The organism is Nostoc sp. (assembly GCF_036918015.1).
Taxonomy (GTDB): domain Bacteria; phylum Cyanobacteriota; class Cyanobacteriia; order Cyanobacteriales; family Nostocaceae; genus Nostoc.
Map to the genome: position 1 here is coordinate 1 of NZ_JBALEO010000077.1, position 191,680 is coordinate 191,680.

The window sequence follows — 191,680 nt, forward strand, 5'->3', positions numbered from 1 at the left end:
AAAAACTCGAATATTAAAAGTGAACTATAAACTGGATACTCATTTCTGAAGCATATCATGAGTTAAAATCTCATTTTTTAGTTCAAATCACAACTGCGTTTCTATCCCGCCTCGGAATGAATTCCGAGTCTCATAGCTAAAGTCCACTAAGCGTGGACTTCAGCTATCAGCCCTGAACTTTAGTTCTGGGCGGGATTGCCTGTCTGTGTGACAGTTTCACTCTGACAAAAATGTGGGTAGAGAATTTTTCGACTTGTGTGTACACCGTAGCCCTTGGGGAGAGGGGAGCTAGACTAGAGATTCAATTCCCCTTCTCCCAAGGGAGAAGGGGTTAGGGGATGAGGGCGTGAGGGATTTGCAAAACGCCTGTCCGATATAGTTTTCGGCTTAAGTTGACACCAATGCAGATGGATTCACACCAAGGCAATTTCCAATCCAAAATCTAAAATCTAAAATGGTATCAGCCCCCAGCGAACTATGGAACTTGGCCAATAAAGTCTAAACCTTAAACTATACTTGACGCTTAAAATTGTCCAAATAATTTAACTCATAATGAAAACAAAGCAAAAAGGAAACAAACCAATAGCCAGTCTTTCTTTAGATTTGGATAATATTTGGTCTTATTTAAAAAATCAGGGCGCTCCGGGTTGGGAGACTTATCCTTCTTACTTGGATATCGCAGTACCTCGTTTCTTAGATATTCTCAAGCAATGGGATTTGACAATCACAGTATTCATTGTCGGTCAGGATGCAGCGCTAGAAAAGAATACTAAGGCTATACAAGCGATCGCTAGCGCCGGTCACGAAATTGGCAATCATTCATTCTATCACGATCCTTGGCTACATCTGTATTCAGAGAATGAAATTGAAGAAGAGGTGGCACTGGCCGAAGAACATATCAAGCGCGTCACTCATCAACATCCTATCGGCTTCCGGGGGCCAGGATACAGTTTTTCTCCAGCAGTATTAAAAGTCTTAGCACGACGAGGATACGAATATGATGCTTCGACTTTTCCCACATTTTTGGGGCCTATAGCACGAGCATATTATTTAATAACTTGTAAATTGAGCAAGGAAGAACGTAAAAAACGGGAAGCGCTGTTTGGCGGTTTTAAAGAGGGTTTGCAGCCTCTAAAACCTTACCAGTGGCAACTAGATAAAGATAAGCTGACTGAGATTCCCGTTACCACCATGCCAATTTTTAAAGTGCCAATTCACTTCAGTTACATAATGTTTCTGAGTACATTTTCTTCGGAAGTGGCGTTACTGTATCTGCGAATTGCCCTGTGGCTGTGTAAAGTTACACGCGTCCAGCCTTCTTTGCTACTCCATCCTACAGATTTTGTAAGTCAAGAAGATGTGCCAGAACTCTCATTTTTTCCAGGTATGAGTGTTCCCACTTACAAAAAGCTGGCAATAGTGAACAAAAGTTTAGAAATTATATCCAGTCAGTTTAATGTTTTGACTGTTGGACAACACGCTAAATTTGCAGCCGATGCACGTAAACTGCCTGTATTAGTGCCTCAAAAGAGGTAAAAATACGATTTATTACCAATTACAAGCAGCAAACCAATGAGCGACAATTTCAACTAAACCTCGTCTACCTTGAGAACCGTAGTTTTGTAGGTTGGGTGCAGCGATAGCGTAACCCAACATAAAATTTGGTGGTAATGTTGGGTTGCGTTTCACTCCACCCAACCTACATAAATATATCTTTTAAAAAACTCTAGGTTTCAACATAGATGAGGTTTAGTTTTCCTAGAAAAACTATTTTTCCTAGAGAGACTGGTTTCGATAAATGAGTCTGAAAACCCGCTTCCAAAGCACGAATACGATTCTAGCTATCGCCATAAGCAGTTACGGTAATAGCTAGAACTTGTCTATCCATATTTGGTATAAGGGACTTCCAGTTAAAAAATATTCCATAGTAGGGGTGCAAGGACTTGCACCCCTACAAATATACAAATAATTAGTCATTAATTAGTAGTAATCTCTAGCAATCAACCACATATAATTCTCAGGAAATTTACTGAACCATCAAGACAATAAATATTACTAATATATAGAGAAATATTGTCAGGATGCTGAATATGTCAGATTTACCGCTTCAGTGCCAAAGTTTGAAAGAGCAGGTTGAATCTATATTACAACTTTTACAACAAGAACCAACACTACGTTCCCAAGATATTACACATATACGAACTTCTTTAAGTAAAGCGATTTCTCCGAAGTTTGAAATTGTATTTGCTGGTGCTTTTAGTGCTGGGAAATCAATGCTAATCAATGCACTATTAGAAAGGGAATTACTCTACAGTGCAGAAGGACACGCTACAGGTACAGAATGCAAAATCGAGTATGCAGAAGTAGATAAAGAACGTGTTGTTTTGACGTTTTTAAGTGAAGCAGAGATTCGAGAACAAGCAGTTTCTTTGTGTCAGCAACTAGGATTTCAGACAGTCACTAATATTAACCAAGCTGAGGTAATTAACCTGCTACGTCAAGGTTCTGAAGCGATTATTCAACAGGAGGGTGGTGAGAGTAAATCAGAACGTGCAAAACAGGCGAAGGCGTTAATGTTGCTGCTAGAGGGATATATGGCAAACCGCGATCGCATCTACACGGTAAATAATGCTACATATTCAATGGAGCAATTTAACTTTTCCAATCTCAAGGAAGCGGCTGGATATGCGCGTCGTGGTAGTAATAGTGCGGTATTGAAGCGGATAGAATATTACTGCAATCATCCTTTGCTACAAGATGGTAATGTAATCATTGACACACCTGGTATAGATGCGCCAGTAGAGAAAGATGCCCAACTAACCTATGCCAAAATTCAACATCCTGATACTTCGGCGGTGGTGTGTGTGCTAAAACCTGCTTCGGCGGGTGACATGACAAAAGAAGAAACCGAACTTTTGGAATTAATGCGGGAGAATGGGGGAGTACGCGATCGCGTTTTCTATATCTTCAACCGGATCGATGAAACTTGGTATAATACTCAGCTACGGCAACGATTGGACGATTTAATTAGTGGGCAATTTGCCAATTCCAGGAAGGTTTATAAAACCAGTGGATTATTAGGATTTTATGGCAGTCAGATTAAACAGACAAGCCCACAAGATAGATTTGGTTTAGATTCTGTTTTTGCAGAAAGTATTAAAGGTTTAGATGGTAAAGAAGAAACTCCACAATTTGTCTATGCGTTTAACAACTACTGTGTAAATTCAGGAAAGCTATCTTCCAGTAAATTCCGTGTCTCTGTTAACGGCTATGAAACTCCAAATCAAAATTATGTGCGGATTCTGGGAGAGTGGGGAAATGAACTGATAGAACAGTTAATTCAAGATAGTGGTACTGAAGAATTTCGCACAGCTATTACTCGTTATCTTACGGAAGAAAAGCGTCCCCAATTATTTAAAAATCTTGCTGATGATTTGGAAGATATTTGTATTAAGCTCAAAAAACATTATCAGAGTGTCCAACGCGATTTAGATAGTCAGCCCCAAGAAATTGAGACAATGAAGGCGCAAGAGTTACAACGCCTAAATCAGCAACTCCAGCAAATTGGTAGAGAATTTAGTGAGCATATCACAGAAGAAGTTAACCATGTAATTAATAATTCTTGTGATGCTTTTGAAGCAGATTTTAAGCAATTGCAATCACGAATGATTCGCCGCTTAGATGAATTGCTAGATACATTTTCGGTAGCTTATGCTTATCGACGTGCAACCATTAGCCATCCTCGAAATGCTACCGCACCTTTAATTGCTATTTTAGTAGAGGCATTTTATTACTTAGCAAATCAATTAGAAGATATTTTGGTTGAATCTTCTCAGCAAGTAGTTGCAAATTATTTCCAGCGGTTGATTGAAAAGATTCGCAAGTCAGAATATTATCGCCAACTGTATCGTTTATTAGATAATGATGGTGGAATTGAACAAGAGATTAGAAATTTAGAAAAAGTAGTTACTCAAGCATTAGTAAGTGCAGCTAGTGTAGAGTGCGATCGCTTTGTGCGAGAAAGCCCTAGATTTTACGATGAAGGCACTTTTTCTATATATCAATTTCGCCAAACTTTATCACAAACTTCTCAAGGTTACGACGCTGAAAGTATCGTGGAAGCAGAACCAGCGATTAGGCAGTTATTGAAGTTAGATTTTGAACCAAAAGTTTCTTATACTATTCGTAAATCTTTCCGTCAAACCATTAATCAAACACTGAAAACTCAGTTGTTACCAATGGCAGAACAGCAATCAGATGAGATTTTGCAGCAATACCCACAGGCGCGTGCTTATTTAGAGAAAACATTGGAACAAGAAGCAAAAGAAAAAATTGCGAATAATCGGCAATTATTAAATGTTGTTGAAGAAAATATTGCCGCATATAATTCAGCAGCTTCTAGTATTAATACTTGTTTACAGGCGATGCAATTATATGACAATCTTTTGCCTGTAATTGGTGATTCGTTTGATACTGTTGGTAAGTTTGCTAAGAATGAGTTTTTGGTTTCAGATGTGGTATAAGAGGTTTAATTTTAATCTCAAAGATGATTTGAGATAATTCTAGCTTTTAGTGAGTGCTTAATCACTCACTAATTACAGTTTTGCGTAAAATAGAAAAATTTCAAAAATCAGGTTTATATGGAAGATAGATTTAAGTCAATAGAGTGTAACGACGGTGATGTTTTGGATTTTGGAGACAACATATATAAAGTTGCTAAATTTAAACAAGCAATGGATAACTCATCTAACTCCGCGCTAGAATTTACATTGAATCAAGAATTAAGTAGGCAAGGAGTAGAGATAAAACAGTCTCAGATTATGAGTTGGTTTAAGGAGGGTATAGATTGCGAAATTTTAACACTAGGTTCTCCAAGCTGGAAAAAGGGGAAAGTGAAAATTAAAATAAGCGTTGAATTTTATATTGAAGAGGAAGATTTACAAATAACTAACAGCAACAATTCAGAAATCACCGAACCAGAGTCGCCTCTTGACGATCTTCGCCGCATGATTAATGAGTAAAACTAGTCAATCAAAATTTACAAGCAATCTTATTCGATTTGTTAAAATTCGCGGTGTCTAGATCCCCAACTTCTTTTAGAAGTCGGGGATCTAACTTTTTATGAATGATTTAGGCGTTGCTATAACCTATTACAATTTGTCATACCATTTCACTTTAATAATGATACAAATACGGTGGTAAGGGCATGGCAATGCCCATTGGTGTCAACTTAAGCTAAAAGTAGCTTAACTGTTAGCTGACTCGCCCGCCTCGAACTAAAGTTCTAGGCTAATAGCTAAAGTCTACTAAAGTAGACTAAAGATTTTGTAGACTAAAGATTTTTTGGATTATTTAGTCATCTTTAGATGACTTTCGCTATTAGCAAGGAACTTCAGTTCCTTGCGGGACATCGTTTTCACGTTAAGTTGACACCAATGGGTATTGCTATGCCCCTACGAGAAATCTATATGTATCAGCATTTTCGTGAATTGGTATCACTATCCCAGTTCCTAACTAAATGGTTATGACTATCAAACGTCGGGAATTTATCACAACCTGTGGACTATCTACCTTAGCCACCCAGATACCATCATTTACCGCCCAAGGTAAGCCATCTCTAAACACCATCCGCAAGCCGCCCCGCCTGCAAGCTGGCGATACCGTAGGATTGATAGCCCCTGCGGGTATCGTTGACGCTAAAGACATCGAAGCAGCGCAGAAATCAATTTCACAGTTAGGTTTAAAAGTCAAGCTGGGGAAGCATATTTTAGATCGTTATGGCTATTTAGCTGGAAAAGACGGCGATCGCGCTCAGGATGTAAACTTGATGTTTAGCGATCGCACCATAAAAGCAATTATTCCGATGCGTGGTGGTTGGGGCTGCAATCGCATTTTACCCTTACTCAACTACTCGCTAATCCGTTCCCATCCAAAAATTATCATCGGGTACAGCGATATTACTACCCTGTTGTTGGCAATTAATGCCCGTAGTCAAATGGTTACTTTTCATGGGCCAGTTGCCACGTCTACCTGGAATCAATTTACAGTAGATTACTTCAAGCGCATCTTATTTAATGCTGAAGCGGTAACTATGCAAAATCTCAACCCTAGCGAAGTACGCTTGGAGATAATAGCACCGGGAAAGGCGAGGGGTAAACTTGTGGGTGGAAACTTATCAGTACTATCAGCAATGGTAGGTTCACCTTACCTACCTTCCTGGAACAAAAGCATTCTGTTTGTGGAAGAAGTTGGCGAGGATGTTTATCGTATAGATAGGATGCTGACGCAGTTAAAAACTACTGGGATACTTAATCAAATTAATGGCTTTATCTTTGGGCAATGTACTAAATGTAGTCTTGGAGATGAACCATCATTTACATTAATGCAAGTATTGCAACAACACATACTTCCTTTAGGTATTCCTGCTTGGTATGGTTCCATGATTGGTCATATTAAGGATAAATTTACCTTGCCAGTCGGTGTAGAAGTGGAAATAGATGCTGAACTTGGGACAATACGAATGTTAGAGGCGGCAGTCAAATAATTTTGGATTTTAGATTTTAGATTTTAGATTTTAGATTTATTTTGCGTAGCTTGCTTATTGAAGAGCGAGTATAAATTCGGGCGCAACACTTGGAGATAAATTCGCGTTCAGACCTTTTTAAATTTTGGATTTTGAATCTTCAATGCAAAATCCAAAATTTAAAATCTAAAATTCGATGATTTTGATTAAAATTTTGATAGACAGTATGCATTTCTCCTCGCTATGTTACGCCTAACTGAAGTAAAGCTCCCGCTCGATCATCCTGAAGATGAGATCAAGACTGCTATCCTCAAAAAGCTGCAAATTACAGACGAAGAATTGATCGGTTATTCCATCTTCAAGCGTAGCTACGATGCCCGTAAGAAAGGAGATATCACCCTTGTCTATATTCTGGATGTAGAAACGACTCAGGAAACCCATCTACTCAAGCGTTTGAAAAAAGATCCCCATGTAATGGCTACGCCAGACATGAGTTATCGCCCAGTGGCACAAGCACCGAGCAATTTGACGATTCGCCCCATCGTGATTGGTACTGGGCCTTGTGGCTTGTTTGCGGGTTTGATGCTGGCACAAATGGGTTTCCGTCCGATCATTTTAGAGCGTGGGAAAAAAGTTCGCGATCGCACTGCTGATACTTTTGGCTTTTGGAAGAAAAAATCAGACTTCAACCCCGAATCTAATGCCCAGTTTGGCGAAGGTGGTGCGGGTACATTTTCTGACGGCAAACTCTACAGCCAAGTCAAAGATCCTCAGCATTATGGGCGCAAGGTACTAACCGAACTTGTCAATGCGGGAGCCTCACCAGAAATTCTCTATATCAACAAACCGCACATCGGCACCTTCAAACTGGTGGGAATCGTCCAAAGTATGCGCGCCAAAATCGAATCCCTCGGTGGTGAAATTCGCTTTGAAAGTCGGGTGGAAGATATCAACATCGAAAATGGCCAAGTGCGGGGAGTCACCCTCGCTAGTGGGGAATATATCGCCAGCGATCATGTGGTTTTGGCAGTAGGGCACAGCGCCCGTGATACATTCCAAATGCTATACGATCGTGGAGTTTACATAGAGCCTAAACCATTTTCCATCGGCTTTCGGGTCGAACATCCCCAGTCTCTCATCGATAAATGTCGTTTCGGCCCTCAAGCTGGTCATAAGCTTTTAGGTGCTGCCGATTATAAACTGGTTCACCACTGCCAAAATGGTCGTTCTGTCTATAGTTTCTGTATGTGTCCGGGGGGCTTGGTGGTTGCAGCGGCATCAGAACCGGGGCGACTTGTCACCAATGGGATGAGCCAATACTCTCGTAATGAGCGCAATGCCAACAGTGCGATCGTTGTAGGCATCACACCCGAAGATTATCCAGGAAATGCCTTAGCGGGAATTGACTTTCAACGGCGCTTAGAAGAACGGGCTTTTGAGTTGGGCGGCGGGACTTATGAAGCTCCAGGACAGTTGGTGGGAGACTTTCTCAACCATCGTCCCTCGACAGCATTGGGCACTGTTAAACCGTCTTATACACCTGGGGTACACTTGGGCGATTTGAGTCAGAGTTTACCAGATTATGCGATCGCTGCCATCCGTGAAGCCCTTCCCGCTTTTGACAAACAAATTAAAGGATTTGCGATGGATGATGCCGTGTTGACTGGAGTGGAAACCCGTACCTCATCACCCATTCGGATTAAACGCAAAGAGGATTATCAAAGTTTAAATACAGTCGGTCTTTATCCGGCTGGTGAAGGCGCGGGATACGCAGGGGGAATCCTCTCGGCGGGTATCGATGGTATCAAGGTAGCGGAGGCGGTGGCTTTAAGTATTTTGAAGGTGGTTTCTGATTAAATTTAAAAAGTTTTTGCAACACAACTCGCATGGGCGTTGTTATGCCACTCAATGGAGTTGCGACAGGGTTTGATAGTCTGTGTAGCCATGTTCGCTACCACCATAGAACGTTCTGACATCACCTTCGCTCAGGGGGGCATTGAGTCGTAGCCGATCCACTAAGTCAGGGTTAGAGATGAACAGTCGCCCAAAAACTATGGCATCAGCCCGCCCGCTTGTAATTGCTTCATCACCTCGTTGTCGATCAAACCCACCCACAGCTATCAGTGTTCCTTGGTAAACGGGACGTAGGAGATCGATGGGGTTAAACTTCGGTGCAGTTCCTCTGGCGTAACCTCGGTCATACCCCACGTGCAAGTATGCCAAACCCAATGGACTGAGTGCTTTTGCAACATAGGTGTAAGTTTCGGCAGGATCGTCATCAAATGTGTCGTTGACTGTGAAGCCGGGGGCAATCTTGACCCCAATCCGCTCCGCTCCCCGGACGCTACACAGAGCATTGACTACTTCGAGCGTGAAGCGAGTTCGATTCTCCAATGTGCCACCATAGGCATCCGTGCGTTGGTTGGAGCTGCTGACTTGGAACTGGTTGGGTAGATATCCGGTTGCTGCATGAAGTTCCACACCATCAAAACCTGCTTCAATAGAGAGTTCTGCCGCTCTGCGGTACTCCTCTACTATTTCGGGTATTTCGTCCAACTCTAACGGACGGGGTATCTCGAAAGGGACTTTGCCATCCCAAACGTGAACTTCTTCGGACACCACCGGGACAGCCGAAGGTGCGATCGGTCGGGCATGGTTAGGTAATAGGGAGGAGTGCGACACCCGTCCAGCGTGCATCAGTTGCACAAATATCCGACCTCCAGCAGCATGAACTGCATCTGTCACTTTTCGCCAGCCTGCAACCTGCTCCTCGTTGTGCAACCCAGGACAGGTTGTGTAACCTCGCCCCATTGGACTTGGATGCGTCCCTTCCGTAATAATAAGTCCCGCCGAAGCTCGCTGGGTGTAATATTCGACCATTGGGAGGGTAGGTACACACTCAGTAGTTGCCCGGAGACGGGACATCGGAGACATGATGATGCGGTTGGGAAGGTCAAGCGAACCTAGTCTAACTGGCGCGAACAGTCCTGATTTTTCTGGCATTGGCATTTTTCCTCTTCTAGAATCAGGGCGATAGCGAGTCCACTCTTACAGAGAAGCAAGCTACGCGTAGCGTCTCGTAGAGAGCGTCTGCCTGCGGCGGTAAACTACGCTCCACCGACAACCTCAATAATACTGCCCTACAGATAACTTCAAGATAACTTGCCAATATCAATTTTAATATCAAGCCCCACCTAGATGTCTTTCGAGGCAGGGCTTTGGTTTTTATGGCTGGAATCGATATGCAATCATGCATCAAGTGCGATGGCGTACACGCCCTTTCCGGTGGCGATCGCACTGGGGAATTTAGCCGAACGTTAAAGCTGGTTCTTCACAGAAGTTAAATACGGCTGACTCACTTTCTGATTCATCTTCAAAGACAGCAGATATGTACCATTCACAGGGCGAATCATTCGTATATTCAGCCCAAGCAATTGTTACTGTTTCACCCGATGGAATCCCTGAATCGCTCAAGGTAAATGAAGCCCACTCTTCATCATCGACAGATACCCATAACTCTGTAATTGCTTGTTCGGTATCATTGGTAACGGTAAACGTGAATTGATCTGACATAAATAGCCCCTTAGCTATAAATAAATTGCAGGTTGTCAGTCACCGATTATACTGCCACTTTTTTTAACCGTTGTCATCATAACTGCCAGAACCTATATTAATAGGTGGTTTCAAGCTTTTTTTGGCTAAATTTAAATTTGTTAAAGAGTATTAAAAATATCACAGGTAAGACGCGATGAATCGCCGTCTCTACAATAATCGGTCTTTTGTCTTGACGGCGATTTATCGCGTCTTTGCCTTAATACAACTCATATTTCATTAACTGACAAGGCAGCGCTCCGTTGTACACCGCAATCCGCCGGGATGATTTTAGTCCAATCGATTGAGACAGTTCCTTGTTCCCACTCAGTACAAATGCAGTCCAGCCTTTGAAGCGTTGTTTCAACACATCGCCCAAAAGTTTGTAAAATGCCCCTAAATCGCTATCTCGCCCCAGCCGTTCGCCATAGGGTGGATTGCAGAATAAAATCCCACTGTCTGCGGGGGCGACAACATCAGCTAACTCCATTTGAGAAAACCATACATGGTTATCAACGCCGCAGTTTTGAGCATTGTTAATTGCTTGCTCAATTATATTTTCATCGCGATCGCTTCCCCAAATAGGTGCAGTCAGGCTATCTAGTTGACTATCCTTAGCTTCTTGGAGCAGTTTTTCTAAAAGGGGCAGATCAAAATCTAGCCAATTTTCAAATCCAAAGGATTCACGAAACAGCCCTGGTGCGATATTCAGTGCCTTTAAGCTAGCTTCCAGAGGTAAAGTGCCAGATCCACACAGAGGATCGTAGAACATCTGGTTTGGTTGCCAACCCGAAAGTTGAATCAGGGCAGCAGCTAGAGATTCCTTCAGAGGGGCTACTCCCACCGCAGGGCGGTAGCCTCGGCGGTGCAGACTATTTCCAGAACTGTCGAGTTTAACGGTACAAAAGTCGCGTTCAATATGAACATTAACCCGCACATCTGGTTCATGAAGCTCTACATTTGAACGTTCGCCCAGATTTTCTTGCTGCTGATCGACGATCGCATTTTTGACCTGAAGAGATGTGAAGTGGCTGTGGTTGAGGTGCTGGTTTTTGCCCGTGACATTCACCGCCAGCGTCATATCTGGTGTGAGATAGTTTTGCCAATCGATAGTTTGGATACCGCGATAGAGATCCTTGGCATCAAGGCATGGAAACTCATTGATATTCACCAAGATTCGGAACGGCAGCCTAGCCCAGAGATTGACGCGATAAAGTAAAGTGCGATCGCCCTCAAAGGCTACACCGCAAAAGCCCGGCTCTACGGAATGGGCACCCAGTTGCTCTAACTCCTGAGCCGCGAGGGTTTCTAATCCGCGAGCAACCGTTGCAAAATACTGATTCATCCTCTAATCCAAAGCATTATCTTCACTGCTCACCCATTGACGCACTTTAGCTTAACTTATATCTGGAGCTTAACTTATATCTGGTGACATTCTCTCTCGTTAAGTCTGCAACTATAACTTTAGTAGGGTAGAGGTAGGAGTCAGCCTGGATTTCTCACTTGTGAGAAATCCAAGGGGTGTGGGAGGTGTGGGAGGTGTGGGAGGATGGGGAAGAAGTCTTACCCCCCACACTCCCCACACTCCCCACACTCCTCTTCCCCTGAAGCCTACACTATGCGTGAGAAATCCGGGTCAGGACACAGTAAATATTTTTTGAAAGAGATTATATTTTCTTCAGTTTCAGTACTATCTTAAATCAATTAACCTTGCTAATATCAAGCTGAAATACTATTCAGCCACTTTCCAATACAACCCATCAAGAAAAATAATCAGAGGGAAAAACTATGAGTTTAGTATCTGATATTGTTCTGCTGCAAGACTTAACATCGTCATCTAATGAGGGTGTAGTCCAGCTTAAAGCCGTACTTCCGGCGACGGTAAATCGCTTAATCAACCCGAAGTTAGCAAAGATATTTGGTGATGACCTGAAATTTGGTATTGCCTCTTTCAAGGATAAGCCCCTTGTACCTTTTGGGGGTTACGCTGACTATGTATATCAACCAGAAGTCGCTTTGACAAATAATGTCACAACAATTAAAGACAAAATCTTTGGCTTTGAAGCTTTTGGTGGCAATGATGGGCCAGAATCACAATTATTTGCACTCTTGTTCGCAGCTTTAGATAACGGCAGTCTTGGTTTCAGAGTAGGTTCATTTCGTGTTGCGATCGTAGCCACCGATAGTATTTATCACGTTGCCGGCGATCGCGCAGCAGTTAGGGCAGATAGTATTGGCAATAATGGAGATGCGATCGCTGATGCTTTTGAAGATTATCCACAGGTCGGACAAGTAAAAACTGCGCTAGAAGCAAATGTGCGATTCGTTGATTAGTGAATCACGGTATCCAGTCCGTACATAACTAATCCAGTCCGTCAGCAGATCACTGACATTAAAGGCTGAACTCTCGGATTGATGCAAGTGTAAGTCTTGCCATTCAGACTCAGAATTGACTCCTTATCTGCCCACACCGAACAAGCTCGGTTCTTGTAGAGTGAAGCTGGGAACAGGGTGCAATCAGACAGCCGTTACGGGTTGACACTGGCACTAACAGGGAGTTCCTATGGTGAAACCGGGTCTAGAAAAGCAACCTATCTAGGAGCAGGGCGTAACATAAAAAAACCTTGACTTCACTGGAGTTCATTCCCGCCGCACATGATTTGCTATAGCGGTAAGAGTCTTGGGAATCCAGTGGTTGAATTGACCACACCTAACGGAACAATCAATCTCTCCGAGGGAACGAATAGAAACGATTTGTGAGTCCTGGGGCAGTCGAACCCCAAGTAGGCTAGACGAGAAGCGGAACTCTTACAAGTCGGGTAGGACAGACCGTAATTGGTCTGAGGTGTTCAGAAAATACAAACTCTAGAAGAGAAAATGATTAGACACAGTTATAAAACTAGTGAATCTTGGAAAGCCCTACCGTGGAAGAAATTCCGCCGAAATCTTTTCCGCCTTCAAAAGCGCGTATTTAAAGCTGTTCAAGTTGGAGACAAGCGGAAAGCTAGGTTACTCCAAAAGCTTATTCTAAAATCCACCTCGGCTCGATTTCTTGCAATTAGACTTGTATCTCAGCTAAATGCTGGCAAAAAGACGGCAGGTATTGATGGTAAGAAATCCCTCTCATCTGAAGAACGCTTCAACCTTGAAGAACTACTGAAAATGAATAGTGGAAATTGGAAGCATCAAGGACTACGGGAAATCCCCATCCCCAAGAAGGACGGGACTACCAGAATGCTAAAAATACCCACCATCGCGGATAGAGCCTGGCAATGCCTAGCAAAATATGCACTTGAACCAGCACACGAAGCCACTTTCCACGCCAGGAGCTATGGGTTTAGAACTGGGCGCTCTGCCCATGATGCACAAAAGTACATCTTTGATAACCTCCGCTCCCAAAGCAACGGAATAGAAAAACGAGTTATTGAACTCGATATCGAAAAATGCTTCGACAGGATTAACCATTCAGCAATAATGGATGAACTCATCGCCCCCAAAGGCTTAAAACTCGGTATCTTCCGATGCCTCAAGGCTGGAGTCAACCCAGAATTCCCCGAACAGGGTACACCTCAAGGGGGAGTGGTTAGCCCATTACTAGCAAATATTGCGCTCAACGGGATTGAGAGTACACACAGATACCACGCCGGATACAAATTCGGTAAAAGTATCACAGACAACACCCCAGAAAATGGAATTATCGAGCCATCAATCCGATACGCGGATGACATGGTTATAATACTCCGACCCGAAGATGATGCAACAGAGATACTTGAAAGAATCAGCGAGTTCCTCCGCAAACGCGGAATGAATGTAAGCCAAAAGAAAACCAAAGTTACCGCCGCGACAGATGGGTTTGATTTCCTCGGCTGGCATTTCAAAGTCCAGAAAAACGGAAAGCTTAGAAGCACTCCCTCAGTAGATAACTTCAAAGCGTTCCGTAAGAAAGTAAAACACATCGTCAACAACTCGAATTATGGTGCTACCACAAAGGCTGAGAAATTAGCCCCGGTAGTTAGAGGTTGGAGAAATTACCATAAGTTCTGCAAGATGGACGGGTCTAGAAACTCGTTATACCACATTGAAAAAAGAGCTTACACGGTATTCAACAAGGAAACCAAGCAAAACCGCCACTCTAGCAAGAAATTACTAGACAAAGCATTCCCAGCAGTTTCCTACTCCGAAGGTAGTCACGTCATGGTCAAAGGCACAAAGTCCCCCTATGACGGAAATACAGCTTACTGGAGCGAACGTAACAGTAAACTCTATGATGGCGAAACCTCTAAAGCCCTTAAGAAGCAAAACCATAAATGTGCCTCCTGCGGTTTAAAATTCATCGATGAGGAACGGGTTCACTTGCATCACATCGATGGAAACCATGCCAACTGGAAGAAAAATAATCTCGAAGCAATTCACGAGAGTTGCCACGATTACAAACACATGAGCAAAAGCGCAAGCTAAGAACATCGGAAGCTGGGTGCGGTGAAAGTCGCACGCCCAGATTTAACTGAGAGGTGCGGGGAATAATATCCCCCATCGACTCAACCAACATTATTCCAATTTTTCTAACTACGAGTAATGTTGTAGCCGATTACGAGACACTAGTTACCCAGCTTGGCCGAGGTGCTGTACTGACTCTTGGTTCTACAAGTGAAAATCTTGCCGATCTCATAAAAGAGGCTGTTGCTCGATCCAGAAATGCGATAAGTACTGATGTCACTACAACCAAGGGAAACGATACCTTTAGTGGGGCGAATTTTTCGGCTGGCAATAAGGTTATTTTTGCTGGGAATGGTAATGACAGTATTTCGCTTTCTGGTGTTGTTGGTAATCATTACATTGATGGGGGGGCAGGTAGTGACACTCTCGTTGGTGGATCTCGTGCAGACATCATAGATGGGGGTAGTGATGACGACAACCTTCTGGGGAGCAACGGTGATGATATTCTTTTTGGCAGTAGTGGAAAAGATACTCTGATCGGCAACACAGGCAACGATTACCTACAGGGAGATAGTGGGGACGACATCTTAACAGGAGGCGCTGGTGCAGATAAGTTTGCATTTGCAACAGGATCGAAGTTTAATATTAGGGAACTCGGAGTTGATATTATTAGTGACTTCACTCTTGAGGAAGACAAGATCCAACTATCTAAATCTACCTTTACTGCTTTAAGTAACTCAGTCTTTCCGACTCAATTAAATTCCGCAGACTTTGCCACAGTGACAAACGATACTTTAGCTGCAAGTAGTAGTGCGGTTATTGTTTACAATAGCGCAAATGGTAGTCTCTTTTATAACCCTAATGGTTCGGCGGATAATTTTGCTGAGATTAATTCCGGGGGTAAATTTGCACAATTGGGTACTAACTCTTTTCCTGCTCTAACTACCGCTAGTTTTGAGGTAGTTTTGTGATCGGAATTCAGGAGTCAGAATTCAGGAGTCAGAATAGTGGAAAGATCGGGAGATAAGTTGAAGGGATGAATATAGTTGTGATATCAAACCTGACTCCTGTTAACGAATAGCTAAGGTTTAACCGTGCTAAATTATTACTTTTCGTGATTGATTTAGCTTAATTTTCAACTTTACATAAGAGACTTCCAAGGAATAAAGTATTCAGGAAAAGTGAGATTTTCCCAGACAAATGAATTGAACCGAGATTAATCTATCTTTTTCTAAAATCAATCATGGTCTGACGATAAGCATCTGGCAAACCTGTATCAAAACACTTGCCTTTAACAACATATCCTGTCATTCCCTCTTCCTGACGCAATTTTTCCAGACAAGATGTTAACTGAAATTCACCTCGTTCTCGGAAATCTTGGTTGATATGTTCTTCTAGAAAGTCAAAAATTTTCGGCGTTAGTAAATATAAGCCAAATATACCTAAAAAATCATTTTCTGACATTCCCTCTACACGTAAATGCTGTTGTGCATACTCAATAGTCGGTTTTTCATAGAGTTGTGTAACTGACAAAATCGAGTTTAACTCTTGCCAAACTCCTGTTATACATCCAGCTTTATGAATAATTTCTGCTGGCATTGTAGTTAAGCCAATAACGTTTTGATTAACTTGTTCGTAAACATCTAAAACTTGACTAGTACAAGATTTCTCAATGTCAGATACATAAATGTGGTCGCCCAACATGAGCAAAAATGGCTCATTTTGTACCCAATCCTTGGCACAAAATACTGCATGACCATAGCCTAATTGTTCCTCTTGTAACAGAATGGTAATTCTGCTACCTAAATCTTCGAGATATCGGCTATATTCTTGATTTTGTGGTGATAGCTTCTCTAAAAGTTCTTTTTTGGGTGGGTTTTTCAAGAAATCTACAAATATTTCTTTGTCATCTGGCTGCACCACAATCCCTACTTCTGTAATTCCAGCACTAATTGCCTCTTCAATAATTGCAAGAATCACAGGTTTTGCCCTACCATCTCGATCGATAATCGGGAAAAGTTCTTTTTTGACAACTTTAGTAGCTGGAAACAAACGAGTACCGAAACCAGCTACCGGAATCACAGCTTTTCTAACTTTATTTTTTTGCATAAGCAGTTCATCACCCCAATTTCTCAAACAATTCTGCCAATACCACATTAGAAAACAAAAATCCTTGGGGATCAATCAAACGCAATCTTCCCTCTGCAACTTCCACCCAACCTTTCTCAAAATACAATTGCAAACACCGACAAATCTCCTCCACCTTCGCTTCGCCAAATGCTTCCGCCAACGCTGCCAAACTCAAACCCTCTGCTAAACGCAACCCTAACATTAACGTTTCTAACAATACTTCCTTTGGGGGAGTTACATCACAATCAATGACACCGCCAGCTTGTACCCACTGGTAATATTCCTTAGTTTTACGCGGACGGGTGAACCGCTTCCCCTCAACATAACTCGCCGCACCCATACCAAAGCCATAATAAGGGCGGTTTTCCCAATACACTCGATTATGCCGACATTGATGATTGGGTTGGGCATAATTGGAAATTTCATAATGTTCATAACCAGCACTAGTTAAAACCTGCTGACCCATCTGGTACATTTTGACTGTGGCTTCATCCGTGGGCAAAGGAGTATCGCCAGGTTTGTAGTAACGACCAAAGGCTGTACCTGGTTCGATGGTAAGATCGTAAATGGAAATGTGAGTGGGTGCGATCGCTACGGCTTTTTCTAGGGAATCTTGCCATTGATCCAAAGACTGATGCGGCAACCCAGAAATTAAGTCTAAGCTAAATACGGGAATCTCGACTTGGTGGATTAGTTCCACAGCTGCAAAAATATCTTCAACTGAGTGCGATCGCCCCGCCCTTTGCAATAATTCTCCTTGAAAGGCTTGTACACCCAAACTTACCCGGTTCACGCCTGCACTGCGATAGCCTGCTATGTGGGCTAAATCAAAGGTGCCTGGGTCAATTTCCATAGAAATCTCTGCCCCAGACGCAATCCCAAAATGCTTCTGTAGCTCTGTTACTATCCGTTGTAGCTGCTCTATTGAGAGCAACGAAGGAGTACCACCACCGAAGAAAATTGTCTTCAGAGGTTGACCAAATGCTGGTGTCATGGCAATTTCTTGACATAACACCTCAACATATTGGGAAATAGTACCAGATGTTTCGCCCCGCAAGCGATCGCCTACAACAGACACCGGGAAATCACAATAAAAACATCGCCGTCTGCAAAAGGGAATATGCACATAAGCAGAACTCGCAATTCCAGAAATACTAAATTTTTTACTCATTTTGAGAAAAGTTTTAAGTTAATCCAACTGCGAATTAGAGACAATGAAAATGAGGTAAGAATTCAGGAGTCAGGTGGTCACTGAGCTTGTCCTGAGCGTAGTCGTTGGCGTGGTCACTGAGCGTAGTCGTTCGCGGAGCGTCTCGTAGAGAAGTGCAGCCTCTCGTAGAGAAGGGCGTAGTCGTAACCCTCCGGGGAAGCAAGCTACGCGCAGCGTCATCCGACAGGAGAAGTGAGTCAGGAGCCAGAAGAATTGTAAAATCAAGCGTGTAATAACTTCTTGATTTTATTAAAATTATTAAGTTTGGGTATCAAGGTCTTCTTAATTCTGACTTCTGGATTCTGGATTCTGAATTCTTACAAACTAAGTAGTTTATTTACAAGTTTTTGTCTTTTTACAACAAAACAATGAAAAATATTAAGATAAAAGCCTTTGGTTATAATAATTGCAGATATTGTCAGCCTAAACCCTTAGTGTAAGTCAATATTGATGAGTTTATCTTACCGATGAAATAAAAAATACTTAACTTTATCGGTTAACACAGTTGCAGGAAAACAAGACAACCATGCTTGACGCCATTATTATTTTCTCATTTATCTTAGCAGCGTCGGGAATAGGGTTCTACAGCATTGAACTACTACCCAATGGGGCGCTAGATCAGGTAACGAATCTAGAAGCTCTACGCTTAGTTGTTGCCGTCTTTGCCGCTATTATTGGTGGTGCGATCGGGCTGAGTTTCCAGACGACATATCGTCGTCTAGAATCACAAGTCAAAGAAATGCCTCTAGAAGTGATTTTAACTCGTGCGATCGGCTTAGTGATTGGGCTATTACTAGCCAACTTGATGCTAGCCCCACTATTTTTGCTCCCGATCCCGGCAGATTTTGGATTTATTAAGCCATTGGTGGCAGTTGTTGGTAGTATTATCCTCTCCGTTACTGGTATGAATTTGGCAGACACCCACGGGCGAGGCTTATTGCGGTTCATTAATCCCAACACCGTTGAATCGATGGTAGTGGAAGGAACATTAAAACCAGCCAATACCAAAGTTCTCGATACTAGCTGTATTATTGATGGCCGTATTGAAGCCTTACTAGAAACAGGGTTTTTAGAAGGGCAAATTCTTGTACCGCAGTTTGTCTTGCAAGAACTCCAACAAGTAGCGGATGCTAGCAAAGACCAAAAGCGGGTACGGGGAAGACGAGGACTAGAAATTCTCAACCGTATTAAAGAAGATTATCCCGATCGCATCCTGATTAATGCAGTTGACTACGAAGATATTCCCACAGTGGATGCCAAGTTAGTACGCTTCGCCCAAGAAATTAGCGGCACACTGCTAACCAACGACTACAACTTGTCTAAAGTTGCCAGTGTTCAGAAAGTACCTGTTTTGAATGTGAATGATTTAGTAAATGCCGTCCGTCCCAGTTATTTACCTGGGGACAACCTGGATTTAAAAATCCTCAAGGAAGGCAAAGAACCCAGTCAAGGCATTGGCTATCTAGATGACGGCACAATGGTAGTCGTTGAAGAAGGTAGCAATTATGTGGGTGGTGAACTGCGAGTAGTAGTTACCAGTGCTTTACAAACTACAGCAGGAAGAATGATTTTTGCCAAACCCCAAGCTTCAGCATTGGCGTGAAACAATGGGATGTTTGTTCAATTCGAGTGACACTTGGTAATCGGTGCAGTCAACCTGCACCGATTATTTATTGATTGGACTCACGAGACTCACTTACCTGTAAAGACTGTAACTGCTCAATTGATAACCCTGTGACTCTGCTGATTTGCTCTAATGGCATACCAGTACTAAATAGATTTCTTGCCACTTCGAGTAACGCTTCAGCCTTGCCTTCAGCCTTACCTTCAGCCTTACCTTCAGCCTTGCCTTCAGCCTTGCCTTCAGCTTTACCTTCTTGTAGAATGTCTTGATAAATTGCTGACTCGCGCATAATATCTGACCTCAAAACTCGTTTAATAACCTCTTTATCTAATACTAAACCAGCTAAAATCGCTGTAGAAGCAGCAATATTACTTTGAGTTCTAGATTCTGTAATACTGTTAATTTCGCGTGCTACTTCGTTAAGTATAACTTCTGGATTAATTGTACTGCTTAACACCGCTAAAGGTAAAAGTCCAGGTGTTCTCAAAAATACTTCAGTTGGTTGTTCCCAAAGTCTGATAACTGCAAATTCATGTCGTGTCCCAGCAATTGTAAATGTATTTTGTTGCACCAAATTTGAATTTGTCTGCTTGAGGTAAATTACCACTTGATGCATTGCTTTGTCTGGAAAGCGGCGATATGCTCGTAATCGATAGTCAATCATCCTAAAAGGAATTTCCGGATCAACTTGTGTTTGAAATTCCAAATGCAATATGCTTTGCTCCGACTGCAACAGAATTAGAGCATCAGCCCGAATGGGTTCGAGAGATAATTCTTTTGGACTTAGTTCTGTTAAATTAATAGATTCGCCTAATAACCATGTAGCGAAGTCACTGGAGAAGTTCTCAACTAAAAACTTGCAGATATTGTCAAACATCTGAATTAGTGTAGTTGGTGCAGATGGGTTTGCATGATCCTGGAAACCTATCCAATACATTGTTTGTATATTGTGTACGACTATATGTCCATAATTCCATCAAACTAAAGTCTACGGCTACACAAACAGAGTTATAGATTAGCAGGCTAATTATTTTATGGTCATTTACACAAACATCATATAACTAAAAGTGACTTTTATTTTAGGGCTGATTTGTTGATTGCGTACATACCTATTTAGCAGCGTCGTTTTTTTAGAATTTATACGGCTTAAAGGTGCTAAGGGTGCAAAAGCGTTAATCCCAAAATATACGGTTGCAGTATTGATTATTCCTATACCAAAAGCTGAAACCGATCTTGATATGGTAGACGACTACGAACAGCTACTATATATTTTGTAAATCGGACAGGATGCTTAACATACAATATATAGTGCTATGCCTTTGTAGTTAAAAATTTTAATAAACCACGAAGGCTTAAAAAAATCACAAAGCCGACTTTTGCAACACAACCGTATTTGATGGCTAAATCAATTGTTTCAACAAAACGGCTCGGCAGTCAGTTAATCCACTGGTTGCTTGAAGAAGACCGACGAGAAAAAAAAGGGCCTTACCGCAAGGAAGAAGTACATCGCCAGCATTCTTGGTGGCAGGTGATGTGCTTGACTGGTGTAGATTATTTCTCGACCCTTGGCTATCAACCAGGGATTGCAGCACTGGCGGCTGGCGCTCTTTCTCCTATCGCTACCCTGATTCTGGTTTTACTGACGCTTTTTGGAGCGTTGCCAATCTATCGGCGCATTGCTGCCGAAAGCCCTCATGGTGAAGGGTCGATCGCAATGTTAGAACGTTTACTTCCTTGGTGGCAAGGCAAATTACTTGTACTGTGCTTACTTGGCTTTGTGGCAACTGACTTTATTATTACCATTACCTTGTCAGCAGCTGATGCCACAGCCCATATCATCGAAAATCCACTGACACCAAATTGGCTTCACAATCAGACGATCGCAGTTACCCTGATATTAGTTGCATTACTAGGTGCAGTTTTCTTGAGAGGTTTCCGAGAAGCCATTGGGATTGCAGTAGTTTTGGTGGGAGCTTATCTGCTGTTAAACTTCATTGTCGTTGGCGTCGGTGTGTATCAGATATTAACTCACACAGAAGCGATCGCTAACTGGCAAGCTGCACTTTTTGCACGCCATTCTAACCCTTTGATGCTAATCGGCATCTCTCTCCTCATATTTCCCAAACTCGCACTGGGATTGTCAGGTTTTGAGACTGGTGTTACCGTTATGCCCCTGGTTAAAGGTAGCAGTAACAGCACTCCGCAGCATCCCAAAGGGCGGATTCGGAATACACGCAAGCTGCTCACCACTGCTGCTGTGATTATGAGCTTCTTTTTGCTTACCACCAGCTTTATAACTACTCTACTGATTCCAACCGCAGAATTTGCATCGGGGGGCAAAGCCAACGGACGCGCCCTTGCTTATTTAGCACATCTGCATTTAGGCAATGCCTTTGGCACAATTTACGATTTAAGTACTATTTCTATTTTGTGGTTTGCAGGTGCATCTGCAATGGCAGGGCTGTTAAATATCGTGCCTCGCTACCTACCACGCTATGGCATGGCACCCAATTGGGCACGAGTAACCCGACCTTTGGTGTTAGTCTACACAACAATCGCTTTTGTTGTCACAATTATCTTCAAAGCAAGTGTAGAAGCCCAAGGTGGGGCTTACGCAACTGGTGTGCTGGTGTTGATCACCTCAGCCGCCTTTGCTGTAACTTTATCAGCCCACCGCCACCGACAGAAGCGGGCCAGACTCGTTTTTGGCATCATTACACTGTTATTTTTATATACCACCATTGTCAATATCATCGAAAGACCAGAAGGGATTAGGATTGCTGGGTTTTTCATCGGTGCGATCATTTTTACCTCGCTGGTTTCTCGTGTTTGGCGTTCAACGGAACTGCGAGCAGAGCGAATTGAAGTTGACGAACTTGCTAGCCAATTCTTTGCTGAAGATAGCCAGGGAACAATACGACTGATTGCAAATCGGTTGAATAAGGGTGATGCCCTAGAGTATTTTATGAAAGAGAAAGAGGTACGCGAAGACAACCATATTCCAGCCAACGATCCAATTCTGTTTTTAGAAATTCATGTATCCGATGCTTCAGAATTTGCGGATGTGATCGTAGTAAAAGGGGTACAAGTTGGTGACTATCGCATCCTCCGGGCTGAAAGTGCAGCAGTACCAAATGCGATCGCCGCTTTACTACTTTACATTCGCGACCAAACAGGTAAGATTCCCCATGCTTACTTCGGCTGGGTTGAGGGAAATCCCATACAATACCTATTGCGTTTTATCTTGTTTGGCGAAGGTGACATTGCTGTAGTTACCCGTGAAGTACTGCGGCGAGCTGAAAAGAATCCCCAGATGCGACCTGGTATTCATGTTGGGGGTTGATTTAGGAGTGCTGAGTTCTGAGTGCTGAGTTCTGAGTGCTGAGTGCTGAGTAATGAGTGCTGAGTTCTGAGTGCTGAGTTCTGAGTGCTGAGTGCTGAGTGCTGAGTGCTGAGTGCTGAGTGCTGAGTGCTGAGTGCTGAGTGCTGAGTTCTGAGTGCTGAGTTCTGAGTGCTGAGTGCTGAGTTCTGAGTGCTGAGTAAATTAAAATCACTCAGCACTGTTTCGTTAACAGAGTTCTTTTTTCTCCTCCTCCTCTTGTCCTATAAAGATGTGGCAAAAAATAAACCATAGAAGTAGCGATCGCAGCTTTTAACTCAAGATGGAAGAAATTGCCCTAGAATTTATGTAAATATGAGTCGCTCAATCTGAGATTAACTTTAAAACTATTTAACTTTTTAGAATGCCAGACGCGGAAAAGTTCCACAACCAGCTGCATCGGCAAGTTAGTAAAAAGGCAAAGTCTTCGCTAGTCGCCAGTGGAGAAGAAGGAATGGTGCTTCAGTTGGCTGATGGCACTATCCAGGCTTGCAATGCCGCTAGCGATCGCATTTTGGGACTGAGCGCAGAACAGCTTGTGGGGCAAAATTTGCTCGATCCCAAGTGGCAATTTATTCATGAAGATGGCTCTCCTTTACTCAGCAAAGCTCACCCTGCGAGTGTTACTCAAAATACAGGCAAACCTTGCTTAAATGTGGTGTGTGGCTTTTATAAGCCAAATGGTGAGCTAGTCTGGCTCTTGTTTTCCTCCCAACCTCTGTTTCAAACTGAAGGAAGGAATCCCTACGCGATCGTGACAACTTTTGCGGATATTACAGCATCTAAGCACGCCCAGTTCGAGGAGAACTGTAGTTGTGAACAAAATACTCAACAAGTTGATGCAGATGAATTTCAGGCATGGTGGGATAGTCAACGTCTGTTTCAACAAATTGCTGGCACTCTTCCGGGAATACTCTACATTTATGACCTAATTGAGCAGCGAAATGCTTACGTTAATTACGAAATTGCTCAAGGTTGGGGCTACACACCAGCAGAAATCCAGGCAATGGGAAAGGATTTATTTGTCCAACTTCTACACCCTGAAGATTTGGCTCGACTCCCTAGCTATTTTGAAAAATTTAATTCTACTCATCAGGGCGAAGTTCTCAGTTTTGAATACCGAATTCTACACGCTAATGGAGAGTGGCGCTGGTTTTGTAGCTATGACACTGTGCACAGCAGAACTGCTGATGGATTGCCGCAATATCTTTTGGGGATTGCTTTTGATATTACAGAGCGACGACACATAGAAATTTCTTTGCGGCAAAGTCACGAAAGGTTTGAGCTAGCAGCAGCGGCGGTTAATTGCCTAATCTATGACTGGGAGATTGGCAGAAATACTGTGGAAAGAACTCAAGGTCTAACCCAGGTTTTTGGCTATACACAACAAGAAACTGAACCGACCTTCCAGTGGTGGCAAGAACGCATTCATCCCGATGACCAACAAAGAGTTAATGACCAATTCATGGCTAGTATGGCCAATGGAAACCGTTATCGGATTGAATATCGAGTGCGTCACCAAGATGGCCGCTATTTGTGGGTGGAAGACCAGGGGTTTGCTGTCCGGGATGCAAATGGTCAGGTAGTTAGGGTAGTTGGTGCGAGTACTGATATTACCGAACAGCAAGCTGCCCTATGGGAACGTCAAAAAATTGAAACAAATCTGCGCGAGAGTGAAGAACGGATTCGGTTGGCCACTAATGCTGCTGAAATGGGTATGTGGTTTTGGAATATCACCACCAACGAGGTAATTTGGACAGATAAATGTCGGCAGCTGTTTGGAGTGTCCCTAGAAGTCGAAATCAGCTTTGAGATTTTCCTCAACTGTGTACATCCAGAAGACCGCCAATGCATTCATGAAGCGATCGCCCGCTCTCTTGAAGAACAGGTTGACTGTGATATTGAATACCGCATCCCTTGGTCTGATGGTAGTATTCATTGGATTTCTGCTAAAGGTCGCGTCTTTTATGATGCCGAGGGTAAGCCAGTACGAATGATGGGTACTACCCAGGATATTACCGAACGCAAACAGGTAGAAAATGATTTGCGCCAGCGCGAAACTCAATTAAGGCGGTTAGTTGATTCCAACATTATTGGCATTATGTTTGCCACTCCTGATTACATTACTGAGGCGAACGAGGCTTTTTTAGAAATGGTGGGTTATACGCGAGAGGAACTTTTAGCGGGTAAGATACGCAGAAAACACATCACTCCACCTGAATATCATGCTCTCGATCGGCAGGGGCTAGAACAACTTTTAACGGTTGGGATCTGTACTCCCTTTGAAAAAGAATACATTCGTAAAGATGGTTCCCGCATTCCGATACTAATTGGTGGTGCTTTGGTGGAGAGAGATCCCGCATCTTGGATCTGTTTTATTCTTGACCTCACCCCCAGGAAGCAATTAGAAAAGGCACTCAGGCAACAAGCAGAGGAACTCAAACAGGCAAACCGGAATAAAGATGAGTTTCTCGCTATTCTCTCCCACGAATTGCGATCGCCCCTCAACCCCATTTTAGGGTGGTCATCGCTACTCAAAAGCCGCAAATTTGATGAAGTGACTACAAATCGTGCTTTAGAAACCATCGAAAGAAATGCTCAATTGCAGATTCAATTAATTGATGAGTTGCTGGATGTCTCCCGAATTATTCGCGGTAAGTTGAACCTGACTTTTGCCACTGTTAACTTAGTAGCTGTAATTGATGCTGCATTAGAAACAGTCCGGTTAATTGCCGAAACTAAATCTATCCAGATTAAAGTACAGATTGACCCCAAGGTTGGTAAAGTGTTAGGCGATTATAATCGCTTACAGCAAGTTGTCGGGAATTTACTCTCGAACGCAGTCAAGTTTACTCCCTCTCGTGGTTCAGTGGAAATCAGTTTATCATTGAGTCGTGAATTAACTTTCCACTCTGCACTAATTCAAGTTAAAGATACAGGTCAAGGCATTTCCTCTGAGTTTCTACCCCACGTATTTGAATATTTTCGTCAAGCCGATAGCAGTACAACCAGGACATTCGGCGGACTGGGACTGGGATTAGCAATAGTTCGTCACTTAGTAGAGTTGCATGGTGGTACTGTAAAAGCAGACAGTCCAGGAATTGGACAGGGAGCAGTTTTTACTGTCAGACTGCCCGTGATGAAGGAGAGTGAGGGGGCAGAGAAAGCAGGAGGAGCAGGGGAGAAATTTAACTCGTCAGTTCTGCGTGGACTACGGGTATTAATTGTCGATGATGATGTTGACACACGGGAGTTTCTGCACTTCTTGCTACAACAGAATGGGGCGTTGATAACTGCCGCAGCATCGGTAAAAGAGGCGCTTAAAATTATAGCACAGGCTGTACCTAATTTATTAATCAGTGATTTAGGAATGCCAGAAATGGATGGCTACAGCTTGATTAAGATGCTCAGAGCCATGCCCAAAGAGGAGGGCGGGGAAATTCCGGCGATCGCTCTTACCGCCTATGCAGGAGAAAGCGATCGCGATCGAGTTTTAGCAGCTGGTTTTCAGAAACACATTGCCAAACCAGTACAACCAACCGAATTACTCACCTCAATCGCAGATTTGCTAAGGCAAAATCATCGCTAAAACTTGCAATTTGCTGTATGTACAGTCAATAGTCGAGAAAGTTGTTAACCAGCAAAATCAACAAAATTTAATCTAACTCCCGACGGCCTTCCAAGGCCCTCGCCAAAGTAACTTCATCTGCGTACTCCAAATCGCCGCCTACAGGTAAACCAAAAGCAATGCGTGTCACCTTGGTAAATGGTTTCAATAGCTGACCGATATACAGGGTTGTTGTCTCCCCTTCTACACTTGGACTAATTGCCAGAATTACTTCTTGAGGTTTTTGCTGACTCACCCGACGCTGCAAAGCTAGTATAGTCAACTGATCTGGGCCAATTCCATCAATTGGCGAAATCACCCCGCCCAAAACGTGATACTTACCTTTGTATTCGCGGGTTTTTTCTAGCGCAATCACATCGCGAGGATCTGCAACAACACAGATAGTGCTATTGTCACGGTTGGCATTGCGGCAAATTTCACAAACAGGTTCAGCAGATAAGTGAAAGCAAACAGAACACAAGCCTATCTGTTTTTTTGCCTCAACTAAAGCTTGCGCCAAAGCTTCTACTTCTGCTTCTGGTCGCTTCAAAATATGCAAAGCCAGTCGTTGGGCACTTTTGGGGCCAACTCCCGGTAGGCGTTGCAATTGTTCAATTAACCGTGCTAAAGGGCGTGCGTAAACCGTTGTCTTGTCTCCAGAATGTTTTCACTTTAACTATGATGACATTTTTTTGGTTACTTCCATCAGGTGCAACACTTGCAACTCGCGATCGCTTAGTTCTAGACTTTGCAGCAACTCTGCCAGTTTTGTGCCCTTTGCTGTGAACTGCTCACATCGCTTTCATCCTTAGTTTTTAAACACGCCCTAGCTAAAACTTATCCTAACCACTCAGGATTTTTGGCTGTACTATCAAATTGGTTAGTGGTTTTAAACAGTTCATATTGACCTTTGAGAGCAGCTTGGCGAGTCCGATTCAGTAATGCTCTGACTTGTTCCTGACTCATGGGTTTAAAAGTACTTACTGCCTCGAAAGCCTGGTTTAAAATGGGCATACTTTCAATGCCTGTAATCACCGTTGAAGTTGGCAGATTCATCGCGTAATGCAGACATTCGATAGGTTTGACTACATTACTTTTAAGAATGTTTTGGTCGCCCATTGATTTCATCCCCAGTACAGCAATTCCGTCTTCAACCAGTCTGGGTAAAACTTGCCTCTCAAAACTGCGGAAATGGGCATCCATAACATTTAACGGCATCTGCACTGCATCAAAACGGAAGTTGTTTTGATTGGCAACTTCCAACATTCTCAGGTGTACTAAAGGGTCTTTGTGTCCAGTAAAGCCTATGTAGCGAATCTTGCCAGCTTTTTGTGCTTCCACAACTGCTTCCATCGCACCACCAGGGGCAAAAATCCGGTCTGGGTCTTCCATGCGAATAACTTCATGATGCTGCAACAAATCAATGTGGTCTGTTTGCAAACGTTTTAAAGATTCATCAATTTGTTTAGTAGCGGCCGCCTTTGTGCGACCGTCGATTTTAGTCATCAGAAAAGCTTTTTGACGATAACCATTTTGCAGAGCTTTACCCATGCGAATTTCGCTACCTCCATTATGGTAATCCCAGCTATTGTCCATAAAATTGATCCCGCGATCGAGAGCAGTACGGATCAGATTAATACCCTCTTGTTCATCTTTTGGTCTACCAATATGATGACCACCTAGACCAATTACAGATATTTGTTCTTTGGTGCGCCCTAGTTGCCTGTAGAGCATTTCACCTTTTTTAATCTGGAGTGGGGTAGACTGATTTTGCGCTAAAACCTGTTTGGTTAAACCTTGTAAAGCAAATACCCCGGCTCCACCTAAACCAGAAGCAGAAACTACCTTCAGTAAATTTCGTCTGCTAATATCCACAAATTTATCCTTTGGTCACAGTATGAGAACTTTCTTTCATAGCTTTGCATGGAGCAAAATTCGTTGCTTCTAACTGTTGAAGGATAAAGGCAGTGAAGTAGAGATAGATTTTTGATAGAGGGAAGGTAATAGAAAAATATTCCATCGCTGTGTAAGCAGAAGAAGCATTTGAGACATCGGCAGCAGAGAAAGAATCTGATAGTCGTATTCACGATCTTATTTCAGTGGTTCAAATGTCAACTCAAACACAATACTTTAGTGCCAAAGTTTTCTTTGAAAATTGTTTCTAAATCTGGGCAAATACTATTTGTATTGCTAAATATTTATTGCAAGATTTTTAAACATTTAGTGCGTGGTTCAGGAGTTGATAAAATCCAGAAAATTCCTTTAGAAAAATCGTAATTTCAAACTTGATTGCGATAATACGTTTAGGTAACTCAAACCTGTTTATCCTAAACTATTAAACGCCGTGTGCAGACTTTCTCTCAGACCTAACCCCCAACCCCTTCCCTTATAGGGAAGGGGAGCAAGAATCAAAGCCTCTCGACCTTTCGGGGAGAGGTTTGGAAGTGGGGTTTCAAGAATAAGTTGCACATCGCGTTATTAAAGTTCCCCGTACTAAATATGAGTAGGGTCAATGACTGCTTCATCACCAGAAAATTCAATTAGCTCATCAAGTACTCATACTTTAGATATAGCTAGGCAAGAGTATCAATATAACTACACCCATATTCCATCTATTGCGATGCTAGATCGGCTTTCTATTGCCGAAGAATTCGCTACTAACTGGTATTTTTTATTAGCCCAGCAGTTACGAGTTGTGTTTATCAATACCTTGATTGTCAATAGAGGCAATCAAGGTTCTAAATCGATTCGCGATCATGTCGAAAGGTTTATTTTAGAAGCCTTGTTTAAGGGAGCAGTACCAGTAAAAATCACTATTCTGGCAAGAATCCTGCAAATTATCCCTCAGTTTTTGCTCAATGGCATCTCTAAAGATGTTAGAGAACTCGACGATCTTTTTTATTCTATTTTGAAAGAAAACGGACTTGTGATTCTCAGAGATGCCCTAAATAGAATAATTAACCTTCTATACGAAGGACAGCCGACAGGACATGCAACCAGTCTTAAAGACTACGAAAATTTGTTTCCAGTGATTGGTGTGCCAGGAATCGCCAAAACTCACCAAGAAGATGAAGTATTTGCCCACACGAGAGTCGCTGGCTACAATCCCGTCACGATCGCGCGAGTAACGACTCTAGGCGATCGCTTCCCAGTCACAGACGAACATTACCAAGGAGTGATGGGAACTGACGATTCATTAGCAGCAGCCGGACTTGAAGGCAGGCTCTACTTAACTGACTATAAAATTTTAGATGGTGCGGTCAACGGTACATTCCCACACGAGCAAAAATATCTCTATGCTCCCCTAGCACTGTTTGCCTTACCCAAAGGTTCAGACTCCAACCGTTTATTGCGTCCAATAGCCATTCAATGCGGTCAAAACCCAGGCCCAGATTATCCAATTGTTACCCCTAACTCCGGTAAATATTCTTGGCTTTTTGCCAAAACAGTAGTCCAAATAGCAGATGCCAACTACCACGAAGCTGTTACTCACCTAGCAAGAACTCACTTGTTAATTGGTGTTTTTGCGATCGCCACCGCAAGACAACTGCCACTCACCCATCCCCTAAGAATTCTCCTGCACCCGCATTTTGACAGCACTTTAGCAATTAACGATGCCGCCCAACGTATTCTCATTGCTCCAGGCGGTGGTGTCGATAGATTACTCTCATCATCAATCGATAACTCTCGTGTTTTAGCAGTGCTAGGCTTGCAAAGCTATGGTTTCAACAGTGCCATCTTACCTAAGCAATTCCAACAGCGCGGTGTAGACGATCCCAACCTCTTGCCTGTTTATCCTTACCGGGATGATGCACTATTAGTCTGGGATACCATTCATCAATGGGTTGCAGACTACCTAAATCTTTACTACACCACCGATGAAGACATTCAAAAAGACACAGCATTGCAAGCGTGGGCAGCTGAAATCTCAGCTTACGATGGTGGTCGCATCCCCGATTTTGGCGAAGATGGGAGCATCAAAACGCGCAATTACCTGATTGATGCCACTACGCTGATTATTTTCACTGCCAGCGCCCAACACGCTGCGGTTAACTTTCCGCAAAAAGATTTTATGAGCTATGCCGCAGCGATTCCAATGGCAGGTTATTTACCAGCATCAACTCTCAAAAGAGAAGTTACTGAGCAAGACTACCTTAATTTACTTCCCCCCTTAGATCAGGCGCAACGGCAATACAACCTACTCAGCTTATTGGGGTCTGTGTATTACAACAAGCTGGGTGATTATCAGCAAGGATACTTTACAGACCAAAAAGTAAAACCATTGCTAAAAGCATTCCAAAGTAATCTTCAGGAGGTAGAAGATACCATCAAGCAACGTAATTTGCACCGTCCACCCTATGAGTATCTACTTCCTTCTAAAATCCCTCAGAGCATCAATATCTGAATTAGAGACAAATGACAAATGACTCAAAATAAATACTATGACACTTAAAGATAAAGTCCTCAAAGGTCACGATCGCCAGCTTTGGCTTGCACCTATACTAGCTAAAGTAGGTTACGACACTGCGATCGGCAAGTTTCTACGCTTGATTTTTTATTACATGGATGCGTCAATCATGCTCAACGCATGGCGGAACTTTCTCTACATCCGTAAAGACAATATTGGAGACAAGTATTTTGCAGTAGACCAAGCAATTATGCATTCCTTTCACTCGCAGGTGAGAGAACTAATGCAAACCCAACCCCAACTGCGAGGAAATGATTTAGGCATGATCAGAATATTAGCTCCTAGCTACTTGCTCGATAACCCTCTGAGCTTGGGAACAAACGGTAACGAACATACAGGACTACGTACTGTAATTTTACAAGCCTTACCAGAAGCATCTCAAAAAATAGATTTTTTAGGGAATCTAGTTGAGCAAAGCCTGTTAGAAGCTGCTAAACAAGGCAAATTACACATCGGCAACGATTTGCCAAAGATTATGCTGTCGAGTTTGCACCAACTAGTTTTTCAGATATCTTTATCTGAGGAAGAAATCACAGCATCCAATAGTTATATTAAAGGTTTGGCTCTTGCATCCTTGCCTAATTTTATCAGCAAGTATCTGCTGGCAATATTAACAGCGCCAAAAATTCGGCATCGTCAATATTTAACTAAGCGATATAAACAATCACCTAAATGGGCATCTTACTTTGAAACAGGCGCTCAGTATCAGTTGAACGAACACCAAATCGCTAATACCCTTTTCGATATGATTCATATTGCTGGTACTGCTGGTACGAGTGCGCTTTTAGGATCAGTTATTGGTGTTCTCTGTTTGGATAATACTCTCAGAAATGATGTAGTGTCAGAAGTGAATGCAGTCTGGAATGGCAAGAAAACTTTAGACTCAGACGCTCTAGAAAAGTCAACACTTCTCAATCAAGTAATTTTGGAAACAGCTCGTCTCTATCCACCTGTGCGATTTGTTAGCCAACTTACCACTGAAGCCGGTGAAGTTGAGATTGGAGAACAAAAATGTCCATTCCAAAAAGGTACTCGCTTGCTTGGCTCTATTCTTACAGCTAATCGGGATGCCAATAGATACCAAAATCCAGATGATTTTGACCTAACACGAAATTTTTCAGATATCTTATCTTGGAACGGCGAAGGGCATGAACGAGCCTGTCCTGGTACATCCTTATCAATTAGCTTTATCAAAATTTTCTGTTTACATCTATTCCACAACTATCAATGGGACTCAATTACAGAAGTCAAGTGGGATTTTGAAAAAGTGACTGCCGTTACTCCTAATAATTTGGTACTACAAGGTTTTGCTCAACGACTGTGAGTAAGGGACTTCCAGTAGGGGCGCACAGATGTCATTAGTGTCAACTTAAGCTGAAAGCCTTTTCAAATCTCGTTTCCAGCCTCTGGGCTGGAAATGCTGCTCCTGGCGGCTCTGCCGCTAGCAAGGGAGGCGGAGCCTCTAGGACGGCATTCTCTGTCGGAGACTGGGAACGAGACATTCTTTTAGCCGAAAGGAAGTAATTACAAATTATATGGCTGAATTAATTGAGAAAAAGCAACTGAATAATATTGCAACCTGGATGATTCCAATCAAAGAAACAAACTTACCATCTGTCCTTAAAGGTGTGTTTTTTATGGATGGCAATCCACTGCCAGATACTTGCATTACTATGTACAATTTAGAATGGAATATAGAGAATAGAACTTTGCTTTTAACGATATTTGCCTCGTTACAGTGGACTTTTCATGACTCAATTCCTGGCTGGATATTACTACGTTTAATTCAATTGTTTAAAGTAAGTTACAAAATTCAGTTTGAAGATGAAACTTTGCAACAAGCTCAAATCACACCTATTCTGTTAGGAATACCAGTTTCAAAATCGATTGTCAGTTTCACAATGTCCCAAGACAACAATTCTCTCAATGGAGATATTTGGCACAGAAAGAACGTTTGGTTCGGCGGACTTTCTCAGGCTGGTGAGTATACTCTCCGTAGGGTTGTTGATAAAGATGGTTATTATACTCCTGCTTTTAACGATATGCTGACCAGGGTACAAAATGAATGTTTAGTAATTGGACGCCACTCAAATTGATTCGGCTCAGGTTATTTAGCTAAAGCTTAGAGCCTTATCGCCCTCCATCGCTAACTTTAAACAGAGATTTTATTCTTTTTTGATTTCTGTTTTCGACGATCTGAAATTGCATTTTTTGTACTCCAAATTCCCAAAGCCAGCAACCCGAATGTGACAGAGGGTTCTGGAACAGAATTAACTCGACGGAATTCGATGGGTGTGGCCACAAGTAAATTGCCTTTCTTGTCAAAAATTTTGTCTAAAGAGTCGATGCTATTCTGCTCAATAGTTATATCAGAAACCACTTTGAAGCCATTATTTGTTATACAACCATTGGGAGCGTTATTCCCAATGTAACTGTTTGGCTCCCAAAATAATTGCAGATTACAGGTGTTACGTAATAGGTTAGTTCTAAGTTCCAGTATGCGGCTTTAGCTCCAGAAAAAACCTGCTGGGATTTGGCGTTGGGTTGAGTAGCTTTTGACACTTGTATTCGGTTATATCACCCTTGTATCTGACAAAAAATTCAAAGAGTCAAAGTTGCACCAAAGCAGCGATCGCTTGCAACAGGCAGTACACTACTACTATGCCAAAACTTCTAAAGTGCGTAGGCGTAGCCCAACCTAGGCATCGCTGTTTCTTCTACTAGTAAGAGTGCTTTTCTAATGGGAATACTTTATATATAGTAATTCCAACAAATAGAACTCCTGTAGTATGAGCTACTGTACCAATATTGATTGCCTACGTCCCCAAAATTCTGACAGTTCTCGTTTTTGCAATAGTTGTGGTCAGGAATTATTACTTAAACAGCGATATCGTCCACTCGCGGTCATTGGAAGCGGTGGCTTTGGGAGAACGTTTTTAGCTATTGATGAACATCTTCCAGATCAACCAAAATGTGCAGTCAAACAACTATGTTTTCAAAAGGAGAATACTGAGATTTGGCATAAGGCAGTCAAATTATTTCATCAAGAAGCCCTTCATCTCAATGAACTAGAACACTCTCAAATCCCCAAATTACTAGCGCACTTTGAACAAAATCAAAAATTTTATATCGTTGAAGAATTAGTCGATGGACAAACACTCGCCCAGGAATTACAAAAACAAGGCGTTTTTCAAGAACCACAAATTTGGGAGATATTAAAAAGTTTATTGCTCACATTGCAATTTATCCATTCCCGACAAGTAATCCACCGAGATATTAAACCGGAAAATATTATGCGCCGTTCGGGTCGAGGAGACCTGGTTTTAATCGATTTCGGAGTTGCTAAATTCGCCAATAACATGAAGCAACTTCGTACAGGCACAATAGTAGGTAGTCCAGAATATGTCGCCCCCGAACAAATGCGAGGAAAGGCATTACCAGCCAGCGATCTTTACAGCTTAGGTGTAACATGTATTTACTTACTTACCGATATTTCTCCCTTTGATTTGTTCGATATTACTAGCGATCGCTGGGTATGGCAAGAACATTTACAAGCAAAGAATACTGTTAGCGTTCACCTCTGTGAAATCTTAGATAAACTTTTACAAAATGCCGTTTCGCAACGGTTCCAATCGGCAACAGAAGTTTTACAGATACTGGAGCAACAACCAAAGAAATTGCTAAATATTTCTAATTATCGTACAGTAAAGACTATTGATTATACGCATTTGCGTGATTTATTAGCAAAGGGAAAATGGGAATTAGCAGATCGAGAAACTTGGGAACTAATATGTCAAGCACTAGCAAAGCCTAGAGGTAGCTATATATTTAGTAGCGATTTTGAGAAACTTGCCTGTGAAGATTTGCAGGCCATTGACCTTTTATGGGTGAATTACAGTCATAAACGCTTTGGTTTTAGCATACAGACACTTATTTACAAAAACGTGAATGGCGACTATGGAATTTTTTGTAATCAAGTTGGTTGGCATATATACAATTATAGTTATGCAAATTCAGAATTCAATTTTAGTCTCAAAGCACCAATCGGTCATTTACCCTCACGTATTTGGATTGGTGGTTCTCAACCGTGGCGCTACCCTGATGCTTTAGCTGTAAAATTAGCAGCTTGTGGTATTAGTTAGTTTTGATAAAAAAATTGTTGAATAAGATTACTAATAAACTCCTAGTTTGTAGTGAGTGATTCATCGCTCAAAGCAACGATTATTAGGACTAAAGTCCTCTCTACGAGACGCTATGCGTAGCTTGCTTCCCCGTTCGCGCAGCGTGCCGTAGGCAAGGGGTACACTACAAACTTTAATTGATTTACGTCTAGCTATTTATAACTTAACAGTAAGCTTTGTCGATCGCTCTTCATCTTTATGCCCCAGGTATCGCTCCCCCAATCGTTCTATCCACACCTACCCCTCACGGCTCTTGCGCCTATGCAGGATGTGACAAACCTCTGGTTTATGAAGGTGATTGCCCACTACGGCAGCCCTGACTACTTTTTTACCGAATATTTCCGCGTCAATGATACCTCACGGCTCAATCGTAGCATTCTGGCAGCAATCACCGAAAACGACACAGGTCGCCCCGTTTTTGCTCAAATGATTGGCGAAAGTATTCCAGATTTAGTCAGAACAGCAAAGGAACTCTGCAACTATAATATCGCTGGAGTTGACTTGAACATGGGCTGTCCAGCACCTAGAATCTATCGCAAAAATGTTGGGGGTGGATTGCTACTCTTGCCGGAAAAAGTGGATCGGATTTTGGGAGAACTACGGCAAGCAGTTAGCGATCGCCCTTTAACCGTCAAGATGCGTGTAGGCTTTGAAAATACAGATAATTTTTACAAAATTCTAGATATAATCAATCGCCACAACATTGATTTGCTGAGTTTGCATGGCCGCACGGTGAAAGATATGTACCACGGGGCAGTTAAATATGATTTGATCGCTGAAGCCGTTAGACGAGTCGATTGTCCAGTGCTTGCTAATGGCAATATCAACTCGGCGACAACTGCTGTTGAAGTGCTTTCTCAAACGGGTGCGGCGGGTGTGATGGTAGGACGCTGGGCGATCGGGAATCCTTGGATTTTTAATCAAATACGGCAAGCTTTGCGAAGAGAACCGATCGCACCCGTTCCTTTAGCGGAGGTACGCAACTATATCGATCGTTTATGGCAAACCCCCACAGCAGCAACTATGCCAGAGCGATCGCGCGTAGGCTACCTGAAAATGTTCCTCAACTACATTGCCCTGAGTGTTGACACTGAAGGTCATTTTTTACGGTTGATGCGACACACTTCTACTGAGGCAGAATTGTTTAACCTTTGCGATCGCGTTCTTCTTACCGATTTGACAAAAACTTTAGCCCTAGCACCTTCTTTGAGCGTGTAATATCTCCGCATAATTAGTTATGCTAACCACGTCATTACACCCCACCCCCAACCCCTCCCCGCAAGCGGGGAGGGGAGACAAAGCGTAGCTTTGGCGGGGTGGGGTTCTTCGGGTTTAATAAGCAATCAAGCGCACATAATATAATATCGGGCGTTGTCGATTTGGCTGTGATTTATGGTAAATTCAACCGCTTGCGCGCACCAAATCGAAACAAGTTATCTGGCAATATTGCTTTTAAGCGAGGCAACCATTGTGCCTCATTGCCAACACGATAGCGTAATCGTGGCAACCGACTACGAGCAGCAAATAGAATCGTCTGTGCAACTTTTTCAGGATCGTCGCCTTGTGCAATTGCCTGACTAACAGTTGAGCGAATCACATCGCGTACATTGTCATAATCAGCGTAATTCAATGTGGGTGATAACATGGCGTGGTTGAAGTTGGTCTTAAAGTAACCAGGCTCAATTAAAGACACTTTAATATTGAAAGGGTCTAGTTCTACGCTCAATGCTTCGCTATAACCTTCAAGTGCAAACTTACTTGCACTGTAAAAACCTTGGCCTGGTGCGCCAATCAATCCCGCCACTGAACTGATATTAATAATATGCCCACTACGCTGCTGTCTCATAACTGGCAAAACAGCATTGCTAACTCGGACAACACCCCAAAAGTTGGTTTCAAAAACCTCCTTGGCTTGTTCTAAAGAAGTTTCTTCAATCATGCTGGCATGAATTTGTCCAGCATTGTTAACCAGTAAATCAATGCGATTAGTCCGTGTGAGCAACTGTTTGATACATGATTGCACTGAAGACTCAGAGGTAACATCGAGTGTCAACATTTCCACATCTTCTACAGTTGGATGTTCCTTGCGACTGGTACCGAAAACCCAGTAACCCTCTTGAGCAAGCTTTTGAGCAGTTAACAGCCCAAATCCAGATGATGCTCCTGTTACTAGCACGACCTTTTTATCAGTCATCGGTTCTCCTGTTGTTTGTGAATTATTTGATACTGCGATGGACTACACCCTGCCTAATAACAGCGATCGCGTTTTTTCTAAATCTTATTCGTTCATTATTCATTCTCAATAAAAACATAATTTTAGCAGTCCTGCACTTTGTACATCATCTACTTGAGAACTGCTGTATATGTTTTTATAGCAATGTCATCAGTAACACCAAAATAAAAAGATCCCCGACTTCTTTAAAAAGTCGGGGATCTCAAGCTTTCAAATAGGATTACCAAAGCTATTTAATCACACACCATATCACTCAAATTGCATAAGCGATCGCCCCGATACCACAATAAAACCCACAGAATCAAGCCTCAGAAGCGGCTGGCGAATTCCTTCTAGAATGGCTGCATTTAAAGCAGTTTCTATCTTCAATTCTTCAGCTAATGCATTATCCCAACTTTGCTGATTTAAACGTAGACCTAATTGTTCTACTCTATTGGCTAATTTCTTTTCAGCGACCTTAGCACAACTTTGACATAAGTCAATAAAATCGGGACGATTGGCAAGTAATTCTGAAGAAGTGTTACGCATTTCATAGCAAAAATTTTGCCATTTACTAGGATCAACAAAATCGTCAATAATTCCTAAGCGCTCTTTTGCTAGGTTGTAATCTCGTCCTTGATTATTGTTTTTATCTTTATATGGACGTTGTAGAATACTTAAGAGAGCTTTATCCTCAACAACCCGGATTGGCTGCTTGCGACCATCAACATAGATAGTTTCTATAATTGGTGGAAATAGAGCATCAACGCGGCGCTGCAAGTTTTTGAATTGAGAATTATCTAGTTTGTTATCTAGTAAAACTTGTTTGGCAATTCTTAAATTTGCCTCGACTACATAATTGCATTGAAAACCGAACCATTCCTTCCCTTCTTTCGCGTCCCAAGATGCATCAGTACGCCAGAGAGCAAAGGCTTCACCTCGGTCATCCCAGTTGATATAGTTCAAGAGTGCTTCAACAAATCCTTCCCCAACTCGAAAGAGTTTAACACCAGCATTTTGGTTTGCTACTCTGCGATTATAAGTACCAAATTGGTCTAGGGAACTCTCAGCAAAACGGTTTTGTAACTCATTTATCGGCACCAATGTCCGTGTTGTTGGTTGATAACGTCGCATCTCTGATGAATCGGGGTTATTCAGTCCTCTGAATCCCAGCGCGTCACAAATCCAGCCTTCAATTGCTCGTTTCATTTCTAGATGACGAGCATCGTAATTATCTAGCTCTTGAAAATACTCGGTAGCAATTTCATCGTTGGCATCAATTTCATCTAGAGCATTTTGTTCGCTAATTTTGGCTATTTCCGTTTCAATTTGCTCTTGAATTGGTGCAACCATCTCTAACAATCCAGCCGCACCTGATTGAAACAAAACTGTTTCTAATTCTGCAAGTTTCTCATCTACATAAAACTGGAGACTGGCAATTGATTGTTGGAAAATACCAAACCCATCTTTTAAGACTTTATACCAAGCATTGTGAGGGCTATCTTCCAAGTAGGGGCCAATCAAGGCACTAGATTGGATGCCAATTTTGCTGCCAATGCGGTCAAGTCTGCCAATTCTCTGCTCTAATTGATTAGGCGACCAAGGCAGGTCAAAATGAATTAACCAATCGGCAAACTGGAGGTTACGCCCTTCTTCTCCAGAGCGATCGCATACTAAAATAAAGCAGTTTGGGTTATTCTTGAACCGATTTAAGCCTTCTTCAACTTTGTCTGGTGATTCTCCAAATTGATGGCTGGCTACTGTCTCTGCACCAAAGGTATCAGATAAATAACGGACAATTTCGCCACAAGTTTGCACAAAACTGGTAAATACAATAAATTTGGGCAGAATATCGCCAGTAATTGGTCTTTTGATTCTCTGCTGTATTCTCGTGATGAATTCCTTTTGATTCTTCCGAACGTTTGCGGGAATTTTGAAATAAGTACCTAGCTGATTCAGCAGCACTGTTTTCAAATTTTCCGTCCGTTGTCCGTCCTCTTGAGGTTGACGAACAATTTTTAGTAAAGATTGGAGAATCTCTTCTTCCCCTGAGAATTTTGGGGTTGTAGTTAATAGGCGAACATCATCTTCTTTAAATTCCTGGATGAGTTTAGCATGAGGTTTCGCAGTTAAACGCGCCGTAATTACCTGCTCTAAAATGCCTAACCAAGTCCCAGCAGCGAGAAATAGCAGCAGAAAAACTCGCTGATATTGCTTTTCAGCAGGAGCAACACTCCGCCATTGATTGAGGATTTCGTGGATATCAAGCGATCGCTCGTCTAAATCATACTCTTCTTTGGGCGTAAAGTTGCGGTCAAATATCACGTCTTCCACCGCAGCGCGACGGTTGCGAAGCATTCGCCGATGTAGTCGATAGATATCGCTGACGTGGACGCGAATCGCTTGGACGATTTGCTCTTGCTCAGGAGAATTTGCTTGTAAACAATTTTCTAAATCATCCGCCAGCTTCAGAAAATACTTATCTTCAGCCAAGAGGTTTCGCAATTCCTGCAAGTTGCTTTTGAGAACCTCTGGTTCTGCACCTTCTTTAAAAGAAAGCAGAAGTTTACCAATTTGCTGACGACTTTCAACTTTGGTGCGGAAACCTGCTAAATCGCCAAGTTTATAGGTTGTCGGGTCGAGCAAGTGCAACATGGCCAGAAAATCCTGCTCGTGATTGAGAACCGGAGTGGCAGATAATAAAAGTAAGCGATCGCTTTTATGAGCCAGTTCTTTGCAAGTCTGAAAACGCTGGCGTACTGTTGCATCCTTAGAGGTTGCCATTGCGGCGATGTGATGGGCTTCATCTAAAATTAAGCAGCCTATCCTTGCTTTCAGGTTGATTTTATGAATATCTTCAACCGCCAGCACCGCTACCCGTTTGCCAAAATGGGAGATGTAAAACTTGTTTTCTAACTCAGTCCGCCATTGTTTGAGCAAATATTGCGGAACTATGACTATCGCACCTTTTTTCGGTTCGTCGAGAAGAAATTGACGGAGAATCGCACCCGCTTCGATGGTTTTTCCCAATCCCACCTCATCTGCTAACAAGTAGCGTTGAATTGGATCTTCCAGTACCCGCCTGACTACTTCAACTTGGTGAGGATAAAGATTAATATTTGCCGAAATCAATCCCGTCATCCCGCGACTCACAGCGCGTTGCTGAGTCAAGGATTTCACGAAAGCCAATCTTTTGTCGTGGAAATAGGGCGTTTCGTGACCCTTCATCGCCAGAGTTTGGATGGGGTCTGTATTTGGTAGATTACAACGAACGTAAATATCTTCAACAGATGCGATCGCAGTTTTCTTATCTGGTAAATCAATTTGATACATTTCTGTATCATCATCCCAGATAAAAACTCTGCCAACTATCCATTTATCCTGAGTTTGGTACTTAATATAGCATCGAGCCTGGGGTTCAAGCTTGACTTCAGAGAGCGAACTTAAAGGCAAAGTTTTTTGGAGACGTTGGCCTATAGAGCAGAAATACTCAACGATCGCATTGGCATCAGATATTTCCGTAACTTTTCCGATACCCAAAGAGTTATTCTGGGACTGTACCAATAAACCAAGCTTAATCATAGATCCAGTCCCCTGAACACATTAAAAGAACTTTCCAGACTAGTTTTTAGCCCATATCTGGCAGTTTTGTCGATCAACATTATAGATAATAACTGGTATTACAGTTTTTGTTAGAGCGATATCTACGACGGGCTACTCGGCGTCGCTCCATCACAGCCAATTAATAAAGTTAGCAATTTTCAGGTAAATGCACCACACAGTAGAGGTACAGCATTGTTGTGCTTTTACAACATATAGCGTTTCCTAATCACATGAGGTACATCTTAGCCCCCTCCTTGCTTGCGGGGAGGGGGTTGGGGGTGGGGTTTTTGTACCTCACTTAACCGAGAACCGCTATATACAGTTCAATTAAATGAAAACTGCTGTAAATTTACATTTCTCAGCAAAGTTTTGCCTAAAAGCGTAACGTTGTTAAACGCAGGGTAACACAATGCCATTGCAGAGTATTGCCAAATTAAATTTGCTACGAATTAATGAAATACTGTACTTAGCTGATTATCTGATGTAACAGATTTACGCTTTAGCTTGAGAAGACCACGATACAATTAAGATTGTGTACATTTATTGACTATGAAGAAAATTAGAGACAACACAATTAAGTTAAATCAATTTTTAAAGTTGATGGGTATAGTGCCAACTGGAGGCCAAGCCAAGCTGATGATTCAAGGTGGCGATGTTCAAGTAAATGGGATGTTGGAAACTCGACGAGGACGGCGACTAGTACCGGGCGATAAAGTGACAATCCAAGGACAGACTTTAGAGGTGAATTTGAACAACAATGAAGACCCAGATGTAATGATATTAACCGAACAAACCGAGTAAATACAATTTATCTGAAAGTTACAATTTTCTCTTTTACCTTGTGAGTAATGCTGCAAATTTCCAACAAAGTTATCATCCCACAGAGTGAGATTGAAATTACTGCGATTCGCTCCCAAGGAGCAGGAGGTCAAAATGTAAATAAAGTTTCTACCGCGATCCACTTGCGCTTCGATATTGCAGCATCATCATTACCCGATTATTATAAACAACAGCTTTTAAAGCTCAACGATCGCCGCATTAACCAAGAAGGAGTAGTTGTAATTAAAGCCCAGGAACACCGAAGCCAAGAGAACAATCGCGAGTCAGCTTTGAAACGACTTCAAGAAATCATTCAAAGCGCAGTTGTCGTGACAATCAAACGCAAACCCACTAAACCAACTCGCAGTTCTCAAAGAAAACGCCTTGACCACAAAAGTAAGCACGCACAGATAAAATCTAACAGAAGACAGGTGACAGATTGTTAATTCATCGATTATTTGTAGAGAATACACATATTATTCAATAGAAAAAAAGATGAATAAGACATTATTAAAGATTTTAATGTTTGGGCTTTTAATCTTGTTTATCCTCTCTCCCTTTGCTGCCCTTGCGAGTTTAATGCTTGTAGTATTGCTTGGAGCGTTTTTCTTTTTGCTAGGAGACGTATTTCAAGCAATTATTAGTGGCGACACCGACCCGAAAAAGTCATAAAATCAAAATTCAAAATGAATATAGGGATTGACACGAAAAAGTAGCTTTCAAGGTGCGATCGCTTTAACGTAGATAATTTTCAATCTGTCACAGCATAAGTTGACAGATACGTAAGAATTCAGGAGTCAGAATTCATAATTCAGAATAGTTAAAGAATTAGGAGAAGATTTGATACATAAATGTACTAATCATGCTGCATTCCTTTTAAATTCTGACTTCTGACTTCTGGGTGCTGAATTCTTACACAGATACAAGTACTTTTTCAAGCAAAAATTAAATAATTGTAATACCAATTTCCTAAAAGCAAAGAGACTTTGAATGTTATTCCTCAACACTAGTATGGAAGCTATTGCGTTGCGGCAGTTCTCCCCGTTGCAGTTTTCCCCGTTAAGTAGGTAGATATAATTATAAAATAAACTCTTAGTTTGTAGTGAGCGATTTCTCGCTCAGAGCAAGGATTATCAGGGCTAAAGTCCTTACTACAAACTTTAATTTATTTATGTCTAGAGACTTATAGCAACTAACTAGCGCTGTATTAGATTCAACACAAAAGCGCCATATATAGCAGATTTCAAATTGCTGAGGTACACAAGCTAAGTCTGTTATCCAGACATAAAGCGTGTTTTACTCCTGAGTTCTGAATTCTGCTATATATACCGACTATCGTTTGTATGCAATAGACTTTGACCTCTCTCCAAACCTCTCTCCTAAAAGCAGAGAGGCTTTGAGTCTTACTCCCCTTCCCTTGTAGGGAAGGGGCTGGGGGTTAGGTCTGTATTGGACTCAACTTAGAACCACTATATGTATCTATATTAATGAAAAATATCTCTTGTGTTTGGCATAATAATATTTGAGCAACTCGCTATTTTATAAATAAAAACACCTAAAGTTCATTTATCTAGCGAGTAATAATTATATTTGCTGAAGATAAACACACTGAGGTCTAGTAGAGCTAAACTAAAGAAAAAGAAAAATTAAAAATTATTAGTCACAATATAATAAGTATTAGCAAAATGAATTCTTGATAACTTTCATAACAGTCTAAATACTTTTTTGTAGTCAACTTCAAGCAAAAAATATAGATGCGGATAATTGGACATATCAACAATAAAAGGTACCACCCATGAGTTCCCGCGCACTGCTGTTAGTAAATCGTCATGCTCGCCAAGGGCAAAAAGGTCTGTCGGAAGCGATTCAAAGTCTGAAAACACTTGGCTTTGATTTAATGGAGGAGTCTACAGAAGATCCCAAACATCTTGCTGAAGTTATACTTCGCTATAAGCATCAAGTTGACTTGGTAATTATTGGCGGAGGAGATGGTACTCTAAATGCTGCCGTAGATGCTTTAATTGAAACTCAGTTACCTTTGGGAATCTTGCCTCTGGGAACTGCCAACGATCTAGCGAGAACTTTGGGAATTCCAAATTCCCTCAACGAAGCTTGCAAAATTATTGGAGATGGACATTTACAGCGCATCGACTTGGGTTGTGTGAATGGCAAGCACTTTTTTAACGTTGCCAGTATGGGATTGAGTGTAAAAATTACCCAACGACTTACCAAAGAAGTCAAGCGCCGTTGGGGAGTATTTGCTTATGCTGCCACTGCATTGCAAGTGCTTTTGGAAGCCAGACCTTTTACAGCAGAGATTGCAATCAACGGTGAATTGGTTCGCGTCAAAACAGTGCAAATTGCGGTCGGTAACGGCCGCTATTACGGTGGTGGTATGGCAGTGGCTGACGATGCCACAATAGACGATCAAAGGCTAGACCTTTATAGCTTGGAGATTCAACACTGGTGGCAGGTTATATTATTACTACCCGCAATGCGACGAGGGCGACATATACATTGGCAGAGTGTACGCTCGCTTCAAGGTCAAGAAATAGAGGTACATACTCGCAAACCTCGCCCTATCAATACAGATGGTGAAATCACTACTTACACACCTGCTCATTTTCGGGTTATACCTAAAGCTATAGCTGTTTTTGTACCCCCAGAAAGCAGGAGTTAAGAGTCATTCAATTTTAGATTTTAGATTTTAGATTTTCCTTCAATTCAAAATCTAAAATTGGCAGAGTTTAGAAGTTATTCTCCCTCATCTCCCTCTACTACAAAGTGGGAACTCGCATCAACTCACGCCAAATGCATCTGAGATTTTCTCAAGATATAAAGTCCCTGTTGCAACGCCTAGCTGAACAACCTCTAACTCTAGGTGATATTCTGACAGAAACCTCAGAACGGGGCTTCAGCCTGGTAATTACATTATTAGTTTTGCCTTTTTTACTTCCTATGCCACCGGGGTTAACTGGCCCATTTGGTGGTGCTTGTTTACTGTTGTCAGTGCAAATGGTTTTAGGAAGGCGATCGCCTTGGCTACCTAAAAGAATCGCTAACTACAAATTTCCTCGTTCCTTCGCCCAGTTACTTTTGCAAAATTTGGGACGGCTTACCAAAGTTTTCCATAAAATCGCCCGTCCCCGATTAGCAAAAATAGCTCATAATCCTTTAATTTGGCGAATTAATGGGTTTTGTATCTCTTTATTAACAGTATTACTAATATTACCAATCCCGTTTACAAATCCTATCCCAACTATCGGTATTTTACTTTTGACTGTTGCCACGATCGAATCTGATGGTTTATTAATTTGCATCAGCTACGGCATTACTGCCCTAATTACTTTGCTGTTTGGATTTATTGGTTATGCATTGTGGTTAGCTCCCAGTTTGCTGCCATCGATATTGAAATAATAAAAGCCTCCAGCTTTTGGCTGAGGGCTGTAATTTTTTAGGGTGCATCTACCATTTATTAATCCACTTTATTTATTGCCATATCCGGGCAAATTATACTTTTAAGCAAATTTATTTTTTCACGACTAAAAAAAATTAGCAATAAAAAAGCCTTCAACTAAAAGCTGAGGGCTATGATTTAATTAAGGTGCATCTACCATTTATTAATCCGCTTTATTTATTGCCGTATCCGGGCAAATTATACTTTTAAGCAAATTTATTTTTTCACGACTAAAAAAAATTAGCAATAAAAAAGCCTTCAACTAAAAGCTGAGGGCTGTAATTTTTTAGGGTGCATCTACCATTTATTAATCCGCTTTATTTATTGCCGTATCCGGGAAAATTATACTTTTGAACAAATTTATTTTTTTCACGACTAAAAAAAATCAGCAATAAAAAAGCCTTCAACTAAAAGCTGAGGGCTGTAATTTTTTAAGGTGCATCTACCATTTATTAATCCGCTTTATTTATTGCCGTATCCGGGCAAATTAGACTTTTAATCAAATTTCTTTTGTTCCAGAATAAAAAAGTATCAAAAATAAAAAAAAGCCCTCAACTAAAAGCTGAAGGCTGTGATTTAATTAAGGTGCATCTACTATTTATATATCCGCTTTAGTTGTTGCTACATCAGGAAGAATTGAAAAAAAATGCATGGCTAGTCTCAACGAGGATCGCCTACGGTATTTGACTAGGTAATCATTGACCAACTTCACATTAATTTTACAATTATCCCCATTTTCCTCTAAATACACAAAGTTTCTGTTAATATCTCTGATCGGATATCCGCAATAGTACGAATTTAGTTTATTAGTTGGGTATATGACTATGAAAGTTAGACACACCCAATTTGATGAAGCGATCGCAATTTCTATTAGCCCTTGCTAGTCTTAGTATTGTCGGGGGGAGCTTTTTTCTGAGAACAACTTTTAGCAGTACTAGCGAGCCTAAAATTATAACTGATACATCACGCTACAAAGAAATTCGTAGTCAACTATGGTCTGAAAATGACCAAGTAAAACATTTTCCTAATGAGATTCCCCCTGATGCTAAAGACGTTCGTATTGCTTACTCTCCCAAAGCTTTGCAAGGAAGTAGTTTTTTTCAAATTAGGTTAAAAGAGCCACCAAAGAAGATAGAAAAATTACTTTCACAATATAGAAATAGTGCCAAGCACAAATATATAGGTGGTGACACAAACGACCACATAAACCAACCTAACGGTGTGCCGACAACTTTCTTCTATACTAGTGATTCTCCTACAGAATCTTTTCCGGCTACTTATGAAATATTGGTATTAAATACAGATGACAAAGGTAGACCTGGCTTTAAGTGGAATCATGGAGATAGCTACGGCGTTGCTATTAATAGTTCCACCTCCGAAATTATCTATTGGTCTGAAAAATGGTAATTAGCAATTCAAAATGAATTTGGATCGCTATGAGAAAAATCATTATTTTTGACATCGGACTTCCGAAAAAATATCTGGATAAGCGGCAATTATACTTTCAGAGAAAACCGCAAGAATAATCAGTCAATTGGAAGGCTGAATTTAGCAAAAATTTTCACAAACTATTATTTGAGATTGAGATAGCGGTAAATCTGTGTTTCAATTTTTGCAATAGGTTCCATTGTGAAATTCTGAGTACAGAAAACTAACCTTCATTTCAGTACTAAGTAATGCTTTTACCCTTTTTGGTATATCACTTTGGGTAGTTAAAAATTATAGCCAACATCGCTAAAATTTATAAGTGCTTAAAAACTATCTAAATATGTATAATGCCAACTGCTTTAATTACTGGTGCTTCTAGTGGTATTGGTAAAGCCTTTGCACAGGAACTAGCTGCACGCAAGACAAATCTTGTACTCGTTGCTCGTTCTGAAGATAAACTAAGCCAATTAGCTAAACAACTACAAGAACAACACAACATTCAAGTAGACATTATAGTTAAAGACCTCACAGAACCTAATGCAGCAGCTAGTGTATTTGATGCCACAAAATCAAAGGAATTAACCATTGACTTATTAATCAACAATGCTGGTTTTGGCTGCTATGGTGACTTTGCTGAAGGGGATGGAGAAAAACAAGTCAAAATCGTACAATTAAATATTTTAGCATTGGTAGATTTAACTCATAAGTTTTTACCCTTGATGCGCCAACGTCGTTCTGGAAGTATTATTAACGTATCCTCTATTACCGCATTTCAACCAATACCATATCTTTCTGTTTATGCTGCAAGTAAAGCTTTTATTCTCAGCTTTAGTGAAGCATTATGGGCAGAAAATTATCAGTATGGTGTCCGTATTTTAGTCACTTGTCCAGGGCCAATAGAAACAAACTTTTTTGCAGAAGCTAATTTTCCTCCAGCGCTGGCAAGCAGTACAGATAAAGTTTATTCTTCCGAAAAAGTGGTTTGGGAATCTTTAGAGGCTTTAGAAAAAGGTTATCCAACTGTTATTAGCTCTGATACTACCACTCAAATTAGAAGCAAATTATCTCGGCTTGTACCGCGCAAACTTCTACTGAATATGTTAGCAAAACGCTTTAAAGCCTAAGTATTAAGTATCTATTTAGGAGTAGAGACGCGATGAATCGCGTCTGTACAAGAGTTTGGAGTTAAGAGACGCGATTCATAGCGTCTGTACAAGGGTTTGAAGTTAAATAAACTGATGTATTTAAAACTCCTCACTCCTAACTTATTACATATATCTTGTTAATTGAACTCGGTAACGCTCTTTTTTGGTAACGGCGATTTCGCCAACTTCTAAACGCCCTTTAGAGCGAATGGCGATTAAGTCGCCTGATTTAACTTGAGAACTAGCTTGGGTAACTTCCTTCCAATTGACGCGGACATCACCAGCATCAATGAAATCAACCATTTTGCTGCGGGACATACCAAAACCAGCAGATGCGATCGCATCTAATCTTAAAGAAGCCTCCACAGTAGTTAATTCTTTTTTCTTGGGTTCCCGAACCTTTAATTCAGTTAGCTCAATCTGCTGAGTTTTCACAGGAACGGATCGCACCTGTTTGAGGCTCATTGACAAAAATTCTACCAACTCTGGGGCAACAATCGCCTGCGCCCCTCGTTCTCCTAAGACAATCACATCTCCCGTCTTTTCACGAACAATTCCCGTCCCCAACATTGCGCCTAAAAAGTCGCGGTGGGAGGCGGTATCAAACAGGAAATTACCAGCAATTTCTACAGCTACAAGGCTGACTTGAGATTGATCTAACGGAAGTTCTGAACGAGCGATCGCTATTCTTTGACGTTCAGCTTGGGGATATCCACCCCACGCGACTAATTGCACTTCTGTTAATCGGTTAAACACCCGTTGAATTTCTGCCAATTCTGGGGGAGATAGAAAATCTGTCAAAACTACTTCCCAAGTTTTGATCGCTTGCTCCGCTTGATCGATTGCACGAGCTACACTATCTCGATTTTCAACACCTTTTAAAAGTTCTTCTCGTGGCAACATTCTTAAAAATTATGAATTATTAATTGAGAATTAATCTGCTATAACTATCCTGATTCTAGCTTTAATTCCCATTTCAGCCATTAGTAACTTTCATGCTTTTCTTTTGATAGTTCCAGCATCCAGAGTTTTAATCCCTATTGACCCCAGATGAATAGTACATACAATTATACGTAGGGACTAATAATTTTCTTAAATCGGCGTTGACTAAAAACGCATAACTTATGTCTATCGGGACTTTCGGCAATATCTACTCAGATGAGTTAATTACAGCCACTGAGTTGAATCGTCAGCCTGGGCGAGTTCTGGACAAAGCTTTAGAACGTCCAGTGACAATTACTCGCAACGATCAATCTTTTGCTTTGTTACGCCGGGAGGAAGTGACTTTTCTCATAAAGGCAGCAACACAGAGTCAAGCTGTTTTTGAGGCATTAACGGTCGCCTTTTCTTTGTTACTGGGAAAGGAAATCGGTTTTGAACATCCTTATGGATGGCTGAGTGTGTTTGAAGAAGATGATCTGCAAGACTTTATCAAGGAGTTGAGTGAAGCTTTTCGGTTGATAGATTCCTCAACTACAGCATGGGAGATAATTGACGCGATCATCCATGAATGGCATGAAAGCGCCGTAGCGATCGCTAGTCCTGAACTGGCAGATGCTTTTAGTGTCGAGACTGATGAAGTACCATTAAAGCCGCCATCTACTCAGAGTGCTGTCTGAATGAAAGTATGTCAGATAACCAAGAAGAAAATCCAATAGTTGAGAATGTGGAGCCGCCATTCGTTAAACTGACGGCTCCAGCATTATCTGAGATAGAAAGCACTTGTGGTTGGTGGTAGCTAAAAATCGTCGGGTGAATCGGGGCTGGGAAGCTTTAATGCAGCGCCATTCAGAAAACACACGTCGTTGTTACGAGGATTTATGTACTGCACCAACCACCAGACAGCCTGGGCGTGTTTTTCCTTTAAAGGGCAAACCCTACAAGGGGGCATGGGAATATGAGGTAACAAAAGGGGACAGAGTGTTTTACGTTCCTGATGAAGAACAATTGAAAGTCGTTGTCTACTACGCAGGAAAACATCCAAATCCTTCACCCACACCCTAATTCGTGGCAATAAGGAGGAGTGGGCTAAAAATAAATCTGTAAACTATGATTTATTCAATACACAGTATTTGTGTCGGCATAACCTTGGATATTTTCTGGATCGAACTGACGTAATATTTTGGTTGCTTGGCGAGTCAGAGTTTCAGAACCTTGAACGGCAACTAAATATTTACCTGCATCTAAGCGGTTGCGATAAGGTAAAGCATCACCACCACCTATAAGTAAACCGACTCCGCCACCGACAACCACACCACCCATCGCACCACTAGCAGCACCCAGCAGTCCGCCAACAATGTGATTGCCAACTTCACCCGCCCAGGCAAAAGTATCTAAACTAGTAATCAGGCTGAATGTAAAACCTGCAAAAAAGCCAAATGGTATCAGCCAGGTTGCCATCTGTTTTGCTTGCTTTTTAGCTTGATCTTGGGGGTCAATTAAGCCAAACTCGTCAGCCGTTTTATACCCCCTCCCCAAAATAGTGCTGTTAATGCCTTCTTTTTCTAAAGCTAAGTAAGCAGCTTCGGCTTGAATGCGGTCTGGTAATACGGCAACAAGGTAATTCATTGATTTTACAATTTGTCTAATAGAAGTTTTGCCTTAATTAACAGCGTATCAGTCCTGGTTGAATCATCTTGCATTGGGTAAAAGTTAAAAGTTAGGAGTTAGGAGTTAAGAGTCTTACTCCCCTTCCCTTGCAGGGAAGGGGCTGGGGGTTAGGTCTGTAACTCAACTGCAAACCGCGTAGGCGTAGCCCGCCGCAGGCATCGCACAAGTTAAATGTACATGGGCTGATCATTTTAGCAAATCTAGTGGCTCACAAAAATTGTTTACGCCTTGCTTGAGGACATATAGCAAAACTGGCGTTGCCAAAATCTTAGGAAATGTTGGCGTTGTTTTTAGATGTTCCATCATCTTCTGAAGAGAAGTATTAAGCAAATCTTCTCGATATTCTTGTTCGCAAATGACCACACGCCATTTTCTAGCCAAGGCATCTAACCACTCGGAATTTGCTCTTTCTGGTTGTTGTCCTGCTCGGATAGCTAGCGTCATTGCTGCATCTTCCAAATCTCCATCACAGTCTTCAATTAAATCCAGCGCTTCCATATCGCTAGGATCGTCTGCCAATTGAGAGCGAAACTGTGCAATTTCTTGAGATGTTACTTTAGTCATTAGTCTTTGACAAGGCAAGCGATGCCTACGGCTGTAAACTACGAACACTCAGTTATGTTAGTCCAAATTGGACTATAGCGCTTCTCTGTTAAGTCCAATACAGTCCTCACAAAAATAACTCCTTCCCTACTACCTCTCTCCAACCCTCTTTTCAGAGGAACCGAAAAACTTTTTTTACTGGAAGAGGGGGAGTAAAATTCTCGGACTAGATATAGTAGACCCTCAATACGGTTTGGTTAAGGTTTTTTGATGAAAATTTTAGATCGCAAAGATTCGATAAATCATCATAAAGACGCGATAAATCGCCGTCTCTACAAAAGACCGATTATTGTAGAGACGGCGATTCATCGCGTCTCTTGCCTTAACCGAACAGTATTGAGTAGACCCTTATCCTTTAGCGATCGCTTTCATAATTTCTAAAAAATCACAATTTACAATACTATCTTTTGGACTAAAAAGCCTCATCTTTCCAGTAAATACACTGAATAAATGAGGCTTTTAGCTAACTTTTATTAGAAACGCTACTGGACTGTGTAATGCCCCGATCAACACAACAGCAGTCAAAAGTATTGATTCAGTTGAGTTTCACCTAATCAGCGGAATGCTCTAAGAGTAACAGATCGTTGTAACTGAGCTAAAGCGCGGTTGTAATCCAAAATTGCTGTGACTCGATTACCTTCAGCTTGGGTGAGGTCATTTTCAGAGTTAATGACATCAGTTTGAGTACCTACACCAGCTTGGAATCGCAAACGCGCTAAACGTAGAGCTTCCCTGGCTTGTTCTAAAGCGGTATTAGCGGTTTGAACATTCTCCAAACTAGATTGCTGGGTAGAATAGGCTTGTTCTACCTGAAAGCGAATTTGGTTGCGCTGTTCAGCAAATTGAGTTTCTGCGATCGCAATATTAGTTTTGGACTGAGCTGCCCTTGCTCTTGCGGCTCCCCCATCAAACAAATTTAGGGTTGCCCTAACTCCAAATGAATAACCATCAGTAACGCTGACATTATCATCGAACTGATCGAGCAGGTCGTAGCTGGCGACCAAACTAACTTGAGGCCCCAGTTCCGCAAGAGCTTGTTTGCGCTGTTGCTCGCTAATATTACGTTGTGCTAACTGCTGTTGCAGTTCTGGACGATTTTGATAAGCCAACACAATACTTTGTTCTAGGGTTGGGTTCCAAAGACCAGCTAATTGTACAGGGTCAGCGGCACTGATATTGATTGCTTGCGGCAAACTTATTCGAGTTGCTAATTGACGGCGGGAAATTGTCTGCTGGGATCTAGCATTAGTTAAATTTTGTTGGGCATTTGCTAAATTCACCTGCGATCGCAACACATCGAACCGCGTACCAACCCCAGCTCGCTCTAAAGATTCTGCATCACGTAAACTAGCTTCAGAGTTCTGCACAGCCGATTGGGCAATCCGTACTTGTTCATCCGCTTGTTGCAAATTGTAGTAGTCTGTGGCAACATTCAAACGGATTGTCTCAGACTGAGTTTCTACAGCCAACTCGTTGAAACGTACTTGTTCTTCAGCCGCTTTGATGCTAGATTGCACTCTCCCAGAAGTGTAGATATTATACGACAGTTGTGCTTGACCAGAAAAAGATGTGCTGGGTTGATCTTGGTTAGACAGTAAGCCATTTCGTCCGTTTAATTCGTCCTGAAGCTGACTGCTAGAAGACTGACTTCGAGTCAGATCCGTGCTAACTCCCAGAGTGGGCAATAAAGCCGCTTGCGCCTCGCGTAGAGCCGCTTTATTGCGTTCTAGCTCCAATAAGGACACCTGTAGATCGTGATTGTTACGCCGTGCTAACTCCAGAGCTTGTGCCAAAGTAATTGGTTGATTTGCCTGAAGTCTCACTTCCTCCGCTTTGGTGGGAAATTGTAGGGGATTTGAGTTAGGAATCAGGTTCTCTGGAATTTGCACTGGCCCTGACGGTACTGGAGTTACCGTTGTTGGCACAGTGGCAGGTTGCACCGAACCCCCTGGTGTAGGAGTTACAGTTCCTGGCGCAATTAGAGTTGGCGTTGAACCCTCTGGTGTAGGAGTTACAGTTCCTGGCGCAGTGATTGGCGTCGAATCTGTTGGAATCGTGGTATTACTCTGAGCCAAGCGACCACCAATAGCGTTTTGTCGTAAGCAGGTGCTTGAGGTTAGTAGCACAGCCAAGGAGTCAGTTTTGCTTTTGCTCAACTCCTGTGGACACCTCTGCGCTGACAACAGTTTTGCTGCTCCTGCACCTGTGGCTGAAGTTTGTAAAAATGTTTGCAACGGAGTAACAGTATTTATCTTTTGAACCACTGGCTGCTGTGCAGAAGACAGGGACAAAATTTCTTTTTGGACAGAAAGGGGTTTTGAAGTGTAGTTGGGAACTACTATCTTCTTTAATTTCTGCCCATCAGCGCTTGAATTACTCTGTTTTTGGTTCTTTTGAGCTTGGGAAGGATTAGAGGTAGCTGTCAAACTGAAAAATCTACCTTTATCTTTCTTAAGTAGTTGTTTTATTGGTAAAACAGTATTTTCAGCCGTAAATACTGGAATACTGTTATTACTTAAAGGTTTCACACTAACTTTAGTAAAACCCAAAGCAGGTACTAGGGTTGGAACACTAACATTTGCACTGTTAGGCAGTTGCCTATTTATGGTGTCTACAACCAAGTCTTGACCATAAGTAGAAGTCAAAACACTAGGAGACGCCAGTTGTACCCCAGTTAGTTTCGCAGTACCAGCCCAAGCAGGCCCAGTTGTTAAGACCGCTGCCGTTACACCAGGTAAGAAGCTATAAAATAATTGCTGTCCTTTCACCGCATCCCTCACACGAAAATCAATCTAGCGGCAGAAAACCTTTCTTCACCACAGAATATAGCACGATACTAAACTTAGGAAAGAATATACTACGATACTAAATTTAGGGTTCGGAACTCTGTTTGTCTTCAAAACGTCTAACAATGCGAGAAAGTTCCGCCTTTTCATCGATACTAACGCGAGTAGGAGCACCGCTGATAATCCGTTCGTAGTTTCGGAAAGAATCTTTGATATCGGGCCCGTCAGCAGTAATATTATACTCACGAATTCCTTTATCATGCCAAGACCCGCGCATTTTGAATACGTTAATTGCCCGCGACATTTCTCCACGAATTTCTACGTATTGTAACATCAGAATTGTATCGGTAATCGTAGAAATATGAGAGTCAGTAATCGAATGCGCTCCTAAAAATTGGTCGGTTGTGTTGGTAAAGAAACCAGTAATTTCTTCTTGTTTAGCATAACCTGTCACACCAATTACAAACTGCCGAAATGCATTATTCGTAACTCCTCTAGCTAGTGCTGATAGAGAATCAATAGCAATCCGAGCGGGTTTGAAAATAGCAATTTCTGATTTAATAATTTGTAAGTGGTCTTCTAAACCAGTTGATTCAGGATAGGTACAGATGATTTTGAGTAAACCTTGATCTTCTAATTCTTCAAAATCAATTCCCCAAGAGGAAGCATTACGAGATAATTGGGCGCGTGATTCTTCATAAGCAAATAATATTGCCTGTTCTCCATTGAGACAGCCATCTTGAATAAATTTACTGACTAATAAAGTTTTACCAGTACCTGTGGCTCCTGTTGCCAAAATAATTGAATCTTTAAAGAAACCCCCACCGCACATTTCATCTAAGGTTTTGACACCAGAAGATACCCTGACATTAGAAGAACGTTGAGTCAAGCGCATTGCTCCGAGTGGGAAGATGTTAACTCCTTCATTAGTAATCGTGAAGGGATACTCGCCTTTCATGTGAGTTGTGCCGCGCAATTTGAGAATTTCAATTGTGCGACGGCGGCGTTCTCCTTCTAAAACGTTGCGAACAATTACTACGTTATCGGAAACAAATTCTTCCACTCCGAAAGAGGCAACGGGCCCATATTCTTCACCGCGTTCAGTGGTAATTACTGTGGTAACACTCAGTAGTTTGAGACGTGCTACCAGGCGGAAGATTTCGCGTCGCACTACTCCCATTGCTTCATACTGCTGAAATACTGCTGTTATTGAGTCGATGGAAACTCGTTTAGCTTTGTATTTGCGGATGGCATATTGCAAGCGCTCAATGAGTGCAGAAAGGTCAAAATTTCCCACGATATCTTGACCTTCTGGATCGGGAGATGCATCAAGAATAAATAACTTGCCTTCTTCAATTAAGCGGGGCAAGTTCCAACCAAAGATATTAGCATTTTTAATAATATCACTTGGTGATTCCTCAAAGGTTACAAATACTCCTGCTTCATCAAAGTAGGTGATACCGTTATAGAGAAACTGAAGAGAAAATAAGGTTTTACCTGTGCCGGATGTACCACTAATCAAGGTTGTTCTACCAATTGGTAAACCACCATGACTAATATCGTCAAACCCTTCGATCATCGTCCGAATTTTTTCGACACCCCTAATTATTGGTGGTTGTTTTGGTTCTACTTGCTCGTTTTCGCTCATTGCTTGATAACAAAAGAATATTAAAACCTGTTTTTTTATTACTAAAGTTTTGACTCAATTTTTGATGATTAAAAATTTACTCTTCAAAATCTTCTTCACTCAATTCTTCATAGAGCAAATCCAATCCAATCAACACTCTTTCTCTATCTGAAAGATCCCCAATAATTTTGCGAACGGGGGGAGGCAAAATTTTAGCTAATGTTGGCGTTGCCAAGATTTTATCTTCTTCCGCCAGTTGTGGACTTTTCAATACATCGATCACTTTTAAAGCATAAACACCTTCAAACTCCTGCTCTAAAATCTCTTTAAGTGTTTTTAATGCCCGGACTGAATTAGGAGTGTTACCTGCTACGTAAAGCTTGAGAACGTAGGTTTTTCTGGCTTTATTCATATACTTAATAACTAGTCATGAGCATAAAATAATAAGATGCGATGCCTTCTCTGCGTAGACGCTACGCGAACGGCGGGCGCAGCTATCGCGCATTGGCAGTAACTAACAGCACTAGGATGTTCCAAGTGGAATAGACAGCGATAAACTTAATTTATTTAGAAATCGAACTCCTATAGACTTCGCACAAGTGAGCCAAGATATCGATCAACGTTAGGCGGTAATCAAGTAACGTTTCATTGCTCCTTCCTTCTAATTTTAGCTGGTGAGAAAATTCTTCAATTACCTCCATGTGAATTTCGATTATTTGGGGCACAGGAATATTAGCATAAAATATAGCATTGATAAATTTATCAATTTTATCTTTAAGTGTTTTGTCTGTAGTAAAATAATCTATAAGAATCAGGCTATAATCTATCTTAAGCTGTCTTAATAATCTTTCTCTTTCTGCCGGAGTCATCTCCTGAAAATGCTGTTGGCTTTTTTGCATCTGACTGGCAAATACATAAACGTACTTGCTAGTGTATGCCTTACTTGGATTTCGTGGCAGACAATTTGGTAAATAGTTGATTGTTCCAGAAGTTGTCGCTGCAACAGGTAAGTAGCAAAATTGGGCAATAATTGCGTCCATCAATTGCCCCACCCACGTACTCAAACCTTTTAGGTTGGCTAAGTCAACTGGATTGTTTAAGCATTTGTTAACATTAGATTGCAGAATTAATATCGGTAATAACATCTATTCTTGAATATATCTCCTCGATCGCCCTGACCAATAAACGCGGGCTGATAAGTTTGGCTAACGCTTGTAGGGAAATACTACGTATGCAGTCAACTGGTGATTTAACCCCAAAATAACCCTCTATGCAAGCAGATAGTGCTACGCAGTTAACAATCTAGTGCAGCAACTAACTGCTAGAACTTAGTAGGTCTTTGATGATGAGGTATCCGTTGGCATAGCAAGACACAGTAGTTAACTCATGACTTACATATCTATGTATATAAATAGATAGATTTTTTTATTTTGCTCCTTGATAAGATACTTAAACGAACTTAAAGGATTGTCGCATTCCAAATCATTATAATTCCTCAAGGTTCTAAAGCGAATCTTTGGGGCCATAATTGTTTTAGCCGTCGCTATCGATGAGGAGTTTAAATACCAGTAAGACACTGGAGAGGCTAGTTGCTAGAGATGAGAAACGTCGCCTCTTGCAAAAGTGCACTCGTTTGCAATTCCCGTGTCCGTTAGGGAAAATCCCGTTGTTTTAATGGCGTTGAAATAACCAGAGTTGCTTATATGAGTCTTCTTAAAGGATATGACTTCAGGCAAAAAGACCATCAACTGGCAGATGGAAATGCCGGAGGGTTCCACAGGAAGAATGACCCCCAAATCCCTATGTTAATGCTAGATTACCCGCTTTATGACTTTCAGGCAACCGTACCTAGCTGCCCCCAAACAAGTTCTCTGGCAGTGGTGTTGGAGATTTTTGAGCAAGAGCAGTGCGATCGCTTGGTAGTAGTAAATCAACAGCAATGCCCCATCGGATTGCTGTATTCTGCTCGTTTAATCCCCAAATTATTAGTACAAAGTGACGATAAAAATCTAAATTTACAACAATCGCTCTCTAGCTGGGGTCAAGGTCTAATTGAGCCAATAGAGACAATATCAGCTTCGGAGCGTGTAGAGCGATTAAGCTTGCGCTGGTGCGATTCACAAGTCGAAAAACCCCAAAATTTAGATTGGGTGCTGATTGACTCTGATGGTCGATATTTGGGGCTGCTAGATAGTTCGCGCCTGTTGCGATCGCTGGCTCAAGAACGTATGGCTGGCTTACAAACGTCTAGCAAGCATCGTCATGAGTATGATGGTGGGCCAAATGAACCCAAGTCCTTAGGACATCAGCCATTAATACACTTGCTAGAAAGACTGCCTTGGCCTTTGATGTTGCAAACAGGTACTGGCGAGGTGGTAGCCCGAAATCCCGCTTGGTGGCAGCAATTAGGAGCCTTGAAAGATCCAGAAGGAGTTAGGCAACAAGTGGAGGCAATACTTGTCCCTAACCGCTCCGAAATCGCAGAATATGTCACCCAACCAGCAATCAACGTTCATCCCAATGTTAAAGAGAATGAGCATGATGGTGAAGAAGAACAAATTCAGCAAGAAGCATCAGGTCATGCTGCATACAGCCGATGCTATTTAGATAGTCAAGTGGGTACTTGTACCTGCGTTGTCGAAGTGCAAAATGGTCAAGAGCAAATCTGGCAGTTTGCCAAAATTCCCTTAGATAGTCCTGAGTTTAAAGTGATGAGTGCTGAAGCGGAGGTTACACTCAGCACTGATTTGTGGTTGGTTTTAGCCACTGATGTCACTGAACAGCAGCAGCTTTGTAAAGAACTAGCAGCGAAGAATGCCGATTTAATTCAACTAAATCGGTTAAAAGACGAATTTTTAGCTTGTATTAGCCATGAACTCAAAACTCCCCTAACTGCCGTTTTGGGATTATCGCGCTTGCTAGTGGATCAGCAGTTGGGAGAACTTAACGAGCGTCAAGCCCGTTATGCGGGACTGATTCATCAAAGCGGACGCCACCTGATGAGTGTTGTCAATGACATTTTAGATTTGACCCGGATGGAGACGGGACAAATGGATTTGACGCTGACTCCGGTGAAAATTCAGGCTGTGTGCGATCGCGCCCTATCGGAAGCCAAAGCTATCCACACTCAAACTACCAAAGCGACATCTGCACCGCCACCTGCAAATGCCCGTTCATCTGCTCCTCAATTCTGTCTTTCCATTGAACTAGGTTTAGATCAGATGGTGGCAGACGAATTGCGCTTACGCCAGATGCTAGTACACCTACTTTCCAACGCCTTTAAATTCACCGAAATATCTGGTGAAATTGGGCTGCGGGTGAGCCGTTGGGAAGGATGGATTGCCTTTACAATTTGGGATACAGGCATTGGCATTCCCGAACACCAGCAACACTTAATCTTTCAAAAATTCCAACAACTAGAAAATCCCCTCACCCGCCAATTTGAAGGCACTGGTTTAGGGCTAGTATTAACTCGCGCCTTGGCTCGCCTCCACGGAGGAGATGTCAGCTTCTTATCGCGTGAAGGTAAAGGTAGCCAGTTTACACTACTTCTGCCGCCCAGTCCCCCGAAAACAGGCTTTTCGGAACCAGATATGGGAATCAGAGAAGACGAGGAGACACGATACCAACCGACACGGGAAAACTCCGCCGCTCGTCAGCATCCTAGTACGCCCACACAGCATCATCTGGCGAGTTCGCAACGATTGGTCTTGGTAGTCGAGGCAGTAGCCCGATATATTGAAGACTTGACCGAACAACTCAAAAGTTTAGGATATCGGGTAGTGATTGCGCGATCGGGCACAGAAGCAGTCGAAAAAGCGCGACGCTTGCAACCAATAGCGATATTTTTAAATCCGTTGCTACCCCTGCTCTCAGGCTGGGATGTACTGACTTTACTAAAATCTGACACCGCAACCCGTCATATATCTGTAATTGTCACCGCGACGGGAGCCGAAAAGGAGCAAGCATTTGCTAACCGAGCCGATGGTTTCTTAAGTTTGCCAGTAGAGCATCAGGTATTAGCACCGGTTCTCGAAAAATTATGTGCTGCACAAGTAATACCGCAGATAGGGTTAAATAATAGTGCAATTATCCCAACTAAAACCCCACTGCGAATTCTCAGGTTAGTGAATCCCCAGTTAGAATCGGTCAATCCCCACCCCTCACTTCGAGAACATCGAGTCATTGAAGTAGATGACCTAGATCAGGCAGAACTTTTGGCGCGGGTATGGCAGTTTGATGTCATTTTGTTAGATGTCGAAAGTACCACCGCCCAAATTTATTTGCAACAACTAATTGGACATCCACGTTTAGCAGCTATACCACTGGTGACTTGCGATGTTGCAACTACTTTAATCGCTTCTAAAATACCAGGGCTATCTGTATTTCCTTACTTAACACCATTTGCGAAAGATAACAGCAGTCGCGCCGAGAAAACAGATGCTTTACTATCAGTACTAGAAATTGCTTCTGGTATTTGCTGCCCTCCCAACATCTTGGTAGTGGATTTAACAATGCTGCGGGATTTCCCCCAGGTAAGACGTAAGCCAGCTAAGGGTTATCGGACAGAAAAAAATTGCTCAATTAGTAGTGAAACTGCGGAACGTGGTTCTGAGTGGTTCCAAGCTTTAATTCAATACCTCCAAACAGCAGGCTTCAAAGCGGCGATGAGTCCTTGTTGGGCAGAAGTATTGCAACAGATTCGCCACGAAAGCGTTGACTTACTGCTAATTTGCTTAGGAGAAACCTCTATTCACAAAGATGTACTCAAAGCACTGAAAACATTGGGAGATTCGCCTTTAAAGCTGCCACCAATTTTGGTACTAAATCAGCGATTAAATCGCTCAGAAACCAGTTTCCAGGATGGAGTAGCTTATCAGGAAATTAACAAGCAGAAGAAGAATGGTTTGGAATCGATAGAAACTGTTGTTGGTGCGATCGCTACCCAAATATTACCGCGATCGATATCAATGGAAGACCTCTTAAACCAGATCAATCAAGCTTTAGCTGTCAATGGTTACAATAGCAAATGTTAATGGAGCTATTAGTCATTGGTCATTATAGCGGTTATCAGTTTAGTGAGGTACAAGAACCCCACCCCCAACCCCCTCCCCGCAAGCGAGGAGGGGACTATGATGTACCTCGTGTGATTAGGAAACGCTATAGTTATTCTCAAAGGACAAATGACTAATGACAAATGACAAATTATGATATGTCGATTTTTTGATTTTTCATTTTCTTAAAAGGAACTCGAACCAAGTTATAAGCACCCTTGGTTGATAAATTCTTGTAATCATCTGGCTGTAAGTCCATTTGTAAAAACTTTTTCTGTTCGGCCAACAGCAGCACTGAGGAAGGTTTTAGTCCTTTAGCAGCCTGGTTTTTAATATGCTCTACAGCCTCTTTAGGAAATTTTAAATAATTTACGTGGATGTGGCTGTAAAATACCACACTAGGCTTTTTGAAGCCAAGCATGATCAATTCTTCGTTTGGTTGTTTTGCTTCTAGAATGACCGCAGACAATTCCCTTAAGGGTAATTGACGTTCTCGATCGATAAAGAACGAAGCAGGCGTTAAGACAAAAATTATAAACGCCACAAACCCGATTAAATTAATACCGATAATGTAGTTCCAGCGGCGACTCAATAATAAACCCGCGACCAAAACAGCAGAAACTAGCCAAATTATACACGCGATTACTGGTAAACCAGATTGTTCAATTAGTTCGTGGAAGTTACTTATTGCTGGATCGGTACCTAATATCTGGGTGATGTTGAGCAGTGCTGTTGCCAGAATTGATAAAAATACTACATTCACCCAACCACTTATTCGCAGCAAAGATGCGGAGATGGGGGGAGTGGGAGAGGGGAAAACAGGAATTGTTTGCCGTGTCTTTGTATCTGAAAAAAGGTCGCTCCACAACAAGGCTACCAGGATTGCTGCTGCTGGCATTAAAGGCAATACATAGCTAGGGAGTTTAGTAACAGCAATGCTAAAAAAGCCAAAGATGCTAGCAAACCAGAACCAGGCAAATAAACCAAATTGCTGAAAACGTTCAACAGATCGCCAATGCGATCGCTGCCAAAATTTTAGTCTGATTATAGAGGCTGGTAAATAGACTGAGTATGGTGCAAAACCCAGTAGCACGATTACAAAGTAAAAATACCAATGTGCTGAGTGACCATTAACTACTTCTGTAAAGCGTTCCAGGTTGTGATAACCAAAAAAGGAGTTAATGTAATTCCAGCCATTGCGCGAAATTACCAAAGCATACCAGGGCACTGACAAAGCGAGAATTATCAGTGTACCTACAAGAAGGTGCATTTCCCGCAACACCTCTCGCACTTTACCCACGTAAAGCAAAAAAGCGGCAACAATTAACCCCGGTAAAACAATTCCCACTGGCCCTTTGGCCAAAATTGCACCAGCAATCAGCACATAAAAAGCTAAATACCACTTGTTAGGGAATAGGGCATGGGAAATTTGAGATTGGGCATTGGTGATTAATTCTGCTCCCCTGCTCCCCTGCTCCTCTGCCCCCCTGCTCCTCTGCTCCTCTGCTCCCCTACTCCCCTGCTCCTCTGCCCCCCTGCTTCCCTCTTTCCCTGCATACCCTAGAAAGAAACATAACAAAGCCGATGCCATGCATCCGGTGAGCAGCATATCAGAGACACCCGTTCTCGCCCAAATAATAGTTTCGGGATTGAGTGCCATGAGCGCGGCGGCGATAAAAGATGTTAAGTAGCGACGATTAGGACGTGAAACTTGCTCTAATTCGTCTTGTTTAGCCAGATACCACTGGATGGTGTAAAAAGCTAAACAAACTAAGCCGAATGCTGCGATCGCGGAAGGAAGGCGTACTGCCCATTCATTTACGCCAATCAGATGATATGCGATCGCCTGACACCAGTAAATTAAAGCAGGTTTATCGAAACGAGTATCACCATTGAAAAATGGGGTAATCCAATCACCTGTAACGAACATCTGGCGGGAAGCTTCGGCAAAGAGCGGCTCTGTCTCATCAATTAAGCCAATGTTGCCCAAATTCCACCCAAAAGCCACCCAGCCAACCACCATCAACCACAAAATCGACACAGTTACACTCAGGGCTGGATTTTTTGCTATTTTGTTGAACCACCGATCAACAGTGTGCTTAACACTCAATTTCATGCTCATTTAGTCAATAGTCAACAATCACTAATCAATAGTCGTTGGTTATCTATCTTTTGTTCTTCGGGGTTTTTAATTCAACAATTTTCCTCTATCCATTACTTAACACTTTACCAACTGTCGGGTAAGTATGTAAAAATAAAGGTTTGAGCATATTTATTAGACATCATTGCAAAAGTTACTTTTGCAAGATGTTGGGGAAAGGAAAGGGTAAGGGAAAATTCCATACCTTTACCTTTACCCTTTCCCCCGCCCCTTATCCCCACAATGCCAAGAAGTCTATTGACTCAGCACAAGTTGCCATTCTCTGTTTTGGGAATTCCACTTAGGTAATTGAGTTTCGCCAATAATATAAGGGCCCCAGTAACGACGGGAACCATCTTGTGCAAAAGCAACTAAAACATCTCCCTTCTCCAGCTTTAAATTATTCTGAGGTAGAGATAGAACCAGTCCCTTCTCACTACCTTCTTTGGGAGCAAAATCCCAATGTGCCGGTACATCGTAGTGAGTTTGTTTTTTACTAGCTCCTTTTGCTACTGACTGTCGTGCTAGTAAAACCAGCCGCACAGGCTGATTTGTTTGATTGCTCATTCGCAAAGTCCCTCGATCTTTGGCAATGCTTGCTGATTTATCACGCTCTGCTAGGACAGGATAAGTATTCTGTTTACTGCTGTGTTCTACTTGATTGGTTGGGGTAGGTGCTGGAGTAGATAGACTAGCGGAAATATCTTTTTCAGGTACAACCGAAGTTGTATGCCACTCTTGAGTTTCTGTTGGCAGTTGTGAAGATGTATCTGGGTTTGTATCTGGGTTAGTGGACTCAAAGGATACGCTCAGTCCAAAGCATCCCACCAGAGCAACAAGCAGTCCCAAGCACAAAGCTGTAATACCGACGTTACGATACACTAAAGATTTCATATTGATAGTTATTAGAAATAAATATTTTGTTTAGGCTTGACCAAATAGTAGCCTATTATCCCAAAACATAATCACACAAAATAGCCGAATATAGACTTTCCTAAAATTAGCAACGCGAATGTATGATAAATATCATTTTGATTAGAAAACATTTGAAGGATATAATCTCTTTGATGTTTGAAAAACAAGAGGTACAGACATCCATTACTTTGGTTATTGACCGTAAGTATGGATAAAAACAAGATAATTTGATACCTATTCAGCCAATTCATTTGTATAAAAAAATAAAAGTTTCCTGAAACCGTTAGCAGCCTCAACAAGGCGTCCTTTGCTAAACGTCAGATAAATCTAAGTGGTGTATTTTATCTTCTGCTATTAAAAGCACCTTAAGACGATATTTGGAAAGTACCTGGTGATATAGCCAGTGCTTAGAGATCCTCCTTCCTAAATCTACACAAGTCCCTTCTTCTGTTGGGAGACGCTACGAGTAGCTTACTTCCATACATGAATACAAGTCAGCAAACCCCCTTAACGAACTAGCTTCCTTAAAAAAGGATAATTTTGAATCATTTTCCCATTTTTTAAGGCTTGAATGTGGGGATCAAACTAAATATTATTGTTTCCAAATATCTTCTAAGAAACTGTACTTCTCTGAAGATGATAGAATGGTGAAATTTGAATAAACACTGTAATTCCAGTAGATATCTACAATAGTAACAAACAAGCTGATGCTAAAACCAATATCCTTCTTACATTAATATAGATATATTTCAAGATATCTTGACTTTTCCCAGAAGTCCCTTTGATGCAAAACACTCGTCTCAACAACTTGTTCGATGCCATTGCTACACGCTTTGGGCAATGGTTTTTAAATCCTTGGCGACGGCTATCGTTGCTGATAATTAGTTTTTTGTTCGGTTTTTTTCTGGGAAACGCAGTTTCTACTACAGCTGGACAACGGGCAGAGTTAGACATTGTGGCAGCTGGTTTTTTAGTATTGTTGACGGAAATTACCAGCAGAATATTTTACAGTCGTAGTTTTTTGGAAAGGCGATCGCTCTTGGTAGACTCACTAAATCTTCTCAAAGTTGGTTTGATCTACAGCCTGTTTCTCGAAGCTTTTAAGCTGGGATCGTAGTCAGATGGAGAATTTATGAATTTGTGGCTGAGTGTTTTAGCAAGCAATGGGGTGGGGGAAACTTGGAAGCAGGAAGCAAGAGAAGCAGCGCTGGCAGATCGGTTAAGGGCAAAAGCTTTTGGGATCGCGCCGGAAAATGTTGATGAAACGATCGAAAGGCGATCGCATTTACTAAAATCTGTCTTTCCAGCTTTTAGCGAATTCTGTAAAGCTACTCTCCAAGTACAACCCCAGGAAATGTTACAGGTATTGTGGGACTTGTGGCTGCCTTTGGGGATTAAACTAGCATCGCAGCGCCAACAGTTGGGACGCCCACTGATTCAAGGCATATTGGGAGGACAAGGTACTGGTAAAACCACAATGTCCAAAATTCTCATTTTGATTCTCGATCATTTGGGATACAGGACTGTGAGTTTATCTTTGGATGACTTATATAAAACTTACAGCGATCGCTTGCTTTTGAAACAGCAAGATCCCCGCTTAATTTGGCGGGGCCCACCAGGAACCCATGATATAGACTTAGGCTTAAATGTACTAGATCAAATCCGTGAGTTGCAAAGCCCAGTAATGCTTCCCCGCTTTGATAAATCAGCTTTTGGAGGTGCTGGCGATCGCACTACTTCCGAAATGGTGGCGGATGTAGATATTGTACTATTTGAAGGTTGGTTTGTGGGTGTGCGACCAATCGAACCAGATGTATTTGATACTGCGCCACCGCCAATTGTCACAGATGAAGATAGAGCATTCGCCCGTGAGATGAATCTTCGCCTCCACGATTATTTACCACTGTGGGAGCGATTGGACAGTTTAATTGTGCTGTATCCCATCGATTACCGCTGTTCTTTGGAGTGGCGTAAACAGGCGGAACAACAGATGATTGCTGCGGGGAAATCAGGGATGAGTAATGCAGATATAGAGCAATTTGTCAATTATTTTTGGCGATCGCTTCACCCGGAATTATTCATCAAACCGTTGGTAAGAGATGCAACAGTGGTTGATATGGTGATTGAGATTCATCCCGATCATAGCTTTGGTCAAGTATATTGCGATCGGGCTTAGGGCGTTAGTTCTCAAGCAAATCAGCTAAAAACATTATAATTTGCTGAAAGCGTGATTTATCCTACTCCTTAGACCAAAAATGCCAGAGGTATAATTAGAGAAGTTATAAAAAGCTCTCTCGGTAATTTTAACTACTTGGGAAACCTCCAGCTTGAAAAATCTGTTCGGCGGTTAAATTCAATTCTGGGAAAGTAGGCGAGACTATGCGATCTGTACCTCTAAATTGAGTAACTTGGTATTCACCATCGATTAGTTGATAAATAGACATAGTAGGCTATTTGGGGTTGCCAGTGAACTTTTTAGCGCCTAAACCGAGATAATCTACAACCCAATATTCAGGAATTCCAATACCTTCATACTTACCTTCCTAACCCCCCTTTTTAAGGGGGGAACCGGAATCAAAGTCCCCCTTTTTAAGGGGGATTTAGGGGGATCTAAAACTTTTTGCTACCGATAGGAGGACTTTTCAAACATCCTCTTAGTCATCAATACTTTTAAAGCTGACAAATTGCTTTTAAAACTTGTAGCAACTGACTTGAACGCTCTCTTTCCATTAAATTTAATTCTGGCAACAGATAATAAATCGGGGGATTTCCTTGTTCGATATAGACAAACTGATAACTTCTACCATTAGTCGCTAATCCCCAAACTGATTTTTGATTATCTAAATTTTTATAAGCATAAGTGAGTAACTGAGGCAAACCTGTTGATATATCAATCTGACTATTTTTAGATTCAATTAACAGTACCCAAAAATATGTTTTAGGCTTTGTATGTTTAGCTTTACTAATAGCTAAAATATCAAATCTGCCTTTAATTCTGATATCTTCATCTTCAACTTCAATATCAGCAATATTCTCTTCCAAAACAATCTCGATAGGATAGCGATAAAAGCCAGCTAATCTTAGTAAAGGTGCAACTGCAAGAAACTTTACCTGGCCTTCAGAAACTTTACCTGCTGTCAGGTAGCGTCGAAAGTCATTTCTAATTTGCAGAAGTTCCTGCTGTTCTGCTTCCGCGAGAGGTTCCAGAGATAAGTAGTTAGAAAATGAGTCACTGTACTGTTCTTCAAAGCTAAACAGACGCTGAACTTCTTCTAAAGATAAATTACGAGCATTGAGAATTGTCATATATTTTTGGTTGATTCGGCCACAACTCAATCCAAATTCCTTATATAAAACCTATCTTAATCCCTGGCTGATTACATAAAATACGAATCGGTAGCACAATTGTGCTATCCTACCGTGATAAAAAATCTAGCTTCATGAGCAAACTTTCTGTACTAGCAATAAATGCGATCGCGATCGCATCTAGCAAAATTGGTGCCTGAATTAGGCGTGGTAAGCTGGCAAGTGTTGGTAGATGCCGGTACTTCACTAGTCAATGAGGATTTGTCTATGATTGCTTTCAAATTTCTCATTTGCTTCTCCTCTAATGAAAAGTTTTTAATTTTTGGCTGACAAGGTGAACTGTTACAATGCAGCCGAAACTAGACTTGCATTGAATAGTTCAAACCTATTTACTGAGTTTTAATTACAACGTAACTTTACTGCCATACTCAGCCGTCAAATAGCAAGCACGAAATCATTAAGTTAAATTGACTTACGGTTATAGTTACTATTTACATTTCTTAATGATTACAAGTACATGATAACAATAGTGTTATCTGATTGATATTACATAACTTTTTTATTGGATTCGCCGCAAAATATTAATTAAAATTAAACAATAAATTATAATTGCTATAAAAAAGGTATGATTTTGTTCTTTTCATTTAATTAAATATATTTATTATCATTCTCTGGATTTTGGGAAATTATTTTGGAAAGTCTCTTAGCGCTTGATAGGATTCATCCAAGCTTCTAATCGGCTAAATGCCTGGGAAGAAAGTAGCGTCAAACATAAATAAACCACCGATACACCTGCGTAAATCTCAAAGGCGCGATAGTTGTCAGCAACAATTAACTGTCCTTTACGTACTAATTCTTCAAACCCAATCACAGAAACTAAGCTAGTATCTTTCAACAAACTGATAAACTCATTCCCCAAAGGTGGAATCATCCGCCGGAAAGCTTGGGGAAAAATTACATAACTCATAGTTTGCACAGAACTTAAACCTAATGATTTTGCTGCTTCTGCTTGTCCTGGTTCAATTGATTGAATTCCAGCACGAACAATTTCGGCAATGTATGCAGCGCTATTCAAACTTAAGGCAATTACCCCAGCACTTAGACGATCGAAAGAAAATGTCCAACCAAATTCTTGTAAAATTGCTGGTAAACCAAAGTAAATCATAAAAATTTGTACCAGCAAAGGCGTTCCTCGAAAAAAATCTACATACGCCCTGGCCAACCAACGCACAGGTGCAATATGAGAAAGGCGAACAATACCAATTAAGGAACCGCCAATTAAACCAAATACTACCGAAAGTATCGTCAACTGCAACGTTATCAATGCACCCTGTAATAGACTAGGAAAAGCCTGTAAAACCACGCTAATTGAAGTTAATATTTTAGGTGCGCCAGCGTTAATTTGATTCTCAAATGGTGATTTAGCTGGTAGTGATGGTGGTTCAACTTTAAACCATTTCTGGTAAATTTGGGTATAAGTGCCATTTTTCAGCACCCTATCCAAGCCATCATTTATCAATGTCAAATTCGGCGAGTTTTTAGGTGTAGCAATTCCATAAAACTCTTCCGTCAGCAATTTCTCTACTACTTTAATTCCCTGAAGATTGCCCGTATTAATAGCATATACAGTCATAGGTGCATCATTAATTACTGCATCCACATTGCCATTGAGCAATTCTTGCAAAGCTACGGGCGCAGAATCAAAGCTGCGAATTTGCACTCCTGGAATACTCTTAGCCTTTGCAGCCCCGGTTGTACCAATTTGTACAGCAATTTTCTTATTTTTAAGACTGTCAAAACCAGTAATATCTTGATTGTCTGCGCGAATTGCGATCGCTAATCCAGCCTTAAAATAAGGACGGGAAAAAGAAATCGTCTTCGCCCTCTCCTCTGTAATTGTGATGGAACTAATCGCAGCATCTACCGTTTTGGCTGCTAAAGCTGAGATCATGCCATCAAAAGGAATACTTTGAAGATTTAATTTGAAGTTAGCAGAGGAAGCGATCGCATTCATTAAATCAATCGAAAAACCTTGTAACTCACCACTTTTTTTCTGAAACTCAAAAGGTGGAAACGTCGGATCTGTAACAACCCGCAGAGTTTTACCCGCGCTAGGGTTCATAACACAGCCAGCCAGTAACAAACAGCTAAAACCTACAACCACACACCAGCGCCCAAAACCAAATTTAACCATATTATTTTCTCTCCCTCTCTGCGCTCTCTGCGCCTCTGCGGTTCGTTAAAAACCTTACAATCAACTTTAGAGCAGCTTGATACAAGTAATGAACAATACCATCCCCGCGATTATTTTTGACAATATCGAAAAAAACTTTGGTTCCCTAAAAGTCCTCAAAGGGATTACCGGCGAAATCAACCGGGGAGAAGTCGTTGCAGTTATCGGTTCCTCCGGCTGTGGTAAAAGTACCCTATTACGCTGCTTCAACCGCCTAGAAACCATTGACAAAGGGCGTTTAATCATCAACGGAATCAACTTATCTAGGCCCACTGTCAACTATAGCCAACTGCGGCAACTACGAACACAAGTAGGCATGGTTTTCCAACAGTTCAACCTGTTTCCTCATCTCAGTGTCTTAGAAAATATGACACTCGCACTGCGTAAAGTCTTGGGTAAAACACCAAAAGAAAGCGCCCAAATAGCGAGATTATATTTAGAAAAAGTTGGTTTATCTGACAAAGCCTCTGCTTATCCCGAACAACTTTCTGGCGGACAAAAGCAACGAGTAGCGATCGCTCGTAGTTTATGTATGAATCCCCAAATCATGCTATTTGACGAACCCACCAGCGCCCTAGATCCCGAACTTGTCGGCGAAGTTCTGCAAGTGATGCAGCAATTAGCCACAGAAGGCATGACAATGGTAGTTGTCACCCATGAAATGCAGTTTGCCAAAGAAGTAGCCCATCAAGTTATATTTTTAGACAAAGGTATTGTGACAGAACAAGGCCCAGCCTATGAAGTACTGACCAATCCCCAAAGCGATCGCCTACGTATTTTCCTAAGTCGCCTCAACGTTAGATAGTTAAGAGTTAGGAGTTAGGAGTTAGGAGTTAGGAGTTATAAATTAAAGGCTTCTTTTGCACTCATCACGGGCTAAACACTCCGCTACCACTAACATCACTCATCCCTCAGCACTCAGCACTCAGCACTCAGCACTCAGCACTCAGCACTCTTTAAAGATACTCGCGCAAAAAATCAAAGGGATCGTCTTCCCAACAAGGTTCAGGTATTAGCCAAAATAAACTACCGCTGATGTCAGCTTCAATTTCATCACCGTCGTCTCTATCAAATAGTTCTATCAAAGCTGTCCAATCACGTTCTCTGAGAGATGTTATCGATGGGGCATATACCTGGAGATTATTGGAGTAATTCACGCGCAAAGTTGTGCTTAACAGCCGTAAAAAGTTAGTATAAAAATTTAGAAATAATCAGATTCTAGCTTTGACAACCGCAGTTATACCAATTCCAAATTCAAAAAGTCTGATTTAATCTGGCTTCTCAGGTTTGTATCTATCACATTCTTTTTTCAAACAGGTATTAAATAGTTATTTTGATACTATTTAATATGGACTACTCTCATAAGTGTCTCACAATTTAAATAGGACTGCTATAGTATTTATTACATATTACAAGCTGAATTTACTCAGACTGGAAAAATCCTTGAGGCTGAGATTCTACTAATTCCACGCCAAAGACTTCCGCAAAAGATTCTGCTATGTAAAAACGCACTTCTTGGCAGGTGATACCTGGAATCCATTCGGCTAAACTGCCTACAGGTTTGTCAGAAATACCGCAGGGTACAATGCGCTCAAAGCCTGTCATATCTGGACAAACATTTAACGCAAAGCCGTGCATAGTAATCCAACGGCTGACTTTAATACCAATTGCTGCAACTTTTCGCCCTTGCAACCAAACGCCAGTAAAAGCCGGAATTCTTTCTCCTTGCAATCCATAAATTGCCAATACACGAATTATTACTTCTTCGAGTTGCCGTAAGTACCAATGGAGGTCTTTGCGATAACGTTGCAGATTTAAAATTGGATAGCCCACCAGTTGACCGGGACAATGGTAAGTAACCTCGCCGCCTCGTTCAACTCGATGCACATCATACTCACTGTTTACCCTGAGCGAAGCCGTTCGCGCAGCGTCTCGTAGAGAAGGGTCAATATCAAATTTGAGAAAGTCTGAGTTGCTTCCTTGTCCCAAAGTATAGACAGCAGGATGTTCTAGCAAAATTAATACGTCATCTAGACTTGGGTCATGAATGCGCTCAGTTAGAAGCGATCGCTGCCATCCATGAGCTTCCAAGTAAGGCATTAATCCTTTATTATACAGCAAACAAATATTTTTGTGTGGTTCCCTACTATGGATCATGCCAAAATTCAACCGTATAAAGAACTAAATATATTTCAAGTTACAGGATTAGAATCAACAATTGTCAAGCTTTGCAAAGGATTTTAAAGGAAAGTCAAGGGAAGATGCATTAGAAAATACAAAGTGCTAGCTTGAATATACAACCTCAATAGGTTTTAGGAGGAATTCTCTGCAATAAGCATTATGCCAAGACAATAAGGAAGAATGTACTGGCTGATGACTTTAATATCATTGTTTGCATTTCAAACAGAATCAAACTTCCACAAAGCCTTGTATTCTTGAGCAACAGCAAGCAAACCTCAATCGAACACAGAAGGAGCAACTATCAACAGTTCTGTAAGCATTCCTTTAAAGGAAAAGGTAGTCATAGGAGCTAAATTAGATTTCCTCACTCAATAGTGCTAATTGGATATACAATTAGACATCAGCGCAGAGATGAGGAAGTAAATCAAGGCTATACTTGACAATTCCTCAGATGCAGCAAGCTGAGAGATAGCTTAACAGCAGTAAATACAATATAGTTCACAATTTGTTTTGGCGGGAGTAATAAACCTTACCGCAATTTCTTTTCATACAAAGCAAATTCACACATCCAAAATATTCAGCGGGAGAGTATTACATGAAGCTTGTCATCCACGGCAAAAATATTGAAATCACCGATGCGATTCGTGAGTATGTACATCAAAAGATTGAAAAAGCAGTTAGTCACTTTCAAAGCATTACAAATGAAGTGGATGTGCATCTTAGCGTCGCTCGGAATCCCCGAATTAATCCAAGACAAGCAGCTGAAGTAACTATTTATGCTAATGGTAGCGTTATTCGTGCCGAGGAAAGCAGCGAAAGTCTATATGCCAGCATTGACTTAGTTGCAGATAAAATTGCTCGTCAACTGCGGAAATATAAAGAACGGCGTCAAGACCAGAAAACTCATGCTCTACCAACAGAAGTAGTTGTTGCAGAGTCGATAGTAACAGATTTAATTGGCGATCGCACCCCCGAATTGCCCAACGAAGTCGTCCGCACCAAATATTTTTCCATGCCGCCGATGACTGTTGCAGAAGCCCTAGAACAACTGCAACTCGTAGGACACGACTTTTATATGTTCCATAATTCTGAAACTGGAGAGATTAATGTAATTTACGAACGTAACCACGGCGGTTATGGCGTCATCCATCCCCGCAATGGTAACGGACATACTAACGGCAAAAATGGCAAGGCAAGCCATACTAATATAGTCATGCCAGAAAAGTCCCATTCTAGTAAATAGGCACTGGGAATAGGGAGATGAGGGGAGCAGCACTTCGGCTCCCTTCCCTACGGGACGCTACGCGTAGCTTGCTTCCCCGGAGGGGTAAGGTACGCTTAATTGCCGAACCCAAATCTGGCTCATCTTCGACTAGCAGGACTCGCATATTATCTATTAAAACTAAAACGCTCATCTACTTTTTTGGCATCAATCTCTACAAGCATTTTCACTTGATATTGACCTGAAGACTTTATCACGAATTACGTTAGCGCAGCGTTAGCGACGCAGGAGCGTCATTACGAATTACGAATTACGAATTACGAATTACGAATTACGAATTACGAATTACGAATTACGAATTACTTGTTGTACCAAGCTTTTCGCCACTGTTGCATTTGTTTAATCTCTATATCTTGGGCTTTGATAATTTCTTGGGCTAATTTCTTGATTTCAGGGCGTTTAGACTTACTTAAGGTATCTTTTCCCATTGTTACAGCCCCTTCGTGGTGAGGAATCATCGCATTGATAAAGCGCAAATCAAATTCAGCATCAGCTGCACCTAAGTCTTGACTCATCATCATAGTTTGCATCTGGTCAGACGACATCTCCATCATGTGACCCATTTGGCTGTTGTAAGCCATTGGTTTATCTCCCGCCTTGGGATACCAAGCTTGTCGCCACTGCTTCATCTGAGTGATTTCTTGGTTTTGCGATTTGATAATATTGTCTGCTAATTTTTTGATTTCAGGACGTTTTGATTTCTGCTGCGCAACATTCGCCATTTCCACAGCCCCTTGATGGTGCGGTATCATAGCGTCAATAAATCGTAAATCAAAATTAGCATCGGCTGGGCCTAAATCCATTCCCATGCTGTGATTTGTCATGCCACCACCGTGGTTCATCATCTGCTTGTCTTTAGTATTGGTGGCGGTTTCCTTTGGCGCTTGGCTTTGGTTCTGGGAAGCAGTACTAGTACAGCCTGTAATTAACCCACCGGCTGAAGCGATCGCAGTAAAAGTTAGCGCTAAAAAGCCATTCCTTAAAAATAGCAGTTGCATAAATCTTACCTAATATATTTCTAATTCTAATGATCTAATGATCTAATGAAATTTAGATGAAATCTAAAGATCCCCGACAACTTGTTTTTACAAAGTCGGGGATCTTGTTTCTTATTGCACTGATTGCTCATGCCTATACTCGCTACATGGGAGATTTATCAGGTTTACTACTGTTCACGCAGTAGCATTGCTGGCTCCTTGGTTTTCTCCTGGGGTGCATTGGGTATAGCTATGTTTCTACCTGGCTATTTGGCAGCATCGCAGTTTGTTTACTGGACTAAATAAAATTAATTAATACGTATCTATCTTAGGTTATAGTTTATCTAGCTTATAAAGATTGATAGTTGATGGTTTTGAACAGCATGATAACTATACTCATACTGGCCATGTTTTACAAAAAAATAAATCTATATGCATAGACGAGCGCCCTTATATTATTTCTTTTTAGGAGTATTAACGAGTTCTAGCTGTTTGGTCTTCAGTGTAGCAGCCCAAGTCCCATCTAATTCGCAGCAGTCCTCGACTCGGAATGAAGCTGAAACTGCTAGTTGGTTTGAAGCCCATCGCACACAGCCAGCGGCTTTACGAGCATTTGTACAGCGAATGCCGAAGGGTGGAGATATCCACAGTCATCTAAGCGGGGCTGTGTACGCAGAAAAATATCTGGAGTGGGCTGCCACCGATGGGTATTGTGTGAATCCAAAAGCGGGGGCTTTAGTTGAACCTAAGGCTTGCGGTCAGGACAGTAGCTATTTTCCAGCCTCAGAATTGTTAAACCGAACATCTGTTTATGATTCCCTAATAAATCGTTGGTCTACTCGTAACCTCCAATTTGCTGGAAAATCAGGACACGACCAATTTTTTGAAGCTTTTAGTGGTTTTGGGCCAATATCAGACTCTATGAGCCGTCGGGATGATATGGTCGCGTCAGTAGCAAATCGGGCAGCTTCGCAGCATATTACCTATCTAGAGTTAATGCTTACCGTTCAAGGCAGTGAGGTTCGACAGCTAGGGCGTGAAGTTGGTTGGAATAAAGATTTGCAAGAGATGCACCGTCAATTGCTCAAACGAGGATTAACCAAGCTAGTGACACTCGGCAACCAGCAATTTGCACAGTTGGAGCGCGAAGTCTCGAAAACACTCGGTTGCGGCACTCCATCGGCACAGCCTGGATGTGCAGTGACGGTGCGCTATTTGCAGCAAACGACAAGAACAAAGTCGCCCGTTGAAGTGTTTGCTCAGTTAGCTTATGCCTTTGCACTAGATTCATCAGATTCGCGGGTAGTTGGCATCAATCTTGTCGCCCCAGAAGACAACCCGATTGCACTGCGCGACTACACCCTGCAAATGCAAATGCTGCAATTTTTCAAACGCCAATATCCCAATGTCAAGGTCGCGCTCCATGCCGGAGAGTTAACTCTGGGGTTGGTGACCACAGAGGATTTACGTTTTCATATTCGGCAAGCTGTAGAAGTGGCACAGGCATCTCACATCGGACATGGTGTGGATATTCTTTTTGAGGAGCGTCCCTTCGAGTTGATGGAGCAAATGCGGCGACGTGGCGTGTTAGTCGAAATCTGCCTGACCAGTAATGAAGTCATTTTGAATGTCCAGGGAGATCAGCATCCTTTTAGGGAGTATTGGAAGGCTGGAGTACCAATGACCCTTGCTTCTGATGATGAAGGCATTTCCCGCATCGATTTGAGTAATGAGTATTTGTTAGCAGCAACGAGATATGGGCTGGGATATAAAGACCTCAAGCGACTGGCTCGCAATGGCTTAGAATATAGTTTCGCTCCGGGAAATAGTCTCTGGAAGTCGTCTGAGTTTAAGGCAATGGTTCCAGCTTGTGCAAGCGATACCCCTGGTGAAACCTCTGTTTCTCAAGGGTGCAGTGCCTTTTTGAACAAAAGCGATCGCGCCCGGATTCAATGGCAGCTAGAGTCAGAATTTGCTCGGTTTGAGTCATTGCAGAACTGGCTTTGATTGACTTTCACGAAAAATGTAGAGCAACGAATTATTTGACCACAGGGACACATATCATGTCCACATAATTTAGTTATGCTAACCACTGTCATTACACCCCACCCCCAACCTCTCCCCGCTTGCGGGGAGGGGAGACAAAGCGTAGCTTTGGCGGGGTGGGGTTCTGCGGGTTTAATAAGCAATCAAGCGGATATGATATTAGAAGTCAAGTTTTTCATACCTGCAAGCTTTACTGCAAACAATACCTTTGCCAAAATTTTTCTAGGCTCTTATTTTGGCAAAGGTATTGGTTGAGTAACAGTTATTAGCCCATACTGCCAAAGAACCATAGGCAACAAACTTGGAGTTTGCTCAACCTAACATAAAGCCAAGCTAATAGTAGCAGCAGGAATTGCCGACTACTCTAGTAAAAAGTTAATTAATTTCGTGTATTTTCTAGATTCCATAATAAAAATACGCAAAAAATTTGAGGAACTTGTGAGGAAGCGCAAGATTATCTCTTCAATCAAACATCAACATTTATCTGTTCTATCTGTCTAGCGGCTTTATCCCAAAGCTTTGCTGAAGTCTCATCTTGCCAATGAGTTCTCAGATTTTCCGCTTTTTTATGACATATTCGCTCTAACATTTCTAATATTGCGGATAATGTCAATTTATTAATTAATGATTCTAAAATCTCCATATATTCTTTTTGCATGATACTTACCTCCTTAAGGTCAACTGATATATGCTGACAAAACTAATGTGCCCTCAAACTATAAATATAAATTAAGATTTGTTGCAGAGCGTGACTAATATTTTGCCAGTTTATACACGCAGTTTAGCCTATTTTGAAGACTCAATTTTGGGAATTTATTTGTAATACCAATTCAATTAATGATTGCAACACATCCTTGGGTAAAGACGCGATGAATCGCGTCTCTACAAATGGTCTATTTGTCGCATTCTTTTTTCCAATTGGTATAACATATAGGACTCATATTTGATTTTTGAAATATACGTAGGGTGCGTTATGCCTCTGGCTAACGCACCAAAGCCTTCGGATGGTGCGTTACGCTACGCGATAACACACCCTACGCATACTTAGATTTTTTCATAAATCAAATCGGATTCCTATAGAAAAAAACTGTTTAGTTCAAATATTTCCTGACAAGTTCCTCAAGTGTTTTATCTAAATTAAAAATAGGGTTGGATAACTAAAAAGTATGAATTGTAATGCGATGGGCTATATTCTACCGGAGGCGATCGCTAGCCGCGCCAGCCCGGATGCCTAGCCAATTGACTATATTCTCACGCAAAAAAACAAAGACGCAAAATTATATTTTGCGTCTTTGCTTTTTTATCAGAAATCATTCTCAGATTTACTTGTTAGGCTGAGGAGTCATCCGCAGATAAGGTTTGATTTCCTCATAACCTTTGGGGAATTTCTGTTTTAGTACTTCTGGATCTTTCAGCGAGGGGACAATTACAACATCGTCTCCATCTTTCCAGTCAGCTGGTGTCGCCACGCTGTAATTATCAGTCAATTGCAGAGAATCAATCACCCGCAAAAGTTCGTCAAAATTGCGTCCTGTGCTGGGAGGATAGGTGAAAGAGAGACGGAGTTTCTTGTTGGGGTCTATTACAAAAACCGATCGCACTGTCACAGATGCATTAGCATTAGGGTGGATCATGTCGTAAAGCTCAGAAACCTTGCGATCGGCATCCGCCAAAATTGGGTAGTTAAGAGTGGTGCTTTGAGTTTCTTCAATGTCTCCCACCCAGCCTTTGTGGGATTCTACGTCATCAACGCTGAGTGCGATCGCTTTGACATTGCGTTTGTCAAATTCTGGTTTGAGCTTGGCAACTGTGCCAAGTTCTGTTGTACAAACAGGTGTAAAATCAGCAGGGTGAGAGAACAGCACAACCCAGCTGTCACCTGCCCATTGGTAAAAATCGATGTCGCCGTGTGTTGAGGCTTGCGTAAAGTTGGGTACTGTGTCACCTAGACGGAGAGCCATGAGAGATTCCCTGTAGTTAGAAAAGCATATATATTCTAGTATGCTATCATCCCATAAAACCCCTATTCCCCAATCGGGCTTTAGCGGTTTGAAACAAAATTTTAGGTTGTCAGCGCCCTCAGATAAAGGACGCTTTTCAAAACCTTATATGTTAATTGGGATTGGTTTTGTGATTGCGGATATTGTTGTCAAAGCAGTTCTAGCGCCTATTTGGCAAAAACTGCTGTTATCTGCGTTGGGTTAAAAGAGAAGTCAGAATTCAAAAATTCAATTCTGAATTCTGACTCCTGACTCCTGAATTCTTTTTATGAAATTCATTTGTTTGCCAGAATTTTTTGGTAGGCTTGGATTGTTTGCTTTGCGATCGCATCCCAGCTAAAATTTTCCAAGGCATATTTTTGTGCGTTTAATCCCCGTCGTTGGCGTTCTGCGGGATTTTCCAAAGCCTCTTGTAGTAACTCTACCAATGCTTGGACATCTGTTGCACCTACCCAACCCGACTCGCTATCACGTATTTGTTGACAAATATGCACTTGGTCAGAAATGACTACGGGTACACCTGCAACCATCGCTTCAGCTACAGCAATCCCAAAATTTTCGTAGTAGGAAGGTAAGACGAATAAATCAGCAGCTTGTAGTAAACTAACTTTGAGTTCACCACTGACAAAGCCAGTGATTGTAGTGTGCGATCGCAATGGTGAATTTTGAATTTGGGATATTATCTTTTGTTCGTAATCTGGATCTTGAGGATTTGTCCCAGCTAAGACAAAATGAAACTTATAACCAACCGCTAACAGCTTCTCTAGCGCCGGAATCAACAAATTCAACCCCTTTTTCGGGTCAATTCGTGACATAAACAGCACTAACGGTACATCTTTTGGTATTTCTAACTGACTACATACATTTTTAATAGAAGATTGACGGGGAATCACACCCAAGGGAATCACCAAATCTGGCGTAGATACTCCAAATCGTTCTGATATTTTAGCTTCTTGGTCGCTAGTAAAATGAATTGCTGCGGCACTAGCTAAATTTTGACGTTCTATAATTGCGACATAAAGCTGTTTTAATTGCTTTTTCTTCTGTAAATCAGCCGGATCGAGAGTACCCAAAGGACGGAAAATATAAGGTAGCTTTTGCTGACGACACACAAGAGCAGCAGCACTAATTATTGGCGAGAATAGAGCGTGAATATGTGCTATGTCAAACTCGTGAGCATGACGTTTTAACCAGTTTAATAAATCTAGGGAAAATTTGTAGCGACGAAACGGCGCGCAACGAAAATAAATTATTTCATAGCCATCTTGTTTAATTGGGCGATTTAAAGGAACATCCAGAGGTGTTTGACCATTATCGCCATTACTATCAGTTGTGAGAATCGTAACTTCTACTCCCTCTTTTACTAACGCTGGAGCTAATCCAAGTACCATTTGACTAGGCCCACCGTAAATTAGAGAAATTGAGGGAACAATTTGTAACACTTTCATTTTTTTGTCATTTGTCATTTTTATTTTATCCTTCGTCCTTCGTCATTTATTATTTACTAATGACCAATGACTAATAACTAATGACCAACTCTTTATAAAACTCCAATTGCTGTTTAGCCAAAGCTTTATTTGTATATTGAATCATTGCTTTTTGATAACCCATTTCACCGAGAGTATGAGCAAAATCTGGTTTATCCATTAATTGAACTAAGCAATTAGCAAGAGCTTGAACATCACCTTCAGGAAATACTAAGCCAGCATCACCAATTACGTAGGGAATTTCCCCAGAATCAGAACCAATCACAGGAACTTGGCAAGCCATTGCTTCAATTAGCACATGACCAAATTGCTCTTTCCAACCAGCAGAAGTTAAGGTTTTAAACTTGTAAGTTGTTTCTGAAGGTAATACTAAAGTACTCATTAAATTGATATAGCTTGCAACCTCATCATGGGGAACACTTTCTATCAAAATTAATCGTTCTTTAATATTGTTTTCTGCCGCAATTTTCATTAATTCACTTTGTAACTCTCCTCGTCCCAATAATAGTAATTTCCAAGGTTTATTTTTCAAAGTCGCTAAAGCTTGCAAAAGCGTTAACAACCCCTTTTCCTGCACAAAGCGCCCTACAAAACCTACTACAAAATCCTCTTTTTCAATGCCCAACTTAGCTGCTAACTCTGGTTGAGCTTTGGGAGTAAATAAACTTTCATCTACACCCAGTTGTGGCATGACTTTAATTGCACCTGTATATCCCCGTTGCCGCAAAACCTCTGCTCCATCCTGATTGCCAGAAATAATGCCGTGGCTGTGGTTGAGGTTATATTTTTCTAATAAAGAAATTGGTAGTTTCAGTTCATAAGGAAGATTCCACCAGGTAAAAAATAAATTTTTTGCCTTGAGTCCTAATAGCTGATTTAAGGCAATCATTTGAGTATAAGCCAAGGCTCTAGAACCTTGTTCAACTTGGATGATTTCGGGGCGAAATTGTTTTAATAAAGATATCAAATCAGCGCCAAATGTCAGAAGTCCCTGATGATTTTGACTAAAATTAGAAACTGGAACTATTCTAAATCTGCCTTCATCACGGTATTCAGTTTCAATAATTCTGTTTTGTACACCGCCTGGTTTCCAGCGCTTTGGGACTACAACTGTAACTTCAATGTTAGGTTCTAGTTGAGATAAAGCGCGTAATTTCTCACAGTTGAGGTCTACGATATAAGTGTGACTAGCAACTAAGATTTTCATTGTCATTTGTCATTTGTCATTTGTCATTTGTCCTTCACTAATTCCTAACTCTTAACTCCTAACTCTTAACTCTTAACTAAACTTGTTTATCCAATCGACTGTAAATTTGACCATCATTCCATAGTGATTGGATGACAGTACCCAAGGCTTTGAAAAAACCCAAAATGTAGAAAATACCGCGAGTGGCAATTTTGATGGGGGAACCACTTTTATGGCAAGGTGGTCGTCCCAGAACGTGACAGTCAAATAAACGACCATATAAACGCAAAGCTTGAGTCACAGTCAGGTTTTTCAGCCCTAGTAGGAAATGGTTGTGATAAAAGGTGAGTTGATATTTTAGCGATCGCATACTAATATCATGACAACCCCCTGTTTCTTCGCCTAAATGCACCAAATGGGCTTCTGGGTCGTACCAAATCTTATATCCCGTCTGTCTCACCCGCAAACAAAAATCTGACTCTTCACGTACTGCACTCCCGCCAAACCTCTCATCAAACCTCAATCCATACTTAGTAAAGATTTCGCGGCGAAATGACATATTACAGCCCCTCGCTGTCAGCACTTGTTGGGGTTTAATGGTATGTACTAAATCAATATGATACCAAGCAATTCCTGGGTCCATAGCTTCGGGAGGCAGATATTCAATCTGTAAATCTCCTCCAGAATCACCTAATTTCATTCTGTCAAAGACCCGACCTGCTACAGCCCCCACCTCTGGGTTTTGCACATAATTTTTCGCATGGGCTGCTAACAATCCAGGGGTTAACTGAACATCGTCATCAATAAACAATATTATTTCACCAGATGACCGCCGGACAGCATAATTCCGCGCCCCTGGCAAACTTGCCCAATCTAAGCGCAACCATTTAATTTTACCTGCATCCGCCATCTCTTCTAGATAGGCTTGAATTTCTGGTTGGTGTTTTGCGGTTTGGTCAACAACTAAAACTTCAAAATTTGGATAGTCCTGTTTTAAGACATCCACAATGCTATCGCGTAACGCTTCCTCTCGTCCGTAGGTCGGGATAACTACAGTAACTAATGGACAATTATTCATAACTTTTATTAAGTAATTTTACTACTTCTATAATAGCCTTCTAGAAATTAATTTTCATGAAATTCAGTAAGTGGCTATTGCTTTAATTTACATACTGTATTTTCACGGATTCTGAAAAATCTCGCTTCCATGCCTCTCTCTGACTACGAAATTGCTTACCCATCAATAAGTATCATCGAAAAATAAGTTTATGGCGAGAATTTAGAGGTAGGTTTTCAATACTGAGGTCTGTTTGATCTCCAATTATATTTTTGGCCATTTTTATTTCATTTAAATTGTTTTTAGACGTTTTTTCTTGTTTTTTTGCTGAGGGTTGGCATCTTCCTTATCTTGTTTCTCCAGTTCTGGCAACTTAAAAAGAACTCCCGCAAAAAACCAATAATAGGCCGCAACAGGATCGACATCTAGAGGATAGTAATAAGTGTTGGTGCTAATAAACAATATAAACACCCACAAAGCTGCTCCAGAACTACGGAAATTACGGTTCTTTATGGAGCGATAGGTTTTAAAGCCCAGAATTGTTAAAGTTGTTACCAAACCCAGAAACGCTAGTAATCCAATAATTCCCACTTCATAAAGTACTTTGGGATAGTAAGTTTCCACAAGCTTAGTTTGACCCATCACACGGGCAGAGTTGGTTGCTCGTCCTAAGCCGCTTCCTAATGGCCCGTCTACGTTTTTCCAATTTTCTTCAAATTGCTGGATGATAAAATCTTGAGGTGGTGAAGCGTTCCAACGACTGACAAAACTCTCAGTTCTCTCTTGTACGACAACAGGGTTAGTCACCATCGCAATTCCCAGAATGAAGGCAAGTCCTACGCCTATGGGGATAAATCGTTTCAGGTTGCCAAGTTGTCCGGTAAGCAATAGCAAAATCCCAAAGCAGATTGGTACTAAGGCTAAGGCGATTCTCTGTCCAGAGATGACAGCATTGATAAAGACTCCCACTATAGAACCTAAACCGATGATCCGCCATATTGGCGAAGGATCGGTGAAGCCTGTGGCAAAGGTAAAAAAGATGCTAGAAATTAAGAACCAAGCCCACTGCCAAGGAGCTACAAATGTCCCTGGTAGGCGAATAATCCCTTCTTCGGGACTATATACTAGCGCTCCACCAAAATAACATCGGGCTTCGAGTGTTGCTCTAAATAAGGCATCTCCTTCAAGACCTCTAGTACCTTGACAGACACCAGTTAGTAGTAAAAAATATTGAATAAATCCTAGCGCGCAGCAAATCAGTGTAAGGACAATCTGGAGGCGCAATAAAAATAGAAAATCCCGCTTATCGCGAATTAAATAGTAGGCACAACCAATCAGGGGGACATACCCTAAAAATACTTTTAGTCCTAGAATTCCCATACCTAATGGTACTTCTGGGGCTGCTTTTTCTAATAGTCCTGCACTAGGCGGGTTAAATTGCTGTCCACCATTGACAAACAACAGTGTTAGCAGACTGCAAGCCAAAACAATATAAAGTGGGATTGTAATACCTTTGGGAATAATTATAGGTAGCCCCTGTTTACGGCAAGTCTGCCAAAGTCCAATTAGGGCTGGAACGTAAAAGGCATCTTTAGCTAATTGGAGTATGGGACTATTGCCTAAGTAGTAGGTGACAGTACCTCCCACAGGTATGTAAATAATGAACGCATATAGGGCTTGGCGCGGATATTTGTAGGAAAGGGACATGACTATTATCCCTAACACGCCAGGGACTGCTGCTTTAATTCCAGCTACGAAAAAAAGTAGAATGCCAACGAAGACACCGCCAAAAATGGCGGTGGTGAGTAAGCTAGTGAGTTCTTTACGTACTTGGGCAGATTTGCGCTTTTGGGCTAACTGTTCTTTAAGGCTAAGGGTAGAAGTTTCCTTTTTAGCCTGCTTTTTCGATTTTTTAGATTGCTGAGATTTTGGTTTAAATTTTGGCATAGTGGCACTGTAGCCTATCAGCCTCGCAAAATACTCCATTATATAGGACTAATATTTGATTTTAAAATACACGTAGGGTGTCAGTGCGTTGCGGAGGTTCCCGACGCTTGAGTACTTGCTCTCAGGGTTGGCGCAGCCTAAGAAGAGAAGTCATACCGTTGGTGTACCCTTACAGTGAAGCAAGCTACGCGTAGCGTCTCACTTTAGGAGAAGAGAAGGCTTTACGTTGTAGTAACTGGCGTTGTGTTAGCGCAGAAACTACTGACGTGTCAAGACTAAATTTGTGCATTAGCAAACTCTTGTGGGATGGGCTTCTAGTCCGTCCTAATTGGCGGGCAAGATGCCTGCCCCACAAGAAAATTTATTGCAACATTTTAGTCTTGACACGCCACTACAGCACAATTTCAAGCTTTTGGTGCGTTACACTCCGCTAACACACCATATAAGACCATTTATAAGATTTTTTCAAAAACAATTTACAATTCTGATAGTTGATAAATCTCTTTGGATTGCTGTAGATTGTATAATCCGAATTCGTCTCTCAATGATTGATTTAATAATTTACGATTAAAAATGCTAAATCTTAATCTTTTTGAATTTTCAAAAAGATTTTCTCCTGTTGCCAAAATATAAATCGCACCTGGAAATGGTAATGATTTAATGGATTTTCCTTTGTTCTTTAAAATCTCTCTAACTTTAGCGTGGTCTATATAATATTTATAGTATCCGTAGCCACGATTATATTCTGCGGTTTCTGGCAAATCGTTCAAATCATATCGAAGAATATTACAAGTTCCGCACATTTTATAAAAATTGCTTCTCTTGATATATATGTAATTACTACCTTCTTGATATTTATAACCTTTATTTATAAACCATCCATTAGAATCAGGGTGTTGTTGAACAAATTTCGCTAACTTTTCACTCACACAATCGTCAGCATCAACTGTCATAGTGTGAGTGGGAGAAAATTGCCGAGCATACATCAATCCTTTTAAGATTTTACGCCCTTTGTCTGTGTCTCCTTTGGCTACAGGGCTAGGCTCGTTTGGAGGAGAAAAATCAACTGTAATATATGTAATATGAGGATGAGTGAATTCTATTTTGGGCTTTTCGTGACAAACAACAATAACGTGAAAGTTTGGTGAGGTTTGATTGCAAACTGATTTAATGCATCTTTCAAATAATTGTGTAACACGCTCCCAGGAATTGGAAACTTGCGCACTTTTGAGTGGGATAACAAAAACAAGCACTGTATTTTATCAGAACAAACAGCTAAGAATCTCGAAGCAAATAATAACACGTTAAGACTGACGCTAAGACTAAATGTCAGTAGATCGAAAAGTTTTGTAAGTTGACGAAAGAATAAGGGTTTCGACGATCGCAATGTCTACGACGGGCTGCGCCTACGCTTGCACTGCACTCTTAAATCACCAACAACGCTCGTTCCTTGAAAAGCAGACTCTAACAGAATTGCGGCAAATTGTGTTTCTAAACTCTAATCAACGGCTAGTAAGGGTTCTGGAAAACTTTTCGGTCTACTGACAGTAACAAAAGCTAATTACCCGATTTCAGGCAATTTGAGTTACTTGCTGATTCACACGAGGACGGCCAAAGCGTTCCCAAGCACTCCCTCCTCGCAAAAATAGCTCTAAAAAGCGTAATGGTTCCCCTGAATCGCCTCTTGACCAACCGGAACTACCAGGAGCAAAGGCTAAAGTTCCTTCAGACACCTTGAAACTGCCATCAGAATACACTGCATCACTGACCACATCTCCAATTCGGATTACGATCTTGGTTTGAGGCTCCAAGTTAACTGTATGCGCCCCAATAGTTGTTTTAATGTTGCCGTAGCCATCAATCCAGGCAATGCGATCTGGTGGAACATCTGGGATTTGCTCACTCTTGAGGCTATCTCCCAGAAGGCTAAAATCTTCATTCATAATCGCAGCCGCAGCCGGAGGAAATACATCTCGTGAGCGAAACTGCGATCCACCACGAGAAACGTTGACCACTCGCAACTCCTTTGTATAGTCCTTGATAAAGGAGAGGGTGTAGCCTGCATTCACACCCACGACTTTTACACCATTGGATAAAAGGGCATAAGTTAGCCCTTCACCTTCATTATCTCGACGAGCTTCAGGATCGTCCTGACGAGGCGCACAGTTGTGATAAATTAGGCGATCGCTAGGGCCAGGGTTAAGTCCTAGTTGGGCAATCCAGAATCCCGTTGCTAAGGTACTGAATGCTGGAACCGAAAGCAAATGAATTTGGGCATGGGGAAAAGTCATCAGCAGACGTTGTGTGACTTCAGTAAATGCCGGATCTCCTGTACCGTAGTCTGCAATGACGCAGATAAACATTCTGCTCCTCCTTTTGATGGGTAGTAATTTGCAATCAACCTAATTCATAATGAGAGATTATGAATTATTCCGTCATTATGTGATTACCGGGTGAAATTAAAAAACGAGTGTTCATTTCACTCCTAATTAATAACGTTAAAGTCTTAGTCAATGCAATGAAAACAATCACTTCACTTTTTAGCGAAGAACGCAACCAACTCCAGATAGATATTGATAATACAATCGGCATCGAGCAAATAGTTAAACTGGTTCAAAATCGGCTCGATAATCTCGAAAGAATTTACATTGAAAAGCTTAATTTGGCTCAAGTTCGTCTGGCTTCATTTTTCCTGGATACGCTGCGGCAGTCTATCGCCACTCTGGCTGCGGCTAACTATCTTCAAGTTGCTCCAACCGAACAAAGGCAAATTACTAATATAGGGACAAAGTTATTTAGCAGCAAATTCATCCTGAAACTGCTAAAGGGACTAATTTATATAGGCATCTTAGGTTCGTTGTTTTCCTTAACTAAAACTACCCCAGGTGCGTGGATGGCTATCTTATTAACCTCTCTACTTATCGGACTAGAAATTGTACTTCAACTCGAATCAAACAACCAGCAAAATAATTCTATATCTGAAGGAGTATTGGAATTACCTCAACCGATTCTTCGGGTTGATAGCAAAGTATTTCTAGATTGCCTTGGCGATGCTCTCAACACTATCGACCTAGCAGTGGCTAGAGTAGAAGAAGGGAATAAACATGAAGGCGATTTAGCAATAGAAGAACTGCCAGAGTTATTGAATTTTCTGCAAAGACTAATGGGCGCATCCAAACTTGATAAACCCCAAATGGCTCATGAACTGGCGAAACTTCTGCCACAGATTTTAATGTCTCAGGGAATTAACGCTCAAATTTACCGATCAAATAGCGATCGCGAATATTTTGACTTTGAGCCAAGTATCGACCCCGACACTAAAGAACACGTGACTCTAACGCCGGCTTTGTTGAAAGGCGATCGCTTGATTCGGCGCGGTAGGGTAATTGAACCAGCATATTCCTCTGCTAGAGAATAATAGACAATAAGGGTATGGAAATTTTAGAAACAATCGGTTTTGACTTGGGACACGGTGAAACGGCTATAGCTAAAGCGATCGTGGAAAGCATCGAACCTCCCCAGATGCTAGAGATTAATAACAAGAAGAACCAAATTACAGCTCTTGGTTGGCATCCCAAACTCGGTTATCTGGTCGGGGAACAAGCATTAATTCAAGCTGGCGTTACTCAACTGACAATCTCTTTCAAGCAAAAACCCAACAACGATCCCAAATATCGGGAAACAATTAGCACTTTTGTGGCAACCTACTACCGTCTTTTGAAAGAAAGTAACCAACTTGCAGGTGGTGAAGGTAGCTATTTTTACATTGGTTGCCCTTCAGGATGGTCAGTTAGCGATCGCACCGAATACCAAAAGCTACTTAAAGAAGCTGGTATTCCCCAACTAAATGTCGTACCCGAATCGCGAGCTGCTTTCATGCAAGCCAAGGAAGCCGGGAAACTGGAGTATGACAAACTTGTTGCATCGGTGCTAATTGTCGATATTGGTTCTTCAACCACAGATTTTACTCTGGTTAAAAGCTTAGAAGAAATCCCGATAGATTTCGGGAGTAATACTTTAGGTGCATCCCTAATTGACAAAGCTATTTTTGCCCGGACTCTCGCCAACCACGAACAAAAAACATTACTCGAAAAAGTATTTCAGGAATATCCCCATCACCAAGCTCGTTGTGAACTTGCTTGCCGCAAAGCTAAAGAAGATTACTTTTCTAATGAACAGTTATACAGCGATCCTGAATCCTTTGCGCGTGGGTTCGAGTCGATCAACGAACAGATTTATTTTATTCCCCAAGTGAATAAATTGATGATGGAAGAAATTTTAAATCAACCTTTACCTGAACTAGAGCTTAATAGTTGGATTAAATCATTTCGCAACTCTTTAACCGAGGCGAAAGAAAAGCTGGAAAAACTTGAAATCGTGCCGCAACTTGTGCTGATGACTGGCGGTGCATCTCGCATGAAGTTCACGCACATTCTTTGTCAGGAAATGTTTCCCGAACCAGAAACGCTGCTTCGCCCCGATCCTGAACCAGAACGCTGCATTGCTATGGGTTTAGCACGAGTAGGAAGATGGGATCTGCGTGCTGCTGCTTTTAAGCAAGAAGTGAATAAACTATTTACCTCAAACAAGCTTAAAGGTTTGATTGAAAGGCATATCCCGGAGTTAATCGAATCATTAACTAAGCCTTTAGCGGATGGTTTGATTATCAACGCAGTTAAACCAGGTTTAAAAGATTGGCAAAAAAACAAAATACGGACTTTAGCCGATTTGGAAACAGCTTTGATCGGTCGGGCAGAACAGTGGCTCAAAAGCGATCGCGCCGTGCAGATAATTAATCATCAATGCGCTTCTTGGTTCAGCAATAAAATCCAACCCGATTTAGCCGCACAAACCGATCCAATCTGTCGAAAGTTTCAGATACCTAGAAGCAGCTTAAGGTTCGAGGATAGTATTGACCCAACTTTTGTTAACCCAGAATTACAAATTGGAGATGCTATTCTGGCTGAGACAGTAGCATTTATCGTCAATGTAGTAATTGGTGGAGGCGCTGTGGCTAGCATCATCACTCTCATCCTAACTGGACATTTAACCTGGCCAATTGCACTAGTCTATGGGGCTTCTTTGATGGCAGCAGGAATGGAACTAAATCGTAAGAGTGTTCAAGAAGTAATTAAGACAAATGTAGATGTACCTAGTTGGATTCGTTCTAATTTTTTGAGCGACAAAAAAATTGAGAATATGTGTGAGCAAATAAAGCCTGAGTTAGAGAAAGTTCTTCAAGAACAACTGACAGCAAATCAAGAGGCTTTTGATAAACTGATTGTCAAAGTTGAGCAAGGACTTCAAAATAGCCTTTCCACCAAGGTTCAATCTTGCATAATTCTGATCCAATAGCGGTAGTTAGTGAGCCACAACAATAACAATTATTCTAAACTTTCTGCTTATACCAATTCTGTATGAAGATGCGCTAAACCATATTGAAGTACCAAGAAAGAAAAACGAACCGCAAAGAACGCAAAGGACACAAAGAAAGAAAGAAAAAAGTTAAAAGGGTTTGGCGCAGCCTCACAAAGAAATGGTATTACCAGTGAATTAAATATGTAAGCTGCTCAAAAGTCAATGATTAAAATCATAGTTTTCTTTTTTTTCATTGGGCTGATTATCGCTGGGATTTTACTCAATCCGATTCTGGTAAAAAGGCGAAGGAATCGTCTTAAACATCGTCCTTTTCCCCCACTTTGGAATGCCATTATTGAGAATAATCTTCCCATTTATCTCTGTCTTTCTCCAGATGAAATCAGACGACTTCAGGGACATATTCAAGTATTCTTAGCAGAAAAGCAATTTATTGGCTGTAGAGGATTACAGGTGACAGAGGAAATGAAATTGACTCTTGCTGCTGTCGCTTGTTTACTTCTATTAAATGAACGTGGGCAGTATTTCCCCAGACTTCGTTCAATTCTGGTGTATCCCAACGCTTATTTTGTTCAGGAAACGAATTCCGTCGGAAAATATGTTGTTGAGGAAAGGCGTGTAGCAAGACTGGGTGAATCGTGGACAAATGACCAAGTAGTAGTGTCTTGGGAACAGGTGAAACAAGACACTGATAACTGGAGGGATGGACGTAACGTTGTGCTTCATGAATTCGCCCATCAGTTAGATCAAGAAGATGGTAAAGCTGAAGGAGTTCCTATACTGCAAAGCAATTCAGACTATACTATATGGGCGAAGGTGATGACAGAAGCATATCAGCAACTTTGCAATGATGTTCTACAAGGTGCAAAGACGGTAATGGATAGCTATGGTGCAACAAATCCCGCAGAATTTTTCGCCGTAGCAACTGAGACATTCTTTGAAAAACCGCACCAATTGTTATCCAAGCATCCGGCACTTTATGAGCAACTGCAACGTTACTATCAATTAGATCCTGTGCAATGGGTGTGAAGTAAGTGGGCAAGAATAAATCACATTATGTTTAGTTAATCAACCTTCCTTCAAAATGTTTTACGAATTACGAATTACGAATTATTTCAACTAGGAGGTTTTCATCGCCAGAATCTTCAAAGCTACTGCTTCAGGGACAGGCATCACTGATAATCGATTTCCTTGTCTCACCAACATTAACTCTTCGGCGCTAAACTTCTCTTTGAGTATTGATAACAAGATAGGGTTAGAAAAAGTCTCAACAAATTCCACTACAACTGTTTGCCAGCGAGGTGATTCAGAACTTGATTTCGGATCGTAGTATTTACTTTCTGGCTCAAACTGGGTCGGGTCAGCAATATCTTTTTTCACTACACGCATTAACCCAGCAATACCGGGAGGATTAGTGCTGGAGTGATAGAAAAAAGCTAAGTCTCCTTCATTCATCAGGCGCAAAAAGTTGCGAGCTTGATAATTGCGAACGCCGTCCCAGATAGTCTCTTTCTGCTGTTGAAGGTCAGCAATGCTATAGGCTTCTGGTTCTGATTTCATTAACCAATAATTCATCTACAGAAATTATGTATATACAAAAGCATTTTAACTTTGAGCAGGTAAATAAGTTTGTAGTAAGGACTTTAGTCTTTATTTTTTAAGCACTAAAGTGCTTACTACAAGCCTTCTTGCACTAGTGAATATTTGGCTTAACTGCGGTAAGCTATGACAGCATAAAACGGATCTCCTCCAGCTGCACCCAACCACTGTAAGATATTCGGTAATGTTGATTTATGAGCTATAACTTCCGCGGTTGTAAATCCTGGAACTGAGGCGAAGTAAGCTTTGACTAATTCTACTCGCTGTGCTTCTGAAGCCTCCCGCCAAGCTTGAATCGCCTTTTCAAAAAACATCCGGTTAGAAAAGCTGATAATTGCAACACCACCGGGTTTCAGAATGCGGTAAATTTCGGAAAATACTGCTTCTGGATATTGCATATATTGCACAGATACGCAATTAAGAACAGCATCAAAATCTCCATCTGGTAAAGGTAGCTGGGGATTTTCGTTAAGATTTTGCACAAAGTAATGATTTAAGTGGGCATTACGTGCTAATTCCTCACCGTTGAGTCCGTGTCCCTCTACATGGTCAAACTGCATTTCTTCCGGTAGATGCGACACCCAACTGCTCATCATATCAAAAATGCGGGTGTTGGGTTTCAGGCGATCGCGGTATAAATCCGTTAGCTGTTGAATAAATCCTTCATCAACATGGGTGACGAAGCGAGGATAGGCGTAGAACAGCTTATCGTCTGTGTCATCTAATTTTAGGCGCTGATTCGGTCTTAACTGCATAAATCTCTGTTTTGGAGTACTGTTTCCGAAATTTGCGGCAATTTCAGATATTTTTTCACAAACACTATGTAACATATTTTAATAACAGCAGGATACCTAAATAGCAGCATTCAATTTTTATCAATTTAATGTTATATAAATTACACTTCTTACAGCATATTTGGCGACAAATCCGCCTAGTCGCATCATTACCCTATTTTAGTTTGTTAGTTTGGATACTGCCTTTATTACTATTTACTTCTGGACATAATAGCTTGATGGCACATGATGAAGGGCTTTACGCATCACGTGCCCGTCTGATGTTTGATTCTGGTAATTGGATAGCTCCTTGGGAAACAGCACATCATAAAACTCCTGGCCCTTATTGGTTAATTGCCAGTTTTTACAAGCTGTTTGGTATCAGTGATACTAGTGCGCGTCTTCCTAGTATGATTGCTGGCATTTTTAGCTTGTGGCTTGTGTATGAAATTGGCAAAATTATGCTATGCAAAAAATTAGGTTGGCTAGCTGCTGCAATTTTAAGTGTAGAATTTCTCTGGCTGCAATACTCTCGCTTAAGTACACCTGATGTACCGATGGTTCTCTTGGTGCTTTTAGCTATTTTGTCTTTAATCAAAACGGAATTACATCCCAAATATCGTTACTGGTGGAGTTTTATAGCTGGTTTAAGTTTAGGTTTAGGCTTCTTAGTTAGAAGCTTTATGATTTTTTTGCCAATTATAGCTTTATTACCTTATTTAATTTGGGAACATCGCCGTCATCGTCATCTTACTAACCCAATTTTATATTTAGGTTTTTTCGTAGGTTTAATACCTACCTGTGTTTGGCTGTGGTTAAGCTGGCTGCACTACGGAAATAATAGTTTTGAGGAGTTACTCAAGTTTGTTGTACAACTAGGTTCTGAAGAGCGGGAGTCTAATGGGCCGCTATTCTATGTCTGGAATATTCCTTTAAAAGCATTTCCTTGGGCTTTTTTCGGACTTTTAGGTTTATTTTTGACTCTCCGGCGTCCCATTCCTCGTTACCAGTTAATATTAGTTGGCTTTCCACTTGTTTTATTTGTAGAAATTAGTATTTTTAGCACTCGTTTATCTCACTATAGTCTTTGCCTTTATCCGTTCATCGCTTTGTTTGCATCTGTGGGTTTAAACTGGCTAGGTAATATTTACCAAACAGAAATTCCCCCACAATTACCTCTTCAAAAAGGTAAAGTAAGTACATTAAATCTTGTTGCAAAGAAGAATCTTCCCCGAAATCTCAGTTATGGCTTGGGTGGATTAGGTGTTTTACTTGTTGTAGCGAGTATTGGCATTTTTAGTTTGGGTAGTTCTGATATCCGCAAGTATGCAAGTATTGGCTTGGTTATGGGCTTAGGTTGGTTAATTTTACCTGTGGTGTGGATTGCTCGTTACCACTTTGACAAAAAGTTTCTCACAGCGCGTTATTGGATTGCAGGTTGGTTAATTCCCTGTTGGCTAGCTTTGGCAGCGATAGGTAGCATCGGTCTGTTAAGTGACTATAACTCTAGTTTAAAAACTTTTTTACAACAAAGTGCGATCGCTTCAATTCTCCAATCTCATCCTACATACTATGTGGAGATGGACGCTAAAACAAAAGTACTGCTTAATTTCTATCTTCCTACTCGCCCTCAACCAGTAGTCTCTATTTCCCAAGTACCAGCTTTGAGCTATGCTTGGATCTATGCTAACCAGTCATCTCAATTATCTCGACCTCACCGCATTATCGGCGCTGTCAAAGAGTACCAGTTGATTCAAGTTCTTCCCTAAGATAGATGTAAAGTAACTATTGCTAAAAAATATTAATTTAGTTATAATATTACGCACACTAAGTATTTTGCTAAATGGTTTCTACATCTAATCACTCCCCAACTTTAGAGTCGTGGCAGCAAAATCTGGCACCATACAATTTGGGCTACAGAATCAAATTAGTCTCACAACTGCTGAGTCGCAAGTTTACTGAGAAGCTAGAACCCTTTGGATTGACACCATTTCACTGGTTGGTGTTGTGCTGTCTTTGGCAAGAAGATGGTTTACCTACTTCTAGTATTGGGGACAAACTCAAACAAGTGGGAGGGACTTTAACAGGCGTACTAGATCGGATGGAAGAACGCGGTTTGGTGCGTCGAGAACGCGACACTCAAGATCGCCGCATCTGGCGAATCTGGCTCACGGATGCAGGAAAGGAACTAGAAGCTGTTTTACCGCCAATCGCCGCAGCCGTGCGTGATGAAGCAATGGATGGTATTTCCTTTGCTGACCGAGAATTGTTTTCCCAAATCTTGAATCGGGCGATCGCTAACCTCTCTTAAAGATGATCCCACAATCACCCGACCGGGGGAGGTCGTGTAAAGATATGTTTTGAGATAATATTACGCATACTAAGGAAATAAGGATTTTTTTCAGGGAATATTACGCATTCTAAATAAACGAGTATTAATCAAATTATTGGACGAACAAGGGAGTTAACAATCATGGGTGCAAATACTTTTAACGGACGCAACGGACACAAAACCCCAATTTTAGAAAAAGAAGTGGTTCCCGATTTAGAGACATTAGAAGTTGTTACCACAGAGACATCCGCAACAGCAGAAGCGCCTGTTGTAACTCCTGAGATCGAGAAAGAAGTTCCACCGAAACGCAAAAGACCGACTGGTTTAATTTTGGCAGGATTAGGCGTGGGTGCGATCGCCGCAGGTACTTTTGGTTATCACTACTGGCAATACGCCTCTACCCACCAAGAAACAGACAACGCCACCGTCGCGGGAAATATTCACCAAGTTAGTAGCCGCATTCCCGGAACTGTAAGTGAGGTGCTGGTGAATGATAACCAACTGGTGCAACCAGGACAATTGTTGGTGAAGTTAGATCCACGAGACTATCAAAGTAAGGTACAACAAGCACAAGCCGCCCTCGAAAATGCTCGTGGTCAAGCGCAAGCTGCTCAAGCAAATATTGCTTTAAGTTCACAAACCACCACTGGTAAGACAACTCAAGCGCAAGGAGATGTCAGTGGTGCAGTAGCAGCAATTTCTACAGCCCAAGCAGCAGTCCAAGAAGCTCAAGCTGGGATTCCTGCGGCGCAAGCAGCAGTCCAAGAAGCTCAAGCTGGGATTCCCGCAGCCCAAGCGCAGGTAGCGCAAACAAACGCCAATTTGTCAAAAGCTCAAGCAGATTACAATCGTTACAACGAATTGTATAAAACAGGTGCGATTCCTCGCCAGCAATTAGATACAGCCAAAGCTGCTTATGATGTGGCGACGGCACAGAAAAACGCCGCGATTCAGGGAGTAGAACAAGCTAAAGCCAAGTTCGCCTCCGCCAAAGTTGGTGTTGCCCAAGCCCAGTCTCAATTAGCACAGGCGCAAGAAAATGTCACCAACGCCCAAGCTAAATTGGCAGCATCTAAGGGAGGATTGCAACAAGCTACCGCAGGGGGACAAGATACTACAGTTAAGCGTAGTCAATATGAAGCGGCAAAAGCAGCGATCGCGCAATCAGAAGCATCGCTGAAAGATGCACAATTGCAACTATCTTATGCCAATGTTACTGCCCCCAGTGCTGGACGGGTAGGTAGGAAAAACGTGGAAGTTGGCAACCGAGTCGCAGCAGGAACACCATTAATGGCGATCGTGGATAACAGCTATTGGGTAGTTGCGAACTTCAAAGAAACTCAATTAGAAAAGATGCGGCCAGGAGAGCCAGTAGAAATCAAGCTGGATAGTTTCCCTCATCACACCTTTATCGGTCGTGTTGACAGTATTTCGCCAGCTTCCGGCGCTCAGTTTGCCTTATTGCCACCGGATAATGCCACAGGTAACTTTACTAAAGTTGTCCAACGCATTCCAGTAAAAGTAGTTTTCGATCAAAAGAGCATTCAAGGATACGAATCGCGGATTACTCCTGGGATGTCTGCGGAAGTTGCGGTGGAAGTCAAGTAATATCATGTCCGCCAAATTACCCATAATAAAAGAACCCCACCCCCAGCCCCTCCCCGCCTGCGGGGAGGGGAGCTAAAAGCACAGCTTTGGCGGGATGGGGTTGCAGGTTTTATGGTTAATTGCTCCGACATCATTAATACCAAATTGCCTGCAAAACAGATGAAAAACCTCTTTCTAACTGTGATATGTTTCTACATCTACGGAGAGGCATACAAATATGAGGTGAGATGATATTTATGAAAGCAGATTGGTATAAAACAAGCCTGAGATGAAAAAATCGCTACTACCTGCATTAAGATCAAGAAACTACCAGCTGTTTTTTGCCGGACAAGGTATTTCCCTAATTGGGACGTGGATGACGCAACTTGCCACAATTTGGCTAGTTTATGACTTGACAAAATCCCCATTAATGCTAGGAGTTGTGGGATTTTCGAGTCAAATTCCTAACTTTTTTTTAGCTCCCTTTGGCGGAGTATTTGTAGATCGCTTTTCTCGGTATCGTACCTTAATTGGTACGCAAATCTTGGCGATGATTCAATCGTTAACATTAGCAGCGCTAGCGTTAACTGGAGTGATTGAGGTATGGCACATCATCGGCTTGAGTTTGTTGCAAGGATTTATTAATGCCTTAGATACGCCAGCCCGCCAAGCTTTTGTGCCAGAATTGGTTGAACGCAGAGAAGATTTAGCCAATGCGATCGCTATTAACTCCACAATGGTTAACGGTGCTAGATTAATTGGCCCTGCGATCGGCGGTTTATTAATTGCTAGAGTTGGAACTGGCTATTGTTTTTTAATTGATGGTTTGAGCTACATTGCTGTAATCGCCGCTTTATTGGCAATGAAAGTTAAACCTTGGAAAAATTCGGTAACTGACGGTAATCCCTTGCAAAAAGTCAAAGAGGGATTTGTATATGCCTTTAGCTTCTCACCGATTCGCTCCGTCTTATTGCTATCAGCTTTAGTCAGCCTGATGGGACTGCAAAATACTATTCTCGTCCCCGTTATTGCTGAAGAAGTTCTCAAAGGTGGTGCAGAAAGTTTGGGTTTCTTGATGGCGGCATCTGGAGTTGGAGCCTTAACTGGTGGTATTTATCTAGCTACCCGCCAAACAATCTTGGGAATTGGGAAATTGATTGCCTTAGCTCCAGCAATTTTAGGAACTGGTTTAATTGCCTTTTCTTTATCTAGATTTTTACCACTCTCTTTATTTACAATGTTATTTGTTGGCTTAGGAACAATTCTTCAGATTGCTGCTAGCAACACATTTTTACAAACCATTGTTGAAGACGATAAACGCGGGCGATTGATGAGCTTATACACAATGTCCTTTTTGGGAATGATTCCCGTGGGTAATTTATTAGGAGGTTTATTAGCAAGTCGTATTGGCGCTCCCAATACTTTAATTATTGATGGAATCGCTTGTATTTTAGGGTCAATCATTTTTAGCAGACATTTACCTGCTTTAAGGAAAATAATGCGTCCAATTTATGAGCAAAAGGGGATTATTACAACTCAAGAAGTTTAAGAGAAATAACCGGAGTTAAATTTATATTTGTGTTTACGGGGCTTTCTATAGCAATTATTTTTTAAATTTTAGCGTAATGCAAGCTCACGTATAGGCAAAGAACATATTGGTATAAGATTTAATAATCAAGTTTTTTGCTACTTAACCTTGAAACTGGAACAAAGTTATGGCTAATACAGGTGTAATTCGTCAGCAAGGGCAAAATCCTGCTTTACCACCAGACTATGTACCGCTAAAAACCTGGATTGGTGTATTAGCCAGTATGCTTGGTGCATTTATGGCGGTATTGGATATTCAAATAACTAATGCTTCACTGCAAGATATTCAAGCAAGTTTAGGAGCAACTCTCGAAGAAGGTTCTTGGATTTCTACCGCGTATCTTGTAGCAGAAATTGTGGTAATTCCTCTAACAGGATGGTTATCACGGGTATTTTCTCTGCGACGTTATCTGTTAGTCAATACTGCACTCTTTATTTTCTTTTCTATCTGCTGTGGCTGGTCGTGGGATCTCAATTCCATGATTTTCTTTCGGGTCTTACAAGGTTTTAGCGGAGGAGTATTAATTCCCACTGCTATGACAGTTGTCTTAACAACTTTACCCCAATCAAAACAATCAGTTGGACTGGCTGCATTTGGGTTTAGTGCAGTTTTTGCACCTTCAATTGGCCCGACATTAGGGGGTTGGTTAACCGAAAATTTTGGTTGGGAATACAACTTTTATATAAATGTAATTCCAGGGGCATTAATGCTGGCTGGTGTTTGGTACGGAATCAAGCAAGAAAAACCCCAAATCAGTTTACTTAAACAAGGTGACTGGTGGGGAATTATTGCAATGGCTATTGGCTTAGGTTCGCTACAAGTTGTTTTAGAAGAAGGTAGCCGCAAAGATTGGTTTGGTTCAGCGTTAATTGTGCGCTTAAGTGTAATAGCGGCAATTTTCTTGGCAATATTTTTCTTTATAGAATTAACTCGTAAACAACCATTTATTAATTTACGGCTTTTGTCTAGGCGGAACTTTGGTTTAGCCAGTATTGTTAATGTGTCGTTGGGAGTAGGATTGTATGGTTCAATTTACATTTTACCGTTGTATCTTGCCCAAATTCAAAAATACAATGCTCTGCAAATTGGTGAAGTATTAATTTGGGCTGGTATTCCTCAACTGTTTATTATTCCCCTCATCCCGAAATTGATGCAACGCATTGATGTGCGGTTAATGGTAGCTTTTGGTGTGACTTTGTTTTCCATCAGTGCATTTATGAACTCTGGAATGACTAATGAAACGGGATTAGATCAATTACGCTGGTCGCAATTTGTGCGTGCAATGGGACAACCCCTAATTATGGTGCCGCTTAGTTCTATTGCTACTGCTGGTTTGAGTCCGAAAGAAGCAGGTTCAGCAAGTGGTTTATTTAATATGATGCGGAATCTGGGCGGTTCTATCGGAATTGCTTCTTTAGCGACTTTATTAGCAAATAGAGAGCAATTTCACTCGAATAGATTGGGTGATGGAGTATCTTTATATAACTCAGAAACTCAGCAGCGAATTGACCAAATGACGCAGTATTTTGTCAGTAAAGGAGCAGATTTAAGTACAGCCCAAAATCAAGCGATCGCATCTATATCCAATATAGTCCGCAGAGAAGCATTTGTAATGGCTTTTAACGATTGTTTCTACTTTATTGGTATCGCATTATTACTCAGTGGAATTGCTATTTTATTCCTCAAAAAGGTGAAGCCAACTGGTGGCGCTGTCGCTCATTAGATTTATTGTATGAGTTAAAATGTTTGATAAAATTACTAAGGTACAAAAATGGTCATTAGCCAAAGTGAGTACTATATCTCCCCGGAAGAATATCTAGAAGGCGAGAAAGTAAGTGAGATCAAACATGAGTACATTGATGGGCAAGTCTACGCAATGGCAGGGGCAAGTGATGCTCATGTCACTGTAGTAGGAAACTTGTTTGTACTGTTGCGAAACCATCTCCGGGGTAGTGGTTGCCGTGTCTATATGTTAGACATGAAAGCACAGATTGATATCATAAATCGCTATTTTTATCCCGATGTGATGGTGACTTGCGATACACGAGATAAAGAATTTGACTATTTTAAGTGCCATCCTTCCTTAATTATCGAAGTGCTTTCTGAGTCAACCGAAGGCTATGACAGAGGCAAGAAATTCGCTAGTTACCGACACTTAGAATCACTGCAAGAATATGTGTTAATTTCACCAGACCGAATGAGTGTAGAATGCTTTCGCCGGAATCAAGATGGACAATGGGTACTTTACCCTTATGAAAAAGGGGAAGAAGTGCATTTAGCTAGCGTTGATTTTCGTTGTGCGATCGCAGAAATATATGAAGATGTAATATTGATAGATGAGAATATTTCCTAATCTAACATTTCTGGCTCAATTCCTAAAGCATTGAGTTGTTCAGCAGAGAGCGATCGCAATTTCTCTACAATTCTCTCTCGTTTTTGCCGCTCAATCACAGCACGTTCTTCACCTGTTAGCAGTAAATTTCCTTGTGCATCCCACCACCGCAACCAAGGTAACTCTGCATTTTGATAAAATCCTTGCCAGATTCCTAACTCTACACCCATAGGAGCAATTGGGTAATGTCCCCGTTCATTAACTTTCATTAATTGATAATTATTATCGACTAGATGATACACCTCAATCTGAGCTTTTGCTACTTCATAAATCCCATAATAAGGCACTCGAATTGCCTGTTCATAAACCCAAAACTTCCCAACATTTCCACCTTGCCCTTGAGATGGCGGTGTTTTATCTCGTTCTTCGGAACCATCTCCAGAGACAAATTCAATCACAATCAAGGGCGCGATATACTCCTTCCACAGCACATAAGAACGCCGCGTTTTACCATCGAGAGTAGGCGGTACATTGGGTACATAAAACCAGTCTGGTGCCTCAGCCCCTTTCTCTGGAGGATCTGTCAATCGCCAGTAGATACCTAAATCTTGCCCAATACAATATTGACTATCAGGATGAAGTTCCTCTAAGACAAGTTTAATAGAGTCAGTAAGTAAGATACTTTGGGGATGCTCTTGCCAGTTTTTCACAAATGTACCATCTGAGTCTGGTAACTGGGTGTGATCGGGTAAAGTTAATGCCGATAGCGAAGTCATAGGCACAACCAAGATTATGTTTGTATTTCAGTTATTATACTAATAAATCTAACAAGCTTTGTTGGGCTATAAGACTTGAGACTTAGGAATTTTGCACTTGTTAAATTCACAATAAAGTATGTTTTTTCAAATTAGAGATACTCACAAAAATACTGTATCTTAATTATTAAGTTTTTCTTTTTTTACTTTGCCTTTGGTATCAGTCCACTGCTATTTGATAAGTTATCAAGCGTGTATCAAGGTCAACAACTACCGTTCCTCCCCGATATTTATCCACCTGTTGCCAAACATCATAGCCCATCAGAATTGCCTTCTCCCAATCACCCAGCGAACACTGAGAAACTTCTAAATGGGATGTCATATTTTTGATAGTCTTCAATAGTTGGTAATCTAATGTTGAAACGCCTTCTAAGAAACCGTGATCTTTGGCATAGCTAAATACAAGTGCTGATATACCTTCCTCAATTGCTACTGCACGCCCGCCGTCTTCAACCTCGTCAATACTAGAATTACTTTTGCGCTTACATTTAAGAATACTACGAGTGACAACCGACCAACCTAAAACTGCGGCGTAGGAAAAATGGAAAACATCATGAAAGCGGTAGCCATCGCTTGTATAGGAATTATCGGTGAGGTCATTTCCAATTTGTTCTTTGTTGATAAATGCCTTCATCTTGATTGAGTTATCTTTGCTTATCTCCGTAATTTCTACTTCAAACTGTCGTGGTAAACTTTCATTTTCGGGAAAGTCATTGTCGAATATGTAGGTTGTAGCTTTATCATCTATTGGTGCTGAATCTCTCCATCCCCAACGGTCACGGCACTTTCTCATATTATCTTCCGCAATTTCTTCCAAATTAAGGTTAAACTTGCTTGCCAAGTTGGAAATATACCAAAGCATATCTCCCAATTCTTCCGCGATGCCTTCTTTAAATAGTTTATGTGCATCACCATCGCGTAAATGTTTTTTATACTCAGTCATCAATGAGCCAACTTCACCTATCAAGCCGAGAAGAGGTATTATTAGTTCAGTACCTTCTACAGCAGGAATCTGGTTTGTATTAAGTGCTTGTGTTTGATACTCAGAAAATTTCATAATGAAACTTCTCCAATTTCAAGTTTGTTGATTAAAGCGATTTTTATAGGGATAAAATACAAATATTATGATACTTAAAAAGTATTGCTATTAAAGTTTTAAGTTCAGCTATATTTGTAGGGAAAAATTAGGAAAAATAATTAATTTTGTACTGTCTTCAACTTTAAGATATAGCGGATGGTTTGGGTATCCCTTCTTTGTTAGCTTGAGGCAGTGAAGAGTTTTTTTACCAGAAATTAGACTTAGCACTTCTTTGTCACGGTCACGGTTATTTCTGGGATACTTACTCGCTCCCCATGCCAAAATAATTAAGTCAGCGCGTTCTGTTGCTGATTTAATATAAGAGTTATTTTCTAAACCCACAGGATCATTTACTTGATGAAGTTCACGGGGTTTTGGAGTAATATAAGCAAATAGATTGACCACTTCAAGAGAACCATAACCCCAAAATTCAGCAAATTTAATACATCTAGTGAGTGTCCTATCATCTTTGTCAGCATCGGCAGTACTTGGGTTAAGCATCACAAAAGTAACTTGCGGCAAATTCTCAACCCATTTACGCCCTAGTAAATATCGATACTTTTCAGTGCTATCAATCTTGGCATATCCTTTCATTTCGATATGTTTTACTCTGAATTGCTGTTTATTCATGAATAAATAATAGAATGCATCAAAATAGACATAACTGTTGAGATTGTTCTGTATTTACGTTTTGTAAGGCTTTTAATTTTTTATTCTGAGTCTCTTGCTTATATTTTTTATGCAGTTTTGATATATTATTCGGAATTTCAGATGTTGTTTTTACCAGAGAATCTAATTGCAAAGATAATTGCTGATAACTACTATTATTGATTTTTTGCAAATTAGGAATATCTAATTTTGGCAATCTCTGTGCTAAACTTTCTTGTACTTTATCGTTAATACGCCATTTTGGTGGATAAAAATAATCAATTGGTTGATGCGTTGAAGTAAATTTTGATTTTATCTTTTTGCGATTACTTTTCAAATCAGGAAATGCTGCTCGGCAGTATTTATCAGTTTCACAAAATAAATTTTGGCAATCTATAGCTTGTAGCGGACGACCCCAAAGTGATTGAAAATTTAACCCCAAACGCTGAAATTCTTTCTCTTGGTTTTCAGTCATCCAATGAATAACATCTGTGTATGTTTTACCATCTGTATCAATGAAACACTTGTCGATACCACGTTCGGCTCCTGGGCCTGCTATAGTAAAACTGTTTTCGTCAAAGTTGATAATTTCACTATAGTTAATATCTGTCGCTAATTGGTAAGCCATAAACTTACCTAGCAATGGATATTCTTGAATAATCTTAAAAACGTCTTCAAAATTTTGGGTTTTGACTATGCGTTTAACTACTCTATCTTGGACAACCATTTTATCAATTAATGCCAAATGATTCTGGTGTTTTTTATCATAACCAAACTCCTTGCTGGCACAGGACATATACGCACTTGTGTAAATGACATATCCAAGATTCATAGCCTCTTGTAATATATCTGAGTATACATTTGAGTCGAAATTAGACAGTGTAATATAATCTCCTATTTTGTTTTCTAAGTATTTCCATGTTTCTATTTTATTAAAGATTTTAAATAGTAGAATCCGTAAAATTACTTCTTCTTCATTTTGGCTCCTCTTCTCATCGTAAATTACGTTTTTGATCAGATATTGTGAAACGCGATCGCTTGCTCGATATGCATTACAAAATTTATAAGTATTAATAATCGGATCACTCGTCCACGGTGGTGGTAAGTTGTTAATTTTGTTGAAGAATACTTCCTGGCGCGTAGCAGCAAATCGCCAATAAGTATCAAAAATTTCTTGTCTTACTTGCATACACTTTTCTCCTGGTTTGTCGTCATCATTTTCAAACCTATTTTTTATCCATGAGGCAAGATTATGCGACAACTGCCGCATAATCTTCGTATCCGATACCATTTCTAGCAAAGCATCCTTAAAGCCGATCGCAGCAACTCTTCTTAACTTTTATCCACTGAATAATATGATGTTTATGAAACACCAGGCTCATCAGCAGTTTTGATCTCTTTTAAAATTCGTTCTACTTGGTTAACTTTTTCACCTCTATTCTGTTCTTTGAAAATATTTAAAGCTTTTTCTAAAGAAGATAGCGCCTCATCTTTTTTATTTGTTTGCCACATTGCCAGTGCAAAATTAGTCAACGCCTCGCCATAATTAGGATTAATTTCCAAAGCTTTTTTATATTCAGTAATGGCTTCTTGCCAGCGACTTTGGCTAGCGTAAGCCATACCGATCGCATTGTAAGCTAGAGCATATTTTGGCTGGAGGCGAATGGCTTCTCGATAGGAACTAATTGCATCTTCTGGTTTCTTTTGCTGAAAAAGCGCATTTCCCAGTTGAAAATGTCCAAATGCATCTTCTGGGAATTTTTTAATGAATTTACGTAAATTTTCCTCTGCGCCTTTAAAGTCTCCCTGATTATATAAAGCATTGACTTGTTGCAGTATCTGCGATCGCTCTGGTGTCCCTGTACCTGAAGCTTGTGCTATTCTTTGTGGTTGTCTCTGTGCAGACTGTTGTGGCGAATGCAAAGAAACTTGTCCAGGAACCGCTAACACTAATGGTGATATTCCCATTACACTGATAATACTCAGCATCATGCAGCCAATAGGTTGAACAAATGCTGATTTGGATTTGCACTTCACCTTCATCGCCCTAAATGCCTCAATAATGTTCTAATCTTTATGATAAATTGGCCTGCGTTAGCGCGTAATGCATCACAAGACAGACGGTAAGGGCAGCATATATGTCATTGTTGTCAATTTTACGTGAAACCCGCTTGGTGACAACGTTTTGCCCTCACCCCAGCCCCTCTCCCCAAGGGAGAGGGGAGCTAGCTAGAGATTCAATTCCCCTTCTCCCAAGGGAGAAGGGGTTAGGGGATGAGGGCGTGAGGGATTTGCAAAACGCCTGTCCGATATAGTTTTCGGCTTCAGTTGACACCAATGCATATATGTGCGTCCCTACTAAGCTCATTTGAAATTATTTACGCGCCTTCTCGTAACTTATCCAACACACTTCTATCTTCTAATGTCGAAGTATCACCAGATACCTCTTGCCCCGCAGCTAGATTCCGCAGCAAGCGCCGCATAATCTTACCCGATCGCGTTTTGGGCAAAGCATCTGTAAAGCGAATTTCTCCTGGACGTGCGATCGCACCTATTTCTTTGACAACGTGCAGTTTGAGTTCTTTACTCAACTCTTCACTTGCCTGATAAGTGCCTTCTAGAGTCACAAAAGCAACTACTTCTTCCCCCTTAAGTTCATCGGGTTTACCCACTACTGCCGCTTCTGCAACCGCTGGATGCGAAACTAAAGCTGATTCTACTTCCATTGTACCGAGTCGATGTCCTGAGACATTCAGTACATCATCCACACGACCCATTACCCAGAAGTAACCGTCTTCATCTTGTCTTGCACCATCACCAGCAAAGTAAATGTAGTTACCATCTTTAGGCGGAATGTGTTCCCAATAGGTGCGGCGGAAGCGTTCTGGATCGCCGTAAACTGTCCGCATCATTCCTGGCCACGGATGTCGCACAGCTAAATAACCGCCTTCATTATTGGGTACGGTGTTTCCTTCCAAATCTACGACATCTGCAATAATTCCAGGGAAGGGAAGAGTTGCAGAACCGGGTTTGGTGGGAATTGCCCCTGGTAGCGGTGTAATCATGATACCGCCGGTTTCCGTTTGCCACCAAGTATCCACAATTGGACAGCGATCGCCACCAATTACTTTGTGATACCACATCCAAGCTTCCGGGTTAATTGGTTCGCCAACGGTTCCCAACAAACGCAATGAAGACAGGTTTCGCGCATTCGGATGTTGTTCACCCATCTTAATAAATGCCCGAATTGCCGTAGGTGCAGTATAAAAAATATTAACACCGTATTTTTCAATTACATCCCAGAAGCAGCCAGGATTAGAAGTCCGGGGCGCACCTTCATACATTATCGTGGTTGCACCATTGGAAAGCGGGCCGTAGACAATGTAGCTGTGCCCCGTAATCCAACCTACATCGGCAGTACACCAATATACATCTGTGTCTTGCAGGTCGAATATCCACTTGGTGGTGATATGGGTATACAAATTATAACCAGCAGTTGTATGCACTACACCCTTCGGTTTGCCCGTACTGCCGGAAGTGTAGAGGACAAACAGCATATCTTCGCTATCCATCGGTTCGGGGGGACAATCTGCTGATACTCCTTTTTGCAAATCATGCCACCAATGATCGCGTCCGCCCAACTGCATATAAGTTTCTTGTCCGGTGCGCTTGACAACTAGGACGTTTTCGATACTAGGAACAGCACCATCAGCTAAGGCTTTATCTACCTGTTCCTTCAGAGGAACGATCGCATCTTTGCGCCAACCACCATCAGCCGTGACTACTAGTTTAGCTTGAGCATCAATTAAGCGATCGCGCAAAGCTTCGGCACTAAAACCACCAAATACCACACTGTGGGGTGCGCCAATTCGGGCACAGGCTAACATTGCGATCGCAGCTTCGGGAATCATCGGCATATAAATACCAACGCGATCGCCTTTTTGTACGCCTAGTTGCTTTAATACATTGGCGAATTGGCAAACTTCCCGATGGAGTTGGGCGTAGGTAAGGGTACGGGAATCACCTGGTTCTCCTTCCCAAATTAATGCTGCTTTATTTTTGCGCCAGGTAGTGAGATGTCTGTCAAGACAGTTGTAAGAAATATTAATCTTACCGCCAACGAACCACTTAGCAAAAGGTGGTTGCCAGTCTAATACTGTATCCCATTTTTGGAACCATTCTAATTCTTTTCCAGCCAAATCTGCCCAAAATTGCTGCGGATCGGCTTTGGCTTGATCGTAGAGACGCTGATAGTCATCCAGGCTTTTGATATGGGCGTTCTGCGAGAATTCCGAGGTAGGATGAAAGAGACGGTTCTCTTGTAAGATTGATTCTATAGTTGGTTGAGACATGATTACATTTAGAAACGGTATTGTTACTGAAAACTATTTTTAGCTTAGTTGTACTAGACGCTGTTTAGATTTTCGTTAAGCTAGGTAAAAATTGCCGAGTTATTTAGTTTACATTCATTTTCATCTACCGAAAGCAAGCGATTAAAAAATTTAAAGACGTTTTACAACCTATCTACCAAGAATGTTGCAATATTGGAAGTAGTCTTGACAAGCAAAGCCTGAAATTATGACGCTTACCGTCGAAGCTAGCAGCCTATCCCTTAATGATGTTCATCGCTTTCTAAAACTAGAAGAACTTTCCAATGGTTCATTCACAGACTTCTTAACTCTAGAACCACTCTCTGAGTTTGAACAGCAGGATTTATTGCGAATCAGAAACGACTTCCGTCGCTATTTAAGCGCAGGTAAAATTTCTGAAGGGTTGGTTAAATTCTTAACGATCGCACCCTTAATGCGCCTAGCTGGATTTTACGATGTGCCGATTCGGTTGACAATGGAAGACAGCATTGCGATCGCAGTCGAAGATGAAGACAGAAGAATTACTGGACGGATGGATATTTTAGCAATCAATAATCCTCAAAGTAATATTGCGCCGCCCTTTTGGGTTGTGGTGATTGAAACGAAAAATAGTGCGGTTGAAGTGGGTGAGGGTTTACCTCAATTACTCACTTATGCTTTTAAAAGTTTAGATCAACAACCATCTGTTTGGGGTTTAGCAACTAACGGACTGCGTTATCAATTTGTTTATTTAAGACATGACGAACAGCCAACTTATCAGTTAATGCCATTATTAAATCTGAATGAATCTCCCGGTGCAATTAAGTTGTTACAAGTTCTTAAAAGCATCTGCAAGTTACCAAATTTTCAGTAAAATGAACGTATAATTGCGGGGCGATCGCTGATGTCTGAACCTGCTACCCTAGAAATCATCTCTGATAATATTTCAGAGGATGAAGTTATTTTTCCTCTTGGTGATATACTGAGTGACGAACCACCCTTGGAAAGTGATCTACACCGAGAACAAATTGATTTGCTGATTCGCATCCTCAAATTGTGGTGGCGAGAGAGGCAAGATTTCTACGCTTCTGGCAATTTGACGATTTACTACAGTCCTAAACAGAAAAAATCAGAATATTTTCGCGGCCCAGACTTTTTTGTAGTTTTGGGAACCCCAAAAAAAGACCGTAAGAGTTGGGTAGTTTGGCAAGAAGACGGCAAATATCCCAACTTGATTGTGGAAATTTTGTCAAGTTCAACGACAGCAGTTGATAAAGGTTTAAAAAAACAAGTTTACCAAGATACCTTCCGTACACCAGATTATTTCTGGTTTGATCCTGTAACAATGGAACTTCAGGGATTTCATTTAGTTGATGGTAAGTATCAAGAAATCCAAGTAACCACTGATGGACGTTTGTGGAGTCAGCAGTTAGAACTTTATTTAGGAGTTTATGAAGGTAAATTAAGATTCTTCACTACTGAAAATCAATTAATACTATCATCAGAAGAATTGGCTGAACAAGAACGTTTACGTGCCGAACAGGCAGAAGAACGCGCCGAACAGGCAGAAGAACGTGCCGAGCAAGCAGAGCAAGAAATTGCTCGACTGCGCGAGGCTTTACGTATACAGGGTATCGACCTAGAGAATATTTGATTACATCAGGAAATAAACTAAAGACATTTTCAAGTTAAAATCTAGTTATCAATGTGTAAAAAAAGCGTAATCTTCTGAAAGTAGGGCATCGATTGCAAGCACAAGAAATTAAGGATCAGCTAAAGTCCCTTATCGAGCAAGCCTCCTCGATAGATCATAATTTAGCGAGAAGATTAGATGAAATCAATCGTTGGGTAAAAAACATCAAGCCAGGTTCCCTGACTGCAAAACCCTTTGTCATCGCCTTTCTGCTAGAGGTGATTACGGATTCGACAATATGGCTGACGATCAAATCCTTACCTTCAGAAGAGGAACAAAACGCAAAGTTCGAGATGATGACGCCGATTGAGAGATATTGGTATGGTTATCTATTTCCCAGATGGATCAATGCAAGTGACTCCAAGTTTTATATTTGGAAACAAAAATTGATGGCAGGTGAATTTAATCAGGTTGATAATGATATCATTAGATCAATAGCCCAAGATATTGTTCAGCGAGAAGGTAGTTTTTGGCAGCGTTATATTGCCGACCTTTCAATGGCAACAGATTTAATTGTTAGTCGTAACAATCAACCACTGTGCATTCAAGTTACCAGTGTTAGTGAAGAACTCAATCAACAAAAGTACCAAGCTTGGCAAAATACACTGCGATCGTGGGAAATAGAGAGAGGATTGTTCTTAAGTTACAATCCCAAGGATACTAATTTTGTGAACCAGTTAGTCAACGTGGCCCTGTATAACAGTGATTACCTTTCTGGTGGCAAATATTTAAAATTTTCGTGAAATTTCAGGAATTTGATATTTCAGATTTGTGTCTAGCCTACATACTTACGTGCTAATTACAGCTTCTATGGCTAATAAAAGAGAAACTCACTGCAACAATCAAGTAGATACGTTTGCTGAAGCTTTAGCGACAGCGCGACAAATGCAGCAGAACTGGCTGACTTATGGGGTTGATTTTGTCAATATTTACGTTGAAGATGTGGAGGGAGACTGGCTAGAAACGTGGGGACATGATGAAATATTAGGTAATTTTCAGTTAGATACTATTAAAGAATTTCTGGTAAGTAATGATAGTGTAGCTATTAGCATAAGAGAGCATTTAGGAGAGCGATCGCTGTTTGATTTTGCAGTAAACTTAGATGAAGTTTGGAGAATTTCGGAAACTAGTGACAAGTTATCTGCTGTGAGAAGCTTGTTAGCTGGTGAAGTAAATAATATTGATACTGACGATATCAGGTTATTGGATTTAGCAGATAGTCTAGTAGGAAAGTTAGCAGAGATTTTGTGAAATTTTTAGTTGCGTAGTGGTAGAGTAAATTTTGAAGTTTTATTTTGGTTGCCTTGGGTGGTATGTAGGCGATCGCTTTTCCAGATAAGCTTTAATAATCTTTGAGATGTGCAATCTTTATCACTGTTACTAGCAAGGGTTGATCTTGAATCTGGTAAATAATGCGGTATTCACCCAAAAGAACCTTATACAGTCGTTCAGTGTTCTTCAATGGGTGAGCATCTTCTGGATATGGATTTAATCCTAGTCCCTCTAACTTTTGTGCTAGTCGTTGCTGCACCTCTGAGTCCAATTCTGCAATTTTCTGCACAGCCGAAGGTGCTAATGCTACTTGGTAGCTCATATCCCTAGCTCCCTTTTAATTTCTTCCAAGGGTGTAATCCCCAGCCCTGCAATTTCCTCTAGTACCTTATAAGCATCTCTTGCATCAGCCTCATCTAACCTTGCTTCAATTAGCTCATGCATCTGCTCTGTTGAGGTAATTTCAATCCCTGGTTCTTCTCTAAGTTTGTCCGTTAATGCATAAAAAGCTTCGCGATCGTCTTGATGTTCCAACACATAAGCTCTTAACTCTTGTTTAGTCATCCCTTGAAAATTTGCTTTAGTCATAAATATCTTACCCTCCCATTTGGTAATATTTCTACTTCAAAGCTTTGTCCAGCCAGAATGTAAATGCGTGTTGTCCGTTCATCTAATCTCACCAAGTAAATTGGTAGGTACATCGGAGTTAAATCGTGACACACCTTAAATAATTCAATTGCTTGTTCATTAGTTGGTTTGATTCAGCATAATTAGCAAAATACCAGTAAAAAATCCCCAATTTTTAGGGTGCGTTATTAAGGCACCATATATTAAATAGCAATGGCGTTGCGAAAAGGTTAATTTATGCACCTTTTCAACGCCCAAAGAGCAATTTGACATCAAAAATTACTTTTATAAATATAACTTTAGCAAAAAACTTAAATAAGTTTCCATTTTGGGAACTATAGACCTATTGAAGCTCAGGCAGGTAGGTCAAAAGCATTGATTAGTGAAACTGCAAAACTATTCTACCCCTCGGTGGAGAAATTGGTTAACGAGATTGTGGCAGTTAACCACGCTTGGAAAGTAGCTCGTGAATTATTTGGAGAAGATTCACCCCTATCTATTTCTTCACGGGATTTAAAAACCTGTTTGCAGGTGCGTTTGTTGCGAAGCTATGCACCAGAACAGGTTTATTTAATTGAGGATAAAAAGGCAAAAGGGGAGCGACTTTATAGCTTATGCCTCCGGGAACCTATAGGAGAACGCCTGGATGCAGAACATCTCCCAATGCGGATAGCTGAAAAAGTTCTTACGGATAAAGAATTAAAGCAATTCAAAAAGATATAACCAAGACAAACAAGAGGAGTGCAGCGTAGAAATGACAAAAGTTTGGAACATTATTTGGCATAATGAACCTTTTCATTACACAATTGCTTTTGTGTTAGTAATTGCAATTATTATCGAATTTTGCACATTATGGGAGTATTGGCGCTCAGAGTGTGGAACAACTGAAGCCGGAATTAAATTTTTGAGTAATTTTAAAAAGGGTAAAAATGTCAAGCCTTCAGAAAAGGATAGTCGTTGGTTAAAAGACCATCTAGGAACTGATGACTCTAGTAAATTCAGACAACAAGATGGCAAGTTCGTACTGATAAAGTATCCATCTGTCTTAGCCCACCCAATACCTCGTAGTTCCCTACGCTTCGTGACAACCTTGTGTACTGCCATTGGTCTTTTAGGAACCTTTTATGGTATACAACAGGGACTCCAAGGAATCAATTTATCTACAGAAAATACCAAAGAACTGATGACTGCCAGTAAAGAGCTACTGGTGGGAATGAAAACAGCTTTCTCGACTTCCATGATGGGGCTTGGTTCTGGTAGCTTGTTTCTTCTAGTTTTGTTTGGGCGTGATTCACTACGGCAGAAACTACGTGATAGTTTGCGTCAGAAATTGAAGGCGATCGCAACTTTAAAAACGGCAGACAATAGCAACCATGAAGTAGCTGAAGCACTTAGTCTTGTAGCAAAAAGCTTGACCGGGTTAAAGCAGCTAAATGCAGAAGGCATTGGTCAAGCTGTAGGTAGGAGTATTGCAGAACAATTCGCAGGTTTAAATCAGTTGTCAGCCCAAGCTATTGGTCAAGCCGTAGGTCAGCAGATTAAGCCAGCCTTGGGAGAAATATTCAAAGAACAGAAAAAACTCCGAGAAATTCAAGAAAACCAGGGACAGAGAGTTTTAGAAGAACTCATCAAAGATTTGCGAATTCAGGTACTCGAACCGATTGCAGATCGGCTAGATAAAAGTGCAGAATTAACCCAACAAGCTTCCGAAGCTGTGCTGACTCTGCATAGAGAATTGAGTGGTATATCTCAAAGTTTGGCAAGTTCCATCCTGACAATTGAGAACTTTCAAAAAAAGACTTTGGTAGAACTCCAAGAATTTGCTAAGAGTTTGGGAGACACTCTCAATCAATTTAAAACAGATACAAAAGGGGTTTTACAGCAAACAGCCGACGAAATCAATCGAGCTGTAGATCACTATTTATCACTACATTACTCCAGCTTGCACAAAAGGATGCACCCAAACGAGTAGTAATTGGCAATGTTGTGGGACAGATGAAAAGCAACAATATCAATGTTAAAGTCAACCCAGAAACCGGGGATGTCAGTATTCAAGAATCAATTCTTTTTGCCAAGGGAAGCACAGAACTTAAACCAGAAGGGAAAGCCTTCCTACGCCGCTTTATTCCTGTTTACAGTGGTGTTATTTTCTCAAAACCAGAATTTGATAAGGAAATTAGCCGTGTAATTATAGAAGGTCACACTAGCTCAGATGGAGACGACAAAACCAATCTACAACTAAGCTTGTTGCGATCAGCATCAGTTTATAACTACATTTTCTATGATATGAATTTCCCTACAAAAGTACCTTTAAGCCATAAAATATTAGCTGCTGGGCGTGGAGAAATTGAATCTGACAAGAAACGTGATAATCCAGGCGATCGCAAAGTAGTTTTCCGCTTTCAGTTTCGCAGTGATGAGTTAAAGAAAGATATCCTGAAAACCCCTCTTTAAAGGAGCTAAAACATTGAATTCTCAGTTTTCCATTCCTTCCCTACCTGAAACTCCCCAGTGTAGTCCTAATCAACTTATTCAGCTTGCAAGTAACTTACCAGATGTAACAATATCAATACCAAATGTTGATAAAATATTGGAAGCTATTGAACAGGGTAAAGCTGATCAAGTAAGTAAGTTGGACTGGGTTTACTGCATCCATGCTAAAGCACAGTGGGATCAGCAAAATCTTGACCGATGCAGAAAAACATCAGCAGCTATTTGGAAGGTAGCAATTTCTAATTTATGGTTGCAACATCAGCTATTGTGGCGTTTAGCTCTTTATTATGGTGATCAGCAAAAACAGGTGTTAGCACAGTCTTTAGTTGAATCTTTTGATATTTTTGCTAATTCTGATTTAGTTAGTCACCTCCTACCAGTTCAAATTATTCGGGCGCTTTGCAGTAAACAAGCAGGTAGAGAATTAGCAAAAATTCTTTGTGAACAGCGTATTAATCGAACCGAATTGCTAAACAACATCCGAGAAGATTTACCTGTTTGGATTCCATTACTCACGAAATTTATAGAAGACATAACTCCCTGTTTTACTACAATTATTTATCCAAATCAGCAGCAGGTAAAATGGCTGTTAAGTTGTTTGGGTGAAATGTCAGAGAGTCAGCAAATAAAGGCTGTTAATCATTTGCTCACTAATGTTTCTAATGATATAGCAAGCAATCATTCTTTATTGGTTGATTGGTTGCGAAATAACTATAGAAATGGTGAAAAATGGTATAAACTTTCAGATCCTGCAAGGCAAAGACTTCGAGAGTGGATTGGAGGTATCAATTATGGTGATTTCCAAAAGCTAGTAAATCTAATATTGAACAAGCTCGATTTACCAGACTTCGAGTCAAATCGGCTATGTAGTCGCAGGGACTTTTGGGCTAATTACAGTAACCGCTTTGAACGGCTTCGCATCTTGTTACCCAAGACATCACAAATTGCCATAGGGTATCAAATCAGAGATTGAACGTCTAGAAAGGGAAGCTAAAACCTACTGTAACAAGATTTGTTTTCTAATAGAATAAAAATTATTACCGTGAATCATCATCTAAAAACAGCGCCTCTAAATCACGATAGCCACTTACTATTCGCACAACTTCAATCCCCTCTGCAATTGGGCGATAAAATATCAAATAATCATCAGCTGGAAAGCTTCGCAACGCAGTTAAAAGTTCATCCCGTCTACGTCCCATACTGGGAAACTTTGCCAAAGTATCCAACTTTTGAGTTATGAGTGTGAGCAATCTATTTGCAACATCTGGATTTCCAGCAAATAGGTAATCGTTAATTTCTTGTAAATCTTGGGCAGCTTGAGGCGATAGAAAATATAAACTCATTATTGTGCCTGAGTCTTTCTCAAAGCTTGGTTTTTTTGACGCAGTTGCTCGATTACTTCTTTACCGTCAAGTCGTTCTTTGCGGTCAAGTTGCTCAACCCCAATCATAATTTCTCTTTGCAGTTCCTCAAACCGACCCTTGTAAATACGTTCCCGTTCCTCCAATAGCCTAATACCCGCAATAATCACTTCTTCAGATGAGGTGTACTTCCCGCTTGCAACTTGACTTTGAATGAACTGCTCAAGCTCGATTGTTAAGGAAATATTCATAAACTATTACCATATTTTTGTTCTTATATTCTAATTCTAGATGTCAACTGACAGCAGTCCATTGCGATCGCACTAAGCTAGATGTTAAAACTTTGGGAGTATTGACTTATACACAAATAACCCCACTCACACGATGATCGCACACATTCAACCCTCTTCAAAATGCACCACAACCACGTTAAGCTGAATTAGAGAGACAATTTATTGCGCTTTTTAACATACAAATCTCCGTTCTTGTCAAATTTTAATTTTTCTGCTTGAGAAACCCGGAATGCTAGACCGAATTTTTGATTACCTCGATTTTCATTTCAGCCTTGAAGCCCTTATAGTTCTGGCGATCCTGGTGCTTTTAGAGGCGCTGTTATCTGCCGACAATGCCATCGCCCTAGCTGCGATCGCTAGGGGGCTGGAAGACAAAGAACTTGAGCGTAAAGCTTTGAACTTTGGTTTAGTCGTTGCCTATGTGCTGCGAATCACCCTGATTCTTACTGCCACTTGGGTACAACAATTCTGGCAATTTGAATTATTGGGCGCTACTTATCTCCTGTGGTTGGTATTCCAACACTTTACCTCGGAAGAATCTAAGGACGATCGCCATCACGGGCCGCGCTTTAATTCATTGTTGCAAGCGATACCTGTGATTGCATTTACAGATTTGGCATTTTCTTTGGATAGCGTGACAACTGCGATCGCAGTTTCTCAAGAAAAATGGCTAGTGCTAACGGGTGCAACAATTGGTATTATTGCGTTGCGATTCATGGCAGGATTATTCATTCGTTGGCTAGACGAATACGAAAACCTAGAGGATGCAGGCTATGTAACTGTCGCCTTGGTGGGTTTACGCTTGTTGTTGAAAGTACTCAACGATAGTTTAGTTCCACCAGAATGGATCATGATTGCTGCCATCTTCCTGATTTTAGGCTGGGGATTTTCCAAGCGCGTTGGTACTGAATCACCCCAAATAGAACCGGAAAAGAGCGAAGTCTCTAAATAAGTGAGGAGGAAGGAAGAGTTAGGAGTGAGGAGTGAGGAGTTATTAATTATTATGAGTTTTTAACTCCTAACTCCTAACTCCTAACTCATAACTCCTAACTCCTAACTTTTGTACAGACGCGATTTATCGCGTCTCCCCCTTACTCGTGCAACCAAGGCGTTAAGTGTGGTTGCCAACTGACCAATTCTTCATCCTTAAACCACAGGGCAATTTCCTGTTGCGCGGTTTCTGGAGCATCAGAACCGTGGATTAAGTTGCGACCAATATTCAGTCCAAAATCGCCGCGAATCGTTCCTGGCTCTGCTGTTAAAGGGTTTGTCGCACCAATAATCTTTCTGGCAGATGCAATAACACCATCACCTTCCCATACCATCGCTACCACTGGGCTAGAAGTTATAAATTCCACTAGACCACCAAAAAAGGGACGTTCTCGGTGAACGCCATAGTGTTGTTCAGCCAATTCTCGACTGACTTTTAGTAACTTTAAACCAACCAGGGTAAAACCTTTGGTTTCAAAGCGACGGATAATTTCACCTACTAATCCCCGCTGGACTCCATCAGGCTTAATTGCTAAAAATGTGCGCTCCATTGCTATCTCCCAAAGCTTAATAAAGTTTTTATCTAGTCAATTGTCCTTTGTCCTTTGTCCTTTGTCCAAAGGTTTTGCACTAATGACCAATGACCAATGACCAATGACTAATGACCAATGACTCTTGACCAATCAGAGTTTATCTCAGAAATTATCTTTGGGTGCATATACGTTCCCAGATGAATGCGCTAAATTGTTAACTCGTGGGTGAAAAACAGAGGTTAGGAAGAAATGGGTGTTGAGTCAACTGCTACATCTGACGAGGTGGTACAAGTACCGTCCAATGGACAAAAAGAAGTGAAAAGTCATAAACAAAAAAAACTGTTACCACCGAGTCCTACCACAGGAGATTTACCTCGCTCCTGGAAAATTGAGGATAGCGAAGCCTTGTACCGGATTGAAGGATGGGGACAACCTTATTTTTCCATTAGCGCTGCTGGTCACGTTACCGTGTCACCCAAGGGCGATCGCGGGGGTTCTCTTGACTTGTTTGAATTGGTCAACTCCATGAAACAGCGCAACTTGGGACTTCCCATGTTGATTCGCTTTTCTGATATTTTGGAAGACCGGATTGAGCGGTTGAACGCTTGTTTTAATAAAGCGATCGCTCGCTACAATTACCCTGGTGTCTACCGTGGCGTGTTTCCCGTCAAATGCAATCAAGAACGGCATTTGATTGAGGATTTAGTCAAATTTGGCAAACCCCATCAATTTGGTTTAGAAGCTGGTTCCAAGCCAGAATTAATGATTGCTCTGGCTGTGTTGGATACACCAGGAGCATTGTTAGTTTGCAACGGTTACAAAGACCGGGAATACATCGAAACGGCAATGTTAGCCCAAAGACTAGGGCAAACACCAATCATCGTCTTAGAACAGATTGAAGAGGTTGATTTGGTAATTGATGCCAATCGCCAGTTAGGTATTAAGCCAATATTAGGTGTTCGTGCTAAACTCAGTACCCAAGGCATGGGACGTTGGGGAGCCTCCAGTGGCGATCGCGCTAAATTTGGTTTGACAATGCCTGAAGTAATCGAGGCTGTTGACAAGTTACGCGAAGCTGACCTGCTCGATTCTTTGCAGTTGATGCACTTCCACATCGGCTCACAAATCTCTGCCATTAATGTGATTAAAGATGCCATCCAAGAAGCCAGCCGCATTTATGTAGAATTGTCGATGCTGGGGGCGGATATGAAATACCTTGATGTTGGTGGCGGCTTGGGCGTAGATTATGATGGCTCCCAAACCAACTTCTATGCATCGAAAAATTACAACATGCAGAACTATGCCAACGACATCGTGGCAGAGTTAAAAGATACCTGTGCGGAACGCCAAATTACCGTACCAACACTGATTAGTGAAAGTGGACGAGCGATCGCTTCCCATCAGTCAGTACTGATTTTTGATGTTCTTAGTACCAGCGATGTCCCCCTCGATTCACCAGAACCTCCACAAGAGGGAGAATCCCCAATTATTAATTATCTTTGGGAAAGCTATCAATCCATCAACCAAGAGAATTACCAAGAGTTGTACCACGACGCCGCACAATTCAAAGAAGAAGCCATTAGCCGCTTCAACTTAGGAATTTTACGCCTTAGAGAACGAGCCAAAGCCGAACGCCTCTACTGGGCTTGTTGTCAAAAAATTCTTACTATCACTAGACAGCAAGAATACGTACCCGATGAGTTGGAAGACCTAGAGAAAATTATGGCTTCCATCTACTACGTGAATATGTCAGTGTTCCAATCAGCACCAGATTGCTGGGCGATCGACCAGCTATTCCCAATCATGCCAATCCACCGCTTAGATGAAGAACCAACGCGGCGGGGAATTTTGGCAGACCTCACCTGCGACAGTGATGGTAAGATCGACCGCTTTATAGACCTGCGCGATGTCAAATCGGTTTTAGAGTTGCACACCTACAAACCTGGAGAACCCTATTATTTGGGAATGTTCTTGAATGGAGCTTACCAGGAAATCATGGGCAATTTGCACAACCTCTTTGGGGATACCAACGCCGTTCACATTCAATTGACGCCCAAAGGCTACCAGATTGAACACATCGTCAAAGGTGACACCATGAGTGAAGTGGTAAGCTACGTCCAGTATGACTCCGAAGATATGGTGGAAAACATTCGCCAACGTTGCGAGAAAGCATTAGAAGAAAAGCGCATTACCCTAGCGGAATCTCAGCGACTACTGCAAACCTACGAGCAGAGTCTTAGAAGATATACGTACTTAAATAGTTAGGAGTTAGGAGTGAAGAGTTAGGAATAAAGTTAAGAGTTAGAAGTGAAGAGTGAAACACAAAATAATAACTCCTAACTCCTAACTCCTAACTTCTAACTCCTAACTCCTAACTCCTAACTTTAATTTACGTTCGTCCCCAACAATTCCTCTATCGCTTGTCGCTCAACAGGGGTATGTGATGGTGGTGTTTGACGAGCATCGGTAATCAGCCAGTCTAAAGCAGCAGCTTGAACATCGATCGCAGCGCCAGTTTTATCTACGCAATAACGTCCAAATACCAGTTTATCGACTAACCGGACTCCAGGGCCCAAGCGCGACCATTCAAAAATCACGCTATTTTCCACTGTTGCGCCACTACAAATCCAACAATTGGGGCCAATCATTGCTGGCCCGACAATTTTAGCTCCGTCTTCGATTCTCGTCATCCCGCCAATGTAAACGGGGCCTGTAATATCTACTTTGTCCCAATTGACAGCGACATTTAAGCCCGTGTAGATGCCGGGGGCGACTTCATGACCAGGAATTTGCACATTTTTGATTTCACCCAGCAGTACACCGCGAATCGCCCGCCAATAGTCTGGTACTTTACCAATATCTACCCATTCAAAGTCCATCGGAATGGCGTAAAAGGGGGCTTTGATTTCTACCAATTTGGGAAATAATTGGCTACCAATGTCATATTCAACATCAGAGGGAATATAGTTAAAAACCTCTGGCTCAAAGATATAAATACCTGTGTTGATGTTGGTGCTGAGGGCTTCTTCAGTTGAAGGTTTTTCTTGGAAAGCTTTGACACGACCATCTTCGTCAGTCACAACCACACCATAGCTAGAAACTTCTTCCTTGGGGACAGATTTAGTGATAATGGTAGCGATCGCTCCTTTGGATTTATGCCATTTAACCGCCGCAGTTAAATCCAAGTCAATCAAAGCATCACCGCACAAAACCACAAAGGTATCATCAAAAAAGGGTGAGAAGTCTTGGATGCGGCGCATCCCTCCAGCTGAACCAATTGCTTCTCCCTCCAGTTTACCCTCGTCATTAATTTTCCCTTCAAATGAATAGGCAATCTGCACCCCAAACCGCTGACCATCACGGAAATAGTTTTCTATTTCCTCAGCCAAATGACTAACATTGACCATAATTTGGTCAAATCCATGTTGGCGTAACAGTTCCAGCAAGAACTCCATCACTGGCTTTTGCAGGATGGGAATCATTGGTTTGGGAATTGTATAGGTAATCGGACGCACGCGAGTACCCTTGCCAGCCGCGAGAATCATCGCTTTCATAAAAATTTATCCCTCAACCACAAGCCAGTTTACTTTCATCGAGTGATACTTAATCATCAGTTTTTATTTCTTCTCTAAGTCATCCCCCAGAATAGGGATAACAAGAATTCAGTGGTTATTACAACCATCGATATACTTAGATGACAAGCGATCGCTTATCTTTTCAATTTACTCGGATTTTGGGGCTGAATCAAAAATCTATGACAATGTAGGCAGCAGCTATGCTGGAGCCAGGAGGAAAATCCCATAAATAAATTCCTATTTTTCTCATAAGGAAGCCTGAACCTGGATTTCTCACAAGTGAGAAATCCAAAGGGTGTGGGAGGTGTGGGAGGTGTGGGAGGTGTGGGAGGATGGGGAAGAAGTCTTACCCCCCACACTCCCCACACTCCCCACACTCCTCTTCCCCTGAAGCCTACACTATGCGTGAGAAATCCGGGCTGAAATCTTGTTAATGCCAAGGATTCACTTTGCTTCCTGCTTCACTTCGACTCCTTTCAACTCAGCACGGGACAAACGCCCGGCTGCCGCTAACAGCACTCGGAACTCAGCACTCTTCATAGACTTAGTTCATCGGATTCTCAAAAGGTTTGCCGATATGAGCTGAATCTCTAATTAAGCGAATTTTAATTTCATGATAAAAATCCTCTTGAAATAGCTCTACTTTCGATTGAGCCGAGAGTAATAGTAGTGCCCAGAAAACGCTAACTAGGTTACTGTGTTCAGACTCATGTCCAGACCCATTTTGCTTGAAAAGCTTTGTCTTAGTCCACAATTCTACAAGTTGTTCTAAATTCACCCAATTGTGTTCTAAACTTAGGTCTATTGTCGACAATTTCAACACCTGCTCCAGTTCTCCAGCGACTTCTGTCAGATTTTCCTGGTGAGCTAACTCCAGCGCCTCCCGCATACTTTGGACGCTAGGTTGACGCCTGGGACGGATAGGTTTGCTGACTTTTTCTACCAGTTTCAGTTGGTTCGCCATAATCTGCAATTGCTTGATTAACTCTTGCAGAGTTACTCGGCGCTTTGGTGGCGGCATTGCCGCTGGACGACGACGCAATTGCCGTTCTAATGGTAGACGATGACCCTGATGTAATACACCGTCTTCACCTTCTAAGAGGGCATCATCTTCTATACCATCTTGTGCATCTCCGACTGTTGACAATTGCATCAAGGTATTGGCTTTGAATAATACCAACATTGATGCTGATAAAAATGCCTGTCCAGATTGAGACAAGTCGGCTTCATAGCCTCTTGTTATTGCCCCTGGTGCCATCAGTTCTAAATAGCGGTCAATCACCTCAATCACTTGGACATCCCAAGGATCAATTTCACCCTGCTCGGCTTGGTAAATCAAAAATGTGATTGTTTCTAACAGCTCGGAAGCTTCCATCAACAGGTTCTAAGTTAATTAATGAGAATCAAAATACTGTAAATTCAACACTAAACTAATTGACTATTGGCAAAGCGTGTACTGTATACATTCGCTTTTGCTTCTTTTATTCAGAAATTGCCTGCTGGCAGTATCCTCTACAATTTGTAATCGATCACCATTGTGAATTGTGATATTGGATTGTGCAACTTTTGAGTTGGGCAATGGGCGGGGAGGGGGCAGAGGGGAAAACATTTACTGCAACTTCTCCCCTGCTCCCCTGCCCCTCCGCTCCCCTGCCCCTGCTCCTGTCCTTCTGCTACCTTAATCAGGGGGCGGATCGCGACCAATAGTGACAGTTGAGACAAAATCACTCGGCTTACCGCTCTTAATAGCATCGAAAGTGCCTTTAATCGTACCAGCAATGGGAACAGCAACAAGCGTCCCTAACAACCCAGCAATCTCAAATCCCATCAAAATAGCCACAAAAATCCAGATGGGATTCAGTCCGATAAAATTGCCGAGTAACCTGGGAGCTAACAAGTTATCTTTAAGCTGCTGCATGAGAATTGCCGCGATCGCAACTTGAACTGCCAACCACCAATTTTGCAGTAGTACTAAAATTGTCACCAGACCAATACCCAGAGATGCCCCAATAAAGGGAATGAGTTCTGAGATACCGATTAATATGGCAAACAACAGGGCAAAGGGCACTTTCATCACTAAGAAAATTGGTGTCAGGGTTAGCACCATGAACAATCCGAGTAACAATTGGCTGAGGAAAAAGTTCTGGAAGTTTAGGCGCAAGGATGTGGTGAGGGGATCTCCAATGTTAGAAGGCAAAAGATTGATCAGACCATACCAGACGCGATCGCCATATAAAAGCATATAAAATGCAAGCACGATAACTAACACTACGTCAAGTAATCCTGACAGCAGTGTGCCAGCAAATCCCACTGCCCCAGAAGCTAGCTGTTGCACCACATTCTGAATGTTGGCATTGATTTGACTGCTCACAACCCTCAGATCGACTGGCAAACGTCGTTGCTTTGCCAACATCTCAAACTGCTCTAGGTTTGCTTGACTGGCGGTTAACCAATCAGGGATCTTATTTAACAGTTGGATTGTTTGGTCAATGATCAACGGTACTAGGGTGACACCCAAAATCCCAAGCAGGGTTAATGTTGCCAGTAAAACTACGATCACCGCCTGAGTGCGGGTGATCTGAGCACGTTCAAAGAACTTAACCGGGTAATTTAGGAGAAAAGCCAGAATCGCTGCAATGAGCAATACAGTAATAGGATGCTGGAAATAGCGAAAAAGCACAGACAGCAACCAGACATTGAGAGCGATAATCGGACCGCTCAGACCATAAATTAACAAGCGTTGAAGGGAGGCTGAACGGCGCATCTGACGCAACCTATTTTAGATATTTATTCAGAGAATTTGTAAAATTCTTGATGGCACTGATTATCATCATAGATATTTTTGACAAAGATATATATAAGCGTATCTGATAGCAAGGAAACAAATCACAATGGACAAAACGGTAGCTGACCTTCGCAAAGACTACACCTTGGAAGGTTTAAGCGAACTCGAAGTAGAACTCAATCCTTTTATCCAATTTAAAAAATGGTTCGATCAAGCTTTAGCAGCACAACTCCCCGAACCCAATGCCATGACTATTGCCACAGCCACACCAGACGGTAATCCCTCAGCTAGAATGGTGCTGCTCAAGGATTTTGATGAACGGGGCTTTGCCTTCTTCACCAACTACAACAGCCACAAAGCACAACAACTAGCAGAAAATCCCCAGGCGGCTTTAGTCTTTTGGTGGGCAGAACTAGAACGTCAAGTCAGAATTTCGGGGTATGTGGAGAAAGTTTCCGAAACTGAGTCTGACCAGTATTTTGAAAGTCGCCCTGCCAAAAGTCGCTTGGGTGCGTGGGTATCTAATCAAAGCGAGGTGATAGAAAGCCGAGAAGTTCTTGAGCGACGCGTGCAGGAATTCCAGAGCAAATATGAAAATCAGGAGATTCCTCGACCGCCTCATTGGGGAGGCTTACGAGTGATCCCTACAGAAATTGAATTTTGGCAAGGACGCCCTAGCCGTTTGCACGATCGCTTACTCTATAGCCGTTTAGATAATAGCACTTGGAAAATTGAGCGATTGTCACCCTGAAGAAGAGGCAGGGGGCAGGGGAGCAGGGGGGCAGGGGAGAAAGATAATTGCAGTCAGTTTTTCTCCTCTGCCCCAGCATTCCTCTTACCACTGGGCGATCGCGTCTTGAATTGCTGCCCTTGCTTCTGATAGAGATTGGGTACGGGCAGCATCACCTTCATTCAAGCTATTAGCGTTAATAAATTGAATATCTGTAAGCCCAATAAAGCCGAAAATCGTCCGCAGGTAGGGTTCTTGGAAGTCATAGGGAGCGGCAGGAGATTTCGCCGTAAAGTCACCGCCGCGAGATGTGATGACAACTGCCTTTTTACCCTCAACTAACCCTCTATAACCGCCTTGAGCATCTATAGCAAAAGTCCGGTTAGGGCGAACGATTTGGTCGATGTAAGCCTTGAAAGTGGAAGGTATATTAAAGTTGTACATTGGCACTCCAAAGACGTAGCGATCGGCTGCCAAAAACTCATCAATCAGTTCGTCAGAAATCCTCAGTGCCTCAATTAATTCTGGGGTATGGGTTTCTGGTGGTGAAAATGATGCTGCAACCCAAGCTTCATTAACGTGAGGAACTGGGTAATGCCCTAAATCTCGATAAGCGATCGCATCTTCAGGATGCGCTGCTTTCCAAGCACTGACGAATTCTTTGGATAGTTCTCTAGAGTGCGATCGTTCACCACGGGGGCTGGAATCAATATGTAGAATGTTTACCACCAAATATCTCCTGATTAACTAGGATTTACTGCTTTTACTTTTCTTTGAGTCTTTATTTCAAAGCATTACATCAGATACTAAAAGTAACTAGTTACTAAAGTAAAGTAGTTACCATAAAGTAACTATTGGTTGAAGAAGAATTCAGAAGTCAGAATTCAGGAGTCAGAATCAAGACGCTTGCTGACTCGCTAACGCTTCGCTATCAGTCGGTGATTCAGACTTGCGACTAATTGAAGACCACCAAATTTTCAATTTAGTGGGGGTACAAAAACGTCGATTATTCAGACGCTCGAAGACTCGCTAACGCTACGCTATCCGCCAGTCGTACAGAAAACATTGCTGAATTCTGACTCCTGACTCCTGAATTCTGTTGGATAATTTTGGCTAACTTATCGATAGTAATGTTTAACCATAAATTACACAAGTTTTATCTCAAACCTAAGTATTTTTAGGGTTATTGTCCAAGATATTTTGATTGTGGGCTTCAAGACAGTTCCATCCATACCGAAAGATCCTCCATACCAAATAGAGGAAGTTTTTGAATACCAGCTTTTTCGAGGCTGTTGTCTTGTGTACTTCCGCGCCAGATTACGCAGAGTACGAAGTCCACGATCGCTCCCTCATTACGCAACGCATCGGTACTTTTTACAACCTGACCACCTGTTGTAATCACGTCTTCAATGATACACAATTTTTTCCCTTGAATATCAATTCCTTCTGCTAGCTTCTCAGTACCATATTCTTTTTTTGTCTTCCGAACAAAGACAACTGGTAATTCAACTTCTAATGAAATTGCTGTTGCTAAAGGAACTCCCCCTAATTCCAGTCCGGCTAAAATTTCCGTGTCTGGTGGAATTTTTTTTACCATTTCTTTAGCTAACCGCTTTAGTAACAAAGGATTAGATTCAAACTGATATTTGTCAAAGTAATGGTCAGATATCTGACCAGAACGTAACCGAAACTCGCCTTTCAAATAGGAAACACGAACAATTTCTTTGGCTAATTCGCTATGACTCATTTTTACAAAAAACTGGATAAAGTGTAAAAAAGCCGATGGAGAACGCATCGGCTTAACTGATAATCTTCAACAGATAAATAGTCTACTGTTCCTGAATTGCTGCTGTTTTGGGAGGAAACTGAATTCTTGGATCTGGCATGAAATTATATCTCAAGTACCATCCTGCCGAAACAAACAGGATAATTAATAACCCACCAATACCAAGGGGACTAGGAAGCCAAAAAACAGCTTCTATGTGATTTAGCTCACCAGGTTGGAGTTTCCACACTAATTGATTGCCATTTTTTTCTGGCTCAATTGCAGTTTCAGTTAGTTGAATATTTTTGGCTCCCCAAGGAGTCTTCAAGCTAAATTCTAAGTCGAGAATTGAACCAGCATTAGCTAGAACGTTACCTTTACTGGCAATTAGAGAGAGCGATCGCAAATCCAAATCATAAATTAACCGATTTCGGACTAAAAGTAAAAAATTATTCTGCTCCAAGAGGACGTTTGATTCAATTTTTGGCAGTTCTGAGTTAGATTCGCTCTGCACAGACTCAGAGGGTTGATTCGCATGGGAGTTAAAGAATTCGTTGAACTTCTCTTGCAATTCCGTACCATTGCTAAAAGGAATTGTGACGATAATTTCTTCTTGGGAAACTCGCTGTGCTTTACCATCAAGTTGACGGGCGCGGCGTTCTATGCTCTTTAACCATTCGTACACAGAATCGCCACTAAAACTGGTTAGCCGTTCTCCCAACTTAATATGCTGTACTAGTTCGCCACTATTTGAGTTATCAAAATTAAGCCCGACATCGTACTTCACACAGCCAGTCAGTAGCAAAGATGTTAATAGCACGAGCCACAGAATAGGATTTCGCATCGGAAAAACGCGGTTCATTCGATTTCGACCATTCAGTGGTGAGAGAAATTTCATCTTTGCCAACACAAAACTAAACGGTCTGACTAACCAGAAGAAAATCTTTCCGAAAATTGAAGAATTCATAACTATAAATCTCCCCAAAAGTCAACAGATTTTGGATTTTAAATTTTGGATTTTGGATTAACCCCACCCATAAACGGATAAAGTTCAAAGATTTTAAATTTTGGATTTTGGTTCATCCCTCAACCCTTCTGGGTGAAGGATAAACCAAAAGAATCTAAAATCCAAAATCCAAAATCCAAAATTGTTATCAGCCAGGAGTTCCTGAAAAATTCAACCAAACCAAGTACGAGATGGTTAAACCAATGGCAATTAGCGCCACCCAGATAAAGCGATTATCTCTGGTATTGACCTGACTGAGGTCAACGAATTCTGGCTCGGCAGGTTTTGGCTTTTGCTGGACAGAAGATTTTGGAGACTTAGCAGGTACAGAAATTTTGAGTTCATTATCGGCTAATGCACCCAAATCGGGGATTTCGGTCATCCATTCGCTTGGTCTTTTCAGCTTTGGTGCTTTTAAGATATAAAGCATCTGCCGCGCTTGTTTGCTGATTTCAAAATGGGCATGGCGTTTGAGTCTTTCGCAAAGAGCGATCGCATCATCCGTGCGTCCAGCCGCTTCATAAGCTGTCACTAGATGAATTTCTACTTCGCCCCCAAGGCGAGAATTACGAGCTAACAGAGCGCTGGCCTTTTCTAAATTTTCTACGGCTTCACGGTATTGCCCATTCTCAAAGGCAAGTTTCCCAGCCTGGTAGCGGGTTTTAGCAATTTCTAAACTTTCTGTACTCACGTCTTATACAAAAATTAGCACTATTTTCATTTTGCCAATGCCAGCAATCTTTTTGGAATCTTTTCAAAAGCTGGCAATCTGAAAGTGGATAAACTTCTAAAATTTTAAGTAAGTAGCTGCGACTATTTTCTGATTAAAAATTCCGGTATCAAATGCAGGTGAGCAAAATTATGTTGAAAATCAAGCATTCGCAACTGAATTGGCTCTTAGCAGGTATGACTTTAGCAGTGATGGGTGTAAGTGTTGCTCCAGCTTCGGCCCAACGTGCGTTCAGGATTGATGGTGGTTATGGAGTCAGGCGATCGTCGCCTTCTGTGGGTTCCTTTATTTATGGTAGTCCGATTCCCACGCCTATGCCTGTAGACCCAACAACGGGACTAATGATACAACGCAATCATTACCGCGATTATTCCTATCCCCAGTTCAGGCAGAACGTGAGAAATTCCACCCCGATCAATCCAACAATTCGAGACTCAACCCTAGTTAATCCAGTAATTATCAATAATTCATGGCGTCGTACACCATTTAGCGGCGGGCGATCGCGGGTTATTATTACCTATCCCCGCTAGGAAGCAGGGGGGCAGCACTTCGGCTACGCTCAGTGACCGAGGAGTAGAGGGGCAGGGGAGGTGAATATCAAATACTCGTCCACAAGTAAAAAACGAGTTTTAATTTACCCAAAATTACAGTTACAAATCATTTTCCCAGCCTCCCCGGCCTCTACGACGTAAACTGCGAACCGAGAATCATTGTCCCAATCCCAACATCAGTAAAGATTTCTAGTAACAGGGCGTGGGGAATGCGACCATCGATGATGTGTGCGGCACGGACTCCTTGAGCAAGCGATCGCACACAACAACTCACTTTGGGAATCATCCCACCGCTGACTATACCATTAGCAATTAACTCGCGGGCTTCGCGGATATCTACTTTCGGAATCAAAGTAGATTGGTCTTTGTAATCTTTTAAAATTCCACTGGTGTCGGTCAGTAAAATTAACTTTTCTGCTCCTAATGCAGCAGCGATTTCCCCGGCTACAGTATCAGCGTTAATGTTATACGCTTGCCCCGTCTCATCTGCGGCGACGCTAGAGACTACCGGAATATAGCCATTGCTAGCAAGGGTTTCCAAAATCTTGATATTTACATTGCTGACTTCCCCCACAAAGCCGATGCCTTCTTGACCTTGGGGACGGGCTGTAAATAGATTACCGTCTTTACCGCAAAGTCCGACAGCCAATCCACCGGCTTGGTTAATTAGCGCGACAATTTCTTTGTTAACTCGACCAACTAAAACCATTTCCACCACATCCATTGTGGCGGCATCAGTGACTCGCAAACCATTCTTAAATTGTGGTTCGATGCCCAGCTTATCTAACCAACTGTTAATTTCTGGGCCACCACCGTGTACTACTATTGGACGCAAGCCAACGCAGGATAAGAATACAATGTCGCGGATAACTTTGTCTTTGAGTGTGCTATCTTTCATCGCTGCACCGCCATATTTGACAACAACAGTGCGACCGGCGAATTGTTGAATATAAGGTAGTGCTTCACTGAGTACACGCACACGAGTAGCTTCAGTTTGTCTGATGTATTCAGAATCGTTGTCCGTCATGAGGAGCCTAACAGAGAGAGTTAAAACCTATTTCAGTCAGTGTAGAAGACTTTGTAACTCGTCACAATCTCTGATGCCAAAGTTGAGTATGTCTGTACTGATCAGCCATAAGCTGTCGCGCATTTAAATTTGATAATTTAGCGCCAGAAAACGTTTCCTGTATTAGATTGTCTTGTAAAACTAGATGCCGAACAACTTAGCTGTTTAGTTTGTCTCAGAAAGGTGAAAATCTATAAAAGAAGGACTAGCAACGAAAATCGAAAATTATCAGGAGAAATATGGACACACCGATTCTCCATCGGCTAATTGAAGAATTAAAAGTTATGCCTGAAGACTTGCAGTATCGAGTGCTGGAGTTTGCCCGAACTTTAGTAGGTTCGCAAATTCATGGTGTTCCAGGTAGACAATTATTAAATTTTGCAGGTACAATACCGCCAAACGATATTCAGTTGATGCGCGAAGCAATTGAACAAGATTGCGAACAGGTAGATATAGATGAGTGGTAGATACCTGCTTGACACTAATATTATTATTGCTTTATTTGCAATTGATATAGCAGTAAATAATCAGCTAGTAAATACAGAAGAAATTTTTATTCCTAGTGTTGCTATTGGTGAATTATTCTACGGTGCTAGAAAATCAGGGCGATCGCCTGTCAAAATGACCCAGATGTATCTAAGCAGAAAAACAAACAAGTTATGTGGCCAACCTGTATCAAAAACCTTTCACCTATTAAATATGCTTTAGAAACAGGAGAGCTACCTCAATGGATAAGGCAGGCTTTTAATAGGGAAGGGATCTTTAATGAAGATGAAATGGTCATCCCTATTCGTCCAGTTTCATTTTTAGGTAACTGTAGCACGGCTGCATACATTGATTGTCCTAATACCCCTGAACACCACATAGAAAATGCTCGATACAGTAGCGGCTATCTTCGTCAGGTCGGAAAGTATTACTGGTTTGACTTTGATATTTTTGGATCGGATGCTAAGTTAATATCATTGCGTATGGTAGTCAACGAGGGTGATGCTGACTGCAATGATGGCCGTTGGGGAGCAGTTTGGGAACGTAATACAAAAGAGCTTGTTGCGAATATCTTGAGTACTGGTGATATGGAAACGACTATAAAGGCTGTTTCAGAGAAATACATTCAAATGTATAAGCCTCATAATACTTGGATTCCTCACCTTTGGAACATGGCGCAGTATGCTAAAGGACTCGAACTAGAAAAGCTCATACACTTAGCAATGCAAATTTGTTTCTATCCCCAGGCTGAAATTACTGAGACAGGAGTTAGCACAAGTCCATGATAACTAGGTAAGTGGAATTAAATATAAAACAAGCTAGAAAAGTATAGCTTTGAAGCTAGGGAATGAAAATGACCACGCTGCTAATTCAAACTGAAAGCACACCCCTAACGGTAAATTTTCCCTCGCTTGTGCAGATGACAAATGAGCAGTTCTACGAATTTTGCCAAGCCAATGGAGATTTGCGAATCGAGCGTACTGCCAATGGGGAAGTCATCATTATGCCACCAGCTTTTTCAGATACGGGCAACCGTAACTTTAACATTGCTGCACAGCTTGGGTATTGGACTGAACAAGATGGCACTGGCATAGGCTTTGACTCCAGTACAGGTTTTACGCTACCCAATGGAGCAATGCGTTCCCCTGATGCTTCTTGGATTGAACTGGAGCGCTGGAACACCTTAACAGATGCACAAAAAGCCTCATTTGCACCAATTTGTCCCAGCTTTGTGATTGAGTTACGCTCATCCAGCGTAGGCGTAGCCCGTCGTAGACATCGCCTGATAAAATTACAAGAGAAAATGCAGGAGTACATCGATAACGGTGCATCACTAGGCTGGTTAATCGATCGGCAAAATCGAAAAGTCTACATTTACCGTCCGAATCGAGAACTTGAAATTTTGGAAAATCCCGAAGCAGTTAGTGGCAATCCAGAATTACCAGGGTTTGTCCTACGGATGGGCAAAATTTGGTAACTTGAGTCTTCTTAATGAGAAACTTGTATTTTGAGAACGTTAGGAATTGCTTCAAGTATTCGCTGAGAGTAAAGCGATGTTCGTTGTTCAAGGAGCGATCGCATTACGCTTTTGCTAGTTTATCCACTCTACAATCACCTCATCTACTGGATTGTAAACAATTAAGTAAACAATTAAACTGATTCATGAAAAATATCTTTTGCAGACACAGTTACATTAATATTCCCCATTAATGAGAAACAGCTTTTTTCAGGATGCTAGGAATTACCTCAAGTACTCGCTTGGCAACATCTTCAGGTGTATCTCCCTCTCGCTCGATGATGTGCAAATCGGCTTGAGAGTAAAGTGGTGTTCGTTGTTCGAGGAGCGATCGCAACTTAGCTTTAGGATCAACATCTTGCAGCAGTGGCCTTGTGGTATCCTCAGCTAAACGGCTGTAAATTATCTCCACTGGCGTATCTAGCCACACTATCAAACCGTGGTGCAAGTAACCCCAATTTTCTCGCCGCAATACAATGCCCCCACCGGTAGCGATAGTCAACTTTGTAAAAGCACAAACTTGTGAAAGTACGTCGCTTTCTAACTGGCGAAACCCGGCTTCACCCTCTTGGGCAAATAACTGATTGATAGATTTACCTGTTACTTGGGCAATGACATCATCGGTATCTACAAACCCATAACCCAGTTCTTTTGCTAGTAAACGCCCTACTGTCGTCTTACCAACGCCCATAATACCAATTAAGTACAGGTTGACTCCTTGTAATAAGCTGCTCACCAGTTGCTTCGCTCCAATTATAGGTTTTGAGTGCTGAGTCACAGTTTTAAATTATAAACTCAACAATTCAATCTAGGACTTAAAAATACGGAGTTTTATATATATCGCGCAAACTCTAAGAGGATGTCTGACAAGTATCAACTATTTCTTGATCCCCCCTAACCCCCCTTAAAAAAGGGGGGAATAAGAGTCTTAAAGTCCCCCTTTTTAAGGGGAGCCACTGCGGTCTTCTCCCAAGGGGAGACGCCAAGGGCGATAGCGCAGCGTTAGCGAGTCCGCGAGCGTCTGGGGGTCTCCCCCATGAGCAAGTGGCGTGGATTTAGGGGGATCTCCAAGGCTTAGATGTATACAAAAAAACTTTTCAGACATCCTCTAACAGTTTACTACTACGACTTGATGCCGATATTAGTAATTTCCGCAGGCATAGAAAAACAAAATAAACCTCCAAGAAATTTATTTTCAACAGATATCAAAATTTTTCACTTTGTGTATCTCAAATTTACTGATAACTTTTCTAACTTCCAAGTATTTTTTAAACCTTTAAATCCATCTTCTCTTTAAAAGAAATTAACTGCCATCATTACTGTTATTAATGTATTTAAAGTAACTTAGGCAATAAATTAACGATTCTTCTATGAAATTACCATCAGTAATAACCGACGAATTTCTTAGGAATGTAGTAATTTTTCTGAAGTAACTAGGTAATTGCTGCATAGCGATCGCTATGCTTAACCAAAAAATTAACATAGCTTGTTTGAAACTTTATCCAAAAATATCTGTCTATCTAAATAATCAGGGTTTTTACTCTGATGGTTAATTTTAAGTATACACAATACTGTGTTCTTAACAGCACAGGGTCGTTATTCTAAAAGTTCATTTATAACAAGACCCGCTCAATTAAATGTTTTTAATAAAGGTGTAAATAATGACTAATTTACCGCGATCGCCCAAAAAAAGCTGGCAAAGAAATTGAAGTTTCGACACAAAGACTACTGCATATTCCACCCCGATAAGCCTGAATGAATAAATATAGAATGAATGAGGTGTCAACCATGACTCGAATTCGTGACGTTGTAGAAAGAGCTTTAGCAACTGGTTATTTGACAGTTGCAGCTGAAGATCAACTACGACAACTGTTGACTACCCGATATGACTTGGAAGATTTTAATGCTTTCATGACTTTGCAGGAAGCTGCCATGACTGGTAAGGTCAAGCAGGAGTCTAGAGAGCGGTGTGGCATCAAGTAGAGATGTAGCCTGCGATATCTCACCGACGGGGGCGTTTACCATCATCTTCAAAATCATCATCATCTTCAAAAAATTCCCAATCATCATCATCCGCTTGATTGGTAGTTGGCGGTTGGTAAGGGGGGATAATTACTCGGTAATCAGCATCGTAAATTGATTCAGTTTTTCCCGCAGCCGTATTTTTTGGCTCGCGGTAGCTGTAGGAGTAAACTGAACCAGACCGAGAACTGCTTTTGGCTTCTGATTGACGTTCGTAAGTTGTTGAATCTCTAGGCTGTTGAGCTTGAGGATTAGGGGTAGGTGCTTCCTCTGAGGTTTCATCAAAGTTCCAATCATCTCCACTGCTATTTGTCTCCCAATCATCAAATACCTCACTGCTAGGCTCTTCTTTTTTACTAGCTGGTGGTGGAGGACTGGCAGGGCGAGATGTCGGTTCTTCTCTTTGGGTTGCCTTGGCACGAGTTGAAGGGGTGGTTGCTCTGTTAGGGGTTTGGCGTTGTCCTCCCGGAAAATAATTGGATAATTTAAATAAGGTAGCAATCAATATCGATGTGAAAGCACCAGTGGCAGTACTGAACAAAATCCATATCGCTAGTGGTAATGGTTGAGTTCGCACGCCCAAAAATACTAGCGATAGGGCAGGTGAGAAATTTTGGACTAACAACAGTGTTAGTCCTCCCAGTACTGCCACCAATAGAATTAAGCGAATTACAGCCATAGCAATTTTGTCAGTTGTCAGTTATCAGTGGTTAGTAGTCAGTGGTCAGTTATCAGTCTGATTATTCTTCGCTAATTACTGTTCACTGACTACTGACACTATCAGCCATCTCTATCATTACCTTTTTAGGACTATTGTGAGATTTACAATAAATCCACTGAGGGTGTTAACGACGACCTTGCCACCGCTGAATTGGGATGCAGTCAATATCTAGTTGATCTAAAGCACGGGCAACTACAAAATCAACTAAATCCTCAATGGTTTGGGGATTGTGATACCAGGCGGGAATAGCGGGGACAATCCTAACTCCAACTTCTGCTAAAGAAGTTAAGTTACGTAAGTGGATGAGACTAAAAGGGGTTTCACGCGGGACAATGACCAGCTTTCGCCCTTCTTTGAGTTGGACATCCGCTGCTCGTTCTAGTAAATCGGAACTCAAGCCAACCGCTAGCTTTGCCACTGTACTCATGCTGCATGGAATAATCATCATCCCCAGAGTGGCAAAGGAACCACTGGCAATCCCGGCTCCAACATCACTCCAAGGATGACAGCGGAGTTTCCCGGAAAGTGGAACACCAGCTTGCTCTCGCCAGAATAATTCTTGCCCGGTTGGTTCTGGTGGCATCCGAATTTCCTGTTCTGACTGCCAAACCATGTAAGTTGATTTAGAGGCAACCAATTCAATACTATACTCCGCTTCTAGCAAAAATTTGATCGCGCGAACAGCGTAAATCAGACCAGATGCGCCCGATACGCCTAAAATTAAAGGTTTAGTGTTATTTGACACGGAAGTTTTACTTAATTTTACTCATCCTCCGAGTAAGGATCTAGGTCATCAGGCTCAATGTCATTTGGTAAGTAGAGGTCTGAAAGCTCCTCCTGGGAATCATTGGCAGTTAAATTTTTGGCTACGCCATCGCTGCCAACTGTTACCAAATCAATTTGCTGACGGTAGTAATCGACACTCTTAACTTGCACGGCGACGCGATCGCCTAATCGATAAGAAGCGCGATTTTTGCGCCCAAATAGTGCTTGTTGTCTGGCGCGATATTCATACCAATCATCTTTGAGGGAACTGACGTGTACCAATCCTTCTACCCGCAAAGGCACACCAGGATTACTGCTGGATTCTACCTCGGCGGCTGGTACTTCAATTTCCACAAAGAAACCGTAGGATTGAACCCCAGTAATTACACCTTGAAATACCTGACCGATGCGTTGCTTCATCAGTTGGGCTTTTTGCAGTCCTGCTAAATCAGCTTCAGCTTCTTGGACTTCTTTTTCTCGGTCGTTAATTTGGACAATTACCCTAGTCAAATCGCTTTGCAGTTCTTGTTGCAATTCTGGGGGTAAAACGTTCCAGTTAATTTCCTCATGGCTGGAGGAGTGGCGCAGGTTAACCCGCTCTCTGACACGGGTATTGCGGCGATCGCGTCCGTTTTCGAGTAGCGTGTAATACACTCTCTGCATCAGCAAATCTGGGAAACGCCGCAAGGGAGCGCTAAAGTGGACATATTGCGGTAGTGCCAGACCAAAGTGAGATCCTTTGGTGGTACTGTATGCAGATGGCTTAAGTGTATCTTGTAATAAGTAAGTAAGAACTTGCTCAGAGGGAGATTCAGCAAAAGCTGTGGTCAAATGTTGGTAATCTAAGGGTTGGATATCGACTTCTGGATCTAATGTGAGGTCAACGCCTAAATTGACTGCCAATTTCAGCATTTCCTGGACATCTTCAACATCAGGAGTACCTTGGACTCGCCAGATAGCGGGAACACCAAGAGCATTTAAGTGAGTTGCGAACAGTTGGTTAACTAACAGTACCAACTCCGTGAGTAGCGATCGCACTGGTAAATCATTCACCACCACAGCGCCGAGAATCCCCTCATCATAATAGGCGTTTTGGCTAGGCGGCAGATTCAACTGGAGGCTACCACGAGTCAAGCGTACCTGTTTCACAGCTGTTTGCAAAGCTTGGAGGTCTTGCAGTATTTGGGAAACCTGGGGAGATTTATCTTGAGATTCACCTGTAAGAATTGCTTGAGCTTGTTCAGTACTTAGTGCAGTCTCTACATTGATGACACTGGGTTGAATTTCCCACTCCAACACTTCTCCCGATTGGGGATCAATGGTAATTAAAAAAGAGATGGTTAAGCGATCGCTCCCAGGCACTAAAGAACAGCGTTCAGCTACACCTGGGGGCAAGATTGGCAACACCAATTCTCCTAGATACACTGATTTGCCCCGTTTGAGTGCTTCTCTATCTAGGGGTTCGTCAGGTTGGACATAGTGAGAAACATCGGTGATATGAACGCCCAAAAGCCAATTTCCGGCTAAGTTTTTTTCTAAACTAAAAGCGTTTTCGATAATTTTGGTATCGCTATTTACCCCTTCAATAGTGAGAGTAAACAAATTACGCAAATCCAGCCGATTTTTCAGGTCTGCTTTCAGGAGCTTTTTGGGCAACTTGGCGGCTGCTTCAACGACATTATCTGGAAAAGTCCGGGAAAGGTCGTGTTTGCACGTAACTAAATCTATATCAGCAGCGGCTTCGGCATCACTGCCGAGGATTTGCACCACTCGACCAAGGGGAGGATATTGTGCTAATGGGTAACGCAAAACTTCCACATGAACCAGATGATCGATCGCTTCTTCTAACTTTGCCTCGTTAGGTTGAATCTTGAGTTCAAACAGCAATCGATCGTCTAAAGGCACAGCCCTAAAACCAGTTTCTACCTGCTTGATTCGTGCCAGTAAAGTGTGGTTAGAACGTTCGAGAATCAGCTTTACTTCCCCTTCTGGAGAGCGACGGCGACTGCCTTCTTTGAGAACTCTCACCAAAACGCGATCGCCATTCCAAGCGTTACTCAGATGACTTTCGCGGATGTAAATATCCTCAGCGCCTTCCACATCTTGAATAGCAAAGCAAAAGCCTTTACTAGAACAACGGAGTTTTGCCTCGATTATTCCCTCTTCTGAGACACGGCGGTACTTGCCCCGTTCCTTCACTAAAATACCGATTTTTTCAAGAACATCTAAGGCAATGTGAAGTTTTTGTAAACTTTTTTCATCTTCACAGCCAAGTTTCTTTTCTAAAACCTTCCGAGCTACCAATTTATCATCGGTGAAATTGGCAAGGAGTGTAGCGATTGAAAATTCCATGCAGTGAACCGACCTTTGGTCAAAACATCATTTGTTGTTTAATCTGGTTCTTTTCTGTATACCCTCACGGCTTACAGAAACAAGCTGGAAACTAATTGCTCTGAAGCAAGCTTCCTCAGTTCTAAGGAAAGGAAGCCCGACCCAGTAAGAGTGGGAAACTACTCCCGCAGTTCCTTGGCAAAGAAGCCGACCCACGGACAACTCTGGGTGTTTACGAACTTCTAACTGCACGATGCTCTCAGAATTCGCCTGCGTTCAACTTCCTTCACCTAACCAAACTTAAGATTGCACGCCTGATTAAAATCTAGCCCCGCTAGTTAATTACGCGACGGGTTTTTGAGAAGCTGGGTTTAGAGAATCCATACTGCCCAAAAGCGTTATGCAGGGGAACCACTGCGGTCTTCTCCAAGGGGAGACACTAAAAGCGATAGCGCAGCGTTAGCGAGTCTGCGAGCGTCTGGGGTCTCCCCCTCCGGGTTCGGTAGTCCCTCTTTGTTGGGACAACAAGACCGGGCTACCTCACCAAGTAGAGCAAGTGGCGTGGAAACTACAGGTGTTTGATTGTCTAGAGAGAAGGTAATTTTACGCCATTAGACTCTGATTTTTAACTAGGAGGAACTGCCGGTGAACCCAATTTTCCCACATGTAGAATCGGTAACAATTAGGTAAGCAGCTTAATAAGCAGCGAGGGCGAACCTTATCTCCATTATTGTAGATTTAGAGCGCACTTCCAGAAAATAGTTCTAGATATCGAGTTGGGTAATCAGTATAGCATTGCAAGCAAGACTACCCAGACAAGTTAGCACTAGCCAAAAGTTTCGTCAAAAAACACCTACTGCTACAATTAGGACATAAATAAGGCAAAGCAAGAATATTACTTTAAAAGGGACTGGGGATTGGGTATTAGGGATTGGATCTTAGGGATTAGGATTAAAGTAATTCTTTCCCAGTCCCCAGTCCCCAGTCCCTAGTCCCCAGTCCCCAGTCCCCAGTCCCCAAAAGATTTAGATTGGTAGCAGTATTATGTTGGCTCAATTCCAGAGCTTGTATCCCAAAGGCAGTTTGATTTCCGAATTAGTGCAAATTTTTCAAGGAAAATATATTGTTCGGGCAAGCGTGCAAATTGAAGGCGTAACCCGTGCTACGGGTATGGCAGCAGCAGAAACAGTAGAAGCCGCAGAAGACCAAGCCAGAACTAGGGCACTGATAGTTTTGGGTATTACAAACGCGCCACCAGAATCAGTGGTGTTGACCTCAAATCCAGTTTCCCCGGCACAGCTAAATCCTTCCTTGAATACTAAAGCTGGATTTAGTGAGCCTGCTGCTTATTCCTCTATAAAAGCTGAGGATTTTGTTAGTAGTCAGTGGCCAGCAGTCAGCGACAAAGAAATATCTATACCGCCTTCCAAAGAACGGAATATCAAACCAGAAGTAGTAACAAGCAGTAACGAACAGTACGGGTACAGTAATGCTGCGCCTCTAAACGATACCTATAGCCAGGATTTAGGTCAAAACTTTCCGATGACTGCCAAGCAGGAGCTAGAATTCGATCCTCCAGTTGAGAACTTGGAAATAAACTTTGATAACCAGCCAGAAAATCAAACTTTTCCGGCGATTTCTGCTAATAACGTCACGCCATTTACACCCCGGAGTTATAGCCCTCAAGAAAATGCCACTACCCCGTCATTGACAGGAAAGAGAAAGAAAAAAGCTGAACCCGTGGATTTATCGGATGTAATTGCAAAAACAGATGTCGAACTTCAGCGTTTAGGCTGGACACCAGAACAGGGACGGGAGCATCTGATTGAAACCTACGGTAAGCGCGGGCGGACTTTGCTGACTGAAGAAGAATTACACGGATTCCTCAAATACTTACAATCTCAGCCAGATCCAATAGCGGGATTTTGATTTGTCATTGGTCATTAGTCATTAGTCATTAGTAAGAACTAATGACTAATAACGTAGGCTCTTGAAACAGTAACGAAGCTATGGAACCTGTGAATTTTTCTGAGGTAATTGCTCAAACAGACGTTGAAATGCAGCGACTAGGGTGGACAATAGACCAAGGACAGGAACATCTCATAAAAAATTATGGGAAGCGATCGCGTTTTTCCTAACCGATGAGGAATTGCATGAATTCCTCCAATATCTCCAATCTCAGCCAGATCCAATAGCAGGATTTTGATTTCCAACTTCTAAATCAAGTTTTGAACTTCTAAATCGAGTTTTGAAGTCAAATAACCCCTCTTCAGTTATGAAGAGGGGTTATTTTTGGGGTTTAAGGGAATTAAAAGTGGTAAATCACCATTTACCAATCGTGAGTATTAATTAACAGCAGCAACTGCTGGACGGCTACCAGCGGCGTGACGGTCAATCACTTGGTCAATCAAACCGTAGTCCCTGGCTTCCTCTGGTGACATGAAAAAGTCACGTTCAGTATCTTCAGCAATGCGCTCAATTGGTTGACCTGTATGGTCGGCTAAATAGTCATTTAGCCGTTTCTTATGGTACAAAATTTCCCGCGCCTGAATTTCAATATCAGTCGCCTGTCCTTGAGCGCCGCCTAGAGGTTGATGAATCATAATCCGAGAATGGGGTAGACTCATCCGCTTACCCTTAGCACCCGCGCTGAGGAGAAAAGCACCCATACTCGCTGCCAATCCGGTACAAATTGTACAGACATCAGGGCGAATATGCTTCATAGTGTCAAAAATGCCCATACCAGCCGTCACCGAACCACCGGGAGAATTGATGTACATATAAATGTCTTTCTCCGGGTCTTCAGCATCCAAATACAGCAGTTGGGCAACAATCAAGTTGGCAATATTGTTATCAACTTGTTGTCCCAAAAAGATGATGCGCTCACGTAACAGCCGTGAGTAGATGTCAAAGGCGCGTTCACCTCGACCCGATTGTTCAATAACGATAGGAATCATGGAAGCGTGTTTGTGGCTACTTTAAATACATTTTATCGGTGACAGCACGAAACTGGGGCTGATCTCTACTATTCCCAAGTAGATATAAGTAAATCTTGGCTATTCTGTCTTTTTCAACCAAGGAGCAAAATGTGATTTTGCAATAGATTCAACCTCCAAGGGCACTTTTTAGCAACAAAAGCTGTCTAAGAAAATATCCCGGTTTAAGGAAGAATAAATCAAAAAACTTCAATTGTCGCCAATCTTATATCTCGGACTTTGCTGTACAACCTTGGCGATGTATTGATTATACCGATAACCGAAATCCGACTTGCTTAGGGAATTATGTTAACTATCAGTAACATTTTAAACATTTTTTTAGGATTTCCTTGGGCATTTATCAAGTTATGTTTGTTAGATTCGGTAAATCGGAAGTACGAGGTGTATTTAGAATAACCAGTCGTAGTTGAAATGCTATCCATTCACAAGAGACGTGCCATGCTGGAAAAACTTATACAAGCCGCCATCATCACCTTCTTGCTCCATCTGATAGCAGGACTTAGCCCAAACACTTTAATTCAAACAAAGACAGCATCACCTATGCAAGAAACGCCACCAAATATTGTTAGCTTGCTATTGCGATCTTTTCAATAAGAATGTTTCAGAAGTTGCACAGGTATAAGTAAGTTACCGTAAATAAACCCAATTATATAGATGCTTCCCTTGTAGTTAGCGCTAACTACAAAACTGCATTTTTTTTACAGCAACTTACTAGGCGATATTAAAAACAAAGGGATAATTCGCTCGTTGAGTTTCTTACTTAATGTACATAGTTGTCTAAACTAACAAGCCTGAGAACAGGCTAGACTGAGCAAAGAAGGCAACTAACTTGCGTTTGATTATGACTAATCGCCTTGCTGAAGCTAAGAGCCTCTATCTCCGCAAACACGCCGAAAACCCGATTGATTGGTGGCCTTGGTGTGACGAAGCACTTGCAACTGCAAGGGCGCAAAATAAACCGATTTTTCTTTCCATTGGCTATTCTAGTTGCCACTGGTGTACTGTCATGGAAGGCGAGGCTTTTTCTGATATTGCGATCGCTGACTACATGAATACCAATTATCTTCCTATCAAAGTAGACAGGGAAGAAAGACCAGACCTCGATAGCATCTATATGCAAGCTTTGCAGATGATGAGCGGTCAAGGGGGTTGGCCTTTAAATATTTTTCTTTCCCCAGAAGATTTAGTGCCGTTTTACGCTGGTACTTATTTTCCTGTAGACCCGCGCTATGGTCGTCCGGGATTTTTGCAGGTGTTGCAAGCGCTTCGCCGTTATTACGATACAGAAAAACAAGAATTACAACAACGCAAAGCCTTAATTATTGAGTCTCTGCTCACGTCTGCGGTGTTGCAAGACGGTACAACAACTGAGCTTGAAGACCATGAATTACTCCGCCAAGGTTGGGAAACTAGTACAGGTGTAATTACTCCTAATCAATCTGGTAACAGTTTTCCGATGATTCCCTACACAGAATTAGCACTGCGGGGAACTCGATTTAATTTTGAATCTCGCTATGATGGCAAGCAAGTTTGTACCCAACGGGGACTAGACTTAGCGCTGGGCGGCATTTATGACCATGTAGGCGGTGGTTTTCATCGCTATACTGTTGACCCGACTTGGACAGTACCCCACTTTGAAAAGATGCTCTACGACAATGGACAGATTGTCGAGTATCTGGCTTCTTTATGGAGTGCAGGAGTACAAGAGCCAGCCTTTGAAAGGGCGATCGCTGGTACTGTACAATGGCTAAAGCGGGAAATGACTGCGCCTGAAGGTTACTTCTATGCTTCTCAAGATGCCGACAGCTTCACAGAATCCACGGCAGTAGAACCAGAAGAAGGAGCCTTTTACGTCTGGAGTTACAGCGAATTACAACAACTGTTAACGCCTGAAGAATTAACGGAATTACAACAACAGTTTACTGTTACCCCTAACGGCAACTTTGAAGGACGTAATGTTTTACAAAGAAAGAATTCAGGTCAACTGAGTTCAACGCTGGAAACGGCACTGAGCAAGCTGTTTACAGTTCGTTACGGCGTTAGTTCTGAGTCGCTAGAAACTTTTCCTGCTGCTTGTAACAACCAGGAAGCAAAAACTACTAACTGGCCAGGTCGCATTCCCTCGGTGACAGATACGAAAATGATTGTCGCCTGGAATAGCTTGATGATTTCCGGGCTGGCTAAGGCTGCTGGGGTTTTCCAACAACCTTTGTATCTGGAATTAGCAGCACGAGCGGCGAATTTTATTTTGGAAAATCAGTTTGTCGATGGGCGTTTCCAGAGACTCAACTATCAAGGAGAACCAACTGTTTTAGCGCAGTCTGAAGATTATGCTTTGTTTGTTAAAGCTCTACTAGATTTACAAGCTTCCAACCCTGAGCATAAGCAATGGTTAGAAAATGCGATCGCTATCCAAGATGAATTTAACGAATTTCTTTGGAGTGTAGAAGGTGGTTATTATAACACGTCAAGCGATTCCAGTCAAGATTTAATTGTTAGAGAGCGTAGTTACGCAGATAATGCGACACCATCAGCCAATGGAATTGCGATCGCTAACCTTGTCCGTCTCACCTTACTCACTGATAATCTAGATTATTTAGATTTAGCGGAACTTGGTTTGAAAGCTTTTAGGAGTGTAATGCATCGCGCTCCCCAAGCTTGTCCTAGTTTATTTACAGCTTTGGATTGGTATCGTAATTCTACCTTGATTCGCAGCACCACTGAGCAAATAAACTCTCTGATCCCCAGATTTCTACCAACGGCTGCATTTGCCATCACATCTGATTTACCAGAGGGAAGCGTTGGGTTAGTTTGCCAAGGTTTGAAGTGTCTTGCACCAGCAGAAAGTGTAGAGCATTTATTGCAGCAAGTCCAGAAAAGTCAGGTGAGGGCGTGAAATAGTTTTATTTCTCCCAACTAGAATGTTGCCAGCAGGTCATCCAGTCCCGATCGTAACTTTCTGCGCGGTTGCTCATTTGGCCCCGTATAGTGATGATCCCTAAACAGACCAAGGATTAAGCATTACAAGCCCTATCCCAGCAAAATCTTTTTCGTTACGGGTGACAAGTGATAAAGAGTTATGAATTGCGATTGCTGCAATAAGAGAATCCATGAGAGGTAGAGGTCGCCCATTCTGTTCTAGCTGCCCAACTAAATTTCCCCACAACACCATTGTTGAAACATCTATACTTAAGATTCTTTGTTGAAAGCGATTGGGTAGGGTTTCATTCAGCCAAGTTGTTAGAGATTCTTTGCGCTTAGATGCAGTAATTTTGCTGATGCCTTTAGCGATTTCGCCAATTGTAATGACGCTGAGGTAAAGTGTTTCTGGCATTTGGGCATCTAGCCAATCTAAAACTTGTTGATGTGGTTGTTTGGCAACAAGTTCGGAAATCACGCAGGTATCAAGGAGGTAGTTCATGGGGTGAAGGCATCGCGGGGAAGGGTGCGATCTCGACTCAGATCAAGTTCTTCGGTGAGTTCAGCCAAGGGGGATTGACGGAAAAACTCTGAGAGTTTGCTTGGTTGATCTGGGTGGATGTTGTTGTGTGTGGTTAGGCTTTGGGCAAGGAGTTGGATGATGTACAGTTTATCGTTGGGGGAAAGCTGAAGGAGTTGTTGTTCGAGTTCTTGGATAGCCATGATGGGGTTTAAGTAGAAGATAAATTTATTCTACTTTCAGCGTCAGGGGTTAATTTAGTTTGACTCGTTTTTTACCCTCTTTTTTTTGACAATGACTATTAACTCATGTAGCAAATTAACAGCGATTGTGTTAGCTGGCGGTAAAAGTTACTCGCTGAGTTGAGAAAAGTCAGAATAGAGGATAATTTTGGCAACATCGGACGCATAGCAATGAATAAACCGCCTGTACTTGGAAACATCAGCCCGATTTATTCCTCTTGGTGGCGATATCGAAAAAGCGATCGCTTTTTATAAACCCAACATTACGCACCAAGAAATGTCACAATAATTTATTAAAGGTAATGTTCCGAGCAAACCCTCAACGTACTGGTGTATACAACACAACGGGTATCCGTCATTTCAAAGAGGTAAAGTGGAAGCTTCAACTTACAAGCTTTGATGTTCATTTTTCTGCCTGTCCAACAGTTGCCGACGGAGTGATTTGCATTGGGGACGGTAAAAGAAATTTCTATGTGATAGATACACAGACGGGGCAGCAGAGGTGGACTTTCAACCCTGGAAGTAGGTACATTGCTTCTCCAACAGTTGCTAATGGAATAGTTTACATCTGTAGTTCAGATGGCATCATCTACGCTATTGAACTACAAACAAGGCAGCAGAAGTGGCAATTCAAAATAACTGAAAGGATTGGGCTTGGAGAGTATTACTCTCCCGTAGTTGTTAATGGAATTGTATATATCGGTAGTCCCGAAGGTTATCTTTATGTCTTAGACGCTTCCACAGGGAAGCAAATCTGGATCTTACAAACTACAGGCAATCAGCGAACTTCTGCACCATCAATTGCCGATGGAATACTCTACCTTGGCAGCAGTGATGGATATGTCACAAGTGTAGATATGGAAACAAAACAGCGAAAGTGGGTATTTCAACCTTCTTATCCCTTAATCCTAGATAGTCCTTTTTTGCCTGTAATTACTGAGAAAATTGTTTACTGCGGTAGCAAAGGACAAGCTCTCGTAGCATTAGACATTAAAACAGGGGAGCAAAAATGGACATTTGAGCTAGAAAATGCAACGCTACTTTATCCACATCTAAGTTATCCATCTGTTGCTAATGGAATCGTTTGTGTTGGTAGCAGCAATACTATTTACGGATTAGATGAAGCCACTGGACAAATACTCTGGAGGTTTGCAACAGAAACTTCGGCTTCGTACCCAGTTATTGCTAATGAGGTAGTCTACGTTGGAATTAACGGAGTACTGTGGGCTTTGAAGCTCGCCACTGGACAAGCATTATGGCAGTTTAAACCGCCAGAGCCAGAACTACCATTGACAGATCCAAGGAGATGGTTACATACAGTTGGCAAGTGGGCAGTAGAAAAAGGCTGGGTTGCTTATGCTCCAACGGTTCTTTCACCTGCGATCGCTGACGAAGTAGTTTACGTTTTAGTGTATTACAGTTTAGGTTGCACAGTTCTCTATGCATTAAATTGACATTTGGAATTAGGTGTGAGAATTATGACCTGCTGTACATTAACAGCGATTGTGTTAGCTGGCGGTAAAAGTTCTCGGATGGGTCAAGATAAAGCGTTGATTCCCATTCAAGGAGTGTCGTTGTTACAGCGAGTTTGTGGGATTGCTCAAAGCTGTGCTGATGTTATTTATGTAGTAACTCCCTGGCCAGAACGCTATCAAGACTTGCTTTTACCTGGTTGCCAGTTTATTCGGGAAGTACCTTTGTCTGGAGAATCCCTAGCCCACGGGCCTCTAGTTGGATTTGCCCAAGGGCTAGCCGAAGTCAAAACAGAATGGGTGCTGTTGCTAGCTTGCGATTTGCCAAAGTTGCGGGTTGAAGTGTTGCAAGATTGGGCAAGTAGACTTGATAGTGTAGGGGATAATGCGATCGCAGCTTTAGCTTCTCATCCCAAAGGCTGGGAACCCCTGTGTGGTTTCTATCGCCGTCGCTGTTTGCCACAACTCCTAGAGTTTATCAACCAAGGGGAGCGATCGTTTCAGCAGTGGCTTCGGCAATATCCGGTAGAAGTTTTGCCCTTAGCAGAACCCGCAATGCTATTTAACTGTAATACACCAGAGGACTTGGCTTTAAATTGAGTTGGAGAGTACCGCGTCTTGATTCTGAATTCTGAATTCTGACTCCTGAATTCTTGCCTATTCAAGATTTTAGCCCTAACGTGGAACTGCTAACTATATATATCAAGCAAGGATGCGAGGAGGAATCATGGGGCAGACACAGGATCTTGGACAGATTATCATCCTGAATGGTGTCCCGCGATCGGGGAAGTCGAGCATTGTCGCAGTGATTCAGGAGACATTTGATGGTCTGTGGATGAATTTGGGTGTTGATAGATTTATGCAAATGACTCCCGCACGATACCTGCCTGGGATCGGTTTGCGGCCAGGGGGAGAACGCCAGGACATCGAACCCCTTGTTCCCATTCTGTACAGCGCTATGTATGAGTCTATCGCTGCCCACAGCCGTTTGGGTCTGAATGTCGTGGTTGATGTCGGACACCATGACGCCTACGCAATAGAACGGGCCATTCTGGCTGATAGTGCCCGACGTTTGAAAGGATTGCCGGTTTTGTTCGTAGGTGTTTACTGCCCCATCGAGATCGTTATGGAACGACGACAAAACACAGGGTGGAACGTGGGAAGTACATCTGACTCCCCGATACCACATCCGGTTCAGTTATGGCAACGTGAAGTCCACATCCCTGGCATCTATGACCTTGAAGTGGATACCTCTTTGTTAAGTCCAGGTGCGTGTGCCGAGATGATACGCCAGCACCTCGCAGATAGTCCAGCACCGACGGCATTCCAACGACTCGCTGCACAATATACTTAAGCTGTATTTATGACTGCGATCGCTATATTTGGTATGAATTTGTAAAGTGTGTGATTCTATAAGTTGAAAGGGAAATTCAATCCCTTTCCACTAATTCTGTAGGCAGTCTACTTAACTCGACAGAATTTGCGATCGCTATCATCCTGAGGATATTGCCAAGAATAGGCAAAGTGGCTAACTCCCTTCAGTTGGGGGGCAAATTGGCGGAGTGCTTGCATTTGCACTTCTAGGGATGGACGATTACTAACTGATTTTCCCCACTGACCGGCTAAAGCTGGGATTATCTGCGTACCCGGTTTTGCCATACTCAAAACCCGTTGCACTTGCGACACGATACAACTAACATTACCGCAATTCCCATAAGCCATAGGATGCCACTCTAATGTATTGGGGAACCGATCCCAAGGTTGCAAACGAGAATCATACCCTTGTCCTACAGTTTGGTTGCCATCAGGAAAAAACACCACTCCTGTAGAAACACCTTGCTGTTTTGCTGGGTAACTAGCGATGGTGACAAAATCTATAATTCCTTGCATAGCGTGGGCAACGGCAAGCTGCCACAACTCCCATTGTAAAACTGGTTGTCTATCGGTTGCAGGTAGGATTGACTTTTGCGCTAGTGGGAGAGTACGTCCTTGCCAAAGCGGTTCTCCTTCTTGGGGATAAAGTTTATCAACTTCCGCTACATCTCCCCCAGTGACGAATCCCTTACTCAAAAAGCGACGAATTAAGTCCAGCGCTTTGTAATTCTGTGCCCGTTTAAATAAAGCTTCTTGGGTTGCGGGACTAAATAGCCATAAATCTGAAACTTTAGTGGCGATGGAATCACTTCCAGCTTGGCGGGGATAACGCACGTAATCCAATAGCAAACCATCTGGACGACGGCGCAAAACTTCTTGTACTAATTGGTAGTAATCGCGTTTTGCTTGCAGGTTGTAGGGGTCGATAAATACTTGAGAGCCATTATCTACCACATATAAACTCGTTTGACCTTTGCCATTACGAGCGATCGCACCTTCTCTATCTGGGCGCTGGGCGTAAGTATAGCCGAAATTTGTGGTAAACATCCAAGCATAGACCTTCAAACCACGTTGCCGACCTTTTTTAATTGCCGTGGCGAGTATATCAATGTTTTCTGCCCCTGGAGTGCGAATCACAGCAGGCCAAACCGTCGGGTTAGCTCTTGCTGGTAATAGTACCTGCCCATCGTAAAATACTTCTAAATAAACTTGGTTATAGCCACCATTAACAATCCGATCCATAACCCGATCGATTATTCCTGGCTGAATGTCACAGGGATACAAGCGTAACCAAAGGGCTTGGGTTTGCGGCCAAGTTCGAGAGCGACATTCCTTTAATTTCTGCGCCTGTTCTTGTATTATGCTTTGGTAGCGCGTTTGAGCATCTTGTTTACCTTTGAGTGCTGACAGACGTAAGCTTTCTTTTTGTTGCGCCGCCGCTGATGATAACTGACAATACTCAGTTACTTGCGCCCTTGCTGGTTCGCTTCCCAAGTTGGGGAGCAAAAAACTACTAGTAAAAATAACAGCGAATAAGCGTCGCCAAAATAATATCGATGTTGCAACCTTCAAGGAACAGTTAGACATACCTACCAGTAGATGAACAAATTCAAAAGAGTTTCAGACAGGGATTTAAATTCCGACTGTAACTTGTTTACCACAGGGTAACTGAGCAAAGACAGAGTGGCTCTAACTCTGAGCTACGTGTTGACGTTCGGTCTTAAAGCCTTTAATTTGCGAAAATCATCGATCCCAACTCAAATAATTGTGGGCAACGTGTATCGAATTATATAGTTAAATACTAAGGGTTTTAAAACCTATTTTTTTAAGACTCTCAAAGGTCTATTTCTGTTGCCGTATTTTTGTATAGCGGTTTCCAGTGCATGAAGTAGATATTAAAACTTCACCCTCAATCTGAATGCATCGACTTGCATTGTGAATGCATCAACTTGCATTATTGTTACAGCATTTTTCCAGTAAATGAGCGATAAAATGCAGGACTTACACATCAGATATAAAGAGTTTCTGCCTTCTGCCTTCTCCCTTGGCGCTAGCCTCTCCCTTTGGGAAAAGGGGAGACGCTAAAAGCGATCTGCCTCCTGCCTCCTGCCTTGATAAACAAAATAGTCAGGAATCAAAAGTTTTGACACCTGACTATTGATGATGGAATAAGCAATAGTTAATAGCTAACCGCCACGTTTCAACGCCGTCTCTACCTGCTGCAACTCTTTCTCTAGACGATTTTTGAGTTTTTCGGGTACGGGACGATTTGGGTAAGAACTGTAGTGTCCAGCTAGAGAATTGAGGGCTGTTCGTATGGTTGTAAACGAGCCAAGACCAGAAACAGAGTTAACCCGCTGGTAGCGAGCTGAAAAGTCATTAATTTTTTGACGCGCTTCTGCTTGAATTGCTGCCTTATCTGGTGAATCTTGTGAAAGATCCAGAGCTTGTCTCATAATATTGACCACAGCTAAGGTGTCTTGACGATAATCCCCAGTCAAACTATCTGGACTGCCAGAACAACCCATTAAGCCGATAGCTACAACCAAAACCAGCGCAAGCAAACGCGACCAATAGCGCTTCATATGCATTAAGTAAAAGAATACGTAAATCAACGTCCATCCTATCTTGGATTGGTAACTTGGGGATCAATTGAGTGAGGAGTGAAGAGTGGGGAGTAGGGAGCAGGGCTGTTTCATTCCCTCAAAGGCGCTAATCTACAAGCATTTTGAGCAAAAATCAGGTGATTAAAAAATCTATGTTTGTTCTGCGAAGTTATGGAATTAGAGGTTGATAGGATTTAATCAACTAAATTTCCCTGCCTCAATCTTTGCAATTTCAGCATCGTAATACATATCATTAGCCACAAAAAACCAACTCCATATCCTGCAATTATGTCTGTGGGCCAATGGACTCCTAAATATAAGCGGCTGATACCAATAGCAGCAATTAAAATAACTGTCAAACTGTAAATAACTTTGGCAAAATTAGGATAGTGAATTGCTAATTCGTAAGCAATAAAGCCATAAAGCACCATAGAACCTAGTGCATGACCACTAGGAAAACTAAAAGATTTTTCAGAAATCAATTGATGCCAGAGTTCCGGGCGAGGTTTAGAAAAAAACAATTTTAGCCCTGTATTCAAAATTAACCCTCCTATGCAAGCAAATACAAAAGCTTTCGTTTCTTCTTGATAACGTCGCCACCAAAGTAACAAAATAGTAATGCCTGCAACTATGACCACCGTACTAGGATTACCAAGATTTGTGATAAACAGCATTAAATTATCTAAATTTGGATTGGCAAACTGATGTAGCCATAATAAGAAAGTAGTATCAAATTTAAAAGCATCTTGCTCCAAAACCTCTTCAGCCAGTTGTGCTAAAACAAAAAGTACTAGCAGACAACTAGCAAGTCCAACAATACCAATTGTTGCAATTAAGGTAGCTAAATGAGGATGTATATGACGCAACCAGAAACTAGAAATTTGTCGGAGCATACTTTAATATTATTCATCATTAGAAGGTCTAGCTACTACTAGCTTTTTATATTTTATAGTTGTGAGCAAGATACAAACTCCAAGTATTGACACAAGGACTATGGATGAGCCGATAGTTCCCTCAATTTTAGGTGTTTTGATGTTATTAACGGATAGAGATCCAACACTAAATCGCCAGAACACTTGGATACTCTAACGGTAACTCAGCATTAATTTTGATAGCCATTAACGGACTGCGTAGTTCGTGGGAAGCATCAGCAGTAAATTGTTTGAGTCTTTCAAAACTCTCTTCAATGGGTTGCATTGCTTGATGAGTTAGTAAAATTCCGCCAATACCACTCAGAACCAAAGTTATAATAATCCCACCGCTTAATCCCCAATCCAATTTTTGGAGAGTTTCATCAAATTCTTCTAAAGATTGACTTACCCTCACATACCCAACTAGCTCACCATTATCGCTAGCAATAATTGGTACATTTACTGCTTGGATGGGGATTTTACCAGTCTGAAATTGTACTATTTTGTTTGGAAAAAAAGGCAAGTTTAAAACGGTTTTTCCTCTCCGATCGCTCTGTGCCTTTGTGATTGAAAAGCAATTTATTTAACCACAGAGAACACAGAGTAAGGAGATTGAAGAGGAATTTTTTTCTTAACTCCTAATTTTCTGATAAAGAGTATCTCGTTGTTGGTAAGGTCTTTCTAAAGAAGCGATCGCAGTTTGCAAGTTTTCTACTTCCATACACGTACCGCCTAAAGCACCTGCCATTGTGGTAATATGTTCCTCCATCAATGTGCCGCCGATATCGTTGCAACCCCAAGCTAAGGCTTCTGTCGCACCTGCAAGCCCCAGTTTTACCCAACTCTGCTGATGGTTGGGAATCCAATTACCTAAGTAAATTCGCGCTACAGCTCCTAACAAAAGTGCATCACTTAAAACTGGTTGATCGCGTCCAACACGGCGACGTAAGGATTTGGGTGCTTCTTGACCTACGAAGGGTAATAAAATAAACTCTGTGATCCTGGCTGGATATCCCCGATCGATGGCGGTTTTTTGGAGCGATCGCAATTTTTCTAAATGCCCGATTTGCTGTTCGTGGGTTTCAATATGCCCAGATAACATGGTGCTGGTAGTATGCAAGCCTAATTTGTGAGCGGTACTGACAATTTCTAGCCAAGTAGCTGTGTCAATCTTCTCTGGACAAAGTATCCGCCTTACTTCATCGTCTAATACTTCCGCTGCTGTTCCCGGCATTGAGCCAACACCAGCATCGCGTAAAGCAATAATCACCTCAGCATATTCCAGTTCATCAAGTCTGGCGATAAATTGTACCTCTTGGGGAGAGAAAGCATGGAGATGTATGTGGGGAAATTCCTGTTTAATGGTTTCTACAACTTTCAGGTAATAGGGCAAAGATTTACCGTTAATCTGCGCTTGTAGATTTAACCCCCCCTGCATACAGATTTCTGTCGCACCCCGTTGTACTGCATCCGTGGCTTTTTCCAAAATTTGCGCCGAATCTAACCAGTATGCACCGACATCACCCTCATCTCGACGGAAAGCACAAAAACTACAGTGCTGCTCACAAATATTAGTAAAGTTAATATTACGGTTAATTATGTAGGTGACAGTATCGCCTGCTTGAGTGTGGCGGAGTGTATCTGATGTAGTACGTATTGCTGCGATCGCCTCTGGCTCAGTTTGTTGTAACAATACCACTCCCTCTTCGGGGGATAAGTCGTATCCCATCAAAGCACGTTCCAGAATTGTTTCAAACGCAATTTTTGTCAACATTACTTTTTTAATTTTTTCAAGAAATCTTAAACAAAAAAAATAGTGTGGTTTAACCACAACTATTTTAATTGATTAATCTACATCTTTGTATTAGCAGAAATCTTTAGTAAAACTCTGATATTACTAACTTGTCCTTGCTTGTGGTTTTCGTCGATGTTGTATTAGCAATCCAATCGCTATACCAATGCCGACAAAGGCTGTAAAGTAGAATAAACCAATTAATCGGATGTAAATTGGTGGTGCGATCGCTTCAACTTCAACTTCTTGCGCTACTTTCACTGGTGCAAATTGACGGCTAGATCCTGGTAGGGGAGTGGCTTCCACCTCGATTTTGTGGGGTGAACCGTCAAAAAATTGTTCAAGCCATATTAACTTCCCTTGTTCGTCGGGAATACCTTTGTAGTCAAAGACTGTTAAATTGTGTTCTGTGGCGATCGCTTTCACTTGCAAAGCTACATCTGTTATAGGCTGTCCGGTTGTGGTATCTTTCACCTGTAACGCTAAGTTCGCAAGTTTTCCGACAGTTGCATTTTTATCTCCGCCAAGGTTAATTTCTAATCCCTGAGATTTTTGAGATGATGGTGCAATGGCTTCGGTACTATTTGAGTGATGTTCGCTGCCATGAGCTTCTGCAACTTCTGCACTAATATTGATAACTATTAGAGTTACTATAGCCACTACAGTTAATGCACTTAATAAAAGGCGGACTGACTGTGGTGCGATTTCTCCTTGTTGTAGTTCTTCTTGTCCGCCAATAACCCAACCACCCAACAATCCGAGTGATAGTAAAATAGCTGCGATCGCAACAAAATATTTATATTTGATTGGATTTTCGTGGACATTTAGATTTAAAGTTTGTTCATAAGCAGCAAAAGTATTTGCTACCAAGGGTGATACTTTAACTAACAGTTGGTAATTACCACGGATGGGTAACATCTGCTGAATTTCTAGCTTACCATCAGGTGCGGTGGCATTCATTTGCAACAATTTTGTTCCCTCGACAATGGGAAAATCTGTTGTTAACCAAGGATTACGCGGCGGTGTCAGAATTTGTAAACTAATTTTGGCATTTGCTAAAGATTTACCCGCAGCATCAACAGCTTGCAATGTCAGTTTAACGGGAGATTGTGGTTTTTCTGCCTCTGCTTCAAAGGGAAGAATACGTTCTAAAGGTGGGTTGGTGGAAAGCAAGACTCTGGATGTAGGAATTTGGGAACTTACCACAAAGGAATAAAGAACTGACAAAGTAATACAAACAGCACTGATAACTCCAAAAAGCCGATATTTTTTCATAAAAGCTTACGGTAAATGTGAAACTTATGTAATTTCTACAACTGAAACTTTCATAGTAATGGATGAAAGTTACTCCAGATTATTATTAAGCAGAAAAATTATAGCCAACGAATTAGTCAGATATCATCTTAAATTAAGGTGATGTAGAGATGATAAGCAAAGCATCTCTACAAAACCTAAAAGTTATTTACCAGCAAAAACACTGGCGCGAAATCCGCGTTATTTTAGCGTTAAAGCTTCATGCACCTAAAAATCTTGGGATTATGATAATTTAGTGACATGCAACGCCTAATGTGTGGTGACGCGCTGAGTGTGCTGTGTTATGAACCGCAGGATAGGTGGAGAACAAAACAGTCCAGATAACTAAAGAAGATAGCAGCATATAAAGAGTTACCTGCACAGGTTTGGATAAGGTAATACCTGCGGTCTTCTGCAATAGTGAAATATGAGAAAAAGTAGTCATTTTTGACCTCCTAATAATAAATTTGGGTAATTCATCAATCAAAGGGCATAACGCCGCTTGATTGCAAAAAGATATACCATCAACTTTGTATTTGACAAGTGTGTATCAAATGTCTTGTGTAATTCGACTTTAGTGAATACTATACTATCCTTTGACATCGGCCGATCGCGATGCAGAAATCTACACATAAAGTCCATACAAATAACAAAATAATGACACATGGTTTTGAGTAACGGCATTTTCAGCACTGCTAACACGAAGGTAACAGATAAAAATTAAAAATTAAAAGTTCTCATATTACCAAGCATTCAAGATTCCTTGAAGAAACGTGATTTATGTTATCCCTAAACCAATTAAATACACTACAGATTAGCAACAGTTTCTTGCTTGCGTCTATATTCAAGGTGCTATTATACTCATTAATACCAATTCTGTATGAAGATGCGCTAAACCATATTGAAGTACAAGAAATAAGAAAGAGAAACGAACCGCAAAGGACGCAAAGGACACAAAGAAAGAAAGAAAGAAAGAAAGAAAGAAAGAAAGAAAGAAAGAAAGAAAGAAAGAAAGAAAGAAAGAAGTTAAAAGGGTTTGGCGCAGCCTCACAAAGAAATGGTATAAGTAGTGCTGAAGCAATCAGCATATCAGGAACAAGTTAGTTTTGTCTAAATATTATTTATACATAACCAAACGTATAAATACAGTTAAAATTCAGAAAATATTGCGATAGTTTTTAGAGCTTGATTTAAATTTAACAACTTAACTGGCAATTTATAAGCACTGAAAAATTATTGACAATAATTATTAATTCCTCTAATATTTAAAGGCAATTGCAAAAGATTTGCAATTCTTTTTTGGTGCTAACTGTAACTAAATGTCATGCCCAACAACTTCGCTCTAGGTAACGGAAAACCCTGGAGCCGTCGTCAATTATTGAAACTGGGACTAGCAGGTGCTGGAATAACTGGTGCCGCTGGACTTTGGCAGATGCTAAATCTACAAAGTAAGTCAATCGTTAAAGTGCCACCATTCGATAGGTCAGCACCAGACGACGTTACTAACCCAATGAAGATGTTAAGGGATTTTGATTATGGGACAGTGAAGCAAGAAAATGGGCGGACTATCCGGGAATTTCAGTTAACTGCTGGTTCTTCCATCATAAAACTCAATAGTGCTGTCTCTTACAACATCTGGGATTTAAACGGTCGCATACCAGGGCCAACGCTACGGGCAAAACAGGGCGATCGCATCCGGGTACTGTTTCTCAATAATGCGGGACATTCTCACTCTTTGCATTTTCATGGCATTCATCCGGCGGAAATGGATGGTGTTCGCCCAATCAGCAATGGTAATGCCACAATCTACGAATTTGATGCTGAACCCTATGGCGTTCATTTATACCACTGCCATATTGAACCAGTCACCCGCCACATTGCTAAGGGGCTGTACGGAATGTTTATCATCGATCCACCTACTCCCCGTCCCCCGGCTGATGAAATCGTACTAGTGATGGGTGGGTATGACGTGAATGATGATAGCCATAATGATTATTACGCCTTCAATGGTCTGCCCCACTATTACATGCATCATCCCATTGGCATTTACAAAGATCAGTTGATTCGGCTGTATGTCCTCAACATCATTGAATACGATCCGGCAGTGACGTTTCATCTCCACGCCAACTTCTTTGATGTCTATCGCTCTGGCATGACTATGACTCCTAGCGAGAAAGCAGATGTGATTACGATGGGTGTCGCAGAAAGGCACATCTTAGAATTTGCTTTTCGTTACCCAGGTAAGTATATGTTCCATCCCCATCAAGATGCGATCGCAGAAAACGGTTGCATGGGTCAATTTGAAGTACTTGCTGAGAGTAACTCTCAAAATCCTGTTAACAAGTCCTGATAATATTATTAGTAATTTGTAATTAATTTATTAAAATTTAGGGAATTAGTTGATAAAAAATCTCATTATATGCAACAGTAAAATCTATGACAATCTGTCAAACAAACTACTTTCTAGTAATAGTTTGAAATGTTTCAATTAATACCTTTTAATTCGTGTGAGGAGCAAAGATGATAAAACTTCGTTATATATGTTTAGCAGCAGCAGCAGTAATAGTTACCTTGAGTTCTTGTAGTAATACCCCAACCGCAGAAAATCCATCAGCACCAGTTCCTAGCACTCCCAGTACAGAGGCAGTAAGTAGTAACAGTCATAGTGGTCACGGTAGCAAAGAAAAAATTAACATTAACAGCGCTATATTGTCAGAATTGGATAAATTTGAAGCCAAACTAGGTGTTCCGGCTTTATCAAACAAAATCCAGGCAAATCGTCCCTACGGTAGCCCAGAAGATTTAGTTACTAAAAAAGTAATTACTCAAGAACAGTTCGACCAAATTAAGGATCAGGTTGGTGTTCAAGAAGTCGTACTCACAGGTGAGGCAAAAGATGTTGACTATATGTCTAAATTAGGCTTAATGAAAGGGCATCTTTTGGTAGCAAAAGAACTGCTGGATCAGAATCAGCCAAAACAGGCAGAACCACATATTGGGCATCCAGTTGAGGAGATTTATGTTGACGTAGAAGATCAACTTAATGAACGCAAAGTCAAAGAATTTAAAACAACTTTGGTAAGTTTACAAGATTTAGTGAAATCTAGTCCAAAGGATAGCAAAGTTAAAACTAATTTTGCTTCTTCAATGCAAGCAGTTGATGGAGCGATCGCAGCTTTGCCAGAAGCTCAACGCTCAAAACCAGGATTTACGCTACAGGTAATTAACGAACTACTAGATTCAGCCAACTCCGAATATGGCGCGGCGATCGCAGATGGTAAAATAACTGCGCCAATTGAGTATCAAGACTCCCGTGGTTTTGTCGTTTACGCCAATGAATTATACAAAGGAATTTCTAGTCAAGTAGCTCAAGCAGATCCCGAAGCACACAAAGCGATCGATACTAGTTTCGCTGAACTCATAAAAGTTTGGCCCGCCGCCATCCCACCAGCAAAAGCAGTCAAAACACCTAATGATGTTACCAAGCTAGTGAAAACCATTGAGGAAAACTCTCAAAAAGTGGTTGATAAATCCAATACCCAAGCACAGCGATAACACTTTAATTTAATGGTAAGTATAGGTTAAGGAGTTTAAAATAAGGAAATCGTTAGGAGTTAAGAATTACGAATTACGAATTACGTTAGCGTAGCGGTAGCGAGTCCGCTTACCCTTACAGGGAAGCAAGCTACGCTTTTAGCGTCTCGTAGAGAGCGTCATTACGAACTTACAACTCCTAACTAATTACACTCCCTTCGTTACTTTAACTAACAACTGATGCAAGAACTTGACCATAAAAAGACCATTGACCTGCTGAACGCCATCATGGAATTTGAACTAGCAGGGGTAGTGCGCTACACACATTATTCTTTGATGGTAACTGGCCCTAACCGTATTCCAATTGTGGCTTTTTTCAAAGCACAGGCAAGTGAATCTTTACTTCATGCCGAACAAGTGGGAGAAATTCTCACCGGTTTAGATGGGCATCCCTCCCTGAAAATCGCCCCAATGGAAGAAACCTACCAGCATAAAGTCAAGGATATCTTGGAAGAAAGCTTATCCCATGAAAAAAAGGCATTGGAACTGTATAAAAAATTGCTTGATACTGTCACCAATGCCAGCATTTACCTTGAAGAATTTGCTCGCGGTATGATTGGACAAGAAGAGATGCATAATCTCGAACTGAAAAAGATGCTACGCGATTTTAGCTAATAGTCATTAGTCCTTAGTCATTGGTCATTAGTCATTGGTTATCAGTCAAAAAAAATTCAAAGGACAACTGACAAAAGACAAAGGACTAATGACAAAGGACAAAAGACAAAGGACAAAAGATGAATTTTAGTACTGCTCTACCTACTTTTGTAATAACACTCCGAGAAGGAGTGGAAGCTGCCCTTGTTGTTGGTATTGTGCTAGCTTTGCTGAAGAAAGCGAAACAATCCCGACTCAATTCATGGGTATATGCTGGCGTCGGCGTTGGCATTGTCGTCAGTGCCTTAATAGGTGTGCTATTCAGTTGGTTAATTCAAATACTGGGAGCCGCGAATCCTCAATACACCACTGTAGTTGAGCCAGCACTAGAAGGTGTGTTTAGTGTATTAGCGATCGCAATGCTCAGTTGGATGCTAATCTGGATGACGAAACAAGCCAGATTCATGAAAGCGACAGTTGAGGGAGCAGTAACAGAAGCGCTGACACAAAACTCAAATGCTGGTTGGGGTGTTTTTACTTTAATTTTAATTGCCGTTGTCCGCGAAGGTTTTGAAACTGTTCTCTTCGTTGCCGCTAATTTTCAACAGGGATTAATGCCAGCGTTGGGTGCTATTGGTGGTTTGGTAACAGCATCCGCTATTGGAGTGCTGCTATTTAAATGGGGTGTCAAAATTAACATCCGCCAGTTTTTCCAGGTAATGGGCGTTTTATTAGTGTTGATTGTCGCTGGGTTGGTAGTTTCAGCCTTGAAACACTTTGACGAAGCCGTAGCGAATCTTGCCCTTAGCAGTCGTGCCACAGAAAACCTTTGTTTTTATTACGAACGTTTTACAAAAGTCCACTCCTGTATTTTGGGACCAATGGTTTCCAATACTTCCACAATCTTGCCTGACGAACAGTTTCCTGGGATTATTCTCAAATCTTTATTTGGCTATAGAGACAATCTCTATCTTGTGCAAGCAGTGGGATATGTGACGTTTTTACTCACCATTGGAGGACTGTATTTCCGCAGTCTTGGGGGTGTGTCTCGTGAAGTTAAAAAGAATATCCCCTTTGGTCAAAAACCAATTAGTTCTGCAAAAGATTAAGATTTTTGCCTCATTCCCAGTCTGAGACTGGGAATTGCTTTAGCGATCGCTTATCATCCAATACAGTTCAGAATGAGCAACAAAACACTTGTAGAGACGGCGATTTATCGCGTCTCGAAAACCCAAAATTGTTGCCAGTAGACCTTAACCCAAGCGTATTGGCTTACCATCCACCACGGGTTTGAATATTGAGTTGTGAGGCAAACTACGGTAAGTTGATAGTTATACCGGATTTGTTTAATCAAGAATTAATCACAACATCATTTTTTCAATCCTAAATATGTCAGAGATTGCTGATTTCTCGGCTTCTAAGCTTTTGTCGTTATATCGCGATCGCCAGTTGTCACCAACAGAAGTAACCAAAGCTGCCCTAGAGCGGATTAATACTTACAATAGCCAAGTTAATGCATTTGCGATCGTTGATGAAAAAACCGCTCTTGCTGAAGCAGAGGCTTCCGAGGTGCGTTGGCTGAATGGAAATCCCCTTGGCTTGGTGGATGGTATACCCTTTACCGTCAAAGATTTACTCTTAACTAGGGGTTTGCCAACTCGACGAGGCAGTAAAGCGATTACTTCCAATCAACCTTGGCCAGAAGATGCCCCGGCGGTGGCTCGTTTGCGCGAACAAGGAGCAGTACTACTAGGAAAAACCACAACCTCAGAATTTGGTTGGAAGGGTGTAACCGACAGCCCCCTGACTGGGATTACTCGCAATCCTTGGAATACAGATTTGACTCCTGGAGGTAGTAGTGGTGGGGCAGCTGTTGCTGCTGCATTGGGAATGGGAACACTCCATCTCGGTACAGATGGCGGCGGCTCGTCAAGAGCGCCAGCAGCCTTGACAGGAGTTTTTGGTTTGAAACCCACTTTTGGGCGTGTTGCTGGCTATCCATCAGCCCATACAGGAACTTTGTTTCATATTGGCGTTCTAGTTCGCACCGTCACTGATGCCGCAGTCATGATGAATGTTATTGCCCATCCTGATGTGCGGGATTGGTATGCTTTATCAGATGACAAACAAGACTACACTGTTGATTTAGATAAAGGTGTTGCGGGACTGCGGATTGCTTACAGTCCTAACTTTGGCTACGCTAATGTCGATCCAGAAGTAGCTGCTTTAGTTAAAGCCGCAGTTGATATTTTTGCCAAACTTGGTGCTGTTGTTGAAGAAGTCAACCCTGGTTTTGCAAATCCCCGCAGTATTTTTCAAACCTTCTGGCAAGCTGGTGCAGCCAAGTTAGTGCGCGGCTTTAGTCCAGAACAACAAGCTCTCATTGAAGAAGGCTTGCTCTCAATTGCCAAAGAAGGCGATCGCATCACCCTAGCAGAATATCTTAGCGCCCAAGATGCTCGTGAAGCATTGGGACGACAAATGCAACGCTTTCATGAAAATTATGATTTGTTAATTACTCCCACCTTACCTACAGTTGCTTTTCCAGTTGGACAAAACAGACCCCAATCATCTATTGACAATCCGCAACGCGATTGGGCACCTTTTACCTATCCTTTTAATCTCACACAACAACCTGCTGCGTCTGTACCTTGTGGCTTCACTACAAATGGTTTACCTGTTGGGATACAAATTGTTGCTGCAAAATATAGAGATTTACTGGTACTGCAAGCAGCTAAAGCTTACGAAAGTGTTTCTCCTTTCATCATGCCATTAGAATTGAATAGAAATGTTTTGAAGTAATTAAAAAAGGCAGTGAGCAAAATTTTTATATTAAATTCCTTACTACTGCTTTCTCAAACACCCAATCTAGAGTCAAAATTTGTAGATTTAAAAAATCAATTAGAAAAGAAAGGGTTTCAGGTAATCATTGCACTGCCACCAAAGCAAGGAGCTTATGGGTTACTAAGAGAAGCTGACAAAAAAATCTGGATTAATCCCGTAGTGTTTGAGTTACATATTGGGACTCAAACACTAATCCATGAAACTGTTCATGCAGCACAGGTATGTGCCGGAAAAGGAAAAATAAAAACTTTAGGTTTAAAAATTCAACCAATCAATTACGCTCGACCATTTTTTAGACGCTATACTGATGTCAAACGACAAGATTTAGAAAGAGAAGCCTATGCAGTACAAACTCAACCTAATAGTTTTGAATTAGCTGTATCCCTTCTTGAACAACACTGTAAATAGCTAGTACAAAATTTCATTAATTCATAGCGAATTAACTTTGGCAAAACTCTGCGTACCTTTGCGTTTACCTCTGTGTTCCTCTGCGTTTAAAAAAGTTACGAACTTATAGCTGTACTAAGTCCCTTGTTATGCAAACAACGCTTTCTTAAGCTGCTGACAAGCCTTTTCAATTGCATCTATACTACCTGGATTCACCAAACCAAAATAATCAAACACATAGACTCGGTTATTTTTAGTTGCTTGCAATTGCTGCCAAAAAGCTTCCTTTTTCAAAGAATCTAAAAGCGCCGCTTCCGAATTTCCTTGCGGAGGATTAACCAAAATTATCACCTCTGGATTTGCCTCTAAAACTTTCTCAGCCGAAAGCGTCACATAGCCACCAACTGGGCTTTTTCCTTGTAAATCTGCGGCTATATTTTTCGCTTGAAACTTAGCCAACAAATCCCCTGCCCAACTGTTTTTATTTGGCGCTAAAATTGGTTGACGACTAACCAGCGCTAGAGTAGAAGGACTCTGAGTTGGCTTATCTGGCAAAAAAGTTTTATAACGATTTAACAAAGGCTGAGGATTGGCATTAATTAACCCAGCCAGTTTTTTAGTAAGTTCTTCTAGAGATTCCCAGCTATTCACCTTAGTGAGCAAAGTCGCAATTCCTAGCTGCTGAAGTTTTTGAATTGGAATGTTAGAAAAACCTTCAGCACCAATAACTAAATCTGGTTTGAGTGCTACCACTTTCTCTAAATTTGGCGGACTTTGACCTTCACTAACGCGAGGAATATCCTTAAATCTTGAGTCATTCTTAAATAATTTACTACCAGTAATTCCAACAATTTTTGTTGGTTCGAGTCGAGAGATAATATCAGCAGAAAGAGAAGAAAGAGCAACAACTCTTTTTGCCGAGCCTTTTGATAATTGCTGAGAGTTCGTGTTAGTCGCCTCAGTGCTATTTTCCACTTTGGTTTGTGGTTGCTGAGTATTTGCAGTGGTACAAGCAACTAAAACTATACTCAACAAAATTGCTAAAGCAGATAAAAGCCAACGACGATGCATATTAAAATTCCTTATATAACTAAGAATGGTATAACAGAATGTTTGTAAAACCCTGGCGACTAGAAGTCGCGGCTACACGAGACTTGACCTGCCTCCGCAGGTTAAAAACATTAATTTTTTCTTAGTCCACGGAGGTGGACTACCCTGCGGGAAGCCGCAAAGCGTCTATGTTTGTGTAGCCGCGATTTCCAATCGCCCAATACTTTTAAAGCATCCTTTAAAATTGATATCGATTAGGCCTGTTGTAACTGCTAAAACAAATGTACACCCATCTCAATGTAATTGCTCCAGTTCCCAATCTCCAGTTCAACTTACTTTGTCTCCATCCAATTCTCACCAACACGCGCCTCTACCAATAACGGCACACTCAAATTCGCTGCATTTTCCATCACCGACTTAATTTGCAGTTGTAATTCTCCCCACTCATCAGGGGGAATTTCAAACACTAATTCATCGTGAACTTGCAACAACAAACGCGCCTGATAGTTCTTCAAAACCTCATGCAATCTCACCATTGCAATTTTGATAATATCAGCGTTAGAACCTTGAATTGGTGCATTAGCCGCAGAGCGTAATAAACCCGCATCAAAAGCACCCAAATTCTTCAACTTGCTCAGATCGATATCTTCAGGATTACTGCCTTTTAATTTGCGTAAACTGTTATTAGTAAAGTCAAAATAACGACGGCGACCGAAAATAGTTTCTACATAACCAAGTGCGATCGCTTCTTTTTTAACTCGCTCCAAATATGCAAAAACTTTGGGATATCGTTCATTAAACCGCTTAATGAACTCGTTGGCAATGTTTTTATCTATCCCAGTTGAGCGCGAAAACCTGAGAGAACCCATTCCATAAATCACGCCAAAATTGATAGTTTTTGCCATCCCTCGTTCTTCTGAGGTGATATTTTCTTTTTCAAACACTAATCGCGCGGTAACAGTATGAACATCTTCATTTTGCTGATATGCTTGCACCAATATCGGTTCTTGACTCAAATGAGCCAAAATCCGCAATTCAATTTGTGAGTAATCAGCAGCCACCATTAACCAACCAGCTTCAGGCAAAAATGCCTTCCGAATTTGGCGACTAAAAGCTGTACGAATAGGGATATTTTGTAAATTTGGATTAGAAGAAGATAACCTACCCGTTGATGTTGCCGCTTGATTAAAATCAGTATGCACTCGCTGGGTATCTGGACGCACCAATGCAGGTAATGCATCAACATAAGTAGACTTCAATTTAGATAGGGTGCGATACTCAATTATCGCCTCAACAAACCCAGTGTTATCATCTTCTTGAAGTCTTTCCAGAGTTGCTGCGTCTGTAGAGAATCCTGTTTGAATTTTACGAGAATGTCTAGTACTTAACCCCAATTTTTCAAACAAGATTTGACTTAATTGTTTAGGAGAACCCAAGTTAAAATTTTCCCCAGCTATTTCAGTTGCTTCCTCTTTTAACCTGGATAACTCTGTTTCTAAATGCTGCGAAAGTTCTTGTAAATAAGCTGAATTAATCCGAACACCTGTGTATTCCATTTCGGCTAAAACTGCTTCTAGTGGCTGTTCCACTTCTGCTAACAGCTTAGACAAAGACGGAATTTTCTCCAGATCCTCACGCAATTTCGCCACTAAACCAAAGGTAGAATAAGCATCCATCCCGCAGTAGTCAGCTACGGCGGGAATATCTATATCAGCGATGGTTTTGCCTTTAGGAACCAAATCTAAATAACTTTTAGCTGTCAATCCCAAATATCGCTGTGATAAATCCATCAAGTTATGACTTGAATCGGGATTTAGAATGTAACTTGCCAGCATCGGATCAAACACTACACCTGCCAAATTAATTCCTTGACACCTGAGAACTAAGCGGTCAAATTTGGCATTCTGTAAAGCTTTGGGATAATCGGTACTTTCAAGAATTGGGCGTAATGCTTCTAACACCAAATCTTTATTTAAATTTTCTCCAGTTTTGTGCCCCACAGGAATATAGGCTACTTCATCTGGTTGCGTTCCCCAACAGCAACCAATTCCTACTAAATCAGCATCTCTTGGTTCTAAAGCGGTGGTTTCAGTGTCCCAAGCAACGGGTATTTCTGGATTAGTGAATTTTTGCAAAAGTTTCACTAACTCAGTTAATTTGGTTTCGGTGTTAATAATGCGCGGTGTAATTGCGGAAGTAGATTGTTGTGGAACTGCGGCTGTATCACTAGCACTGAAAAACCACAAATCATTATCTTCATCAGCGCTGAATTCTGAGTTAGCATTAGTATTACTTGTGTCTTTTTTGGCTTCTTGCTTCTCTTCAACTTTGCCACCAAACCGTTGTTGAAGGTCGTTTATCCTGCCTAAAAAAGACTTGAATTCTAATTTTTCTAAAATTGGTGATAAAACACTTGTATCAAACCCTTTTAATTGGCAATCTTCTAAATTGAATTCTATAGGAACATCTAAAACTATAGTTGCCAAGTAGCGAGATTTCTCGGCATCTTCTTTACCGGCTGCCAGTTTTTTCTGAGTTGCGCCTTTAATTTCATCTAACGCAGCATAAACATTCTCAAGTGAACCATAGGTATTCAGCAGCTGTACTGCTGTTTTTTCTCCAATTCCCTTGACACCAGGAATATTATCTGATTTATCACCACAAAGAGCTTTAAAATCAACAATTTGTGAAGGTAAAACGCCCATCTTTTCTTTGACTTGTTCTGCTTCAAATTCCGTGATGCTATTTGTAGAGCGCTTTAGGGCATCTGGACTAAAATTCAGAACAGTGATTTCTTTATCAGAGTCGATTAGTTGAAATAAATCGCGATCGCCAGTGAGAATCTTCACCCTATAACCAGCCGCAGTTACTCGCTGTGCTAAGGTTCCCAAAACATCATCAGCTTCAAAACCAGGGGCAGTGAAAAAGGGTAGATTGAAGCCATTCAGCAACTCATGCAGGTTTTCTAAGTCGGGAATGAAGTCTTCTGGCGTTTCCGGGCGATCGGCTTTATAAGTCTCGTCAGCCTCGTGGCGAAAAGTTGCCTCAGCCAAATCAAAAGCGATCGCCATTGCTTCAGGCTGTTGTGTTGCCATTACCTCTAGCAGGCACTTCACAAAGCCAAAACATATACTCGTAGGAATCCCTGCTTTAGTACGCAGTCCTCCATCTCGCCCTTTGGCGAAAGCAAAGTATGAACGATAAGCCAGCGAGTGCCCATCTACGAGGATGAACGTGGGGCGTGTTGCAGTTGCAGAAGTCAAAGTTTCAGACATAGCCCTATTTTAGCCAGAAGCTTTGTCACATAGTTAGCAATTTCAGATGCTCGTTCAGCTTGGCTTTGGTGACTAATAGCCCCATTTTGACGTACCAATTGCTCTTGAGTATGATTTTAGACAAATTTATCTCTAAGCATTTATAGCTTCAGTACGGAAGCCAAGTAGAACCACCTTTTGGCAGGGATGCCAGCCCAATTAAGTACGTGAGTATAAGCATAGTAACCGGATAGTAACTAAATCCTCAACTTATCACCAGAAGCCGGGGATCTATCTCCTGAGCGTTTTATGTTTAATTAGGTTGACCTAGCTTACTTCTCAGGAACCAACAAAAACTAGCTTAATATTTCGACATAATATTACCACTATAAAAACCTCTTGCCTTAATAAAACTTTATATGTACCAATCAAAAAGTCTATTTCTCGAAGGAATTTGAACATAATAACTTTACATAAAGTTACGTGTATTCATCAAGACTACAAGCAAAGTTTCAGAGTTACAAATAGGTTAGTAATCCCGTAATGATTCGTTTCAGAAAGGCATCTTTCATCAATGACAACAAAACTATTCAATTCTCTAGCTGCTGCCACAACCTTGGCAGGAATTGTTGCAACATCTGGAGCAGCTAATGCAGCTTCTCTCTCCTACACTAGTTCCACTAATTACGATTACACAAATATCATTGATGCACCTCTGAGCGTCCAAAAATTTAACTCATCTCTGGGTACACTCAAGGGTGTAACGATAAGTTTTACTGGCGATATACTTGGAAATGCAGGTTTTGAAAACAGGAGTCCAACCCCGACTCAGGTGACAGTAAATCTTGCTAGTCAACTCAGCTTAAAACTAAATAATCAGTCTCTGTTTGCGCTCAATCCACAAGATATATCAAGCTATCAAGCTACTAAATATGACGGTAAGACTGATTATCTTGGCACGTCTGGAAAGACTATTTCTAACTTAACTGCCACACAATCTGCTACTCAGTCTTTCACCAATACCCAATTCTTGCAGTCTTTCACTGGTAATGGCGACATAGACTTTTTGTTCTCTGCTTTAGCCAACTCAGTAGTTACGGGTTCTGGCAACATGAGATCCTATATTGATACTTATGCTAAAGCAGGTATCAAAGTAACTTATGACTATGATGCTAAAGCAGTACCTGAATCCTCTGCCACACTTGGAATTGGTTTAATTGCTGGGCTTTGTCTGTTGTCACAACGCAAAAAAAGCTGGATCAAGGTCTCCAATTCATAGACTTTCTTGAATAGGTAGGTTTTTCGATCCTATCTATCGATCAGGCGATCTAAATTTAAATAAAAAAACCCGATTTTTTCGATAATCGGGTTTTTTATTGCGCCTATTAGCCATAATTTTCAAAATTTTTTAAATAAATCCAAAATCCTCAAAGCAAGTGTATTGCTCGCTGGTGTCAATCTAAAATCTAAAATTGTGTAAGTCAACATCCTCGCGGTAAGGAAATTAGATTGACTAGAGATGCTAATTTTTTCTACTACTCCCCACTGGTCGCTAGAGCCTGTTAACCTCTTACTGGAACTTAAAATTTAGGAAATTATGCAGAAAGCATCTACTGACAATCAGGCTGCTGCAAAAGACATTAAACTACTAGTTTTGGATATAGATGGCACGATCGCAGGACACTCAAACACTATCAGCGAACCTGTAAAGCAAGCAATCTTTGCGGCGCAAGCACGAGGAATTCAAGTGGCGATCGCCACAGGTAGAATGTATCGTTCAGCCTTGCGCTTCCACCAAGATATCGGCTCTACCCTACCATTAATGGCCTATCAAGGAGCCTGGATTCAAGACCCAATCACCCAAAAAATTCATCGCCATTGGGTTGTTTCCAGAGAAATCGCCCACCAGTTACTCGACTATTTTGAACAGCCTGAGTTGCGATCGCTTCTATCTGTTCACTTTTACATCAACGATCAGCTATATGTTCGTGAGTTAACTAAAGAAACCAAAATTTATGCAGAACGTTCTGGTATTATTGCGATTCCTGTGGGTGATTTGCGTCAAGCCTTAACGAATGAACCGACAAAAATTCTTGCTTTATCTGATGACACTGACGTAATCGATAAGTTATTAGGAAATTTGCGTCGCCAATACACACCCGCTGAACTTTATATGACAACCTCTGTTGCTACCTTTTTTGAAGCAACTAACGCCTCTGTAAATAAGGGTACTGCTGTCCGTTACCTAGCCGAAGAATTGCTGGGATTGCAATTAGCCAACGTTATGGCGATTGGCGATAACTTCAATGATGTGGAAATGCTGGAGTATGTTGGCCTCGGTGTAGCTATGGGCAACGCACCAGTAGGAGTACAAGCGATCGCTAAGTGGGTAGCTCCTAGCATAGAGGAAGATGGGGCAGCAGTAGCAATTGAAAAGTTTTTGCTATAGTAAAGGCATTTTTTCAAATCTAACCCATACAAATCAGAAAGGACACCGACGACTGGCCGTGTTTCGTCTCGGTGCCCTAGCTGGTTCGCTCCTCACACACCTGCTAATGTATCCGAGGTGGTGCATTGAGTCAATAGCTATATAAAAAGTTTTTATTTTTGCCTAAGCGACATTACCGATTTATAACTCCAAAGGCGCAAAAACCCCCAGCTTCTCCTCTAGGACAAATCTTAATACTGACTGAGTAGCCATGAGCAATCCGAGTCTAGCTTGAGCCAGTTCTGGTGACGTAATTTTCACCTCACCCCAAATCCGACAATTAGACCAAAACTTTTCAAAAGCTTGGCTCAAATTCAGTGCTACTTTTTCCCATTTCACAGAACCGCTAACATCAGGGCACTCTATTTTGTCTACCACTTGTATTAATTCGCCAATTAAACGACGCTCATCTGGGTGATTGAGTTTTAGTGTTCCGTCGCAATTAAGCCAAGGTAGTGGGTTAGGAAAAATAACATCCCAAAAAGCTGGACTAGTATTTGGAACTGGTTCTTTCAGTTTAATCAATCCCTCTCGATGAGCCAGAAGCACTAGCGAACAGCAGCGTGCATGAGCATATTCAACAGCAAACAATGAATTGGGCATTGGGCATTGGGCATCAATTGTCTCCTCTGCTCCCCTGCTCCCCTGCTCCCCTGCTCTCCCCAAACTCCCCACTACGAGACTTTGTAACCAAGTCGCTAAAGTTGAGTGAGTTAATTCAAAATGTATCCAACCAGGGGGAACTATTTGGATGCTAAAAACGTCGTCACAAATCCCTGATAAATCCGAAGCGATCGCACTGGCAAGCTCCATCGCTTTTCGATTCTGAGATTTTGATAGTCGCAGAGACACACTTGAGGTATAGAAAACTCTATTGTCATCTCTACCTTTATGTAGAGGAATTTTTTCCTCTTTTATGCATACATTTTCTACATTATAAGTATCAATGCTTACTGATTTTATTAGATAACTATATAATAGCTGTTTTATTGACGTATATTTGCTAATTGGTAATTTAGAATGCACGTAATATTATTTAAAGAGTCATGTAAGATATATTTGTTACATTTCTGTCATCTGTCTTGCGGTATAAATTTAATTTAGATGAAGAAAAATGAGAAGAGGATAAAATTTGATGAATAATCGATGAATAGTAAGTAAACTTTACTACCACCATTGTACAGTAGGAAGTATAACAAAAGAGTAGAGAGTAATTTGCTTTCTATTCTTTGGATTGGCTGGCGCTGTTAGGCGTTAAGCCTGCCTCGTCAACACAAAGACACTCCTTGCACCCTTTTATTTACGTCTTTGTCTTCAGCCGAACGCTCTTTGTTACCTATGCAATCTCCATCCTCCTTTTCTGAGGCATCACGGCCTTTTTTGACTTGGCAACGCATTCTTGACTGGGCTCAAGAACACTATCGCTGCCGCACCTTTAGCAAAGATGAGCGCATTCCAGCCCGGCCTGGATTGCTGTATTTGGTGCAAAGGGGTGCGATCCGCATGGTAGGAACCGCCCAAGTTAGTGCGACTGCTAGTCAGCTAACGTCTCGACGAATCAACAGAACTCCAGAAGAAGCGTTCTTGGGTTTTGTAGGAGCGGGACAGCCATTTGAAATTGTTGCCCAATCACCATTCACACTTCAGGCTTACGCCCATGTGGATCAAACTGCGGTGCTGTGGATGTACTGGCACGATTTAGACAATTGGCCTCACTTCCGTCGCGAAGTTATGGATGCCTTTAGGTATCAGCACCAGCGTAAGCTGCTGTGGTTGAGTGCCTTGGGACAACGCCGCACAATTGACCGACTCTTAGGATTTCTCACATTGTTGATTGAGGAATATGGAGAGCCAGCAATGAGCGACACCGATCCTGATGTGATTCGCGGTTATTGTCTGCCCTTCCCCCTCACCCATGCCCAAATTGGTAGCGCGATTGGTTCCACTCGTGTTACCGTCACCCGCTTGATGGGTAAGCTGCGTCAACGTGGCTTAATCTTGACTCAAGGCGATAACCTCATTTGCTTGCCAGCAGAGTCGATTAATAGAGCTGGTTAAGGTACGGTTCAGAGCGGCGATTTCCGCCACTCTGTCTTGAGTGCGATCGCAGGTGTCAGCGAATTTTGACAAATCCCGCTTGGGTAATCAGTTGCTGTCCCTGCTCAGTCAGCAGTAAGTTGGCGTAAGCGACACCTGCTTGCTGCTCAGTCTGACCATTCTGTTTGACCACCACAAACAGATTACGGGTAATCGGGTATTTTCCTGATTGGAAAGCATCAATGTTCAACTTGTTCCGTTTACCAGGACATTCAGACGGGAGGACAGAAGGTTCTTGGTATGGAGCAATGTATTGTCCTTGCGTCCGCCCCAACGGCAAGGCTTTGATTGAGCATTGAGGAATCACCTCTGGGGCAGAAGCGTAATAGATGCTACCAGGACTATCAGCCAATTTTTGCAAGGCTTGGGTGGTTGTGGAGATAAATTCTACATTGGAGCTGAAAGCTTGACCACCCAAGATGTCTTGGACAAAAAGTTCGACAGTACCGCCATCAGCAATGCGGCGGGAATAGGGCTTGATCGGGATATTGGGGCCGCCCACCTGGCTCCAATTATTGATTTTGCCTGTATAAATTGACTTTAACTGTTCTACTGTTAGTCCTGGAATATTCAGGTTGGGGTTAACTGCAACTGCTAAACCATCAATTGCCACAGGAATTTGTTTCAAACTGAACCCACGCTGCTGGGCACGGCTTAATTCCTGATCTAGAACTGGTCGGGAGGACTGGGCAAAAGCTAGTTGACCGTCTATCAATGACTGAATGCCAGTACCAGAACCAGGCGATGCATTGCTGGGTTCTACATAGCGCAGTCGTAACTCTGGCCGCGCGGCTTGAATTGCTGGATCGACTACTAGTCGAATCGGTGCCCAAGATGTACTGCCTCCGTAATTGAATAATCCTGTAGGAACATCTTTTACTGAAGTGAAAGTATTGCCACTAGGTTGTTCTGAGCCAGTTTGAGGCGTTTTGGTGTTACCAGAATTAATTGTATTTAGATCGACACTAGATTTTCTCGTAAACCACCAAAAACCGCCAGCTATTAGCCCGACGGTGATTAGGATGGATAATACAAGAATAGTTGTTTCATTTTTTTGGGACATAGTATAATTACCCGCGTGTCCATTCAATATAAGTGCTTGACTTGATAAGTGCTTGCTACTTGAGATTGTATTTGGAGGACGGGTGTTTTATTAAAAATGCTGACAAATCCTCACTTCTGACTACAATAGATGCCAAGGTATAATAAATTTTCCCTGGATTAATCGTCTCTTTTCTCAAAGCTTGAGTGTTGGTGAGGATAAGTTGTTAGTTGATACTAAGAATTTTCCCCATAAAGCTCAATTTCTCATCTTGAGGGTTTTTCCAGGTTAAGTATTGGTTAATTTTTAATTTTTTATTGCTGATTAACGCACTGGTTCAAAGTCATAACCAGTGCGAGAGCGAGAACCAGGAACAATTTTTACAAGTTGGACTGGCGCATTGCGATCGCCTGATGCTAAAAACCGAATTGTACCAGAAGCACCAGTGGCAGAAAAGTCAGATGACGAGAGTGCTTGTTGGACTCCAGATCGCGTGGGATTGCGTTCTAATGCCGCAATTAGAGCTACAGTGGCATCATAACTAAGGGCACTTCGCCAACTCACATCACCGCCCCATAACTGCCGCGATTTCTGGGGAAAATCTGACTTAGGATCGCTATCAATATGCCAGGGAACAGCTACTACCATCCCCACAGCTAGTTCTCTGCCAATTTCCAAAGTTTTAGCGGTGTAAACATCATCTCCCGCCAACAAAGTTAACTTTTTCTGATTAATCTGAATTACTTGCAGCGCTTTATCCAAAGTTTCAGTGTTAGCAGCTAACATCAATACTTCTGCACCTTGCTTAGTTGCTTGTTCTACACTTTTAGCTGCACTAAAATCCGCCTTGGATAAGTCAAATTCACTGGCTACCTGTCCACCCTCTAGGGAAACGGATGAAACAAACTCCGACTTCAAAGACTGGCTATAGTTACTCTGAGAATTAAAGAAAACCACTGCATTTTTTTTCTGCAAGGTTCTCACCATGTAGTTGGCTAAACTTCTCGCAGCCATAAAATCACTGGGAACTGTCCGAAAAACGTAGCGGCTAAAGTTAGAAATTTTGACAGATGTACTAGTTGGAGATATAGCTACAAGTTGTCCAGAAGTATAGATAGTACCTGCGGCTAAGGTGGAATCGCTAGTATTCGGCCCGACTACACCTAATACTTCGGAATTGCTGACTAGGGTAGAAGCGATTTGCTTGGCTATTTCTGAATTGTCGTCGTCATTAGCTATACCTACCCTCAACGGTACTCCCTTGATTCCTCCAGAGTTATTAACTTGATTTTGGGCTTGGGCTATCCCACGCAAAATTTCTAAAGAAACATTGGGGTCAGTGCCAAATGGTACAGAAGCCACGATGGTATAGCTCTTAGAAGAACCGATGCGGGCATTGTTAAGAAAAATTAATGCTTCTGGATCGTTACGGTTGAGTTTTAGAGCAGCTGTGAAATTGGCGATCGCTTTATCATAACTTTTAGTAGCGATCGCCTGTACCCCTTCTTTTTTCACAGGAGAAATGTCACCCGGAGTAAAAGATTTTTCCCCAAAACTAATGCGGTCTTGTAAGGATGGATTGTTGCCTGGTTCCTGATTTGGAATAATGTTATTACCAATTCTGACCCCATTGTTACTAAACCACCAAAAACCACCGCCAACAATGCCAACTGTTAGCAGCAGGGCCAAAGCTAAAATTGTGGTTTCATTCTTTTGTGACATGAACAAGTTTAAATAAAGTAAAAATATTTAATATTTGATTATTTGGCTAAATATAACGATTTTGCTCATTTAATTCTAACGAATCCAGCTTTTTCAATCAGTTCTTGACCTTGAGGTGTCAGCAGCCAATTTGCATAAGCTTCGCCAGCTTGCTGATCTGTTTGACCATTCTGTTTAACGATGACAAATAAATTGCGGGTAATTGCATAGTCTCCACTACGAAACGCTTGACTATTCAACTGGTTACGTTTACTGGGACATTCAGATGGAGATACAACAGGTTGTTGGTAAGGAGGCACAAATTGACCGCTGATTCGCCCTAATGGTAGCGACTTAATAGTACATTGTGGTACAACTTCTGGGGCAGAAGCATAATAAATTGCGCCAGTATCCGCCGCTACTTTTCGTACTGCTTCTGTGGTTGTGCCAATATAACTAATATTTGCACCAAAATTCTCTTTATTTAAAACATTTTCGATAAAGAATTCCACTGTACCCCCAGCTTCTTTAGTGCGAGAGTAGACTTTAATTGGTAAATTTGGCCCGCCTACTTGTTGCCAATTAGTAATCTTGCCAGTGTAGATATCTTTAAGTTGCGCAACAGTTAAACCAGGGATATTGAGATTGTAGTTAACCGCGATCGCAATACCATCAATCGCTACTGGAATTTCTTTCAAACTAAATTCTTTTTGTTTGGCTTCGGTATTTTCTTCAGCTTTAACTGAGCGAGAAGATTGAGAAAAAGCTAGTTGATTATCTATCAACATCCTAATACCAGTTCCAGATCCTGCTTGACCTGAAGCAGGTTGAGTATAGCGTAAAGTAAATTGAGGACAAAGGCTTGCTAGTACAGAGTCTACGTCTTTACGGATGGGTGCCCAGGTTGTACTACCACCATAGTTGAATGTCCCTTCTGGGAGGTTTGGGACGTTACATCTGTTGTTGACAAACTGGTTTATGGGATTACCTGTGTTACCATTCCCGGAAGTTTTAGGAACAGTTCCAGTTAATTGCGCCCACCGTTCCATCAGAAACCATAGACCACCAAAGATTAAACCAATAGTGATGACAACGGCTAAAAAAAGACTAAGTGTTTCGTTTTTCTGAGACATTTATGTAGCTGTTAGCACCAGAAGTTTTTTAAAGTAAGAGAGATAATAATTTATAAATAAGTCGAAATACGGCTGTCAATGAAATAGCTACTAAGCCTGCTCCAACTGCTAAAATCACCACTGACGGAAAGTCAAGTCCTCCCCGTAAAAAGGGGACAAAAAAAATAATTGCAAAAGTAATTGTGGGAATAATTAATAAATCGAACTTTTCAATCCACCGTCTGGTTTGAGCAAAAATTAGTATACCTAAAATCAAGGCAGAAGTAGTCAAAGTAACTATTGGTGATTTTACTAGACTGAAGAGGGCGATCGCGATCAATGCACCCTGAAATCCACTAAATCCCGCCCCTCCCAATAATTCCAATGTCGAAAACGCTGGTTGAGTTGATGGACGACGGGGAACAACAGGGTTAGAACCTTGGGGTGTTTGTGGCGGGAGGGTTACAGAGGGCGAATTAAGTTGTGTAGCGGCTTGAGCCGCCTGTGAGTTAAGTGCGCGTAGAACTTCCTGGGCTGACTGGAAGCGCTGATTAGCCGCAGGTAGCAGCATCTTGTCTAAAATGTCAGCAAGGTGAGGGTTGACAGTCACTTGCGATCGCCATTTCCACTGGTTACTATAAGCATCAAATAGTTGAATTGCTTCCTTATTTGTTAACAAGGTAATCAGAGTTACAGCTAAAGCGTATAAATCTGTAGATGGAAATACTTGCCCCCCAGCCATTTGTTCAGGCGGTGCAAATCCCATAGAATAAATTCCTGTGGAAGAAGCAGCAGAACCAAGTGCAGCATTGGTTACTTGCTTGACTGCGCCAAAGTCTAGTAAGAAAAGTTTACCATCACGACGACGCATAATGTTTGAAGGTTTGATATCTCTGTGGATAATGCCTCTGTCATGGACAAACTCTAGTACCCTGAGAATTCCTTGTAATACTTCTAATACTTGCTGTTCAGAAAATTTGCCTTGTTGAGCTAATTCTTCTTCTAGGGTTTGCCCATCGATGTATTCTTGCACCAAGTAAAAAAATTGGTCTTCCTCTCCTGGTTGCAAGCTATTAACTATCACTGGAAAGAAAGCAAACAAGTCAGGAATTTGCTCGTGATCGTTACCAAGCTGTGATAAAACTTCTGCTTCTCTTTCAAACATTAACTGCGCTTGTTGCAGTTGAGTTAAGGTTAAATTTCCCGATGGTTGAAACTGCTTAACCACGCATTGACGCATTCCCGGTATTCGGCGATCGCGTGCCAAAAATGCTGCTCCAAACCCGCCCCTTCCCAGCAGTTTACTTGGCACATATCGACCATCTAGCATCAATGGCATACCACAGGTAGTGCAATACTTCTGCTGGGTTGTTTTTAGTGTCGTAACATCATCTAAATCAGCAAAATAGTTTTGTGGGCGTGGACAACGCGGACGAGTGCAGTAAACTTCCATTTTCGTGATTAGTCAAAATAATTCGTAATTGATAATACTCGCCTGCTCTACGAGATGCTACGCAAATGGCAAGAAGCAAGCTACGTAATTCGTAATTAGTTCAGGTTACAGATAAACTAAATTTGTTAATGGGGAACACGAAACTTTTTTCCTGATGTCAAACCTTTGGTTTGCCTACAGCACCCTGCACGAACACAATGGGTTCATAATTACGAATTAAGTTAGCGACAGAGGAGCGTGATTACGAATTATTTGGTCATTTACAAAAAACGAAGGACAAATGACAAGGGACTAATAACCTGATTTTAGTCTTCACCAGATGAGGTGGGTGTTGCTACCTCCAATGTAGTTAACACTAGACTTTTTTGTGTTAATTTTAACACATCTTGATTCCATCCTGGGTTAGCGAACTGGGGTAAAATTTCTTGACTAAAGGCTTCTGCGGCCTTGGATCTATAGCGATTGGGATTACAAATCAGCCACAGCGTCCGTTTGACGACAACGCCTTCAATGGGAGTACGGTGCAAAACGCCCATTTGTAACTCTTTAGCGATCGCACTAGTTGAGACAAAAGCAGCGCCTAAACCAGATTGCACAGCATTTTTAATCGCTTCAATGGAATTCAATTCCATTTCAACTTTAAAACGTCTGGTATCGATTTCACAGCGTGCTAGCACTTGGTCAATTACTTTGCGGATAGTCGATTGAGAATCTAGAGCAATGAATTGTAATTTATACAGGTCTTCTTTCTGGATTTTTTCAAGTTTGGTAAAAGGATGAAAAACAGGTAAAATCAGCGCTAGCTCGTCCTCAGCGTAAGGAATCACTTCTAAAGATTCTGACAGTTCGCCGGGAATTTCACCGCCGATAATTGCCAGATCGACTTGTCCGTTAGCAACACTCCAAGCAGTCCGCCGGGTAGAGTGGACGTGTAATTGCACTGCCACATCTGGATATTTTTGTCGGAACATACCGATCATTCTGGGCAAAAGATAAGTGCCGGTGGTTTGAGAAGCACCGACAATTAAAGTACCACCTTGGAGATTTTGTAAATCCTCGATCGCGCGGCAGGTTTCCTGACAGAGACTGAGGATTTTCTCACCGTAGTTTAAGAGTAGATGCCCGGCTTCGGTTAATTGGGCGCGTCGTCCTCCGCGATCGAATAAGGGGACATCGAGCTGCCGTTCGAGATTTTGGACTTGCAAACTAACAGCGGGCTGGGAAACGTAAAGACTATCAGCGGCACGCTTGAAGCTTCCTTCTTGAGCGATCGCTTTTAAAATACGTAACTGATCTAAAGTGAAAGGAAGGTCAGACATAAGGCTCAACCCACAAACTTTTAAAGGAGCAGATGCACGTAATAAATCCGGTTTGGCAGCAATCAGCCGGACATGATTTGTTGCATATTAAACTTGAAGGCTTGACTCGAAAAAGACAGTAGCACAACATCTTGACTAAAGTCCCCTTTTGAATACTTTGTGGTATTGGTTGTACTGAATTCGGTTTTCTTTAAATTACTTCATCTGTGTATATGCTGCTGATTTCTTGGTTGACACCCAGTCATTTTGTCATACTGGGGTTACAAATAGTTTTTGCGATCGCTCACAGTGGAGGCGCTGCTTTACGCCCAAGGGCCGAAAAATACATTGGCCCAAGGTTTTATCGCATTCTCTTTGCATTAGTCAGCCTACCGTTGGCTGTGATATTAATTATTTACTTTTTTGGGCACCGTTATGATGGTTTGCAAATTTGGCAGGTACAAGGGGTGCCAGGAGTCCGAGAATTTGTTTGGCTGCTATCAGCAATCTCGTTCTTGTTTTTATATCCTGCTACCTTCAATCTACTAGAAATTGCTGCTATTCAAAAGCCCCAAGTTCATCTCTATGAAACAGGAATTATTCGGATTACCCGTCATCCCCAGATGGTAGGACAAATAATTTGGTGTGTTGCCCACACTCTCTGGCTGGGTACTACCTTTACCCTTGTGACTTCCATTGGATTGATATTGCATCACTTGTTTGGGGTTTGGCACGGGGATCGCCGCTTGAGCGATCGCTATGGCGAAGCTTTTGAAATTGCCAAACAGCGGACTTCAATTATTCCCTTTAAAGCAATTATTGACGGGCGTCAATCTCTCAAATGGCAGGAATTTCTCCGCCCTGCCTATTTGGGAGTTACCATTTTTATCGCTTTGCTTTGGTGGTCACACCCTCTGTTACTGGAAGTAACTAGTAGGGTAGGATGGTAACTTTAGACGATCCCCAGTGTCAGGAGAAAATCCGAAATAGATGGAAATTTCAGCTTATCAATTGCCCCAAATCAATGTAGGATAAATTCAAACATCTATTCAGTGGAGGGTGCGTTCAGTCAGCTTGAGATTTTATATTGGTAGTTGTTGGTCAGTTGCCTTTCCTTGAAAGAAAGTGGCAGATTCAGTCAAATACCCAAGCGGTCACGGCAATCAGGAGTTTAAGATCCAAAAAAGCCAACGCGACTTCTAAGGTGGCTTTTCTGTCAGAGACACATTAATGCGCTCAATTTTTGCCAATTATTCTGTCTCCTGAATATTTTTGTCCTGAATGCATCTATCGGCAGTTACTGACTTGCCAATCCTCCACTGAAGCACTAGCTGAGTCCTAAGTCCTGAGTAAAAGCAAGCAACTTAGTATTCATTGCTTGGCAATTAGTCCCAATCCCCGCTTTACTGTAAGAAGAAAAATAAACGAGTTCCTCATTCAATCCGCTAACTTTAGTTATGGACTTCTACTCAGCAACCAGAACTCGGAACTCAGCACTACTCAATTCAGTACTGATAGCTAGTTTGATATAAAAACCTTATAATCCAAGAGGCGTCATGGTGTTCTCGGTTAGTGAGCGGACATTTACTCAAGAAGTTTTACAATCTCCTATTCCTGTTTTAGTTAACTTTGAAGCACCTTGGTGTGGCTTGTGTCGAGTTATCCACCCGCTGTTGTTGGAATTTCAGTCCCAGTGCGGGGATGAAATTAAATTAGTCGGGGTTAACGCCGATCAAAATTTTAAATTGTCTACTACCTATAGGCTAAAATCACTACCCACTTTACTATTGATTGAAAATGGCACTGTTCGCGATCGCTTGGAATGCTTTCGCGGCAGGGAAGATTTACGTCTAGCTTTAGAAGAAATTAAGGCCAGCTACAGCAATTACCCCAAAATCTACAAAAGTCCAAAAACAGTGGATTTAGAGTATCGGTCAGCCTGATAGATATTAGTATTAGGCATGGGACATAGGGCGTGGGGCATTGGGTATGTGACTAATTACCAATGACCAATGACCAATGACAAGTGACCAAATCTAAAACCATGCTTAATACCCCACCCAATCAGCCTTGGGTGGGTTATTTTATCCTAAAGGGTGTGTGTCACAATTATTAACAGTTTCGACACGCTAATCAAGAATTCTAAAAGTAGGCGTCAGTGATGGAAGTAATCTATCAGTATGCCTGGCTGATTCCGGTGTTCCCTCTTTTTGGGGCAATGCTGGTCGGTCTAGGGTTAATCTCGTTGAATCAGGTGACAAACCGCCTACGGCAGCTTAACGCTGTGGTGATTATCTCCATGATGGCAGCTGCTATGGGGCTGTCGTTTGCCTTGTTATGGAGTCAAATTCAAGGACACGCGCCTTATATCCGCACCTTTGAGTGGGCGGCGGCTGGTAATTTTCACCTGAGCATGGGCTACACTATTGACCACCTGACAGCCTTAATGCTGGTGATTGTCACAACGGTAGCCTGCTTAGTCATGGTTTACACTGATGGCTACATGGCTCACGATCCCGGCTACGTGAGGTTTTACGCCTATCTCAGTTTGTTTGGCTCCTCAATGTTAGGTCTGGTGGTCAGCCCCAACCTAGTACAGATTTATATATTCTGGGAACTTGTGGGGATGTGTTCCTACTTGCTGGTCGGCTTTTGGTACGATCGCAAGTCAGCAGCGGATGCGGCGCAAAAAGCCTTTGTAACCAATAGGGTGGGCGACTTTGGTTTGTTACTCGGCATTTTGGGGCTATTCTGGGCAACAGGAAGCTTTGATTTTAATATCATGGGCGATCGCCTCGCCCAACTCGTAGAATCAGGTTCTATCAGCAATTTTCTCGCTGTCCTGTTTGCGATTTTAGTTTTCTTAGGGCCAGTTGCGAAATCAGCCCAATTCCCCCTCCATGTCTGGCTACCAGACGCAATGGAAGGCCCCACCCCCATTTCTGCCTTGATTCACGCGGCAACAATGGTGGCAGCGGGTGTTTTCCTAATTGCCCGGATGTACCCAGTATTTGAAGACGTTCCAGCCGCAATGAATGTCATTGCCTTTACTGGAGCGTTTACGGCGTTTTTGGGGGCAACCATTGCCATTACCCAAAACGACATCAAAAAGGGCTTGGCTTACTCCACCATTTCCCAACTCGGTTACATGGTGATGGCAATGGGAATAGGTTCCTACAGTGCGGGACTATTCCACCTGATGACCCACGCCTATTTCAAGGCGATGCTGTTCTTGGGTTCAGGTTCAGTTATTCACGGTATGGAAGGTGTCGTTGGACATGACCCCGCCTTGGCGCAAGATATGCGCTTGATGGGTGGACTGCGAAAGTATATGCCCGTCACGGCAACTACCTTTTTGATTGGTTGCTTGGCAATTTCTGGTATTCCACCCTTTGCTGGTTTCTGGTCAAAAGATGAAATTCTAGGGAAGGCTTTTGAGGCTAATCCACTCCTCTGGTTCATCGGCTGGCTAACTGCCGGGATTACGGCTTTCTATATGTTTAGAATGTATTTCTCGACATTTGAAGGCAAATTCCGGGGTACTGACGAGAAAATCAAGGAAAAACTCAAGAAGGCGGCGACAATTGTTCTGGAGTTAGAGTCAGAAGAACTAGCCCCGAATTTTGGGCCTGGGGCAATGAAGAAAGGAGAATTGGCTGCCACTGGTGAACACCATGACTCCCATGATCATGACTCCCACGGACATCACAGCGACTCGCCTCACGAATCGCCGTGGACAATGACTCTGCCATTAGTATTTTTGGCTGTGCCTTCGATTTTCATTGGTTTGGTGGGAACACCCTACGCCAATTATTTTGAAGAGTTTATCTTTCCTCCTAGCGAAACTCTCACCGAAGTTCTAGAAAAGGCTTCCGAGTTCAATCCGACGGAATTCTACATTATGGCAGGTGCCTCAGTGGGAATTTCCTTGGTTGCGATTACCTTAGCTTCGTTAATGTATTTGCGCCGTAAAATTGACCCGGCTGCGATCGCTGCTAAAATTCAACCACTTTACGAGTTATCCCTCAACAAGTGGTACTTTGATGACATTTACCATCGGGTTTTTGTCCTCGGCTTGCGTCGCCTAGCTAGACAAGTTATGGAAGTTGACTTCCGCGTTGTAGATGGTGCTGTTAACCTCACAGGCTTTTTCACCCTTGTCAGTGGTGAAGGTCTGAAGTACCTAGAAAACGGTCGCGCTCAATTCTATGCCTTGATTGTGTTTGGGGCGGTTTTGGGCTTAGTGATTGTTTTTGGTGTTACCTGATTTTAATGGGGGTGGGCGATCGTCCGCCCCTAAGTTTTTTCAGAGTCTAATTTAGACTCCTTTTTTTTGCCTAATACTTAATAAGCTGTTCCACATTTAACTTGCTATAACGGCATTACCTTTGTTTTTGACTTTGCGATGCCATTTAATAATTAATTTGCCTTGATTTAGCAAGCGGTCTAACAAATTTTTTAATTGCTCAACTGACTGGAACAATCTATGAGCAATATATTCCTTAGCTGAGTGCCACACTAACTCGATTAAATTATAATCAGGACTATAGGGAGGTAGAAAATACAGTTGAATATTTGGTAAGTTTTTTTCAATTTCAACTAAGATTATTTTCTTTTTATGATAGCTAGCATTATCTAAAATAATCATGACCTTTGGACCTTTTTTAGTAAAATCTTCCGAGGCGTTACCCTGCTCTACCCATTCTTGTTTTATCTGTTCATATAATTGTTGTAATTGCTGATAAAAAATATCACCGTTTCCTTTCTCTACAAAAAAACACATTCTTTTGCGGTCATGAAATCTTACTGCTCCCATTATATTGACTTTGCCACTGCTACGTTGTCCTGTAACTTTTTTCCTTTGACCTTTTTGGCTCCAGTTTTTCCGTCGAATTACTCTTAAGCTGAAACCTGACTCATCCCAAAACTAGACCTGAAGCTTTGCTGGTTCTGACTTTGAAACTTCTAGATATCCTTCTAACTTTTGCTTAAATGCTGCTCTTTTAGATAGGTCTTGTTTATCTTCTAAGCTATATTTAGCCCAGAGGTAAACGTACTTTTTTTTAAGTAATATCCTCCTTATTTGTTCTCCACTTAACTTAATTCCTGTTTTTTCTTCCAGGTAAGTCGCTAATCTTGCTGCTGTCCATCTCCCAAACTCATATCCTAACTCTGCTGGTAGTTTTTCAATTGTTTCCATTAACAATTGAACGTACTCATCCGTAGTTTTCGAGTTGTTTCCATTAGCACGTTTATCTTTGAGACTTTCTATATTATCTGGGTCTCCATGCACACACCAATATACTACTGTCCTCAGTCCGCATCCGAGAAACTCACTAATTTCTATGTAAGTCTTTCCATCGTTCATCAGCAGCAACATTAATGCTCTTTCTCTGACCAACGCACAATCACTTTCTCTCACTGCTTTTTGTAAGTTTTCTCTCTGTTCCGGTTTCAGGAATCTTTTGACTGGCATGATGCACACACCCTTGGTTTATCTTGTTGCTATTTTATGCGACTTAAATGTGGAACAGCTTAGTTTAATAATTTAATATACATAAAACTTACGCAAAATATCTCTCAAACTCTGATTTCTCTGTGTCCTCTGCACCTCTGTGGTTCGTTATTCCGTAGACTTGTGCGTAAGTCCTAATATGCTGGCGATAGTTCTGTGGTATGTTAGCCGGATTTTGGTAAGGATTAGTGAAATCGGAGAAAGGCATGAAGTTATTGCTATGGGAGACAGACTACACAGTAGATAAATGATATGGTATTCTGGGCGATCTCTTAAGAGAAAAATTAATATAAGCCCAAGATTCAGCAAAATAATAATTTTATCACTAATTATAATTTAAAAATAATTCATCTATGTATTGTGAAAATCTAGTTTTCTCCCGTCATGCTATCCAACAAATGTTTTATCGTCGCATCAGTCAAAAAGAAGTAAAAACTGCGATTTCTTATGGAGAAGTGATAGAAGAAAATCCTGATGATACACCCTATCCCAGTTATCTAATATTGGATTTTATAGAAGGTAAGCCGATTCATGTTGTATTTTCCTACAATGAAACTACAGATACAGGATATGTAGTAACAGCTTATATTCCTGATACTAATATTTGGTTAGATGGGTTTAAAACTAGGAGACAAAGATGATGAAATGTGTAATTTGTAAGCATGGAGAAACTAAACCAGGTTTAGTAACGGTGACATTAGAAAGAGATGAATGTATTATTGTTTTAAAAAAAGTTCCAGCAGAAATTTGTGATAACTGTGGTGAATATTATTTAAGTGATGCTGTTACCGAACAGGTTTTACAAAAAGCAGAGTCAGCTATTAATAATGGAGCAGAGTTGGAGATTCTTAGATATGCAGCTTAGTTTTCTTATTGGCGTTTCTGCTTTAGCGATAGGTTTGGCTACGCAATCGCTCAAGGTAATCTTTGCGAAATCTCTCTTTTAGCAGATTGGGCAGATGCAATCATTTGTTGTTGAGTTTTGTTAAATGATTTCTTCCATTTCAATTCATCTTGCAAATCTTCCAGGTACTCTCGGAGATGTTCTGCAACTCTTTCTTGCACATCTTCAGATAAAGATTCCATCATCTTAATTACAGTAGCGATCGCTGGAGATGACATAATCGAATTTCCCTTATCAACTTTCCCTGTCTATTTTACTAAAAAAACTCAATCAAATCGCTTACTGTAGTCCCAAATCTCTGAAACTGGGAAAGTTTGTCCTACTGCTGCTTGTCGCACAGACTCTTGCAAATCGGCTAATATTTGTGCTTTTGGCTCTTGTTCATCAATCCAAGCTAAACCACTGGCGTTATCAGAATTTATGGAACTTATAAGCTGTTGCCAAAGTTCTACAGGGACGAGTACATCTGTTGTTTCTCCATTTACGTTGGTGACATAACGAATTTGACTTTCAATTTGTGCGATTATCATAGGGTTAATTCTCCTGTTATGCTTTTTTTACACTAAATCCTTTTCTCTACAACCACCAAATAGCATATTGTATTTTTAGCGATGGGTTGGATTATGCGATCGCACATTCCTAAAATTCTAGTTTAGGGGCTTTATTTAGGGTAAATTTTTGACTTGAATACCAGTATTTAAACTGATATTCTGCATTTCCTCAAGTAAAAATAGGCTCCTCGTATACAAAATAGGGGATTGCCAATTTAATTAAATCAACCTAACAATGAAGGAAAAATTGCTAAAAAGCTGTTAGTTAATAACTAGTGACTTTTTGCCAAACATGATTTTGATAGCAGATTGATTGTGATGAATATAGCTAATTTCCCCTGGCTGACGACGATTATTCTGTTTCCGATAGCGGCGTCGCTACTTCTTCCCATCATCCCTGACAAAGAAGGCAAAACAGTGCGCTGGTACTCCCTCGTCGTAGGGTTGATAGATTTTGCACTAATTGTTTACGCTTTTTATACTGGGTATGATTTCTCCAATCCAGATTTACAGTTAGTGGAAAGTTACCCCTGGGTACCACAACTGGGTTTGAATTGGTCAGTAGGGGCTGATGGCTTGTCCATGCCCCTAATTATTTTGACTGGATTCATTACCACGCTGGCGATTTTAGCAGCTTGGCCTGTCACCTTCAAGCCCAAGCTATTTTACTTCTTGATTTTGGCGATGTATGGCGGTCAGATTGCCGTGTTCGCTGTCCAGGATATGCTGTTGTTTTTCCTGGTGTGGGAACTGGAACTAGTACCGATATACTTTCTGCTGTCGATTTGGGGAGGGAAAAGGCGGCAATATGCAGCGACTAAATTTATTTTATACACCGCCGGCGGTTCGCTGTTTATTTTGCTGTCTGCCCTGACAATGGGATTTTACGGCGATACGGTGACGTTTGACATGAGAGCGATCGCCTTAAAAGATTTCGCCCTGAATTTCCAACTTGCCCTCTATGCTGGCTTCCTAATTGCCTACGCCGTCAAGTTGCCGATTATTCCCTTGCACACCTGGCTACCTGATGCCCACGGTGAAGCTACAGCCCCCGTACACATGTTATTAGCAGGTATTCTGCTGAAAATGGGCGGTTACGCCTTAGTTCGGATGAATGCCCAAATGCTGCCTGATGCCCACGCTTATTTTGCGCCAGTGTTAGTGGTTTTGGGGGTAGTTAATATCATCTACGCTGCCTTGACATCCTTTGCCCAGCGAAACCTAAAGCGAAAAATTGCCTACTCCTCAATTTCTCACATGGGCTTTGTGATGATTGGTATTGCCTCCTTCACCGATTTGGGATTGAGTGGGGCAGTATTACAAATGGTTTCTCACGGGTTAATTGGGGCGAGTTTATTCTTCCTTGTAGGGGCAACTTACGATCGCACCCACACCTTAATGTTGGATGAAATGGGCGGTGTCGCTAAGAGAATGCCGAAGATTTTCGCCATGTTCACCACCTGTTCAATGGCTTCTTTGGCACTGCCAGGGATGAGCGGTTTCGTCGCAGAATTGATGGTATTTGTGGGCTTTGCTACTAGCGATGCTTATAGCTCTACCTTCAAAGTGATCGTGGTGTTCTTGATGGCAGTGGGAGTGATTTTAACTCCGATTTATCTGCTATCGATGTTGCGAGAAATTTTCTACGGTAAAGAGAACGAGGAATTAGTTTCTCACCAAGCTTTGATAGATGCCGAACCCCGTGAAGTATTTATCATTGCCTGTTTGTTAATTCCAATTATTGGTATTGGTTTCTATCCCAAATTGCTGACTCAGATGTATGACGCTACAACTGTACAATTGACAGCAAGATTGCGTGATTCCGTGCCGACATTAGCACAGCAACAAGAAGAAACACTAAAGGTTTCTTTGAGTGCGCCGAAAATTGGTAATTAGTTGCGATCGCTAGTTTAGTTTAAATATTGATTACTTTGAGGGCGGGTTTTGTACCTGCCCTTTTTGTTACTAACTCGAAATTTTAAATTCGTAAAGTAAAAAATAATCATCGAACTGAGTTAAAAAAATCCTGTATAAGATAAGTAATTAGTAATCTTTCAATAACTAATTGACGGATAAATTCCTTGTAGAGACGGCGATTTATCGCGTCTCTCTAACTGTCAAAATGAATTTGACAAACTAGTAGATGTATTTTTTAGATTTTCTATAAAAATAGATTTTAAGCTGATTGATTTGTTTGTAACCAGTTAAGTAAATCTTCCATAGCAGTAAAATCTAACAAAGCTTCGCTAAGGGTTTCTAATTGATTTAAAGAAAGAGATTGGATGCGCTCTTGCAATTCTGGTGATAATTCTCCCACGCGTCTTTTTAGTAACCTTAAAATAATCTGTTGTTCACCTTCTTGTTTACCTTCTTGTTTTCCGCGCTCGTAGCCGATGCGCTCACCTGTAGTTACGTATTTCATAGTCCGCTACTGCTCAATTTTCATAAAAATAGATTTTAAGCTGATTGATTTGTTTGTAACCAGTTCAGCAAATCTGCCATAGCAGTAAAATCTAACAAAGCTTCGCCAAGGGTTTCTAATTGATTTAAAGAAAGAGATTTGATGCGCTCTTGCAATTTTGGTGATAATTCTCCCACTCGTCTTTGTAGTAACCTTAAAATAAGCTGTTGTTCACCTTCTTGTTTCCCTTCTTGTTTCCCTTCTTGTTTTCCGCGCTCGTAGCCGATGCGCTCACCTGTAGTTACATATCTCATAGTCCGCTCCTGCTCAAATTGTTTAAACTCTTCCCAAAACTGATTTTCCAATGCCTTTGGTAATATCATAACCCAATCGATAAATCGATATAGATTGCGAATATCCTGCTCTCCTAACCCCAAATCATATAGTCTGCGAATTAAGCTGAATTTCCAGATTTTGCGTTGTTCGGGTGATGAGCGTGTCTGCTGCGTTTTCAAATGCGCCATGACGACAGTTGCAAATGGATTATCGCTATTTTCTAACTCGTGAAAGCGATTTTCATAATCCAAAAGTTTAACACTACCAAATTCAAAATTTAAGCGAGTATTGGGATAATTGTAACTATAATTGCTTGGTCGCCATTCGCGGTTTGAATCGCAGAGAATTGCAAGGCTAATCGCTGGTCGATCGAAGCGGTCAAATATGCGAAAGTTGTAGGTAAACATCCGCTTGGCAAAGTTATCTTCTTTTTGTGCCTGAATTTCAACATGGATTAATAACCAAAGTTCTTCCCCTTGGGTTTGCCAAACTTTGACTAATTGATCGGCATATCTCTTACCCTGTTCGGCTTCACGAGTTATTTGCTGAAATTCTTTATCTAGAAATTCATAAGGACGTTGCCAATCAATTAACGCAGAAGTTTCTGGAAAAAAGAAATCCATTGCTTGGGGAAAATAAGCTTCTATAATTTCCTTCCAAGGGCTATCAAAATCAGCGCGATCGCTATCACTAGTCATGTCATTTTTCATTTGTCCAGAATAGCATCAAATTCTGGATAGAGTCGCGGTACTTGCAGTGACTAGTTTAGAACTTTGATTAATCGGAATCTCAACCCAAAATTCTGCTCCTTGTCCGGGTTCCGAAATACACCAAATAGCTCCGTTGTGTTTTTCTGTGACTATCTGAGCGCTAATTGCTAATCCTAATCCAGTGCCTTTACCTGCGGCTTTTGTGGTAAAGAAAGGGTCAAATAATCGTTGCTTAACTGCTTCGGTCATGCCAGGGCCATTATCTACAATTTTTACAGTTATGCGATCCAAGTTGCGTAACTGAGTACGAATTACAATCTGGCTGGGGTTAGCTTCTATCTCCTCAATAGTTCGCTTACTGTTATAACTATCCAAGGCATCAATGGCATTCCCGATCAAATTCATAAACACCTGATTTAGTTGTCCGGCATAGCACTCTACTAAAGGGATCTCACCATATTCCTTGACTATTTCAATTCCGGGATTTCCAGACGTTTGTTTGAAGCGATTTTGTAAAATCAGTAGTGTGCTATCAATACCTTCATGAATGTTTACAGGTTTCATATCTGCTTCGTCAAGTCGAGAAAAATTCCGCAAGGATAGAACGATTTCACGAATGCGATTAGCTCCCATTTTCATTGAAATTAATATTTTAGGTAAATCTTCAGCCATGAAGTCAAGGTCGATCGCTTCTATATGAGCTTCTACTTCAGGTGTTGAATGAGCATTAGATTGTTGATAAAGTTCTACCAGTTCCAACAAGCCCAGTGTATATTCACTTACATGGGTCAAATTGCCGTAAATAAAGTTAACTGGGTTATTGATTTCGTGAGCTACTCCAGCCACTAATTGACCTAAACTCGACATTTTTTCGGTCTGAATCAGTTGGGCTTGGGTTTCTTTGAGATTGTGCAAAACTTGGTTGAGTTGTTCTGCTTGAGTAGTAGCAGCAGCAGTAGCAGCGCGGCTTTGATTATACAATTGGGCTTGGTCAATGGCGATCGCTAACTGGTCAGCCACACCTCGAATAATTTCCACCTCATCATCACTCCAGGGGCGAAGCTCTCTACTATGTTCGCAGACAATCACACCCAAGCGACCCGACTGAGTTTGAACTGAAACTGTTAGTAGAGACTTAAAGCCCAATGTCACCAGTAAATTCCGACTCTTGAAATCAAGCCACGAATCTGTCGCAATGTCATCAAAACAAAGCAAATTCCCTTGCATAATAGCTTCACTCAAGGCTTCCACGTTCTGGATAGGAGAACAGCCTAAAGGTTCTGTTAAGTCGGGAGCGCAAGCTTGCTGACTCAGTTCCAAGGTGGTAGATTCATCTTCTTGATGACACCAAAAAAACTGGCATCGATCGATCTGTAACAATTCCCGAACTTCAACTACTACTGTACTCAAAATCGTATTTAGATCCAGCGAGTTGCGAATTTGACTAGATAGACGAGTTTTAAGAATTTTTTCTCGCTCAACTAGCTTTCGCAATTCAAGTTCAGACTGCCTTAACTCTAGCTGGGCCATATTACGATTGACACTAGCTCTTGCTAGTAGCCAAGAACCAATGCCAGTTAATCCTACTAAGGCAGCATATAGCAGTAGCAATTGACTCAAAAATCGGTTTGATTTGGTTGTCAACGTCTCTGGCGACACCCATGAAACAATCTTCCAGTAATAGGATTTTTTAGTATCAATTTGATGTTGGCTTGGAGTAAAAGCCTGTCCTGCTCCCGTACTGGATTTTTGCCCTTCGATTAGTGGGTAGACTGTAGTAAAAGTGAATATTCCTTCAGCAGTTTGGAATTGTCCCGATTCTTTTTGAGAAATCTGCTGCCATGCTTGGGGAAAAGCTTGGCCAAAAGTGCGGTTTTTGCGATTGGGAAACATAAATCCCCATTCATCCTCAGGCTTCGCCCCTTTTAACCAGTAGCCATCGGCATTCAGTAGCATTCCCTGGCTAGAGGCGTTAGCGAAAGCTTGATTAAAATTGTCTAGCAGTTTTGTGCCGAAATAATTTAACACCACAATGCCCCGTTTCTGTCCATTACGATCAAAAACGGGAGTGCCAAAGCGGATCATTGGCTTCAAGGGTTGTTCAACCTGACCACGTTCGATGTTGAGATCAAGGGGAGAGACAAATACTTGTCCTTGGTTTAGCCGCAAAGTGTCATTAAACCAGTAGCGCTTGGCTTGAACTTGCAGTTTTTCTTCGGGGACAATCCCTGGTTCACCCTTGTTAAAATTGACTCTGACAACTTCCTTACCCGATCGATCTAAAAAGCGAATTTGGTCGTAAAGTTTTTTATATCCAGAAAATAATAAAAGTTCTTGGGAAAGTGCCTGTTGTTGTCCATTTACTCCCTCTAAAACTCTTTGTAGCTCGTTTTGTTTAGAGATAACCATCAAATCTGAGACAACCGAGTGAAAGTCTCCGCTGATGACTTTAGTTTCTAAATCTACCTTACGGAGTTCATTTGTTTTGAGCAGAACTTGCTCGGTTTGTACCTGTTGGTAATAGATAGTCCCAATAACAACCCCAACTAACGCTGACAACGGCAAAAAAACCGTTAGGAAGTGTCTGATTAAAATTCGTGAATGGATCTGTGGTGGCATATCTGATACTTCGGTACAACTCAAAAATCGGGCTGAAAATTAGCTAATTTCCAGCTGCGCCACGTTTTCTGAGTCAAGGTTGAGAAAAGACTTTTTCTCCTGGTAGGTATAGGTAATCAGCCCAACTACCAAATTCACCATGAAATTGAATACTCTGCGACTTCTGGAATGTTCTATTTGAACAATGTTCTGCCCTTTTTTGCTATTGTCAGTTAGACACTCTGATAATCAGTACCGAAAAACCACGAATCTGATGTAAAGATTTTACACTTATGAGTATTTTGATACTGAGAAGAGAGATACAAGGCGATGTCTACGCCTACGCTAAAAATGCTTCTTTATTCTTGCGCTGCGATCGCACATCAATAGATTACGTACAATCTATCTAGAATCAGATTTGGCAAAACCGCTCATGTTAAACTACAATCCGCTCCATTGTTTGCCATCTTCCGAAGAACTACCCGACTCAGATGATACTGCTGTGGATAATGAACTCCAAAATTTAATTCCCGGCTTGCTAAAAACGACACTAGCTTTGGTTTGGTGCGATCGCTGGGATTGGTTCTTTGGTGTTGATATGGGTATTTATTATCACCCTGACAAACCACCTATTGTCCCTGATGGATTTCTCAGTTCAGGAGTTAAACGCTTCGTTGATGAGGATTTACGCCTAAGTTATGTGCTGTGGGAAGAAAAGCAACTGCCAATTTTAGCCCTAGAAGTTGTTTCCCAAATATATCGAGAAGAATATAGCATTAAGAAAGAATTTTATGCCAAAGATTTAGGAATTTTGTACTACGTTGTGTATAGTCCCCTGCGGCGGAAAAAGTCGCCTTTGGAAGTGTATCGCTTAGTCGATGGGGAATATATCTTAATGTCAGAAAATCCCGTTTGGCTACCAGAAGTTGGTTTAGGAATTGGGCGAGAACGAGGAATTTATCAAGGTATAGTACGGGAGTGGCTGTACTGGTATGACGAAGAAGGGCAAAGATTGCTGACACCAGAAGAACGCATCAGGGAAGCGGAAGAACGCACAGCTTTTGAAGAACAGCGACGAGTGGAAGCAGAACAACAAGTGAAAATGTTAATTGAAAGATTGAATGCCCTTGGTGTTGATCCAGAAACTTTGTCTTAGAGGTTGTTTGAAAAGTCTAAATTATTACTAGCCTTGGCGACTAGAAGTCGCGGCTACACGAGACTTTACCCACACTTCTCTACGAGACGCTGCGCGTAGCTTGCTTCCCCGGAGGGGTACGACAAGCTCAGTGACCGCCTGCGTGGGTTGAAGAGCTTGATTTTGTGTTAGTCTGCGGAGGCGGACTTTGCTTATGTAGTAGCGTTCGCCCTTGGCGTGCCGGAGGCATCATTATATTCGCCCAAAACTTTTCAAACATCCTCTTAGATGCACCAAATTTTGTGATTTTTGCTGCCTTAATGTTAATTAGCTTCCTGGCTAGGGAATTATATCTATAAAGTAACTCATTGCTTAACGGTACAAATCGTAAAAGCTGGTTGCCTCAATAAATATATTTACCAAAACCTTCATCAAAAATATGGAAGTTAAATTAGGATTTGGAGCAGCACCAAAACCTCAATATGTCTTTGTCAGCAAAGAATCGGATCACTGCTGGTATATGCTATCCGACGATACAAGACAAATCCCAATTTATGAAAGAGCCTTAACTGGGGTGATAACAGGGATAGAAGTTAATAAAAAAGTGGAAACTTCACATGGAGAAGCAGAAAAAACTGATTTGCATATTCTGGCAGACAAACCTTATGTTATCCGCTCAGGAAGTGAATCTTACTTTTCTAAAAGTTTGTTGCTTTCACTTGATGCCCTGACTTCTGAACAATTGCATCATCCATTGACGATCGCAGTCAGTCCTGGAGAGAGAACAATTGTATTTTGTGCAATTTATAATCCAGTCACTTATCGTTCTATAGGTGTTAGTTGGAATGGACACAGGGAAATTGACTGGCAAGCTTTAGGAAAAAAAGTAAGTTTAAAAATTAATTGTATTCAAAATTTACATCAAGATGAAATCCAAATATCTGCTAATACAACGGCATCAGAAATTCATGCAGTTTTGATAGCTCAAAGTGACACATATTTAGCCCAATTAAATTGGACTCCAGAACAGGGAAGGGAGTATTTGCAGCAGAAATATGGCAAGCGATCGCGCCTAGAACTCACTGATACAGAAATTCTGGATTTCATTGATTACCTGAAGCTACAACTAACCTAAAATTGCTAAACTTAGGTGCTGTTGGGTTAGTATGCGATAACTGCGATTACCCTTTTGCTACACCCAGATGCTAGGCTGGAATAATTGCGATCGCAGAATTAGAGTTAAATAAAAGTACCCGATATTAAAATACTTGCATGAACTCAAGGGTTGATTTGTTGACTCGCATTACTCAAACTCCTGGCCAGTGTGGTGGTCGTCCTTGTATTCGAGGTATGAGGATTCGTGTGAGTGATATTTTAGAAATGTTGGCTGAGAATGTCAGTGTTTCTGAGATTTTAGAGGATTTTCCCGATCTCGAACTCGAAGATATCCAAGCCTGTCTATTGTTTTAATTTTCATCGCTAATCATCTCTACAAGATTGCGACTAGTATTTTAGCGTCAAGCCGAGTGCGATCGCTTGTCCATTGCATTGAGGTTTTTATTAGAGATAACGGCAATTGCAGAAGTAGTGTAATTTCTAAAAATACATAAATTTCTTGGATTTTTTAAATTAATCCAATCATAATGACAATGGGCAATTATAATTATCGAATTACTTTAAGCGATCAACAACACCAAAAATATCGTTAAAAAGACCTAATCCAGTTATCAGTGCAAGTGTAACGGCTGCATACTGAGCTAAGACGCTTTGCTGTTGCTGAATTAACACGAAAACCATAACCCCAAGAAATATAGAAACTACAAGTAGAAGTTTTATAACTTTTCCTTGCGAACGCATACGATTAAAACTTTCTATCGTTGTGCCAGATTCAGAGAAGTCAATATATTCGTAGCAAATTATATCTTGATGTATATCATGATACATTTTACTCAAATTCTTTGTACGCCACTCTTTCGAGTAAACTCTATCATCAAGCTCAAAACAACAAACATGTTGTATTCCACTTGATATATAAGATGATATGATATCACTAGAAACTTTTTTGTTACATCCAGAAATATCAACAATTAAATTATTTAAGTCAGGAAAATTTCTCTTTATGTTTTTGATTGAAACTTCTGGATTTACAAATAAAATTTTTATAATTCTTTCTTCTATAGGAGCTAAAGATAGCATTGAATTATATGCAATTTGATATTCATTATGATCGGTTAAAAGTTCTTCAAATTTATTCCTTATTCTTCTAATTTGATCTTTGACTTCTGAAAGTTTACCTACAGCTCCTTCGTTGACTCCAAAGTAAACATCTCGAACACCCATGACTTGAATACAGTGCGTTAAGATATTGACGTAAAGTCCCGGATTATCGCTTTGAATGACAAGGAGTAGTTGTTTCGCCACTTGTATATTCCTGAAATATTTCAATTCGATCTTTCCCAGTAGCTTTGGCTAATTTCAGTGCAAAATAAGCTTGACGTGAATTATCACCAATCCCAAAGGATAATGTAGCCTTTGAAAAGCTAGCAAATTCGATTCTTAAACTTTCTAATCTACTCACCGATATTGCATCAGATTGTAACCTTGCAAGTAAGCTATCTCCACCATTAAATATTATTTTTGCATTAAATTCATCTGATAGAGTTTCTGCTAACCATAACATAGATGATTGGAAGTTATGAGAAAAATTTGATAATAGCTCCATTTGATCTGTGACGATAAAGAACTCGATTTTTCGGCCAACGTCGTCACCATCTACTGCAAGATATAGAGATACCATAGACAACAAATATCCAATAATAATGTGGTTGTCAACAATCTCAGTAGTAACTTATTTCTAAACTAAAAGCTAGTATTAAACCCATTGATATCTGAATCGATTGGAATATTAAGGATTTTAACGATATGGGTGTGGAATTTTGAACTGAGAAAATAGTGATAGCCATTACTTTACATTACAATATATTGCAATATTAAGACTATGCAAGACAACTTTCATAAGATAATGAGCAAAAAAAATATTACGTTTTGGATAGATAGTGATCGCAAAGCTGCACTTGATGCGATCGCAGTTGCAATGAATTGCGATCGCAACCACATACTTAATGAAGCGGTAGCCACTTATCTAGAGATGTATCAGTGGCAAACCGAGGAAATTCAAAAAGGGATTGCTGAAGCGAATACTGGAGACTTTGCCGATGATGAAGAAGTAAAAGCGACTTTTGCAAGATTCACCAATGTATATTAAGTGGCTGCGTAATGCGCTTCATCCCAAACAGTCACAATTACACTTATCAAATATTGCTTGCTTCCGGTAGCCAGTCTTGATCCAACACTAACGTGCGATTCGTTGCCTAGTGAATCACGGTATCCAGTCCGTACATAACTAAGCCAGCCGGACAGCAGATTACTGTCACTAAAGGCTGAACTCTCGG

179 protein-coding genes and 6 pseudogenes are annotated in these 191,680 nt (G+C 41.5%); 92 read left to right on the forward strand and 93 right to left on the reverse strand.

Going from position 1 to position 191,680, the window contains the following annotated elements; translation table 11 throughout:
- The first annotated feature begins 552 nt into the window (after positions 1–552).
- The gene (locus tag V7K61_RS21990; RefSeq protein ID WP_335056492.1) at positions 553–1,536 is read left to right on the forward strand and encodes a polysaccharide deacetylase family protein; all 984 of its coding nucleotides are present in this window, start codon (positions 553–555) and stop codon (positions 1,534–1,536) included.
- 12 nt (positions 1,537–1,548) lie between these two features.
- On the opposite strand, the gene V7K61_RS21995 is transcribed toward V7K61_RS21990, so the two are convergent.
- Positions 1,549–1,689, reverse strand: a complete 141-nt coding sequence (locus tag V7K61_RS21995) for a hypothetical protein (RefSeq protein ID WP_335056494.1) — start codon at positions 1,687–1,689, stop codon at positions 1,549–1,551.
- A gap of 401 nt (positions 1,690–2,090) precedes the next feature.
- Between V7K61_RS21995 and V7K61_RS22000 the strand changes: the two genes are divergently transcribed.
- From V7K61_RS22000 to V7K61_RS22015, 4 genes are all read left to right on the forward strand, one after another.
- Positions 2,091–4,523 carry a dynamin-like GTPase family protein gene (locus V7K61_RS22000; protein WP_335056496.1) on the forward strand — a complete coding sequence of 811 codons (2,433 nt, stop codon included), beginning with the start codon at positions 2,091–2,093 and terminating at the stop codon, positions 4,521–4,523.
- A gap of 117 nt (positions 4,524–4,640) precedes the next feature.
- On the forward strand, positions 4,641–5,021 hold the full coding sequence (locus tag V7K61_RS22005) for a KGK domain-containing protein (RefSeq protein WP_335056498.1): 381 nt from the start codon (positions 4,641–4,643) through the stop codon (positions 5,019–5,021).
- A gap of 503 nt (positions 5,022–5,524) precedes the next feature.
- On the forward strand, positions 5,525–6,544 hold the full coding sequence (locus V7K61_RS22010) for a S66 peptidase family protein (protein ID WP_335056500.1): 1,020 nt from the start codon (positions 5,525–5,527) through the stop codon (positions 6,542–6,544).
- Positions 6,545–6,766: 222 nt separating this feature from the next.
- Complete coding sequence (locus tag V7K61_RS22015) at positions 6,767–8,380, forward strand: NAD(P)/FAD-dependent oxidoreductase (RefSeq protein ID WP_335056502.1); 1,614 nt, start codon at positions 6,767–6,769, stop codon at positions 8,378–8,380.
- Between the two features lie 48 nt (positions 8,381–8,428).
- On the opposite strand, the gene V7K61_RS22020 is transcribed toward V7K61_RS22015, so the two are convergent.
- The gene (locus V7K61_RS22020; RefSeq protein WP_335056504.1) at positions 8,429–9,526 is read right to left on the reverse strand and encodes an alkene reductase; all 1,098 of its coding nucleotides are present in this window, start codon (positions 9,524–9,526) and stop codon (positions 8,429–8,431) included.
- A 195-nt stretch (positions 9,527–9,721) separates the two neighbouring features.
- On the opposite strand from V7K61_RS22020, the gene V7K61_RS22025 reads away from it, so the two are divergent.
- On the forward strand, positions 9,722–9,844 hold the full coding sequence (locus V7K61_RS22025; RefSeq protein ID WP_335056506.1) for a hypothetical protein: 123 nt from the start codon (positions 9,722–9,724) through the stop codon (positions 9,842–9,844).
- On the opposite strand, the gene V7K61_RS22030 is transcribed toward V7K61_RS22025, so the two are convergent.
- The gene (locus V7K61_RS22030) at positions 9,830–10,096 is read right to left on the reverse strand and encodes a hypothetical protein (protein WP_334698352.1); all 267 of its coding nucleotides are present in this window, start codon (positions 10,094–10,096) and stop codon (positions 9,830–9,832) included. The genes V7K61_RS22025 and V7K61_RS22030 overlap by 15 nt on opposite strands.
- A gap of 238 nt (positions 10,097–10,334) precedes the next feature.
- Complete coding sequence (locus tag V7K61_RS22035) at positions 10,335–11,459, reverse strand: THUMP domain-containing class I SAM-dependent RNA methyltransferase (RefSeq protein ID WP_335056508.1); 1,125 nt, start codon at positions 11,457–11,459, stop codon at positions 10,335–10,337.
- A gap of 160 nt (positions 11,460–11,619) precedes the next feature.
- Between V7K61_RS22035 and V7K61_RS22040 the strand changes: the two genes are divergently transcribed.
- From V7K61_RS22040 to V7K61_RS22055, 4 genes are all read left to right on the forward strand, one after another.
- On the forward strand, positions 11,620–11,775 hold the full coding sequence (locus tag V7K61_RS22040) for a hypothetical protein (RefSeq protein WP_335056510.1): 156 nt from the start codon (positions 11,620–11,622) through the stop codon (positions 11,773–11,775).
- Positions 11,776–11,902: 127 nt separating this feature from the next.
- Positions 11,903–12,448: a hypothetical protein gene (locus V7K61_RS22045; protein WP_335056512.1), complete on the forward strand. Its 546-nt coding sequence runs from the start codon at positions 11,903–11,905 to the stop codon at positions 12,446–12,448.
- 543 nt (positions 12,449–12,991) lie between these two features.
- A complete protein-coding gene (locus tag V7K61_RS22050; RefSeq protein WP_335056514.1) occupies positions 12,992–14,572 on the forward strand; it encodes a group II intron reverse transcriptase/maturase in 1,581 nt (526 codons plus the stop codon).
- 53 nt (positions 14,573–14,625) lie between these two features.
- Positions 14,626–15,522 (forward strand): hypothetical protein, encoded by an 897-nt coding sequence (locus V7K61_RS22055; protein ID WP_335056516.1) that lies wholly within the window; start codon positions 14,626–14,628, stop codon positions 15,520–15,522.
- A 250-nt stretch (positions 15,523–15,772) separates the two neighbouring features.
- Here V7K61_RS22055 and V7K61_RS22060 read toward each other — a convergent pair whose 3' ends face one another.
- Positions 15,773–16,660: a UTP--glucose-1-phosphate uridylyltransferase gene (locus V7K61_RS22060; protein ID WP_335056518.1), complete on the reverse strand. Its 888-nt coding sequence runs from the start codon at positions 16,658–16,660 to the stop codon at positions 15,773–15,775.
- A 10-nt stretch (positions 16,661–16,670) separates the two neighbouring features.
- Positions 16,671–17,852: a radical SAM family heme chaperone HemW gene (gene hemW / locus V7K61_RS22065; RefSeq protein ID WP_335056520.1), complete on the reverse strand. Its 1,182-nt coding sequence runs from the start codon at positions 17,850–17,852 to the stop codon at positions 16,671–16,673.
- 565 nt (positions 17,853–18,417) lie between these two features.
- Here hemW and V7K61_RS22070 point away from each other — a divergent pair.
- Positions 18,418–19,494 carry a PIN/TRAM domain-containing protein gene (locus V7K61_RS22070; protein ID WP_069072181.1) on the forward strand — a complete coding sequence of 359 codons (1,077 nt, stop codon included), beginning with the start codon at positions 18,418–18,420 and terminating at the stop codon, positions 19,492–19,494.
- A gap of 67 nt (positions 19,495–19,561) precedes the next feature.
- On the opposite strand, the gene V7K61_RS22075 is transcribed toward V7K61_RS22070, so the two are convergent.
- Positions 19,562–20,392, reverse strand: coding sequence for an Rpn family recombination-promoting nuclease/putative transposase (locus V7K61_RS22075; protein WP_335056773.1), 831 nt, complete (start codon positions 20,390–20,392; stop codon positions 19,562–19,564).
- A gap of 519 nt (positions 20,393–20,911) precedes the next feature.
- Between V7K61_RS22075 and V7K61_RS22080 the strand changes: the two genes are divergently transcribed.
- Complete coding sequence (locus V7K61_RS22080; RefSeq protein ID WP_335056521.1) at positions 20,912–22,858, forward strand: amino acid transporter; 1,947 nt, start codon at positions 20,912–20,914, stop codon at positions 22,856–22,858.
- Here the strand turns inward: V7K61_RS22080 and V7K61_RS22085 are convergent.
- Positions 22,843–23,076, reverse strand: coding sequence for a hypothetical protein (locus V7K61_RS22085; protein ID WP_335056523.1), 234 nt, complete (start codon positions 23,074–23,076; stop codon positions 22,843–22,845). The genes V7K61_RS22080 and V7K61_RS22085 overlap by 16 nt on opposite strands.
- 182 nt (positions 23,077–23,258) lie before the next feature.
- Between V7K61_RS22085 and V7K61_RS22090 the strand changes: the two genes are divergently transcribed.
- Positions 23,259–26,483, forward strand: coding sequence for a hybrid sensor histidine kinase/response regulator (locus V7K61_RS22090; protein ID WP_335056525.1), 3,225 nt, complete (start codon positions 23,259–23,261; stop codon positions 26,481–26,483).
- Positions 26,484–26,550: 67 nt separating this feature from the next.
- On the opposite strand, the gene recR is transcribed toward V7K61_RS22090, so the two are convergent.
- Together recR and V7K61_RS22100 are read right to left on the reverse strand one after the other, a co-directional pair.
- The gene (recR, locus tag V7K61_RS22095; protein ID WP_335056527.1) at positions 26,551–27,108 is read right to left on the reverse strand and encodes a recombination mediator RecR; all 558 of its coding nucleotides are present in this window, start codon (positions 27,106–27,108) and stop codon (positions 26,551–26,553) included.
- Between the two features lie 230 nt (positions 27,109–27,338).
- A complete protein-coding gene (locus V7K61_RS22100) occupies positions 27,339–28,376 on the reverse strand; it encodes an aldo/keto reductase (protein ID WP_335056529.1) in 1,038 nt (345 codons plus the stop codon).
- Between the two features lie 637 nt (positions 28,377–29,013).
- Here V7K61_RS22100 and V7K61_RS22105 point away from each other — a divergent pair.
- Both V7K61_RS22105 and V7K61_RS22110 read left to right on the forward strand, forming a co-directional pair.
- On the forward strand, positions 29,014–30,906 hold the full coding sequence (locus V7K61_RS22105) for a lipoxygenase family protein (RefSeq protein ID WP_335056531.1): 1,893 nt from the start codon (positions 29,014–29,016) through the stop codon (positions 30,904–30,906).
- Positions 30,907–30,943: 37 nt separating this feature from the next.
- A complete protein-coding gene (locus V7K61_RS22110) occupies positions 30,944–32,293 on the forward strand; it encodes a cytochrome P450 (RefSeq protein WP_335056533.1) in 1,350 nt (449 codons plus the stop codon).
- Between the two features lie 40 nt (positions 32,294–32,333).
- On the opposite strand, the gene V7K61_RS22115 is transcribed toward V7K61_RS22110, so the two are convergent.
- Complete coding sequence (locus V7K61_RS22115; RefSeq protein ID WP_335056535.1) at positions 32,334–32,471, reverse strand: hypothetical protein; 138 nt, start codon at positions 32,469–32,471, stop codon at positions 32,334–32,336.
- Between the two features lie 33 nt (positions 32,472–32,504).
- Between V7K61_RS22115 and V7K61_RS22120 the strand changes: the two genes are divergently transcribed.
- Complete coding sequence (locus V7K61_RS22120) at positions 32,505–33,065, forward strand: hypothetical protein (protein WP_335056537.1); 561 nt, start codon at positions 32,505–32,507, stop codon at positions 33,063–33,065.
- Positions 33,066–33,121: 56 nt separating this feature from the next.
- On the opposite strand, the gene V7K61_RS22125 is transcribed toward V7K61_RS22120, so the two are convergent.
- On the reverse strand, positions 33,122–33,469 hold the full coding sequence (locus V7K61_RS22125; RefSeq protein ID WP_335056775.1) for a CpcT/CpeT family chromophore lyase: 348 nt from the start codon (positions 33,467–33,469) through the stop codon (positions 33,122–33,124).
- A gap of 55 nt (positions 33,470–33,524) precedes the next feature.
- Between V7K61_RS22125 and V7K61_RS22130 the strand changes: the two genes are divergently transcribed.
- The 3 genes from V7K61_RS22130 to V7K61_RS22140 all read left to right on the forward strand — a co-directional run bounded on the left by V7K61_RS22130 (position 33,525) and on the right by V7K61_RS22140 (position 36,368).
- Positions 33,525–33,671 (forward strand): hypothetical protein, encoded by a 147-nt coding sequence (locus V7K61_RS22130; protein ID WP_335056539.1) that lies wholly within the window; start codon positions 33,525–33,527, stop codon positions 33,669–33,671.
- An 87-nt stretch (positions 33,672–33,758) separates the two neighbouring features.
- The gene (locus V7K61_RS22135) at positions 33,759–35,111 is read left to right on the forward strand and encodes a serine/threonine-protein kinase (RefSeq protein ID WP_335056540.1); all 1,353 of its coding nucleotides are present in this window, start codon (positions 33,759–33,761) and stop codon (positions 35,109–35,111) included.
- Between the two features lie 237 nt (positions 35,112–35,348).
- Positions 35,349–36,368: a tRNA-dihydrouridine synthase family protein gene (locus V7K61_RS22140; protein ID WP_335056542.1), complete on the forward strand. Its 1,020-nt coding sequence runs from the start codon at positions 35,349–35,351 to the stop codon at positions 36,366–36,368.
- 172 nt (positions 36,369–36,540) lie between these two features.
- Here V7K61_RS22140 and V7K61_RS22145 read toward each other — a convergent pair whose 3' ends face one another.
- Both V7K61_RS22145 and dpdE read right to left on the reverse strand, forming a co-directional pair.
- Entirely contained in the window at positions 36,541–37,344 is an 804-nt protein-coding gene (locus V7K61_RS22145; protein WP_335056544.1) for an oxidoreductase, read from the reverse strand.
- Positions 37,345–37,632: 288 nt separating this feature from the next.
- A complete protein-coding gene (gene dpdE, locus V7K61_RS22150) occupies positions 37,633–40,944 on the reverse strand; it encodes a protein DpdE (RefSeq protein ID WP_335056546.1) in 3,312 nt (1,103 codons plus the stop codon).
- A gap of 570 nt (positions 40,945–41,514) precedes the next feature.
- Here dpdE and V7K61_RS22155 point away from each other — a divergent pair.
- The 7 genes from V7K61_RS22155 to V7K61_RS22185 all read left to right on the forward strand — a co-directional run bounded on the left by V7K61_RS22155 (position 41,515) and on the right by V7K61_RS22185 (position 47,793).
- Entirely contained in the window at positions 41,515–41,766 is a 252-nt protein-coding gene (locus V7K61_RS22155) for an RNA-binding S4 domain-containing protein (RefSeq protein ID WP_335056548.1), read from the forward strand.
- Positions 41,767–41,813: 47 nt separating this feature from the next.
- The gene (gene arfB, locus V7K61_RS22160) at positions 41,814–42,230 is read left to right on the forward strand and encodes an alternative ribosome rescue aminoacyl-tRNA hydrolase ArfB (RefSeq protein ID WP_335056550.1); all 417 of its coding nucleotides are present in this window, start codon (positions 41,814–41,816) and stop codon (positions 42,228–42,230) included.
- A 49-nt stretch (positions 42,231–42,279) separates the two neighbouring features.
- The gene (locus V7K61_RS22165) at positions 42,280–42,456 is read left to right on the forward strand and encodes a hypothetical protein (RefSeq protein ID WP_335056552.1); all 177 of its coding nucleotides are present in this window, start codon (positions 42,280–42,282) and stop codon (positions 42,454–42,456) included.
- A 1,123-nt stretch (positions 42,457–43,579) separates the two neighbouring features.
- Positions 43,580–44,464 (forward strand): lipid kinase, encoded by an 885-nt coding sequence (locus V7K61_RS22170; RefSeq protein WP_335056554.1) that lies wholly within the window; start codon positions 43,580–43,582, stop codon positions 44,462–44,464.
- A gap of 131 nt (positions 44,465–44,595) precedes the next feature.
- Positions 44,596–45,201 (forward strand): exopolysaccharide biosynthesis protein, encoded by a 606-nt coding sequence (locus V7K61_RS22175; protein ID WP_335056556.1) that lies wholly within the window; start codon positions 44,596–44,598, stop codon positions 45,199–45,201.
- Between the two features lie 889 nt (positions 45,202–46,090).
- Positions 46,091–46,648: a hypothetical protein gene (locus tag V7K61_RS22180; RefSeq protein WP_335056557.1), complete on the forward strand. Its 558-nt coding sequence runs from the start codon at positions 46,091–46,093 to the stop codon at positions 46,646–46,648.
- A 368-nt stretch (positions 46,649–47,016) separates the two neighbouring features.
- A complete protein-coding gene (locus tag V7K61_RS22185) occupies positions 47,017–47,793 on the forward strand; it encodes an SDR family NAD(P)-dependent oxidoreductase (RefSeq protein WP_335056559.1) in 777 nt (258 codons plus the stop codon).
- Between the two features lie 144 nt (positions 47,794–47,937).
- Here V7K61_RS22185 and V7K61_RS22190 read toward each other — a convergent pair whose 3' ends face one another.
- Positions 47,938–48,717 (reverse strand): photosystem II S4 domain protein, encoded by a 780-nt coding sequence (locus V7K61_RS22190; RefSeq protein ID WP_104909074.1) that lies wholly within the window; start codon positions 48,715–48,717, stop codon positions 47,938–47,940.
- 221 nt (positions 48,718–48,938) lie between these two features.
- Between V7K61_RS22190 and V7K61_RS22195 the strand changes: the two genes are divergently transcribed.
- Entirely contained in the window at positions 48,939–49,433 is a 495-nt protein-coding gene (locus V7K61_RS22195) for a hypothetical protein (protein ID WP_335056561.1), read from the forward strand.
- A 112-nt stretch (positions 49,434–49,545) separates the two neighbouring features.
- On the forward strand, positions 49,546–49,818 hold the full coding sequence (locus V7K61_RS22200) for a hypothetical protein (RefSeq protein ID WP_335056563.1): 273 nt from the start codon (positions 49,546–49,548) through the stop codon (positions 49,816–49,818).
- Positions 49,819–49,872: 54 nt separating this feature from the next.
- Here the strand turns inward: V7K61_RS22200 and V7K61_RS22205 are convergent, their stop codons facing one another.
- Both V7K61_RS22205 and V7K61_RS22210 read right to left on the reverse strand, forming a co-directional pair.
- Positions 49,873–50,382: a hypothetical protein gene (locus V7K61_RS22205; protein WP_335056565.1), complete on the reverse strand. Its 510-nt coding sequence runs from the start codon at positions 50,380–50,382 to the stop codon at positions 49,873–49,875.
- Between the two features lie 228 nt (positions 50,383–50,610).
- Positions 50,611–50,988 (reverse strand): hypothetical protein, encoded by a 378-nt coding sequence (locus V7K61_RS22210; protein WP_099099288.1) that lies wholly within the window; start codon positions 50,986–50,988, stop codon positions 50,611–50,613.
- Positions 50,989–51,237: 249 nt separating this feature from the next.
- Between V7K61_RS22210 and V7K61_RS22215 the strand changes: the two genes are divergently transcribed.
- A complete protein-coding gene (locus tag V7K61_RS22215; protein ID WP_335056567.1) occupies positions 51,238–51,408 on the forward strand; it encodes a hypothetical protein in 171 nt (56 codons plus the stop codon).
- 173 nt (positions 51,409–51,581) lie between these two features.
- Here the strand turns inward: V7K61_RS22215 and V7K61_RS22220 are convergent, their stop codons facing one another.
- From V7K61_RS22220 to V7K61_RS22235, 4 genes are all read right to left on the reverse strand, one after another.
- Positions 51,582–53,795 (reverse strand): TolC family protein, encoded by a 2,214-nt coding sequence (locus V7K61_RS22220; RefSeq protein ID WP_335056568.1) that lies wholly within the window; start codon positions 53,793–53,795, stop codon positions 51,582–51,584.
- Between the two features lie 103 nt (positions 53,796–53,898).
- Positions 53,899–55,461, reverse strand: a complete 1,563-nt coding sequence (gene kaiC, locus V7K61_RS22225) for a circadian clock protein KaiC (RefSeq protein ID WP_335056569.1) — start codon at positions 55,459–55,461, stop codon at positions 53,899–53,901.
- A gap of 76 nt (positions 55,462–55,537) precedes the next feature.
- On the reverse strand, positions 55,538–55,852 hold the full coding sequence (gene kaiB / locus V7K61_RS22230) for a circadian clock protein KaiB (RefSeq protein ID WP_335056570.1): 315 nt from the start codon (positions 55,850–55,852) through the stop codon (positions 55,538–55,540).
- A gap of 151 nt (positions 55,853–56,003) precedes the next feature.
- Positions 56,004–56,585: a KaiA family protein gene (locus V7K61_RS22235; RefSeq protein ID WP_335056572.1), complete on the reverse strand. Its 582-nt coding sequence runs from the start codon at positions 56,583–56,585 to the stop codon at positions 56,004–56,006.
- A gap of 558 nt (positions 56,586–57,143) precedes the next feature.
- Between V7K61_RS22235 and V7K61_RS22240 the strand changes: the two genes are divergently transcribed.
- The gene (locus tag V7K61_RS22240) at positions 57,144–60,476 is read left to right on the forward strand and encodes an ATP-binding response regulator (RefSeq protein ID WP_442936350.1); all 3,333 of its coding nucleotides are present in this window, start codon (positions 57,144–57,146) and stop codon (positions 60,474–60,476) included.
- Positions 60,477–60,645: 169 nt separating this feature from the next.
- Here V7K61_RS22240 and V7K61_RS22245 read toward each other — a convergent pair whose 3' ends face one another.
- On the reverse strand, positions 60,646–62,616 hold the full coding sequence (locus V7K61_RS22245; protein ID WP_335056574.1) for an ArnT family glycosyltransferase: 1,971 nt from the start codon (positions 62,614–62,616) through the stop codon (positions 60,646–60,648).
- 273 nt (positions 62,617–62,889) lie between these two features.
- Positions 62,890–63,528: a hypothetical protein gene (locus V7K61_RS22250; RefSeq protein ID WP_335056575.1), complete on the reverse strand. Its 639-nt coding sequence runs from the start codon at positions 63,526–63,528 to the stop codon at positions 62,890–62,892.
- 805 nt (positions 63,529–64,333) lie between these two features.
- On the opposite strand from V7K61_RS22250, the gene V7K61_RS22255 reads away from it, so the two are divergent.
- Positions 64,334–64,666 (forward strand): DUF565 domain-containing protein, encoded by a 333-nt coding sequence (locus tag V7K61_RS22255; RefSeq protein WP_335056577.1) that lies wholly within the window; start codon positions 64,334–64,336, stop codon positions 64,664–64,666.
- A gap of 15 nt (positions 64,667–64,681) precedes the next feature.
- Positions 64,682–65,725 carry a glycerate kinase gene (locus V7K61_RS22260; protein ID WP_335056579.1) on the forward strand — a complete coding sequence of 348 codons (1,044 nt, stop codon included), beginning with the start codon at positions 64,682–64,684 and terminating at the stop codon, positions 65,723–65,725.
- 127 nt (positions 65,726–65,852) lie between these two features.
- On the opposite strand, the pseudogene V7K61_RS22265 reads toward V7K61_RS22260, so the two are convergent.
- From V7K61_RS22265 to V7K61_RS22280, 4 genes and pseudogenes are all read right to left on the reverse strand, one after another.
- A pseudogene (locus tag V7K61_RS22265) lies at positions 65,853–66,083 on the reverse strand (Uma2 family endonuclease); the annotation flags it as partial.
- 136 nt (positions 66,084–66,219) lie between these two features.
- Positions 66,220–66,855 carry a restriction endonuclease subunit R gene (locus tag V7K61_RS22270; protein WP_335056581.1) on the reverse strand — a complete coding sequence of 212 codons (636 nt, stop codon included), beginning with the start codon at positions 66,853–66,855 and terminating at the stop codon, positions 66,220–66,222.
- Between the two features lie 109 nt (positions 66,856–66,964).
- Positions 66,965–67,102, reverse strand: coding sequence for a hypothetical protein (locus tag V7K61_RS22275; protein WP_335056583.1), 138 nt, complete (start codon positions 67,100–67,102; stop codon positions 66,965–66,967).
- 456 nt (positions 67,103–67,558) lie between these two features.
- The gene (locus V7K61_RS22280) at positions 67,559–69,049 is read right to left on the reverse strand and encodes an ABC transporter permease subunit (RefSeq protein WP_335056585.1); all 1,491 of its coding nucleotides are present in this window, start codon (positions 69,047–69,049) and stop codon (positions 67,559–67,561) included.
- 88 nt (positions 69,050–69,137) lie between these two features.
- Between V7K61_RS22280 and V7K61_RS22285 the strand changes: the two genes are divergently transcribed.
- The gene (locus V7K61_RS22285; protein WP_335056587.1) at positions 69,138–69,893 is read left to right on the forward strand and encodes an amino acid ABC transporter ATP-binding protein; all 756 of its coding nucleotides are present in this window, start codon (positions 69,138–69,140) and stop codon (positions 69,891–69,893) included.
- 151 nt (positions 69,894–70,044) lie between these two features.
- Here V7K61_RS22285 and V7K61_RS22290 read toward each other — a convergent pair whose 3' ends face one another.
- Both V7K61_RS22290 and lipB read right to left on the reverse strand, forming a co-directional pair.
- Positions 70,045–70,245 carry a hypothetical protein gene (locus V7K61_RS22290; protein ID WP_094348136.1) on the reverse strand — a complete coding sequence of 67 codons (201 nt, stop codon included), beginning with the start codon at positions 70,243–70,245 and terminating at the stop codon, positions 70,045–70,047.
- 265 nt (positions 70,246–70,510) lie between these two features.
- The gene (gene lipB, locus V7K61_RS22295; RefSeq protein ID WP_335056589.1) at positions 70,511–71,245 is read right to left on the reverse strand and encodes a lipoyl(octanoyl) transferase LipB; all 735 of its coding nucleotides are present in this window, start codon (positions 71,243–71,245) and stop codon (positions 70,511–70,513) included.
- Positions 71,246–71,864: 619 nt separating this feature from the next.
- Here lipB and hpf point away from each other — a divergent pair.
- Positions 71,865–72,512, forward strand: coding sequence for a ribosome hibernation-promoting factor, HPF/YfiA family (gene hpf, locus V7K61_RS22300; RefSeq protein WP_094348138.1), 648 nt, complete (start codon positions 71,865–71,867; stop codon positions 72,510–72,512).
- A gap of 338 nt (positions 72,513–72,850) precedes the next feature.
- On the opposite strand, the gene V7K61_RS22305 is transcribed toward hpf, so the two are convergent.
- On the reverse strand, positions 72,851–73,549 hold the full coding sequence (locus V7K61_RS22305; protein WP_335056591.1) for a DUF305 domain-containing protein: 699 nt from the start codon (positions 73,547–73,549) through the stop codon (positions 72,851–72,853).
- Between the two features lie 56 nt (positions 73,550–73,605).
- On the opposite strand from V7K61_RS22305, the gene V7K61_RS34200 reads away from it, so the two are divergent.
- A complete protein-coding gene (locus V7K61_RS34200) occupies positions 73,606–73,734 on the forward strand; it encodes a biliverdin-producing heme oxygenase (RefSeq protein WP_442936351.1) in 129 nt (42 codons plus the stop codon).
- A gap of 226 nt (positions 73,735–73,960) precedes the next feature.
- Positions 73,961–75,535 carry an adenosine deaminase gene (locus tag V7K61_RS22310; RefSeq protein ID WP_335056592.1) on the forward strand — a complete coding sequence of 525 codons (1,575 nt, stop codon included), beginning with the start codon at positions 73,961–73,963 and terminating at the stop codon, positions 75,533–75,535.
- Positions 75,536–75,804: 269 nt separating this feature from the next.
- Here the strand turns inward: V7K61_RS22310 and V7K61_RS34205 are convergent.
- The 3 genes and pseudogenes from V7K61_RS34205 to V7K61_RS22320 form a co-directional block, all read right to left on the reverse strand.
- A pseudogene (locus tag V7K61_RS34205) lies at positions 75,805–75,885 on the reverse strand (DUF2949 domain-containing protein); the annotation flags it as partial.
- A 155-nt stretch (positions 75,886–76,040) separates the two neighbouring features.
- Entirely contained in the window at positions 76,041–76,232 is a 192-nt protein-coding gene (locus V7K61_RS22315; protein ID WP_099099305.1) for a hypothetical protein, read from the reverse strand.
- A 664-nt stretch (positions 76,233–76,896) separates the two neighbouring features.
- Positions 76,897–77,535, reverse strand: a complete 639-nt coding sequence (locus tag V7K61_RS22320; RefSeq protein WP_334719383.1) for a peroxiredoxin — start codon at positions 77,533–77,535, stop codon at positions 76,897–76,899.
- An 88-nt stretch (positions 77,536–77,623) separates the two neighbouring features.
- On the opposite strand from V7K61_RS22320, the gene V7K61_RS22325 reads away from it, so the two are divergent.
- On the forward strand, positions 77,624–77,779 hold the full coding sequence (locus V7K61_RS22325; protein WP_335056594.1) for a hypothetical protein: 156 nt from the start codon (positions 77,624–77,626) through the stop codon (positions 77,777–77,779).
- Between the two features lie 70 nt (positions 77,780–77,849).
- Here V7K61_RS22325 and hpsP read toward each other — a convergent pair whose 3' ends face one another.
- From hpsP to V7K61_RS22355, 6 genes are all read right to left on the reverse strand, one after another.
- Complete coding sequence (gene hpsP, locus V7K61_RS22330; protein WP_335056779.1) at positions 77,850–79,022, reverse strand: hormogonium polysaccharide biosynthesis glycosyltransferase HpsP; 1,173 nt, start codon at positions 79,020–79,022, stop codon at positions 77,850–77,852.
- 70 nt (positions 79,023–79,092) lie between these two features.
- Entirely contained in the window at positions 79,093–80,268 is a 1,176-nt protein-coding gene (gene hpsO, locus V7K61_RS22335) for a hormogonium polysaccharide biosynthesis glycosyltransferase HpsO (protein ID WP_335056781.1), read from the reverse strand.
- 76 nt (positions 80,269–80,344) lie between these two features.
- Positions 80,345–81,325 carry a hormogonium polysaccharide biosynthesis glycosyltransferase HpsN gene (hpsN, locus tag V7K61_RS22340; protein WP_335056596.1) on the reverse strand — a complete coding sequence of 327 codons (981 nt, stop codon included), beginning with the start codon at positions 81,323–81,325 and terminating at the stop codon, positions 80,345–80,347.
- Between the two features lie 270 nt (positions 81,326–81,595).
- On the reverse strand, positions 81,596–83,251 hold the full coding sequence (hpsL, locus tag V7K61_RS22345; RefSeq protein WP_335056598.1) for a hormogonium polysaccharide biosynthesis protein HpsL: 1,656 nt from the start codon (positions 83,249–83,251) through the stop codon (positions 81,596–81,598).
- Between the two features lie 476 nt (positions 83,252–83,727).
- Positions 83,728–84,504, reverse strand: coding sequence for a glycosyltransferase family A protein (locus V7K61_RS22350; protein ID WP_335056600.1), 777 nt, complete (start codon positions 84,502–84,504; stop codon positions 83,728–83,730).
- A gap of 318 nt (positions 84,505–84,822) precedes the next feature.
- Positions 84,823–85,614 carry an SAM hydrolase/SAM-dependent halogenase family protein gene (locus tag V7K61_RS22355; RefSeq protein WP_335056602.1) on the reverse strand — a complete coding sequence of 264 codons (792 nt, stop codon included), beginning with the start codon at positions 85,612–85,614 and terminating at the stop codon, positions 84,823–84,825.
- A 155-nt stretch (positions 85,615–85,769) separates the two neighbouring features.
- Here V7K61_RS22355 and V7K61_RS22360 point away from each other — a divergent pair, with 155 nt between their 5' ends.
- The 3 genes from V7K61_RS22360 (at position 85,770) to V7K61_RS22370 (ending at position 89,656) form a co-directional block, all read left to right on the forward strand.
- Positions 85,770–86,669, forward strand: coding sequence for a hypothetical protein (locus tag V7K61_RS22360; protein WP_335056604.1), 900 nt, complete (start codon positions 85,770–85,772; stop codon positions 86,667–86,669).
- Positions 86,670–86,683: 14 nt separating this feature from the next.
- A complete protein-coding gene (locus tag V7K61_RS22365; RefSeq protein ID WP_335056606.1) occupies positions 86,684–88,606 on the forward strand; it encodes an Hsp70 family protein in 1,923 nt (640 codons plus the stop codon).
- 225 nt (positions 88,607–88,831) lie between these two features.
- Positions 88,832–89,656 (forward strand): zinc-dependent peptidase, encoded by an 825-nt coding sequence (locus V7K61_RS22370; protein ID WP_335056608.1) that lies wholly within the window; start codon positions 88,832–88,834, stop codon positions 89,654–89,656.
- 90 nt (positions 89,657–89,746) lie between these two features.
- On the opposite strand, the gene V7K61_RS22375 is transcribed toward V7K61_RS22370, so the two are convergent.
- On the reverse strand, positions 89,747–90,202 hold the full coding sequence (locus tag V7K61_RS22375) for an EVE domain-containing protein (protein ID WP_335056610.1): 456 nt from the start codon (positions 90,200–90,202) through the stop codon (positions 89,747–89,749).
- Between the two features lie 134 nt (positions 90,203–90,336).
- A complete protein-coding gene (locus V7K61_RS22380; RefSeq protein WP_335056612.1) occupies positions 90,337–90,981 on the reverse strand; it encodes a class I SAM-dependent methyltransferase in 645 nt (214 codons plus the stop codon).
- 128 nt (positions 90,982–91,109) lie between these two features.
- Here V7K61_RS22380 and V7K61_RS22385 point away from each other — a divergent pair, with 128 nt between their 5' ends.
- The 6 genes from V7K61_RS22385 to V7K61_RS22410 all read left to right on the forward strand — a co-directional run bounded on the left by V7K61_RS22385 (position 91,110) and on the right by V7K61_RS22410 (position 98,859).
- Positions 91,110–92,768 (forward strand): ArnT family glycosyltransferase, encoded by a 1,659-nt coding sequence (locus tag V7K61_RS22385; protein ID WP_335056614.1) that lies wholly within the window; start codon positions 91,110–91,112, stop codon positions 92,766–92,768.
- 74 nt (positions 92,769–92,842) lie between these two features.
- Positions 92,843–93,310, forward strand: coding sequence for a MarR family winged helix-turn-helix transcriptional regulator (locus V7K61_RS22390; RefSeq protein ID WP_322692702.1), 468 nt, complete (start codon positions 92,843–92,845; stop codon positions 93,308–93,310).
- Positions 93,311–93,472: 162 nt separating this feature from the next.
- Positions 93,473–94,939, forward strand: a complete 1,467-nt coding sequence (locus tag V7K61_RS22395) for an HlyD family secretion protein (RefSeq protein ID WP_335056616.1) — start codon at positions 93,473–93,475, stop codon at positions 94,937–94,939.
- 268 nt (positions 94,940–95,207) lie between these two features.
- Positions 95,208–96,467: an MFS transporter gene (locus tag V7K61_RS22400; RefSeq protein WP_335056618.1), complete on the forward strand. Its 1,260-nt coding sequence runs from the start codon at positions 95,208–95,210 to the stop codon at positions 96,465–96,467.
- 166 nt (positions 96,468–96,633) lie between these two features.
- Positions 96,634–98,229: a DHA2 family efflux MFS transporter permease subunit gene (locus V7K61_RS22405; protein WP_335056620.1), complete on the forward strand. Its 1,596-nt coding sequence runs from the start codon at positions 96,634–96,636 to the stop codon at positions 98,227–98,229.
- A gap of 48 nt (positions 98,230–98,277) precedes the next feature.
- Positions 98,278–98,859: a Uma2 family endonuclease gene (locus V7K61_RS22410; RefSeq protein ID WP_335056622.1), complete on the forward strand. Its 582-nt coding sequence runs from the start codon at positions 98,278–98,280 to the stop codon at positions 98,857–98,859.
- Here the strand turns inward: V7K61_RS22410 and V7K61_RS22415 are convergent.
- The 6 genes from V7K61_RS22415 to acs form a co-directional block, all read right to left on the reverse strand.
- Positions 98,856–99,614 (reverse strand): Uma2 family endonuclease, encoded by a 759-nt coding sequence (locus V7K61_RS22415; RefSeq protein ID WP_335056624.1) that lies wholly within the window; start codon positions 99,612–99,614, stop codon positions 98,856–98,858. The two genes, V7K61_RS22410 and V7K61_RS22415, sit on opposite strands and share 4 nt — an antisense overlap.
- A 199-nt stretch (positions 99,615–99,813) precedes the next feature.
- A complete protein-coding gene (locus tag V7K61_RS22420; RefSeq protein WP_335056626.1) occupies positions 99,814–100,710 on the reverse strand; it encodes a nucleoside triphosphate pyrophosphohydrolase family protein in 897 nt (298 codons plus the stop codon).
- 108 nt (positions 100,711–100,818) lie between these two features.
- Positions 100,819–101,361, reverse strand: a complete 543-nt coding sequence (locus V7K61_RS22425) for a DUF1643 domain-containing protein (protein ID WP_335056628.1) — start codon at positions 101,359–101,361, stop codon at positions 100,819–100,821.
- 19 nt (positions 101,362–101,380) lie between these two features.
- Positions 101,381–102,568, reverse strand: coding sequence for a nucleotide kinase domain-containing protein (locus tag V7K61_RS22430; RefSeq protein ID WP_335056630.1), 1,188 nt, complete (start codon positions 102,566–102,568; stop codon positions 101,381–101,383).
- A gap of 173 nt (positions 102,569–102,741) precedes the next feature.
- A complete protein-coding gene (locus V7K61_RS22435; protein WP_335056632.1) occupies positions 102,742–103,422 on the reverse strand; it encodes a tetratricopeptide repeat protein in 681 nt (226 codons plus the stop codon).
- A 335-nt stretch (positions 103,423–103,757) separates the two neighbouring features.
- On the reverse strand, positions 103,758–105,731 hold the full coding sequence (acs, locus tag V7K61_RS22440; RefSeq protein ID WP_335056634.1) for an acetate--CoA ligase: 1,974 nt from the start codon (positions 105,729–105,731) through the stop codon (positions 103,758–103,760).
- Between the two features lie 226 nt (positions 105,732–105,957).
- Between acs and V7K61_RS22445 the strand changes: the two genes are divergently transcribed.
- From V7K61_RS22445 to V7K61_RS22460, 4 genes are all read left to right on the forward strand, one after another.
- Positions 105,958–106,602, forward strand: a complete 645-nt coding sequence (locus tag V7K61_RS22445) for a restriction endonuclease subunit R (RefSeq protein ID WP_335056636.1) — start codon at positions 105,958–105,960, stop codon at positions 106,600–106,602.
- A gap of 30 nt (positions 106,603–106,632) precedes the next feature.
- Positions 106,633–107,382 (forward strand): Uma2 family endonuclease, encoded by a 750-nt coding sequence (locus V7K61_RS22450; protein ID WP_335056638.1) that lies wholly within the window; start codon positions 106,633–106,635, stop codon positions 107,380–107,382.
- Positions 107,383–107,474: 92 nt separating this feature from the next.
- Positions 107,475–108,164: a hypothetical protein gene (locus V7K61_RS22455; protein WP_334898648.1), complete on the forward strand. Its 690-nt coding sequence runs from the start codon at positions 107,475–107,477 to the stop codon at positions 108,162–108,164.
- A 67-nt stretch (positions 108,165–108,231) separates the two neighbouring features.
- Positions 108,232–108,672, forward strand: a complete 441-nt coding sequence (locus tag V7K61_RS22460) for a hypothetical protein (RefSeq protein ID WP_335056639.1) — start codon at positions 108,232–108,234, stop codon at positions 108,670–108,672.
- Positions 108,673–108,763: 91 nt separating this feature from the next.
- Here the strand turns inward: V7K61_RS22460 and V7K61_RS22465 are convergent, their stop codons facing one another.
- Genes V7K61_RS22465 through V7K61_RS34210 form a run of 3 tightly spaced genes read right to left on the reverse strand, consistent with a single transcriptional unit; the run spans position 108,764 to position 109,454 of the window.
- On the reverse strand, positions 108,764–109,015 hold the full coding sequence (locus V7K61_RS22465) for a type II toxin-antitoxin system RelE family toxin (protein ID WP_335056641.1): 252 nt from the start codon (positions 109,013–109,015) through the stop codon (positions 108,764–108,766).
- Complete coding sequence (locus V7K61_RS22470; protein WP_335056644.1) at positions 109,012–109,281, reverse strand: DUF6887 family protein; 270 nt, start codon at positions 109,279–109,281, stop codon at positions 109,012–109,014. The genes V7K61_RS22465 and V7K61_RS22470 overlap by 4 nt, the downstream gene beginning before the upstream one ends.
- Positions 109,278–109,454 (reverse strand): DUF6888 family protein, encoded by a 177-nt coding sequence (locus tag V7K61_RS34210; RefSeq protein ID WP_442936354.1) that lies wholly within the window; start codon positions 109,452–109,454, stop codon positions 109,278–109,280. The genes V7K61_RS22470 and V7K61_RS34210 overlap by 4 nt, the downstream gene beginning before the upstream one ends.
- Before the next feature lie 241 nt (positions 109,455–109,695).
- Between V7K61_RS34210 and V7K61_RS22475 the strand changes: the two genes are divergently transcribed.
- The 4 genes from V7K61_RS22475 to V7K61_RS22490 are packed head-to-tail and all read left to right on the forward strand — an operon-like array spanning position 109,696 to position 112,786.
- Positions 109,696–110,043: a hypothetical protein gene (locus tag V7K61_RS22475; RefSeq protein ID WP_335056646.1), complete on the forward strand. Its 348-nt coding sequence runs from the start codon at positions 109,696–109,698 to the stop codon at positions 110,041–110,043.
- A 31-nt stretch (positions 110,044–110,074) separates the two neighbouring features.
- Complete coding sequence (locus V7K61_RS22480; RefSeq protein WP_335056648.1) at positions 110,075–111,292, forward strand: hypothetical protein; 1,218 nt, start codon at positions 110,075–110,077, stop codon at positions 111,290–111,292.
- 23 nt (positions 111,293–111,315) lie between these two features.
- Positions 111,316–111,774: an OmpA/MotB family protein gene (locus tag V7K61_RS22485; RefSeq protein ID WP_335056649.1), complete on the forward strand. Its 459-nt coding sequence runs from the start codon at positions 111,316–111,318 to the stop codon at positions 111,772–111,774.
- A gap of 13 nt (positions 111,775–111,787) precedes the next feature.
- Positions 111,788–112,786, forward strand: coding sequence for an EH signature domain-containing protein (locus V7K61_RS22490; RefSeq protein ID WP_335056651.1), 999 nt, complete (start codon positions 111,788–111,790; stop codon positions 112,784–112,786).
- Positions 112,787–112,850: 64 nt separating this feature from the next.
- Here the strand turns inward: V7K61_RS22490 and V7K61_RS22495 are convergent, their stop codons facing one another.
- Both V7K61_RS22495 and V7K61_RS22500 read right to left on the reverse strand, forming a co-directional pair.
- Complete coding sequence (locus V7K61_RS22495; protein WP_335056653.1) at positions 112,851–113,156, reverse strand: type II toxin-antitoxin system RelE/ParE family toxin; 306 nt, start codon at positions 113,154–113,156, stop codon at positions 112,851–112,853.
- Positions 113,156–113,425, reverse strand: a complete 270-nt coding sequence (locus V7K61_RS22500) for a type II toxin-antitoxin system ParD family antitoxin (protein ID WP_335056655.1) — start codon at positions 113,423–113,425, stop codon at positions 113,156–113,158. The genes V7K61_RS22495 and V7K61_RS22500 overlap by 1 nt, the downstream gene beginning before the upstream one ends.
- 271 nt (positions 113,426–113,696) lie before the next feature.
- Here V7K61_RS22500 and V7K61_RS22505 point away from each other — a divergent pair, with 271 nt between their 5' ends.
- Positions 113,697–114,419 (forward strand): TerC family protein, encoded by a 723-nt coding sequence (locus V7K61_RS22505; RefSeq protein WP_335056657.1) that lies wholly within the window; start codon positions 113,697–113,699, stop codon positions 114,417–114,419.
- Between the two features lie 139 nt (positions 114,420–114,558).
- On the opposite strand, the gene ndk is transcribed toward V7K61_RS22505, so the two are convergent.
- Positions 114,559–115,008 carry a nucleoside-diphosphate kinase gene (gene ndk / locus V7K61_RS22510; protein ID WP_289797237.1) on the reverse strand — a complete coding sequence of 150 codons (450 nt, stop codon included), beginning with the start codon at positions 115,006–115,008 and terminating at the stop codon, positions 114,559–114,561.
- 231 nt (positions 115,009–115,239) lie between these two features.
- Between ndk and speA the strand changes: the two genes are divergently transcribed.
- Entirely contained in the window at positions 115,240–117,255 is a 2,016-nt protein-coding gene (gene speA, locus V7K61_RS22515; protein ID WP_335056658.1) for a biosynthetic arginine decarboxylase, read from the forward strand.
- A gap of 119 nt (positions 117,256–117,374) precedes the next feature.
- On the opposite strand, the gene V7K61_RS22520 is transcribed toward speA, so the two are convergent.
- Complete coding sequence (locus V7K61_RS22520) at positions 117,375–118,544, reverse strand: NDP-sugar synthase (RefSeq protein ID WP_335056659.1); 1,170 nt, start codon at positions 118,542–118,544, stop codon at positions 117,375–117,377.
- A gap of 300 nt (positions 118,545–118,844) precedes the next feature.
- On the opposite strand from V7K61_RS22520, the gene V7K61_RS22525 reads away from it, so the two are divergent.
- A complete protein-coding gene (locus V7K61_RS22525) occupies positions 118,845–118,988 on the forward strand; it encodes a hypothetical protein (protein WP_335056661.1) in 144 nt (47 codons plus the stop codon).
- Between the two features lie 121 nt (positions 118,989–119,109).
- Here V7K61_RS22525 and V7K61_RS22530 read toward each other — a convergent pair whose 3' ends face one another.
- Both V7K61_RS22530 and V7K61_RS22535 read right to left on the reverse strand, forming a co-directional pair.
- Positions 119,110–119,940, reverse strand: coding sequence for a ScpA family protein (locus V7K61_RS22530; RefSeq protein ID WP_335056662.1), 831 nt, complete (start codon positions 119,938–119,940; stop codon positions 119,110–119,112).
- A gap of 303 nt (positions 119,941–120,243) precedes the next feature.
- Positions 120,244–121,329 (reverse strand): AI-2E family transporter, encoded by a 1,086-nt coding sequence (locus tag V7K61_RS22535; protein ID WP_335056664.1) that lies wholly within the window; start codon positions 121,327–121,329, stop codon positions 120,244–120,246.
- Positions 121,330–121,456: 127 nt separating this feature from the next.
- Here V7K61_RS22535 and pdxH point away from each other — a divergent pair, with 127 nt between their 5' ends.
- Positions 121,457–122,101: a pyridoxamine 5'-phosphate oxidase gene (gene pdxH, locus V7K61_RS22540; protein ID WP_335056666.1), complete on the forward strand. Its 645-nt coding sequence runs from the start codon at positions 121,457–121,459 to the stop codon at positions 122,099–122,101.
- 84 nt (positions 122,102–122,185) lie between these two features.
- Here pdxH and V7K61_RS22545 read toward each other — a convergent pair whose 3' ends face one another.
- The 4 genes from V7K61_RS22545 to V7K61_RS22560 form a co-directional block, all read right to left on the reverse strand.
- A complete protein-coding gene (locus V7K61_RS22545) occupies positions 122,186–122,809 on the reverse strand; it encodes an FMN-dependent NADH-azoreductase (protein WP_335056668.1) in 624 nt (207 codons plus the stop codon).
- A gap of 484 nt (positions 122,810–123,293) precedes the next feature.
- Positions 123,294–123,827, reverse strand: coding sequence for an orotate phosphoribosyltransferase (pyrE, locus tag V7K61_RS22550; protein WP_335056670.1), 534 nt, complete (start codon positions 123,825–123,827; stop codon positions 123,294–123,296).
- An 82-nt stretch (positions 123,828–123,909) separates the two neighbouring features.
- Positions 123,910–124,812, reverse strand: a complete 903-nt coding sequence (locus V7K61_RS22555) for a DUF3153 domain-containing protein (protein WP_335056672.1) — start codon at positions 124,810–124,812, stop codon at positions 123,910–123,912.
- Positions 124,813–124,999: 187 nt separating this feature from the next.
- The gene (locus tag V7K61_RS22560; RefSeq protein ID WP_335056674.1) at positions 125,000–125,542 is read right to left on the reverse strand and encodes a tetratricopeptide repeat protein; all 543 of its coding nucleotides are present in this window, start codon (positions 125,540–125,542) and stop codon (positions 125,000–125,002) included.
- 170 nt (positions 125,543–125,712) lie between these two features.
- On the opposite strand from V7K61_RS22560, the gene V7K61_RS22565 reads away from it, so the two are divergent.
- Positions 125,713–126,111, forward strand: coding sequence for a hypothetical protein (locus tag V7K61_RS22565; RefSeq protein ID WP_335056676.1), 399 nt, complete (start codon positions 125,713–125,715; stop codon positions 126,109–126,111).
- Positions 126,112–126,262: 151 nt separating this feature from the next.
- On the opposite strand, the gene argB is transcribed toward V7K61_RS22565, so the two are convergent.
- The gene (gene argB, locus V7K61_RS22570; RefSeq protein WP_335056678.1) at positions 126,263–127,159 is read right to left on the reverse strand and encodes an acetylglutamate kinase; all 897 of its coding nucleotides are present in this window, start codon (positions 127,157–127,159) and stop codon (positions 126,263–126,265) included.
- 278 nt (positions 127,160–127,437) lie between these two features.
- On the opposite strand from argB, the gene V7K61_RS22575 reads away from it, so the two are divergent.
- The 4 genes from V7K61_RS22575 (at position 127,438) to V7K61_RS22590 (ending at position 129,161) form a co-directional block, all read left to right on the forward strand.
- Positions 127,438–127,665 carry a hypothetical protein gene (locus V7K61_RS22575; RefSeq protein WP_335056680.1) on the forward strand — a complete coding sequence of 76 codons (228 nt, stop codon included), beginning with the start codon at positions 127,438–127,440 and terminating at the stop codon, positions 127,663–127,665.
- Positions 127,655–127,906 (forward strand): PIN domain-containing protein, encoded by a 252-nt coding sequence (locus V7K61_RS22580; RefSeq protein WP_335056682.1) that lies wholly within the window; start codon positions 127,655–127,657, stop codon positions 127,904–127,906. The genes V7K61_RS22575 and V7K61_RS22580 overlap by 11 nt, the downstream gene beginning before the upstream one ends.
- Before the next feature lie 68 nt (positions 127,907–127,974).
- Positions 127,975–128,469: a hypothetical protein gene (locus V7K61_RS22585; protein WP_335056684.1), complete on the forward strand. Its 495-nt coding sequence runs from the start codon at positions 127,975–127,977 to the stop codon at positions 128,467–128,469.
- Positions 128,470–128,537: 68 nt separating this feature from the next.
- Entirely contained in the window at positions 128,538–129,161 is a 624-nt protein-coding gene (locus V7K61_RS22590; protein WP_335056686.1) for a Uma2 family endonuclease, read from the forward strand.
- Between the two features lie 229 nt (positions 129,162–129,390).
- Here V7K61_RS22590 and V7K61_RS22595 read toward each other — a convergent pair whose 3' ends face one another.
- The gene (locus V7K61_RS22595; RefSeq protein WP_335056783.1) at positions 129,391–129,936 is read right to left on the reverse strand and encodes a shikimate kinase; all 546 of its coding nucleotides are present in this window, start codon (positions 129,934–129,936) and stop codon (positions 129,391–129,393) included.
- A 1,052-nt stretch (positions 129,937–130,988) separates the two neighbouring features.
- Between V7K61_RS22595 and V7K61_RS22600 the strand changes: the two genes are divergently transcribed.
- The gene (locus tag V7K61_RS22600) at positions 130,989–131,183 is read left to right on the forward strand and encodes a hypothetical protein (RefSeq protein ID WP_094347837.1); all 195 of its coding nucleotides are present in this window, start codon (positions 130,989–130,991) and stop codon (positions 131,181–131,183) included.
- Between the two features lie 19 nt (positions 131,184–131,202).
- Here V7K61_RS22600 and V7K61_RS22605 read toward each other — a convergent pair whose 3' ends face one another.
- From V7K61_RS22605 to V7K61_RS22615, 3 genes are all read right to left on the reverse strand, one after another.
- Complete coding sequence (locus V7K61_RS22605; RefSeq protein WP_335056688.1) at positions 131,203–131,901, reverse strand: LapA family protein; 699 nt, start codon at positions 131,899–131,901, stop codon at positions 131,203–131,205.
- A gap of 166 nt (positions 131,902–132,067) precedes the next feature.
- Positions 132,068–132,688 (reverse strand): flavin prenyltransferase UbiX, encoded by a 621-nt coding sequence (locus V7K61_RS22610; protein WP_334869478.1) that lies wholly within the window; start codon positions 132,686–132,688, stop codon positions 132,068–132,070.
- Positions 132,689–132,705: 17 nt separating this feature from the next.
- A complete protein-coding gene (locus V7K61_RS22615; RefSeq protein WP_335056690.1) occupies positions 132,706–135,060 on the reverse strand; it encodes a ribonuclease R family protein in 2,355 nt (784 codons plus the stop codon).
- A gap of 1,023 nt (positions 135,061–136,083) precedes the next feature.
- Between V7K61_RS22615 and V7K61_RS22620 the strand changes: the two genes are divergently transcribed.
- Both V7K61_RS22620 and V7K61_RS22625 read left to right on the forward strand, forming a co-directional pair.
- Positions 136,084–136,968, forward strand: a complete 885-nt coding sequence (locus tag V7K61_RS22620) for a hypothetical protein (RefSeq protein ID WP_335056692.1) — start codon at positions 136,084–136,086, stop codon at positions 136,966–136,968.
- 83 nt (positions 136,969–137,051) lie between these two features.
- A pseudogene (locus tag V7K61_RS22625) lies at positions 137,052–137,245 on the forward strand (hypothetical protein); the annotation flags it as partial.
- 139 nt (positions 137,246–137,384) lie between these two features.
- On the opposite strand, the gene clpP reads toward V7K61_RS22625, so the two are convergent.
- Positions 137,385–137,996 carry an ATP-dependent Clp endopeptidase proteolytic subunit ClpP gene (gene clpP / locus V7K61_RS22630; protein ID WP_334827944.1) on the reverse strand — a complete coding sequence of 204 codons (612 nt, stop codon included), beginning with the start codon at positions 137,994–137,996 and terminating at the stop codon, positions 137,385–137,387.
- A gap of 477 nt (positions 137,997–138,473) precedes the next feature.
- Here clpP and V7K61_RS22635 point away from each other — a divergent pair, with 477 nt between their 5' ends.
- A complete protein-coding gene (locus V7K61_RS22635) occupies positions 138,474–138,629 on the forward strand; it encodes a hypothetical protein (RefSeq protein ID WP_179065022.1) in 156 nt (51 codons plus the stop codon).
- 247 nt (positions 138,630–138,876) lie between these two features.
- Positions 138,877–140,931 (forward strand): thioredoxin domain-containing protein, encoded by a 2,055-nt coding sequence (locus V7K61_RS22640; RefSeq protein WP_335056694.1) that lies wholly within the window; start codon positions 138,877–138,879, stop codon positions 140,929–140,931.
- A gap of 102 nt (positions 140,932–141,033) precedes the next feature.
- Here V7K61_RS22640 and V7K61_RS22645 read toward each other — a convergent pair whose 3' ends face one another.
- Together V7K61_RS22645 and V7K61_RS22650 are read right to left on the reverse strand one after the other, a co-directional pair.
- The gene (locus tag V7K61_RS22645; RefSeq protein WP_335056696.1) at positions 141,034–141,456 is read right to left on the reverse strand and encodes a type II toxin-antitoxin system VapC family toxin; all 423 of its coding nucleotides are present in this window, start codon (positions 141,454–141,456) and stop codon (positions 141,034–141,036) included.
- On the reverse strand, positions 141,453–141,677 hold the full coding sequence (locus V7K61_RS22650) for a hypothetical protein (protein ID WP_335056698.1): 225 nt from the start codon (positions 141,675–141,677) through the stop codon (positions 141,453–141,455). Before V7K61_RS22650 ends, V7K61_RS22645 begins: the two co-directional genes overlap by 4 nt.
- 341 nt (positions 141,678–142,018) lie before the next feature.
- Here V7K61_RS22650 and V7K61_RS22655 point away from each other — a divergent pair, with 341 nt between their 5' ends.
- From V7K61_RS22655 to V7K61_RS22665, 3 genes are all read left to right on the forward strand, one after another.
- On the forward strand, positions 142,019–143,170 hold the full coding sequence (locus V7K61_RS22655; protein ID WP_335056700.1) for an outer membrane protein assembly factor BamB family protein: 1,152 nt from the start codon (positions 142,019–142,021) through the stop codon (positions 143,168–143,170).
- A 24-nt stretch (positions 143,171–143,194) separates the two neighbouring features.
- Positions 143,195–143,788: a molybdenum cofactor guanylyltransferase gene (locus V7K61_RS22660; RefSeq protein WP_335056702.1), complete on the forward strand. Its 594-nt coding sequence runs from the start codon at positions 143,195–143,197 to the stop codon at positions 143,786–143,788.
- Between the two features lie 127 nt (positions 143,789–143,915).
- Positions 143,916–144,542 carry a chloramphenicol phosphotransferase CPT family protein gene (locus V7K61_RS22665; protein WP_335056704.1) on the forward strand — a complete coding sequence of 209 codons (627 nt, stop codon included), beginning with the start codon at positions 143,916–143,918 and terminating at the stop codon, positions 144,540–144,542.
- Between the two features lie 107 nt (positions 144,543–144,649).
- Here the strand turns inward: V7K61_RS22665 and V7K61_RS22670 are convergent, their stop codons facing one another.
- From V7K61_RS22670 to V7K61_RS22700, 7 genes are all read right to left on the reverse strand, one after another.
- A complete protein-coding gene (locus tag V7K61_RS22670; RefSeq protein WP_335056706.1) occupies positions 144,650–146,149 on the reverse strand; it encodes a family 10 glycosylhydrolase in 1,500 nt (499 codons plus the stop codon).
- 599 nt (positions 146,150–146,748) lie between these two features.
- Positions 146,749–147,153, reverse strand: a complete 405-nt coding sequence (psb27, locus tag V7K61_RS22675) for a photosystem II protein Psb27 (protein ID WP_190240755.1) — start codon at positions 147,151–147,153, stop codon at positions 146,749–146,751.
- 209 nt (positions 147,154–147,362) lie between these two features.
- Positions 147,363–148,061, reverse strand: coding sequence for a phosphatase PAP2 family protein (locus tag V7K61_RS22680; RefSeq protein ID WP_335056708.1), 699 nt, complete (start codon positions 148,059–148,061; stop codon positions 147,363–147,365).
- A 166-nt stretch (positions 148,062–148,227) separates the two neighbouring features.
- Complete coding sequence (locus V7K61_RS22685; protein ID WP_335056710.1) at positions 148,228–148,602, reverse strand: histidine kinase dimerization/phospho-acceptor domain-containing protein; 375 nt, start codon at positions 148,600–148,602, stop codon at positions 148,228–148,230.
- Positions 148,603–148,710: 108 nt separating this feature from the next.
- Entirely contained in the window at positions 148,711–149,853 is a 1,143-nt protein-coding gene (cofH, locus tag V7K61_RS22690) for a 7,8-didemethyl-8-hydroxy-5-deazariboflavin synthase subunit CofH (protein ID WP_335056712.1), read from the reverse strand.
- Between the two features lie 123 nt (positions 149,854–149,976).
- The gene (locus V7K61_RS22695; RefSeq protein ID WP_335056714.1) at positions 149,977–151,146 is read right to left on the reverse strand and encodes a hypothetical protein; all 1,170 of its coding nucleotides are present in this window, start codon (positions 151,144–151,146) and stop codon (positions 149,977–149,979) included.
- A gap of 271 nt (positions 151,147–151,417) precedes the next feature.
- Positions 151,418–151,609, reverse strand: coding sequence for a CbtB domain-containing protein (locus tag V7K61_RS22700; protein ID WP_292740972.1), 192 nt, complete (start codon positions 151,607–151,609; stop codon positions 151,418–151,420).
- Positions 151,610–151,944: 335 nt separating this feature from the next.
- Between V7K61_RS22700 and V7K61_RS22705 the strand changes: the two genes are divergently transcribed.
- The 8 genes from V7K61_RS22705 (at position 151,945) to V7K61_RS22740 (ending at position 158,604) form a co-directional block, all read left to right on the forward strand.
- Positions 151,945–152,268 carry a hypothetical protein gene (locus V7K61_RS22705; RefSeq protein WP_335056716.1) on the forward strand — a complete coding sequence of 108 codons (324 nt, stop codon included), beginning with the start codon at positions 151,945–151,947 and terminating at the stop codon, positions 152,266–152,268.
- A 220-nt stretch (positions 152,269–152,488) separates the two neighbouring features.
- The gene (locus V7K61_RS22710; RefSeq protein ID WP_335056717.1) at positions 152,489–153,514 is read left to right on the forward strand and encodes a multicopper oxidase domain-containing protein; all 1,026 of its coding nucleotides are present in this window, start codon (positions 152,489–152,491) and stop codon (positions 153,512–153,514) included.
- Between the two features lie 170 nt (positions 153,515–153,684).
- Positions 153,685–154,719, forward strand: a complete 1,035-nt coding sequence (locus V7K61_RS22715) for a helix-hairpin-helix domain-containing protein (RefSeq protein ID WP_335056719.1) — start codon at positions 153,685–153,687, stop codon at positions 154,717–154,719.
- 219 nt (positions 154,720–154,938) lie between these two features.
- Positions 154,939–155,373 carry a ferritin-like domain-containing protein gene (locus V7K61_RS22720; RefSeq protein WP_292740978.1) on the forward strand — a complete coding sequence of 145 codons (435 nt, stop codon included), beginning with the start codon at positions 154,939–154,941 and terminating at the stop codon, positions 155,371–155,373.
- 119 nt (positions 155,374–155,492) lie between these two features.
- On the forward strand, positions 155,493–156,461 hold the full coding sequence (locus V7K61_RS22725; RefSeq protein WP_335056721.1) for an FTR1 family iron permease: 969 nt from the start codon (positions 155,493–155,495) through the stop codon (positions 156,459–156,461).
- Positions 156,462–156,466: 5 nt separating this feature from the next.
- Complete coding sequence (locus V7K61_RS22730) at positions 156,467–156,646, forward strand: hypothetical protein (protein ID WP_335056723.1); 180 nt, start codon at positions 156,467–156,469, stop codon at positions 156,644–156,646.
- Positions 156,647–156,741: 95 nt separating this feature from the next.
- Positions 156,742–158,154: an amidase gene (locus tag V7K61_RS22735; protein ID WP_335056725.1), complete on the forward strand. Its 1,413-nt coding sequence runs from the start codon at positions 156,742–156,744 to the stop codon at positions 158,152–158,154.
- A gap of 12 nt (positions 158,155–158,166) precedes the next feature.
- A complete protein-coding gene (locus V7K61_RS22740; protein WP_335056727.1) occupies positions 158,167–158,604 on the forward strand; it encodes a hypothetical protein in 438 nt (145 codons plus the stop codon).
- Positions 158,605–158,730: 126 nt separating this feature from the next.
- Here V7K61_RS22740 and V7K61_RS22745 read toward each other — a convergent pair whose 3' ends face one another.
- Together V7K61_RS22745 and polA are read right to left on the reverse strand one after the other, a co-directional pair.
- Positions 158,731–159,654 (reverse strand): ABC transporter substrate-binding protein, encoded by a 924-nt coding sequence (locus V7K61_RS22745; RefSeq protein ID WP_335056729.1) that lies wholly within the window; start codon positions 159,652–159,654, stop codon positions 158,731–158,733.
- A 311-nt stretch (positions 159,655–159,965) separates the two neighbouring features.
- Positions 159,966–162,908 (reverse strand): DNA polymerase I, encoded by a 2,943-nt coding sequence (gene polA / locus V7K61_RS22750; protein WP_335056731.1) that lies wholly within the window; start codon positions 162,906–162,908, stop codon positions 159,966–159,968.
- Between the two features lie 553 nt (positions 162,909–163,461).
- Here polA and V7K61_RS22755 point away from each other — a divergent pair.
- Both V7K61_RS22755 and V7K61_RS22760 read left to right on the forward strand, forming a co-directional pair.
- Positions 163,462–164,166: a choice-of-anchor E domain-containing protein gene (locus V7K61_RS22755; RefSeq protein ID WP_335056733.1), complete on the forward strand. Its 705-nt coding sequence runs from the start codon at positions 163,462–163,464 to the stop codon at positions 164,164–164,166.
- A gap of 318 nt (positions 164,167–164,484) precedes the next feature.
- On the forward strand, positions 164,485–165,336 hold the full coding sequence (locus V7K61_RS22760; protein ID WP_335056735.1) for a Cof-type HAD-IIB family hydrolase: 852 nt from the start codon (positions 164,485–164,487) through the stop codon (positions 165,334–165,336).
- A gap of 180 nt (positions 165,337–165,516) precedes the next feature.
- On the opposite strand, the gene V7K61_RS22765 is transcribed toward V7K61_RS22760, so the two are convergent.
- Complete coding sequence (locus V7K61_RS22765) at positions 165,517–166,188, reverse strand: DALR anticodon-binding domain-containing protein (protein WP_335056737.1); 672 nt, start codon at positions 166,186–166,188, stop codon at positions 165,517–165,519.
- Between the two features lie 525 nt (positions 166,189–166,713).
- On the opposite strand from V7K61_RS22765, the gene V7K61_RS22770 reads away from it, so the two are divergent.
- On the forward strand, positions 166,714–167,433 hold the full coding sequence (locus V7K61_RS22770; RefSeq protein ID WP_012412419.1) for a Crp/Fnr family transcriptional regulator: 720 nt from the start codon (positions 166,714–166,716) through the stop codon (positions 167,431–167,433).
- Positions 167,434–167,488: 55 nt separating this feature from the next.
- On the opposite strand, the gene V7K61_RS22775 is transcribed toward V7K61_RS22770, so the two are convergent.
- From V7K61_RS22775 to V7K61_RS22795, 5 genes are all read right to left on the reverse strand, one after another.
- A complete protein-coding gene (locus tag V7K61_RS22775; protein WP_335056739.1) occupies positions 167,489–168,535 on the reverse strand; it encodes a PstS family phosphate ABC transporter substrate-binding protein in 1,047 nt (348 codons plus the stop codon).
- 303 nt (positions 168,536–168,838) lie between these two features.
- Positions 168,839–170,236 (reverse strand): ABC transporter substrate-binding protein, encoded by a 1,398-nt coding sequence (locus tag V7K61_RS22780; RefSeq protein WP_335056741.1) that lies wholly within the window; start codon positions 170,234–170,236, stop codon positions 168,839–168,841.
- 65 nt (positions 170,237–170,301) lie between these two features.
- Positions 170,302–171,348: a PstS family phosphate ABC transporter substrate-binding protein gene (locus V7K61_RS22785; RefSeq protein WP_335056743.1), complete on the reverse strand. Its 1,047-nt coding sequence runs from the start codon at positions 171,346–171,348 to the stop codon at positions 170,302–170,304.
- A 28-nt stretch (positions 171,349–171,376) separates the two neighbouring features.
- The gene (locus V7K61_RS22790) at positions 171,377–172,780 is read right to left on the reverse strand and encodes a serine/threonine-protein kinase (protein WP_335056745.1); all 1,404 of its coding nucleotides are present in this window, start codon (positions 172,778–172,780) and stop codon (positions 171,377–171,379) included.
- Positions 172,781–173,085: 305 nt separating this feature from the next.
- Positions 173,086–174,099 carry a LysR family transcriptional regulator gene (locus tag V7K61_RS22795; protein ID WP_292741010.1) on the reverse strand — a complete coding sequence of 338 codons (1,014 nt, stop codon included), beginning with the start codon at positions 174,097–174,099 and terminating at the stop codon, positions 173,086–173,088.
- 212 nt (positions 174,100–174,311) lie between these two features.
- Between V7K61_RS22795 and V7K61_RS22800 the strand changes: the two genes are divergently transcribed.
- The 3 genes from V7K61_RS22800 (at position 174,312) to V7K61_RS22810 (ending at position 178,345) form a co-directional block, all read left to right on the forward strand.
- Positions 174,312–175,028: an NnrU family protein gene (locus V7K61_RS22800; RefSeq protein WP_335056747.1), complete on the forward strand. Its 717-nt coding sequence runs from the start codon at positions 174,312–174,314 to the stop codon at positions 175,026–175,028.
- Positions 175,029–175,634: 606 nt separating this feature from the next.
- Entirely contained in the window at positions 175,635–176,021 is a 387-nt protein-coding gene (locus V7K61_RS22805) for a thioredoxin family protein (RefSeq protein WP_335056749.1), read from the forward strand.
- A 218-nt stretch (positions 176,022–176,239) separates the two neighbouring features.
- Positions 176,240–178,345, forward strand: a complete 2,106-nt coding sequence (locus V7K61_RS22810) for an NAD(P)H-quinone oxidoreductase subunit 5 (protein WP_335056785.1) — start codon at positions 176,240–176,242, stop codon at positions 178,343–178,345.
- Positions 178,346–178,441: 96 nt separating this feature from the next.
- Here the strand turns inward: V7K61_RS22810 and V7K61_RS22815 are convergent.
- Positions 178,442–179,554: pseudogene (locus tag V7K61_RS22815) on the reverse strand (IS630 family transposase).
- Between the two features lie 392 nt (positions 179,555–179,946).
- Here V7K61_RS22815 and V7K61_RS22820 point away from each other — a divergent pair.
- Both V7K61_RS22820 and V7K61_RS22825 read left to right on the forward strand, forming a co-directional pair.
- Positions 179,947–180,234: a DUF4258 domain-containing protein gene (locus V7K61_RS22820; protein ID WP_335056751.1), complete on the forward strand. Its 288-nt coding sequence runs from the start codon at positions 179,947–179,949 to the stop codon at positions 180,232–180,234.
- On the forward strand, positions 180,231–180,458 hold the full coding sequence (locus tag V7K61_RS22825; RefSeq protein WP_335056753.1) for a type II toxin-antitoxin system MqsA family antitoxin: 228 nt from the start codon (positions 180,231–180,233) through the stop codon (positions 180,456–180,458). The genes V7K61_RS22820 and V7K61_RS22825 overlap by 4 nt, the downstream gene beginning before the upstream one ends.
- Before the next feature lie 50 nt (positions 180,459–180,508).
- Here the strand turns inward: V7K61_RS22825 and V7K61_RS22830 are convergent, their stop codons facing one another.
- Both V7K61_RS22830 and V7K61_RS22835 read right to left on the reverse strand, forming a co-directional pair.
- On the reverse strand, positions 180,509–180,715 hold the full coding sequence (locus V7K61_RS22830) for a hypothetical protein (RefSeq protein WP_335056755.1): 207 nt from the start codon (positions 180,713–180,715) through the stop codon (positions 180,509–180,511).
- 48 nt (positions 180,716–180,763) lie between these two features.
- Positions 180,764–181,027 (reverse strand): hypothetical protein, encoded by a 264-nt coding sequence (locus V7K61_RS22835; RefSeq protein WP_335056756.1) that lies wholly within the window; start codon positions 181,025–181,027, stop codon positions 180,764–180,766.
- A 339-nt stretch (positions 181,028–181,366) separates the two neighbouring features.
- Here V7K61_RS22835 and V7K61_RS22840 point away from each other — a divergent pair, with 339 nt between their 5' ends.
- On the forward strand, positions 181,367–182,944 hold the full coding sequence (locus tag V7K61_RS22840; RefSeq protein WP_335056758.1) for an NAD(P)H-quinone oxidoreductase subunit 4: 1,578 nt from the start codon (positions 181,367–181,369) through the stop codon (positions 182,942–182,944).
- 280 nt (positions 182,945–183,224) lie between these two features.
- On the opposite strand, the gene V7K61_RS22845 is transcribed toward V7K61_RS22840, so the two are convergent.
- The 3 genes from V7K61_RS22845 to V7K61_RS22855 are packed head-to-tail and all read right to left on the reverse strand — an operon-like array spanning position 183,225 to position 187,114.
- Positions 183,225–183,470 carry a DUF4351 domain-containing protein gene (locus V7K61_RS22845; RefSeq protein ID WP_442936353.1) on the reverse strand — a complete coding sequence of 82 codons (246 nt, stop codon included), beginning with the start codon at positions 183,468–183,470 and terminating at the stop codon, positions 183,225–183,227.
- Between the two features lie 35 nt (positions 183,471–183,505).
- Positions 183,506–184,483 (reverse strand): DUF4351 domain-containing protein, encoded by a 978-nt coding sequence (locus V7K61_RS22850; RefSeq protein WP_335056787.1) that lies wholly within the window; start codon positions 184,481–184,483, stop codon positions 183,506–183,508.
- A gap of 27 nt (positions 184,484–184,510) precedes the next feature.
- A complete protein-coding gene (locus V7K61_RS22855) occupies positions 184,511–187,114 on the reverse strand; it encodes an ATP-binding protein (protein ID WP_335056760.1) in 2,604 nt (867 codons plus the stop codon).
- Positions 187,115–187,526: 412 nt separating this feature from the next.
- On the opposite strand from V7K61_RS22855, the gene V7K61_RS22860 reads away from it, so the two are divergent.
- The 3 genes from V7K61_RS22860 to V7K61_RS22870 all read left to right on the forward strand — a co-directional run bounded on the left by V7K61_RS22860 (position 187,527) and on the right by V7K61_RS22870 (position 189,698).
- Positions 187,527–188,249, forward strand: coding sequence for a Uma2 family endonuclease (locus tag V7K61_RS22860; protein ID WP_335056762.1), 723 nt, complete (start codon positions 187,527–187,529; stop codon positions 188,247–188,249).
- 418 nt (positions 188,250–188,667) lie between these two features.
- The gene (locus tag V7K61_RS22865; RefSeq protein WP_335056764.1) at positions 188,668–189,363 is read left to right on the forward strand and encodes a hypothetical protein; all 696 of its coding nucleotides are present in this window, start codon (positions 188,668–188,670) and stop codon (positions 189,361–189,363) included.
- Between the two features lie 137 nt (positions 189,364–189,500).
- Complete coding sequence (locus tag V7K61_RS22870; RefSeq protein WP_193950322.1) at positions 189,501–189,698, forward strand: DUF433 domain-containing protein; 198 nt, start codon at positions 189,501–189,503, stop codon at positions 189,696–189,698.
- Positions 189,699–189,899: 201 nt separating this feature from the next.
- Here V7K61_RS22870 and V7K61_RS22875 read toward each other — a convergent pair whose 3' ends face one another.
- The 3 genes and pseudogenes from V7K61_RS22875 to V7K61_RS22885 form a co-directional block, all read right to left on the reverse strand.
- Complete coding sequence (locus V7K61_RS22875) at positions 189,900–190,649, reverse strand: hypothetical protein (RefSeq protein ID WP_335056767.1); 750 nt, start codon at positions 190,647–190,649, stop codon at positions 189,900–189,902.
- On the reverse strand, positions 190,612–191,025 hold the full coding sequence (locus tag V7K61_RS22880; protein WP_335056769.1) for a mCpol domain-containing protein: 414 nt from the start codon (positions 191,023–191,025) through the stop codon (positions 190,612–190,614). Before V7K61_RS22880 ends, V7K61_RS22875 begins: the two co-directional genes overlap by 38 nt.
- Positions 191,026–191,086: 61 nt before the next feature.
- Positions 191,087–191,191: pseudogene (locus tag V7K61_RS22885) on the reverse strand (DUF1049 domain-containing protein); the annotation flags it as partial.
- A 59-nt stretch (positions 191,192–191,250) separates the two neighbouring features.
- On the opposite strand from V7K61_RS22885, the gene V7K61_RS22890 reads away from it, so the two are divergent.
- On the forward strand, positions 191,251–191,493 hold the full coding sequence (locus V7K61_RS22890) for a CopG family ribbon-helix-helix protein (protein WP_335056771.1): 243 nt from the start codon (positions 191,251–191,253) through the stop codon (positions 191,491–191,493).
- Here the strand turns inward: V7K61_RS22890 and V7K61_RS22895 are convergent.
- Positions 191,490–191,680: pseudogene (locus tag V7K61_RS22895) on the reverse strand (hypothetical protein); the annotation flags it as partial. The gene V7K61_RS22890 and the pseudogene V7K61_RS22895 sit on opposite strands and share 4 nt — an antisense overlap.

Excerpts from the sequence above, each read along its gene's own strand:
- V7K61_RS22810 (WP_335056785.1), top strand. The coding sequence starts at position 176,240 with ATGGAAGTAATCTATCAGTATGCCTGGCTGATTCCGGTGTTCCCTCTT.
- V7K61_RS22315 (WP_099099305.1), bottom strand. The coding sequence starts at position 76,232 with ATGCAAAAAGAATATATGGAGATTTTAGAATCATTAATTAATAAATTG.
- V7K61_RS22020 (WP_335056504.1), bottom strand. The coding sequence starts at position 9,526 with ATGCCAGAAAAATCAGGACTGTTCGCGCCAGTTAGACTAGGTTCGCTT.
- V7K61_RS22800 (WP_335056747.1), top strand. The coding sequence starts at position 174,312 with ATGCTGCTGATTTCTTGGTTGACACCCAGTCATTTTGTCATACTGGGG.
- acs (WP_335056634.1), bottom strand. The coding sequence starts at position 105,731 with ATGTCTCAACCAACTATAGAATCAATCTTACAAGAGAACCGTCTCTTT.
- V7K61_RS22305 (WP_335056591.1), bottom strand. The coding sequence starts at position 73,549 with ATGCAACTGCTATTTTTAAGGAATGGCTTTTTAGCGCTAACTTTTACT.
- V7K61_RS22705 (WP_335056716.1), top strand. The coding sequence starts at position 151,945 with ATGTTATCCCTAAACCAATTAAATACACTACAGATTAGCAACAGTTTC.
- V7K61_RS22090 (WP_335056525.1), top strand. The coding sequence starts at position 23,259 with ATGCCAGACGCGGAAAAGTTCCACAACCAGCTGCATCGGCAAGTTAGT.
- V7K61_RS22745 (WP_335056729.1), bottom strand. The coding sequence starts at position 159,654 with ATGCATCGTCGTTGGCTTTTATCTGCTTTAGCAATTTTGTTGAGTATA.
- V7K61_RS22780 (WP_335056741.1), bottom strand. The coding sequence starts at position 170,236 with ATGTCACAAAAGAATGAAACCACAATTTTAGCTTTGGCCCTGCTGCTA.
- hpsP (WP_335056779.1), bottom strand. The coding sequence starts at position 79,022 with ATGAAAGTGTTACAAATTGTTCCCTCAATTTCTCTAATTTACGGTGGG.
- V7K61_RS22250 (WP_335056575.1), bottom strand. The coding sequence starts at position 63,528 with ATGAAATCTTTAGTGTATCGTAACGTCGGTATTACAGCTTTGTGCTTG.
- V7K61_RS22870 (WP_193950322.1), top strand. The coding sequence starts at position 189,501 with ATGAACTCAAGGGTTGATTTGTTGACTCGCATTACTCAAACTCCTGGC.
- V7K61_RS22880 (WP_335056769.1), bottom strand. The coding sequence starts at position 191,025 with ATGGTATCTCTATATCTTGCAGTAGATGGTGACGACGTTGGCCGAAAA.
- V7K61_RS22660 (WP_335056702.1), top strand. The coding sequence starts at position 143,195 with ATGACCTGCTGTACATTAACAGCGATTGTGTTAGCTGGCGGTAAAAGT.
- hpf (WP_094348138.1), top strand. The coding sequence starts at position 71,865 with ATGAAGCTTGTCATCCACGGCAAAAATATTGAAATCACCGATGCGATT.
- V7K61_RS22725 (WP_335056721.1), top strand. The coding sequence starts at position 155,493 with ATGAATTTTAGTACTGCTCTACCTACTTTTGTAATAACACTCCGAGAA.
- V7K61_RS22665 (WP_335056704.1), top strand. The coding sequence starts at position 143,916 with ATGGGGCAGACACAGGATCTTGGACAGATTATCATCCTGAATGGTGTC.
- V7K61_RS22405 (WP_335056620.1), top strand. The coding sequence starts at position 96,634 with ATGGCTAATACAGGTGTAATTCGTCAGCAAGGGCAAAATCCTGCTTTA.
- V7K61_RS22060 (WP_335056518.1), bottom strand. The coding sequence starts at position 16,660 with ATGCAAAAAAATAAAGTTAGAAAAGCTGTGATTCCGGTAGCTGGTTTC.
- V7K61_RS22035 (WP_335056508.1), bottom strand. The coding sequence starts at position 11,459 with ATGAATCAGTATTTTGCAACGGTTGCTCGCGGATTAGAAACCCTCGCG.
- V7K61_RS22310 (WP_335056592.1), top strand. The coding sequence starts at position 73,961 with ATGCATAGACGAGCGCCCTTATATTATTTCTTTTTAGGAGTATTAACG.
- V7K61_RS22670 (WP_335056706.1), bottom strand. The coding sequence starts at position 146,149 with ATGTCTAACTGTTCCTTGAAGGTTGCAACATCGATATTATTTTGGCGA.
- V7K61_RS22565 (WP_335056676.1), top strand. The coding sequence starts at position 125,713 with ATGTTGAAAATCAAGCATTCGCAACTGAATTGGCTCTTAGCAGGTATG.
- V7K61_RS22420 (WP_335056626.1), bottom strand. The coding sequence starts at position 100,710 with ATGAAATTTTCTGAGTATCAAACACAAGCACTTAATACAAACCAGATT.
- V7K61_RS22235 (WP_335056572.1), bottom strand. The coding sequence starts at position 56,585 with ATGTTATTACCGATATTAATTCTGCAATCTAATGTTAACAAATGCTTA.
- speA (WP_335056658.1), top strand. The coding sequence starts at position 115,240 with ATGGGTGTTGAGTCAACTGCTACATCTGACGAGGTGGTACAAGTACCG.
- V7K61_RS22795 (WP_292741010.1), bottom strand. The coding sequence starts at position 174,099 with ATGTCTGACCTTCCTTTCACTTTAGATCAGTTACGTATTTTAAAAGCG.
- V7K61_RS22680 (WP_335056708.1), bottom strand. The coding sequence starts at position 148,061 with ATGCTCCGACAAATTTCTAGTTTCTGGTTGCGTCATATACATCCTCAT.
- V7K61_RS22520 (WP_335056659.1), bottom strand. The coding sequence starts at position 118,544 with ATGAAAGCGATGATTCTCGCGGCTGGCAAGGGTACTCGCGTGCGTCCG.
- ndk (WP_289797237.1), bottom strand. The coding sequence starts at position 115,008 with ATGGAGCGCACATTTTTAGCAATTAAGCCTGATGGAGTCCAGCGGGGA.
- V7K61_RS22205 (WP_335056565.1), bottom strand. The coding sequence starts at position 50,382 with ATGAATTACCTTGTTGCCGTATTACCAGACCGCATTCAAGCCGAAGCT.
- V7K61_RS22790 (WP_335056745.1), bottom strand. The coding sequence starts at position 172,780 with ATGGAAGTTTACTGCACTCGTCCGCGTTGTCCACGCCCACAAAACTAT.
- V7K61_RS22255 (WP_335056577.1), top strand. The coding sequence starts at position 64,334 with ATGCAAAACACTCGTCTCAACAACTTGTTCGATGCCATTGCTACACGC.
- V7K61_RS22700 (WP_292740972.1), bottom strand. The coding sequence starts at position 151,609 with ATGACTACTTTTTCTCATATTTCACTATTGCAGAAGACCGCAGGTATT.
- V7K61_RS22655 (WP_335056700.1), top strand. The coding sequence starts at position 142,019 with ATGTTCCGAGCAAACCCTCAACGTACTGGTGTATACAACACAACGGGT.
- V7K61_RS22410 (WP_335056622.1), top strand. The coding sequence starts at position 98,278 with ATGGTCATTAGCCAAAGTGAGTACTATATCTCCCCGGAAGAATATCTA.
- V7K61_RS22240 (WP_442936350.1), top strand. The coding sequence starts at position 57,144 with ATGAGTCTTCTTAAAGGATATGACTTCAGGCAAAAAGACCATCAACTG.
- V7K61_RS22465 (WP_335056641.1), bottom strand. The coding sequence starts at position 109,015 with ATGAGCTACCAAGTAGCATTAGCACCTTCGGCTGTGCAGAAAATTGCA.
- V7K61_RS22380 (WP_335056612.1), bottom strand. The coding sequence starts at position 90,981 with ATGCAGTTAAGACCGAATCAGCGCCTAAAATTAGATGACACAGACGAT.
- V7K61_RS22010 (WP_335056500.1), top strand. The coding sequence starts at position 5,525 with ATGACTATCAAACGTCGGGAATTTATCACAACCTGTGGACTATCTACC.
- V7K61_RS22835 (WP_335056756.1), bottom strand. The coding sequence starts at position 181,027 with ATGATAATCGCACAAATTGAAAGTCAAATTCGTTATGTCACCAACGTA.
- V7K61_RS22115 (WP_335056535.1), bottom strand. The coding sequence starts at position 32,471 with ATGTCTCGTTCCCAGTCTCCGACAGAGAATGCCGTCCTAGAGGCTCCG.
- V7K61_RS22000 (WP_335056496.1), top strand. The coding sequence starts at position 2,091 with ATGTCAGATTTACCGCTTCAGTGCCAAAGTTTGAAAGAGCAGGTTGAA.
- hpsO (WP_335056781.1), bottom strand. The coding sequence starts at position 80,268 with ATGAAAATCTTAGTTGCTAGTCACACTTATATCGTAGACCTCAACTGT.
- V7K61_RS22170 (WP_335056554.1), top strand. The coding sequence starts at position 43,580 with ATGAGTTCCCGCGCACTGCTGTTAGTAAATCGTCATGCTCGCCAAGGG.
- cofH (WP_335056712.1), bottom strand. The coding sequence starts at position 149,853 with ATGTTGACAAAAATTGCGTTTGAAACAATTCTGGAACGTGCTTTGATG.
- V7K61_RS22190 (WP_104909074.1), bottom strand. The coding sequence starts at position 48,717 with ATGTTGCCACGAGAAGAACTTTTAAAAGGTGTTGAAAATCGAGATAGT.
- V7K61_RS22865 (WP_335056764.1), top strand. The coding sequence starts at position 188,668 with ATGGAAGTTAAATTAGGATTTGGAGCAGCACCAAAACCTCAATATGTC.
- V7K61_RS22215 (WP_335056567.1), top strand. The coding sequence starts at position 51,238 with ATGAAAATTTTAGATCGCAAAGATTCGATAAATCATCATAAAGACGCG.
- V7K61_RS22575 (WP_335056680.1), top strand. The coding sequence starts at position 127,438 with ATGGACACACCGATTCTCCATCGGCTAATTGAAGAATTAAAAGTTATG.
- V7K61_RS22355 (WP_335056602.1), bottom strand. The coding sequence starts at position 85,614 with ATGTTTATCTGCGTCATTGCAGACTACGGTACAGGAGATCCGGCATTT.
- V7K61_RS22245 (WP_335056574.1), bottom strand. The coding sequence starts at position 62,616 with ATGAGCATGAAATTGAGTGTTAAGCACACTGTTGATCGGTGGTTCAAC.
- hpsL (WP_335056598.1), bottom strand. The coding sequence starts at position 83,251 with ATGCCAAAATTTAAACCAAAATCTCAGCAATCTAAAAAATCGAAAAAG.
- V7K61_RS22045 (WP_335056512.1), top strand. The coding sequence starts at position 11,903 with ATGAGTTTAGTATCTGATATTGTTCTGCTGCAAGACTTAACATCGTCA.
- V7K61_RS22580 (WP_335056682.1), top strand. The coding sequence starts at position 127,655 with ATGAGTGGTAGATACCTGCTTGACACTAATATTATTATTGCTTTATTT.
- V7K61_RS22695 (WP_335056714.1), bottom strand. The coding sequence starts at position 151,146 with ATGAAAAAATATCGGCTTTTTGGAGTTATCAGTGCTGTTTGTATTACT.
- V7K61_RS22855 (WP_335056760.1), bottom strand. The coding sequence starts at position 187,114 with ATGCCACCACAGATCCATTCACGAATTTTAATCAGACACTTCCTAACG.
- kaiC (WP_335056569.1), bottom strand. The coding sequence starts at position 55,461 with ATGAGCGAAAACGAGCAAGTAGAACCAAAACAACCACCAATAATTAGG.
- V7K61_RS22760 (WP_335056735.1), top strand. The coding sequence starts at position 164,485 with ATGCAGAAAGCATCTACTGACAATCAGGCTGCTGCAAAAGACATTAAA.
- V7K61_RS22025 (WP_335056506.1), top strand. The coding sequence starts at position 9,722 with ATGTCTTTCGAGGCAGGGCTTTGGTTTTTATGGCTGGAATCGATATGC.
- V7K61_RS22470 (WP_335056644.1), bottom strand. The coding sequence starts at position 109,281 with ATGACTAAAGCAAATTTTCAAGGGATGACTAAACAAGAGTTAAGAGCT.
- psb27 (WP_190240755.1), bottom strand. The coding sequence starts at position 147,153 with ATGCATATGAAGCGCTATTGGTCGCGTTTGCTTGCGCTGGTTTTGGTT.
- V7K61_RS22860 (WP_335056762.1), top strand. The coding sequence starts at position 187,527 with ATGTTAAACTACAATCCGCTCCATTGTTTGCCATCTTCCGAAGAACTA.
- V7K61_RS22645 (WP_335056696.1), bottom strand. The coding sequence starts at position 141,456 with ATGAACTACCTCCTTGATACCTGCGTGATTTCCGAACTTGTTGCCAAA.
- V7K61_RS22530 (WP_335056662.1), bottom strand. The coding sequence starts at position 119,940 with ATGGAAGCTTCCGAGCTGTTAGAAACAATCACATTTTTGATTTACCAA.
- hpsN (WP_335056596.1), bottom strand. The coding sequence starts at position 81,325 with ATGAATAATTGTCCATTAGTTACTGTAGTTATCCCGACCTACGGACGA.
- V7K61_RS22105 (WP_335056531.1), top strand. The coding sequence starts at position 29,014 with ATGACTGCTTCATCACCAGAAAATTCAATTAGCTCATCAAGTACTCAT.
- hemW (WP_335056520.1), bottom strand. The coding sequence starts at position 17,852 with ATGAGTAAAAAATTTAGTATTTCTGGAATTGCGAGTTCTGCTTATGTG.
- V7K61_RS22280 (WP_335056585.1), bottom strand. The coding sequence starts at position 69,049 with ATGGTTAAATTTGGTTTTGGGCGCTGGTGTGTGGTTGTAGGTTTTAGC.
- V7K61_RS22715 (WP_335056719.1), top strand. The coding sequence starts at position 153,685 with ATGATAAAACTTCGTTATATATGTTTAGCAGCAGCAGCAGTAATAGTT.
- V7K61_RS22450 (WP_335056638.1), top strand. The coding sequence starts at position 106,633 with ATGTCTGAACCTGCTACCCTAGAAATCATCTCTGATAATATTTCAGAG.
- V7K61_RS22415 (WP_335056624.1), bottom strand. The coding sequence starts at position 99,614 with ATGACTTCGCTATCGGCATTAACTTTACCCGATCACACCCAGTTACCA.
- V7K61_RS22180 (WP_335056557.1), top strand. The coding sequence starts at position 46,091 with ATGAAGCGATCGCAATTTCTATTAGCCCTTGCTAGTCTTAGTATTGTC.
- V7K61_RS22185 (WP_335056559.1), top strand. The coding sequence starts at position 47,017 with ATGCCAACTGCTTTAATTACTGGTGCTTCTAGTGGTATTGGTAAAGCC.
- V7K61_RS22110 (WP_335056533.1), top strand. The coding sequence starts at position 30,944 with ATGACACTTAAAGATAAAGTCCTCAAAGGTCACGATCGCCAGCTTTGG.
- V7K61_RS22070 (WP_069072181.1), top strand. The coding sequence starts at position 18,418 with ATGCTTGACGCCATTATTATTTTCTCATTTATCTTAGCAGCGTCGGGA.
- V7K61_RS22830 (WP_335056755.1), bottom strand. The coding sequence starts at position 180,715 with ATGTCATCTCCAGCGATCGCTACTGTAATTAAGATGATGGAATCTTTA.
- V7K61_RS22135 (WP_335056540.1), top strand. The coding sequence starts at position 33,759 with ATGAGCTACTGTACCAATATTGATTGCCTACGTCCCCAAAATTCTGAC.
- V7K61_RS22620 (WP_335056692.1), top strand. The coding sequence starts at position 136,084 with ATGTTGGCTCAATTCCAGAGCTTGTATCCCAAAGGCAGTTTGATTTCC.
- V7K61_RS22585 (WP_335056684.1), top strand. The coding sequence starts at position 127,975 with ATGGTCATCCCTATTCGTCCAGTTTCATTTTTAGGTAACTGTAGCACG.
- V7K61_RS22080 (WP_335056521.1), top strand. The coding sequence starts at position 20,912 with ATGGCTAAATCAATTGTTTCAACAAAACGGCTCGGCAGTCAGTTAATC.
- V7K61_RS22635 (WP_179065022.1), top strand. The coding sequence starts at position 138,474 with ATGCTGGAAAAACTTATACAAGCCGCCATCATCACCTTCTTGCTCCAT.
- V7K61_RS22120 (WP_335056537.1), top strand. The coding sequence starts at position 32,505 with ATGGCTGAATTAATTGAGAAAAAGCAACTGAATAATATTGCAACCTGG.
- V7K61_RS22850 (WP_335056787.1), bottom strand. The coding sequence starts at position 184,483 with ATGACTAGTGATAGCGATCGCGCTGATTTTGATAGCCCTTGGAAGGAA.
- V7K61_RS22720 (WP_292740978.1), top strand. The coding sequence starts at position 154,939 with ATGCAAGAACTTGACCATAAAAAGACCATTGACCTGCTGAACGCCATC.
- argB (WP_335056678.1), bottom strand. The coding sequence starts at position 127,159 with ATGACGGACAACGATTCTGAATACATCAGACAAACTGAAGCTACTCGT.
- V7K61_RS22775 (WP_335056739.1), bottom strand. The coding sequence starts at position 168,535 with ATGTCCCAAAAAAATGAAACAACTATTCTTGTATTATCCATCCTAATC.
- V7K61_RS22770 (WP_012412419.1), top strand. The coding sequence starts at position 166,714 with ATGCAATCTCCATCCTCCTTTTCTGAGGCATCACGGCCTTTTTTGACT.
- kaiB (WP_335056570.1), bottom strand. The coding sequence starts at position 55,852 with ATGAATAAAGCCAGAAAAACCTACGTTCTCAAGCTTTACGTAGCAGGT.
- V7K61_RS22015 (WP_335056502.1), top strand. The coding sequence starts at position 6,767 with ATGTTACGCCTAACTGAAGTAAAGCTCCCGCTCGATCATCCTGAAGAT.
- V7K61_RS22430 (WP_335056630.1), bottom strand. The coding sequence starts at position 102,568 with ATGCAAGTAAGACAAGAAATTTTTGATACTTATTGGCGATTTGCTGCT.
- V7K61_RS22155 (WP_335056548.1), top strand. The coding sequence starts at position 41,515 with ATGAAGAAAATTAGAGACAACACAATTAAGTTAAATCAATTTTTAAAG.
- V7K61_RS22840 (WP_335056758.1), top strand. The coding sequence starts at position 181,367 with ATGAATATAGCTAATTTCCCCTGGCTGACGACGATTATTCTGTTTCCG.
- V7K61_RS22075 (WP_335056773.1), bottom strand. The coding sequence starts at position 20,392 with ATGTTTGACAATATCTGCAAGTTTTTAGTTGAGAACTTCTCCAGTGAC.
- V7K61_RS22555 (WP_335056672.1), bottom strand. The coding sequence starts at position 124,812 with ATGAATTCTTCAATTTTCGGAAAGATTTTCTTCTGGTTAGTCAGACCG.
- V7K61_RS22640 (WP_335056694.1), top strand. The coding sequence starts at position 138,877 with ATGACTAATCGCCTTGCTGAAGCTAAGAGCCTCTATCTCCGCAAACAC.
- arfB (WP_335056550.1), top strand. The coding sequence starts at position 41,814 with ATGCTGCAAATTTCCAACAAAGTTATCATCCCACAGAGTGAGATTGAA.
- pdxH (WP_335056666.1), top strand. The coding sequence starts at position 121,457 with ATGGACAAAACGGTAGCTGACCTTCGCAAAGACTACACCTTGGAAGGT.
- V7K61_RS22500 (WP_335056655.1), bottom strand. The coding sequence starts at position 113,425 with ATGAATATTTCCTTAACAATCGAGCTTGAGCAGTTCATTCAAAGTCAA.
- V7K61_RS22370 (WP_335056608.1), top strand. The coding sequence starts at position 88,832 with ATGATTAAAATCATAGTTTTCTTTTTTTTCATTGGGCTGATTATCGCT.
- V7K61_RS22535 (WP_335056664.1), bottom strand. The coding sequence starts at position 121,329 with ATGCGCCGTTCAGCCTCCCTTCAACGCTTGTTAATTTATGGTCTGAGC.
- V7K61_RS22050 (WP_335056514.1), top strand. The coding sequence starts at position 12,992 with ATGATTAGACACAGTTATAAAACTAGTGAATCTTGGAAAGCCCTACCG.
- V7K61_RS21990 (WP_335056492.1), top strand. The coding sequence starts at position 553 with ATGAAAACAAAGCAAAAAGGAAACAAACCAATAGCCAGTCTTTCTTTA.
- V7K61_RS22395 (WP_335056616.1), top strand. The coding sequence starts at position 93,473 with ATGGGTGCAAATACTTTTAACGGACGCAACGGACACAAAACCCCAATT.
- dpdE (WP_335056546.1), bottom strand. The coding sequence starts at position 40,944 with ATGATTAAGCTTGGTTTATTGGTACAGTCCCAGAATAACTCTTTGGGT.
- V7K61_RS22505 (WP_335056657.1), top strand. The coding sequence starts at position 113,697 with ATGCTAGACCGAATTTTTGATTACCTCGATTTTCATTTCAGCCTTGAA.
- V7K61_RS22390 (WP_322692702.1), top strand. The coding sequence starts at position 92,843 with ATGGTTTCTACATCTAATCACTCCCCAACTTTAGAGTCGTGGCAGCAA.
- V7K61_RS22890 (WP_335056771.1), top strand. The coding sequence starts at position 191,251 with ATGAGCAAAAAAAATATTACGTTTTGGATAGATAGTGATCGCAAAGCT.
- polA (WP_335056731.1), bottom strand. The coding sequence starts at position 162,908 with ATGTCTGAAACTTTGACTTCTGCAACTGCAACACGCCCCACGTTCATC.
- V7K61_RS22400 (WP_335056618.1), top strand. The coding sequence starts at position 95,208 with ATGAAAAAATCGCTACTACCTGCATTAAGATCAAGAAACTACCAGCTG.
- V7K61_RS22820 (WP_335056751.1), top strand. The coding sequence starts at position 179,947 with ATGTATTGTGAAAATCTAGTTTTCTCCCGTCATGCTATCCAACAAATG.
- V7K61_RS22615 (WP_335056690.1), bottom strand. The coding sequence starts at position 135,060 with ATGGAATTTTCAATCGCTACACTCCTTGCCAATTTCACCGATGATAAA.
- V7K61_RS22480 (WP_335056648.1), top strand. The coding sequence starts at position 110,075 with ATGACAAAAGTTTGGAACATTATTTGGCATAATGAACCTTTTCATTAC.
- V7K61_RS22650 (WP_335056698.1), bottom strand. The coding sequence starts at position 141,677 with ATGGCTATCCAAGAACTCGAACAACAACTCCTTCAGCTTTCCCCCAAC.
- V7K61_RS22260 (WP_335056579.1), top strand. The coding sequence starts at position 64,682 with ATGAATTTGTGGCTGAGTGTTTTAGCAAGCAATGGGGTGGGGGAAACT.
- V7K61_RS22195 (WP_335056561.1), top strand. The coding sequence starts at position 48,939 with ATGTCTATCGGGACTTTCGGCAATATCTACTCAGATGAGTTAATTACA.
- V7K61_RS22365 (WP_335056606.1), top strand. The coding sequence starts at position 86,684 with ATGGAAATTTTAGAAACAATCGGTTTTGACTTGGGACACGGTGAAACG.
- V7K61_RS22445 (WP_335056636.1), top strand. The coding sequence starts at position 105,958 with ATGACGCTTACCGTCGAAGCTAGCAGCCTATCCCTTAATGATGTTCAT.
- V7K61_RS22710 (WP_335056717.1), top strand. The coding sequence starts at position 152,489 with ATGCCCAACAACTTCGCTCTAGGTAACGGAAAACCCTGGAGCCGTCGT.
- V7K61_RS22270 (WP_335056581.1), bottom strand. The coding sequence starts at position 66,855 with ATGACAATTCTCAATGCTCGTAATTTATCTTTAGAAGAAGTTCAGCGT.
- V7K61_RS22785 (WP_335056743.1), bottom strand. The coding sequence starts at position 171,348 with ATGTCTCAGAAAAACGAAACACTTAGTCTTTTTTTAGCCGTTGTCATC.
- V7K61_RS22460 (WP_335056639.1), top strand. The coding sequence starts at position 108,232 with ATGGCTAATAAAAGAGAAACTCACTGCAACAATCAAGTAGATACGTTT.
- V7K61_RS22755 (WP_335056733.1), top strand. The coding sequence starts at position 163,462 with ATGACAACAAAACTATTCAATTCTCTAGCTGCTGCCACAACCTTGGCA.
- V7K61_RS22495 (WP_335056653.1), bottom strand. The coding sequence starts at position 113,156 with ATGAGTTTATATTTTCTATCGCCTCAAGCTGCCCAAGATTTACAAGAA.
- V7K61_RS22175 (WP_335056556.1), top strand. The coding sequence starts at position 44,596 with ATGCATCTGAGATTTTCTCAAGATATAAAGTCCCTGTTGCAACGCCTA.
- lipB (WP_335056589.1), bottom strand. The coding sequence starts at position 71,245 with ATGATCCATAGTAGGGAACCACACAAAAATATTTGTTTGCTGTATAAT.
- clpP (WP_334827944.1), bottom strand. The coding sequence starts at position 137,996 with ATGATTCCTATCGTTATTGAACAATCGGGTCGAGGTGAACGCGCCTTT.
- V7K61_RS22435 (WP_335056632.1), bottom strand. The coding sequence starts at position 103,422 with ATGAAGGTGAAGTGCAAATCCAAATCAGCATTTGTTCAACCTATTGGC.
- V7K61_RS22375 (WP_335056610.1), bottom strand. The coding sequence starts at position 90,202 with ATGAATTATTGGTTAATGAAATCAGAACCAGAAGCCTATAGCATTGCT.
- V7K61_RS34200 (WP_442936351.1), top strand. The coding sequence starts at position 73,606 with ATGAAATCTAAAGATCCCCGACAACTTGTTTTTACAAAGTCGGGGATC.
- V7K61_RS22825 (WP_335056753.1), top strand. The coding sequence starts at position 180,231 with ATGATGAAATGTGTAATTTGTAAGCATGGAGAAACTAAACCAGGTTTA.
- V7K61_RS22210 (WP_099099288.1), bottom strand. The coding sequence starts at position 50,988 with ATGACTAAAGTAACATCTCAAGAAATTGCACAGTTTCGCTCTCAATTG.
- V7K61_RS22485 (WP_335056649.1), top strand. The coding sequence starts at position 111,316 with ATGAAAAGCAACAATATCAATGTTAAAGTCAACCCAGAAACCGGGGAT.
- V7K61_RS22845 (WP_442936353.1), bottom strand. The coding sequence starts at position 183,470 with ATGAAATACGTAACTACAGGTGAGCGCATCGGCTACGAGCGCGGAAAA.
- V7K61_RS22140 (WP_335056542.1), top strand. The coding sequence starts at position 35,349 with ATGCCCCAGGTATCGCTCCCCCAATCGTTCTATCCACACCTACCCCTC.
- V7K61_RS22605 (WP_335056688.1), bottom strand. The coding sequence starts at position 131,901 with ATGGCTGTAATTCGCTTAATTCTATTGGTGGCAGTACTGGGAGGACTA.
- V7K61_RS22360 (WP_335056604.1), top strand. The coding sequence starts at position 85,770 with ATGAAAACAATCACTTCACTTTTTAGCGAAGAACGCAACCAACTCCAG.
- pyrE (WP_335056670.1), bottom strand. The coding sequence starts at position 123,827 with ATGAGTCATAGCGAATTAGCCAAAGAAATTGTTCGTGTTTCCTATTTG.
- V7K61_RS22385 (WP_335056614.1), top strand. The coding sequence starts at position 91,110 with ATGTTATATAAATTACACTTCTTACAGCATATTTGGCGACAAATCCGC.
- V7K61_RS22165 (WP_335056552.1), top strand. The coding sequence starts at position 42,280 with ATGAATAAGACATTATTAAAGATTTTAATGTTTGGGCTTTTAATCTTG.
- V7K61_RS22285 (WP_335056587.1), top strand. The coding sequence starts at position 69,138 with ATGAACAATACCATCCCCGCGATTATTTTTGACAATATCGAAAAAAAC.
- V7K61_RS22590 (WP_335056686.1), top strand. The coding sequence starts at position 128,538 with ATGACCACGCTGCTAATTCAAACTGAAAGCACACCCCTAACGGTAAAT.
- V7K61_RS22030 (WP_334698352.1), bottom strand. The coding sequence starts at position 10,096 with ATGTCAGATCAATTCACGTTTACCGTTACCAATGATACCGAACAAGCA.
- V7K61_RS22735 (WP_335056725.1), top strand. The coding sequence starts at position 156,742 with ATGTCAGAGATTGCTGATTTCTCGGCTTCTAAGCTTTTGTCGTTATAT.
- V7K61_RS22765 (WP_335056737.1), bottom strand. The coding sequence starts at position 166,188 with ATGGAGCTTGCCAGTGCGATCGCTTCGGATTTATCAGGGATTTGTGAC.
- V7K61_RS22600 (WP_094347837.1), top strand. The coding sequence starts at position 130,989 with ATGACTCGAATTCGTGACGTTGTAGAAAGAGCTTTAGCAACTGGTTAT.
- V7K61_RS22805 (WP_335056749.1), top strand. The coding sequence starts at position 175,635 with ATGGTGTTCTCGGTTAGTGAGCGGACATTTACTCAAGAAGTTTTACAA.
- V7K61_RS22320 (WP_334719383.1), bottom strand. The coding sequence starts at position 77,535 with ATGGCTCTCCGTCTAGGTGACACAGTACCCAACTTTACGCAAGCCTCA.
- V7K61_RS22425 (WP_335056628.1), bottom strand. The coding sequence starts at position 101,361 with ATGAATAAACAGCAATTCAGAGTAAAACATATCGAAATGAAAGGATAT.
- V7K61_RS22005 (WP_335056498.1), top strand. The coding sequence starts at position 4,641 with ATGGAAGATAGATTTAAGTCAATAGAGTGTAACGACGGTGATGTTTTG.
- V7K61_RS22145 (WP_335056544.1), bottom strand. The coding sequence starts at position 37,344 with ATGACTGATAAAAAGGTCGTGCTAGTAACAGGAGCATCATCTGGATTT.